This window comes from Achromobacter pestifer (genome assembly GCF_902859625.1).
In the GTDB taxonomy this organism is placed as follows: Bacteria; Pseudomonadota; Gammaproteobacteria; order Burkholderiales; family Burkholderiaceae_B; genus Achromobacter; species Achromobacter pestifer.
The window spans coordinates 113097-342247 of the sequence record NZ_CADIJX010000004.1 but is presented as its reverse complement, the minus strand read 5'-3'; the positions used below and the strand labels follow the sequence as shown (position 1 = coordinate 342247).

Genomic DNA, 229151 nt, shown 5'->3' with positions numbered 1-229151 from the left:
GAGCGACGGCCGCCGGGATACCGCCAAGGTCGTGGGCGCGGACCCGGACACCGATCTGGCCGTGCTGAAGCTGAGCACGTTGCGCGCCCTGCCCGCCGCCACGCTGGCGGCCGACCGGGGCCTGCGCGTGGGTGATGTCGTGTTGGCGATCGGCAATCCGTTTGGGGTGGGACAGACCACGACGCAAGGCATCGTGTCAGCGTTGGGCCGCAACGGACTGGGCCTGAACACCTATGAGAGCTTCATCCAGACGGACGCCGCGATCAACCCGGGCAACTCGGGTGGCGCGCTGGTGGATGCCGAGGGCAATCTGGTCGGCATCAACACAGCCATCTATTCCGAATCGGGCGGGTCCATGGGCATTGGCTTTGCCACGCCGATCGAGATCGCGCGCAAGGTCATGGATGAAATCGTCAAGACGGGCGGAGTCAAGCGTGGTTGGCTGGGCGTCGAGCCGCAGGACGTCACGCCAGAGCTGGCGCGTGCCTTCGGGCTGGGCGCCGACGCGAAAGGCGCGATCATCGCGGGCGTGATGCGCGACGGGCCGGCCGCGCGCGGCGGCCTGCGCGTGGGCGACATCGTGCAGTCGGTCAATGGCAAACGCATGGGGGATACGGCCCAACTGCTGGCGGAAATCGCGCAACAGCCCCCCGGGCAGCGCGCGACGCTGGGCATCTTGCGCGCGGGCAAGCCCCAGGAGCTGTCCGTCGTGGTGGGCACTCGGCCAGGCAAGCCCCGCTAGGGTACGGGCGCCGTTCCTTCGACGATCAGCCGCACGATCGACAGCACGGTTTTTTTCGCGCTGTCCGGTTGTTGGCGTAGCAGTGCGCATATCTCAGCGCAATAGCCGTCAATCGCCGGTGCCTCTATTTGTGTGGCGGGCGCGGCGACGCCATAGCCGGGCGGCAGGCCATGCGGGCCCGGTTCGGTGGCGCTGATCACGCCATCGGTCAGCCAGGGAACGCTGGTTTCCAGCGCTTTTGCCAGGCGTAAGAGCGTGCGGCGAGACGGCGAATAGTGGTCTTCGCGGGTCAGGATGCGATGAATGCAGGATTGCGGCACGCTGGAAATGCGTGCCAGCTGATTCTGGCTGTGTATGCCGCGCCACCGCATCAGGGCGCGCAGCCTTTGGGCTAGCGACATGCCTGCAATGTAGGATTGCAGGCAAACGCGGGCAAGAGTCAATCAGTCTTATCTTGCCCCCGCCGCCCGTGCGTGAAGCGGTGTCAGTGCCGTTCGGTCAACGAATCTTCGGTGGTCTCGTCGGCCGCGCCCGGTTTGGGTGACACCATGCGGGCGCAGATCAGGCCCACTTCATAGAGCAGGCACAACGGCACCGCCAGCATGAACTGGCTGACCACATCGGGCGGTGTGACGACCGCGGCGATGATGAAGGCGCCAACCACGACGTAGCCGCGCGCGGCCCTCAGCTTGGACAGTTCGACAATGCCCATCTTCACCAGCAGCACCACGGCCACGGGCACCTCGAAGGTGATGCCGAAGGCCATGAACATCGTCATGACGAAGCTCAGGTAGGCCTCGATGTCAGGCGCCGGTGTGATGGATTGCGGCGCGAACGTGGCGATGAAGTGGAACACCGTGCGGAACACCACGAAATAGCAGAACGCCATGCCCGCGATGAACAGGAAGGTGCTGGAGATGATCAGCGGCAGCGCCAGGCGCTTTTCGTGGCGGTACAGACCGGGCGCGACAAAGGCCCAGGCCTGATACAGCACCACTGGCAGCGCCACGATGAAGGCGGCCATCATCGTGACCTTCACCGGCACCATGAACGGCGTGATGACGCCCGTGGCGATCATGCGCGTGCCTTCCGGCAGCGAGGCCAGCATGGGAGCCGCCAGCACGTCATAGATGGCGGACGCGCCGGGATAAATGAACAACACGATAAATACCACCACCACGGCGCCAACGGCGCGCAGCAGGCGGGTACGCAATTCGACCAGGTGAGAGATGAAGGTCTCTTGCTGGCCTTCTTCTTGGGAGGCGTCCTGGGTCACGTCGGTGTTCCAGAGGGCGGGACGGGCTTGGCGGCGGGCGCGGCGTCGTCAGCCTTGGGCGCGCTGGGCGCCGGGGCGGGTTGTGGGGGGGCGGCCGCGGCTGGCGCGGAGGCCGGAATCGCGGCCGGGGTGGAATCCGGCGTGGGCGCGGCGGGCAGGTCCAGATCCAGGCTGTGGTTCTGGCCCGGCGGCGCGATGGTGCGGGCGGCGTCGGCGGGGGCGTCCCCGACGATCACCGGCGCGACCTTGCCATTGGCTTCGCGGGCCACTTCGTCAAGCTCTGCGCGGAATTGCTGGACCGGTTCTTGCAACGAGGCGTGCGTGTCGTTCAACGACTGCTGCACGCCTTGCGCGGCATCTTCCATTTCGCTTTTGAACTTGCGCAGCTCGTCGATCTCGATTTCGCGCTGGATATCGGACTTCACGTCATTGACGTAACGCTGCGCGCGCCCAAGCAGGTGGCCGACGGTGCGGGCTACTTTGGGCAGGCGTTCGGGGCCAATGACGATCAAGGCGACGACGCCGATCACCATCAGTTCAGTGAGGCTGACATCAAACATTCGACGGCCGCTCGGGAATTGAAGCAATAAGGGCCGGCCCGTTCAGGGCTGGCCCGGGAGACGAGCCGGGGCTCAGGAGTTGGTCTTTTCCTTGGCCTGCACGTCGATGGTTTCACCGGACACGCGCTGCTGCGCGATCGGGTCGGCAGGTTTTTCGCCATTGGCGTCCTTCATGCCTTCCTTGAAACCCTTTACCGCGCCGCCCAGATCCGAGCCGATGTTGCGCAGTTTCTTGGTGCCGAAAATCAGCGCCACGATGACCAGAACGACCAACCAATGCCAAATGCTGAAACTACCCATGATGTTTCTCCGAATTACGCGGTAGGGGCTACGCGCCCTTTCCAAGGCCGCGAGCCGCCGATGATGTGGAAATGCAAATGCGGGACTTCCTGGCCGCCTTCGACGCCAGAGTTGATCATGATGCGAAATCCGCCATCAGGGCCCGGACGGCAACCGTTTTCGGCTGCTAGCCGCGGCGCCAACGACATCATTCTACCCAACCAACCTGCGTCCTCGCCCGTAATATCCTGCATGGATGTGACATGACGTCGAGGGATCAACAGCAAATGCACCGGTGCGGCTGGATTGATATCGTGGAATGCAACAAAGTCCTCGTCCTCGTAGACCTTCTTGGACGGGATGTCGCCAGCGGCGATCTTGCAAAACAGGCAGTTGTTGCTCATTTTCCGGGCTCCGTGGTCAGTCTTTGGGGCGGCTTGCCTTCTCGGCCAGGCCTGACAGGCCTTCCCGGCGGGCCAATTCGGCCAACACATCTTCCGGGCGCAGCTTGAAGTGCGTCAGCGCCACCAGGCAATGGAACCAGAGGTCGGCGGTTTCGCTGACGATGCGATCGGGGGCGCCATCCTTGGCGGCCATGACCAGCTCGGTGGCTTCTTCGCCGATCTTCTTCAGGAAGGAATCAGGGCCTTTGGCCAGCAGCTTGGCGGAATACGACGCAGTGGGATCTCCGCCGTTTTCGGGGCGGCGCGTTTCCAGGGTGTCGGCGATGCGCGCCAGGATGTCGGCGGCGCTCAGGGCTTGATGGGTCATTTGTAGATCATTTCCGGGTCTTTCAGCACCGGATCCACCGTGACCCAGGACGCATTGTCCGTCTGGCCTTCCAGGCGGCGGTAGAAGCAGCTGGCGCGGCCGGTGTGGCAGGCGATGCCGCCTTCCTGGTGGATTTTCAGCAGGATGACGTCACCGTCGCAGTCCAGGCGCAGTTCATGCACTTCCTGGACGTGGCCGGATTCCTCGCCCTTGCGCCACAGGCGCTGACGCGAACGCGACCAGTACACCGCGCGGCCGGTGGCGGCGGTTTCGGCGAGCGACTCGCGGTTCATCCAGGCCACCATCATGATCTGACCGTTGTCGGCGTCTTGCGCGATGGCGGGGATCAGGCCGTTTTCGTCGAAAACGACGTCGGCTATCCAGCTGGGTTCAGTGCTCATTTCATTCATCCGTTGTCCTCGCGCTTAGGCTCCGAGGACCCCTCAACGCTTGGTAACTTATCATCTTAAAGCAATACCTTGTTGCATGTCCCGGCCGATCAGAGCCGCGCGGATCCGGCTCCGCCGGTTCGCAGCGGCGCCCCCTTGCAGGGGAGCGCCCCAGGCGCATCGGGGGTGGGTCACAGCCTGACGGTAATGCCCTGCTCGGCCATGAAGCGTTTGCATTCGCCAACGGTATGTTGGCCGAAATGGAAGATGCTGGCGGCCAGCACGGCGCTGGCGCGGCCGGTGGTGACGCCATCGGCCAGATGCTGCAAATTGCCCACGCCACCCGAGGCAATGACGGGCACCGGCACGGCATCGGACACGGCTCGCGTCAGTTCCAGGTCGAAGCCCGACTTGGTGCCGTCGCGATCCATGCTGGTCAGCAGGATCTCGCCCGCGCCATAGGCGGCCATGCGGCGGGCCCAGGCCACGGCGTCCAGCCCGGTGGCCTTGCGGCCGCCGTGCGTGAAGACTTCCCAGCGGGCGGGTTCGCCGGCGGCCGACACGCGGCGCGCGTCGATCGCCACCACCACGCATTGCGAGCCGTGGTAGTCGGACGCGGCGCGGACCAGTTCCGGATTGGCCACGGCCGCGCTGTTGATGCTGATCTTGTCAGCGCCGGCATTGAGCAGGCGCTGGATGTCGGAAACCTGGCGCACGCCGCCACCCACCGTCAGCGGAATGAAGACCTGCGAGGCCACCTGCTCGATGATGGGCAGGATCAGGTCGCGGCCGTCGCTGGTGGCGGTGATGTCCAGGAAGGTGATTTCGTCGGCGCCCTGCTCGTTGTAACGGCGGGCGATCTCGACGGGGTCGCCCGCATCGAGCAGGTTGACGAAGTTCACCCCCTTGACGACACGGCCGGCGGTGACGTCAAGGCAGGGGATGATGCGGCGGGTCAGCGCGCTCTGGACGGGCGTGCCGGCCCCGGGGGTGCTGCTGGATGTGGTCATTTTGCCAATTCGTCGGCGCGAGCCTGGGCTGCCTGGAAATCAAGCGTGCCTTCGTAGATGCTGCGGCCCAGAATGGCGCCTTCAACGCCCTCTTCTTCGACGGCGCACAGGGCTTCGATGTCCTGGATGCCGGCGATGCCGCCAGACGCATACACGGGGATGCGCACGTGTTGGGCCAGGCGAACCGTGGCTTCGACATTGACGCCCGACAGCATGCCGTCACGGCCGATGTCGGTGTAGATGATGGCTTCGCAGCCGTAATCTTCAAACTTCTTGGCCAGGTCCAGCACGTCGTGGCGGGTCAGCTTGCTCCAGCCGTCGGTGGCGATCTTGCCGTCGCGGGCATCCAGGCCGACGATGATCTGGCCGGGGAAAGCGCCGCAGGCGTCTTGCAGGAAGCCTGGGTTCTTGACCGCGGCCGTGCCGATGATCACGTAGGAGATGCCGGCATCAAGGTAGCGTTCGATGGTGTCCAGGTCACGGATACCACCGCCGATCTGGACGGGAATGTCGTCGCCGACGGCTTCCAGGATGGCCTTGATGGGCGCTTCGTTCTTCGGCTTGCCGGCGACGGCGCCGTTCAGGTCGACCAGATGCAGGCGACGTGCGCCCTGGTCGAGCCAACGGGTGGCCATGGCGGCGGGGTCTTCGGAGAACACCGTTGCATCGTCCAGGTCACCCTGGCGCAGGCGCACGCAGCGCCCGTCTTTAAGATCGATGGCGGGGATCAGCAGCATGGTGGGCAGCAAAAAAGAAAGAGGGGTTGAATGGGCTGGCGCTTGAAGGCGTTACGCCTACGGCTGCCAGTCTACAAAATTGCGATACAGGCGCAAACCGTGTTCGGCGCTCTTCTCGGGGTGGAACTGCACCGCGAAAATGTTAGCTGCCGCCACGGCGCAGGTAAAGGCGACGCCATAATCGGTTTCACCAACAGTCAGGCCGGAATCGTCCGGATCGGCATAGTAACTATGGACGAAATAGAAGTGCGTGCCGTCCGGAATGCCGTCCCAGATAGGATGAGAGCGCGTTTGGCGGACTTTGTTCCATCCCATGTGCGGCACTTTAAGCCGTTCGGGGCGCGTGTCGGCCAAGCCTGCCGCACCGGCGTCGGCCAGGCAGGCTTCGTCGTCGGAGGGGATCAGGTCAGCAAAACGCGGTCCCGAGAAGCGCCGCACGACGCCCGGGAACAGGCCCAGGCAGGACGTGCCGCCTTCTTCGCTGGAATCAAACAGCATCTGTTCGCCCACGCAAACGCCCAACAGGGGCTTGTTGCGCGCGGCGCGGACGACGGCTTCGCGCAGGCCGGATTCATTCAGGGTGCGCATGCAGTCCGCCATGGCGCCCTGGCCCGGGAACACCACGCGGTCGGCCGCGTCGATGTCTTGGGGCTGGTTGCAGATGCGGATGTCCGCATCGGGGGCGGCGAACTTCAGGGCGCGCGCGACGGAGTGGAAATTACCCATTCCATAGTCGACGATGGCGATAGTGGTCACTTCTTTTTGCCTGGTGCGGTGGGATTGGCGAACGTTACAGCACGCCCTTGGTGGAGGGCACGACGTCGCCCATGCGCGGGTCGACTTCCATGGCCATGCGCAGGGCGCGGCCACAGGCCTTGAACACGGTTTCCGCCTGATGGTGGGCGTTGAAGCCGCGCAGATTGTCGATGTGCAGCGTGATCAGCGCGTGGTTCACCAGGCCCTGGAAGAATTCGCGCGTCAGGTCGACGTCGAAATTGCCGATGTGGGCGCGCGTGAACGGGATGTGATATTCCAGGCCGGGGCGGCCGGAGAAGTCCACCACGACGCGCGACAGCGCTTCGTCCAGCGGCACGTAGGCATGACCGTAGCGGCGCAGGCCGGCCTTGGTGCCGACCGCCTTGGCAATGGCCATGCCCAGCGTGATGCCCACGTCTTCCACCGTATGGTGCGCATCGATGTGCAAGTCGCCCTCGGCCTTGATGTCGAGGTCGATCAGGCCATGGCGCGCGATCTGGTCCAGCATGTGGTCCAGGAAGGGCACGCCGGTGTCGATCGTCTGCTTGCCGGTGCCGTCAATATTGATGGCCACGCGGATGCGGGTTTCGTTGGTGTTGCGGGTGATCTCTGCGGTACGCATGTTAAGCACTCAAAATCTCTTGCAAGGCAGCCAGCAAGGCGGCGTTCTCGGCCGGGGCGCCCACCGAGATGCGCAGGCAGTTGGCCAGTAGCGGATGGGCGTTGGAGAAGTTACGAATCAATATTTTGCGCGTTTTCAGCGCAAGATGCACGGCGTTGCCGTCCAGCTTGCCGGAAAAGCGCGCGAGAACGAAGTTGCCGGCGGAAGGGAATACCCTGACGCCGGGCAAGGCGGCCAGGGCGGCGGCCAGGGGTTCGCGGTCGGCGCGCAAGCGGGCGGCCTGCTCATCCAGCACGTCCTTGTGACGCAGGACCGTCATCAGTGTGGCCTGCGTCAGCACGTCCAGGTTGTAGGGCGGACGCACCTTGTTCAGTTCGGCGATCCAGTCGGGATGGCCCGCCAGATAGCCGAAACGCAGGCCGGCCAGGCCGATCTTGGAGACGGTGCGCATGACCACCACGTTGGCGGCGTCCAGCACCTGCGGCATCCAGCTGCGGTCGGCGAAAGGCTGGTAGGCCTCGTCCAGCACCACCAGTCCGGGGGCGGCGGCGATGATCGCCTGCACGTCGCTGTCGGACCAGAGTCCGCCGGTGGGGTTGTTGGGCACGGCCAGGAACACGACCTTGGGCTGGTGTTCGTGGATGGCGGCCAGCATCGCCGGCAAATCCAGGGTCAGATCGTCGGTCAGCGGCACGCCGACAAAGCGGGCGTGGTCGAAACGGGCTGCCATGTCGAAGTAGACGAACGACGGCCACGGCGACATCACGGTGTCGCCGGGGTTGCAGCAAGCCTGCACGATGATGTGGATCAGTTCGTCCGAGCCATTGCCGAACAGCACGTCGGCGCCGTCGGGCACGCCAAAGCCCGATTTCACCGCCTGCTGCAACGCGGACAGGTCGGCGGCGGGATAGCGGTTCAGCGGCGTGTCGCGCACGGTGCGCGCGATGTCGTCCCGGACTGCCTCGGGCAGTTCGTAGGGACATTCCATTGCATCCAGCTTGATGCAGCCGTCGGCATTCGCCACGGGATAGGCGGCCAATTTACGGATATCGGCGCGGATCGTGTCGGCGATGCGGCCGGCGACGCTTGCCGCCGGGGCCGGGCTCATGGCTTGTCGATCCGGTATTGGGCGCTGGCGGCGTGCGCTTGCAGGCCCTCGCCCAACGCCAGTTCGGCAGCAATGCGGCCCAGCGTCTGCGCGCCTTGGTGCGAGACCTGGATCAGGCTGGAGCGCTTCTGGAAGTCATACACGCCCAGCGGCGACGAGAAGCGGGCGGTGCGGGACGTGGGCAGCACGTGGTTCGGGCCCGCGCAGTAGTCGCCCAGCGCCTCGGAACTGAAGCGGCCCATGAAGATCGCGCCGGCGTGGCGGATCTTGGCCGTCCAGATCTCGGGCTGCTCGGTGGAGATCTCCAAGTGCTCGGGCGCGATGTCGTTGGCGATCTGGCAGGCCTCGTCCAGGCTTTGAACCTGGATCAGCGCGCCGCGGTTGGCCAGGCTGACGCGCAGGATGTCGGCGCGCGGCATGGTGGGCAAGAGGCGCGCGATGGCCGCTTCCACTTCGTCCATGAAGGCGGCATCCGGACAGAGCAGGATGGATTGCGCCAGTTCGTCGTGCTCGGCTTGCGAGAACAGGTCCATGGCGATCCAGTCGGCCGGCGTCTTGCCGTCGCAGATGACCAGGATTTCGCTGGGGCCGGCGATCATGTCGATGCCGACCACGCCGAACACGCGACGCTTGGCGGCGGCGACGTAGGCGTTGCCCGGGCCGACGATCTTGTCCACGGCGGGCACGGTGGCGGTGCCGTAGGCCAGCGCGCCCACGGCTTGCGCGCCGCCGATGGCGAACACGCGATCCACGCCGCCGATGGCGGCCGCGGCCAGCACGATGGGGTTGCGCACGCCGTCGGGCGTGGGCGTGACCATGATCAGTTCCGGCACGCCCGCGACCTTGGCCGGGATGGCGTTCATCAGCACTGACGAGGGATAGGCGGCCTTGCCACCCGGCACATACAGGCCCACGCGGTCGAGCGACGTGACCTGCTGGCCCAGCAACGTGCCTTCGGCATCGGTGTAGGTCCAGGTTTCGGCGCGTTGGCGTTCGTGGTAGCTGCGCACGCGGTCGGCGGCGGCTTCCAGCGCATTGCGCTGCGCGGCGGGCAGCGCGGCCAGCGCGGCATGCCACTCTGCCTTGGGAATTTCCAGCGTGGCGGCCGATGCGCCCGGCATGCGGTCAAAGCGCTGCGTGTATTCCACCAGCGCGGCGTCGCCGCGGGTGCGCACGTCGGCCAGGATGCCGGCCGCGGCGCGGTCGATGGACTCGTCCTCCGTGGCCTCGAAGGCCAGCAGCTTGGACAGGGCGGATTTGAATCCGGGTTCGCGGGAGTCGAGACGATTGATCAGGGCCATGGCGTCATGGAGCAAAGCGGAAAGCGGCCGCCGCGGCATCGCGGCGGGCGGGGGTCAGGCATTGCGGGAGGACGCTCTTTCAAAGGCGTCCAGCAGCGGTTGCAGGCGGGCGCCGCGGGTCTTCAGCGCGGCCTGGTTGACGATCAGGCGCGACGAGATGGGCATGACGTCTTCGACGGCGACCAGGTCGTTGGCGCGCAGCGTGCCACCGGTGGACACCAGGTCAACGATGCAGTCGGCCAAGCCGACCAGCGGCGCCAGTTCCATCGAACCATACAGCTTGATGATGTCCACGTACACACCCTTGGCCGCAAAGTGTTCACGGGCTGAGTGGACGTATTTGGTGGCCACGCGCAGGCGTGCGCCCTGGTGCACCGCGCCTTCGTAGTCGAAGCCGTTGCGTACGGCGACGGCCAGGCGGCACTTGGCGATGTTCAGGTCGATCGGCTGGTACAGGCCGCCGGGCTGTTCCTTGGCGTGCTCGATCAGCACATCCTTGCCAGCGATGCCCAGGTCCGCCGCGCCGTATTGCACGTACGTCGGCACGTCGGAGGCGCGCACGATGATCAGGCGCAGGCCAGGGTCGCTGGTCGGCAGGATCAGCTTGCGCGAGCTTTCCGGGCTCTCGGTCACTTCGATGCCGGCCTCGGCCAGCAGCGGCATGGTTTCTTCAAAAATCCGGCCCTTGGACAGCGCCAGGGTCAGGGGCTTCGTCGTGGCATTGTTCATTGCCGAGCCGCCTCAAAATTAACGGACCCACTCGGGGGGCAGCAAGCCGAAGGCGCAGCGTGGGGGCTATTACTTTTCATGCCTGTTCCTTGCCGGTAACTCGTTGGATGTTCGCGCCCAGGGCGCGCAGTTTGACTTCCATCTGGTCGTAGCCACGATCCAGGTGGTAAATGCGGTCGACCAGCGTGTCGCCATCGGCGGCCAGGCCGGCGATGACGAGGCTGGCCGAGGCGCGCAGGTCGGTGGCCATGACGGTGGCGCCCGACAGGCGCTTCACGCCGCGCACGATGGCGGTATGGCCGTCGATGTCGATGTCGGCGCCCATGCGGCGCAGTTCCTGCACGTGCATGTAGCGGTTCTCGAAGATCGTTTCGACGATGACTGAGGTGCCTTCGGCAACGGCGTTCAGCGCCATGACCTGGGCTTGCATGTCGGTGGCGAAGCCCGGGTATTCGTGAGTGCGGAAACCCACGGCCTTGGGCCGCGTGGACATGCTGCCGCGAATCCAGTCCGGGCCGGTTTCGATGGTCAGGCCGGCGCTGGCAAGCTTGTCCAGCGTGGCGCCCAGGATGCCGGCGTCGGTGTTCTTCAACAGGATGTCGCCGCCCGCCGCGCCGACTGCGCACAGGAACGTGCCGGCCTCGATGCGGTCGGAGATGACGCGGTGTTCAGCGCCGTGCAACTGGGCAACCCCGTCGATGACGATGCGGTCCGTGCCGTGGCCGTGGATGCGGGCGCCCATCTTGATGAGCAGTTCGGCCAGGTCCACCACTTCGGGTTCGCGCGCGGCGTTTTCCAGCACGGTCTGGCCTTCGGCCAGCACGGCGGCCATCAGCAGGTTCTCGGTGCCGGTGACGGTGACCATGTCGGTGCGGATCGAGGCACCTTTCAGGCGCTTGGCGCGGGCCACGACAAAGCCGTGTTCGATGCTGATCTGGGCGCCCAGCGCGGCCAGGCCCTTGATGTGCTGGTCGACGGGACGCTGGCCGATGGTGCAGCCGCCGGGCAGGCTGACGCGGGCTTCGCCGAAGCGGGCCAGCAGCGGGCCCAGCACCAGGATCGAGGCGCGCATCGTCTTGACCAGGTCGTAGGGCGCTTCCAGGTTGTCGACGTTGTTGGCTTGCAGCGTGACCACGCCGTCGGTGCCGCGTTCGGCGTGCAGGCCCATGCGGCCCAGCAGGCGCAACATGGTTGCCGTGTCGTTCAGATGCGGAACGTTGGTGAGGGTCAGCGTGTCGGCAGTCAGCAGGCTCGCGCACAGAATCGGCAGGGCCGAGTTCTTGGCCCCCGAGATTGAGATCTCGCCGTGTAGCTGCGCGCCGCCAGTGATGCGGAGTTTGTCCATTACTTGCCTGCTTGCTGGTATTCGCCCGGGGTAAGCGTGCGCATCGACAGCGCGTGGATCTCGGCCTTCATGCGGTCGCCAAGCGCGGCGTAAACCATTTGATGGCGCTGGATCAGGCGTTTGCCCTCGAAGGCGGTGCTGACGATGACGGCGTCGAAATGCGAGCCGTCGCCTTGCACGTCAAGATGTTCACAGGGCAGGCCGTCCGCGATGTATTGGCGGACTTGCGAGGGAGTGGGAAGCATGGACGTCAATTCCTGAGTTTGTAGCCGCTGGCCAGAAGCCGCAGCGCATAAATCGATAGCGCCAGGAACACCGCCGTCACCACCGCCAGGCTGCGCCAGGGGGAGACGTCCGACACCGCGAAGAATCCGTAGCGGAATCCGTCGATGGCGTAGAAGATGGGGTTCCAGTGGGACACGCTCTGCCAGAAAGGCGGCAACGTGTGGATGGAATAGAACACGCCGGACAGGAACGTCGCGGGCATGATCAGGAAATTCTGGAAAGCCGCCAGTTGGTCGAATTTTTCGGACCACAGGCCCGCGACCACGCCCAGCGCGGCCATGATGCCGCAGGACAGCACCGCGAAGGCCAGCAGCCACAGCGGGTTGGCGGGCACCAATGACACGAAGAACAGCGCCACGAGCCAGACGCACAGGCCCACGGCCAGGCCGCGCACGACCGCCGCCAGCACGAAGGCGCCGAAGATATCGCGGTGCGACAGCGGCGGCAGCAGCATGAAGACAAGATTGCCCGTGATGCGGCTTTGGATCAGCGATGAGGACGGGTTGGCGAAGGCATTCTGCAACATGCTCATCATCATGAGCCCGGGGATCAGGAACGCGGTGTAGGGCACGGTGCCATACACCATCAGGCGCCCTTCCAGCACGTGTGCGAAGACCAGCAGATACAGCAGCGCCGTGATGACGGGCGCCGCGATGGTTTGGAAACCCACTTTCCAGAAGCGCAGCAATTCCTTGCGCAGCAGGGTGGGAAAGCCGGAGCCCGCGTCCAGGCGGGGCTGCACCAGCGGCTGGCTGGTGGTCGCGGAGGACTGCGTCATGACGAAATCTCTTCGGGTTGCTGAGCGGGCCTGGACGGCTCTTCGCCCTGATGCATGATGCGCACGAAAGCGTCTTCCAAGTCGACGCCGCCGACGCGCGCCATCAGGGCCTGGGTGGTGTCCAGGGCCACGATGTGGCCGCGCTTGAGCATGGCGATGCGGCCGCACAGGGCTTCCGCTTCTTCCAGGTAGTGCGTGGTCAGCATGATGGTGTGGCCGGCCTTGTTCAGGCGCGAGATGAATTCCCACAGGGTGCGGCGCAGATCCACGTCCACGCCGGCAGTGGGCTCGTCCAGCACGATCACGGGGGGGCGGTGTACCAACGCTTGCGCCACCAGCACCCGGCGCTTCATGCCGCCGGACAGCGCACGCATGTTGTTGTTGGCCTTGTCGGCCAGGCCCAGGTTGAACAGGATCTCGTCGATCCAGTCGTCGTTGTTGCGCAGGCCGAAGTAGCCGGACTGGATGCGCAGGGTCTCGCGCACGGTGAAGAACGGGTCATAGACGAGTTCTTGCGGCACCACGCCCAGCGCGCGCCGTGCCGACTTGTAGTCGGCGACGACGTCGTATCCACAGACGCTGGCGCGGCCAGAGCTGGCGTGTGCCAGGCCGGCCAGAATGGAGATCAGGGTGGTCTTGCCCGCGCCGTTGGGGCCAAGCAGGCCGAAGAACTCGCCGTGCTCGATGTTCAGGCTGACATGGTCCAGCGCCTGAAAGCCGGGGGCGGGCGTGCGCCCAAGCAGTTTCTGCCAGCCGCGCTGACGCGGCGAGTAGACCTTGGAGACGTTTTCTAGACTGACGGCTGACATGACGGCGGGGAGATGCCCGGAAAGAGCGAATTGATCATTATATAAGCGCACCGCGACGGCAAGCGCCTATGGCCCCGGGAACCGTAGGGATGGCGCTGTAATGCGTCCCCCAAATAATCGGCCCGGCGGGCCACTCAGGGCACGCCGGGCCGGAAGCAGCCGGAACCGTGGAATTACTGGTTGCGCTGGTTCAACGCCTTGATCAGGCCGTCGATGCCGCTTTGGTTGATCTGCTGCGCGAACTGGTTGCGGTAGTTCTCGATCAGCCAGATGCCTTCGACGTTCATGTCATAGATCTTCCAGCCCTGCGCCGTCTTTTCCAGGCGGTAGTCCACGCCCGTGGGCTGGCCGTTGGCCTGGCTGATGAGCGTGCGCACGACCACGTCGTCGGCCTTGGGGTCTCCGCGGAACGGCAGGGCCTTGACGGCGGTGTCGGGGGTGACGCGGGTCAACGCGCCGCTGTAGGTGCGCACCAGCGTGCCGCGGAATGCTTCGGCCAGAGCCGTCTTTTGCTGTTCCGTTGCTTGGCGCCAGAAGCGGCCAGCGGCCAGGCGCGTCGTCTTTTGAAAGTTGACGTACGGCAGGATGTGCTGGTTGACGACTTCGTTGATGCGGGCGGTGTTGCCGGCCTTGACGGCGCCATCGGCCTTGAGCACGTCAAGCGCTTCATTGGCCGTGGCAAGGACGAATTGGTCGGGGGGACCATTGGGGTTGGGCTTGGCCTGCACGGCGCCAGCGGCGGCCAGGCCAAGAAGGCCCGCAAACGTCAGACGTTGCAACAGGGAAACAAAAGCGAATCGCATTAAAACTCCTTACTGTACTGATGAACGCAGACGACAGCTTACTTGGTGGCCGGCGCGGGCACTGGGGCGCCCTTGGCGGCGGCAGGGGCATCGCCTTCGTCGTCTTCGTAGTTGGGCAGCGCGTCTTCGTCGTTCACGCGCTGGCCCAGGACCATGGCGTTGCGGCGTTGCAGATAGGCGTCGCGGATGAAACTGTACGGATCCAGCGCAACGCGATCGATCGTGTCGGTGGCGCTCAGCAAGCTGGCGCGGGTGTCGACCACGCGCAAGCCCCACAGCGAGTTACGCAGGCGCACGTTGTCGATGGAGTCGATACCCATGTAGCCGTAGGTCGTGCCCGCGAAGTCGCCCGCCAGGCCCACGCCGTCGCGCACGCTGGACGAACCGAAGAACGGCAGCACCAGGTACGGACCCTGGCTGAAGCCCCACACGCCCAGCGTCGTGCCGAAGTCGTTCGGGATCTTGCGCGCGCCGTTGGCCGAGGCAACGTCGAAACAGCCGCCCACGCCCATCGTCGTGTTGAACAGGAAGCGGCCCAGCGTGTTCACGAAGTCGTGGCCGCGCCCTTGCAGGAAGCTGTTGGCGCCGGACCAGAGGTCGCTGACGTTGCTGAAGATGTTGTGCACGCAGCTACGCACGGGCTGCGGCGTGACAAAGGTGTAGGCCTGGGCAACCGGCTTGAAGACCGCGCGGTCGACCGTGTCGTTGAACTTGTAGACGCCCCGGTTGAAACCTTCCCACGGGTCGCGCGGATCGGGGTTCTGCGGCGCGGCGCAGCCGGCCATCAGTGCACCCGCCGCCGCGATGGTGGCAATGCGGGAAAGTGCGTTCTTGTTCATGATCAGGACATCCCTATCAACAATTCTTATGATATTGCGATGACAACGCGCAGCCTGTTACGGCGTCTTTCGCGTCGTCTTTAATTTGGCGCTTTCGCGGCCGGCTCGGGTTCGGAGGCCGCGCCTTGCTTCTCAGCGGAGCCGTACAGGAACTGGCTGATCAACTGCTCAAGCACAACCGCGCTTTGTGTATAGCGGATTTTTCCGCCGTCGGTAAAGTTCTCTTCTTCGCTGCCCGCCGTCAGGCCCAGATACTGCTCACCGAGCAAGCCGGACGTGAGGATCGAGGCCGAGGAGTCCTTGGGGAACTGGAAGTTCTTTTCCAGATTCACCGAGACGACGGCCTGAAAAGTCTTGTCGTCAAAGGTGATGCTGGAGACACGGCCCACCACGACGCCGGCGCTTTTCACCGCCGCGCGCGGCTTCAGGCCGCCTACGTTATCGAAGTTGGCCGATAAGGTATAGGTTGGCGCGAACGAAAACGTGCTGAGGTTGCCGGCGCGCAACGCCAGGAACACCAGCGCAGCCGCGCCCAGCAATACGAACAGGCCTACCCAGAAGTCGGTTTTTTCGCGTGACATGATCGATCCGTTTAATTTCCAAACATCAATGCGGTGAGCAGGAAGTCCAGCCCAAGTACCGCCAGCGAGCCCACCACCACGGTGCGCGTCGTGGCGCGCGCAACGCCTTCAGGGGTGGGTCTTGCCTGCCAGCCTTCATAGAGCGCAACCAGCGTCACGGTGATACCGAACACCACGCTCTTGATGACGCCGTTGGCCACATCTTTCCAGACATCCACGCCGCTCTGCATTTGCGACCAGAACGCACCGGCGTCCACGCCGATCATCACGACGCCAACGACCCAGCCGCCCAGGATGCCCACCATGGAGAACACGGCCGCCAGGATGGGCATGGCGATGATGCCGCCCCACAGGCGCGGCACCAGCACGCGGCGGATCGGGTCGACGGCCATGACTTCCATCGCCGACAGTTGTTCGCCTGCTTTCATCAGGCCGATTTCAGCGGTCAGCGAGGTGCCCGCACGGCCCGCGAACAGCAGCGCCGTCACGACGGGGCCCAATTCGCGCACCAGCGACAGGGCCACCAACAGGCCCAGCGCTTCTTCCGAGCCATAGCGGTTCAGCGTGTAATAGCCTTGCAGGCCCAGCACGAAGCCCACGAACATGCCGGACACGGCAATGATCAGAAGTGAATAATTGCCGATGAAATGGACTTGTTGCGACACCAGGCGCGGACGCGAGAACACGATGCCGCTGCGCGCCAGCATGCCGGCGAAGAACCGCGTGAAGTAGCCGATTCCGGAAACCAGGCCGCGCACCCATCCGCCCAGGGCGCTCACGGGATTGTTGGATCCGCTCATGCTTTGCGCCCCTTCTGTGCTGAAAGCCACTTTTGGAAAGCGGGCGTTTCGGGATACTGGAACGCGACCGGGCCGTCGGGTTCGCCTTTCAGGAATTGCTGGACATAGGGGTCTTCGGACGCCGACAGCATGTCGGGGGTGCCCGCGGCCGCCAGTTTGCCTTGTCCCACCAGATACACCTGATCGGCGATGGAAAAGGATTCCTGGACGTCGTGGGTGATCAGGACCGACGCGCAACCCAGGCGGTCGGCCAAGCTGCGGATCAGACGGGCGGTGATGCCCAGCGAGATCGGGTCCAGTCCGGCGAAGGGCTCGTCGTACAGGATCAGTTCGGGTTCCAGCACCACGGCGCGGGCCAGGGCGACGCGCCGTGCCATGCCGCCGGAAATCTCGGCCACTTTCAGGTGGGCGGCGGCGCGCAGGCCAACGGCATCCAGTTTGTCCAGCACGCGGTCGGTGACGTCGGATTCGGACAGCTTGGTGTGTTCGCGCAGCGGGAACGCCACATTTTCAAACACGTTCAGGTCGGTGAAGAGCGCGCCTTGCTGGAACAACACGCCCATCCGCTTGCGCAGGGCCTGGAGTTCAGCGGGGGTGGTGCGTGCGATGTCCTGGCCGAACGCCAGCACTTTGCCCTGCTGCGCGACGAGCTGGCCGGTGGCCGCCCGCAACAGCGTGGTCTTGCCCGAACCCGAGCCGCCCATGATGGCGACCACTTGGCCCGCGCGCACGTCCATGGAGATATCGCGCAAGACGGTGAAATCACCGTAGCCTAGCGCCACACCGTCCAGGCGCAGGGCGAATTCCGGGGTGCTGCTTGTTTGAGCGGGCATGGGCAACGAAATGGGTGTTTCGGTGGCGGAGCTTGCCCTGCTGCCTTGACGACACGCAGGACGGCTAACCGGGGCGGTGCGCGCAAGACAGGCTGCTTCGGGAAGCGCCTGTTCATCTCAGGGGCGGGGGACCAAGACGGACTCTGACCCCCAGCGGCGAGGCGCCATTGTAGCCCGACGCTTTGTAATCACAATGCGATAGGTCACCCATGGAACAGTGTTTTCGGTATCAGGGACAATCGGCCGCTACGGCGACCGTGGCGGCACCCGGCGCCGAGGCTGGAACCGTCTGACCGCGGGAAGGGTCAGCGGCGCGCTTGCGCGGCCCGTGTTTCCTGGGCCAGCCGCTGGACCAGGTCAGCCGTGCTTTCACGTCGCGCCAGCGGCGCGGCCTGGCCCGCCCACAGGGACAGCACGTTGATATTGCCAGCCTTGCCGCCCGCCGTGCGCATGGGGCGCGTCAGCGCATTCTGCAACGGATACGGCAGGATGTCGGCGGCAATGGCGTCGGCGTCCCGCATGAAGGCATTGGAGATGCCGCGGGCCGGCCGGCCCGAAAAGGCGCGCGTCACGCGGGATTGTTCTGAGCGCGATGCGGGCAACACGGCCTTGTAGGCGTCGCTGATACCGGATTCATCCGTCGTCAGGAAAGCTGTCCCCATTTGTGCGACGTCAGCGCCCAGGGCCAGGGCGGCGGCGATGCCACGGCCGTCCATGATGCCGCCGGAGGCGATGACTGGCACGGAAACCGCGTCCGCCACCTGTGGCACCAGGGCCATGGTGCCGATCAAGGATTGCTCGAAATCATCCAGGAACGTGCCACGATGTCCGCCCGCTTCGGCGCCCTGGGCCACCACGGCATCCACGCCGTCCTGTTCCAGCGCAACCGCTTCGCGCACGGTGGTGGCCGTGCCGACGGTCAGGATGCCCAGTTCGCGGCAACGCGCCAGCACGTCGGCCGGGATGCGGCCGAACGTGAAGCTGAAGACCGCCGGGCGCAGCCGCAGGATGGCATCGATCTGTCCTGGCAGCGGATCGGCCTGCGGGCCGGGCGCGGAGGGGGCCGGCAGGCCCAATTGCTCGTGGTAGCGACCCATCAGGGCCAGCATGCGGCCGGTATCGCCCTGCATGGGCAGGTCTGGCACGGACGCGAAGAGATTGATGGCGAACGGCCGGGGCGTGCGGGCGCGGATGTCCTTGACTGCCGTTTCGATTTGCTCGGGGCTCATGTAGGCCGCCCCGAGCGATCCCAGGACACCCGCTTTCGACGCCTCGGACACCAGCTCCACCGTCGTGGCGCCGCCCGCCATGGGCGCCTGGATGATGGGATGGTCCAGTTTCAGAAGGTCAAGCAGACGGATGGCCATGGGAAGACTCCTTCGGGTTATTGGAGCTGGATGTTTCCAGCCTTGATGACGTGGGCCCACTTTTCGGTTTCGCTCTTGATGAAAGCCGCGAATTCCTCGGGCGTGCCGCCGCCGGCCTGGCTGCCGGTGTCGGCGATCGCCTTTTGCACATCCGGTTCCTTCAGGATGCGATTGAATTCGGCGTTCAGGCGGGCGATGATCGGCGCGGGCGTGCCGGCGGGCGCAACAATGCCCTGCCAGTTGTAGGACTCGAAGCCCGGCAGGCCGGATTCAGCCATCGTGGGCACATCGGGCAACACGGCCAAACGCTTGGCAGAGGTCACGGCAATGGGGTGGATCTTGGCGCCCTGGATAGCGGGCAGCGCGGAATAGCCCATTTCGAACATCATCGAGATATGGCCGCCCATCAGGTCTGTCGCGGCCAGGCTGCCGCCCTTGTAGGGCACGTGCACGATGTCGATCTTGGCTTGTTCCCGGAACATTTCACCCGACAGGTGATGCGCGCCGCCGACGCCCGACGAACCGAAGGACAGCTTGCCGGGCTGCTTCTTGGCCAGCGCGATCAGGTCTGCCAGCGTCTTGACCGGCATTTCGTTGTTCACGCTCAGCACCAGCGGGCTGTTTTCGATCAGGATGATGGGCGCCAGATCCTTTTGCGGGTTGTACGGCATTTCCTTCATCAGCGACGGGTTCACCGCCATCGGGGCCAGATTGCCCGTGCCGATGGTGTAGCCGTCCGGCGCCGCCTTGGCGATCAGGTTGGTGCCGACCACGCCGCCCGCGCCCGCCTTGTTCTCGACCACGATCGGCTGGCCCAGCGATTCGCCCAGCTTGCGCGCCAAGAGCCGCACGCGCGTGTCGGCAAAGCCGCCCGGGGCGTAGGGGACGATCATGGTGATGGGTTTGGCGGGCCAGTCGGCGGTTTGGGCCTGGGCGGCGCCGCTGAAAGCGGCAACGGCCGCCAATGCGGCGATCAGGGGGCGCAACGGTTTCATGCTGGTGACTCCTCGTCTTTTTTCTCTAATGTGTACAGCCCTGCGGGCCGATCGCATTATGCCCAGCGCCTTTGTCTTCTGTCGTGATTTTTCCCAAGCGCCAGGCGGACACCGCCAGCAGCGCGGCCCCCGCGCCCAGCACCTGTGGCAGGCCCGCGCCCCAGTGCGAAGCCCATGACGCCAGCAGCGGGCCCAGGATCTGCCCGGCCGCGAAGGCCGCCGTCATGATGGCGGCGGCACGCGGCGCGGCGGCGCCAGCGGCGCGTCGAGCGGTCAGCATGCCGGCTTGCGTGATTACCATGAAGGTGCCGCCCACCAGCAGCGCGGCCACGATCACGGCAGCGATGTGGTGCCACAAGGCCACGGCCAACATGCCAAGCGCCATCAGCGCCTGGGCGCCCTGCCAGACGCGCTTGTCATCGCGTCCACGGGCCAGCCGGGGAACCAGCAGGCAGGAGGCGGCCGCGGCCAGCCCGAATAGCGGCCAGGCCCAGCCGAAGATCGCCGGGTTGGGGATCACCTCTTTGGCCATCGCGGGCAGAAAGGTGGCCGGGATGATGTAGCCCACGCCAAACACGCCATAGTGCAGCGCCAGCGGGCCCATCGCGCGCGGCAGCTTGGCAGGGGACGCGGTAGCCGGGGAATGGGCGGCATGCGTGGAGAAAGCGGCCGGGGCGGCAGGCTGGCGCATCGCCGGCCAGGCGACGGCGGACAGGACCAGCGTCAAGCCGCCCAGGGCCAGCCACATGCCATCGGCATGGATATCCCAGGCCATCAGTGTCAGACAGGCCAGCCCGGTCAACGCGATGCCGGCACCCACGCCGGCGTAGGTCAGCCCCGATGCGGCGGCTTCGCGCGGGTCACCGGCGGGCACGGGTCGCCAGGCCGCCACGCAGATGAAGGCGCTGGCGCTGGCATAACCCGCCGCCAGCCGCAGCACGCACCAGGCCGCGACGTCATGGAACAGCGGCATGGCCAGGGTCAGCAGCGTGACGGCCAGCAGGCTTATTCCCAATTGGCTGCGTAGCCGGCGCACGGGCCACGCCACCGCCGCCAACGCGCCCAGCAAGTAACCGGCGTAGTTGGCCGAGGCCAGCCAGCCGCCCTGGGCCAGCGACAGCCCGCCCTCTTGAGCCATCAGCGGCCAGACCGGGGTGAAGGCGAAGCGGCCGATGCCCATGGCGGCGGCCAAGGCCAGCGCGGCCGGCCAGGCCAGGCGGGCCGCGCTGCGGGTATCGGGAAAAGAAGGGTAAGCAGGCGTTGACATGCGCCTACTCTACGGCTGTACTAATATCTTTAAAAGTGAATTAATAAGAACATAGGTTCTTGAAATGAGAAACTTGGATCTCGATGCGTTGCAGATTTTCAAAGCGGTGGCCGACCAGGGCGGTGTGGCGCGCGCGGCGCTGCACCTGAACCGGGTGCAGTCCAATGTGTCGACCCGTCTGAAGCAGCTGGAGGCCTCGCTGGACGCGCCGCTCTTCCGGCGGCAGAACCGTCGGCTGGTGCTGTCGGACCAAGGGCGCGTGCTGCTGTCCTACGCCGACCGCCTGCTGCGTCTGTCGGACGAGGCGCAGGCCGCGGTGCGCGACGGAGCGCCGCAAGGCGTGCTGCGCATCGGCACCATGGAAAGCACGGCGGCTGCGCGCCTGCCGCCGATCCTGGCGGCCTATCACGCGGCGTGGCCGCAGGTGGGGATCGAACTGGTCACCGGCACCTCGGGTGCGTTGGCCGCCAAGGTGCGCAACTACGAGATCGAAGCCGCGTTCGTGGCCCAGCCCTTCCCGGCGGACGGCCTGGCGGCCATGGATGCCTTCCAGGAAGCTCTGGCGCTGATTTCGCCATTGGCGTGGGGCGAAATCGCCAGCGCCCGGGATCTGGGCGGGCGCACGGTCATCGCATTTGCCGCAGGCTGTTCATACCGGCGCATCCTGGAGTCGTGGCTGAACCATGAAGGCTTGGCGCCAGGCAGGGTGATGGAGTTCGCGTCGTATCACGCCATCGTGGCGTGCGTGGCGGCGGGCGCGGGCGTGGCCATCGTGCCGCGTTCCGTGCTGGCCGTCTTGGGGGCGGAGCATTCGGTCTGCGTCAGCGCCCTGTCTGGCCCGTATGGACGCGCCCAGACCCAACTGGTCTGGCGCGCGGATGACGATACGCCTGCGTTGCAGGCCTTGCGCCACCAACTGCAAGCCCCGGATGCTTGATCAAAAACGGGTTGCGCGCGGTGGACCCGCGCGCAACCCGTGAAGTACTGCGCTAGACCTTGTGCTTAAAAGCGGTAGCCGACGCCCAGAGTCGCCACCCACGGATCGATGCGCGCGGTGCCGATGTGCTGGCCGTCCAGCTTCACCTTCGACTTGATGTCGATGTAGCGAATGTCGGCGTTCATGAACCAGCGTTCATTGATCTTGAAGTCCGCGCCCAATTGCGCGGCCACGCCCCAGGAATCGCCCATCTTCAGATTCGAACCCTTCAGCGGGCCTTCCGCCTTGGTGTCGAAGAAGTGCGTGTAGTTGAGGCCGACGCCGATGTAAGGCTGGATCATGCTGTCGGGCAGGATGTGCCATTGCAGGCTGAGCGTCGGCGGCAATTGCTTGCTGGAGCCGATCTTGCCCAGGCCGCTGCCGCTGACATCGTGCTGGAAGGGCCAGGCGCCCAGCAGCTCGATGCCGATATTGCGCGTCACCATGTAGCCCAGCGTGAAGCTCGGGCGCACGTTGTTGTTTGCGTCCAGCTTGACGCTGCCATCGAGCACCGTGCCGTTATTCGACGACGGGCGGACCTGCGTCACGCCAACCCTGAACAGCACGTCGCCCGCTTCGTGGGCATGCGCGGGAGCGGCGAATGCGCCGGCGGCGATCAGGCCGGCGATGGCAGTGGCGCGAATACGCCCGTTCAGCGAAAACATTTTTTTCTCCGATCTTTCCATGAGGGTGAGACCACAGGTTCTCAGACCCGGCACCAGGCCAGATTGATATGTGTCAAACCGTGAAAGATTGAGTCTGTCCCGTGGCGGTCGGGCAACAGAAATCAGGCAAATCCTACGTCAGCGCCACCAGAAACACGGCGGCGCCCAAGCCCAGCATGATGAAGGGGCTGACGCGCGTGTAGACCAACGCCGCGGTGGACAACGCCGCCACGGCCCAGGCCCAGGCACCGCCTTCCGCTGCGCGCAGAATGGTGCACGACGACGCCAGGATCATGCCGGCGGCCACCGGCACCAGGCCCGCTTCGATCGCGCGGATGCCGGCGGTGTGGCGGTATCGCGCCCACACGCGCGCTAGCGCATAAATCAGCAGGGAACATGGCAGGAAGATCGCGACCGACGCGACGATTGCGCCGGCCCAGCCTCCGACATGCCAGCCAATCAAGGTCACCAGCAGCGAGGCCGGCCCGGGCGTGATGCGCGATAGCGCGAAGTAGTCCAGGAATTGCGCGTCGTTGATCCAGCCGTAGCTATCCACCGCCTGGCGGTGGATATCCGGCAGGATGCTCTGGCCGCCGCCCACGGTCAGGAACGACAGCGGGGTGAACACCGCGAACAGGTCGTGCAGCGTCGCCAGGTTCATTTGCGCGGCTCCTGCCGGCGGATGCGGGTGTAGGCAATGAAGATCGACATCGGCGCCATCACGCCCACGACCCACAGCAGCGGCAGGCGCAGCAGGAAGATCGCGATGAAGGTGCAGACCATGATCGCTGCCGGTATCCGCCCGATCAATGCGCGCCGTGCCGCGCGCAAACCCGTTTGCAGCGATACGCCCACCGCAGCGGCCGCGACGCCGGCCATCGCCACGTGCAGGCCGTGCGACTGCGCCATGCTGGCGAACAGCGCCGCCAGTGCAATCGCCACCAACATCGGCGGCACGGTGATGCCCAGGCCGCCCAGCAAGGCCCCCGGCCCGCCGCGCAAGCGAAAGCCGATCCAGATGGCCAGGTTCACCACGTTCACGCCGGGAAAGGACTGCGCCAGAGCGAGCCCGGACAGAAAATCGGATTCCGACATCCAGCGCCGTTGTTGCACGAACTCACGCATCATCCAGCCGCTGAGTCCTCCGCCGAAACTCGTCAGGCCGACTTTGGTGAATGCCAGGAAGATCTGCGGCAGCGTGGGCGGAGCGATAGGCGCGTCGGGAGACATGGCGAATGGGGGGGCGGGACGATGGCGCATCTTACGGACTTGATGATGTCGCCTGCCTGAAAGGCATTCGCCGCCTTGGCGCAATGGGCGCGAAGGCGGCGAATGAAGGCGTTGCCGGGTTGAAGGATCAGCGCGGCAGTTCGCTCGAGCCCATCAAGTAGGCGTCCACCGAACGCGCGCATTGGCGGCCTTCGCGGATGGCCCAGACCACCAGCGATTGGCCCCGGCGCATGTCGCCCGCGGCAAACACCTTTTCCACGTTGGTGCGGTAGTCATCCGTGTTGGCGCGCACGTTGCCACGCGCGTCACGGTCCACGCCGAAGGCATCCAGCACGGTCTGCACCGGCGACACGAAACCCATTGCCAGCAGCACGAGGTCAGCCTTGATCTCGAATTCCGAGCCTTCGGCTTCGCGCATCTTCATCTGGCCGGTGGCTTCGTCCTTGAACCATTCGACGCGGGCGCCCACCAGCTTTTCGACGCGGCCATTGCTGCCCTTGAGCAGCTTGGTGGTCACGGACCAGTCGCGATCGCAGCCCTCTTCGTGCGAGGACGACGTGCGCATCTTCAACGGCCAGTACGGCCACGTCATGGTCTTGTTTTCGGACTCGGGCGGTTGGGGCATCAGTTCAAACTGCGTGACAGAGGCCGCGCCGTGGCGGTTGCTGGTGCCCACGCAATCGGAACCGGTGTCGCCGCCGCCGATCACGACGACGTGCTTGCCCTTGGCCAGCGTCTGGTCGGTCAGGCGGTCGCCCGCGACGGCCTTGTTCTGCTGGCGCAGGAAGTCCATGGCGTAGTACACGCCCGACAGTTCGCGGCCGGGAACCGGCAGGTCGCGCGGGGTCTCCGAACCGCCGGTCATGACGATCGCGTCGAATTCCGCCTTCAGCGAATCCGGCGTGCGCACGGTCAGGCCGTCGGCCACGGGGTCGCTCGGGTTGCCGATGTAGGTCGAAGGCGCGAATTCCACGCCTTCGGCTTCCATCTGCGAGATGCGGCGGTCGATCTGATGCTTTTCCAGCTTGAAGTCGGGAATGCCGTAACGCAGCAGGCCGCCGATGCGGTCGCTCTTTTCAAACAGCGTCACCGAGTGGCCCGCGCGCGCCAGTTGCTGCGCGCATGCCATGCCGGCAGGGCCCGAGCCCACCACGGCGACCTTCTTGCCCGTCTTCTTGGCCGGCACCAGCGGCGCGACCCAGCCTTCGGCCCAACCCTTGTCGATGATCGCGTGCTCGATGGACTTGATGCCGACAGCGTCGCTGTTGATGTTCAAGGTACAGGCCGCTTCACACGGCGCCGGGCAGATGCGGCCGGTGAACTCCGGGAAGTTGTTGGTGGAGTGCAGCACGTCCAGCGCACGGCGCCAGTCCTGCTTGTACACCAGGTCATTCCAGTCCGGGATGATGTTGTTGACCGGGCAGCCGTTGTTGCAGAACGGAATGCCGCAGTCCATGCAGCGCGCGGCTTGCTGCTTGGCCTGGTCATCGGTCAGGTGCAGCACGAATTCGCGCCAGTTCTTCAGCCGCTTCTGCGGGGCCTCGGAGGCCTCCTGCAGACGCTGAAATTCCATAAAGCCGGTAATCTTTCCCATGGTATCCCTCACGCAGCCAGTTGTTGCTGGTTGGCCGCACGCCACATTTCACCCAATGCGCGACGGTAGTCCGTCGGCATGACCTTTACGAACTTGCCGCGCGAGGCTTCCCAGTCGCCCAGGATCTCGCGGGCGCGGTAGCTGCCGGTGTAGCGGAAGTGGTCTTCCACCAGGCGGCGCAGGATGGTTTCATCCGTCTCGCGTTCGCCACCGCGCTGCGCGCTGTGCCAGATGTCGATATTGTTCAGCGCCTGCTGTTCCGCATGCGGCGCCACGCCTTCCAGTTCCACCATGGACAGGTTGACGCGGTGCTTCAACGTGCGCTCCGGATCCCACACATACGCCACGCCGCCGGACATGCCGGCCGCGAAGTTGCGGCCCGTGGCGCCCAGCACCACGACCGTGCCGCCCGTCATGTATTCGCAACCGTGGTCGCCCGTGCCTTCCACCACCGTCGCGGCGCCGGAGTTGCGCACCGCGAAACGTTCGCCGGCCACGCCGTTGAAGAACGCCTCGCCTGCCAGCGCGCCGTACAGCACGGTGTTGCCGGCGATGATGTGGTCGGGGCCGAAGCCGCGGAAGTCATTGGGCGAGCGCACGATGATGCGGCCGCCCGACAGGCCCTTGCCAACGTAGTCGTTGCCTTCGCCCACCAGGTCCATCGTGATGCCGTGCGCCAGGAATGCGCCGAAGCTTTGGCCGGCGGTGCCGTTGCACTGAATGTGGATGGTGTCGTCCGGCAGGCCATCGTGGCCGTAGCGCGAGGCCACGGCGCCCGACAGCATGGCGCCGATCGTGCGGTTGCGGTTGCGCACCGGCACGATGAAGGACACCTTTTCGCCACGTTCCAGCGCGGGCTTGCTGCGGTCGATCAATTGATGATCCAGCGCGCCGGCCAGGCCGTGGTCTTGTTCTTCGGTCTGGCGCACATCGGCGTCCGACTGCGTTTGGTGGAACACGCGGGCAAAGTTCAGGCCCTGAGCCTTCCAGTGTTCAACGCCCGAACGCATGTCCAGCAGATCGGCGCGGCCGATCAGGTCGTCGAACTTGCGGATGCCCAGTTGGGCCATGATTTCGCGGACTTCCTCGGCGATGAAGAAGAAGAAGTTCACGACATGTTCGGGCTTGCCCTGGAATTTCTGGCGCAGGACCGGGTCTTGCGTGGCCACGCCCACCGGGCAGGTGTTCAGGTGGCACTTGCGCATCATGATGCAGCCTTCCACGACCAGCGGCGCCGTCGCGAAGCCGAATTCGTCTGCGCCCAGCAGCGCGCCGATGACGACGTCGCGGCCGGTCTTCATCTGGCCGTCTGCTTGCACGCGGATGCGGCTGCGCAGGCGGTTCAGCACCAGCGTCTGCTGCGTTTCGGCCAGGCCCAGTTCCCAGGGCGTGCCCACGTGCTTGATGGAAGACACCGGGGATGCGCCCGTGCCGCCGTCATGGCCGGCGATCACGACGTGGTCGGCCTTGGCCTTGGCAACGCCGGCGGCCACCGTGCCCACACCCACTTCGGACACCAGCTTCACCGATACCGAGGCCTTGGGATTCACGTTCTTCAGATCGTGGATCAGCTGGGCCAAGTCTTCGATGGAGTAGATGTCATGGTGAGGCGGCGGCGAGATCAGGCCGACGCCCGGCACCGAATAACGCAGCTTGGCGATGTATTCCGACACCTTGTGGCCGGGCAACTGGCCGCCTTCGCCGGGCTTGGCGCCCTGGGCCATCTTGATCTGGATCTGGTCGGCCGACGACAGGTATTCGGCGGTCACGCCGAAACGGCCCGATGCCACTTGCTTGATCTTCGAACGCAGCGAATCGCCCTTCTTCAGCAAGACGTCGGCTTCGATGCGGTCGGAACCCAACAGCGAGGCCAGCGTGTCGCCGTCCTTGATGGTGCTCTTGCCTTCGCGCATTTCGGCGCGGTAGCGCAGTTCGTCTTCGCCGCCTTCGCCGGTGTTCGACTTGCCGCCGATGCGGTTCATGGCCACGGCCAGCACGGAGTGCGCCTCGGTCGAGATCGAACCCAGCGACATGGCGCCGGTGGCAAAGCGCTTCACGATGTCCTTGGCCGATTCGACGTCATCCAGCGGAATCGCGCGCGACGGGTCGAAGCGGAACTCGAACAGGCCGCGCAGGGTCATGTGGCGACGGCTCTGGTCGTTGATGATCTGCGCGTATTCCTTGTACGTGCGGTAGTTGTTGGCGCGCGAGGCGTGCTGCAACTTGGCGATGGAATCCGGCGTCCACATGTGCTCTTCGCCGCGCACGCGGTAGGCGTATTCGCCGCCGGCGTCCAGATCATTGGCCAGCACCGGATCGGTGCTGAATGCTGCGCGATGCTGGCGCAGCGCTTCCTCGGCCACCTGGAAGATGCCGATGCCTTCGATGTTGGACGAGGTGCCGGTGAAGTACTTGTTCACCAGGGTGCTTTGCAGGCCCACGGCCTCGAAGATCTGGGCGCCGGTGTAGGACATGTAGGTCGAGATGCCCATCTTGGACATGACCTTGTTCAAGCCCTTGCCGATCGCCTTGATGAAGTTCTTCACGGCCTTTTCGGGGTCATTCAGCTTGCCCAGCGACTCCAGCGCCAGGTAGGGGTGAATGGCTTCGGCGCCGTAACCGCCCAGCAGCGCGAAATGGTGCACTTCGCGCGCCGAACCGGTTTCCACGACCAGGCCGGTGTTGGTGCGCAGGCCGGCGCGGATCAGGTGCTGGTGGACGGCTGACGTCGCCAGCAGCGCGGGGATGGCCACGCGCTCGCTATCGACCAGGCGATCCGACACGATCAGGATGTTGTAGCCGCTTTGCACGGCATCGACGGCGCGCGCGCACAACGCGGCCACGCGGGCTTCAATGCCCTCGGGGCCCCAGGCGGCGGGATACGTGATGTCCAGTTCAAAACTGCGGAATTTCTTGCCCGTGACCTGTTCAATGTCGCGGATCTGCGCCATGGCGGCGAAGTCCAGCACCGGCTGCGACACTTCCAGGCGCAGCGGCGGGTTGACGTTGTTGATGTCCAGCAGGTTGGGCTTGGGGCCGATGAACGACACCAGCGACATCACCAGCTGTTCGCGGATGGGGTCGATGGGCGGGTTCGTGACCTGCGCGAACAACTGGCGGAAATAGTTGTAGAACGGCTTGGAGCGATCCGACAGCACGGCCAGCGGGGCGTCATTGCCCATCGAGCCGATGACTTCCTCGCCGGTCGAGGCCATGGGTTCCAGGATGAACTTGTAGTCTTCCTGGGTCCAGCCGAAGGCTTGCTGGCGGTCCAGCAGGGACACCGACGACTGCGTGGCGACGGCCACCTGGCGCGGCGCCGGCAACGATTCCAGCTTGATCTGCAAGCGTTCGATCCACTGGCGGTACGGACGGCTGTTGGCCAGTTGCAGCTTGATTTCGGCGTCGTCGATGATGCGGCCCTGTTCCAGGTCGATCAGGAACATCTTGCCCGGTTGCAGGCGCCACTTCTTGACGATGCGGTTTTCGGGGATCGACAGCGTGCCGGCTTCCGAGGCCAGGATGACCATGTCGTCATCGGTCACCAGGTAGCGGGCGGGGCGCAGGCCGTTGCGGTCCAGCGTGGCGCCGATCTGGCGGCCATCGGTGAAGGCGACGGCGGCGGGGCCGTCCCACGGCTCCATCATGGCGGCGTGATATTCGTAGAAAGCGCGGCGGGACTCGTCCATCTGCGTGTGCTGTTCCCAGGCTTCCGGGATCATCATCATCATGGCGTGCGCGAGCGAATAGCCCGAGTTCACCAGCAGTTCCAGGCAGTTGTCGAACGTCGCGGTGTCCGATTGGCCTTCGTAGACGATGGGGTACAGCTTCTTCAGATCGTCGCCCAGCACGGCCGACTGCATCATGCCTTCGCGGGCGCGCAGCCAGTTGAAGTTGCCCTTGACCGTGTTGATTTCGCCGTTGTGGGCGATCATGCGGTACGGGTGGGCCAGCGGCCAGGCGGGGAAGGTGTTGGTCGAGAAGCGCTGGTGCACCAGCGCCAGGGCGGACACCGTGCGGGTGTCGGCCAGGTCGCGGTAGTAGCGGCCCACCTGGTCGGCCAGCAACAGGCCCTTGTAGACCACGGTGCGCACCGACGCCGACGGCACGAAGTATTCCTTGCCGTGGGCCAGATGCATGTTCTGGATGGCGTGGCTGGCGGTCTTGCGGATCACGTACAGCTTGCGTTCCAGCGCATCCGGCACCATCACGTCGGCGCCGCGGCCGATGAACAGTTGGCGGATCACGGGTTCGCAATCGCGCACGGTGGGCGACATGGGCATGTCGACGTCCACCGGCACATTGCGCCAGCCCAGGACGACCTGGCCTTCGGCACGCACGGAACGTTCCAGCTCTTGCTCACAGGCCAGGCGCGAGGCGGTTTCCTTGGGCAGGAAGACCATGGCCACGCCGTACTCGCCGGGAGGCGGCAGGACGATGCCTTGCTGGCTCAGTTCGTCGCGGTAGAGCGTATCCGGGATCTGGATCAGGATGCCGGCGCCGTCGCCCATCAGTTTGTCTGCGCCGACCGCGCCGCGGTGGTCCAGGTTTTCCAGGATCTTCAGGCCTTGCTGAATGATCGCGTGGCTTTTCTTGCCCTTGATATGCGCAACGAAACCAACGCCGCAGGCGTCATGCTCATTCTTGGGGTGGTACAGGCCCTGGGCCGAAGGCAGACCGATGCGGCTGGCATCGATGGGGGTCGCCTTGGGGGAGGGACAGGATTCGATCGGGGTAATTTGGGGCATGGCGCGCTCCGCAGTGGGCCTGCGTCGTAATGTTGCAGTGCAGGAGACGGACAATACCCCCGCTGCAAGTAGGGTGCAACAGGAACAAATAGGGTATGACCCTAATTATATCTATGCTCCATCATAGGGCATAAATATGGGGACATAACAATGGCCGCGTCATCATTGGCTTGCCGCGCAGGGCGGGTGGAGACCCAGCGGCAATCGCTGGTGGAATCCCCAGTTTTGGCTTTATGTGTCCCTAATTAAATGGGGTGTTTTGCTGCGCGAAATCAATCGCGCGTGTGGCGAAAAATGCACACGGCAGCATCGGCCGCGCGAGGGTAGCTGGCACGACAGCGAAAAAACCCGCCAAAAAAAACCCGCCATGTCGGCGGGTTTCGGTAGTCAGGAGGTCGTGGTGGTCGGCGGGGACGTCACCGGACCCGCGGAACCGGATTCAGCGTCTGCCGCCGTGGCGGCAGCCGGCTTCTTGCGCGGACGGCCGCGCTGGCCGGGAGCCACGCGCCGGCTGGCGGTATGGGCAAGGCTGGCAATGAAGCTTGCGCCACCCAGCGCCCATTGGCCGGAAACGGCTTGATCAATGCGCTGGGTTTCTTCGCGCGACAGGCCGTCTTGCAGGCGCTTGCGGTAATTGGCTTGCCGGTCGAACGGCGTATTGCCGCAGGCCCAGTAATCGGCGTGATCGGATTGCCACTGCGCAGGCGCCGCCGTCGTGTTGCCGGTGTGACTGGCAGCGGAGGACCAAGGCCAGGAGTCAGGATCCTGCGAAGCCCCGCTGCGCACCGGGTAGGTTTCCAGCCAGACCAGCGCTGGCAACACCCAGGCGCCCGGCTCAAGCAAGGCAGACCGATAACGGCCGGCGAACACCCGGCCGCCACGCAGGCGTGCCGCCAGGTTACGGCCCAACGTCTGCATCAGCCTGGGCAGGCCTTCTTCGTCGGCCGGGGTGGCCAACAGCAGGATGCGGTCATTGGCAAGCAGCCAGCCATGAACCGACACGCGATGGCGTTGAGCGGATTCGCCCAGCCACGTGGCGAGTTGGTTCAGGATATCGGCGGGCGCTGGTTGCGATGGCGCGGCCAGCGGCGAAATGAAATTGGCCTGCACCAGTTGGGGCAGCCCAGGGGCGTACAGACGGGGCAGACGGGCCATAGTGTCAGGGCTTGCGTATCTGGAAGAACGGGTTGTCTTCGCTCACGGTATATAAATAGTGCCACGGTGGGCGCTGGTCAAGTCCCGTGATCACAATATGGGCACGGAATCACATTTTTTTACTGTCCGGCCCTTATGAGGGGCAGGTTAACATTCGGCGACGGAACGTCGTACCGTGGATATACCCTAACCCGTCGACGTTTTTTCCACCCCTATCGACCGGAGAAAATCCATGCCGCTGGCCCTGGAGCTCATTTCCCAGCATCGCTGCTTTGGCGGTTCGCAGCGCTACTACCGCCATGAGTCCGCTGCAATCGGCTTGCCCATGCGGTTTTCGGTCTATGTCCCGCCGCAGGCCGAACATGGGCCTGTGCCGGTGCTGTTCTACCTGGCGGGTCTGACCTGCACCGAGGAAACCTTCATGATCAAGGCGGGCGCCCAGCGCCTGGCCGCCGAAATGGGCGTCATGCTGGTCGCGCCGGACACCAGTCCGCGGGGCGCCAATGTGCCCGGCGAAGACGAAAGTTGGGATCTGGGCACGGGCGCGGGCTTTTATGTGGACGCCACCACGCCGGCCTGGCGCGATCACTACCGCATGTATAGCTACGTTGCCGACGAACTGCACGCCATCGCCACCGGCGATGCTTTGCCTGGCGATGCGTCACGAGTGGGCATTTTCGGCCACTCCATGGGGGGGCACGGCGCGCTGGTGCTGGCGCTTCGCAATCCCGGCAAGTTTCGTTCGGTGTCGGCGTTCGCACCCATTGCCGCGCCCAGCCAATGCCCTTGGGGCAAGAAGGCGTTCGGTGCTTATCTGGGCGACAACGTCCAGGAATGGGCGGCCTATGATGCGTCGGCGTTGATGCAAGGCCTGAAGCGGCCCTTCCCGGCCGGCATCCTGATTGACCAGGGCGAATCAGACCAATTCCTGGCCGAGCAGTTGTATCCCGACGTATTTGAAGCGGCTTGCGCCGTTGCCGATCAGCCGCTGTCGCTGCGTCGCCAGCCCGGCTATGACCACGGCTATTACTTCATCTCGACGTTCATCGAGGATCACATCCGGTTTCACGTCGAACGGCTTGGAAAACCGGCAGTCTGAAAACGCGCTTCTATACTGGGGAGCCTGCCGCGGCAGGCTCGCGGCGCGCAGGGCGCGTCGGGCCTGGACCCGCGGTGTTCTGAATAGGAACGCCTGACTTGATCAACGGTATTGCTCCCTTCGTCTGGATACTTCTGGGCGCCGTCGTCGTCTTGCTGCCTGGCCTTGCGATGCTGCTGGGGCGTGGCGGCCCCCGCGATGAGCGCGGCCGCAAGCTATTCCAATTGCGGCCGGTGCGCCGCCTGTTCGGCTTGATGCTGGTGTTGCTGGGCTGCGTATCGGGCCTGCTGGCCCTGTCATTGGTGCAGTTCTTCCGCCTGACCGCTGACGAGTCCGTGGCCCGTGTCGAGGTGCGCCAACAGGCCGAAGGCCAGTACCAGGTCACCGCCAGCGCGCCGGGCATCGGCCCCAAGCAATATGTGCTGTATGGCGATCAGTGGCAGATCGACGCTCGGGTTGTACGCTGGAAGCTGCCTGCGCTGATGGCGGGTGTGCCGCCCCTGTACCGCCTGGAACGCTTGTCCGGCCGCTATAGCGACGCGACGCGCGAGGCGTCGGCCACGCGCTCGGTCCACGCCCTGGACGATTGGCCTGCGCCCGACCTGGGTTCGCTCAAGAAAAGTTTTCCGAACTGGTTCCCCTTCGTCGATGTCCAATTTGGTAGCGGCGCCTATATGCCGCTGTTCGATGGCGCGAAGTACCAGGTCTATATGGATCCCCGGGGCGCACTGTTCATCCGCCCGGATGGCGAGGCCACCGCAGAGGGGCTCAAGCGCCTTGGTTGGTAGGAAATTGGCAAGAAATAAATGGGGCCGCATTGATGCGGATGAAACTTTGACGCGGCGCAATAGTCGAATTAGCACTCCCTTTACTAGAGTGCTAACATCGAATCCATGTCGTTACCCCTTCGCTTTCCGGAGACCCCCGCTATGAAACAACCCAGTACCTCGTTGGCCGCTTCCGGCAACGCCCTGGCGTTGGCCATTGCCAATCCGGGCGCACTTGGCACGATCGATGCCTATATTTCCTCGGTCAACCGCCTGCCGGTCCTGTCCGCCGAGCGTGAAACCGAGCTGGGCCGCCGCTTGCGTGACCAGGAAGACCTGGGCGCCGCGCGCGAACTCATTCTGTCGCACCTGCGCCTGGTGGTGTCGGTTGCCCGCCAGTATCTGGGGTATGGATTGCCCCACGCCGACCTGATCCAGGAAGGCAACGTCGGCCTGATGAAGGCCGTGAAGCGTTTCGACCCCGAACGCGGTGTGCGTCTGGTGTCGTTCGCCGTGCACTGGATCAAGGCCGAAATCCACGAATACATCATTCGCAACTGGCGTTTGGTCAAGGTGGCCACCACCAAGGCTCAGCGCAAGCTGTTCTTCAATCTGCGCAGCATGCGCCCCGACGGCCAGACGCTGGATCCGGAACAGGTCGACCACATCGCACGCGAACTGAACGTGCGCCGTGAAGACGTGAGCGAAATGGAAGTGCGCCTGTCCGGCCGCGACATGTCGCTGGAAAACCAGGACGACGATGACGACAGCTATGCGCCCATCGCCTATCTGTCGGATGACGGCCGTCAGGAACCCACGCGCGTGCTGGAACGCGCCGCGCGCGATCAGCTGCAAAGCACCGGCCTGAACAGCGCGCTGGAAGCGCTGGATGCCCGTTCGCGCCGCATCGTCGAGGCCCGTTGGCTGCAAGACGACGGTGGTTCCACGCTGCATGAACTGGCGCAAGAGTTCGGCGTATCGGCTGAACGCATCCGTCAGATCGAAGCCGCCGCCCTGAAGAAGATGCGCGGCAACCTGGCAGCCTGATCGCCGGTATCCGGATCCGTCCGCACGGAAGAAGGGCCACGAAAGTGGCCCTTTTCCTTGCCCGCGACAGGGCGGAAATGCTGCGGACGCACAGACGTCAGGATCGATCAATAAATTGATACAAATTCGACCCGGAATTTTGCATTCTTGCAGAAACTTAATGGGGATCGGCCCGACTAACTTCATGTAGACCGCGAACTTCGGTTAGCAGTCTTGTCATCCGTCTCGGCTTCTCCTCTTTCCCCTCCCCTATGAGACGGATGCTTGCGGGGCACCACATATATTGCATATATCTGGTGCCCCGTTTTTTATGCGGCTTGCGCGTCGTCCGGCGCCAGCGCCGTATGCCACAGGGCGTCCTGCACGCGGCGCACACCGGTGGCCATTGACCCATCCTGATAGAGCTTGATCCAGCGGTAGCCGGGCGCCATGTTGTCGACCACGTGCTTGCCGTCGCGAATGCTGAACTGAAAGCAGGTGGATGGCGTGGCCAGCATGCGCAGGTTGTGGCGGCGGCGGTCGAATTCGTGGTGCACATGTCCCCACAACAGGACGCGCGCCTGCGGCCAGCGGCTCAGGCGCTTGAACAGCGCTTGCGGGTTGTCGATCATCATCGAGTCATGCCAGTGGCTGTCTATCTGCATCGGGTTGTGATGCATCGCGACCAGGGTGTGGCGGCCGGGAGCTTCCGCCAAGGCGGCCTCCAGCATGTCCAGCTGGCTATCGGGCAGGTGGCCGGCATTGGAGCCGGGCACGGTGGTGTCCAGCGCAACGATGCGCCAGGCGCCCACGTCGGTCACCGGCGCCGACCATTGCGGCAGTTCCTGCCGCAGGACGCTTGGCTGGTCATGGTTGCCCGGCAGGCAACGGATCTGCGCACGCGATAGCGCGGCGGCGTCGCCCAGGATGTGGGCAAAGCGTTGATAGGACGTCGCCTCGCCGTCTTGCGAGAGATCGCCCGTGGCCAGCAACAGGTCGGGATGCTTGCCGTCGGCCTCGATCTGGCGCAGGACGGCGCGCAGGCTTGCGTCGGTATTGACGCCCAGCATCGCGGTGTCGGGTTCGCCGAACAAATGGCTGTCGGTCAACTGGACAAGCATGGCGGGCGCATCGTGGCGCCGAGCCAGGGAATGGGCGCGGGGCAAGTGCCGCTCCTGCGAAGTGGATACGTTTGCACATTACCCAAAAAACAGGTCGCGGCGCGCATTTCGTCGCCCGCTTGGGGTAACGAAACGTGCGTTCTCTACGATTCTCTACAGTTTCCCGCCTGGAGCCTCCAAGAAAAGCCGCTATTCTTGGAAAACTTCACACAAGCTTCATGATCGGGACGCGGCGCTATCCATGGATGTAGGTTTTCTCGTTTTCGGCCTGGCCGGTTTGCTCACACTGGTCTGCTTCATGCCACCGCTGGCCGGCCGCTTAAAGCTGCCGTACTCGGTGCTGCTGGCTATCGTCGGCTGTTTGCTCGGTATCTTCATTCACGTGCACGGCTGGGCGCCCAGCTGGATCGCGGACTTCCTGGATTCGCTGGAACGCTTCGAGATCTCGTCCGAGACCTTCCTGATGGTATTCCTGCCGGTGCTGCTGTTCGAGACCGCGCTGTCCATGAACGTGCGCCGTCTGATGGACGACATCGGCCCCATCCTGATGATGGCCATCGTGGCCGTGGTGGTATGTACCGTGGTGGTCGGGGTGACGCTGGACGCGATTTCACCCTACGGCCTGGTGGTCTGCCTGCTATTGGGCGCCATTGTCGCCACGACCGATCCGGTCGCGGTGGTGGGCATCTTCCGAGAGGTCGGTGCGCCCAAGCGCCTGACGACCTTGGTCGAAGGCGAAAGCCTGTTCAACGACGCGGCGTCCATCGCCCTGTACTCCGTGCTGCTGGCCGTGCTGAGCGGCCACGGTGAGCTGACGGTCAGCGGCATCTTCAATGACTTCATCGTGCACTTCATCGGGGGCGGCATTGCCGGCTTTGCGATGGGGCGGCTGGCCTGCTTCCTGTTCGCCTGGCTGCGTGGCTTTCCCACGGCCGAGATCACGCTGACCCTGACGCTGGCCTACCTGTCCTTCTTCATTTCCGAGCATTATCTGAACGTCTCAGGCGTGGTCGCCACCGTGATCGCCGGCCTGGTCGTGGGGTCCACCGGCCGCACGCGCATGTCGCCCACCACCTTCGAGTACCTGTCCAGCGCCTGGGAGCAGTTCGGGTTCTGGGCCAATTCGCTGATTTTCCTGTTCGCGGCCATGTTGATTCCCAAGCTGATGGCCGCGGCCGATTGGCAGGAACTGGTGCTGGTGGCCGTGGTGTTCGTCGCGACGCTGATCGCGCGCGCCATCGTCGTGTTTGGCCTGCTGCCGCTATTGGGGCTGACCAAGCTGGGCACCAAGGTCAGCAACCCTTACAAGGTGGTGATGCTGTGGGGCGGGCTGCGTGGCGCCGTATCGCTGGCGCTGGCGCTGGCCGTGACGGAACAGACGGGCGTGCCCGAAGAGGCGCGTCAGTTCATCGCGGTGGCCACCACCAGCTATGTCCTGCTGACCCTGTTCATCAACGGCATCAGTTTGCGGCCACTGATCCGCATGCTGGGCCTGAATCAGCTGTCGTCGGTGGAGCGCACCATCCGCAATCAGGCGCTGGCGGTGGCGCTGGAAGACCTGCAAGGCAAGACTGACGAAGTGGCCAAGACCGAACATATCGGCACCGAGGTCCGCGACCGCATCCGCGCCGTGTTCGATGCCAGCCTGACCAGCGTGCATGATGGCCAGGTCAGCCAGATGAGCGACGAGCAGCGCGTTGCCGTGGGCCTGGCGATCGTGGCGCAGCGCGAAGAGGAAATGTTCTTCGACATCCTGAAGGCGCAGATCGTGGACTGGCGCATGGCCGAAGCCTTGCTGGCGCGGGCGGAACGCCTGGAGGACGCCATTCGTCTGGGGGGCGTGCCGGGCTTTGAACGCGCCATCGTGGCGGATGTGCGCTATTCCACCGGTTTCCGCCTGGCGCTGCGCATGCACTACGTGTTTGGCTTCCAGGGCTGGCTGGCGCGCGAATTGGGTCATCGTTTTGCCAACCTGATGAGCAAACGCTCCGTCGCGCAGCGGCTGATCGTCTTCGCGCGCGAGCAAGTCACCCCGCTGCTGGGCGAAGCGGCGACGCAACGCATCGTGGCCTTGCACCAGCGCCGCCTGGACCTAATCGAAAGCGCCATGCAGGCGCTGAACCTGCAATACCCGTCCTATGCGCTGTGGTTGCAGGAAAGCTATCTGGGTCGTGTGGCCCGCGAGCTGGAGCGCATCCGCTATCGCGACATGCTTGAGCAATTCTTGATCAGTGGCGAGGTGTATGCGGACCTGATGGCCCAGTTAAAGAGCCGTTGGGCGCATATCGACACGCATCCGCCGTTGGACATCGAAATGAGCGCGGCCGAACTGATCAAGCGCGTGCCGCTGTTCGAAGGGCTGTCGCCCGATTCGCTGCGCGCAATCAGCAAGCTGCTCAAGCCACGCCTGTCCCTGCCCGATCAGCGCGTGCTGACCCAGGGCCGCCATGGCGAGGAAATGTGTTTCGTGGCGTCTGGCGCCGTGGCCGTGCACCTGCCCGACAACACCATGATCGAGCTGGGTAGCGGCGAATTCTTTGGCGAACTCGGGCTGTTGGGTGAACAGCAGATCACGCCGGAAGTCACGTCGCTGGGCTACAGCAAGCTGCTGATGCTGTCTTCGCGCGATTTCCACGCCCTGTTGGCACGCGACGAACACTTGCGCGAGCGCATCCAGGCCGTGGCCAAGCAACGTTTGCGCGCGATCGAGGTCTGGAAGCAGTTCTCGCAGGCGTCGGCTGCGGCGGCCGCGCCAACCCCGGCGCCGGCTTCCGTGCCCAGTCCCGCCCAGGCCGCCGAAGCGGCGGAAGCCGCGGGAGCGGGCCGCGACACGCCCGACGCGCGTGACGACGACGCGCCGGGCATGTTGGGCGAGCCGGCCACCGATGCCCCAGGGGGCGTCCCCCGCTGATTCAGATTTGGCCGGCGGCCTGGCGCTGCATGATGTCTTCGACGATCACCAGCGCCGCCTCCAGCGTGAATTCGCCCTCGGCGATTTGGCGGATGACGGTCGCGACTTCCACGGTGTCGATCTGCATGACTTCGCCGTCCCGGTTCGCGGGCCGGGCATCGGCCGCCAGCACGCAGGTGCTGGTCAGCACGTCTTCCACCTGATAACCCTCGGGCAGCCGGCGATGAATGCGCAGAATCGTGCGTAACGGCGTGCGCCGGGCCAGGTCGGGCGCATCCAGGCCCGCTTCCTCGCCGCATTCACGCACCAGCGCCAGCTCCAGGTCTTCACGGCTGCTGGCCAGACCTCCCACCAAGGTGTCCCACATTCCGGGATCCGTGGACTTGCTGAGCGCGCGCCGCGCGACCCACAGGCGGCCTTCCGGGGTCCAGGCGTTCAAATGCACCGCCTTCGTCAGCAGGCCCAGCGGTCGCACCGCGGCGCGTTCGATCACGCCCAAGGGTTCGTCGCCGTCCATCACGTCCAGCAGTTCGTCGCGCCAGCCGCGCAAGCAGTTGGCTCGGCGCAACAGTTCCGCGACGTTTTCCAGCACGGCGTTCAACTCGGCGCCCGGCATCAGATCCTGGCCGATGCGCAGCGACGTGTCGTCGCAGGTCACACGGGGAGCGTCGCGCAGCGCGTCGCAAGCCGCATGCGTTGCCCAGCCGCAGCGACGCCCCGCTATGTATAAAGCGTGCGCGCCATCGGGGGCGGGTTCCTGCGCGCGGGCGCACAGGTCGGCATACAAATCGGACAACTGCTTGGGCATCGTGTGACGTCGTGATGAGGTTGCCGGTGATTTTATGCCACCCTGTTTATGGCGCGCGGTCAAGAGGCGCGTGCAGATGGGGGCGAGCCCCATGAATTCAAGAGGCTTGTCTTACATCTGTTTGCGTGTCCGCTATAATCCGCCAGTTTCTTTGTGATTTCGAGTGGGAACGCGGGGGCCGCTCTATCTTCCCTGCTTAGCCCTGCCATCTAATAATTGCGCGTAGTCCTGTTGAAGTGACACTCGTGCCACTAGGCGACAAGGGCCCTCGCGCCGTGTTTCGAGGTAAGCATGAAGAAGTGGAGAGGGATACTGGGGGCTTGTGCGATGCTGATTGGCAGCGTGGCCGGTGCTCAGGTGCAAGACATGCCCGGCGGCCCGAAGGTCAATCAGCTGAACCTGCATGAGGGTGTCACGGCGATTTCGCGCGACATCATGTGGCTGCACTGGCTGCTGCTCACGATCTGTATCGTGATTTTCATTGGTGTGTTCGGAGTGATGTTCTACTCCATCTGGGCACACCGAAAGTCCCGGGGACACAAGGCCGCGACCTTCCATGAGCATCTGGGCGTGGAAGTCGCCTGGACGGTCATCCCCTTCATCATCGTCATCGCGATGGCGCTGCCGGCCACCAAGACGGTCGTGGCCATGAAGGACACGTCAAGCGCCGACCTGACCATCAAGGTCACCGGCTACCAATGGAAGTGGGGCTACGAGTACCTCGACGGCACTGCCGCCGGCGTCAAGTTCCTGTCCACGTTGGCCACGCCCCGCGCGCAGATCGAGAATCGCGAGCCCAAGGGCGAGTTCTATCTGATGGAAGTGGACAACCACATGGTGGTCCCGGTGGATAAGAAGGTCCGGGTCGTGCTGACCGCGGCCGACGTCATCCACTCGTGGATGATCCCCGACTTCGGCGTCAAGCAGGATGCCATCCCCGGCTTCCTGCGTGACGCCTGGTTCCGCGCGGAGACCCCTGGCATCTATCGCGGCCAGTGCGCGGAACTCTGTGGCAAAGACCACGCCTTCATGCCCATCGTCGTGGAAGTCCTGGCGCAAGCCGACTACGATAAGTGGGTTGAAGACCAGAAAAAGAAGATGGCGGCAAACGCCGACGATCCTAATAAAGAGTGGACGGAAGCCGAACTGGTTGCCCGTGGCGAAAAAGTATTCGCCGCTAATTGCGTGGCCTGTCACCAGGCCAACGGCAAGGGCATTCCGGGCAGCTTCCCACCGCTCGACGGAGACAAGGTTGTTCTGGGCCCGAAGGCGGACCAGATCAACACCGTGCTGAAGGGCAAGCCCGGCACCGCCATGGCGGCATTCGGCGGGCAGCTCAATGATGTCGAGATCGCAGCGGTCATCAGCTATACGCGCCATGCCTGGAGCAATGCAGGCAAGGGGCAGGACCCGACGGTTCTACCGAAGGACGTCGCGGCTGCGCGTTGATCGCGCACCCACGTTCGCCACCGCTAGAGCCGGTTCCGTTTAGTTAGAGATACCCTGCCGGCCCCGTGGATCGGGGCCGGCACTCAGCAGGAAGGAGTCCATCATGAGCAGCGTCACTGTAGACCACGTGTCGCCGGGCCACGGCCACGGTCACGATGACCACCACCACGCCATGCCCACGGGTTGGCGTCGCTGGCTTTTTGCCACGAACCATAAAGACATCGGGACGATGTATCTCATCTTCTCGTTTGCCATGTTGCTGGAAGGCGGCACGCTCGCCTTGCTGCTGCGTACCGAACTGTTTGAACCGGGCTTGCAGTTCTTCCGCCCGGAACTGTTCAACCAGTTCACCACCATGCACGGCCTCATCATGGTGTTCGGCGCCATCATGCCGGCCTTCGTGGGCTTCGCGAACTGGATGATCCCGATGCAGATCGGCGCCTCCGACATGGCGTTCGCGCGCATGAACAACTTCAGCTTCTGGATGCTGCCGGTGGCCGCGATCATGCTGACGGCATCGTTCTTCGTTCCGGGCGGCGCCACCGCCGCGGGCTGGACGCTGTACGCACCGTTGTCCCTGCAAATGGGCCCGGGCATGGACCTGGCCATTTTCGCCATGCACATCATGGGCGCGTCCTCGATCATGGGCGCAATCAACATCATCGTGACCGTGCTGAACATGCGCGCGCCCGGCCTGACGTTGATGAAGATGCCGCTGTTCTGCTGGACCTGGCTGATCACCGCCTTCCTGCTGCTGGCCGTGATGCCGGTGCTGGCGGCTGCCATCACCATGGTGCTGACCGACCGTCACTTCGGCACGGGCTTCTTCAATGCGGCCGCCGGTGGCGATCCGGTCCTGTACCAGCACGTGTTCTGGTTCTTCGGGCACCCCGAGGTCTACATCATGATCTTGCCGGCGTTCGGCATCGTGTCGGCTATCGTGCCCGCGTTCGCCCGCAAGAAGCTGTTTGGCTACGCCTCGATGGTGTACGCCACCGCTTCCATCGCGGTGCTGTCGTTCATCGTGTGGGCGCACCACATGTTCACGACGGGCATGCCGGTGACGGGTCAGCTCTACTTCATGTATGCCACCATGCTCATCTCCATCCCGACCGGGGTGAAGGTGTTCAACTGGGTTGCCACGATGTGGCGCGGCTCGATGACGTTCGAGACCCCGATGCTGTTCTCCATCGGCTTCATCTTCGTGTTCACGATGGGTGGCTTCACTGGCCTGATCCTGTCCGTGGCGCCGATCGACATCCAGGTCCACGACACCTACTACGTGGTGGCTCACTTCCACTATGTGTTGGTGGCGGGTTCGTTGTTCGCGTTGTTCGCCGGCGCCTATTACTGGGTGCCCAAGTGGACCGGCCGCATGTACAGCGAAAAACTGGGCAAGCTGCATTTCTGGTCGACGCTGATCTCGTTCAACGTGACGTTCTTCCCGATGCACTTCCTGGGCCTGGCGGGCATGCCGCGCCGCTACGCTGACTATGCCGCGCAGTTCACGACGTTCCACCAGATCGCCACCATCGGCGCCTTCTGGTTCGGGCTGTCGCAATTGATTTTCCTGTGGGCGATCCTGCGTTGCTACATGGGCAAGGGCGAAGTCGCCGCCGCGAAGCCGTGGGAAGGTGCCGAAGGGCTGGAATGGACGGTGCCATCGCCCGCGCCGTTCCATACCTTCGAAACCCCGCCCGAAGTGAAGTGAACAAGCCTTTCATGTTCCAGGTAGCACGAGAATGACACCCGAGCAGCGCCGCCGTAACAAGATTGCAGGACTGATCCTGCTGGTTTTCGTCATTGCCGTGTTTGCCTGGACCGTGGTGCGCGGTTCCGCGCTGCTGACAGGCAACGCGGTCGGCTAGGCCAAGGCCATGAGCGATGACCTGCACGAAACCACTCAGCGCAAGCTGAGCTTCCTTCAAACCATGAAGGCGGTGGCGTGGGGGTTTTTCGGCGTGCGCAAGGGCGCGGGCTACCGGGAAGACAGTGCCCGGCTGAACCCGATCCACGTGATCGTGGCCGGGCTGCTGGCAGCGGCAATCTTCGTTACTGTGCTGGTATTAATTGTGCGTTGGGCGGTTTCAAGCCTGACTTGAATCACTTAATCTATAAGTCTGTACCAGGGAGAAAACCATGAGTGCAAGCCACTCGGTTCAAGGTAAAGAGGCACCGTACTACTTTGTGCCCGCCGACTCGGGACACCCCGTGCGCACGGCAGTCGCGTTGCTGTTCATGGGGATGGGCGCCGCGGCCTGGATCAACGGCGTCAGCTGGGCCAAGTGGTCCGTGCTGGCGGGGTTCATCGGCCTGATCGTGGTGCTGTATTACTGGTTCGGCGACGCCATCCAGGAATCCGAAGCCGGCATGAACAGCAAGCGCATCGACGGTTCCTACCGCTGGGGCATGAGCTGGTTCATCTTCTCTGAAGTGATGTTCTTCGCGGCGTTCTTCGGTGCGCTCTGGTACACGCGCACCATCACCACGCCGTGGCTGGGTGACATGGATCACCGGCTGATGCTGTGGCCTGATTTCAAGGCTGCCTGGCCCAACTTTGGTCCGGCCGGCGTGGTCGAGCATTTCCAGACGGTCGGCCCGTTCTGGCTGCCCACCATCAACACCGCGTTGCTGCTGTCCTCGGGCGTCACGCTGACCATCGCCCACCATGCGCTGCGTGAAAACCATCGCGGCAAGACGATGTTCTGGCTGGCCGCCACGGTCATCCTGGGCTTCATCTTCGTGGCCTGTCAGGCTGCCGAATACCATCATGCCTATACGGAGCTGAACCTGAAGTTCAACTCGGGCGCATATGGCTCGCTGTTCTACATGCTGACCGGCTTCCACGGCTTTCACGTGATCCTGGGCGCCACCATGCTGACGGTCATCCTGATCCGCCTGATGCGGGGCCATTTCACCGCCGACCATCACTTCGGTTTTGAGGGGGCGGCCTGGTATTGGCACTTTGTGGACGTGGTGTGGCTGGGCCTGTACCTGTTTGTGTACTGGTTCTAAGCGCCGTTGGGCGTAGGATGGGTGAAGCGCGCGGGAACTCTGGGCCAAGAGTTCTGTCGATTAACGCGCGCAACCCATCAAGCAGCGCCTGCGTCGTGGTTGAAGCGGCCAATAGCGCGGCCGCTGCTTGATGGGTTGCGCGCGCCAGGCAATTGAGTTCTTGTTTGGGTTGCCTCGCGCCTCACCCCTCCTGCCGGATCAGGTGAGCCTCTTTGGGTACGCGGGCTATCTCAGCCCGGTGCTTTCGATCCAGCCCATGTGATGGGCGAACAGCACGAACAGGAACAGGGCAACCGACAGCCCGATGCGCACCGTCAGCGCATTGACCGTGCGGCTGGTGGTGCCTTTGTCCCGCATCAGGTAGACCAGGGCGGATGCCAGGCTGGCCAGAATACCGATGAAGGCCAGTACGACGAAAACGCGCATGGTGGTCTCCGGACAAAACAGAGTTAGCAACGATACATGGCCCGACCGCATTCAACCCGCTACACGGTAGCCGCCCTACTTCTGCTTGGCATTGCCGTGGTGATTCTGGTGTCGCTGGGGCAATGGCAGTTGCGTCGCAGTGACGAGCGACGCGCCATTCTGGCTGCTATCGAAGCGGGCCGCAAGCAAGCGCCGCTGATGCTGACGCCGGCAACGCCTTCCGACAGCATGACCCCGTGGCGCGTGGCCCAGGCCAGCGGCGCATGGCTGCCGCAATTCAGTGTACTGCTGGACAACCGCAACCACGATGGCCGGCCGGGCTACTGGCTGGCCACTCCGCTGCTGCTGGATGCCTCGTCCCGGCAGGCGGTGCTGGTGCTGCGGGGTTGGTTGCCCCGCGTGATCCAGGGCCAGGGCGAACCCAAGCTTCCGGCGCCACCCGAGGGCATGCAAGTGGTCACGGGCGAACTGTCCGACCGCGTGCCCCGCATGTTTGAACTTTGGTCGCTTGGCGGGCAGGATCAATCCGCGCTGCCCAAGACCTTGCCCGTGGCGGGCGGCGCCGTGCCGCAGGTGCAGAACCTGCCGATTGCCGAGTATGCCCGCGCGACGGGACTGAACCTGCTGCCCGTCGTGCTGAGCCAGGCCGACCAAGGCGCCAACGACGGCCTGGTCCGCGATTGGCCGCAGCCGTCGGTGGATTTCCAGAAGAACACGTCTTACGCCGTGCAGTGGTTCGCGTTTGGTTTGATTGCTGCCATCGCATGGCTGGTGGTGCTGGGGGGCGCCATCCGGCGCATGCGCCAGCGTGCGCCGGATGGCCCCCAGGCCTGAACCGCGTGCCTCAACGAATGAATCTATCAGGGAATAAAGTGGCTCGCGACATTTCATCCAACAAGCCCGCAGGCAAGCGCTCATTGATGCCCATGCTGCTGGTGTTCCTGTGCTCGCTGGCGCCGATTGTGGCGGCCTTCGTGGTGTACATGAACCCGCAGTGGTGGCCGGCTGATTCCAGCAACTACGGCACGTTGGTGTCGCCGCAGCGCCCCGTGCCGGCGGCTGGCGACTTGAAGCTGACCACGCTGGATGGCAAGCCGTTCGACCTGCAAAGCCTGAAAGGCAAGTGGCTGCTGGTGACCGCCGACGGCGCGGCCTGCCCCGAAAGCTGCGCCCGCAAGCTCTTCATCACACGCAACAGCCATGCCAGCCAGGGCAAGAACGTGGACCGCCTGGCGCGCGTCTGGTTCATCACCGATGATGCGCCGGTGCCCGACAAGGTGCTGGAAGCCTACAAGGGCACGGTGATGTTGCGCGCTGATCCGGATCAGTTGGCGCGCTACCTGCTGGCGCGGGATTCGGCTGCCGGCCAGCCCGGGTTGCCGGAGCCGATCTGGGTGATCGATCCGCTGGGCAACCTGATGATGCAGTACCCTGCCGAGGCCGACGGCGTGAAAGTGCGCAAAGACATCAGCAAGCTGGTCTACAACTCAAGGATAGGGTGACCTCCCGGAACGCCTGCGGAGCTGGATCCGCGCGGCGCGGCAAAGTCATGGTTTAGGGAAATGGAACGTATCAAAGCGCGGTATCGCAAACTTGTTTTTTTCACCTGGTTCCTGACCTTGGACCTGATCATGTTCGGCGCCTTCGTGCGCCTGACGGATTCGGGCCTGGGCTGCCCTGACTGGCCCGGTTGCTACGGCAGCGCGACGCCGCTGGGTGCGCAGGGCGACATCCACCAGGCGTCCCAAGCCATGCCCTTTGGTCCGGTGACGATGTCCAAGGCCTGGATCGAAATGATCCACCGCTACGTCGGGACCATCCTGGGCATGCTCATCATCGCCATCGTCTACATGGCGTGGCGCTACCGCCGCGAGTTGGGCCGTTCGCCCGCGCTGGCCATCACGACGCTGGTCGCCGTGTGCGTGCAGGGCGCGTTTGGCGCCTGGACCGTCACCCATAAGCTGATGCCCGCGGTGGTGACGTCGCATCTGGTCTTCGGGCTGTCGGTGCTGGCGCTGATGACCTGGCTGTCTGCCCGGGAACGACCGCATCTGGCCATTGCCGCTGCTGCGGCGCGCTGGAAGCCATGGGTCGCGGTGGGGTTCGGCCTGCTGCTGGTGCAGGTGACGCTAGGGGGGTGGGTCAGCACCAACTACGCCGCGCTGGCCTGCATGGACTTTCCCATGTGCCACGGGAAGTGGGTGCCCGACATGGACTTTCACGGCGGCTATTCCGTGATCCGGGGCCTGGGCGAATTGCCCTCGGGCGAGATGATCTCGCAGCCCGCCCTGACGGCGATTCACTGGGTGCACCGTAATTTTGCTTTTGTCGTGTTCCTGTATCTGGGTACGCTGGCATGGCGGCTGCGGGCCGAACCCGGCTTGCGCGGCCCCGCCACGTTGATGCTTGCGTTGCTGGTTGCGCAGTTGTTCACCGGGTTGACGACCATCTTCTTCCAGTGGCCGCTGCTGATCGCGGTGCTGCACAATGGAGGCGCCGCGGGTCTGACCTTGGCGGCCGTGGTGCTGATGGTGCGTTTGTCCACGGCAGGACGCGCACCGGCGGGGGGCTATGGCCCCAATTCGGTGCGCGTTTAAAATAGGGTCCACTATGACCAGTCTTGCCGCTCCTCAAACCGGATTGTTCCGCCAATACTTCGTACTCACCAAGCCGCGTGTCACGCAGCTGGCGGTGTTTTGCGCAGTCATCGGCATGTTTCTTGCCGCTCCGGGCATTCCCGATATGCGCCGCGTGGTGTTTGGCACCATCGGCATCTGGCTGCTTGCCGCCGCCGCTTTCGCCATCAACTGCCTGATCGAACAGGAAGTCGACGCCCGCATGCTGCGCACGGCGCGTCGGGCCACCGCCCAGGGCACCATCTCGGCATTCCAGGTGCTGAGCCTGTCCGGCCTGTTGGGCGGCGCGGGCATGTTCGTGCTGTATACGCTGGTGAACCCCCTGACCATGTGGCTGACGTTTGCCACTTTTGTGGGCTACGCCGTCATCTACACCGTCATCCTCAAGCCGCGCACGCCGCAGAACATCGTGATCGGCGGCCTGTCGGGCGCGATGCCCCCGGCGCTGGGCTGGGCCGCCGTGGCGGACTCGGTGCCCGCCGAAGCTTGGGTGCTGGTGTTGATCATCTTCATCTGGACGCCGCCGCATTTCTGGGCGCTGGCGCTGTATCGCAATCACGACTACGCCAAGGCCGGCCTGCCCATGCTGCCGGTCACGCACGGCAACCAGTTCACGCGCCTGCATATCCTGCTGTATAGCGTGGCGCTGGTGGCCACGACGCTATTGCCCTACGCCATCCGCATGAGCGGCGAACTCTACCTGCTGTCAGCGCTGGTGCTGGGTGGCATGTTCGTCTCGTATGCGTGGCGCCTGTACCGCGTCTACAGCGATGAGCTGGCGCGCAGCATGTTCCGTTTTTCCATTCTCTACCTGGCGCTGTTGTTCGGCGCCCTGCTGGTGGACCACTGGGTCGGCCTGCTGCGCTGACCCCCTGGAGGTTGTTGATGTCCGTGTTTTCCGCCAGCCGCCGGCTGACTCTGCGCTTCGGCGCCGCCATTGCCTTCACCGCTGCCCTGGCCGCGTGCGGCGAGAGCGCGCCCACTTTCAAAGGCAGCGACATCAGCGGCACCCAGCTGGGTCGCGGCATGGAACTGACTGACACCAACGGCAAGACGCGCCAGTTGTCCGACTTTGCCGGCAAGGTCGTCGTGGTGTTCTTTGGATTCACGCAGTGCCCCGACGTGTGTCCCACGTCGTTGGCCGAGCTGACCGAAGTCATGAAGAAGCTGGGGCCGGACGCCGACCGCGTGCAGGTACTGCTGATCACGGTCGACCCCGAGCGCGACACGCAGGAAGTGCTGAAGCAGTACGTCACGGCATTCGATCCGCGCTTCCTGGGCTTGACCGGCACGCCGGATCAGGTCAAGAAGACCGCCGCGTCGTTCAAGGCTTATTACGCCAAGGCGCCCACCAAGGACGGCAATTACACGATGGATCACACCGCCGCGTTCTACTTGCTGGACGGCAAGGGTGAATCGCGCGTGTTGGCCAATAACAACCTTGGGGTGGATGCCCTGACGCACGACATCCAGGCCCTGCTGAAAGGCTGATCAGGGATTGGCCAGGGGCTTGGCGCCCGCAGCAGCCCAGCCGGCCAGCGCCGCCTGGGCTTTTTCATTGAGTTCAGCGACCGGGATGTCGTGCCGGTGCGCGATGATCATCAGGGCGTAGGGCGTGGCCAGCGCCGCGGCTTCGGGGCACAGGCGTGATTCGTCACCCACCGAGGGTGACACATTGCGCCAATAGTTGATCGCCTGTTCGAGCTGGGGCAGAGAAATGGAATCCATCTGCCTATTGTCCACGAATGGGGTGGCCTGTCCACCTGCCCCGCGCTCTGCAAAGAAGCGTCACCATCGCAACATGCCGAAACCGCGGCCGGGTGCTATACCGATGCCGGTTAGTTACGATGGAGCATCGTCATGAATACATCCCCCCGAATTGAGAGTCCGCGTCGCGGCCTGCATCCGCTGGTTGCCGCCGCGGCGGTTGCCGTCATTGTCATGTGCGCGGTAGGCGTGGCCGCCGTGGTGGGCTGGCTGCCCACGCCGTCGGCCAATCCGCACGCGGACGTGCCCGTGGCCGGTGCCGGCCCTGAAAGCGCCAACCTGGCGCCGGCTCCGCAAGCGGCCGTGCCCCCCGCGCCCGCCCAGACTGGCCGTCCGGCTTCTGCCGGGGCGCCCCGGCCCGCAGCGCCAGCGCAGCAGCAACAAGCGCAGCAGCCGCCGCCGCAGGCATGCCAGAGCTGCGGCGTGGTGGAGGGCATCCGCCAGGTGCAGGTGCCGGTGAAGGACAATAGCGACCATCTGGTCGGCACCATCGGTGGCGGCGTGGTGGGAGGCGTTGTGGGTAATCAGTTTGGCGGAGGCAGCGGCAAGACGGCGCTGACCGTGCTGGGCGCCGTTGGCGGCGCTTTGGCAGGCCGTGAAGTTGAGCGTAATATCAGACAGCAACAAACGGTGACGCACTATGAACTCACGGTTCGCATGAGCGACGGTAGTGCGCGCCAGTTCCGCAGCGCGCAGCCGTTCGCCTTTGCTTCGGGTGACCGGGTGCGCGTGGAGAATAATCAGCTGCTGCCGGGTTGACCGGCAGCCGGCGGAAACCATACGTTTTTGGGGAGACCTGGCATGAGCGACCAATTCACAAATCCGTTCGTCCTTCCTGGCATGGGACAGAACTCCGACCTGTCGGGCAATCCCCTCCTGGCCAGCATGGAAATGATGCGCCAGGCGTGGGCCGGCCTGACCGGGCCTGGCGGCCTGGCCAGCAGCTTGCCCATGGCCCCGCCCATGAACCTGGAAGACCTGGATCGGCGCATCGCCGAACTGCGCTCGGTGGAAAGCTGGTTGCGCATGAATCTGTCGATGCTGTCTTCCACCATCCAGGGCATGGAGGTGCAGCGTTCCACCATCAGCACGCTGCGCGCCTTTGTGGATAGCGCGGCCAATATGGACATGAGCGCAGTCCGCGACAGCGGCGCGGCGTCTCCGCTGGAAGTGGTGCTGGGGCTGAAACCCGCGCCCAAGGCCGCTGCCAAACCGGGCCCGAATCCGGCGCCGGAGCAAGGCAAGCCGCACGACGCGCCCGCTGGCAAAGGCGCGGAAGCGGCTGCGGACCAGGCCTCCGCGGAATCGGCCATGCAAGGCATGAGCGAACAGATGGGCGCCGCCGCGCAATCCGCATCCAAGGCCTGGTGGGACTTGTTGCAGCAACAGTTCAACCACATCGCCTCGGCCACCGCAGCCTCCATGCCGGCCAGTCCGGACGCGGAACCTGCGGCCAAGCCCAAAGCGGGCGATGCCAAGGCCGGCGAATCCAAAGCCGCCGCGAAGACCGAGGTCAAGGCGTCCAAGCCCGCCGCACGCAAGACCGTGGCCAAGGCGCCGTCCAAGACCGCTAAAAAAGCGGGGCCTGCCCAAGGCAAGCCCTGACCCCCTCTTTCAATCGACACGCGAGACGGCCGCAAGGCCGCTCAGCCGTCCCAACCCTACTGGAACTTATGCTTAACGTAGTGATCCTTGCCGCCGGACTGGGCAAACGCATGCAGTCCGACCTTCCCAAAGTGCTGCACACCCTGGCGGGCAAGCCGATGCTGGCCCATGTGCTGGATAGCGCACGTCAATTGAAGCCGGCGCGCATCATCGTGGTGGTGGGCCATGGCGCCGACCGCGTCAAACAGGCTTTTGAAGGCCAGGCCGATTTGCACTTCGTGTTGCAGCAGCCGCAGCAAGGGACCGGCCACGCCGTGCAGCAGGCCGTGCCGCTGCTGCTGGAAGGTGATGGCAAGGACGACGTGACGTTGGTGCTGTACGGCGATGTGCCGCTGGTGCAGCCGGACACGCTGCAACGCTTGCTGCAAGCGCGTGCCACGGGCGCCGCCGTGCTGACCGAAGTGCTGGACGACTCCACCGGCTACGGCCGCATCGTGCGCGACGCCCAGGGCAATGTGTGCCGCATCGTCGAACACAAGGACGCTTCGGAAGCCGAACGTGCCATCCAGGAAGTGAACACCGGCATCCTGACCGCGCCGACCGCCAAACTGAAAGACTGGTTGTCCCGCATCGACAACAAGAACGCGCAGGGCGAGTACTACCTGACCGATGTGGTCGGACTGGCCGTGACGGATGGCGTAACGGTGGGCGCGGCCCAACCCGGCGCCGGTTGGGAGACGCTGGGCGTCAACAGCCGCGTGCAGCAAGCCGAACTGGAGCGTCGCTGGCAGGGCGAGCAGGCCCGTCGCCAGTTGGAAGCCGGCGTCACGCTGGCCGACCCGGCGCGCTTTGACGTGCGCGGCACGCTGACCTGCGGACGTGACGTGTTCATCGACGTGGGCTGCGTGTTTGAAGGCAATGTGACTCTGGCCGATGGCGTGCGCGTGGGCCCGCATTGCGTCCTGCGTGACGTCGCGATTGGCGCGGGCACCCAGATCGAAGCGTTCAGCCACTTGCAGCAGGCCGAAGTGGGCCGCGACGCGCGCGTGGGTCCCTATGCCCGCCTGCGTCCTGGCGCCGAATTGGGCGACCGCAGCCATGTCGGCAACTTTGTCGAAATCAAGAAGAGCGTGCTGGGCGCGGACAGCAAGGCCAACCACCTGGCCTACATCGGCGACGCCGATATCGGCGCGCGCGTGAATGTGGGCGCCGGCACGATCACCTGCAACTATGACGGCGTGAACAAGCACCGCACCGTCGTCGAAGACGATGTCTTCATCGGTTCCGACACGCAATTGGTGGCACCGATTCGCGTCGGCCGTGGCGCCACCCTGGGCGCCGGGACGACGCTGACTCGCGACGCACCGGCCGATGCGCTGACCGTGTCGCGTGCCAAGCAGGTCACCATTGAGGGTTGGCAGCGTCCCGTCAAGAAGTCGTGATGGCGGAGAACGAATTCGCCCAGGATGCGTCTGGCGGCGGCGCCAAGCCCGCTCCGCCTGACGGTTTGCCGGCGCCGCGCCGGTACTGGGCGGCCGCCACCGTGATGACGGGCATCAGCCTGTCGGTGCTGGACACCACCATCGCCAACGTGGCGCTGCCCACGATCGCTGTCGATCTGAATGCGTCACCCGCCGAAGCGGTGTGGGTCGTCAACGCCTACAACCTGGCGGTGGTGATGACGCTGCTGCCCTTGTCCGCGTTGGCCGAGCGCATCGGCTTTCGCCGCATGTTCACCTTCGGCCTGATGCTGTTCACCCTGGCCTCGCTGGGGTGTGCGCTGGCCGGCACGCTGTGGCAACTGACCGCGGCGCGCGTCTTCCAGGGCGTGGGCGCCGCGACGCTGATGTGCATGTTCGGCGGTCTGGTACGCAACATCTATCCCCTGAAGATGCTGGGCCGGGGCATCAGCATCAACGCCACCACGGTGGCGGTGATGTCGGTGCTGGGCCCCACCATCGGGTCCGCCATCCTGTCGGTGGCGCCGTGGCCCTGGATCTTCGCGGTGAACTTGCCGATCTGCGTCCTGGCCATGTTCGGCTTGCGCCATCTGCCCGAAGTGCCGCGCAACGACGTGAAGCTGGATTGGTTCAGTGCCCTGCTTTGCATGGCGACGCTGGGGATCTTCATTTCGGGTGTGGACATGATGGGCCAGGACCTGCTGCGCGGCATCGGCCTGGTGGCGATTGCGTCCGTGGCGGGCATGGTGCTGGTGCGCCGCGTCCGCACGCAACCGGCGCCGCTGGTGCCGGTGGATCTGCTGCGCATTCGCCCGCTGGCGTTCGCCGTGGGGGCATCGGCCTGCACGTTCGCGGCGCAGATGGCGTCGTATGTGTCGTTGCCGTTCTATTTCCAGCAGGTGCTGGGCCGGCCGTACCTGGAGGTGGGCATGCTGATGGGCGCGTGGCCCGTGGGCACGGCCATCATCGCCCCGCTGGCGGGCCGCTTGTCTGACCGCTATTCCGCGGCCACCCTGAGCGGCGTGGGGGCGGCGACCATGGTGATCGGCATGCTGTCGCTGGCGCTGTTGCCGTCCACGGTGTCCAACTGGCCCATCGTGGCGGGCATGTTCGTGGCAGGGGTGGGTTTTGGTTTCTTCCAGACGCCCAACAATCGCGCCATGCTGTCGGCCGCGCCTCGGTCGCGCAGCGGCGCGGCAGGCGGCTTGCAGGCCACCACCCGGGTATTCGGCCAAAGCTTCGGCACGGCGCTGGTGGCCATCGCCTTCAGCGTCAGCGTGGCGCATGGCCCTGGGCTGGCGTTGGTGTTGGGGACGGTTTGCGCGGCCCTGGCCGTCGTGGTCAACACGGTTCGTTTCAGCAAGCTGCGGGGGTAGCCCCGGCCGCTTCTATAATGGCTGCCGGCGCCGGGTTCTGGAACCCGGCGCGCAAGATTCCCTATTTTGAAGGCGTGCAGGCATGAAAATCACGGTCGTGGGTACCGGTTACGTGGGGTTGGTGTCGGGAGCGTGCCTGGCCGACATGGGCAACGACGTCATGTGTCTGGACGTGGACGCGGCGAAGATCGCCCTGTTGCGCCAGGGCGGCATCCCCATCTACGAGCCTGGCTTGGAAGACCTGGTCCGCCGCAACGTGCAGGCGGGACGCCTGCATTTCACCGACGACGTGGCGCAAAGCGTGGCTTTTGGCGACGTGCAGTTCATTGCCGTGGGCACGCCGCCGGGCGAAGACGGTTCCGCCGACTTGAAGTACGTGCTGGCTGCGGCCCAGAACATTGCGCGCCACATGACATCCCGCAAGCTGATCGTGGACAAGTCCACCGTGCCCGTCGGCACGGCCGACAAGGTGCGGGCGGTCGTGGACAAGGAACTGGCCGCGCGTGGCGTGCAGATTCCGTTCAGCGTGGCATCCAACCCCGAATTCCTGAAGGAAGGCGCGGCCATCAATGACTTCATGAGCCCGGATCGGGTGGTGGTCGGCGCCGACGATGACTACACGGTCGGCGTGATGCGCCGCATCTACGAACCGTTCCAGCGCACGCACGACCGCCTGATGGTGATGGACGTGCGTTCGGCTGAATTGACCAAGTACGCCGCCAACGCGATGCTGGCCACGCGCATTTCGTTCATGAATGAAATGGCGAACCTGGCCGAAGCGCTGGGCGCGGACATCGAACAGGTGCGTCGCGGCATTGGCGCCGATCCCCGCATCGGCTATCACTTCCTGTATCCCGGCGCGGGCTACGGCGGGTCTTGCTTCCCCAAGGACGTGCAGGCGCTGGTCAATACCGCTGCCGAGAACTCCCTGCCCATGCGGGTCATCGAAGCCGCCGAAGCCGCCAACCATGCGCAGAAGTTCCGCTTGTCGGAAAAACTGGTGGAACGCTATGGCGAAGACCTGCGTGGCCGCAAGATCGCCCTGTGGGGCTTGTCATTCAAGCCGAACACCGACGACATGCGCGAAGCCCCCAGCCTGACGATCATCGCCGAGCTGACGCGCCGTGGCGCCGAGGTGCGCGCGTATGACCCCGTTGCCATGCACGAGGCCGCCCGCGTGCTGGTGGGCCAGCCTGGCATCAGCTTCGCCACTGACATGTACGACGCGCTGGATGGCGCGGACGCGCTGTTGATCGCCACGGAGTGGAAAGTCTTCCGCGCGCCTGACTTCGATCGCGTGAAAGCCCTGCTGAAGACACCGTTGATCCTCGACGGCCGCAACCTGTACACGCCGGCCGATGTGCGTGGCCTGGGCTTCGAGTATTCCGGCATCGGGCGCGCATGAAGATCCTGCAACTGAACTTCGAGAAAGGCTGGCGCGGCGGCGAGCGACAGACGCTGTATTGCATGCGCGCCTTCCGCAAGGCGGGCCATGACGTCGAAGTGATGTGCCGGGAAGGGGCGCCGCTGGCCGAGCGCGCCCGCCAGGAAGGCTTTGTGGCCCATACCTGTCGCAACGTGCCCGGGCAACTGGCATTCCTGGCTGGGGCCGGCCGTTACGACATCATCCACGCGCAAACCGCCAACACCATCACCTGGGCCGTGCTGACCAAGTGGCTGCACCGCAGCCCGGTGGTGTTCTCGCGCCGCACGTCGTTCGTGGTCAAACCGGGCGACGAATGGAAGACCGGCTTCAAGTGGCGTCACGCCAACCTGTTCGTGGCCATCAGCGAGATGGCCGCGGGCGAACCGCGCAGGCTGGGCATCGAGCCCGTCATCATTCGCAGCGCGGTCGAGCCGCACACGATCAACGCGGAAAATGTCGATGGCCTGGTGCGTGAATTCGACTTGACCGGCAAGAAGGTCATGGCGACCTCCGCGGCACTGATCCGCGACAAGGATCCGGTGACGCTGGTGCGCGCCGTGGGCGAGCTGGCCAAGTCGCGCCGCGACTTTGTCTTCCTGCATTTCGGCGCCGGGGGTGACCGAGAGCAGCAGGCCAAGGACGAAGCGCGCCGTCTGGGCATTGAAGACGTCTACCGCTTTGCGGGCTTTCGCAAGGGCGTCGAGGACTTCTACAGCATTCTTGATGTCTTCGTCATGAGCTCCGAGGAAGAGGCGCTGGGCAGCAGCGTGCTGGACGCCTTCCTACAGCGGGTGCCGGTGGTGTCGACCGACGCGGGCGGGCTGAAGGAAAGCCTGGCCGATGGCCGCGGCGTGCTGGTTGCGGTGGGCGACCATCAAGCCATGGCCGCTGGCATGGCCCGTTGCCTGGACGATGTGGCGTTCCGCCAGGAAGTCACCGAGCGTGCCTACGAATACGTGCGCAATGAGCACGACGTGCAGAAGATGGGTAACCGGTATTTGGCGCAGTTCGAGCGCCTGCTGGGCAGCCGGTAATACCGGCGCACCGCGTCGTCAGCCGCGCACGTCGATCCGCGTCTCGAACTTGGCGCGGTGTACCGAGAAGAACGTGCGCACGTTGCGCACGTTGGCCTGGGCAGTGAAGGCCCGGTGCACCAGCGCGTGATAGGCCGGCATATCCTTGACCTGCGCGATCACCACGAAATCCGGCCCCGGCGACACCCGGTAGCATTGCAGCACGGCCGGTTCGGTCAGCATGCTTTGCTCAAACGCATCCAGGCTTTCCGCCGCCTGCACGTCCAGCGTGATCTCCACGATTGCCGTCAGCGTGCTGCCCAGTTTTTCGGCCGCCAGAATCGCGACCTGCCGGTCGATCACCCCCTCATCCACCAGTCGGCGTACCCGCCGCAGGCAGGTCGGCGGCGACGCATGCACGCGCGCCGCCAGATCCTGGTTGGTCAACGAGCTGTCTTCTTGTAACTGTTCAAGAATGCGCAAGTCCAGATCATCCAGTTCCGGTAAGGAATTCGGCGGGTTTTGCATGATTAATTCAAAAATATCTATTTGAAGAAAGATTATTTAATCACAAATATGTAAGGGAATTAACTTCCATTTGTTGCCACATAAAGAAATCAAATTTCTTGGCGGGTCGCGCACAATGCGTCGGTACACGAACTTAGCGGAGTCTCTCCTATGTGCGGCATTGTTGGCGCCGTCGCCCAGCGCGACATCACCCCGATCCTTGTTGAAGGTCTGAAGCGGCTGGAATATCGCGGCTACGACTCTTGCGGCGTCGCCGTCTACGCCGACGGCCATCTGCGCCGCACGCGCAGCACGCAGCGCGTGGCCGAGTTGGCCGAGCAGGTCGCGCAGGACAAGGTGCAAGGTTTCACGGGCATTGCCCACACTCGCTGGGCCACCCACGGCGTGCCGGCCACGCACAACGCCCATCCGCACTTCTCGCACCTGGGCAACGAAGAGCCGCGCATCGCGCTGGTCCACAACGGCATCATCGAAAACCACGATGAACTGCGCGCCGAATTGCAGGCCGTCGGCTACGTCTTTGAAAGCCAGACCGACACCGAGGTCATCGCGCACCTGGTGAATCACCTGTACGCAGGCGATCTGTTTGAAACGGTGCAGCAGGCGGTGCGCCGCCTGCATGGCGCCTACGCCATCGCCGTGTTCTGCCGCGATGAACCGCACCGCGTTGTCGGCGCGCGCCAAGGCTCGCCGCTGGTGGTGGGCGTGGGCCAGAACGAGAACTTCCTGGCTTCCGACGCACTGGCCCTGGCTGGCACGACGGATCAGATCATCTACCTGGAAGACGGCGACGTCGTCGATCTGCAACTGTCGCGCGTGTGGATCGTGGACGCCAATGGCAAGAACGTGGACCGTGAAGTGCACACCGTGCACGTGCATACCGGCGCCGCTGAACTGGGCCCGTACCGCCACTACATGCAGAAGGAAATCTTCGAGCAGCCCCGCGCGGTCGGCGATACCCTGCAAGACATTGAAGCCATCACGCCCGAACTGTTTGGCGACGAAGCCTTCAAGATCTTCAAGGACATCGATTCGCTCTTGATCCTGGCGTGCGGCACCAGCTACTACGCTGGCTTGACCGCCAAGTACTGGATCGAGTCCATCGCCAAAATCCCGGTTGCCGTCGAGATCGCCAGCGAATACCGCTATCGCGACAGCGTGCCCAACCCGCGTTCGCTGGTGGTGACCATCTCGCAGTCCGGCGAAACCGCCGATACGCTGGCCGCGCTGAAGCACGCCCGTTCGCTGGGCATGGAAAACACGCTGACCATCTGCAACGTGTCCACCAGCGCCATGGTGCGCGAGTGCAAGCTGTCCTACATCACCCGTGCCGGCGTTGAAATCGGCGTGGCGTCCACCAAGGCTTTCACCACGCAGCTGACCGCGCTGTTCCTGCTGACCTTGGCGCTGGCGCAAGTGCGCGGCCGCCTGACCGACGAACAGGAAGCCGAACATCTGAAGGCGCTGCGTCACCTGCCGGTGGCCATCGGTTCGGTGCTGGCGCTGGAACCGCAGATCATGGCTTGGGCCGACCGCTTCGCCTCCAAGGAAAACGCGCTGTTCCTGGGCCGTGGCATGCACTACCCGATCGCGCTGGAAGGCGCGCTGAAGCTGAAGGAAATCAGCTACATCCATGCTGAAGCCTACCCGGCCGGCGAACTCAAGCACGGCCCCCTGGCGCTGGTGACGGAGCACATGCCCGTCGTGACGATTGCGCCCAAGGACGAACTGCTGGAAAAGCTGAAGTCGAACATGCAGGAAGTGCGCGCCCGTGGCGGCGAGCTGTATGTCTTCGCCGATGCCGACAGCAAGATCCAAAGCGCCGAAGGCATGCATGTGATCCGCATGCCGGAGAACTACGGCAAGCTGTCGCCGATCCTGCATACGATCCCGCTGCAACTGCTGTCGTATCACACGGCATGCGCACGTGGCACGGATGTGGATAAGCCGCGTAACCTGGCAAAGAGCGTGACGGTGGAATAATCCGCCGGTATGCACGGGGAATATGAAGATAATGGATAAAGTTATTCTTAGAACATAACGTTCGATTTATTCCATTCTCGGAAAACCTGTTGTTTCGTCATTCCATGGGCCGCCTGATAGCGGCCCATTTTCATGGCGATTCTGGCAAGCACCCATGTCTATTTGTTTCACGACGACGCTGAGCGTATCGCGGTGGAAAGCGGCCGGCGCATCGTTCTGGATGGTATCCAGACGCACGATTCAAAGCGGTCGGATGGTATCCATTTTATTGATTGAATAATTTGGATGGTATCTATTGTCGCTATTTTAATAATCTCTTCGGGATCACTCCATTAATTCTTGGTATTGCAAAAAAAAGCGTTTACATTGCGTCCTTTTTTTGCGGAAGCCCACTTTCATCCCTACGGATTAGCCTGTTACGTAGTAATACTTTTACAGCAATCCCGTAATGCTTGGGCTTCAGATTATTAATCAAGAGAAAGAGGATTCACGTTGATATATGGCACGAAGAAGTGGCTGACGGCGACGCTCGCGCTAAGCACGTCCTACGGCGGTAGCGTCACGGCTGCGGACCTGACCGTACCGTCAGGCAGTACTCAGGTATTCGACGGTTCGGCCAATTTCCCCGGTGGGGTGGATGTCAGCGGCGGCACGCTGGTGATCGGCGGCAACGGGGGCGGAGCAGGCGTCGCACTCGGTGGGAACGTCAATGCGACATCGAACGGCACCGTCGCGGGTTTTGGTTCGATCAATGGTGATCTCAGCGTGACGGGCAACGCGCGCGTCGCGCCCGGCTATGCCGTGGGCACGCCGACCGGCGTGTCCAACGGCAACCTGGTCGTCAATGGCAACCTGTCGATGAACAATGCCGTGTTTGACTTCGAGACGGGTTACGCGGGACTGCCCATCACGCAGCCCGGTACCGGCGACAACATCACGGTTCGCGGTAATGCCGCCATCAACAACACGACGCTGAACGTGTCGGTGAATACGTTGGGCGTCAACGCGGGCTACTACCGGATCATGTCCTACGGCGGCACGTTGAGCGGCAACGGTTTGTCGTTGGGCACGGTCACGGGTGACTCGGTGCCAGGGGCGACCATTCAGTCGCTGACCGGGGACAAGCAGATCAACCTTATCCTGGGTCCGAGCACGACCAATCTGTGGAATGGCAACGGCGTGGCGTCGGCCACCCAGGCAGGCGGTGGCAATGGCACGTGGAGCGCCGCCAGCGCCAACTGGAACAGTCCGACCAATGCCACGGGCGCGCTGCCCGATGGCGGATATGCGATTTTCACGGGCGCGGTTGGCACCGTGACTGTCGATGGCAGGGCGGGTCCCGTCCGCGTGTCCGGCCTTCAGTTCGCCACTGACCGCTATCGTCTGCAAGGCGCTCCGATCACCCTGGTCGCCAACGGCGCAAACCCGCCGGCGATTGTGGTTGGCGACGGCACCTATGCATCGGGCCAATTCGTCGACACCATCGACAACCCTCTGCAAGGCACGCAGGGCTTCGTCAAGACCGGCCCGGGATCGTTGATCCTGACTGCCGATAGCAGCGGCCTGACCGGCCCCATCCTGATCGCCGATGGCGCCCTGGAAATCGACGGCAAGTTGAACGGTCCCGTTGATATCGGCCGCGAAGTCGTGCTGGCGGGTGTTGGCCAGGTGGGCACCACCACCCTCTATCCCACCGCAGTCATTTCGCCGGGCAATGACGGCTCGCCCATCGGCACGCTTACCGTCAACGGCAATCTCACCTTCGGCGAAAACACGATCTATCGCGTGCATGCCGATCCGGCCAGCAGCGCCAGCGACCGCATCCACGTCACGGGCGTGGCCTACCTTGATGGCTCCGTGGCGCACGTGGGTCCCGACGGCAACTATGCGCCGCGCACGACCTACAACATCCTGACCGCGGACGGTGGCATACAGGGCAGGTTCACCGGCGCCTCAAGCGCGTATGCGTTCTTGACGCCCACGCTCAGCTACGACGCCAAAAATGCCTTCATGACGCTGACGCGCAATGACGTGGCGATTGGCGACATCGGCAACACCGGCAACGAGAGCAGCGTGGGCGGGGCCTTGGATAAGGAAGATCCTCCCGCCACCGGAAATGGATCGTCGTCGACCGGCAACGGATCGACTGCAACGGGAAATGGATCGACTTCGACCGGAAGCGGAACGACGTCGACGGGCGATGGCACGGCCGCGGCTGGAGGCGAATCGTCGTTGGTCGCAAGTGGCAACGGATCGGGCAAAGAGACGGGAGCCAGCCAGGTAACGACGGCGGTTCTCACCATGACGCCAGGTGAGGCGCGCTCGGCCTTGAGGATGCTCTCCGGCGAAGCGTACGCAAGCACCGCCAGCGTGTTGCAGAGCCAAGGCGACACCGTGCGCACGCTGCCATTGGCCCACTTGCGTGGCAACCTTGATGCGCCGGTACTCGCTGGACGGCCCACGGCTCAACTGGGTGCGCCGTCGTCCGATGCCCTGCCGCAAAGCGGAGCCTCGCCGGTCTGGGCGCAAGTGTTCGGCAACTGGAGCACCTTCGGTAGCGACGGCAATGCATCGAGCGTGACCCAATCGGCTGGCGGCCTCTTCGTCGGCGGCGACGGTGCGGTAGGCGGAGGCTGGCGAATGGGTGGTGCGCTCGGCTACATCGGCAGCCACAATTCGATCGATGATGCGTCCTCGCGCACGGACGTCGACAGCTATACCGCCACGTTGTTCGGCGGACGAAGCTTCGAGGCCGGACCTGGCCATCTGCGCTTCATGGCGGGCGCGGCCTACACCTGGCACGATATCGACACCAAGCGCAACGTGGCGGCAGGTAGCCTGAACCAACAGCTCAAGTCGTCCTATCACGCCGCGTCGACGCAAGTGTTCACGGAACTTGGCTATAAGCTGCCGCTGGGCGACACCTACTCCGTTGAGCCCTTCGCCGGTGTGGCGTGGAACCAGGTTCGCACTCGCGACTTCGAGGAATCCGGCGGCACGGCAGCCCTGCACGGAGCAGGAAGCACTGACGACGTGACGAGCACCACGATGGGACTGCGCGGCGCATGGATGTTCGGTTCCGACCGCGCGCCCGGCCGCCTGACGGCATCGCTGGGCTGGCGTCATGCCATGGGTGATGTGAAGCCCAGGCAGGAACTGGCTTTTGACGGCGGCAGCACGTTCTCGGTGACGGGGGTTCCCATCGCGCGCGACGCAGCTGTCCTTGGGCTTGGCGCGGAAATGACGATCACGCGGAACACGACGGCCGGCGTCGCCTACGACGCACAGTTCGGTGGCGGCAACCGCCAACAGTCCGGGATGTTCAAGCTGGCCATGCGCTTCTAGTCCGACGCACGACCCAGCAACCTGTGGCCGGAAACCCGGCAGCCCACCGCTTGCGGTGGGCTTTTTTTTCCTTGCCTGCGCTGCCGCCAGGGCGTGGGCGCCCACCTCACGAAACGCAAGATTCAGGTTTTGCGGGCGTTATCAGTCGCTAAGGAAGGCGTGGGGTAGCACGGTATTCTTTCCGAATTGTGGCGATACCCGTGACGTTAATTTGAAATGGTGACATTTCTTCTGGTTATTAATAAATAATCGCCGTTTGGGTATTATGTCTTTTCAATTTGGTTAAACAAAAATAAGAAAAACGCTTTTCAATATTTGCTAACAACTGCCCGATCCCGGTTTGTTGCGGTTTATGTAATGAATGTAATTATTTAAGGGATTTCCCGGGTTTATTACGACCACTTTGATTTATTTCCACAGCAATAAAAATTTTTAGAAAGAAGTTTGCTGTGTATGCCCTCTACGATTCGTTGGTTCGTCACCCAGCACGTTTATTTGGGTATCGAACAGTAATAATTCTTTAGCAATCAGTCCGCCCAAAACACGACAACCGTATGTCGATTTTATGTCGATTACGTGTCTCTGGGCGTCAATTTCTAGTGTTCTCGACACGACGAAAACAGTGAGGTCCCCCGTGGTAAAAAGAATCGCAGTGTGTGGCCTTGGATATGTCGGCCTACCCGTAGCCGTCGCATTTTCCAAGCGCTTTGATGTCATCGGTTTTGATGTGGATAAGCGGCGCATCGCACGGCTGAAGGAAGGGGATGACTGGACCGGCGAGATCGAACGCGACGTATTGATTGCTTCCCCCATGCAGTTCACCGACCAGGTGTCGGAGCTGGAAGGTTGCGATTTCTTCGTCGTTGCCGTTCCGACGCCCGTTGACGAGAAGAACAATCCGGACTTTTCCCTGCTGGTCCGAGCTTGCAGGTCGATCGGCCCCGTGCTGCGTCCGGGATGCATCGTCGTCTTCGAGTCCACCGTCCACCCGGGTGCAACCGAAGAAATCTGCGGCCCGGAGCTGGAAAAAGTGTCTGGCCTGCGTTGCGGCATCGACTTCAAGCTGGGCTACAGCCCCGAACGGATCAACCCAGGCGATCGTGAGCATCCGCTTGAGAAGATCGTGAAGATCGTGTCCGGCCAGGATGCGGCATCGCTGGAAATCATCGCTGGCGTCTACGAAAAGATTATCGACGCGGGCGTACACCGCGCTTCTTCCATCAAAGTGGCCGAGGCGGCGAAGGTGCTTGAGAACACGCAGCGCGACATCAATATCGCGCTGATGAACGAAATGTCGAAGATCTGCGATCTGGTCGGCATTCGTACCTCCGAGGTCCTGGAAGCCGCCGGAACCAAGTGGAACTTCCTCAAGTTCTCACCGGGTCTCGTGGGCGGGCATTGCATTGGGGTCGATCCGTACTACCTGACGTCCAAAGCGCAAGAACTCGGCTATCACCCCGAGGTCATCCTGTCGGGCCGCCGGATCAATGACGGCATGGCCAAGCACGTCGCCTCGCGCGTGGTCCAGACCCTGGCCCGCAACGGCCGCCTGAATGCATCGACCCGGGTCGGCATTCTGGGGATGACGTTCAAGGAAAACGTTCCCGATATCCGCAACTCGAAAGTCGTCGATCTCTATAACGCCCTGGGCGAATACGGCATCACGCCGGTTGCATGCGACCCGATGGCCGATTCGGACCAGATGGAACACGAGTACGGCATCAAGCTCGTGCAGCGCGACGAATTCCGGGACATGGACGTGCTGATTCTGGCCGTTCCTCACCGCGAAACCATGGACTCCATCTGGGATGACATGCCGGATCTGGTCAAGAGCGGGGGCATGGTGTGCGACTTGAAGTCCGTGCTTGATAGCAAACGGCTTCAGCCTGACCTCTTGTACTGGACTCTTTAAGTTCAGGCCCGCTATCCCTCATTACAGGAGAGACCTGAATGGCCGCTTTTACCATCGCTCCCATTGGAACCTGCCGCATCCACACGCCGCTGCGCGATGCCGTGGGACGCTACCCGATCAAGCTTCAGCTCGGGCGCAACTACGGCTTTGTGCACACCAGCGCTGAGGCGCTTCAGCAAGCGCGATTCATGTTCGGCGAGTGTGAGATTCCCGCTGACGTGCAGCGCTTGATCTTCCGACCGTCGAATGGCGAGCAGGCTCGCCGTGGGACGCACAAGGCGGCCGACCTGTACATGGTCGAACTGTCTTCGCGCAAGTTGCTGACCATTGATGGATATCCCATCCAGTCCAACTATCTGGTGCGCTATTTCAGCGAGTTCTTCGCCGACCGCACGCGCACCCGGATGTTCTGGTCTCTCGCCCACGCCGACCGGCTTGCCGAGCGGCGCGCATTGCTGGACCAAGAACCGGTCTTCAACAGCCTCTCCTCGGAAGATCGGGATTTGCTGTCCCGCATCGTCAAGCGTGATCTGACGGACGACGAGATCGAGGCCGAAATGCGTCAGATCGTCGACTTGCTCGGTCGCGACAAGGTGGTGTTCGTCACGCACGTCAACGCCCTGACGCCGGACAATGTGCCGATCGAACAGCGAGCGCAGTTGATCGCTGCGATCGTCGCGGGGGCTCAGCGCATTGGCGTGCCTTGCTACGATCCGACGCCGCTGATGAACAAGATTGGGCAAGCCGATGCGATGGAAAACGGCGGGCTCGACCTGACGCACTACTCACAGAACTTTGGCGAGCGCCTGTGCGCGGACTGGTACAAGAACTTCATGCGTCCGCGCATGAGCGCATCCACGCCGCAGGTCGCCGTGCCCAAGCTTGGAACCGACGACAGCGCCGAGCGCATTGAAAAGTTGTGGGATTCGGGCGACCTGCGCGAAGCGTCGCGGCGCGTGCGTGATGTGCTTCGCCGCCATCCCGGCCTGCCTGACCACATGCTGCTGTTCGCCAGGATTCAAGAAGAGCTGGGTGACTACGAAGGGTCGCTTGCGCTGTTGGGCAGCGCGGATGGCGCACTGGCAACCGGTAGCAAGGCCGAACAGATTCTGATGCGCAATCAGTTCAAGCTGGGACGCCATGATGTGGCGTACTCGCTGGCGGCAGGTCTGCTGGGCGACGAGATCGAAACCCCCGAAATCGTACGAATCGCAGCGGCTTCCGCAGCGCAATTGGGCCACATCGACGAGGCCCTGGGCAATTGGAAGCAATTGTTCCGCATTTCTTCCCCGGAAGATGCGGGCGCGGTGGAAGCGGCCGACACGGTGCTCTCGTTGTTGCAGACGAGCGGCGACATGGAGGCCGCCATACGCTGGGTCCACGAAGTCCGTGCAGCCATCCCGTCGTATGGCCGAGGGTTTGCCGTGCTGTGGCGCGAGCGCCTGATGGCCGGGGATCGCGCAGGACTGCGCGCCTTGGCGTCCGAGACTCCTGACTTGGACGACGTTGTGGCCCTGGAGCTCGTCAAGGAAGCGTCGTGGCGGGGTTGCATCCTGGCTGCGTCCGCATTGGCGGTGTCTTGCCACCTGGCAGATAGCGAGCAAGAGGAAATCCGTGCATGGCTGCTTGCGCAGTCGTCGTCTTGGGCGGAAGAAGGGAATCGTGCACTGGAAGAGGGGCGTCTGCGCGATGCCGCGGAGAGAATCTGCGCGCACCGTCTGCTCAACCCTGACGCACTGACCGGGGTGCGCGCGCAACGCGCATTCGAGCGGGCGATGCGTCTTGGCGTGCGGGCCGCGCTCTTGGCGGGCAACAACAAGGAAGTGATCGACCTCACGGACATCGCACTGGATACCGACGTCGATTTCCCCGAACTGGATGCCATGCGCGGCCGGGCAGCCGACGCGCTGGGCGACAAGCAAACCGCCATGCGGCATCTTGAGCAGGCCGCTGCCGATGAGTCCGCCCCGTTCAGCGCGAAGTTGTACTTTGCGCGGGTGGCGTTCAATGGCGGCTGGTTCGGCGAGGCCATCGACGCCTACAAGATGGTGCTTGCGCATGCGTCCGCCGACCAAAGCGCAAAGGAAGAAGCGGAGCGCCAGCTTGGCAGGCTTGGACCGCGCGCGATCCGCGGCGCCCGCGAGATCCTGTCCAACGGCGATCATCAGGCAGCCTGGAATCTGCTGGACCGCGTTGCGCAATCGTGGCCTCAGATGACGGAAGTCGATCACGAAAAGCGGCGCATCCTGGCCGTCCTGTATGCCGAGGCGCGCGCGCTGGATTCGTCCAGCACGACGGAACGCCTGGCGCTGGGCGAACGGATCGTGGCACTCGTGCCCGAAGACCCCGTTGGCCTGCGTTTGGCCGCCGTGGGCGCCATGCGCCTGCATCGCTTCGAGCAAGCCTTGCCGTACTGGAAGAAGCTCCAGGAACGTTCTGAGAATCCGGCGCAGTTCGATCACTACATCGAACGCTGCCTGGTGTGGATCGAGAAGATCAACCGGAGAAAGGCGGCATGAACCCACCACTGACTACCGAGCGGGTGGACGCTACGTCCGATCTTCAATGGGTTCATTCCCAATTGGAAGAGATCGTCACGGCGTCGGGGCGGGTGCAAGTTGCACAGGAGAATCTGACTCAGGCAAAAGAGTTGGCTCGCGGTTACATGGAAGACTCGAAAGTCCGCTTCCTTCTGCTTAAGCTGAAGGAGTCGGCGGGCTTGAATGAGGGCATGGCCGAACAGTGGTCGACGCTATTGCAGGAATGCCCGGATGATCTACAGATCGTCCGCTACTGCGCGACCCGCCTCGTGAAGGAACGGCGTATCGATGACGCCTTGTCCTTGGTCGACCACCATCTGCCCGAGTCAGTGGAGAGTGCAGACCGTTTGTTCGCGCGGGCAAAGCTGCTGAGCGACATTCGTGCACACGAGCAGTCCGACGCGCTGTTTCGTCGGCTGATATCCGAGCATACGGATCGCAACATGCGAGTCGAATTCGCCAAGCGATTGCGTAAGCGCGGCTTGCTGGCCGACGCATTCGAGGCGATCGCGCCCGTTGCGAAGCATCTTGCGCCTGGCAGCAAGGCAGCAGAACTGGCCGAAGGACTGGCTAGCGACTATGCCTTCTACCAGCGCTTCGAGTCTGAAGAAGGGCTGGCCGGAAAGGACGTCAGGATCGTGTCGATGAAGCATGCGATTCTGCACTTCCGGAATCGACAGATTGCCGAACAGTCACCGGAGAAGCCGATATCGGTGGCGCTGGTGACGGGCAGCCTTGGGCCGGGCGGCGCCGAGCGGCAGCTGACGCGGCTGGCGGGCGAACTGACCCGCTTGGCGGCGTCGCCAGACTCGCAGCCAACCGACATGCTCATGAGACCGAAGAAGGTCGAGGTGCTGGTCAAGCAGCACACCGAGCCGTCGGGGGCCGCTAAGAAGCAGGAGGATTTCTTCCTGCCCGTTCTGATCAAGGCGCGGATTCCGGTCACGGAAATCAACAGACTGCCCGCCATTTCCGTCTCTCATCAAGCGCTGCCGGAAGGAAGCCTGGGCCGCTTGCTGGAGCAATTGCCGCCACCCGTTCATTACGGCGTGACACGGCTTGCGCCCGTCCTCCGGGCCAACCTGTTTGACGTCGTGAGTCTGTGGCAGGACGGGACTTGCCTGTTCGGCGCGCTGGCCGCCTTGCTGGCCGGGGCCCCGACCATACATCTCGTGTTTCGCGGGCTGCCGCCGAATATCCGCAAGGACCGTTTCCGCGAAGAGTATCCAGAGCTCTACCAAGCCTTGGCTCAAGTGCCCGGGGTGGTGTTCGTCAGCAATAGCCGCAAGGCCGCGGAAGCCTATTCGGAATGGCTGGATATTCCGCTCATGCGCTTTCACATTCTGTACAACGGCGTGCCGGATCTGGCGACTGACGCATCGGCCGCGGATGAGGAGAAGTGGAAGGCCTTCCAAGAGAGCACGACCGATGCCACGGAGACGATCGGTGGCGTATTCCGGCTGGAGCCGGACAAGCGGCCGCAACTCTGGATCAAGCTGGCGGCGCTCTACCTGAAGGAACGTCCACAGGCGCGCTTTGTCATCGTGGGTGACGGGCGTCTGCGAGAGAACATCGAGGCGCTTGCGCACGAGCTGAGTGTGACGGATCGGCTGTTGCTGGTGGGCCTGTCCAATCACGTTGGCTATTGGTATTCGCAAATGGACGCCAGCGTGCTGCTGTCGCGGTACGAGGGTTTGCCCAACGTGCTGATCGAAGCCCAGCTGCTGGGCGTTCCGGTGGTTTCGACGCCTGCCGGCGGCGCCGGCGAGTGCTTCGTAGAGAACGTGACCGGTCACCTGCTTAAGGATGTCGAACATCCGGATCTGCACGAGGCCTGCGAGAAAGTCGCATCAATGGTGGACCAGGTGCGCGACAACGAAGCGCTAAGAGACCACAGCCGCCATCGCGCGCAGAAGCTGTTTTCGCTGGATGCGATGCTGGGCAAATTCCTGGGCCTGTGCGCATCGGTCATGCCTGTGCCGGAAAACGATGAGCGCATCGATATCCAGCCGATGCGTCGGATGTTGGCCTGATTGTTCGCTGATCTTCCCAAGGTCCTAAAGATAAAGGATTGTATGCAAATGAACGTCCCGGCTTCGGGCCTGCGGCGGCACGCGGCCCTGGCCATGGTGCTGCTTGCCGCACTGACACTCACGGGTTGCCAGCTGCCGCGTTCTGGTCCGATGTTGAACGAAATGACGGGGGCTCATGACGACAAGGACGTCATTGTGATGCCGGTCTCGCGCGAACTCGCTCAGAAGAGCAGAGTGCCCGAGGTTGCCGATTTTCCCGTGCCGTATCGTGATCTCACGCAGGCCGGATTCGATAGCCTGGTTCCAGGCGACGGCATCAACGTGAAGGTCTGGGAGCGCGGCGGCCTGGGTGTGTTCGCCGCGGATCCCTCCGGGGTGAGCGACCTGGGAAATCAGGAGATTGACCGGTCGGGCAATGTCTCTTTTCCCATTCTTGGAAAATTCCGGGCGCAAGGCTTGACGCTGGGGCAGCTGCATGACGCCGTGGTGGCGCGGCTGAGCAAGCTCGTCGTCGGCGCAGACGTCAGTGTCACGCGAGCCACTGACGCGCGCGGACAGATGGTGACCGTGCAGGGCAACCTGACCAAGCCCGGCATGTATCCCATCACGCAGACTTCCCAGCGCTTGAGCAGCGCGCTGGCGCAGGCTGCGCCGGTGCAGACCAATCCCGAGCAGCTGGTCATCAGCCTGCGCCGCGACAATCAAGTGGCGTCGGTGCGGTTGTCGGATATCTACCGCAACCAGAACAACGACATCCTGTTGCGTGCGGGCGATGTCATCACCGCCTATGACTCGCGCGAGTATCTGACCGTGTTGGGCGCTGCCGGCAATCAAGGGCGTGTGGCGATCAGCAAGCGCAATTACAGCGTGCTGGATGCGCTGGCCGATTCCAGAGGTCTTGACGACAAGCTGGCGGATCCGCGTTCGGTGTTCCTGTTCACGCCTGCAAAAGCCGGTGTCGAAGGCAAAGAGGACCTGCTGCCGGTTGTCTATCAGTTCGACTTGACCCGTCCGGAGCAGGTGGCGCTGGCCCGCGAATTCACCGTGCATGAAGGCCAGGCGATCTATATCTCGGATGCCCCGTTCACGCAGGTGCAGAAGGTCTTGTCGGCATTCCGCGTCACCATGAGCGCCGGCTTCAGCGCCACGCGAGCAATCGATAGCGATTCGGGCTCCAGTTCTTCCGGCGTAGCTCAATAGCGTGTCAACGAGCAACGAGGACCGGATTAAGGGCTGGCGCTCGCGCCGGAAGGATGGCAACTACACGGTAGGATCGGGCGTCACTGACTGGCGCCTGGATCCCGCCGCGCTGTTTGAAGCAAAGGCCACGCCGGCGGTCTTGCTCAAGCCTTTGCTTGCGCGCCTACAAGGCGAGCCGCATGATTCCGTGGCCGCCAGGCGCGCGGTGTACGAGGCCGTGCAGGCGGAGCTGGATGCCGAGATTGCGCGCAGCGCGGTCGATGAAACGCTTGCCGATTTCTCACGACGGCGCCTGCGCATCATCGTGCGCCTGCTTGAACAGGATGTCCGTGCGGGCGTCGAGGTGTTCGCGCCGGGCTACATGCCGGCCAAGCTGGTGGCGGAGGACGAGCGCCTGGCCGCGGCGCACGCACGGCGCGTCGAGCGGCGCAAACAGGACGAGGCGCGCGACGCGCGCCGTCATGCCTCCCGCAACGACATTGCGCTGGAAATCGAGGTGTCCCGAGACGAGGCGAGCGATCTCGCGATCTTGAGGGACCGTTTGAACGTCTTGCACGAAGGGCATCATCCCGGCAGTGCGGGTCGTGGCCGGCCGGTGGGCCGCACGCTGATGGCGATGTTCATCTATCAGTTGAATGTGATCCACGGCGAAAGCCGGATTGCGTTGCTGTGGTCCCTGGTGGGCCCCGTCGTGCTGCTGACGCTGATTTCATCGCTGTATATCCTGATGGGCACGCATTACATCCTTGGCATGGATGTGCAGACGTTCTCGCTGTTGGGGGCAACGACCTGGATCATGTTCCGGCAGATTGTCTTCAGAAGCAGCACGGCTTATGTGTCGGCCCGTGGGGTGCTGAACTTTCAGGGGGTGACGCCATTGATGTGCGCGCTGGTGCAGGCGCTTATCTACGTATCGGTGTATCTCGTGGTGTTTGCGGTACTGATCAGTGCCGGCCACGCGCTGGAACTCATCACGCTGCCGCAAAGCTGGGCGGGATTCATTCTTTACGTCGTGCTGATGGGGTGCTTTGGTGCCGCGATGGGCGTGCTGTTCGGCGCGATTGCGACCTTCTGGCATTTCTTCCTGAGGCTTGCACCCATCATCGAGCGATTTCTACAGATTTTCTCGGCCGTCTTTTTCGTGTCGGAACAGTTGCCGGAACAATTGCGTCCCTGGATGCTCTGGTCGCCGTTCGCGCACGGCATGCAGCTGCTGCGCTCGGCTTATTTCAATGCCTATGAATCGCAGGATGCGAGCCTGGGCTATTTCCTGACTGCATTGGTTTTCCTGATGGTGGTCGCTTTGGCGGCAGAGCGTCTTGCCCGCCCCAATGTTCAGCCGATGTGAGGGAGGAAGATGATCCATCTCAATGGCGTCACTGACGAACCCTATGCATTTGGCAGCAGGCAGCCGCTGCTTGCCAATGTCGATCTTGATATCCCGGTCGGGCGGTATGCCTTGCTGTCGTCCGCGCCGGAAATGCATCGCCAGCTTGTCGATGTGTTGTGTTGCCTGCGTCCGCCCCGCCGGGGCTTCGTCAAGCACGATGGAAATGTCTCGTGGGCCATCGGCCGGCAAGGCTTCATCCGAGGAAAGGCCAGCGGTCTGAGCATGATCGAGTTCGTATGCGAGATGTACGAGATCGATGTGGATGCGACGTACGAATTGGTGGCTGACCTGGTCAGCGATCCCAAATTCCTGGCCAGGCCCATGGAGCATTGGCCACTCCACGCACGGCAGGAATTTTCATTCGCGCTGGCCCTGGCGCCCGCGTTTGATGTTTACGTGATCGAAGGGTCCATCCCTTTCGAGCCTTGCCGTTTCACCCGCCTCTGGCTTGCTCTGTTTGAAGAGCGGTTGGTTGGCCGGACACTCATTTTTTCCAGTTATCGCCAGAATCAGTTGGCGGACTATTGCTTCAAAGGCTTGATCTATGAACGAAGCTCGCTCAGCATCGAAGACGACCTCGACCAGTGCATCAGCAGGTTCCCCCCAAGACGATCAAGGAGCGAATCGGGCGCAGGCGACGATGTCTTCGGAGGCGGCTTCGAGGACGGGATCGGCCTCTGAGGGCGGATCCGAGATCGAACGCCGCCGCCGCGAACGGCAGTCGTCGCTGCGCGAGCGCCGCCGCCACCGCTGGATCAATGCCATCATTGTCATCGCGCCGGTCGCGTGCGCCCTGGTCTATGCGCTCTGCGTCGCAACGCCTCGTTATGAAGCGGAATCCCGGTTCTTCGTGCAGTCAGCGTCCGGCCAACAAGGCGGCGGCGGAGCGGCGGCCAGTCTGCTGACCACTGGCAACGCCGGCGGCATGCTGGGGGGCTTCGTGGATGGGTGGGCGGTGGCCGACTTCCTGAAGTCGCGCGACAGCATGCAGCAGCTTGATAAGAAGATTGACCTGCGCCGTTATCTGGTCAATGCGGGAATGGATCCGCTCAATCATCTGTCCAAGGATTCGAGCGAAGATGATCTGTATCGCGCTTATCAGGCGTCGGTTCAGGTCTCGTTCAATGCGCTGGAGCAGATCGATGTATTGCGTGTCAGTGCGTTCTCTTCGGAAGATGCCGCAACCATCTCGAAGGCGTTGATCGGGCTGGCGGAAGAGTTCGTCAGTTCCATGAATGAAAAGGGCGTTGCCGACAAATTGAAGGTCAGCGAGGAATCCGTGAAGCTGGCCGAACAGAAGGCGCTTGCCGCCCGGGAAGCCCTGACCGCGTGGCGCACCACCCATGGCAACATTGATCCGACGGCCACGGTGGCCATGCTGCTGAACCTGTCCAGCCAACTGGAAGCGGAACTTAGCAGCGCGCAGATCAATCTGGACAAGATCCGCGCGATTGGCAACAAGGACCATTTCATGCTGAAGCCTGCCGAGATGCAGGTCGTGGCCTTGAAGAAGCGCCTCACGGCGGTTCGCCATCGCTTGAGCGGCGAAGGCAATACGGAAGCCAAGCAACTGAAATCGTACGAGGCGCTGAGAAATACCCAGGCGTTCGCGGACTCGAACCTGACCCTGGCGCAGCAGTCGTACCAGCAGGCCATGACGGACGCGCTGCGCTTGCAACGGTACCTGTCCATCATTGCGCAACCCGTCCCGACGGATCGGCCCAGCAGCCCGCGCACGGCGATTCTGCTGTTGCAAGCATTGGCACTGGGCTTTGTATTGATGTTCATGGCCCGTGTGGCGATGGCGTTGTTGAGGGGGCTGCGTCATGGTTGATACGCTTGCGGCTAACCGTCAATCCGCCGCCGACGCCACGGCTCGGTTGCGTGATGTGATCAAGGCAATCCATTCCGCGCCCGATCCCGTGCGCGACATGGCGGCGTTGGACCCCGCGCTGGCACAGGCAAGCGAGGGCTGGCGCGACGTGCGCCGATTGCTGGTGTCGCCGTTTGTGCGAGAAGGCAAGTTCGCGCCAGCGATTGCCGCGCTGGAGAAGCTCGTCGCGGCCTATCCGTCGCGCATCGATGACCGCCGCACCCTTGCGAGCTTGTTGGGACGCACGGAGCAGTGGGACCGCGCAATCACTGAGGCGGATGCCGCCGCCGACATCGAGCCCAATGCCGTGGCAGTGCATGCCGCGCGGATTCAATTGCGCGTCCAGGCGGGACGGTTGGCGGACGCCGCCGCAGTCGCGCGCGCGACGCTCGGGATGGCGCAGAACGAGCCTGGCGAAGCGTATTTCTGGATGCTGGCCTTCGTGCGCAATGGCGACGTGGCTGAAGCGGCAGGCATTGCAGCGGCACTGGACCCGGGAGCGTTGCCGAACGAACGTGTGGCGACGATGGCCGTCCGTGCCTTGATGGAGGATGGCAGGACGCAGGCCGCGATCCAATTCGGCAGCGCGGCATTGAGCGCAGGCCATGATTGCGCGGCATTGCGTTCGTCTCTTGGGCTGGCGCACCTTCGGCGCGGCACCGAAGAGGATCGCAAGATGCATGCATTGACGCATTTCGAGGCAGGCTTGAAGGCGTCGCCGGCGGATGTCAGGTTGTTGTCGCTCTATGGTGAAACCTTGCTGCGTGCCGGACGCTACAAGGAGGCCGTGGTGCCGCTTGCGCAGGCCATCGATCTGGCGCCGGAACTGGAACAGACGCGCGCCCTCTACGCGCGCGCGCTGCGCTATACCTTGCGGTACGACGATGCCGCCGACCAGCTGATGAAGCTGGTGGAGAAAACCCCTGACAAGCTGCTCTGGCAGCGGGCGGCCATTGGCGCGCTGTCGCAGGCGGGTCGCAAGCAAGAGGCCGAAGCACTGTTTGGGAAGTATGTCGCGAATCGCAGCACGCGCCTTCCACAAACCTTCCAGGAGGCCATGGATCAGCTGGAGGAACGGCTGGATACGGCGCCGATACCCCAGGCGCGTCTGGACTGGGCGTGGTCGCTGCGCGGTGATGTCCATGCCGATCGCGCGCAATGGGAGCGCCGGGCGCGCTGGGGCCATCTGGTGGACCATCTTCTATTCGACTGGCTGGAATGCCGGGAAGAGAGTGTCGAGGAGGCCATGCAGCTGCTCGGCGAGCTCGACACGGGCGAGCGCTTCTTCGCGCCGCTGTTGGCGGCTGGACGAGGGGTCGTGGTGGCCACGGCGCACGTGGGTCCCATGTATGCCGGGCTCATGGCCTTGGAACTGCTTGGCATTCCGTCGCGCTGGCTTGCGACGGCGCCTCGCATTGCCCAGAGCAGTTATGCCGCTGCCTTGATTTCGACCGCGGACCAGACCGAGGCGCAGGTCGCCAAGGCCTGCATGCGCGCACTGGGATCAGGCAACGTGTTGTGTCTGGCCATAGACGGCGCGGCCAACCCGGCGGCTCCGCGAGCCATTTTCGAGGGGCAGGAAGTCACGTATTCCAGTTTTGCCTCGCATTTGGCGCACCGTCTTGGCGTGCCTTCGGTGTTCTACGCGCCGCGCTGGGAGAATGGCCACGTGGCTTATACGCTGGAGATGCTGCCCGCCGTCAACCCGGGCGAAGACGCAGATGCGTATTCGCAGCGGTGGCAGAAGGCCTATTTTGAACGGCTTCGCGAACATGTGGCCGGTCCCCCGGAGAACCTGCGTCTTAGCGGGGGAATCTGGCGCCATGTGACGTCAGCCGATCGATCCGCGTAGCAGTAGGGAGTGTTTCGATGAAGTCAGGAACGAAGATGGTGCGTTGGCTGCTTGCCTTGGCCGTGTTGCACGGGGGGGCCGCCGTCGCGGAAGAATCCTGCAAGAGTCCGGATGAACACTGTGCGTTCGTGGCCTCGCTGCTGCAACAACGGGAAGGCTACGGCGCCCGCGCCACCGGCGGCCTGGGGGGCAGGTTTGTCGAGGTCACGTCCGACAAGGACGCCGGACCGGGAACGCTGCGCGCAGCGTTGGAGCAAGCCAAGAAAGGGCCTACCTGGATCCGCTTTGCGTCCGACATGACGATCGTCTTGAATTCGCAGCTGCGCGTGCCGTCGAACATCACGATCGACGGACGCGGTAAACAGGTGGCCTTGATCGACGACGGGCTGGGCGTGTATGGCAGCAGGAACGTCATCCTCACGCATCTGACGATAGATGGGCGCTTGAACCGGCTGACGCAAGCGGTGAACGTCGCCAATGGCAGTCGCGATGTCTGGGTCGACCATCTTGATCTCTCGCGGATGTCTGACCGGCTGCTCAATGTGAAGAACGGCTCGACCGACGTCACGATCTCATGGACGAAATTCCATAACTCGAACAAGGTCATGCTGCTGAACAACATTACCTCGAAGAACCTGTTCCAGAACTACGATCGCGATTCGATTGCGCGCGTGACCTTGCACCACAATTATTTCTTCAATACCGTGCAGCGCAATCCGAGAGGGCAATTCGGCACGTTCCACCTGTTCAACAACCTTCTGGAGAACTGGGATTTCTACGGCATGAGTTTCAGCCTGGAGGCCAAGGCCTTTGTTGAAGGGAACATCTTCAACAACGACAAGCAGCGCAAATGCGTGGAGCCCGAGTTTTTCCCCACGGTGGAAGGCGTCAATGTGAATTACTGCCGCTATATCCCGATTGCCTCCGCACGCAGTGCGCTGGACAACGGCGAATCCGATCGCGGCGCCTACGAAAAATTGAAGGGCCAGCATGGCTACACGCGGGACTACAAGGCGTTCTTGCGCCTGAAAGACAATTTGTACCTGGGCGACGCGAAGCCGGTGCTGGAGGACTATCGCCCCGAGTCGGCCCCGACGCCGCCCTATTGCTACGGCTATGAGCGGCCAACGCCGGAACTGGCAGAGAAAATCCGCAAGTTTGCCGGCAATACGACGGGCGATACGCCATTGCCAAGCTCGCGCACCGGCTCGGATTGCCCTGGATGAATGGCGTCATCTGAGTAATACTGGCGGGCCAATAAGAAGCCAGGACGTAGGGAATGGATCAACAAGAACGCAACGGCGCGTCGTCCGAAGGGCGCTTGCCCACGGGGGGATTCGCGGCCATGGTGCCCGAGCTGGACGTCTCCAACCTGGAAGCCAGCCTTGATTTCTGGTGCCGGCTGCTGGGATTCGAGATTGCCTATGCGCGGCCGGAGGCGGGTTTCGCGTATCTGGAGCGTGGCCCGCTTCAGGTCATGCTTTGCCAGTTAAACCATGAATGGGACACGGCTCCGCTTGAACTGCCCTTCGGAAGAGGGATCAACCTTCAGATGCAGGTGGACCGTGTGGAACCCATGGTTGAGGCCCTGGGGAAGGCCAATTGGCCGCTCTTTCGGCCCATCGAGGAAAAGCGCTACCGGGTGGGTCCTGGCTGGTCGTCGTGCAAGGAATTTCTGGTGCAGGATCCGGATGGATACCTCTTGCGGTTTGCCGCCGACGCGCCCAGCGGCCGTGAATAAAACTCCGCCAATTGCAGTCCGACACCATAAAATCCCCGCATGCTACGCATCGACAATCTCAGCAAACGCTACGGCGACCATCTTGTCTTCCAGGGCCTGACGCATACCTTCCCGCCGGGATGCATGGCGCTATGTGAAGAAGACAGCACCGGCAAGTCCAGCCTGCTGGGCATCATCGCGGGCGTGATCGCGCCGGATGCGGGGGACGTCTGGATCGACGGGCATTCGCTGACCCACGCGCCGTTGCAAGCCAAAGCCCGTTTGGCCTATGTGCCCGACAATTGCTTGCTGTTTCCCACCTTGACGGGGCGAGGCTTGCTTGAGCAAGTGGCTTCCGAAAAGGGCGCAACGCTAGACGACGCCGTGCTTGATGTGGCGTGCCGCCTGGGGCTGGAACCGCACCTGGACAAGCGTTTTGAACAGATGTCCACGGGAACGCGCCGCAAGGTCTTCCTGACGGCCGCTGCCTTGGGCGAACCGGCTGTCGTGATCGCGGACGGCCCCAGCAGCGGGTTGGACGCGCAGGCGCGCGCCGCGCTGGCCGAATTGTTCAAGACCTGGTCCCAAGACCGTGTGGTGCTGTTCGCCAGCCACGATGCAGAGCTGGTGCAGGCCTGCGGGGCTAGCGCCCTTGAGGTGGGCGCGTTGCGCTAACGGCGGCGGTGTCGGCGCACCCGGCTGGCACGTCATGCGAATTTTCAACAGCCTATAAGTTGTATATCTGAAATACAAATCAAAAACTGTATTTTGAATATACAACCTATCTTGTGTATTTCAAAGGGGCAAACTAAGCTCAGCGGCATCGGAACACAGCTTAAGGTTTGTATGCCCGACTTTACGGTTCGTACCGCAGAGCAGTTGCCGGCGCTCCTTCAGGGATTCCGCAAGCAGGCCGGCTTGACCCAGTCCGACGTTGCGCTTCGGCTTGGGGTCACTCAGCAGACACTTTCCGCATTGGAGCGTAATGCCGAGAAGGTCAGCACTGACCGCCTGTTGCGCCTTCTGAACATCCTGGGGGTTGAACTCGTCCTACGGGAAGCCGGCGATGCGCCGCACCAGACGCCCTCTGGACCGAATTGGTGATCCCATGGGGCGGCGCTCTCATACGCGGACTCTGGGTCTTTGGATGAATGGCTCGTTCGTTGGCTTGTGGCGCATTCTGCCCCACGCCGGCGAAACACTACAGTACGACAACGACTGGGTCGCCTCAGAGCAGGGCCGGCCGTTGTCGTTGTCGCTGCCCTTCACCCCTGGCAACGCACCGCATCGCGGTGACGCCGTCCGCGCATACTTTGAGAACTTATTGCCGGACAGCAAGGACATCCGCGAACGTGTCGCGCGCCGCTATAGAGCCGGTTCGACGGACGCCTTTGACCTGTTGTCTGAAGTGGGACGCGATTGCGTGGGCGCCCTACAGATACTTCCAGAAAAAGAGCAGCCGGTTGATGTGAAGTCAGTACAGGCAACGCCGCTGAGCGAGTCCCAGGTGGCGATGCTATTGCGTGGAACGGTAGCGCCAGCAGCGCTGGAATCGCCTGATGCCAAGGCCGACGAGTTCCGCATTTCCATCGCGGGTGCGCAGGAGAAGACGGCCTTGTTGCGTTTTGACGGGCAATGGTGCCGGCCGCAAGGCTCAACGCCAACGTCGCACATCCTCAAACTGCCGATGGGTTTGGTCGGGAACATGAAACTCGACCTGAGCGAATCCGTTGAAAACGAATGGCTGTGTCTGGAGATTCTGGCGGCCTACGGACTGCCGGTCGCACACAGTGAGCCACTGATGTTCGAAGACATCAAGGTGCTTGCGGTGAAGCGCTTTGACCGAATGTGGTGGGAGCGCGACGGCGAAGCATCCTGGATGGTTCGATTGCCGCAAGAGGACATGTGCCAGGCCACGGCCACGCCGCCGCATTTGAAGCATGAGGCCGATGGCGGCCCCGGAATGGATCGGATCATGCGCCTGCTGGAAACTTCCAGCCGGGTGGGGCATGACAGACGGACTTTTTTTCAGGCGCAGGTGCTGTTCTGGATGCTGTGCGCAACAGACGGCCACGCGAAGAACTTCAGCCTGTTCCTGCGGCCCGGTGGCGCCTACGAACTGACGCCGCTGTACGACGTGATCTCGGCGCTTCCGTTCCTGGGCGAAGGTCCGGGAAAGTTGTCACCATTCAAGGCGAAGATGGCCATGGCGGTACGCTCGAAGAGCGCGCACTGGAGAATGCGGGATATCCGTCGCCGCCATTGGCTGGCCATGGGTGAACGCTATGGCGTTGTGACCGTCGATGGCCGCGGGGCGCAATGCGTCGTCGATGATCTGATTGTGCGCACCCCGGAAGTCGTACGCGCGGTTCGGGCCAAGCTTCCGCAGGGATTTCCCCCGTCGCTTGCCGACAGCATTCTGAACGGATTGCAGGCGGCAGCTGACAAGCTTGCGGCGTAAGGGGGTTTGGCCTGGTTTTTGAATACAAACAGTGATTTGTATTTCGCATCAATCATTCACCTTCGCAAGTTCTTGTCATTCTCCGTTACCGGAGAGAAAATTCCCGCTTGGCGCGCTGGGCAGCCAGCCGCCTGGATAAGGCTCAATCCGGCCGCCCAAGGGAATCGCACGTGAAGGATGCTGGTCAGTACACGACGCACATCGCAACCGTACTTGAACCCAGTCCGTCATCGGACTGGCTGTACCACTGCGCGATGAGCCTGCTTAAACGTCCCGCCGATGACGCCATATCGGAGTTGCTTGCGTTCATGGGCGAGACATCGGACGTGGATCGGGCCTGGATGATTGAATATCGTCCTGACATGCTCCGCCTGCGCAATACCCACGAATGGTGCCGGGGCCAGACGCAGCCGTTCGTCGCCGAGCTTCAGGACGTGCCGACGACGTTGATTGCCTGGCTGCACCGGTTCATGGTGAAAGGCCAGGCGGTGGCCATACGTGATGTGGACGATCTGCCACGAACCGCGCGGGCCATTCAGGTCGAGTTCCAGCGCCAGGGGAACAAGAGCGTACTGAGCGTGCCGATTTTCCATGACAAGAAGCTCTACGGCATCATCGGCTTCGATACCACCGCGCAGTACCGGACCTGGTCTGCCGACGAGGTCAATGCCCTGTACCAGTGCGCCAATCTGATCGGGCAGGCCAAGTACGCGAACAGCCGGGATCACACCAGGCCGACGTTGTACGAAAGCGCCACGTCGGTGGTGTATCTGAGCATGCGCGGCGTGGTCCGGGGCGTGCAGCCCGACGCGATCGTTGGCGTGCGGTCGGCGGGGAACTACAGCGAGATCTGGCTTGAGGACGGATCGATGGTGCTGGATTCGCGCGCGCTGGGCATGTGGTCGACCTTGCTGCCGGAGAAGATCTTCTTCCGGGTTCATCGAACCGCCATTGCGAACACGTTGCATGTCATGGATGTGGACCGCAGAAGCGTCGACAAGTGGCTGATACGAATGCGGGCGGTGGATAGCACCTGGCCGGTATCGCGCTCTTACCGGAAACTGCTGCGCGAGCGCATGGGGATATAAGTCTGGCGGTTGGCCCGCCGCGGCCCCTGATATGCAGTTCGTCATGCCGGCATGTTGTTTCGTCCTTGTGGAAGTGGCCGCTGAGTCGATTTTTGGGATCATCGCCGCATGTGGCGGAACTTCCGTTCCCCGCGCTACCTTGAGAGAATCGGCATGCTGGCGTCTCGCGTTCTATCGCGCTTTACCACCCTTGCCCTGACCGCCGCCTGCGTGCTGGGCGCCAGTCAGGCCCGTGCGACGGACCTGGCATTGCAGGATTCCGTGTCCATGGCCGGCATGCAGCTGTTTCTCAATGGCGGTGCGCCCGGCCTGCTCATCGCGGTGGTTCGTGGCGATGATGTGGTGATTCAGGGCTACGGCGAGACCGCGCCGGGCAATGGCATTGAACCCGACAAACATTCCGTTTTCAGGATCGGCTCGGTATCAAAGGTGTTCGCCACGGACGTGCTGGCCTCGCTGGCGGCCAAGGGCAAGCTCAAGCTGACCGACCCGCTGGCCAAGTATGCGCCGGCGCAGGCCCGCGTCGAGACGAATGGACGTCCGATGACACTGCTGGACCTGGCCACGCATTCCGCTGGCCTGCCGCGTGAGCTGGCGGATCCGGACGCGAAGCCTTCCGACAATCCGTTCGCGGCATTTGACCGGGCGTACTACTGGAAGTGGGTCGGCAGTCATCAGCCCGCTTATGTGCCCGGCACCACCACGCTGTATTCAAACCTGGGCTTCGGCTTGCTGGGCGATGCCTTGGCGAAGGCGGGTGGCGCGGACTATTCGACGGTACTGGCCGACGAAGTGCTGAAGCCGGCGGGCCTGGTCGATACGGCCAACACGCTGAATGATTCGCAGAAAAAGCGGTTAATGACCGGGTTGGACCCATTTGGCAAGCCGGATCCCAATGCGCCGGCGCCAGACATCATGTATGCCAGCGCCGGTTTGTATTCCACGGCTGACGACATGGTGCGCTGGATGCGGTGGCATCTGGATGGCGCCAAGCAGGCGAAGGAGGCCTTTGCGTTGGACCACGCGCTGTGGTTGCCGTATGACGGCTTGAAGTCCGTCGTGGGGACGGAAGTCACCGACGCCGATGGCATGGGACTGGGCTGGGTGGTGACCCTGCCGCGCAACGGAACGCCGTTGCTGCTGGGAAAAAGCGGTGGCCTGGGCGGATTCATGACCTATGCCGTGCTGTCGCCGAATCGTGACCTGGGCGTCTTCGTCGTCGCCAGCCGGGTGAACTTCGCCATGTTCGGGAATATCCATTCCCAGGTGCGTGAGCTGGCGGCTGAGTTGGCGCGGTGAGCGGGCCGGTCCCATGTCGGATGAGGGGCATGTCATTGGGCCGATGGATCCGCAAGGTTGCCTGTCTGGCGTCATGCGCAGTGGCGATGCAAGGCGCGTCCGCGCAAGACGCCAGGGATATCTTCAAGACGGAAATCTTCCTGACGCCCTACAGCGAACTGGGCGACGGAGATGCCGCCTATCCGCGTTTGAACGGCCGGTTTCTGCTGATGACCGGGTACACCGAATTCTTTGGCATCAAGGACGACAACGGGCAGATTCCGCGTTCGCACTGGAGCAGCGTGCAGCCCACGGCGGAAGCCGCGCTGGTCTTGCAGCTGACACGGGAATTCTCGATCCGAACGAAAGCCACGTTCAATTCGTCGACCAATGAAACGAAAGACAATGCGTTTTCCGACCTGGGCGTCAATCTGGACAACCTGTTCGCCGCCTATACCGCCGACAACTACGCGCTGTATGGCGGCAAGATGGATCTTGGCTTTGGCGACGCCTGGCATGTCATCGACGGCTTGTATAGCGGCTTCAACGAGAACGCCGAGTTTCGCGGGTCGATTGGATTGGGCGGACGCTACACCTTTGCGCCTGCGGGCAACGGGACACACTCCGTGGCCGCGGTACTGTTCAAGCGTGACGATACCGGCCTGAACCATCGCTTGAGCCTGGATCAGGGATTCATCCGGCCCGACCAACCGCCAGCGTTCAGCGACCAATTGAAGTCGTTCATCCTGTCATACGATTTTCGCGACCTGCCGGGCCTGGAACGGTGGTCGGGCGGAGTGGATGCGGGTCGGCTGCACGTGGATCCGGGCCAGGGCGAAAGCGCCAACACGGTGTCGGCCCGGCTGCGCTACGACGCCCCGTTGGGCAACGCATGGAATGTCAGCTGGTTCAACGAGGCGACTTTCTCCAGCGCCTTCCGGGGGGCGCCGGTGTCCAACGGCAATGGCGTGACATCGGTGTCGCTGTCGCGCGACCGCTGGCAGCTGACGGCGACAGCCGCTGTGCGCAAGCTGTCCGGCAGTGAACGCAAGCTGGCGCAATTCGGGCTTCAGGACGATACCGATTGGGCGATTTCAGGGGCGGTGACCTATGTCACCCCTATCGGCTTCATTGTGCAGGCGGGGCTGACGCATCAACGCGATCAGGCCCTACGCATCAACCAGGGCGTTTTTCGCATCGCTTATCAAGCGGGATTCTGAGGGCATCATGACAAACAGAAAGTCACTTATCGCGGCGGCATGCCTGGTTACGCTGGGCGGTTCCCTTGCGCCCATGGCGGCGGGGGCTCAGCCGATATCCATTGAGCACAAACCGAATCCGCCCGCGGACGTCATTGCGATCCCGAAGGCAAGCAAGGATAAGGCCGTCAAGGACTTGCCGGGAATTGTTGAAGACATCATGAAACGCAGCCGCGTGCCAGGCATGGCGGTTGCCGTGGTCATCGATGGCAAGACGGTGCTGGCGCGGGGCTACGGCACGCGCGAGGTGGGAAAAAATGCGCCCGTGGATGCGCGGACGGTGTTCCAGATTGCCTCGGTCTCCAAGTCGCTATCGGCGACGGTGGCGGCGATCGAGGTGTCAAAGGGCACGGTGGCGTGGGACGATCCGGTGGCCCGGTATCTGCCCGACTTCAAGCTAAGCAACGCTTATGTATCGGAGCACGGAACGATCGGCGATTTCTTCGCGCATCGCTCAGGGTTGCCGGGCACCTCCGGGGACGATCTGGAAGATCTGGGGTTCAAGCGAAACGACGTCATCGCGCGCCTGCGCCAATTGCCGCTGGACGCCTTTCGGACGTCCTATCACTACGCGAACTTCAGCACGACGATTGGTGCGGAGGCGGTCGCTCGCGCGGCGGGCCAACCGTGGGAAGCGTTGGCCGATGACTTGTTGTTCAAACCGCTCGGCATGAAGGAGACGAGCTACCGTTACGGCGACTTCGAGGCACGCGGCAATCGCGCCGTGCTGCACGGCTATCAGAAAGGCGTCTTTGTGCCCTTGGGCCAGCGCGACGCGGACCAGCAAGCGCCTGCGGGCGGCGTATCGTCCACGGTCGTTGATCTGGCGGAATGGTTGAAGCTGCTGTTGGCAGATGGGCAATACCAAGGCAAGCCGATGATTGCCCCCGGCGCGCTGCTTCCCGCGCTGTCTCCCCAGGCATTCAGCGCGCGTGCACATGACCTTGATTCGCGCTCTGGCTTTTACGGCTATGGCTTCAACGTCAATACGGAACTGGGCGGGCGTCCTTCAATGGGGCATTCCGGCGCATTCCTGATGGGCACGGGAACGACGTTCAAGATCGTGCCGTCGGCCGGTATCGGCATCGTGGTGCTGACCAACGGCGCCCCGGTGGGGGCGGCGGAATCCGTTGCGGCCACATTCATCGATACGGCCTTGTACGGCAAGCCCACACGCGATTGGTTCGCTGCCTATCACGGCGCCATGCAGGGGTTCTTTGAACCACAGGCCGATCTGTCCACCCAGGCCAAGCCGGCAAACCCGGCACCGGCGAAGCCGTTGCGGCAGTACGTGGGCCGTTTCGACAACGCCTATTTTGGTGCCGCCGACATCCAGGAAGCCGAGGGCGGCTTGACGTTGGTGCTGGGCCCCAAGGGCATGCGCTTTCCCATGCGGCATTGGGACGGCGACACGTTTGCGTTCGCGCCCGTCGGCGAAGCCGAGCTTGTCGACTCGCTGGCGTCCATCACCTTCAAGATGGATCAGGGGCAGGCCCGAGGTTTCGACATCAAGTTCTACGATGACAACGGGCTGGGGCACTGGACCAACAAGTAGTTGATCCAAGCGGCCTCTCGATCAGAAACGGTAGGCCGCGCGCAACGTCAGGGACTGGTCCCGGTACTGCCCGTTGCCGCGCAATGCATATTCCGTTTTCAGTTCCATGCCCTTGGGCGTGATGTATTCCAGGCCGGCCGACAGATTGCCGTAGGTCTTCGGCATCCCGGATCTCAACGAGAACGGCGTCGTGTTGAACCCGCTTAGCTGCATGGTCGTCACGACGTCGCCGCCGTTCAGGAAACTCATGCCGCCCGCGACATAGGACCGCAAGGTGGATCCATTGTCCAAGTCCTTGCGTCCACCGAGTTCGACCATGGGCGAAACCATGACGGACGTCGTGTCGTTGCCCCGGACCTTCAGGTTGAACACCCCCGAGCCCTGCTCCCGATAACCGTCTTGCCGGATATGGTTCACGTCCAGATCCACATAGGGCCGCAGATACCAGGACGGCTGGCTGAACTCATAGGCCGTGCGCAACCGGGCCGCCAGGAAGGACGATTCGGGTTTGCTTTTTGCCACACCGTCCAGCGTGCCGCGCGACATCCTGCTCTTTTCGACGCCGCCATGGACGGCAACGGCAATCTGCCACGGTGCATTGTTGTACTTCAAGGCCAGCCCGCCCGAGAAGGTGTCGCTGTTGCCAGACAGGTCGGATGACGAAGAGGTCTTGCCATAGGCATAGCTCATGGATCCGCCCAGGAACCAGTTGGTGGCGATTTCACGCTGTGCGCCCAGCGTCAGCGTGCTTTGGCGGATGCGGTAGCCTTCGTCGTCCGAGGTCGATTTGCGCTCGGTCCAGTTGGTGTCCAGGCGCGTCCAGACGCAATTTCCTTCGCGCAGGATGGTGCTTTCCCCGACAAAGGTCGGGCAGCTCATCATGCGGCTCATCGATGCGTAGGACGCATGAATCTGATTCGCGGCGCGGGCGAATTGGCCATCATGGGCAACGCCGTTCAACGCATCGCGGTACTGCTCGGCGGTCTGTATGCCGGTGAATTTGTCGAACAGGGATGCGCTGCTGCGGTTTCCCTGGTTCCATAGCCCTTGCAGCGAATTCGCGATGCCGGTGCGATCCGCGTTGATCGGAAACGCCGATGGCGTGAAGTTGGCATCGACGGAAATCAGCGGATCGCGCATGCCGCCGCCGCCGCCGTTGTTCTTCAGTGCGTACTGGAACAGAGGACTGTCGCTGGCGGTCTTGGGGACGCTGGTCTGCGGCGCATCGAAATGGCCGATCCCGAGCCACACGTTCTTCACGGGGTTGCGAAGCACGGGGTTGACCGTGCCGCTGAATACCGACGCGCCCGACACCGCGATGAAGTCGCTGTTATGGCCGCCGAAATCCAGGTCCGGACGGTAGACGCCCGTGTTGTTCAGCGTGCCGGTGAGGCTTGTCGTCATGTACACGCCAGGTCCGCCGGGGTTCAATGTGCCGGCGTTGACCAGATCCCCTTGGAAGCGGGCGCCGCTGTACAGCGTGCCGCCAGCATTATTGTTGAACGTGCTGGCGCTACCCATCAGCACATCGCCTGCCACGGTGCCGTTGTTGTTCACGACCGTCTGGCCGGACGTGTCGATGGCGGTCTTGGCCTGGATGGTGCCCGCGTTGGTGATGGTGGTGCTGGCCAGCGGCGCGATGGTAAGAATGGCCGTTCCGGACGAGCCATTGGCGCTTAGCAGGGCGTTTTGGTCCAGGTTGATCGAGATCGGCCGCCCGCCGCCGTTGGCGCCGTTGCTGAGGGCCACGATGGCGGGCGAATTGGCGCCGGCGGCGGCGACTTGCGCGGCCTGGCCCAGATTGATGGTGATCGGCCCGCCGTACGTCAGATGGTTGTCGGGGGTGCTGTATTGATAAAGGACACCGTCCTTGAAGACACCGCCGCCGCCTATGCTCATCGCCAGGATCGCGGGTGCGTTCGCGCCGGAAGTCTGGACGGTTCCTCCCGTGACCACCGTCACATTGATGCTGCCGCCATTGCCTTCGCCGCCAGTGAGCCCCGCGTTTTGTATGAGGTTCGTCGTGTATCGCGCCGATGACTGGTCGCCCGTCAGCCCCCCGCCGCCGCCCACGCTTTGCGCCAGCACGCCGGCCGCGCCGTTGCCGGACGTGGCAACCATCCCGCCGATGGACAGGTTGACGGTATTGCCGTCGCCACCCACGGCGGGGGACGCAACCGCCTTCAATGTCGTCAGGCCCGGCTGAGTCGCCAGTCCGGCAATGCCGCCGCCGCCGCCGATGCTCTGCGCCACGATGCCGTGCGAATTCGTGCCGGACGTGAAGATGCTGCCGCCCACGTCTTGCGTCACGGTCACGACTCCCCCTGTTCCGATCATCGGCGAGGAGGATCCGAACGTGATGTTCGCGGCGCGCGCGACGGGTCCGGCGCCATTGTCTATCGTGACCAGCCCGCCGCCGCCGCCCACGCTTTGCGTCAGCAGGCCGAAGGACAGCGCGCCGCTCGTGTTGATGATGCCGCCCAGATTCGCGACAGTGACGTTGCCGCCGCTGCCGGTGAGGTTGGGAGAATACGGGCCGGTGGCGTTGGTCGCGGTGCTGCCCAGCTGGATATCGGTGCTGGTGAGCGAAGCGCTGGACGACGCGACGGCCATCCCGCCGCCACCCCCCACGCTTTGCGCGATGATGCCTGGCGAGAACACCCCTAGTGTCGCGATGCTGCCGGTGTTGTTGCTGACGCTGACGGCGCCACCGGACACTTGGCTGGTAGTGAATATTTCATTGATGGCGGAAGGGTATGCGCTTCCTAGCGAGATCGCCAGGGACGCGCTTTGCTGGATGGTGGCAAGGCTGGCGTTGCGCAATGCCAGTGTGCTCAAGCCGCCGCCGCCGCCCACGCTCTGCGCAATGATCCCGGCCGAGGCGCCCGCCTGCGTCGTGAGCGTTCCGCCATGGATGACGTTTGCCGCGCCGCCCGTGCTCGTCTCCCCGTTCTGCCCTTGGGCGCCCGCGGCTCCCAGTGCGAGGGTTGCGGTGGTTGCGCTCCAGAGGTACAGCGGTTGGTCGACCGCCGATATGCCGCCACCCCCGCCCACGCTTTGGGCAAGAATGCCGGGCGCCTGATAGCCCTGCGTGCCGATCCGGCTGGTCGCGGCGCTGGCGTCGACGGTGACCACGCCGCCCGAGCCGCTTGCCCCAGCCACGCCGCCATTCTGCATGTTGATCAAGGATCCCAGGACGGAACCGCCTTTCGTGCCCAGAAGATTGATGATGCGGGTGATCTGATCGATGATCGCTGGCGCCTTGTCGCCTGCTCCGGCGGAAACGACCGCTTGCAGGTCCTGGCCGCTGGCGGTGCTTTTGCCGCCGCCGCCGCCAACGCTCTGCGCGACGATACCTGCTGATCCGATCCCTTGTGTTGTGATCGTTCCGGTGTTCACGACGATGGCGGGGTCCGAGGCCGTGCCGCCGCCCGCGCCGCCCGAGCCTCCGTTGCCTCCATTCTGGTGGGTGATGTTGGTTTGCGGCAGCGCGAGGGTGAACAGGTTTTGCGCGCCCGACTCGGCGGCCTTGATCAGCGCGTCGATGCTGGAGAGCAGCGTGGATGCGCCTGCCGAATCGATCATTCCCGCGTTACCGCCGCCGCCGCCAATACTCTGCGCGATGATGCCGGGCGCGTGATTTCCCGCTGTCGAGATGGTGCCGTCATTGCGCACATTGAAGGGGCTTGCGGCGCCACCGCCAGCGCCGCTGCCGCCCGTCGTGACGCCGACCGACAGGCTGACCGCCTTGCTGAACGCCAATTGCGGGCCGTTCTCCAACCAGCTGGCCGCCTTATCCAGCAAGCCGGCCAGATTGGCGGGCGACCCCAGGATGTCGTTGAACGAATTGGCGTCATGCGCCTGGACGATGCCGCCGTTGCCGCCGCCGCCGCCGATGCTCTGCGCCACGATGCCGGCCGATCCGGTGTCCAGGGTCACGATGTGGCCGGTGCTGGAATTGCCGGCCTGCACGCGGCCGCCATTGCCACCGCTTCCGCCCTGTGCGCCATGTCGGACACTGAGCTGAAGATCGATCAGCGAATTGCCGATGGTCGGTGTCTTGACCGGCGCCAGGACGCCGCCGCCGTTGCCGCCGCCACCGCCAATGCTTTGTGCCACGATGCCATTGCTTTGCGCGGCCGCGGTGCTGATGAGGCCGTCGTTGGCGAACGTGACCGTGCCGCCGTCGCCGGCCCCTTGTCCCACGCCGCCATTGGAGATCGCAAGCGTGACGGTTCCGCTGGGGTTGTCACCCAGCGGCGGTGCGATCGTGATGGCGCGGGCGTTGGCCAGTCCGCCGTTGCCCCCGCCGCCGCCGATGCTTTGCGCCAGCACGCCATTGCTATGCGCGCCAAGCGTGGTGATCGTCCCCTGGCTTGCCTGGGTGAACGAAACGGTGCCGCCATACCCGCCGCTGCCGCCCTTGCCGCCGGTCGCCACCGTCACGTTCAACCCGACGCCCACGCCCACGGCAGTGGCCGATCCGCCGCTGCCCCCGCCACCGCCAATACTCTGAAGGACCACGCCCGAGGCGTTGCCGGCACGGGTCAGGACCTTGCCTTGCGAGGAGAACTGGACCAGCCCGCCATTGCCCGCCGCGCCGCCCGTGCCGCCGATAGCGACGGACGTGATGATGCCGGTGGCGTTGGCGTCGCCGCCAAGGCCGCCGCCGCCGCCGATGCTCTGAAGCGTCACGGCGGCGCTGTTGTCGCCTGAGGTGTCGATGCCGCCGGTGTTGGTCATCGCCACGCTGCCGCCGTTGCCGCCCGCCCCGCCATGGCCACCGCCGACGGCGATGATGCCATTGCTGGAGGCCGCCATGCCGCCGCCTCCGCCCGCGCTGTTGACCGTGACGGCGGCGGCGTCATTGCCAAAGGTGCTGATGCGCCCGTCATTGACGATCGTGATCGCCTGGCCCGCGACGGCCCCCGCCCCGCCATCGCCGCCTCGGCCGAATGCGCCGTTGGCACCTGCTGGCCCGCCTTCTCCGCCCAGTACGCTGGCCAGGATGCCTTTCGCGCCCACTGTGCCGATGGCGCCTGTCGTGATCGTGCCGGTATTGGTGATCGTGATGGCGCCGGGCGTGCCGCCCGCGCCGCCGTTGTGGCCGTCTGCCCAGGAGCCATCGCCGCCATTGCCCCCGTTTCCGCCTTGGCTCAGCGCGTAGACGCCGATGGCGCGGTTGCCATTGACGGTGATGGATCCCCCGTTGGTGATGGAGACCTGGCCCGCGTTGCCGCCCGCGGCGGCCTGGGTGTCGGTGCCATTCGCGGTGGAGGCGTTGCCGCCGATGGAGCGCGCGATCACGCCATACACGCCGTCACCCTGGCCGGTGACGGAGGAGCCTGCCGATGACGTGAAGGTGATGGTCGATGCATCGCCGCCCCGGCCCGCGTCGCTATGTCCGCCAAAGTCGCCGGCGTGTTCGGCGGTGCCGCCGCTTCCGCCCGCCGAGATCAGCCCCACCCCGGCGCTGACCGCATCCGGTCCCGGGCCGCGCGCGGTAACCGACGTCGTGCCCTGAAGGATGACGGTGGCGCCGCCCGCACTGCCGCCGTGGCCGGCGGTGTAGGCGCTGTCGAAGCCGTCAGCAAGGGCGCTGTCGGTTCCCGCGCCGCCCCAGGACTGGACCGCCACGCCGAAGCCGGTGCCGATGACGGTGGCGTTGTTCAGCGTGATGCCCGCCTGATGCCCATCTCCGCCGATCCCGTAGCCGCCGTTCGGTCCGCCGGCGTTCCCCCACAGGCCGCCATTGCCGCCAGCCGAATAGAGGTCGATGCCGCGGCCGGTGGCAGTCACCTGGCTGGCCGAGAGGGTGTAATCGATGACCCGTCCGCCGCCGCCGTTACCGCCCCAATGATTGGTGGACGAGTCCCTGCCATTGCCGCCGTTGCCGCCGCTGACGTTGATCAGGATGCCGGTCTGTCCGGGGGACTGGGCGTTGATGTTCAGATTGCCGTCTGCTTGGACGAAGTCGCGCTGCCCCCATTGGCCGTCGTGGCCATTGTCTGGATGGCCGCCGCTTGAGCAACAGGTGCCGTCGGCGCCGCGCAGGTCATAAGTCAGCTGGGCCGACTGGGCGTAGGCGGGCCGGCCAAAGACGTAGACGACTGAGATTCCGGCTTGCAGGAGCAGCGCCAGCCAGGAAAGCCGAAGGCCGGTGTGGGTAGGCTTCGGAAGGACTTGCTTGGATGTCATGGCGGTGCAGTGAAGTCGAAATATGGGCGAATTAACAAAATCGCCGTTCGCCGCCCGCCGGACAAGGCCAAGATGACGAATCAACCACCCTGTCGGATGAGTGGCGGCCGGCCACTTGTCACGTCCATGCAACGCCCCAATGCGGTAATACCCGCGCCGAGGGCAGGCGGCTGGCCCGCGCGTTGCCACCTGCCCCATCCCTCCATCCCGGTGCCGCACGTCGGCGCCGCCTTACCGGGGCATTCCTCGACATGGACCGCAGAAAATTCCTTAAGTGGGGCAGCTTCCTGACCGTCTCCGCCGCCACCGCCGGCCTGGCCGGCTGCAATAGCAGCGATGACGATGATGGCAATGACAATGGCAACGGCGGTGGCGATCCCGGTGGCGGTACGCCTGCGCGCTTCCAGTACCCGCAAGGCATCGCGTCTGGCGATCCAAGGCCCGACAGCATCATCCTGTGGACCCGCGTGATCGGTGACGACGGCGCAGCCGTTGCGGTTCGGGTGCAGTTGGCCCGTGATGAGGCCTTCACCCAATTGCTGGTGGATGCGTCCGTCAGCGCGGAACCCGATTGGGATCACACGGTGCGCCACAAGGTCACGGGGCTGGACCCAGCCAGCAACTATTTCTACCGTTTCGTGGCGGGCGCCAGCACCAGCGCCGTGGGCCGCACGCGCACCGCGCCTGCCGAGAATGCTGCCGTTGCGCAACTGAAGTTCGCCTTCATCTCCTGTCAGGATTGGAGCGTGAACCACTGGGCGGCCTTCGACGAGCTGGCCGCGCAAGACCTGGATTTTGTCGTGCATCTGGGCGACTACGTATACGAAACCGTCAAGGCGGGCTTTCAGACCGGCGGTGTGGAAAGCGCGCACGCGCCGCTGTCGCTGCCCGACGGCACGGCGCGGGCGGATGGGGCGATCTACGCCACCACGCTGGCCGACTACCGCAGCCTGTACCGCAGCTATCGCTCAGACCCGCGCCTGCAAGCCTTGCATGCGCGCTTTCCGATCATCGCCATCTGGGACGATCACGAATTCTCGGACGATTGCTGGCAGGATCGCCAAACGTATGACGTCGCCGACGATGCGACGCCCCGGACGTCGCGCCGCCGCAGCGCCAGCCAGGCCTGGTTTGAATTCATGCCGGCCGATGTGTCGCTGGATCTGGCCAATCCGTCTTTCCAGAACATCCAGATCTACCGCGCATTCCGTTTCGGCAGCCTGGCCACGTTGCTGATGACGGACGAACGCCTTTACCGCGCTGATCACGTGATTCCCGAGCAGCAGGTGGGCAGCGAGATCGGCAGCCGCTACTTCGTGCCGAAGCGCCTGTTGTCGCAGGTCGAGGCGCTGAAGATGGCGAACGCCGGTGGTCAGCTGACGCCTGTCTCCATCCTGGGCAATACCCAGCGCGATTGGTGGAAGGCGCAATTGGGCGCCAGCACCACGTCCTGGAATCTGTGGGGCAACGAAGTGTCGTTGCTGCGCATGCAGTTCAATGGCACGCAAGCCGTGTCCGGTCTGTTGGCCCAAGGCCTGGCAGCCGCGCAGCCCGCGCTGGTGCCGCTGGTGCCGTTCATGACCGCCGCGCTGGTGCAAGACCTGACCGGCGCGGATCACAGCAGCGGCAAGCCTGTCACGGCATATCCCGCGCTGTCGGCATTGCTGAATGCGCAGGCGGGCATCCCCCCTGCCGTGTTTGCCGCACAGATCAAGCCATTGCTGGACGCGCAGTTGCCGCCGTCGTTGCTGCTGGATGAGTATGTGCTGAACGCGGACCAATGGGATGGATACAACGCCGAGCGCAAGGATCTGATGGCCTTTGTGCGCGACACCGGCGTGCGCAATCTGGTGGCGCTGACGGGCGATATCCACGCCTTCTTCGCCGGCCCCGTGATGGACGATTACGACGCGGCGACGCCCAAGCCGGTCATGGTGGACCTGGTCACGGCGGGCATCTCCAGCAACTCGTTCTTCAGCTATTTCAAGAGCGTCGTCGATACCGATCCCAGTTTCGCGCCCGCCAAGCAGTTGATCTACAGCGAAGCCGCCGACGTGATCAAGAACACGTTCAACGACACCCTGAGGCAGTTCAACGGGGATTGGCTGCGCTATATCGATACTGACGCGCAGGGGTATGCGGTAGTGACCTTGACCGCGACGGAGTTGCGTTGCGTTTTCAACAAGCTCAAGCCGCTGGACGGCACGAAGGCGCCGGCGTTGCCGGCCGTGGCGTCTCAAACCGTGCTGACGGTGGCGTCGGGAACGGCGGCGGTGACGGTGGCGGCGTAAACGGCTTTTTGGCGGCGGGTGGTATCTTGTGCCTGTTTTCTTTACCCGCCCGCCCCAGATGTCCGACCCTATTACCCCCGCCGATGCACCGCAACCCGATGAGCCGGCGGCCATCCACCGGCCCTTCGTCCAGAACAACGGCACCCGCCGCACGCTGCATTTCACGCAGAAGGAAATCCAGAGCAGCATGTCCGTGCTCAATCCCGATGCGCTGGAACTTGAGTACACGCGGATGATGATGGGTTTCGTGCTGTTCAATCCCGAGCCCGCCCGCATCCTGATGGTGGGTTTGGGGGGCGGTTCGTTGCCGAAATTCTGCTATCGCCACCTACCCCAGACGACGATCGAGGTGGTGGAAATCGACCCCGCCGTCATCGCGCTGCGCGACGCCTTCATGGTGCCGCGCGACGATGCCCGCTTTTCGGTGATCCAGGCCGATGCGGCGGAGCACCTGCGTGGCCTGTCGGATCACGCCGATGTGATCTTCCTGGACGGCTTTGGCGTGGGCGGCATTCCCGATGCGCTGTGTTCCGAGGCGTTTTACGCCGACTGCCACCGCGCGCTGCGCGATGACGGCATGCTGGTCATCAACTTCCACGTCAACCACCCGATGCATCACGATTACCTGGACCGCGTGCGCGCGGCGTTCGGGCCCGCGATGTTCGAGGTGGTGGATGACGACATGACCAATAGCATCGTCTTCGCCTGCAAGGGTGACTTGCTGAATGACCCGGCCGCGGCCGAACTGAAGCGTCCGGCCGCCATCGCCAAGGATGCGTGGCGGCAATTGATGCCGACGCTGCGGGTGATCGGCGCAACGCTGGAGCTTCGATAGCCCGCACCGCTGCGCCATGCACCGCTAGGCGGCTTTCCTGATCACCACGGGGATCGACTTATAGCTGGGCGTGCCGCTTTGCTTGTCCTGATAGTCCAGCGGGCAAAGATTGTTGGCTTCGGGGTAGTAGGCGCCGACCGAGCCGGGCGCGATGTCATAGGCAATGGCCGTCAGCCGAAGCTGGCGATGGGATTCGCCGGCCAGGCCCGTGCTGATGTCGACCGCATCGCCATGTTCCAGGCCGTGCCGCTGCAAGTCGGCCGTATTCATGAACAACACGTCGCGCCGGCCGAAGACGCCGCGATAGCGGTCGTCCAGGCCATAAATGGTGGTGTTGTATTGATCATGGCTGCGCAGCGTGGTCAGCTTCAGACTGCCGGGCACGACGGCGCCCAGATCTTCCTGCAAGCCCTGGAACGGTAGAAACTCGGCTTTGCCCGACGGGGTCTTCCAGATGCGTTCGGTGGCTGGCAGTGACAGGCGGAATCCGCCGGGCTTCAGGATGCGTTCGTTGTAGCCGCGAAAATCGGGGTAGACCTGTTCGATCAAGTCGCGGATGCGTCCGTAGTCTTCAATCAAAGAGAGCCACGGGACGCGCGTGTTCGGCAGCGTGGCGGCCGCCATGCCGGCGATGATGGCGGGCTCCGAGCGCAGGTGCTCGGACGCCGGTGCCAGCTTGCCGCGCGAGGCATGCACCATCGACATCGAGTCTTCCACGGTGATCGATTGCGCGCCGGTGGCCTGCACGTCGCTTTCGGTGCGGCCCAGCACCGGCAGGATGATGGAGTCCCGCCCGATCAACAGGTTCGACCGGTTCAGCTTGGTGTTCATGTGCACCGCAAGTTCCAGCCGGCGCATGCCGGCTTCGCATTGCTCGGTGTCTGGTAGGGCCATCGCCAGGTTGCCGCCCAGGCAGATCAGCACGCGGGTGTAGCCGCTGGCCATCGCCTTCATCGCGTCAACTGCGTCGTGTCCATGGCGCTCTGGCGGGCGGAAGCCAAAGGTTTTTTCGATGTTGTCGAACATCACCGGATCAATCTTTTCGGTGATGCCGACGGTGCGGTTGCCCTGCACGTTGGAGTGTCCGCGCAAGGGGCAGATGCCGGCGCCGGGCCGGCCGAAGTTGCCGCGCATCAGCAGCAGCGCGGCAATCTGCTGCACGTTCTGCGTGCCGCGCGCGTGCTGCGTGATGCCCATGCCGTAGGTCACGATGGTGGCCTTGGACTTGGCGTAGGCGGCGGCAACCAATTCCAGATCGGCTTGCGTCAGCCCGCTGGCCTGTTCGATGTCGGCCCAGGCGGTGCCGTCCAGGTCTTCGACGTAGGCGTCAAAGCCGTTGGTGTGTTCGGCGACGAAGGCATGGTCAATCGCCCCGGGCTCGCGGCGGTCTGCCGCCAGCAGCGCCTTCATGATGCCCTTGAGCGCGGCCGCATCGCCGCCGACCTTCACCTGGTAGTAGGTGGAAGCGATGCGCGTGGAGCCCAGCGTGCCCATTTCAATCGCGTTCTGCGGATCGGCGAAGCGCTCCAGCGCACGTTCACGCAAGGGATTGAACACGATGATGGGTACGCCACGGCGCGCGCATTCGTGCAAGGTGCCCATCATGCGCGGATGGTTGGTGCCGGGGTTGTGACCCATCGAGATGATCAGATCGCAGACGTCGAAATCATCCAAGGACACCGAGCCCTTGCCCATGCCGATGGCTTGCGGCAGCCCGACGCTGGTGGCCTCGTGGCACATGTTCGAGCAGTCCGGGAAGTTGTTGGTGCCGAACTCGCGTGCGTACAGGCTGAACAGAAAGGCGGCCTCGTTCGAGGCGCGGCCCGATGTATAGAATTCGACCATATCGGGTTCCGGCACGCTGGCCATCGTTTGTCCGATGCGGGCGAAGGCTGCCTCCCATTCGATGGCCTGGTAGGTATCACTGGCGGCGTCGTAGATCAGCGGGTGTGTCAGGCGCCCGGCATCTTCCAGGTCGTGGTCTGTCCACGTCAGCAGTTCGGTGACGGTGTGGGCGGCGAAGAACTCCGGGGTGACGCGCTTCTTGGTGGCTTCCCACGTGACGGCTTTGGCGCCGTTCTCGCAGAATTGGAAGGTGGAGGTATGGGCCTTGTCCGGCCAGGCGCAGCCGGGGCAGTCGAAGCCGTCGGGCTTGTTGGTGCGCAATAGCAGCACGGGTGCTTCGGCGATCCGCATCTGGTCGGCGACGGCCTGGGCGGTGGCTTTGAGGGCGCCCCAACCGCCTGCGGGTGCGTCGTAGCGATGGATACCGGTCAGGTTGCGTGTTTTCATGCGAATTTCTCAAGAGGTATTGCGTATCGGCTCGCCCGTGGCCGCAGAGGTCCGGGCGGCGCGGGCCGTGCAAAAATGGCGTGCCGCCGTGGAGCCTGCCACAGCCAGGATGATTGGCACCAGAAAACCCTGGTCCACGCGCGTGAATTCCGTAATCAGCACGATGGCGGTCAGCGGCATGGTCATCGATGCCGCCAGGAACGCCGCCGCGCCAACGACGGCGTAGGCGCTAAGCGGTGCGCCTGGCCAGGCCAGGCTCCACAGGCCACCCAGAACAACGGCCAGCAGCGCGCCGATGGCGATGCCAGGGGTCAGCAGGCCGCCAGAGGCGCCCGCGCGCAGTGAGCTGCTGGTGATGGCGACTTTCAGCACCAGCAAGGTCGCCGCCATGCCGATGGTCAGTTCATTGCTGAAGCCCAATTGGGCCGCGCCTTTGCCGTTGCCCAGCAGCGCCGGCAGCAGCATGGCAAGGCCGCCGATGAGCGTGAAGTTCACAAGCGCGGCCACCGGCAATTGCCAGCCGCGCGCGGCGTGACGGCGGGCGGCCGATGTCAGCTGGACAAAGCCATGGGCCGCACAGCCGAAGATCGGTCCCGCCAGCACTGACCAGACGATCAGGCCAGCGCTGACCGACATGGCCGGAACGGCGTACTGGATTTCATTGCCCAGGCCGATCCACGCGACGACGGCGCCGATGCAGCAAACCGCCAGGGCCACGGCGGCGGCGGGCCAGGCGAAGGTGCCCAGCAGCACCTCCAGCACGAAGAGCGCTGCGCCCAGCGGCACGTTGTACACCGCGGCCAAACCGGCGCCCGCGCCGCAGGCCACGATCAGGCGATGCTGGTCGGCCGGCAAGCGCAGCCAGGCGGACAACCGGCTGGCCGTCAGCGCGCCCACTTCACGCGGCGCGACCTCGCGGCCCAAGGGCGAACCGAGTGCGACGGTGATGATTTGCAAGGTGGCGTGCGCCAGCGTGGTCTTGGCTGGCATGCGGACGGTGGGATCCTGCACCGCCTGGGCCACGCCGACCAGGGGCCGGCCATAGCGGTAGATCAACCACCAGCCGCCGCCGGCAAGCAGGCCGCAGATAACCAGCACCAGCAGGCGCCGCTTGCCGGCGGCGGCTTCGACTCCTTGTAGAAACGACTCATGACTGATCACGTGGTCCAGGCTGTAGCCGTAGGCCAGGTGCTGGACGGCGTGCAACAGCATGCCCAGCAACATGCCGCCCAGGCCGGCGATAAGGCCGGTCAGCAGGACGGCAATAGACAGTCTGGCGCATAACCACGGCGGGTCTTCCGCCGACACGTTATTCATTTCCGGCAACTCCTGTCGGGCACGCAGAAGCAAGCGTTTGCAATGCGCTTCAAGGAAGCAGTGTATGCAGGAGATTGTCAAAGAAATGTTATCGAACCGGCGTGCGATATGGGTACGGACGGAATTCGAGATCCAAGAGCGAAGAGGGTTAAAAAGGGTTTAGTTCGTCCCTTAATTCAAAAAAATATTAAATGTATTGAATTGTTTATAATCATTAATCCTTTCCGTAATTACAAATGCCGCCAGGGTGCGTAGATGAAGAGGCTGGCAGGAGAAAAAAATGTTGAATAAGGTTGTGAAGATTGGCGCATTGGTGATGTTGTCAGCGGTCATTTCAGGCTGCGCCACCGAGCGCTCGCAGGCTTTGGCGGTACCCGCCGTGGCTGCGGCCAGCAAGCCTTATCAAGGCGTTCGCAGTCCGATCTCGGTTGGAAAATTCGACAATCGAACCAATTATCTGCGTGGCGTGTTTTCGGACGGCGTGGACCGCCTGGGTGGTCAAGCCAAGACGATTGTGGTTAGCCATCTTCAACGCAGCGGTCGGTTCCAAGTCATGGATCGTGAGAACCTCACAGAGATTGCGCAGGAAGCCGGATTCAACAAAAAAGCCAGCCAGATCAAGGGCGCGCGCTATGTCGTGACGGGGGATGTGACGGCGTTTGGCCGCAAGGTGACCGGCGACCAGCAACTGTTCGGCATCCTGGGACGCGGCAAGGAGCAAGTGGCTTACGCCAAGGTGGATCTGAATGTGGTCGACGTTACGACGTCCGAGGTTGTGTATTCGGCGTCCGGAGCAGGCGAGTACAGCTTGTCGAACCGTGAAGTGATTGGCTTTGGCGGGACGGCAAGCTACGACTCCACGCTGAATGGCAAGGTGTTGGATCTGGCGATCCGCGAAGCCGTCGATCGTCTGGTTGAGGGCATCGAGCAAGGTGCCTGGCAACCCGCCGCTAATTAAGGGGATTCCGTCATGTTGAGCTTGCAGGCGATGCGTCGCCAGAACACCTATGCGCGTGCCGGACGTGGCTTGGCGATTGCGGGGCTGGCTGGGCTGCTGAGCGCCTGCGTTCAACAGCCCAAGCCCATGTATAGCTGGCAGTCCTATCAGCCGTCCGTCTATGCCTATCTCAAGGACGATGGCGCCGACAGCACGCTGCAAATCCAAGCCCTGGAAAAGAACATCGAAACGGCGCGCGCCGCGAATGTCGAATTGCCGCCGGGCTTCCGCGCTCATCTGGGCATGTTGTACCTGAAGATGGGCGACGGCGATAAGGCCGCAGAGCAATTGCAGGGCGAAAAGGTGGCATTTCCCGAGTCTTCGCCGTTCATGGATTTTCTGATGCGAAACGTGAGCAAGCCGAAGGATCCCGCCGTGGGCGAGGTGGCACCGGGCGCAGCATTGCCTGACGCGAATTCCAAAGCGCCCGCCGAGGCGCTTACATCGAAGAAGGGGGCGTGATCATGATCAGGATGTTCCGAGTCGGCCTGCTGGCCGCCGTCACCTTGTTGGCAGGGTGCGTCGCGCCGCAGAAAGACGTGGATTACACGGCATTCCGCGAGAGCAAGCCGGGTTCGATACTGGTGCTGCCGCCATTGAACGTTTCGGTTGATGTCGCTGCCGCCGCAGCCGTGTTGGCCCAGGCGACCTATCCGTTGGCTGAGTCTGGTTACTATGTGATTCCCGTTGGCGTGATGGACGAGACGTTCAAACAGAACGGCATGAGCACACCCGATGAGATTCATGAACTGCCGCCGGCCAAGCTGCGTGAAATTTTCGGTGCTGATGCCGCGCTCTACATGACTGTCAAGCAATACGGATCCTCGTATGCCGTATTACAAAGTTCGGTCACGGTGGAGATCGACGCTCAACTCGTCGATCTGCGCAACGGCGCCAAGTTGTGGTCCGGTACCCGGCAAGTGGTCCATGCCAACAGTAGTAGCGGTGGTTTGTTGGGCATGCTGATCCAGGCTGTGGTGGATCAGATCGTCAATAGCCTGTCGGATCGCAGCTATGGTGTGGCTGGCATGACGAACAACATGCTGCTTAGCGCCGGCCAGCCGGGCGGCATCTTGTACGGCCCGCGTTCGCCTCGCTACGAGACGCAGTAAGTCTGCGTCTCGTCTTCATTTTCGCCGCGATGGGTTTCTTTGCACGATTCGGCATGAAAATGCGGCAGGACTTCCTCTGCGATTTCGCGCAGGGTCTCGTCCAGTGGCCGGGTATTGCGGCGCAGATGCAGGCCAATGTGATGCACGCCCGAGGCATGTAAAGCACGTAGTTCTTCGATCAGCGCATGGCGGCCCGTGCGCGCGCCGAAGCGGAACCGGTGCAGCGGCGCGTTGGCGTCTTCGACCAGATCCAGATGGATGAAGCTGATATAGGGCTTGTCGCCCGCGACGCGACGCCAGGCGGCGGCACGATGCAGGTGGTCGTCCGGCGTGCCGGGATAGGCCAGGCAGCCGTCCATGTGGGCGCCGATCCACTCTGGCGTTTGCTGCGCCAGGCCGGCGACCAGCAGCGGCAGGGCTGACGGCGGCCGCGGCAACATGGCCAGGCCCGGCGGCAATTGCGCACGGGCGTTATCGCGCAGCAAGGCGATCTGTTCGCGGAACGCCGCGCCGCGCGAGGCAAAGTCCCGGTCAAACAGCGGGTATTCAACCGGGCGGTCGCCGCTGGCCACGCCCAGCAGCAGCCGGTCATGGCTCAGGTGCTGGATGGTCGAGGCGGACTTCAGCGTCAGCAGCGGTTCGCGCAGCGGCAGCACCACGGCTGCCGTGCCCAGCAGGATGTCGCGGGTGATCCCGGCCAGATACCCCAGGTAGCTGAAGATCTCGAAGACCTGGGCCGCATCGCCGAAGTTGGGGTCGTACACGGGCACGTCGCGCACCCATAGTGCACGAAAGCCCAGATGGTCGGCCAGGCAAGCCAGATCCGCGTGTTGTTGCAGATCCGGCTCGCCGGGCAGTCGGCCAGACAGCCGCCGGGACGCTTCGCCGGCGGGGGTCCAGTCGTGGTCCAGCGGCGCTTCAAGACCAATGCTGAAGCCGCCCGCCTTCAAGGTGTCCAATGCGGTGGTCATGGCGATGGTCTCTTAGTCCCAGGCGGCGGCCAGGCCTTCGGGGCTGACTTCGCGGCCATTGCGTTCCAGCGCGGCAATGGCGGCCATGTCGTCTGCCGTCAGGCGCAGTTGCTGCGCGAGCAGGTTGCTGGCCAGGTTCTCGCGCTTGGTGGATGACGGGATCACGGAGTAGCCCAGTTGCAGCGCCCAGGCCAGCGCAACCTGTGCGGGCGTGGCGTCATGGCGTTCGGCAATCTGGTTGATCACGGGATCCTTCAGCACCTTGCCGTAGGCCAGCGTCATGTAGGACGTGACGTGAATGCCCTGTTCTTTCAGGAAGGCGGTCAGCGCGGCGTTCTGAAGATACGGGCTGAGTTCGATCTGATTGGTGGCGATCGCTTCGCGGCCAATGGCAGCGATGGCCGCGCGGGTTTCCGCGATGGGGAAGTTGGAAATGCCGATCTGGCGGGTCAGCCCTTGCGACTGGGCTTCAGCCAGCGCGGTCATGAATTCCGCGACGGTCACGCCATTGCCCGGCGCCGGCCAATGGATCAGCGTCAGGTCCACATAGTCGGTGCGCAGCTTGGCCAGGCTGTCTTGCAGGCTGGGGATGAGCTTGCCCTGGGCATAGTTCGGCACCCAGATCTTGGTGGTGATGAACAGGTCTTCGCGGGCCACGCCCGATTCAGCGATGGCTTGGCCGACCTCGGCTTCGTTCTCGTAGATCTGCGCGGTGTCGACGGCACGGTAGCCGACGTCCAGCGCGTTGCGCACCGAATCAATGACGACCTGGCCTTGCAGACGGAACGTGCCGACGCCAAATGCGGGAATGCTCATGTAAAACTCCATGGTGGATGTGCGGTGCCAGGCGATGTTGCCCGGGAATGCAGCTAGTGTGCCCGCGCGATACTTGCGGAAAAAGCCCTGTATCAGCGAAAGACTTTTGATATAACGTCAACTATGAAAACCACACTCGACGAAATGCAGGTCTTTATCGCCGTGGTCGACAGCGGCTCCATCACTGCTGCCGCCGACGTGCTGGGACAGACCATTTCCGCGACCAGCCGCACGATGAGCCGGCTGGAAGAGAAGTTGCAGACCACGCTGATGCGGCGCACCACGCGCCGGCTGGAACTGACCGAAGAGGGCAAGACCTATCTGGAGCAGGTGCGGCGGATCGTGGCATCAGTGGAAGAAACCGAGGAACTGATGAACGTGCGCCGCAATCAGCCCGCCGGGTTGTTGCGCGTGGACGCGGCGTCGCCCTTCATGCTGCATGTGATCGCGCCGCTGGTGCCCGGTTATCGCAAGCGCTATCCGCAAGTGGAGCTGGAGCTCAACAGCAACGAAGGCAATATCGATCTGCTGGAACGCCGCACCGACCTGGCCATCCGCATCGGCCGGCTGAAGGATTCGTCGCTGCATGCGGTGCCGCTGGGCGCGAGCCGCGTGCGCGTGCTGGCCAGCCCGGGCTATCTGGCCGCGCACGGAACGCCCAAGCGCGTGACGGATCTGGCCTCGCACACGCTGCTGGGTTTTTCGCAGCTGGAATCGTTGAATGCATGGCCACTGCTGGATGGCGATGGCCAGCCGCTGCACGTCAAGCCGGGCGTACGCGCGTTCAGCGGCGAAACGTTGCGGCAATTGGCGCTGAACGATGGCGGCATCGTTTGCCTGTCGGATTTCATGACGCGCGGCGACCGCGACGCGGGGACGTTGCAGCAGGTGCTGGTCAAGCAGACGCAGGACGTCAGGCAGCCAATCAACGCGGTGTACTACCGCAACACCGCGATCTCGTCGCGCATCAAATCCTTCATTGACTACGTGGTCGAGACGATCGGCAAAGACGGTTTCCTGGAGCCTGCCGCACGGTGAGAGATGTGTCGATTGGCGACAGCGGCGTTGCGCGGCATGGGGCCAACCTTATACTGCCCCCGTTTATTTTCCAGGTCTCCGAATCATGAGCATCTTCTCCCGTTTCTTTGGTCGCAAGGAAGAATCCGCTGACGCGCGCGCGCTGGCGGCCAACCCCGCCATTGAGAATCCGCTGAGCTTGCAGGTGCTGTTCGCCGCGCCGCTGGCCATCACCGACGACACGCTGACGGCGGCGTTGCGTGCCTACCATCCGTCCATGAGCCAGGCGCGCGCCGAGATCGCGCCCGACATGCCGGAATTCCTGGGCCTGGTGGGATGGGACAAGCATGTGGTGCGGTTGGTGGGGTTTGACGCGCCCTATCCCAAGGACGCGCTGGAAGCCTGCGTGGCGCCGGCGCATTACCCGGCCACGTTGAAAGACGAGATCCGCGGCCACGCCAGCCACCTCATCCTGTACTACGCAGGCTTTGAGGAAGACCCGCTTGAGCAATATGTGGCGCTGGCCGCCGTGGCGGGCGCGTTGACGGGGTTTGGGGCGATGGCCGTGCTGAATGAGCACGCGCACGCATCCTTGCCGGCCGGCGTGTTTGATGCCGAGTCGCTGGGCGACGAAAGCCTGGACCTGCTGCGCACGCTGCCGTTGAACATGCTGTATTGCGGCTTCGTGAAGTATGAAGTGGAAGGGGTGGAAGGCGTGTGGATGCGCACGTATGGCGGCGATGTGTTCGGCCTGCCCGACTTCGCGGCCTTGGCCAACGGCCACCACGAAGGCGAGACCTACTCGAACATGTTCAACAACATCATGGGATACATGCGCGAGAGCGGCGCCGAGCTGGCCGCCGGACACACCATGCAGATCGGCGAAGACGCCTACATGAAACTGCGTGATCCGGCCAAGGAAGAGTATTACCTGGACGGTCCCGGCCACGTGCTCGTGGCCGAGATCATCACGTCGGATCAGATCAACACGCCCGAGTAAGCACGGCGCGTCCAAGCAAACCGGGCCATGCCCGCAGGCCTAGCGCTGCCGCCGCCGCGACGGTCGCCACCAGCGTGACGCCAGCCCAGCCCCAATGCGCCAGTGCCAGGCTGCCCAGCGCGCCACCGGCCGCCATGCCGATGAACACGCCCGTCATCAGGATGGCGTTCAGTCGGCTGCGGGCGGCGGGGTCGATGCCGTAGACGATGCTCTGATGCGCGATCAGCGAGGTCTGGATGCCCAGGTCAAAACCGATGGCGCTGCCTGCGATCAGCCACAGTGCGGCGTGCGGCGACAGCAGGGGCAGGAAGAACATGGCGGCGAACGACACCATCGTCAACGCCGCGCCCAGGCTGGCGACCGCATGCGGTCCACGGGTATCGGCCACGCGGCCCGCCAGCGGCGCGGCCAGCGCGCCGGCCGCGCCGGCCAAGCCGAACGCGCCCGCAGCGCCTGCGCCCAGATGGAACGGCGCACCGTGCAACATCACCGCCAGCGTCGACCAGAACGCGCTGAACCCCAGCGACAACAGGCCTTGCGCGGTGGCGGCACGGCGCAATCCCGGATGTTGGCGCCACAAGGTCAGCAAGGAACCCAACAGTTCGCGGTAGGCCAGCTGTGTTGTCGGCACAAAGCGCGGCAGGCCTCGCCACAGCGCCACGCCCAATGCCACGATGGTGACGGCGGCGGCGACAAACATGACGCGCCAGCCGAACTGTTCCGCCACGAAACCGCTGACCACGCGCGACAGCAGAATGCCCAGCAACAGGCCGGTCATGACGGTGCCGACGGTCTTGCCGCGTTGCGCGGGAGGCGCCAGGTGGGCCGCGGCGGGCACGATGTCCTGCGCCAGCGTGGCCGACAGGCCGACCACGAAGCTGGCCGCCAGCAGCATGCCGATGGAGGGCGACACGGCGGCGGCAAGCAGCGCCAGGCTTAGCACCGCGGCCTTGATCAGGATGATGTGCTTTCTGTCGTGGCGGTCGCCCAGCGGCGCCAGCATCAGGATGCCGAAGGCATAGCCCAGTTGCGTCAGGGTGGGAATCCAGCCCAACGCTTCGGCGCTGGCGCGAATCTCCGCGCCCAGCACGCCCAGCATCGGTTGGCTGTAATACAGGGACGCAACCGACAAGCCGGCGCCGATGGCAAGCAGGAAGACCAGGCCGCGCGACAGCACGGCGGGGGAAGAATGGGAAGACATGTGGGTTATCCGGTGGATCAGGTACGGGGCAGATTCTGGGCGCCGCCCGGGGGTTTTGGTAGCCGATCCCGCGGTACATCCGTTATACGATAGACGTATGAGCACCCCTGCCCTGAACGCCGCCGCCGCAGGCACCGACCGCCTGCTGCTGATCGAAACCTTTGTACGCATCGTCGAAGCCGGCAGCTTGTCGGCCGCCGCCGCGCAGATGGGGGGCACGCAGCCCACCGTCAGCCGGCGCCTGCAATTGCTGGAACGCACGATGGGGGTGCGGCTGCTGCAACGTTCCACGCACGCGATCCGGCTGACGGAAGATGGGCAGCGCTGCTACGAACGCGCCAAAGAGCTGATCGCCACCTGGCAATCGTTTGAAAGCGAAGTTCGCGGCGCGGGTGATGAACCGATCGGCACCTTGCGCGTGGTGGCCCCCCATGCGTTCGGGCAGGACCAGTTCGTCGAACCGCTGGCCAAGTACCTTCAGCAGTATCCGAACATGCGCGTGGAGTGGCTGCTGCATGACCGCATGCCAGACCTGATCGCCGAGAACGTGGACTGCGCGATTCGCGTGGGGGCGGTGACGGACCCGTCGGTGATCGCCGTGAAGCTGGGCGAAGTGCCGCGTATCGTCATCGCGTCGCCCGCCTTGTTGCAGGGAGCACCGGTACCGCAACAGCCTGCCGAGCTGGCACGCTTGCCCTGGCTGGCGCTGCGCACCTTCTACCGCACCGAAGTCAGCCTGACGCATTGTGGGTCGGGTGAGTCCGAGCGGTTCGGCATCCAGCCGCGCCTGTCCACCGACGGCTTGCACGCGCTGCGCAAGGCCGCCGTGCTGGGTTTGGGCGTGGCGTTGGGGTCGGCCTGGGCCATGCAAGAGGATCTGGCCGCCGGCCGGCTGGTGCATCTGGCGCCGCAGTGGCGGGCGGATCCGTTGCCGGTGTCGCTGGTGTTTGCGCCGTCTCGGTTCCAGCCGGCGCGGCTACGTCGTTTCATCGAGATCATGCGCGAACATCTGCCGGCGGAATTGGCGGGCGGCTGACGCGCGACAGGAGCCTTATCGCATGCGTAATCTGGATTTCAGTTCCTGGCAGGGCCTGCTGTCGACATTGCTTGGGCTGGCGCTGATCACGCTGATCGGCGTGGGCATCCGGTTGCTGGTCATGCAGACGATTCAGCAGCGCCGCGCGCGCGAGAACCGGCAGATCAATGAACGGCTGCGCACCTTGATCGCGGCCTACAAGACGCTGGGCGGGTCATTCACCGGCAATCTGGCCGTCGACCCCCGGCACCTGCGCGACGTGAAGCGGCAGGCTGCCGAAGAGGCGGCCGCAGGCAACGACGCCGATCCCGATTGGCCCAATGGGGAGCGCGCGCGCCGGATGCGCGACGCGGCGGAAGCCGCGCTGTCCGACATCATCCTGCTGGGCACGGAAGACCAGGTGCGGCTGGCGGCCCAGGCGGCGGCCGACCTGGTGGCCGGGCGTCCGGTGCATACCGCCGAACTGGTGGTGTCGCTGCGCGACTTCATCCGCCAGGTGCTGGACCTGGAACCCGTGCCGGCACAGTTGCAGATTCCGAAGCAAGGCCCCGCCCGGCCATCCTCGACGGCGCGCGGCAAGGCAGACGGCGGCGCGAAATCAGGCGGGGGCGGCCAGGGTGGCCAGGGCGGAGGCGCCGGTGGCGGCGGCGCCATGGGGATTGGCGGTGGCGCGGCGGCTGGCGCGCTGTTCGGTTCCGATCCCGACCGCGATCGTCAACCCTAGTCCGCAGTGGCTTGCGCGCCGCCCACCGACTCGTACACCAGCGTGGCCAGCGTCAGGTCTTCCAGCGCGCTGCCCACGGCCTTGAACACCGTGATTTCCTGATCGTTGCGCCGGCCCGGGCGTTGCCCCGTGGTCAGTTGATGCAGATCGCCCTGGATGGCCTCGCGCGTCAGCACGCCGGCGTCGAAGGCGGACAGCAGGTCGCCGGACTTGGTGGGCGCCTCGTCGGTGTCGACGTAGACCGTCGTGCCGTCGAAGCAGGCGGTGTCGGTCTCGCGCATTTCGGGCTTGAAGCTGCCGATCAGGTCCAGGTGGACGCCGGGGCGCAACCATGCGCCCTGGATCAGCGGCACGGTGGACAAGGTGGCGCAGCTGATGATGTCCGCCTGGCGTGCGGCGGCTTCCAGATCGGTGGTGGCCTGGGCGTCAAAACCCTGGTCGCGCAGGCTTTGGGCCAGCGCCTCGGCGCCCGCCGTGCGCACGTTCCACACCCACACGCGCTGAATTGGCCGCACGGTGCGCATGGCCTGAGCCACCAGCCCGGCGATGCGGCCGGAACCCACGATCAGCAGCGTGCTGGCGTCCTGGCGGGCCAGATAATCCGCGCCCAGCGCCGCGGCGCCCGCCGTGCGGTAAACGGTGACGATGTCGCCGTCGACTTGCGCGATGGGCACGCCGGTCGTGGCGCTGTACAGGTTGTACGTGGCGTGCAGACCCGGCAAGCCAAGGTGGGTGTTGTCAGGGAAGATGTTGATGATCTTCACCCCGAAGTAACCCCGGTCGCTCCAGGCCGGCATGATCAGCGTGGTGCCGTGGGCCGTGCCCGACTGGATGGCATGGACGTGCCGCGGGGGCACCGTGGCGCCATCGCGGAAGGCGTCACGCAGGGCGGGAATGACGGCGTCGAAGGACAGGGCGTCCCGGGTCTGTTCAGTGTCGATAAAGCGCATGGGATCGCTGCCTGAAGAGGGTCAATCAATCAAAGGGCCGCAGGCAGTCTAGCAGCGTGGCCGGGTAGCTGTCCGGCAGGCATGGCAGGCCGACCATCGGGGTCTATCAATCTTTGCGCAGGCGTCATAACACCCCGTTATTGGGTGCCCGTGGCCGTTGCGGAATAAATCCTGTAAATCCCTTATGGATCAATCTCTTGCGCCGTTCTGGCCAAGCGGTGGGCGAATGCCTGCATAGTGGATTTCCCTGGGTCCACGCGGCTCGGGCGCACTGGCATTCTTCGACCACCGTAAGCCCTCCGGGGCCCAACAAGAGAGGTTGCTTCATGCCGAGTTCCGTTCACCCCGTCCAAAGGCAGCCCGTGCCGGGTCGCCGCGCCGGCGGGCCGACTCCCGCGACTGGAGCCAGCTTGGCATGATCCGGCAATTGCTCAACCGCCTCTACATCTCTCTGCCGGTCCTGCTGGGCGTGATCGTGGTGTGCTTCGTGCTGCTACAGGTGGCGCCCGCCGACCCCGCCGCGGTGATCGCGGGCCCGACCGCGACCACCGAGGAACTGGCGCAAGTCCGTCAGGAACTGGGCCTGGACAAGCCGTTGCTGGTCCAGCTGACCGGCTACATGTGGCGCCTGGCGCATTTGGATCTGGGCCGTTCAATGATCTCCAATGTGCCGGTGATCGACGAGATCGGCGGCACGATCGGCGCGACTGTTGAATTGATGCTGGCCAGCGTGATCTGGTCGATTCCTCTGGCGATCCTGCTGGGCACGTTGGCGGCATATCGCCGCGGCAAGCTGATCGACCGCTTTGTCATGACCTTGTCAGTGGTCGGCGTGTCATTGCCTGTGTTCTGGGTCGGCTTGCTGCTGGTGCAGTACGTGGGCGGTGCCGGCATCCTGCCCTACATCGGCCGCAACGGGCCGCTGTGGACGCTGGCCGGACTGGCCTCCATCGCCCTGCCCGCGTTGACCCTGGGATCGGTGCTGATCGGCCCGGTGGCGCGCATCACACGCACCGCCGTGATCGAAACGCTTAGCGGCGACTACGTGCGTACCGCGCGGGCCAAGGGGGCGGGCGAGCGCCGCGTGGTGCTGCGCCATGCACTGCGCAATGCCTTGCTGCCGATCGTGACGCTGGTGGGTCTGCAAGTGGGCAACTTGCTGGGCGGTGCGGTGGTGACCGAACAGATCTATTCCTGGCCGGGCGTTGGCCGCATGGCAGTGGGCGCAATCTTCGCGGGCGACTTCCCGCTTGCTCAAGGCGCGATCCTGGTCACCGCGCTGGGCTTCATCATCATCAACCTGATCGTGGATCTGCTTTACGGCTATCTGGATCCGCGAGGACACAAATCATGAGCGCAGGTTCGACTTCCTCCATGGGCGCGTTGCCTCCCCAGGCCATGGCCACGCCGCTGGCGCGCATCGCCGACCGGCTGCGCCGCGATCCCATCTTGTTGCTGTCGCTGCTGGCCGTGATCGCCATCGTGCTGACGGCGCTGTTCGCGCCCTGGCTGGCGCCGCACGATCCGTACTCGACCAATATGTCCATTGCCCGCAAGGTGCCGGGCTGGGTGTCGTCGGATGGCATCCGCTACCTGTTGGGCACGGACGTGCAGGGCCGCGACATCCTGTCGCGCATCATCTACGGCATCCGCGCCACTCTGATGCTGAGCGTGTTGGCAGTGATCGGCGGTTCGGGCATCGGTGCCGTCCTGGGCATCCTGGCGGCCTACTACCGGCCGCTGGAAGGCGTGATCATGCGCGTCGTGGACGTGCTGCTGTCGTTCCCGGCCATTCTATTTGGCCTGAGCCTGTCCGCGCTGCTGGGCCCGGGAACCTTGTCGATGGTGCTGGCTCTGGGCGTGTCGGCCATTCCCGGGATGGCGCGCATTGCGCGCGGCTCGGCGATGGTGGTGATGAAGCAGGAATACATGGAAGCCGGCCATGCAATGGGCTTTGGCAACTTCTACCTGATCACGCGCTACCTGTTGCCGAACTGCTCGTCGATGCTGATGATCTACGCAACGCTGCAACTGGGCCACACGATCCTGCTGGGCTCGGTGCTGTCGTTTCTGGGCTTGGGCCCGCAACCTCCCTTCGCCGAGCTGGGCAGCATGGCTGCCGACGGCCGCAAGTTCCTCCAGATCTTCCCGCACATCTCCACCATTCCCACGATGTCCATCTTCTTCATCGTGCTCGCATTCAATCTTCTGGGCGACAGCCTGCGCGATGCGCTGGATCCCAAGCTGCGTTTTTGAATCGCGCGTGACCCAAACAACACACCACAACGGGGAAACCACCATCATGAAGCTCATCAAAGGCCTGGCCGCGGCGCCCTTGGCACTGACCTGCCTGCTGGCCGCGCCCACGCACGCCGTCGCGCAATCCGACAAGACGGTGTTGATCCTGCGCGAACTGGACACCGACAAGTACGACCCGCACCGTACCACCGCGCGTGGCGCGGCGGAAGTGCTGTTCATGGCCGCCGACACGATGGTGGGCCTGGACTACGACATGAAGACGCCGGTGCCCGCGCTGGCCAAGAGCTGGACCGTGTCGCCCGATGGCCTGACCTACACGTTCGCCCTGCGCGACAACGTCACGTTCTGCAGCGGCAAGAAGATGACGGCCAAGGATGTGGTGGCCAGCTACGAGCGTTGGTTGAATCCAGAAACCAAAGGCCTGGAGCGCTGGCGCGCTGGTCCCGTGGACAGCATCACCGCGCCCGACGACGTCACCGTCGTCTACAAGCTGAAGAAGCCCTACAACGAGCTGCTTCAGCAGATGGCGCACTACATGCACTCGGTCATCAACATCGACCAGGTCAAGGAGCTGGGTCCGGACTATGGCGTGAAGGCCTTCGACGGCACCGGCCCGTATTGCTTTCAAAGCTGGTCGCCGCGCAACGAAGTGGTGCTGACGCGCCACGCAGGCTACAACTGGGGCCCGACGATCTACAAGGATCCGACGCCCAAGGTCGACAAGATCGTCTGGAAGATCGTGCCCGAGGAAAGCACCCGGCTGACCGCGCTGCAAAGCGGCCAGGCCGATTTGTCGCGCTACCTGCCGCAGTGGGCCATCAAGGACCTGAAGGCCGACAAGCGTCTGTTCGTCAGCAAGGCCGACCCGTTCTACTGGACGTTCTTCCTGGGCTTCAAGATCGACAAGCCCATGCTGACCGACGTGAACGTGCGCCGCGCCATCAATCTGGCCATCAACCGCAAGGCGCTGACCGAAGCCATCACCTTCGGCGAAGCCGTGCCGGCCACTGGCATGCTGGCGACCTCGACGCCCGCTGGCGCAAACGACGCCTTCCGCTATGACCCCGCCATGGCCAACAAGCTGCTGGACGAGGCCGGCTGGAAGAAGCAGTCCGATGGCTACCGCTACAAGGATGGCCAGAAGCTGTCGCTGCTGCACTATGGCATCACGGGTTACTGGAAGGACATCATGGAAGCCGTCCAGGGCGACATGAAGAAAGTCGGCGTGGACCTGCGCGTGCAATTGTTTGATTCGACCTCCGCCTGGGGCAAGCTGGCCACGCAGGAATTCGACGAATTCAGCATGAGCTTCGGATACATGAGCACGGGCGAAGCGCTCAACAGCTACTTTCTGTCCAACAGCGTTCCGACGCCCAATCGCATGAACTGGAAGGACGCCGATACCGACAAGTGGCTGGCTGAAGGCAGCGAAGCGCTGGACGCGAAGGAAGGCGACGCCATCCTGTCCAAGGCGTTGACCAAGATCTCGGACGGCGCCGCGTGGATTCCGCTGTACCACGACTCGCTGTATCTGGTGGGCGGCCCCCGCATGAAGCCGATGCGTGCGCATGGCATTTTCGGCGCTGCGGCCTACAAGGGCCTGGACATCGAGCTCAAGTAAGCAGGGCGCATCCATGCCGCCTCGGCTGCATGGATGCTTCAGGAATTCCGCGTCTTTCCCCTTCCGCCTTTTCATCCTTATGCCGCACAGAGAGCCTCCCGTGAGTGACACCCAACAAGCCCGCATCACCCATTTCAAGAACCTGTCCACACTGGTTGGGTGGGACGAGGAACTGGGTTCGCACGTCTATATCGAAAACGCCGACCTCGTGATGCGCGGCAATACCGTCATCCACGCCGGCACGGGCTACACGGGGCCGGCGGATAGCGTCGTGCCGGGCAACGGCCTGATGGCGATGCCGGGCCTGGTCAACGTTCATACGCATCCGTCTTCCGAACCGGGCAACCGCGGCCTGTTGGAAGAACTGGGCAGCGACAAGCTGGGCCAAAGCTCGTTGTATGAATACATGCCCGTGTTCCGCATGGGCATTGAAACCGCGCAATACTCCAACCAGGTGGCCGTGTCCGAGATGCTGCTGTCGGGTGTGACCACGTTCGTGGACATGTCGCTGCCGCGTCCAGGCTGGGCCGATGTGGTGGCCGGCACGGGCATCCGGGGCGTGCTGGGGCCCATGTTCCGTTCTGCCGCCTGGCGCACGACCGACGGCCATTCGGTGGAATACACCTGGGACGAGGCCGGCGCCGCCAAATCGCTTGAAGCCGCGCTGGACGTGGCAGACAGCGCCATCAATCACCCCAGCGGCCGCTTGTCGGCCATGCTGTGCCCGTCGCAGGTGGACACCTGCACGCCGGCTTTGCTGAAGGAAGCCCAGGCGGCCGCGCGCCGCCTGGGCATTCCCATGCAGATCCATGCCGCGCAAAGCGTGGTGGAATTCTCGGAGATGACGCGCCGCCACGGCCGCACGCCCATCGAATGGTTGGACGATCAAGGCTTGCTGGACCGTGATCTGATCATCGGCCATGGAATTTTCCTGAACGATCATCGCACGCTGTACTGGCCGCATGCCGACGACTTCGGCTTGCTGCAACGCTCGGGCGCGCATGTGGCGCACTGTCCCACCGTGTTCGTGCGCCGGGGCATCGCCATGAGCTTCCTGGGCCGGTACCTGCGCGCGGGCATCAACGTGGGCATTGGCACCGATACCTTCCCGCACAACATGCTCGATGAGATGCGCCTTGCCTGCTATGTGGCTCGCCTTCAGGCCGGCCACTTCCGCGCTGCCTCTACCGAGGAAGTGTTCAATGCCGCGACGGTGAACGGCGCCAAGATGCTGGGGCGCGACGATATCGGTCGCATCAAGGTGGGTGGCAAAGCCGACTTCTCGCTGGTGAACCTGTCGCATCCTTTCATGCGCCCCGGCCGCGAGCCGCTTCGCAGTCTGATCTATTCCGCCGGCGACCGTGCCATCCGCGACGTCTATGTCGACGGCGAAGCGGTCGTGAAGGACGGCCAGTTGCTGACCATTGATATCGAACGTGCCATGCAGGAAGTGGAACGCGCCCAGGCGCAAACGATCGCAACGGTGGCGCAGCGCGACTATGCCGGCCGCGCCATCGACGCCATGTCGCCGCGTGTGTTCCCCAGCCGCGCGTAACGGAGAGTTCTTGATGAGCGAGACACTACTGGCGGTTGAAGGCCTGAGCGTGGAGTTCGGCGCGCGCGCCAAGCCGTACCGCGCCGTGAAGTCGTTGGACTTCACCATCGGCCGCGGTGAAACGGTGGCGCTAGTGGGTGAATCCGGTTCCGGAAAATCGGTGACGGCGCTGTCGATTCTGCGCCTGATCGAACGCGCCGGCGGTCGCATCGCCTCGGGTGTGGCCCGCTTTGTGCCGCGCGACGGTCGGGAGGTGGATCTGTTCGGGCTGGAGGAATCGGCGCTGCGGCGCATCCGTGGCAACGAGATCTCGATGATCTTCCAGGAGCCCATGACTTCGCTGAATCCAGTGATGACCGTGGGCGACCAATTGGCAGAAGTCTATCTGCTGCATCAGGATATCTCGCGCGAGCAAGCCTGGGCGAAGGCCGAAGCGATGCTGGTGGCGGTGAAGATGTCAGAGCCCCACCGCCGCATGACGCAATATCCCGGTGACCTGTCCGGCGGCATGCGTCAGCGCGTGATGATCGCGATGGCGCTGGCCTGCCGGCCGCAGTTGTTGATTGCCGATGAACCGACGACCGCGTTGGATGTGACCGTGCAGGCCGAGATCATCGACTTGATCCGCGACTTGCAGCGCGAAGTAGGCATGGCTGTGCTGTTCATCACGCACGACATGGGCGTGGTGGCCGAGATCGCTGATCGAGTGGTCGTGATGCGCCATGGCGACAAGGTCGAGGAAAACGCCACGGTCGCGCTGTTCGACGCGCCGGGGCAGCCCTACACTCGCGACCTATTGGCCGCCGTGCCCAAGCTGGGGGATGGCTCGCCCGACGAGGCCGCCGTGCAGGACCGGCCCAACGTGCTGGAAGTGACCGGACTGGCCAAGCGCTTTCCCGTCAAGGCGGGCGCCTTCGGCAAAGTGGTGGCGAATGTGCACGCGGTGGAAGGCGTGTCGTTCAATCTGCGCGCCGGCGAAACGCTGGCGCTGGTGGGTGAATCCGGGTCGGGAAAGTCGACCACGGGACGTCTCTTGATGAAACTGGTGCAGCCCACTGAAGGCGCCATCCGCCTGGTGGGCCAGGATGTCACGCATATGTCGCCCGACAAGATGCGCGACATGCGCCGCCATATCCAAATGATCTTCCAGGACCCGTATGCGTCTTTGAATCCGCGGCTGCATGCGTGGGACCTGGTCAGCGAGCCGCTGAAAGTGCATGGGGGCCACACGCGCGAACAGCGCCGAGAGCGAGCTGCGCAGTTGTTGGAACGTGTCAACCTGCCGCGCGAGTTCCTGGATCGGTACGCTCACCAGTTCTCCGGCGGCCAGCGCCAGCGCCTTTGCATTGCACGCGCGCTGTCGGTGAATCCGAAGATCATCGTGGCGGATGAGCCGGTGTCGGCGCTGGATGTGTCGGTGCAGGCCCGTGTGATCGAACTGATGAAAGAACTGCAAGCCGAGATGGGGCTGTCGTACCTTTTCATTTCGCACGACATGGCCGTGGTGGAAAAGGTCAGCCATCGCGTGGCCGTGATGTACATGGGGCAGATCGTCGAGATCGGACCCACGCAGGAAGTGCTGCACCGTCCGCGCCACCCGTACACGCAACGGCTGCTGTCGGCGGTGCCGATTCCGGATCCGGCACGCCGGCATCAACGCACCGTGCGCGCCGCGCGCGATATCCCCAGCCCCATTCGCAAGGTGGGCGACAACCCGCAGGTGGCGCAGCTGGTGCAAGTGGCCGCCGGCCACTACGTGCAGCAGGCGGCATAGTGCTTCGTCAGGGCCGGCGTAGCAGCCGGCCCGCCGCCATCGCGACGGCGGCCTGGGTGGGCTCCACCACGGGCAGGCCGCAAGCGTCTTCCAGCCGATCGCGCAGGTCGGCCATGCCCGCGCAACCCATGATCAGCACGTCGGCGCCATGCACGTCGCGCAGGGTCTTGCCCACCGTCGTCATGCGCTGGAATGCCAATTCGGCGTCGGCCAGATCGCTGACTTTCATGTCCAACGCTAGCTCGCCGCAGATGCGGTCGGCCACCCCCATCGCGCGGAAGTAGCGCAAGTGGCGGGGAATGGCGGCACCCGCGATGGCGATCACGCCGATGCGCGTGGCCATGCTCATCGCGGTCAGCACCGAGCATTCGCCTATCCCCAGCACGGGTACCCGCACCAGGTCGCGCAGTCCGTGCAGGCCAGGGTCGCTGAAGCAGGCCACCACGAAGGCGTCGGTTGTGTCCGCTTCCTGAAGGAAAAGTCGCGCCATGGGCGCGATGCTGGCGTCGGCTTCAGCCTGGGTCTGGATGCCAGCGGGGCCGTCCGTGGACGTCAGGCAGCGGAACGCCAGCGGCAGATGGTCGAACGGCGCGACGGCGCGGGCGACTGCCTCCGTGACAGGAGTCAGGGAGTTCGGGTTTACGAGGGTGATACGGGCGATTGGCACGATTGAGTAGAATCCCTGCAAAAGAGGCGGACAGGCGCTGTGCGCGTATCGCTCAGGTCAAGAGGAAAGAAAGCAGCATGTCGGAATTACCCGGGAAGGTCCGGTCTGGACCGCTGAATCTGCGGCAGATCGAGGTGTTTCACGCCATCATGATCACGGGCTCGCTCAGCGCGGCTGGGCGGTTGTTGCACGTGACGCAGCCGGCCATCAGCCGCGTGCTGGCGTCGATAGAGCTGCGTCTGGGCTATGCGCTGTTTGAACGGTTCAAGGGCCGTCTGCATCCCACCAAGGAAGCGCGCAAGCTTTTTCAGGAAGTGGAATCCATTCAGGCGGGTGTCAACCGGCTGAACGATATGGCCTCCGGCCTGGCGGGCCACGGCGGCGGCCTGGTCAGCGTGGTGTCCAGCCCCAGTTTCGGCGAATGGCTGATTCCGGCTGCCACGGCAAAGTTCTGCGCCCGCAATCCTGGTGTGCGCATCCGCTACCGTCCGCTGGGCATGGACGCGCTGTTGCCCCAGCTGCTGCTGGGACACGCGGATATCGCGATTTCCACCTTCAAACCCGAACACCCCAACCTCATCACCAACGAGCTCTCGCAAGGTGAGATCGTCTGTGTGCTGCCCGCCAATCATCGGCTGGCGCGCGAAAGCGTCATTGAACCGTCGATGCTCAAAGGCGAGATGCTGGTGGGCTATGGCCCGGATACGCCGCTGGGCGAGACGTTGTTCAACTATCTGGATTCGCTCGGCCAGGTGCTGACCCCGGCGATCGAGGTGCGGTCGTCCCAGACGGCGTGCTCGTTCGTGCGCCAGGGCGTCGGCGTGGCCCTGGTGGACTCTTACGGCCTCACGGATTCGTTGATGCACGGCATCGTGGTGCGTCGTATCCAGCCAACGATTGCGCTCGCGGTGCACGTGTCCCATTCCCGGATCGAACCTCCGCCATCTATTGCCAAGGCTTTTTTGGCTCAGTTTTCCCAGATCGTCAAGAATGAATTGCCTGCGATGACGCAGGCAATCATCAACCGTGCCTAAACCACTTCCGGCACGGGCAGCGGTTCGCCCGCTCCGGTGCGTTCGGTGATCAGCTTGTAGTGGTGCGGGCTGCGGTGCTTGGCGAAGTTGAAGACGTGATCACGGAAGGTCTGGCCCATGCTCAGGTCGATGCGCGCCGTGATGACTTCATCTTCCTCGCCGCTGGAACGCGCCACGATTTCTCCGGAAGGCGCGACGATCATCGAACTGCCGATCATGTGATGGCCGTCTTCGTGGCCGCACTTGGCGGCAGCGCCGACCCACACGGCGTTCTGGTAGGCACTGGCCTGCAACACGATCTCGTGCGTGGTGGTGCGCCAGTGGGCCGGCTCGTCCCAGTGGATATTCAAAGACGGCGTGTTGTAGCCCAACACGATCAGCTCGGCGCTTTGCAGTGACATCACGCGATACGTTTCGGGCCAGCGACGGTCATTGCACAGGCACATGCCGATTTTCACGTCGTTGGTCTCCCATACGCCGAAGCCCAGATCGCCGACTTCAAAGAACTTCTTTTCCAGATGCTGGAATGGCGCGTCGACTTTGTGATCGGAATGGCCCGGCAAGTGGATCTTGCGGTATTTGCCGATGATCTTGGCGTTGCGGTCCACAAGAATGGCGGTGTTGAATTGACGGCCTTCGGGCGTCAATTCGGCATAGCCGAGATAGAAGCCGATACTCAGCTCACGCGCAGTGTCGAACAGTGGCTGCACGTCTGCATTGGGCATCGTCTTTTCAAAATATCGGTCCACGGCTTCTGCGTCTTCCATCCAATAACGGGGAAAGAAGGTCGTCAGGGCCAGTTCCGGAAATACGACGAATTCCGCCTTGCGGGCCGCGGCCTCGCGCATCATCTCGACCAGGCGGCGCACGACGACCGCGCGGGTGTCGGCAAGATTCACGGCGCCCATCTGGGCGACCGCCAGGCCCATTTTGCGGGAGGGGGTTGCGTTGCTCACGATATCAATCTCCAGGTGTTCTTATCGCAATGGACGAAGTGCGTTGTGCCGTGGATCACGGCTCGATGACATTCGGGAAAATCTTGCGCAGCAGGGCGGCGCGGGGCGAGATCTCGCGGGTTTTCTGTAACGGTGCCGGCAGGCCGCGCGCAATGAACCGGCCGCGGCCGCGTTCGGCATGCAGCGCGCGGTTGTCGACGATGACCTCGCCGCGGCTGATGACTGTGGTGGGCCAGCCCGTGACCTCGCGGCCTTCATAAGGGGTGTAGCCGACGGCGTCGTGCAGGCCGGCCGCGGTCAGCGTCAAGGTGTGTTCGGGGTCCCAGATGGCAATGTCGGCATCGGCACCCACGGAAATCGTGCCTTTCTTCGGATACAGGCCGTACATGCGCGCATGGTTGGTGGACGTCAGCGCCACGAATTGCTGCAAGGTCAGGCGGCCGCTGCGCACCCCTTCGGAGAACAGCAGTGGCATGCGTACTTCCAGGCCCGGCAGGCCATTGGCGATCTGTTTGAACGTGGTGGCCTCGCCCTCGGGCAGCTTGCCGGATTCGTCATAGCGGTACGGTGCGTGGTCGGATGACAGCAGCGCTAGCGTGCCGCTGTCCAGGCTTTGCCATAGGGCCTGTTGCGACACAGGATCACGCGGCGGTGGGCTACAGCAGAACTTGGCGCCTTCGACGCCGGGGATGTCGATGTCTTCGGCAGTCAGCAGCAAATAGTGCGGGCAGGTCTCGCCATAGACGGGTGCGCCCAGCGTCTGCGCGGCGTGGATCGCCTGTGCCCCGCCTTGGGTGGACACATGCACAATCAGCACCGGCACTTCCAGCACCGAAGCCAGGCTGATGGCGCGTTGCGTGGCTTCGTTTTCGGCGATCGGGTCGTGGCTGACCGCGTGATACTTCGGGGCCGTGTGGCCCGCGGCGAGCAGGTGGCGCGCAATCCAGCTGATCACGTCGTTGTTCTCGGCGTGCACCATCGGCAGCGCGCCTTCGCGCGCGGCAATGGCGAACACGTCCAGCAATTGTTTGTCGTCCAGCTTCAGCTTGTCATAGGTCATGAAGACCTTGAACGACGTGATGCCGGCGCGGATCAGCTCGGGTAGATCATGGTTAAGCGTCTGTGGCGTGGGGTCGGAAATGATCAGGTGGTAGCTGAAATCGATCACCGACTTTGCCGCGGCCGACGCTGCGTATTCCTCGGCGACCTGGCGTAGCGATTGGCCGCGATGCTGGGCCGCGAAGGGCACGATCGTGGTGTTGCCACCGTGGGCCGCGGACACGGATGCGCTGTACCAGTCGTCGGCGCAAAGCACGCCCATGCTGGATAGCTGCTCGACGTGGCAGTGGCTGTCGATGCCACCGGGCATGACCAGCCGTCCGGCGGCGTCGATGGCGCGCTTGCCGGCGGGCAGCTTCGCCGAAATGGCGGTGATGACGCCGTTGGCAATGCCGATATCGCCAATGAAATCGGCATCCGCCGTGACGATGCGGCCGTTGTGCAGAGTCAGATCGAAATCGGTCATGGAGTGTCTGGACGCAAGGGTTGCATGCCGTGTGCGCGCCAGGGGGCAGGCAACGGCTGAAGATGCAAGCATGCATGCGCGTGCGGAATTCCGATACCGCACGGCGGCTCGGCGCGGCAGGCCGCCGCATGTGCGCGATGAGCCGCTAAGACACTGATTGGATTGACGATTTACCGGCCGTGGCGACGCTACCAAGACCCCACGCATAACGCTGGATCATGGACGCTGTGCAAAGTTTTATATCGGGTTTCCCCGCGCTTTCGCGTGGCCGGCCGGTGTGCGTGCCGCCTTAGAACGCCTTGAACGTCTTCAGGTGAATACTGGTTTCGGTGGCCGAAATGCCCTTGAGCGTGCGCAGCCGGTCCAGCACTTCGGATAACTGGTCGATGGTGGGAACGCGCAATTCCGCCAGCAAGTCCCAGCGGCCATTGGTGTCATGCAGGCCGGCCACGCTGGGTTCGCCCATCAACAGGTTCACGATCTTGCGGGTTTCGTGGCCTTCGACGGCGATGCTCATCCAGGCCACGATGTCTTCGGTTTCCGCCTCGGGGCGCAGCCGCACGGTATAGCCAACGATGATGCCCCGCTCTTCCAGTTTTCGGATGCGGTTGTCGATGGTGCCGCGCGAGACGTCCAGCTTCTTCGCCAACGTCGCCACCGAGAGGCGGGCATTGGCGCGCAACAGGCCCAATAGGCTTTGATCCAGCGTATCCATTGTGAAAAATGCTATTTTTGGCTGTCGAATTGCCAGAATCTTAGCGTTTCGTGTGGAATGTTGTCACTATGAATTGGTTTGGCCGTCCGCCAGAATTTCCTTTCCATAACTTGGGGAGAAAAATATGACGACACTGCTGACGACTTCGGACGTAGCCAATATCGTGGCCTTGCAAGGCCCGCGCAAGGTCTTCACCGACCTGCTGGACTATGTGCTGGCGGACTTTCTGCGATGGCAGGAATTCGATAAATGCGCACGTGTAGCCAGCCATTCCGCCACCGGCGTCATCGAACTGATGCCCACCGCCGACAACGAGCTCTACAGCTTCAAGTTCGTGAACGGCCACCCCGACAATCCGCAGGCCGGCCTGTCCACCGTGATGGCCTTTGGCGCCCTGGCGCAAGTCAGCACGGGCGAACCGCTGCTGATCAGTGAACTGACCCTGACCACCGCCTTGCGCACCGCCGTGACCTCCGCCTTGGCCGCCCGCGCCTTGGCCCGGCCGGATTCGCGCACGATGGCGCTGATCGGCAACGGCGCACAAGCCGAATTCCAGGCGCTGGCCTTCCATTACATCCTGGGCATCGACACGTTGCATGTCTATGACGTGGACGCGGACGCCACGCGCAAGCTGGAAAGCAACCTGGCCTCGGTCGCGCCATCCCTGCGCATCGTGCGTTTCGACGGCACCGCCCAAGCCGTCAAGGGCGTGGATATCGTCACGACCGTGACGGCCGACAAGGCCTACGCCACCATTCTGACCGCCGACATGGTCGAAGCGGGCATGCACATCAATGCGCTGGGCGGCGACTGCCCGGGCAAGACGGAGCTGCATGGCGACGTGCTGCGCATGGGGCCGGTCTTCGTCGAATACGAACCGCAGACCCGGATCGAAGGTGATTTGCAGCAGATGCCCGCTGATTTCCCGGTGACGGAATTGTGGCGTGTCCTGACGGGACAAAGCGGCGGCCGCCAAAGCGCCCGTGACGTGACGATATTTGATTCGGTCGGTTTTGCGCTGGAAGATTTCTCGGCCCTGCGTTGGTTGCGCGATAGCGCGGCCTTGCATGGCATCGGCACCCGCATTGAAGTGGCGCCGCAATTGCAGGACCCCAAGAACCTGTTCAACGTGGTGCGCACGGCCCGTATCGGTCAGTCCGCCCTGGTGCAAGGCTAGACGGGGGGCGGTTTTCGCCAAAAAGAGACGCCCATTTTCAGGAATGGGCGTTTTTCTTTTGGGGAGGCGGTAGTGTTGCGGTTACATTGCCTTACGCGCTGTTCACCTTCTGATAGCGCTATCAGCGTCCCTTCACCCGATGTCACGTATCCGAATTGCAGCTGTAGTGTTAATGATGTCGACGCTGGGCTTCCTGGCGGGGCTGGCAGCGGGTCGGCTGATAGAACTGAACCAGGTTGACGACCGGCTTGCCCGGCACAACACCCGCCTGCTGGCGCAAGCCGTGCGCGTGGCTCAGGAAAGCCAGCGCTTGATCCAGGCGGCCTCGCATACCGTTGACCTGTGCTCGGATTCCGACGTCGCCACCTTGCGGGTGCTGCTGTTCAACGCCACCTTCCTGCGTGACATCGGCCGCATCCGCGGCGACATGCTGATCTGTTCCGCGGCCTGGGGCGTGCTGGCCACGCCGCATCCCTTGCCGCCCGCTTCGTTCACGGCGCGCAGCGGCATGACGTGGTGGGTAGGCGCCGCCAATATCATCGATCGCCGGATCATCGGTGACATGGCGGCGCGCAATGACGTCGTGGTATTCACCGCGCCAGGCGCCTTCGACGGCTTCCCGGAGCCGGGCTCGGGGATGGATTCCAAGGTGGTGACCCGCGATGGCGCGAACGCCTATCGCCGCTTTGGCCAGACTGATGACCTGGCGCTTTACATCGGCGACAGCCCGTCTGACAACAACCTGCGGGCAGAGCGCCTGATTGCAGAGTGCGCCGTGCCCGCCACGTCCGACCTCTGCGTCGTGTCGCGCATCAGCTCGCATGCCTGGTTCACGTTGCCTGCGCTGATTCTGGCCTGGACGGGCGCGCTGGTGGGTGGGCTGTTGGCGGGCCTGTGTTTTCTGTGGCACCAGCAATCCAAGAGTGAACGGAGCGCGTTGCGTAAAGCCATCCGTCGCGGCGACTTGCAAGTCCGCTATCAGCCGTTGCGTGAACTGTCGACGCGCCGCCTGGTGGGGGTCGAGGCGTTGGCGCGCTGGCGCGCGCGTGACGGCTCGGCGGTGCCGCCGGCCCTGTTCGTGCCGCTGGCCGAGGAAATGGGGTTGGGCCGTGAACTGTCCCGTGTGGTGACGCAGCAGGCGCTGCGCGACCTGTCCGGCCGGCTGCGAGACACAAGCGGCTTCTATGCCAGCATCAACGTGTCGGCGGAAGATCTTCAGGACGACGCCTATCCCGACTTCCTGCTGCGCACGGTAAACGAACAAGGCATCGCGCCGCACCGCGTGGCGCTGGAGATTACCGAAGGGTCGCCCTTGTCGGACGGCCACGTGCGAGGCACTATCCGGGCCTTGCGGCGCCAGGGTTTCCGGATATTGATCGACGACTTCGGCACCGGCAACTCCAACCTGAACTATCTGGCCGAAATGCAGGCCGACGCCATCAAGCTGGACCGCCGTTTCACGCAGGCTATCGGCGCGGAACCGGCGGGCACGCTCATTATCGATCACGTCATCGATATCTCGCGCGAGCTGGGCGTGGGGCTGATCGTCGAGGGCATCGAAACCGAAGCGCAAGCGCAATACCTGTCCGCACGCCAGCCCGCCACCGTGGGTCAAGGCTGGTTGCTGGGGCGCGCGGTGCGGGTGGAAGACCTTCCGCTGGAGTAGCGGATAGCGGCATTTCGCACCCGTATACTGGCGGCATGAAGCCGACGATCCGTACCCTGCTGACCGCTTCGTTGCTGTCCGCGACTACCGTGCCATGGCCCGCGATGGGGGTTGCCGCGACTGCCGCAGCCACATCGCCCGCCACCGCAGACTCCTCCCCGCAAATCGCCTCACCGTTCCTCGCGCATATGCAGGAGGCGCATCGGCTGATGGCGGAAAAAGACTGGCCTGCCGCTGATGTCGCGGCCCGCAAGGCACTACAGGCCGCGCGGGACCATGAGAACAGCTACGAGGAATTCGACGCTGCCGCCACGGTGGTCAATCTGCTGCACCGGCAGCAACGCTATGCGGACGCGCGCCGTGCGGCCGAAGAGCAGATCGCGATCTTTGAGAAGCGCGGCGTCAGCCCGGATGCCATCCTGCAATTGCGGGTCATGGCGATCCGTGAAGGCGCGGCCGCAGGTGAATCCGTTGAGGTGGCGCGCTTGCAGGAAAGCGTCTTCACCCAAAGCAATGTCTATCCCGGCCAGTGGACGCGCGACGCCGTGGCGGGCCGGCTGTTCTATGCGCTGGCCGACATGAACCTGCCTCTGACCGTGGGCCGCTGGGCGCTGGTCAGCTTTCAGCCGGCCGATGAACGGATGGACAGCGCACAGCTGGACTACGTGCAGACATTGGACGACGGCCGGGCCGTGACGGTTCGCGTGGGGATACGCTACCGTGAAGACTTGCGCGCCAAGGACGCGGACGCGCGCCGCCAGGCCTTGGCCGATCGGATGGGCGAGCCGCATGGGGATCAGACCCCCGCGCCGGATGCGGAATCCGCGCTGCCGGACCTGCCCTTCAAGGACGTCATCGCCGTCAAGCGTGCGCGGCAGGTCGACTATCCGCGCGGCGTTGGCATCGAGGCGCAATGGACTGCCGTGCGCGGCGATTGGCAAGTGGATGTGCGCGCGTCGTTCGGGAAGGACAAGCAGGCCGGGGCCATTGCGCCATTGCACGAACTGTTCGACGCGATGACGTGGAACCGCGATGTCCGCCTGTTTCGCGACAAGACCATGACGGACCAGAACCGCGAGATCGAATCCTATTGGTCGATGGCGCGCGACTGGCCGACAGCGGCCAAGCTGGCGCAGGCCGCATTGCCCGATGCCGCGTTTCCGCTGGAAATCGCCAGGCTGAACACCGTGACCGGCCGCGCGGCCTACGGCAGTGGTGACCTGATCGCCGCGCGTCGCGACCTGGACGTGGCGCTGGCCGCCTGGGCCCATGCCGGCAAGGCCTATCATGACGAAACGCTGTATCAGACCGCGCTGGATGTCGCGGCCGACATCGCCTACCGTCAGGGCCGCGCGCAGGATGCGGTGGCGTTGAACCGGCGGTTCATCGATTGGGTCGGCACGCAGGGTGCGGCGTGGTCAATGGCGGACGATGGGGCGACGCTACGGAACACCGAGACCGGCATGGCGCTGCCACTGCGGCTGGGCGATTTTCGCCTGGAACCGATCGATGAGAAGCGCTTCTACTATCGCAACCTGAAGACCGGCGAGCAACTCGGCCTGGCCGTGGAGCAAAACGCCGCCTTGCCGGACGAGACGCTGGAAGCCTCCATGCGATCCTTCATCGAGGACAAGCTGGGGCTGCATATTCAGGGTCTGTCGACCGCTGACTTCACGCCGCGCGCGCAAGAAGGCCAAGGCGCCGACCTGCGCGGCCGGCAGTGGGTATTTCAGGTGGAAGGCCGGCCGGGTGACGACCATGTGATCCACCTGGATGGCGCCACGGGCGTCACCGCCGCGCCCGCGCAAATGGTGTTCTGGGTGGTCGACCGAGGCAATCGCCGTGCCATCCTGCGCGCGCCGCTGCCGGCGGGGGGCGCAGACACCGGCGCCGCGCGATTCGCACAAGCGCTGGGCTGGTAGCCGCCCGCCCGGCCACCTGCCAGCCTATCGCGGCGCGTCCGCCGGGGGCGAACCGTCGTGGAACATCGACTTCAGTTGTGTGCGCAGTTCGGGCGTGTCCGAGTGCTTGTGTACGGTGACGGCATGCTGCACGGCGGCTTCCAGCAGTTCGTCGTCAGAGTCCGCGGCCAACGCCACCGAGCAGTTCATCTCGCTTGGATAGTCGCGGCAATCGATGTATTTGCGTGTCATGATCTTCTCCCCGCGCATGGCCCGAAAGTGTGGCCTGCGACTAGGAACCTCCGACGCGCGGCGCGGAAGGCATTGGACGCGATGGCGCGTCGCAGCGCGTCCGATGATTCAGAAAGTATAGGCTTGCCGCTGCGCGGCCGGGACGGGAAATACGGGGTGCGGCCCTGTTTGCGCCAGGCCGTCCGCACGGCTTATCCGGCCGCGTCCTCCGACGTTTCGTGTGACACCGGGCGGCCCAGCAGATAGCCTTGGAAGTGCGAGCACCCTTCTTCCGTCAGCCGGTCCAGCTGCGCGGCGGTCTCCACGCCTTCCGCCGTGGTCGGGATGTCCAGGCTGCGCCCGATGCCGTTGATGGCGCGGATGATGGCCAGCGCCTCTTTGCTGGATTCGACGTCCTGTGTGAACGACTTGTCGATCTTGATCTTGTCGAACTCGAACGTGCGCAGATAACCCAGCGACGAGTATCCCGTGCCGAAATCGTCCAGCGCCACCTTCACACCCAGGTCCTTCAGGCGGTTCAGCGTATTCAGGTTGGAGGCCGAATTGGCCAACAGCACGGATTCCGTGATTTCAAGCTCCAGTCGGCCTGCCGGCAGCCCTGATTTGGACAGCGCGGATTCCACCAGCGATACCAGCGCGCTGTTGGTGAACTGGGCGGCGGACAGGTTCACGGCCACGGTTTCGTGATCGTTCCAACGCATGGCTTCCGCACACGCTTCGTGCAAGGTGAACGCACCCAACTCATGGATCAACCCGGTCTCTTCGGCGATGGGGATGAAGTCGTTGGGCATGATCAAGCCCTTCACCGGATGCTGCCAACGCATCAACGCCTCGCGCCCCACCACGCGCACGTGACTGACGTCCATGATGGGCTGGTAGTACAGCTGCAACTGCTGTCCCATGATGGCCTGGCGCAGGTCCATCTCGACTTCGTGGCGCTTGAGCGCGGCGGTTTCCATGTCCGGCTTGAAGAAGGCCAGGCAGTTGCGGCCGTTGCGCTTGGCTTCGTACAAGGCCATGTCGGCGTAGCGCAACAGATGGTCGGCCGAGCAGTCCGGCGACTCCGCCAGCGCGATGCCGATGCTGATGCTGATGGGCACGGCGTGGCCGTCGACCTCGAAGGGTTGGCGCACGGCCTCGATCAAGCGTTCGGCCATCTTGCGCACGTCGTCCTGCTGGCCGATGCCATGCAGAACGATGGCGAATTCGTCGCCGCCCAGCCTGGCCAGCGTGTCCTGTTCGCGCAGGCTCTTGGACAGGCGCTTGGCCAACAGGCGCAGCAGTTCGTCGCCATAGGGGTGGCCCAGCGTGTCGTTCACGCTCTTGAAGTTGTCCAGATCCAGGTACAGCACCGCTGCCGTGCGGTCGCCGCTGCGGCTGTTCAGAGCCTTCAACAGCTGTTCGCGGAACAGTCTTCGGTTGGGCAGCCCGGTCAGTGTGTCGTGGTGCGCCATGTAACGCACCTGGGCGTGCGCGGCGTTCTCGTCCGTGACGTCGTCCGAGATCAGCAACACATAGCGCGACCGAGGGTCATTGCTGTGAAAAACCAGGGTCTTGGTACGCAGGGTGCGCGTGCCGCGCGCGGTGGCCAGTTCTTCTTCCGCTTCGCGCAGGGTGCCGTCCGAGCGCAGCGCTTCGTGCGTCAGCCGGTCGAAGAATTCGCAGACGGGCGCCGGCAGGCATTGCCGCGCGGTCTTGCCGATCATGTCGGATCGGGCGCCGCCAAAAGTGGCTTCCGCCTGACGATTGGCCAGCAGGATGGTGCGCGACACGGCATCCAGCACCAGGACGCAGGACGGAATGTGCGACACCACGGCATCCAGGAAGCTCGACAGAGACGTCAGCTCGGTGTTGTAGCGTTCGGCCAGTTCCTTGGCCCTCAGCACCTGCTGTTCGCGTTCGCGCCGCTCGGTGTTGTCCCGCGTGACTTTCGCGTAGCCAATCAGCGTGCCCTGGTCATCATGGATCGCGTCGATCACGACGTGTGCCCAGAACAGCGAACCGTCCTTGCGCACGCGCCATCCTTCCGCTTCAAACCGGCCCTCGGCGCGGGCGGTGGCCAGACCCTTGCCAGGCAGACCGGCATCCTGGTCCTTCTGGCTGTAGAAGCATGAGAAGTGCCGCCCCACGATCTCTTCTTGCGTGTAGCCCTTGGCGCGTTCCGCGCCGGCGTTCCAGTTGGCGACCGTGCCGTCCGGATGAAGCAGGTAGATGGCGTAGTCGACGACGCCCTGCACAAGGTGCCGGTACATGACGTCGGAATTGTCGATGATCATTGGATGTGGCGGGCTGGATAGCCCGCCGCAGGCAGGTGCAAGCAAGGCGAGGGCAGTCCCGCGAAAAGCCTGAGGGATATACGACTTTACGTCGCAGCGTCCGCAATATTTAACGTGGCCATGCAAAAGCCACGAATCTTGCGAATGTTGTCGCCGAAACGCAGATTCTTGCAACGTGGGCGTGCCTCCGCTGTGAGCGGTGCGGCACCCCGGGGCTAGGCGTAAGAGGCGATGATCGCCTTGGATTCCACCAGCTCGCTAACGATCCAGTCTTCCACCAGTTTTACCTGCCGGCGATGGCGCAGCGCGGGCCGGCGTACCAGGTAGTAAGACACGCCAGTGGGCACCGCCTTGCGCAGCGGCACGACCACGCGGCCATCCTGGATGGCCTGATCGGCCAGCACGACGTCCGCGATGGCCACGCCCAGGCCGGCTTCCGCCGCGCTCAATGCCATGTCCAGCGCATCGAAATCCAGTCCCCCCCGCGTGAACAGCTCTATTCCGGTCTTTTCCGACCAGGTGATCCAGTCCTGGTGGTCGGGCAGCGGGTGCAGCAAGGTGGACTGGCGCAAGCCGCGTTCAGGGTCGGCGGCGTCAATGTGGCCGGGCGCGCAGACGGGCACGATCCACTCGGCATACAGCTCGGTGGCGTCTTCGTGCGAAAAATTGCCCAGTGCGTAACGAATGCCCAGGTCGGAATCGGTTTCGTCGGCCGTCATGTCGTTCAGGCGCGTGCGCACGACCACCTTGATCAGCGGATGTTGTTCGTGGAACCGCCGCAGCCGCGGGAAAAGCCAGCGCAAGGCAAAGGTTGGAATCACGCGCAGCGTGACGATGTCCTGATCGGTATGCGTGGGGTCGATGGCGTTTGCGATGTGGTCGAACGCTTCCTTGACCGTCGTGGCCAGCTTGCGTCCGGCCTCGGTGATTTCCAGTCCGCTGTGGGTGCGCAGGAACAGCGTCTGCCCAAGCTGCTCTTCCAGGATGCGGACCTGCCGGCTGACCGCGCTTTCGCTGACATTCAGGATCTGGGCGGCCTTTTTGACGCTGGTATGGGCCGCCACGACTTCAAAGCAGCGTAGCGCGTTCAGCGAGGGCAGGCGTCGATGCATCCCGTTCTCCAGGGGCGTGGGTGGTTAGGCTCGGCCCGGATCAAGGGGTACCGACGAACGCGCCCGTGGGGATATTCACCGGCTGCGCGGTTCGAGTATATTGCGCAGCCCTTCACCGATGAAGTTCACGCTGGTCACGGTCAGTGCGATCGCCACGCCCGGCACGATTGCCAGCCAAGGCGCCGACGTCAGATAGATCTGCGCGTTGTTCAGCATATTGCCCAGGCTGGCCACCGGCGGCTGGATGCCATAGCCCAGGTAGCTGACATAGGATTCCAGCAGGATCGCGCGCGCCACGTTCAGCGTCGCGACGATGATGATGGGACCCATGGCGTTGGGCAGCAATTCGACGACCATGATGCGCAGGCCGGACGCCCCGGCTGTCCGGGCGGCCGCGACATACTCCGTGTTGCGCAGCGACCGGTATTGACCTTCGACCAGGCGTGCGACTTCCATCCAGCAGGTGGCCGAGATCAGGATGGTGGTGGAGACGATGCCGGGCTTGACCAGCATGGCCAGGGCCAGAATCAGGAAGATCGTCGGAAAGGCCAGCATGGCGTCGACAAAGCGCATCAGTAGCGCGCCCACGAAGCCACGCCGATAGCCGGCGACCATGCCCACAACAGTGCCGATCAGCACCGAGATCAGCATGGCGGCGAATCCAATCGTCAGAGAAATCCGGCCACCGGCCATCAGGCGGGCCAGCACGTCGCGGCCCAGCTCGTCGGTGCCCAGCAGATGGCCGCCGGTCAATGGCGGTGCAAAGCGGTTCAGAACGTCGATATAGCTGGCGTCAAGGCGCAACGCCATCGGTCCCGCAAAGCACAGGAGCACCATCAGGGCGATGGTGATGACGCCGGCCGTGGCCAGCTTGTGCCGAGTCAGGCGCCGCCAGCCGGCCCGCAGCGGGCCGGGAGGACAGTTGGCGGCGTCCGCCATGGCCGTCTCGGAGATTCCAGGGGCTTTCATCATTCTCAGTCCATCCGGATACGAGGATCGGCGATGGCGTACAGCACATCGGCCAACAGCGAGCCCAACATCACCATGATGGCGGACAGCATCAGAACACCCATGACCACGGGGTAGTCGCGGTATTCCAGTGAATCAAAGAACAGCCGGCCCATGCCGGGCCAGCTGAAGACCGTTTCGGTGATCAACGCGCCGCCCAGCAAGGTCGGAAATTGCAGGCCAACGAGCGTGATCATGGGCAGCAACGCATTGCGCAACGCATGCGACAGGATGATCGTCCGGCCACCCGCACCCTTGGCACGCGCGGTGCGGATGTAGTCCTGCTCCAGGGTTTCGATCATGGATGAACGCATGAAGCGCGCCCATACCGCCGTCTCGACCAAGGCCAGCACCATGACCGGCGCGATCATGTGATGAACCAGATCCAGGAACGAGCCGTCGCCAAACGTCTGCTGGTTGCCGGCCGGCAACCATTCCAGCTTGATCGAGAACAGATAGATCGCCATCAAGCCGAACCAGAACGTCGGGATGGACAAGGCGATCATCGCACCAACGGATGACAGCGCGTCCATCAGCGAATGCCGGCGCACCGCGCCCCAGATGCCGATCATGCCGCCCAGCAGCGCGGCGATGACGGTTGAGACCGCCATCAACGACAAGGTCGCCCCGATGTGTGAGCCGATGGTGGCCAGAACGCCGATGCCATCGCGGTAGGAAGCACCCCAGTCGCCGCGCACCATGCGCAGCAGCCAGTCTCCGTACTGGATGAGGAACGGGCGGTCCAGGCCCATGCTGCGGGTCAGACGGTCGATATCCTCTTGCGCCATGTTCGACGACTGCGCCAGTTGGGACAACGGCCCGCCCGGCGATAGATAAAGGATGCCGAATCCGATGAGGGAAACCAGCAGCAACAGAACCAGGGACTGGCCACCGCGCTTGAGCAGATACTGAGTCATCAGGAGGCTCCGGCCCTTCAGCTTGCCCAATACCAACTGCGCATGTTCCAGCAGTTGGACGAGCTGTTGATATTGTTTTCGTAGCCGACCAGTTTTTCCTTGACGGCTTCGATGATGACCGTCTGGGACACGGGCAGAAGCACCAGATCGCCTCTGACGATTTCCTGGATCCGACGATAGATGCGCTTGCGTTCGTCCAGGTTGAATTCCCGCGTGCCTTGCTCCAGCAGCTTGTCCATTTCAGGATTCTGGTACTGGTAGGTATTCAGACCGCTGCCCCCCTTGGCGGGTATCGATCCGCTGGAGAAGCGCGCCGTCACGTCGGGATCGCTGCCTTGCAGGAAATTGGACGCCACCATGACAGATTGGTACTGCGATTTCTGCCAGAAGTTGCCCCAGATGACGGCGGCCGGCATGTTCTCGATGGTCATCTCCACCCCAATCTGCCGCCAATCCTGCATCAGCAGCTGTTGCGACTGTTCGCGCGCCTGCGCGCCCGCCGTCGTGGAATTGGAGAATGCCAGACGCTGGCCGTTCTTCACTCGGATGCCGTCGCTGCCGGGTATCCAGCCGGCGGCATCCAGCAAGGCGCGCGCAGCCTGTGGGTCATACCGGTGGGCAGGCAGCGCGTCGTCATAGGCCCAATGCCCCTTGGGCACATAGGATTCCGTTGGCAGCGGCCGTCCTTGATAGATGGCCTTGATGCGCGCCTCCTTGTTCATGCCCAGGTACAGGGCTTCGCGCACGGACTTGTCGGCAAAGGGTGCAAAGCCCAGGTTCAGTGCCACGTGTTCGATGAACGGGGTGGGCACCGGCATGATGCGTGCGCCTCGCAGTTTCGCCGCTTCCTGCTCGAAGCTGGGCTGGATGCCCGACAAGCCCAGATAGTCGATCTGGCCGCTGCGGAACTGCGTATACAGCATCGTCTGATCGGGGATGTACTTGAAGATGACGCGCAACAGATAGGGACCCTGGCCGTGGTAGGCCGGATTGCGTTCCAGCTGAATGTGATCGCCGGCGCGGCGGGCGCCCCAACGGAAGGGGCCGGTCCCGACTGGCGTCTGGTTGTAGGGCGCGGTATTGGGATCCGCCGCCGCGCCCAGCACGTGCTCGGGCACCAGGAAGGTTTGGGACAGCACCGACATATAGGGAGTGAAGCTGCTTTCCATGCGCCAGTGGATCTCGTCGTCCGCCACGACGGTGATGTCGCGCACCAGCGAATGACCCACCCGATTGCGCGCCCGGAACGCGGGGTTGTTGATCAGGTCCAGCGTGTATTTCACGTCGCGCGCCGTGAACGGCTTGCCGTCATGCCAAGTGACGCCGGTCTTGAGCTTTACCTTCCAGGCCAGGCCATCCGCCGACAGCCCGCCATTGGCGATCGATGGGACTTCGCGCGCCAGGTCGGCCACGGTGTTGCCCTGCGCATCGATGAACCACAGGGTGCTGAACAACTGCCACCAGACGCCCTGGTCGACTTCGCTGCCCGGCATCAAGGGATTGAACACCGTGGGCTCTTGCGAGATGCCGGCGATCACCTGCCCGCGCGGGGCGGACGGCGGCGTGGAGGCCGATTGTGCCCAGGTGGGCGCAACCATCAGCGTGCCGGCAGTAGCCGACAATTTCAGGAAATTCCGTTTGGAGATCTTGTGGTCGATCATGGCTTTCCGTTTCCCCGTTTTGTGATGTGTTTGCCGATGCTGGATTCAGGCGGACTTGAGCGTGGCGCGATCCGGTGCCAATGCGGCAGCCGTCAGGTCTCGGGCGCGCAGCGCGTCGGGCAGCGCCTGGCGCTGGGCAAGCGCCGCCACGGCCTGTCCCATGGCGGGTGATGTCAGCACGCCGCAGCCGCCCAATGCCGCGTACCAGATGAAGTCGGGGCTGTCCGCGTGCGCGCCGCAGACCGGGTTGCGGTCGCGGACGTAACTGCGCACCCCCGCCCAGACACTGATGGGCCGTGGAATGCGCAACGACGTTTCCTGTTCGATGTTGTAGATGCCTTGCGCCACGTCCAGCTCGTCGGGGTAGACCTCTCCGGGTGCGACCGGTTGCGCGTCGGCGGGCGATCCCATGAAGCAGCCATGCTCCGGCTTCACATACCACTGGTAGTCCGCGTTGCACACGTGCGGCCAGTTGCCCCCTTCGGAGCCAGGCAGCAGCGGGAAGGTGAACGCCGTGCGCTTGTACGGCGTGATGCCGATGGGCGCCACGCCCGCCATGCGGGCGATGGCGTCGGCCCAGCCGCCCGAGGCGTTGATCAGCACGCCGGCCGTGTAGTCCTCCTCGTGCGTGCGGATGCGCCATTTTCCTTCAAGCCGTTCAATAGCCTGCACCGGCGCATTCGTCGCCAGCACGGCGCCATTGCGCTTGGCGCCTTTCAGATAAGCCTGTAGCAGGGCATTGACGTCAATGTCCTGCGCGTCGGTTTCATGGACGCCAAGGTCGAACTTGCCGGCGAGCAGCGCCGGGAACAGCGCCATGGCCTGTTCCCGGTCTACCCATTCGGCGCGGCCACTGGCCTGCCCGATGCGTTCATGCAGTTTGTCCAGCACGGATTTCTGGTCATGCCGGCCAAGGGTGAGGCTGCCCCGGCGTTCGATCAACGGCAGCTCGGAGAAGCCGGCCGGGGGCGTTACGAAGAACTCGCGACTGGCCGCCGCCATGGCGCGCATCTGGTCGGCGGAAATGCCTACCGTGAACTGGCCCGCCGTGCGTCCCGAGCTATGGAATCCAAAGTGCGGCTCTTGTTCGATCAGCGCCACCTTTCCCGCTTGGGAAAGAAAGTAGGCGGCCGCCGCGCCTGAGACTCCACCGCCGACAATTGCAAAATCCACGTGCATGCTGTGTTTCCCCTGTCATCTGGAAGGCCGCAGGTTCTGTGCCGCGGCGCCGGGCTGTTCCCGGAATGACCCGATTGAATCTCAACGTCTCCGGCAGTGTCGAGTCGAATAAATCGAATCGAAACCGCAATAATCTGCACCGGGGCCGGGCTTACCCGAACGCAGCGCGAAGCGCTACGGGAAAACCATGACCGTTTAATCGCTGTTCTGCCAGGCGGCCAAGGTCCGTCGTCTGCGCGCCGTTCTATTAATTGCATTCAGGCCTCGATTTTTTGACATCGACGGCGCGGCGTCTTTTGCGCGATCCTGCTCGCCAATGACGCACTCCAGGATGAACATCGACATGAACGACAACACCCGTCAACACCAAGGCCGGCAAGCCATCTATTCGGGCAGTGAGTATGAACGCACTTACAGCTATGCGCGCGCCGTTGCCCTGAATGGCCATATCCGCCTGTCGGGCACGACCGGCTACGACTATGTCGCGGACGTGCTGGCCGATGGCGCACAGGCGCAGACCGAACAGATCTTCCGCAATGCCGGCCATGCGTTGGGACAGGCCGGCGCGACATTGCGCGATGTGGTCCGTGTACGCATCTACATTGCCCGGGTCGAAGACTATGACGCCGTCATGGACGTGTACGCGGCGGCGTTCCGGGGTGTGGATCCCGCGTGCACCACCGTTCAGGCAGGTCTGTTCGATCCCGCTATCCGGGTCGAGATCGATATGGATGCCATCGTCGATGCCACCGCTTAGTCTGCTGCGGCATGCGCCGGCGGACGCCGTGTCACGCCTGTTGGACAGAACCGAGCCGCTGCCCGCCACGGCCGACGTCGTCATCATTGGCGGTGGCATCATGGGTTGTAGCGCTGCGTGGTACTTGGCCCGCGCCAACCTGAAAGTGGTGTTGTTGGAGAAGAACCGCATTGCGTCGCAGCAGTCCGGACGCAACTGGGGCTTCGTGCGTTCGCTGTACCGCGATCCGGCGGAATTGCCGCTGGCGGCTCAAGCCTTGTCGTTGTGGCCCGGGTTGCGGGCTGAACTGGGGCATGAGACCGGCTGGACGCGCAGCGGTTGCCTGTTCCTGTGCGCGGATGAGGCCGAACGCCAGTCCTACCAGGCATGGCTGACCCAGGCGGGCGGCCGGGTCGACGATACGAGGATGCTCAGCGCCGATGAGGTGGCGGCGCGATTTCCGCTGGTGTCCCCACGTACCGAGGGTGGCATCATCGCGGAATCGGATGGGCAGGCCGAACCCACGTTGGCGACGCTGGCATTTGCCCGGGCAGCGATCCGAGCGGGTGCGGTCGTGCTGGAAGATTGCGGCGTCAGTGCGCTGGATACCGCGGGTGGCAGCGTGCGCGGGGTGCTGACCGAGCATGGCCCGGTGCGGGCCCCCATCGTCATTTGCGCGGCAGGTGCGCAGACCTTCCGCCTGTTGCAGGGGCTGGGCGTGCAGCTGCCCCAGAAAGTCGTGCGCAGCACGGTATCGCTGACCGCGGCCTTGCCCGCCATGGGCCTGCCTTGCTTTGTCGGATACGGCCTTGGCCTGCGCCAGCGTCCCGATGGTTCCTGCATCATCGCGACCGATGCCGGCACGGATATCGATCTGACTCTGGACTCCTTGCGTGCATCGCGCTATTTCCTGCGCGAAGTGGTACGCAACCACAAGGGCTTCTCGTTCCGGCTGGGCAAGCCCTTTGTCAATGACCTGTATACCCGGCTGTCGGTGCCGAGATCGGATTGGGCGATCAAGCCCCGCGACCCTGACATCGCGCCCAACATCCATCGCGTGCGCGACAACCGCAAGCGTTTCGCGGAATTGTTCGCCGGGATGCCGCCCGTCGAGATCGTGAAGTCCTGGGCCGGGAACATCGACGTCATGCCGGATGCGTTGCCGGTGATTGATGCGGCGTGGCCGACGTCGGGGTTGATCATCGCCACCGGCTTTTCGGGCCACGGCTTTGGGCTGGGGCCCGCAGTGGGCAGCACCCTTGCCTCCCTGGCCCGGGGCGTGGAACCTAAAACCGACCTGGCGCCGTTTTCGGCCGACCGTTTTCTGCGGGGGGCCTACTCGCGCCCCTACGCCGCCATCTGATACCCGGAGCCATGATGTCCGATACCGCCTTGTCCACTCCCAGCCATGCAGAACTTCTGCGTCTTGCCGCCAGTCTGCGCTTGCCAGACCGCGCCTTCATCGACGGCGACTGGTCGGCATCCCACAACGGAGCGCTGATCGAGACCAGCAACCCCGCCACCAACGCGGTGCTGAGCACGCTGGCGCATTGCGGCCAGCAGGACGTGGACCGCGCGGTCGCGGCGGCGCGACGGGCATTCCGGGCAGGGGCCTGGTCGCGTTGCGCGCCGGAAACGCGCAAGGATGCGCTGCTGAAGCTGGCGGCGCTGATCCGGCGCGACGGCGTCAAGTTGGCGGTCATGGAAAGCCTGGAAAGCGGCAAGCCCATTCGTGATTGCCTGCGCGAGATCACGCAGGAAGTGCCGGCCATCTTTCAGTGGTACGGAGAGCTGGTGGACAAGAGCTATGGTCACGTGGCGCCCACCGGTCAGGAAGACTGCGCGATGGTCGTGCGCGAACCCATTGGCGTCGTCGCCGCGGTGTTGCCCTGGAATTTTCCGTTGCTGATGGCAACGTGGAAGCTGGCGCCGGCGCTGGCCAGTGGCTGCTCCGTCATCGTCAAGCCGGCCGAAGAGACGTCGTTGACCGCCCTGTCACTGGCAGCCTTGGCGATTGAGGCAGGAATACCCGCAGGCGTGCTGAACGTGCTGACCGGGCCGGGCGAAACCACCGGCAGGCTGATCGGACAGCACCCGGACATCGATTCCGTTTCGTTCACCGGGTCCACCGACGTCGGGCGATTGTTCCTTCAGTACGCGGGCACCAGCAACCTGAAAACGGTGGGGCTGGAGATGGGGGGGAAAAGTCCCTTCATCGTGCTCGACGATGCGGACCTGACCGAAGATCTGATCGACAATGCCGTCATGGCCGCGTTCTGGAACGGCGGCCAGAATTGCTCGGCCAATATGCGCCAGCTGGTTGCGCGGTCGCGGCAGGACGCCTACGTGGAGAAGATCATCGCCCGCACCAAACAGATCGTGATTGGCGATCCCCTGAATCCGGCGACCGACATGGGGCCGCTGATCTCCGCTGGCCAGCGCAATCGTGTTTTGTCGTATGTGAGCAAGGGCGTGGAGGAAGGCGCGCGCCGCGTTCTGGAGGCGGGCGCCACGCCAGGCGCGCGCGGCCACTATCTTGGCCCCACGGTGTTCGCCGACTTGCGTCCCGACATGACCATTGCCCGCGAAGAGATATTCGGCCCGGTTCTGGGCGTGTTGCCCGTGGACAGCATGGACCAGGCGCTGCACATCGCCAACGGGACCGACTACGGTCTGCATGCGACGGTCTACACCCGCGACCTCGACCGTGCCATGTACTTCGCCCGCCGCCTGGAGTGCGGCACGGTCGCGGTCAACGGTTTCACGGAAGGCGACATCAAGACGCCCTTCGGCGGCTACCGCCGCTCGGGCTCGCTGGCCCGCGACAAAGGGTTGGAGGCCATGGCGCAGTATCAGCAGATCAAGACGATCTGGCTGCGCCTGTCCGCGATGGGGCTGAACCCGTGAACGCGCCCGTGCTTCGCGTCGCCGACCTGCGCGCCCGGTTCCGCGTCGCGGGCGGTTGGAAGACCGTCGTCGACGGCCTGAACTTCCAGGTGGCCGAGCGCGAGACATTGGCCGTGGTTGGGGAATCGGGATCGGGGAAGAGCGTCACCGCCATGTCGATCATGCGGCTGCTCAATCCCCGTGACACGCAAATCTCGGGCAGCGTCCGGCTGGGCGAACGCGACTTGTTGCAGTTGTCCGAGCGCGAGATGCGCACGATCCGTGGCGCGGAAATCGCGATGATCTTCCAGGAACCGATGACCAGCCTGAATCCCGTGCGCACCATCGGGTTCCAGGTGGCCGAATCGCTGATGCTGCATCGGGGGCTGGACTGGTCCGCCGCGCAGGCCGAGGCGCTGCGTCTGCTTGAGAAGGTGCGCATCCCGGCCGCGGCGACGCGGCTGAAGGATTATCCGCACCACCTGTCGGGCGGCATGCGGCAGCGGGCCATGATCGCCATGGCGTTGGCGTGCCGGCCCCGGTTGCTGATTGCGGATGAACCCACCACGGCGCTGGACGTGACGATCCAGGCGCAGATCCTGGCCCTGATCCGTGAATTGCAGCGTGAAGACGGCATGTCGGTGCTGTTCATCACGCATGACATGGGGGTCGTGGCGGAAGTCGCGGATCGGATGGTCGTGATGTGCGGCGGCGCGCAGATCGAATGGGGTGAGACGGCTCGCGTTTTCGACGCACCGGCGGAACCCTACACGCGGGCCTTGCTGGCCGCCGTGCCGCGCTTGGGCGCCATGAAAGCCCAAGCGCGTCCCTTGCCATTTCCGGCCATCGACCGGCAGACCGGCATCAAGACACCTGCCGCTCAGACGGAGGACACCGTGCGCGTGAATGCGCCGCCAGCGCTGGAGGTCCAGGGCCTGACGATGCGCTACCGCATGGGCTCCGGATTGCTATCGCGGGAACGCGGCATGGTGCACGCGGTTGAGAACGTATCGTTCAGCGTGCAACCGGGCGAAACGCTGGCATTGGTCGGCGAATCGGGGTGCGGCAAGTCCACGATCGGCCGCAGCATCATGAACCTGCTGACACCCACAGCGGGCCAGGTACGGGTCAATGGCCAGGATATCCACGCCGCCACGCGCCGCGACCGTGGCGCCATGGCACGCCACGTGCAGATGGTGTTCCAGGATCCTTTTTCCAGCCTGAATCCGCGCAAGACCGTCGCGGCGGCCGTGGCCAGCCCGCTGATCGTGAACAAGGTCTGCAAGGGCGAGGCGTTGCGCGCCCGTGTTGCCGAATTGCTGGCCTGCGTGGGGCTGGACAGTGCCGCCGGCGAACGCTATCCGCAGGAGTTCTCGGGCGGGCAGCGGCAGCGTATCTGCATCGCGCGCAGCCTGGCATTGGGCCCCTCGTTGCTGGTGGCCGACGAGGCCGTTTCCGCGCTGGACGTGTCGATCAAGGCGCAAGTCATCAATTTGATGCTCAAGCTGCAACAGGACATGGGGCTGGCCTATCTGTTCATTTCGCACGACATGGCCGTGGTCGAGCGCGTCAGCCACCGCGTGGCGGTGATGTACATGGGCGAGATCGTCGAGATTGGTTCGCGGGCCGCGGTGCTGTACGACGCGCGGCATCCCTACACCCGGCGGTTGCTGGATGCGGTGCCAGTGGCCGATCCGCATTCGCGGCCGGCTCAGCCGCGCAGCCTGGCGCAGGACGAGATCCGCCACACACTGCGTGCACCCGGCTACACCCCGCCGCAACGGCGCTATCGAGAGGTCGCGCCAGGACACTTCGTGATGCAGGACGATTGACGCCTTGCGTCTCGCCTGCCATCCGCCCCTACGCTACACGTATTCACATCCGGAACCTGCCATGCCCATGACCCCCGCCCTGAAGACGCACCTGATGCGGTTCTACGACGGCACCCTGCTTCCCGACGAACTCACCCTGGCCTTGGCCCAAGACCCAGGTTGGTTCGCGTCCGACACCGTGGCGCGTGGCCAGCGGGTGCGTGATCTGCCCCTGCGCCCTGACGGGCTGCCCACGTTGCGCATTGAAGATCAAGGACGTGTCTTTGACCTGTATGACTACCTGGCGACCAATGGCGTGGCCGGCCTGCTGGTGCTGAAGGACGGGCAAGTGGCCTTCGAGACCTACCAGCGCGGCATCGTGCCCGAAACGCGCTGGAACTCGTGTTCCTTGGCCAAGTCGGTGGCGGCCACGCTGGTGGGCGTGGCGCTGAAGGAAGGCCTGATCGATTCGCTAGATGATCCGGTGACCGACTATGCGGATCTGGGCGGCGTATACCGCGAGGTTTCGTTGCGCCAGATGCTGCGCATGTGTTCAGGCGTGCGCTGGAACGAAGATTATGGCGATCCGGCATCCGAGCGTCGCCAGTTGCTGGACATCCAGACCCGCTGGCAGGCGGGCGGCATTCGCGACTTCATGAAGCAGTTGCCGGCGCGGCAACCCGCCGGCCAGGCTTGGGCCTACAACACGGGCGAATCGTATTTGCTGAGCGCGGTGATGGAAGGTGCGACTGGCCAGCGGCTGGCTGCCTACTTGCAATCGCGGCTGTGGTCGCGCATCGGCATGGAATCCGACGCCACCTGGTGGTCGGAGAGCACCGGCGGCATGACGATCTCGGGCAGCGGCATGAACGCGACACTGCGGGACTACGCGCGGTTCGGGCAATTCGTGCTGGAAGGCGGACAATTGGACGGCGAACGCCTGTTGCCGGACGACTGGGTGGCGCAGGCGGGTTCACCCTATCGCATTGGCGACACCGAGATTCCCTACGGCTATATGTGGTGGGTGCCGGAACTGAAAGATCCCGCCCTGGCGGGCGCCTTCCAGGCTGAAGGCATCTATGGCCAGTTCATCCACATCAATCCGGCGCACAAGCTGGTGGCCGTGGTGCTGAGCGCGCGCGGCAAGCCCAGCTTCAAGAAACGGGTCGAGATCAACGACGACGCCTTCTTCGCCGCGTTGGCCAAGGCGTTCTGAACGCCGTCGCGTCCTACAGCTTCACGCGCTGTTTCAAGGCCTGCGCGATCATCCCGATATCGATGTCCTTGCCTGGGTTCTTCTGACAGAAGTCGTACAGCACCGCCACGTAGGCGTTGCCCAGCAGTTTGGTGATGGCGCCAGCGGTGGTGGCGGCAATGGTGCCGCCTATCGCGCTGCCCGCGCCCGGGATGAACTTCAACATGCCCGACACGACGGAACGGCCGATCAACGTGGCGGCGGACGCGCCCAGCGTGGACGTGACCAGGGTGGTGATCGCGGTGGTGTCCAGCTCCATGCCGAAAGTGATGCCGATCTTGGCGATCATGCCCACCTGGATGGGCACCAGTGCAAAGGCATCCGAGAACGGGATGGGGGCGGCGGCGGCGGAGGCCGCCAGGCCGGCAGCCACGTTCACCTCGATCTCAGCCCGCTTTTTTTTTACTTCCAGGGCTTTCTTGTTGCGCGTGGACAGCGCGTTGGCGTAGGCGCGCTGTTGCGCCTCGGGGATGTACTCGGCCGTGACCTCGATCAGGGCATCCAGCCCCATCGGCGGCAGTTCGGCGTCCAGCTCTTCAATCCATTCCGGCAGCGCCCGCACCGCCACCACGTCTTTGGCGCGCGGCAGCAGCTTGCGCGCCTCATCGACGAAGGGGCTGTTCTTGCGCGCCTTGGTCAGTACCGCCACCACGGGGATGCCGGCGTTGGCCAGCATGTCGCATAGCTCGATCTCGGCGTCTTCAACGCGATGGCTGCTGTCCTGAATGCAGAGCCACGCCACGTGTAGATGCTTCTCCTGGTCATCGGAAGCGGAACGTTCCAGGATCAGGTCGGCCAGTTGCTGGCGCGACCGCGCGTAGTCGCTTACTTCCAGGCCGCGCGTATCGATGATGGTGAGCGGGTGGCCGGGCTTGGTGTAGGCCTGCGTGGACTGGGTGACGGGCTTGCCCGCCCCGGTCTTGGCCAGTTCGCCCCGGAACACGGCATTGATCAGCGTGCTCTTGCCCACCCCCGTTTTGCCGGCGATCAGGATGTTCACGCGGCCCGCGCCGCGTGTCGCCGTGCTGATGGCATCAGCGATGGCGTCCTGCAAGGCGGGGGAATCGGGGCGGAGGGCGTTCATCGGGCAGTCGCGGAAAAGCCAAGGGGATTGGGCAACGATATCAGAAGTGTCTGATTTGCGTGCCATTGATCTTCTTTCCGGGTCGGGTTGGGCGAAGATCCCGATAGCCCGATGGGGCCATCGCACTGGAATGCACGTCAGTACACAACAACGATAAACGGGGATACCTATGAACCAGGATGGTTCGCACCTGCGGCGCGGCTTGAATGCGCGGCATATTCGTTTCATGGCGTTGGGGTCGGCCATCGGCACCGGGCTGTTCTATGGGTCTGCCAGCGCGATTCAACGCGCGGGGCCATCGGTGTTGCTCGCCTATCTGATCGGCGGGGCCGCTATCTTCCTGACCATGCGCGCCTTGGGCGAAATGGCGGTCAGAACGCCGGTTTCTGGGTCGTTCGGCCATTACGCCACCCGCTATCTGGGACCCTACCTTGGCTTTCTGACCGGCTGGAGCTACGCATTCTCCATGCTGATGGTGTGCCTGGCCGACGTCACCGTGTTCGGCCTGTACATGAGCTTCTGGTTCCCGGACACGCCACGTTGGATCTGGGTGCTGGGCATCGTGCTGGTGATCGGTGGCTTGAACCTGTGTTCGGTGCGGGTATTCGGCGAACTTGAATTCTGGTTGTCGCTGTTGAAGGTCGTGGCCATCGTCGCCATGATCGCGGCGGGCCTGGGCGTGCTGCTGGCGGGGATTCAGCCGGGCGGCGCCACGGCATTGGGCGGCGCCGGGTTCTCCAACCTTTGGCGGCATGGCGGCTTTTTCCCGAATGGCGTGCACGGCACGATCGCGTCGTTCTCGGTGGTGATGTTCGCGTTCGGCGGCATCGAAGTCATTGGCATGACGGCGGGCGAGGCCCGTGACCCCCAGCGCATGATCCCGAAAGCCATCAATTCAGTGCCGTTGCGCATCCTGTTGTTCTATGTGTTGACCTTGACGGTCCTGATGGCCATCTTCCCGTGGCCCGGCATCAATGGCGACAGCAGTCCCTTTGTGCAGATTTTCAGCTCACTGGGGCTGGGGTCTGCGGCCTCGGTGCTGAACCTGGTGGTGATATCCGCCATCGTCTCCGCCATCAACAGCGACATCTTTTCCACCGGACGCATGTTGTACGGCATGGCCGCCAACGGTCAGGCGCCGATGGTGTTCTCGCGGCTGTCACGCTTTGGCGTGCCGTGGATGACGGTATTGGTGATGGGCGTGGCCTTGTTGGGCGGCGTCGTGTTGAACTACCTGCTGCCTGACAAGCTATTCATGACCTTCGCGTCAATGGTGACGTTTTCGGTTGTGTGGGTGTGGCTGATGATCTTGTTGTCGCAGGTCGCCATGCGCCGCGAGCTAGGCCGCCAAGGGGCCGCCGCATTGCATTTCCCCGTACCGTTCTGGCCTTGGGGGCAGATCTTCGCGATTGTCTTCATGTTGTTCATCTTTGTCGTGCTGGGCGTGTTTCCGGACACCCGCCTGGCGTTATACGTCGGCGCCGGCTGGCTGGCCGTGCTGACCGTGGCGTACTGGTTGTGGGTGCGGCCGAATCGCCCCGGCGGCGCTCCGGTGGTCTCCCAATCCCCATGATTCTTCAGGAGGAACCCATGTTGTCCAATCATCATGAATTCAAGCTTCCCGCCTTGACGATCCAGGCCTTCCAGCAAGAAGGCGCCATCTGCGTGCGTCAGCTGTTCACGCCTGACGAGGTTGCGCTGTTGACGCGCGGCATCGAATCCAACCTGGCGGTTCCCAGTCCGCGTGCCAAGGTCGCCAGCGCTGCGGACGATCCCGGCTGGTTCTTCGAGGATTTCTGCAACTGGACCGAGAACGACGACTATCGTCGTTTCATCTTCGACAGTCGCGTCGGGTCGGTGGCCGCGCAATTGATGGGGTGTTCCAGCGCGCGCCTGTATCACGACCATCTGCTGGTAAAAGAGCCCAACACGCGCCAGCCCACGCCGTGGCATCAGGATCAGCCCTATTACAACGTTGAAGGCCGTCAGAATTGCAGCATGTGGATGCCGGTGGACCCAGTGGACCGCGCCTCCACGCTGGAGTTTGTGGCGGGATCGCATCTTGGACCCTGGCTGATGCCACGCACGTTCCTGGATAACCAGGCGCGCTGGTTCCCCGAGGGCAGTCTGGCGGACCTGCCGGATATCGAAGCAGATCGTTCGGCGTGGACCATCCGGGGATGGGAATTGCAACCCGGCGATGCGGTGTTCTTCCACATGCTGACCCTGCACGCCGCCGGGGGCGTGGGCGGCAACCGGCGTCGGCGCGCATTTTCGCTGCGCTTCCTGGGCGAAGACATGCGGCATGCCCCGCGCCAGTGGCGCACCTCGCCCGAGTTTCCAGGCTTGGCCGATGTCTTGCCGGCAGGGGCACCGCTGGAGCATCCGCTGTTTCCGGTGTTGTGGCCCCGCGATGCCGCCTGACGCAGCGCGCCCAGCCTAGGGGGTGATGCCCAGCGCGGCACGGATATCTTCCAGGAAGGCAACGGTGATGTCGTCCAGATACGGCCGCTTCTTGGCCACCATGCTGATGTCGACGTCATAGTGGAAGATCGCGGCGTTCAGGGGGTGCAGCAGGCCCGCCGCCACGTAGGGCGCCGCATAGTGCTCGGGCAAATAGCCCAGGTGCGCGCCCGACAGAATCAGCATGGCGGCGGCTTCCATGTTGTCGGCCTGGGACGTGATGCGTTTGGGGCGTCCCGTGAGCGATGCCTCGGGAAGCGGGTAGGTGCGCCACGTCCAGTCCGCTTCCGCGACGTCTTCCACCGACACGTGGCCTGCCCGTCGTGCCAGCGGGTGCGACGCGCCGCAGTAGGCCACCTGCCGTTCCTGGAATAGCGGCGTGTAGTCCAGCATGGGAACGCGGTGCAGGAAGTAACCCACGGCGACCTGCATTTCGTCTTTCAGCAACAGCTCTTCAAGTTCGCGGGGGCTGCGGATCAGCACCGACAGCCGCACCGCTTCATCGCGCTGCCTGAAGCGTTCGATGGCATGCCCGATGCGCACGTTGTGCGTCATCGTGGCGTTGCCGATCAGACCTAGCGTCAGATCTCCCACCAACTGCCGGTGCATGTTGCGCGCTTCGGCGCTGAAAGCATTCAGCGATGCCAGCGCGCCGCGCGCCAGCTTCTCGAAGCGCTTGCCCTTGGCTGTCAGACGGAAGCCGCCCCGGCCACGTTCGCACAGCTTGAAGTCCAGCCGGGTTTCCAGCGTGGCCAGTTGGCTGCTGATGGTGGATTGCCCAACGCCCAGCATGTCCTGGGCAGCCGATACGCCGCCCGCATCGACGATGGACAGGAACACGCGGATCAACCGCAGATCAAGATCGGAAACATGGGAGAGCATAGGGTTAGCACCTATAAAACATCGATCCATATCGATGTTTGTAAGCCGAACTAGATATGGATTGGAAATGCCGTCATTCCTATTATCCACAAGGCTGGCAGGCTGATGAAAACAGGCGTGCGGAGTCTCCGTCAAACGCATAAAGACAGTGCGGATGCAAAGCACAAGTCAATAACTTCTATTCAGTTCGTTGTTTATCAGGCGAAGGGCAGGAGGAGGCCCTGGACATGATCTTGGACATAGGCGTGGTCGTGGTTTACATGGCGGGCATGCTGCTGCTGGGGTGGTACGGCATGCGGCGGGCGAAGACGCACGAGGACTTCCTGGTCGCCGGGCGCAACCTGGGGCCGGGTTTGTACATGGGCACGATGGCAGCCACGGTGCTGGGCGGTGCCAGCACGGTAGGCACGGTGCGCCTGGGCTATGTGTACGGCATCTCGGGCTTCTGGCTGTGCGCGGCGTTGGGGCTGGGCATCATCGTGCTGAACCTGGTGTTGGCGAAACCCCTGCTGAAGCTGCGCATCTTCACCGTGACGCAGGTGCTGGAGCGCCGCTTCAGCGCCAGCACCAAGCGTGTCAGCGCAGTGGTGATGATGGCCTACGCGCTGATGCTGGCGGCGACCTCGGTCATTGCCATTGGCACGGTGATGCAGGTGCTGTTCGGCTTGCCGTTCTGGATAGCGATCCTGGTGGGCGGCGGTGTCGTGACCTTGTATTCCGCCGTTGGCGGCATGTGGTCGCTGACACTGACCGATATCGTGCAGTTCGTGATCAAGACGGTCGGGTTGATGTTCGTGCTGCTGCCGATCTGTCTGGCTCGCGTGGGCGGCTGGGATGAGCTTGTCGCTCGCTTGCCCGCCGCCAGTTTCGATGTGGCCAACATCGGCTGGAGCACGATCGTCACGTACTTCGTGATCTATTTCCTGGGCATTCTGATCGGGCAAGAGATCTGGCAGCGCGTGTTCACCGCCCGCAATGAGCGCGTGGCCCGGGTCGCGGGCACGGCGGCGGGGTTGTACTGCATCGTCTATGGGCTTGTGGGCGCGCTGATCGGCATGACGGCGAAGGTACTGCTGCCCGACCTGGACAACGTCAACAATGCGTTCGCGGCGATTGTGCAGGCCAGCTTGCCCGATGGCATTCGCGGCCTGGTGATCGCGGCGGCCCTGGCGGCGATGATGTCCACCGCCAGCGCGGCGATGCTGGCGACGTCGACCGTGCTGGCCGAGGATTTGTTGCCTGCGTTGCGAGGCGGGCGTTCCTTCACGGATGTGCGGGTCCACCGGGTGATCACGCTCTTGGCGGGAGGGGCAGCGCTGAGCATTGCACTGATTGTCGATGACGTGCTCAGCGCGTTGACCAGCGCCTACAACCTGTTGGTTGGCGGCATGCTGATTCCGCTGCTGGGCGCCATCTACTGGCGTCGCGCCACGACGGCAGGCGCCATTGCCAGCATGCTGCTGGGCTGCCTTACCGCGATCGGCTTCATGGTGAAGGACGGCCTGGCGGCCAACACGCCGATCTATGCCGCATTGGCGGCAAGCGCAGTGAGCTTCGTCGTGATCAGCCTGATGAGCCGCGCCGGCGCATCGGACTATCGCGACACGGCCCTGCCACAGCCAGAAGCCGATTAGGTTCGCACAAGAAGCACTGATCAGGCATTCCTTTCCGATGTTCCCCGCAGGAGATCTCATGAGCTACACCCCGGAACGACTTGCCGCGTTGCGTGCCCGCTTTGGCGGTGACAACGAGGCCGCGATCCACGATCCGCACTTCAACGCCGTGGCGGCCAACATCATTGACGGCAGCGGCACGCGCAGCGCGCCCTACGCCGGCATGCCCACGCTGATGGACGCGACGGCACGCCAGATCGACTGGAATGCGCCGGACTTTGGCGATCTACAGGTGGCGTTGATGGGCGTGCCGATGGATCTTGGCGCAAGCAACCGCAGCGGTTGCCGCTTCGGGCCGCGTGCGTTGCGCGCGATCGAACGTGTCGGACCATACAACCATGTCTTGCGCTGCACGCCCACCCGCGAATTGCGCGTGGCCGATATTGGCGATGTGCCGATGCGTAGCCGCTTCAGCCTGGAACAATCGCACCAGGACATCCAGCATGCCTACGAGAAGATCCAGGCGGCCGGCGTGATTCCCTTGTCGGCCGGCGGCGACCATTCCGTCACGTTGCCGATCCTGCGGGCATTGGGAAAGCGGCAGCCGCTGGCGCTGATTCACTTTGACGCGCATTGCGATACCGGCGGCCCGTTCGACGGCAGCCGCTTTCATCACGGCGGCCCCTTCCGGCAAGCGGTGCTGGACGGCGTGCTGGACCCGACCCGGACCATCCAGATCGGCATTCGCGGCGCCGCGGAATACTTGTGGGAGTTCTCGTATGAATCCGGCATGACGGTGATCCATGCCGAGGACATCGCCGACATGGGTGTGGCCGCCATCATCGCCCGCGCCCGCGAGATCGTGGGCGACTCGCCCGTGTACGTCTCGTTCGACATCGATTGCCTGGACCCGGCATTCGCGCCGGGCACGGGCACGCCAGAGGTTGGCGGCGTGACGGTTCGGGAAGCGCAGGCGATGCTGCGTGGCCTGGCCGGCATCAACATCATCGGCGGTGATTTGGTGGAAGTGGCGCCAGCCTATGACGCCACGGCGAACACGGCGCACGCGGGCGCGCAGATCATGTTTGAAATATTGAGCCTGATGTGCGCGCGTCACGCCGCATAGTCCGCCAGTGCCGTGCCCGCGCTGAAATTACGTTCAAGGCCCTTTCGCTTTGGCTCAAAACGTAATGGAAGGTACGGGCGTGGCGGCCTGCGCGCCCGGCGTCTTGGTGCGTGGTGCCCGGTAAGCATGCACGGAAATGGTGCGGTTTCAGGTGTGCGGCCAGCACCCATTCCGGTATGTGGGATGTGAGGTTCCGGGGCGCTGAAATGTGAGAAATTGGGGAGCGAACGATGGCTCTCAAAGCTGTTACATCTCAAATGTTTCGGACGCGCATTTGCCCAGTTTGCCTGCGTAGAATCGGCCGCTCATAAGGTTTCGCCGTGCTTTCAACGGCACCGTTCATGACCCGTGTTGCCCTTGTTCCCCGCTTGCTTTGCTCACGCCCTTTGACCAAGGGCTTCCGATACTTTTACCGCTATACACGCGCCGGAGCCTATCGGCATAACGAGACGCTGTGGCCGTTGGTGAAAGTACGGCGGGATGGCGATGAGCGACTGGTGGGCTGCGATCTCCTGGGGGTCACGGGTCCGCGCACCTTGCCGATGGACGACGTTCCACGCCACATCAATGGCGACGCGCACCTGATCCTGAGTGGCCCGTCGGTCGCGCAAATCGATTACGCGCAATGCCGGCTTGGCGCCGTCATGGGTGTCAACGGATCGATCGCGCTGCAACGCCAGCACCCTTCGCTGCGCTTTGACTATTACGCGATGCTGGATGCCGGCTTCGTCAAGCGTCGGCGCGACCTGGTGGCCGAAGTGCTGTCGCAGGATCTGCTGCTGTTCGTCACCCCCGAGGTGTATCGCTGGATCGCCTTCCTGTTTGCCGCGCAGGACATCCGTTGCCGTCTGGTGCTGTTTGAAGAGGTGCATCAGCGCGCCTTGCAGGCACGGGCACGTGCTGAAGAGCTTGAGGCGCAGTTGGCGGGGGACGCCGAGCTGGTGCTGTTCGACGCCCGCAATCCGCAGCACGCGCACGGCTTCAGCCTGAACCCCGCGCGCGGTCTGTTTGGCGGAGGCACCGTTGCCTATACCGCGTTGCAGCTGCTGACCTGGATGGGGGCCCGCACGCTGTACCTGCACGGACTGGACCTGACGGCCACCGCCGGACCCCGTTTCTACGAAAGTGCGGATGCGCAGCTTCCCACTGCGCTGGACCGCCAATTCGCAAGCCATATTGAACCCGCGTTCCGGCAAGCCAGCCGGCTGCTGAGCGCGCGTGGCGTCAAGGTCTACAACTTGTCGCCGGGCAGCCGCCTGGGCGATGACGTGTTTGAAAAGCGCCACTGGAGCTGTTTGCTCAATCAAGCGGAGTCTCCGCCTTCTCCGCATCTGCTCTCGGGCCTGACATCATGAAGATTCTCTACACCAACTTTCATCAGGGCGACGGCGGTGGCCACACCACCTATGTCATGTCGTTGGCGCGCATGCTGCGTCAACGTGCCCAGATCACGGTCGCCGCGCCGCGCGGCAGCCGCTTGCTGGCCGAGGCGGATGCCTTGCCCGGCGTGCATTCGATCGACCTGGAATTCAAGGGCCGCCCGTTTCAGCAGCTGGGCGCATTGCGCCGCCTGCGTGCGCTGTTGCGCAGGGAGCATTTCGACGTGATCCATGTGAACGGGTCCGCCGATCATCGCTTGTGCATGTTGGCCACGCTGGGCATGGGCGCCAAGCGCCCGTTCATCGTCTACACCCAGCACACCGACCGCAGCGCCAATAGCCTGGGCGTGCGCATGCGCGCCAAATGGGGCACGAACCGCGTCATCTGCGTTTGCGGCCATACCTTCCGGCGCATGAAGGATTCCGTGTTTCGCGATGAAGACCTGCGGGTGGTGCATAACGGCGTCGATACCTTGCAATATCGGCCCGCCGGCATCCAGGACGGGCGCGCGGCGCGCGCCACCCTGCTGCCTGAAGGCCTGCGAGGGCGGTTTGTGATTGGTAGCAACGCGGGTACCGCCAGCTACAAGAACTGGCTGGACATGGTGACCGCCGTTTCTTTGCTTCCTGACCATCAGCGCGATCAGGTCGTGATCTTGATCGCTGGCAAGGAGCCCGATGACGCGCAACGCCAGCGGGTGGAAGATCTTGGCATGACGGATCAAGTGGTGTTTACCGGCTTGCTGGAAGACGTCCGCCCGTTCCTGGCCGCCCTGGACGTGGGCTTCGTGCTGTCGTCGCGCCTGGAGACGATCTCGTTTGCGTGCCGCGAGATGATGGCGGCGGGCAAGCCGGTCATCGTCAGCAAGATGGGCGGCTTGACCGAGAACGTCACCGACGGCCGGGATGGCTGGGTGGTGCCGCCCGGCTCGGTGAGCGGCGTGCTGAAGGCGGTATCCGATATGCTGAAGAACCGCAGCGTCGTGGCGCAGATGGGTGCGGAAGCGCGCCATACCGCGCTGCGGGAGTTTTCGCTGGCGCAGTTCGTCGGCCAGACGGAACAGGTCTACCTGGAAGGTCGCATTGGGCCTGGCAGGCAGTGGAGACTGACGTCCTGATCCGCCGGTGCCATCGCCATCGCGCCCGCCCCAGGGCCGTCCTGTTCATGCAATAAAGACCCTGCCGCCAAAGCGCGGCAGGGTCGCTTCGTTCACTCGCTGTAGGTCTTGGTGCTGTACAGGCTGACGGGCAGCAGGTTCAACACCGGCAGGCCGGAGACCGCGTCCTTGGCCTGCTTGTCGATGTAGGCTTGCAGCACGTCCGCATCCAGCACGCCGATATCCTGCCGACGCGCGGCCGGCACGTTGGCCAAGGTCTTGTAGCCGTCGCCGCCGGTGGCGTTGAAGCTCAGGACGAACAGCTTGTACGTGCGCGCGGCGTCCAGCGGCAGCCAATTGCCGCTGGTGGCGTCCCGCACTTCTATGTTCGTCACGCGGTTGCCTTGGGCTTGCGCGGCATTGACGTCCCAGCGCAATCCGCCGGCGTAGGGGTACGGACCCGTGGAACCCCCCGGGCCGTAGACCGCCTGCATGCCGTCTTCCAGCATGCTCTTGACTTCGGCGCCCGTGATTTCCAGGCGCCAGAGCATGTTGCCGAACGGAACCACCTCGATCACATTGGCCGCCGTGACGTTGCCCAGCAAGGGCACGCGCACGCCGCCGCCGCTTTGCAGCGAGATGTCCGCGCCGCCATAGCTGGCGTTGGCCACGTCCAGATAGGCTTGCGCCACCAGTTGCTGGATGTCGCCGCCGCGCAGGCTGACGCTGCCCAGCGTGTTGCAAGCCGCGCTGGAGCGGCTGTAATCGCGTGAGCCGGGGCCGCCGGGCACGCGGCGCGAGCAAAGCTCTTGCGGCACCGACGCAACCTGGCTGGCGCTGAAGGTGTCGACGCGGGCCTTGAAGGGTTGCAGCACCGTCGTGGCTTGGGCGTCGGGTTGCTGAATGCGCAGGAAACCGCTGGCGGCCACATCGGCCAGGATGGCGGCCTTGTCCGCAGGCGCGGGAGCGGCACCGGCCACCGTGAACGAATCGCCCATCAGCACGTGCGGCGTACCGGCGCAGGCCGTCACATCGCCATTGGCGTCAAAGCTGACCTTGAGCTCGCCCACCACCTGCGAATATTCCCAGGCCTGCACCAGGCACACGCGCTTGCCTTCCTTGTTCTGGAGCACGGTCGGGTAGGCGCCGGCCGGCGATCCCACACCATAGGCGACCATCGAATCCGGGCCCAGCAGCGTGTGGGAATCCCCTCCCACCACCACGTCAACGCCGCTCAGGTTGGGGATGATCTGCTTGTCGTAGTCATAGCCGATATGACTCATGACGACGATCTTGTTCACGCCCTTGGCGCGCAGTTCGTCGATCTGCGCCTGCGCGGCGGACGTCTCGTCGGAGAACAGCGTACCGGCGTCGGGGCTGGAGGATTGTTGCGTCTTGTTGGCGATCGTCAGGCCGACGATGCCGATGGGCTGCCCGTCGCGTTGCAGCACGATGGAAGGCTTGACCAGGCCGGGTGCGCGCGACGGGTTCAACGCCGAGGCGGCGGCAAAGGTGACGTTTGCGCTGAGCAAGGGTGTTTGGCACGTGCCGGCATGCAGCAGGTCGATGAAGCGCTTCAGGCCGCTGTCGCCCTTGTCGAATTCATGGTTGCCGAGCGTCATCGCGTCAAAGCAAACCGTGTTCATCATGGCCGCGTCAGCCTCGCCGGCTTCGCCAGCGCGGTTGAAGTACAGCGTGCCGGTGTTGGCATCGCCCGCGTGCAGTTTCAGCACGTTGGCCGACTGCGCCGACAACGCGCTGAAGGCGCCGGTCACGCGCGGGAAACCGCCAACGTCCACGTTCACCGCCACTGATGTGCCGGCGGCGTTCTTGAGTTTCAGGTCTTTTTTCTTGCTGTCCAGATTGGAGTGATGATCGTTGATGTGCAGGATCGTCAGTTCCATCGGCCGGCTGGCCGCGGGTTGCTCTGGCGCGGGCTGTTCCGGCGCTGGATTGTTGGACGCATCGTCATCGTCGTCGTTGCCGCCGCAACCGGCCAGCAACAGGGCGCTCAGCATCGCCGCGCCCGCATTCCTCTTCCACGTAATCATTCGTGTGATCCCTCGTTATGCGAAGGCGAATGGTTGCGGCGGAAGATGACGTGAAGATGAATGACAGTGGTGTCATGAAAGCGCGCGGCGCTGTCTTGTCCATGTCATGAAAAGCGGGTCCGGCGCATGCTGCGCCGGACCCGCTGGATACTGCGGGAAACGGACTTAGAAGTGGATCACGGTGCGGATCGACTTGCCCTCATGCATCAGGTCGAAGGCTTCGTTGATGCGTTCCAGCGGCAGCGTGTGCGTCACGAACGGGTCCAGGTCGATCTTGCCGCTCATGGCGTCTTCCACCATGCCCGGCAGTTGCGTGCGGCCCTTGACGCCGCCGAAGGCCGAACCGCGCCAGACGCGGCCCGTGACCAGCTGGAACGGGCGCGTGCTGATTTCCTGGCCGGCGCCGGCCACGCCGATGATGATGCTTTCGCCCCAACCCTTGTGGCAGCATTCCAGCGCGGCACGCATCACGTGCACATTGCCGATGCACTCGAACGAGAAGTCCACGCCGCCATCGGTCAGTTCGACGATGACGTCCTGGATGGGCTTGTCATGGTCCTTGGGGTTGATGCAGTCGGTGGCGCCCATGGCGCTGGCCAGGACGAACTTGTTCGGGTTGGTGTCGACGGCGATGATGCGGCCGGCCTTGGCCTGCACCGCACCTTGAATCACGGCAAGGCCGATGCCGCCCAGTCCGAATACGGCAACCGTGTCGCCTTCCTTGACCTTGGCCGTGTTGTGCACGGCGCCCAGGCCGGTCGTCACGCCGCAACCCAGCAGGCAGACCTTTTCGTGCGGGGCGGCCGGGTTGATCTTGGCCAGCGAGATCTCATTGACGACGGAGTATTCGCTGAACGTGGAACAACCCATGTAGTGGTACAGCGGCTTGCCTTCATAGCTGAAGCGCGAGGTGCCGTCGGGCATGACGCCCTTGCCTTGGGTGGCGCGCACCTTCTGGCACAGATTGGTCTTGCCGGACAGGCAGAACTTGCATTCGCGGCATTCCGCCGTGTACAGCGGGATGACGTGATCGCCCGGTTTCAGCGAGGTCACGCCTTCGCCCACTTCGACCACGATGCCGGCGCCTTCGTGGCCCAGCACGGCGGGGAACAGACCTTCAGGGTCATCGCCGCTGAGCGTGAAGGCGTCGGTGTGGCAGACACCGGTGTGGGTGATCTGCACCAGTACCTCGCCGCGCTGCGGGGGCGCGACGTCGATTTCAACGATTTCCAGCGGCTTGCCGGGTCCGAATGCGACTGCTGCGCGTGATTTCATAGCGTTACTCCACGAATGTCGGGCGGGTTACTTCAAATAGGAACGGACGATGCGCATCAGCTGATCGACTTCGGCTGCCGTGTCGATTCCAGCGTCTGGCGGGCTGCCCTGGGCGGATTGCAGGAACGTTTCCCGGAGATGGCTTTCAAGCACCTCGGCCATCAGGCCGGTGGCGGCGCCGCGCAGGGCAGCCAGTTGCTGCAACAGCGCACCGCACTCGGTACCCACGTTTACCGCGCGTTCCAATGCTAGCGCTTGGCCCTGGATACGGCGCAGGCGGGTGACAACGCGCTTTTTCTCTTCCGGCGAGTGCGGCATGGCGGACTCCGAAACGATACAGGGGGGGAGTATAGAAAATCTGACGGCGTTCGTCCAATGCGGTCTTGTGCTGCGAAAGACATCTGTACCTGTCTATACTTCATTCTGATTGCCTTCCACCGCCTTGCGGCGCACAACAGGATTCTTCGTGGCTTCTTCCCCTCCCAGATTGCCCGTCCCGGCCAATGCCCTGCCCGCCCCGCTTTACGCGCAGGTCAAACAGATGATCGCGCAGCAGATCCGCAGCGGCGCGTGGCCGGCGCATTACCGGGTGCCCTCGGAAAGCGAACTGGTCGAAGAGCTCGGGTTCAGCCGCATGACGATCAACCGCGCGCTGCGTGAACTGACATCGGAAGGGCTGCTGGTGCGCATGCAGGGCGTAGGCACGTTCGTGGCCCAGCCCAAGGCGCGCTCGGCGCTGTTCGCCGTCAACAATATCGCTGATGAAATCGCGGCGCGCAACCACCGCCACCATAGCCGCGTGGTGCGTTTGGCCGAAGAGCCCGCCGGCGCCGAGCAGGCGCAGGCGCTGGAGATCCGCGCGGGGCAACCGGTCTATCACTCGGTCATCGTCCACTACGAGGACGACGTGCCGATCCAGCTGGAAGACCGCTATGTGAATGTGAGCCTGGCGCCGGACTATCTGAAGCAGGACTTCACGCAACACACCCCCTATGAATACCTGACGCGCGTGGCGCCGTTGAGCGAAGGCGAGCACGTCGTCGAAGCCATTCTTGCCAAGCCGCGCGAATGCCAGCTGCTACAGATCGACCGCGAAGAACCCTGTCTGCTGATCAGCCGCCGCACCTGGTCCGGCGACCGTGCCGTTACCTTGGCGCGGTTGATTCATCCCGGGTCGCGGCATCGTCTGGAAGGCAAGTTCACATCATGACGGCACCCGAAGTCCGCCTCTATCGTGCTGCCGACTATCCGCGCATGCCGTGGCGCAACGGCGGCGGCACCACGCAGGAAGTGGCGTGCCATCCCGCCAGCGGCACGGCCGTCTTCGACTGGCGCTTGTCCATCGCCGACGTGGCGCAGGACGGCGGGTTTTCGGCCTTCACGGGGTATCAGCGCATCATCAGCGTGCTGGAAGGCCAGGGCATCCAGCTGACCGTGGATGGGCGCGACCACCCACCGCTGACGTCGCGTCAGGCCTACGCATTTTCGGGGGACGCGCAGGTGCACTGCCGCCTGCCGGGCGGCCCGATCCGCGATTTCAACCTGATCTACGCACCCGCCCGCTATCACGCCCGCCTGCAATGGGTGGGGGGAACGGGTCCCTGGACCTTTCATAGCGCCGCGCAGACGGTGCTGGTGCTGAATGCGGGCCAGACGCTGTCGGTGCGCGTGAATGGTGCGGCGCACGCGCTGCCTGCGCGCTACGACTGCCTGCATATCGAGGCGCCGGAGGGCCTGGCCGAGTATCGCCTGGACAGTCCGGATCCCTTGGATGCTTGCGTGATCGAACTGGTGCCGCGCACCGCTTGATTCTTCCCATGGCCGCCTTGAGCGGCTTCTTTTTTGATGTGTGGCGCATACGGGAAATCCCTGATCCAAATATCGGTCTTATCATCTTGTATATACAAGCATAGGCATCCTATGATTCAGGCAACCGGCGCGCATGCGATGGGCGCGCAGCTGAACTGATCAAGGAGAGTCTCTTGGACCAATCGAACCGATACCGCGATGTCGTCATCCGCGCTCCGCGCGGCAATCAACTGACGGCCAAGAGCTGGCTGACCGAAGCCCCCTTGCGCATGCTGATGAACAACCTGGACCCGGACGTCGCCGAGAACCCCAAGGAATTGGTGGTGTACGGCGGCATCGGCCGTGCCGCTCGCGACTGGGACTGCTATGACAAGATCGTCGAGTCGCTCAAGGAATTGAACGACGACGAAACGCTGCTGGTGCAATCGGGCAAGCCGGTGGGCGTGTTCAAGACGCATGCCAACGCACCGCGCGTGCTGATCGCCAACTCGAACCTGGTGCCGCACTGGGCCACCTGGGAACACTTCAACGAACTGGACGCCAAGGGCCTGGCCATGTATGGCCAGATGACCGCCGGTAGCTGGATCTACATCGGCAGCCAGGGCATCGTGCAGGGCACCTACGAAACCTTCGTCGAAGCTGGCCGCCAACATTACGGCGGCAATCTTGCGGGACGCTGGGTGCTTACCGCGGGCCTGGGCGGCATGGGCGGTGCGCAACCGCTGGCCGCCACGCTGGCCGGCGCCTGCTCGCTGAACATCGAATGCCAGCAGACCAGCATCGACTTCCGCCTGCGCACCCGCTACGTGGACGAACAGGCCGACAACCTGGACGACGCGCTGGCGCGCATCGCCAAATACACGAAGGAAGGCCGCGCCGTCTCCATCGCCTTGTGCGCCAATGCCGCCGAGATCCTGCCTGAATTGGTGCGCCGTGGCGTGCGCCCCGACATGGTCACCGACCAGACCAGCGCGCACGATCCGCTGAACGGCTATCTGCCGCTGGGCTGGACCTGGCAGGACTACCGCGCACGCGCCAAGCGCGAGCCGGCAGCTGTCATCAAGGCCGCCAAGCAATCAATGGCCGTGCATGTGCAAGCCATGCTGGACTTCCAGCGTCAGGGAATTCCCACCTTCGACTACGGCAACAACATCCGTCAGATGGCCAAGGAAGAAGGCGTGGCGGATGCCTTCGACTTTCCCGGCTTCGTGCCCGCGTACATCCGGCCGCTGTTCTGCCGTGGCGTGGGGCCGTTCCGCTGGGCCGCGCTGTCGGGTGATCCGCAAGACATCTACAAGACTGACGCCAAGGTCAAGGAACTGATTCCCGATGACGCGCACCTGCACCATTGGTTGAGTATGGCGCGCGAACGCATCAACTTCCAGGGTCTGCCTGCCCGCATCTGCTGGGTGGGCTTGGGCCAGCGCGCCAAGCTGGGCCTGGCGTTCAACGAAATGGTTCGTTCCGGCGAACTGTCGGCGCCCATCGTCATCGGCCGCGATCACCTGGATTCCGGATCGGTCGCCAGTCCCAACCGCGAAACCGAATCCATGCGAGACGGCTCTGACGCCGTGTCCGATTGGCCGCTGTTGAACGCCTTGCTGAATACCGCCAGCGGCGCGACGTGGGTATCGCTGCATCACGGCGGCGGCGTGGGCATGGGCTTCTCGCAGCATTCCGGCATGGTCATCGTGTGTGACGGCACGGACGACGCCGCCGAGCGGATCGCCCGCGTCCTGACCAACGATCCGGGCACGGGCGTCATGCGGCATGCGGACGCCGGCTACGACATCGCGATCGAATGCGCGAAGGAACAGGGGCTGAATCTGCCCATGGTGACCGGCAAGCGTTAAGCCCGCCATTCGGCAGGCGTGCAACCATAACCCCGCGTGGGGACCACAACCCGAAAGGCAGGTCCCCTACGTCCTCCACGAGGCAAAGCGATGGCTCAGGATAGTGAAGCAGTGCCAGCACCGCTGATCGAGCGGCGGTCCATTGATTTCATCCCCGAATCCGAACGGCATGGCAAGCTCTACAGCCAGTTCACGCTATGGATGGGCGCCAATCTACAGATCACCGCGATCGTCACCGGTGCGCTGGCGGTGGTGTTGGGCGGTGACGTGTTCTGGTCCTTGATCGGCCTGTTCATCGGACAGGTGCTTGGCGGCGGGGTGATGGCGCTGCACGCGGCGCAAGGGCCCAAGCTGGGTTTGCCGCAGATGATCTCAAGCCGCGTGCAGTTCGGCGTGTATGGGGCGGCGATTCCCATCGTGCTGGTGTGCCTGATGTATCTGGGCTTCACCGCCACGGGCACGGTCCTGTCGGGCCAGGCGCTGGGCCAGTTGTTTGGCGTCAGCGATACCGTCGGCATCCTGATGTTCGCGGCGGTGATCATCGCCGCCACCTTGTTTGGCTACCGGGTGATCCACATCATCGGGCGGGTGGCCACGGTGCTTGGCGTGATCGCCTTCGTCTACCTGTTCAGCCGCGTGATCGCGGTGGGCGACGTGGTTCAGTTATTGCAAATCCGGCATTTCAGCTGGAGTTCGTTCCTGCTGGCGGTATCGCTGGCGGCCTCGTGGCAGATCGCATATGGCCCCTATGTGGCGGACTATTCGCGATATCTGCCTAGCTCCACCTCGTCGGTGAAGACGTTCCTGGCGGTTGGGCTGGGGTCGGTGGTGGGCGCGCAGATCGCGATGGTGCTGGGCGTGTTGGCCGCCGCCATGGCTGCGGGTCAGTTCTCGGGCCGTGAAGTCGCCTACATCGTGGGCCTGGGCGGCACGGGCACGATGGCGGCGCTGCTGTATTTCAGCGTTGCATTCGGCAAGATCACGATCTCCACCTTGAACTCCTACGGCAGCTTCATGTGCATCGCCACGATCATCAGCGGCTTTCGTGGCCAGGTCCAGATCACGCACCGGCAACGTGCCGTGGCCGTGGTGCTGATCGTGGCCGCGGCAACCGCGGTGGCGCTGGTGGGTCAGCATTCCTTCTTGAATGCGTTCAAGTCGTTCATTCTGTTCTTGCTGGCGTTCTTCGTGCCCTGGAGCGCGGTGAACCTGGTGGACTACTACTTTGTCAGCCGGGGCCGCTACGACGTGGCAGCGCTGTCGGACCCCGACGGCCGCTACGGCCGCTGGAACCTGCCGGGCATCCTGGTGTATGCGTTCGGCGTGTTGGTGCAGATGCCTTTCATCTCGACCAAGCTCTACACCGGGCCGATGGTAGAGCGCCTGGGTGGGGTGGATATCTCGTGGATCATCGGCTTGATCGTCCCCAGCATTCTCTATTACCTGTTCGCGCGTCGCGGCGCGCGGCTCCCCCTACATGATCCGGCGCAACGGCCGGCGTGACAACGACATTGCATGATGCCGGCAACCGGCACAGGAGACCCAGAATGGATTTGCATTTGAAACCCGGGCATTTGACGCTGTCGGATCTGCGGCGCGTGTACCAGGAACCGGTGCGCGTGACGCTGGACCCCGGCGCGGCGGACGCCATTGATGCCAGCGTGGCCACGGTCGAGCGCCTTATCGCGGAAGGCCGCACGGTCTACGGCATCAATACGGGTTTTGGCTTGTTGGCTTCCACCAAGATCGCGCGTGAAGACCTTGAGGCGCTGCAAAGCGCTCTGGTGCGTTCGCATGCCGCAGGCGTGGGCGAACCGCTGGACGATGCCATGGTCCGCCTGATCATGGTGTTGAAGATCAATAGCCTGGCGCGTGGTTACTCCGGTATTCGCCGCCACGTGATCGACAGCCTGATTGCGCTGGTGAACGCGGGCGTCTATCCGCATATCCCGCTGAAGGGATCGGTGGGCGCCTCGGGCGATTTGGCCCCGCTGGCGCATATGTCGATGGTATTGCTGGGTGAGAGCCGCGCCCGTTACCAGGGGGAATGGTTGCCCGCGCAAGAGGCGCTGGCGCGCGCCGGGCTGGTGCCGCTGACGCTGGCCGCCAAGGAAGGGCTGGCGCTGTTGAACGGCACCCAGGTATCCACCGCCTATGCCTTGCGCGGCCTGTTTGAAGCCGAAGACATGATGGCTGCCGGGCTGGTGTGCGGCAGCCTCAGCGTGGAAGCAATGCTGGGGTCGCGCGTGCCGTTCGACGCGCGCATCCATGCCGCGCGCGGCCAGCCGGGGCAGATTGCCGTGGCGGCGGTGTACCGTGAACTGCTGGGCAACGATAGCGAGGTCGGCCATTCGCACGCGGACTGCGAAAAAGTCCAGGACCCCTATTCCCTGCGCTGCCAACCCCAGGTGATGGGTGCCTGCCTGTCGCAGATCCGGCATGCGGCGCAGGTGTTGCAGATCGAATCCAACGCCGTGTCGGACAACCCGCTGGTGTTCGTGGCGCAGGGCGACGTGATCTCGGGCGGGAACTTCCACGCCGAGCCGGTGGCGATGGTGGCGGACAACCTGGCGTTGGCGCTGGCCGAGATCGGCGCGCTATCCGAGCGCCGCATCGCGCTGATGATGGACAAGCACATGTCCCAGTTGCCGCCTTTCCTGGTCGCCAAGGGCGGCGTGAATTCAGGATTCATGATCGCCCAGGTGACGGCTGCGGCGCTGGCCAGCGACAACAAGGCGTTGGCGCACCCCGCCAGCGTCGACAGCATGCCGACCTCCGCCAACCAGGAAGACCATGTGTCGATGGCGCCCAACGCCGGCAAGCGGCTTTGGGCCATGGCGGAGAACGTGCGCGACATCCTGGCGATTGAATGGCTGGGTGCATGCCAAGGCCTGGATTTCCGCGAAGGCCTGAAGACGTCGCCCCAGCTTGAGCAAGCGCGCCGCGCCCTGCGCGAGCAAGTGCCGCACTACGAAGAAGACCGCTTCTTCGCGCCCGACATTGCCGCCGCTAGCGGCCTGATTTCAGCGCAAGTCCTGAACAGCCTGATCCCCGCAGGGCTGTTGCCCAGTCTGTAAGTTCGATGCACGGCCCTCTATCCGGGGGGCCGTCATCGCGGCTCGTCCCGTGACAGCGCCCAGAGACGGCGCGCGCGGGCCGATTGATGGTGCTCGCCTATACAAAACCAACACGGAGACAACATGCAGGCCGAATCTCAATCCCCCACGCAGGACCTGAAACGAGGACTCAACGCGCGGCACATCCGCTTCATGGCGTTGGGGTCCGCGATCGGGACCGGACTGTTCTATGGGTCCGCCAAGGCCATTCAGGAAGCGGGCCCTTCGGTGCTGCTTGCCTATCTGATTGCCGGCGCGGCCGTCTACATGGTGATGCGCGCCTTGGGGGAAATGGCCGTGCATAACCCGGTGTCGGGTTCATTCGGCCAGTACGCCACCAGCTATCTGGGGCCGGTGGCCGGATTTCTGACGGGCTGGACGTACGCTTTCGAGATGATCATCGTCTGTCTGGCCGACATCACCGCGTTCGGGCTGTACATGGGTTTGTGGTATCCCGATGTGCCGCGCTGGATCTGGGTGCTGTCGATCGTGTGCTTCATCGGTGCGATCAACCTGTGTTCCGTCAAGGTGTTTGGCGAACTGGAATTCTGGCTGTCCTTGTTGAAGGTGGGTGCGATCATCGCGATGATCGCGGGCGGACTGGGCATCATGCTGTTCGGCTTTGGATTGAACGCGGATAGCGCGGCCACCGGCGTGCACAACCTATGGGAACACGGCGGCTTCATGCCCAACGGCGTGGGCGGGTTGATCGCGTCGCTGGCGGTGGTGGTGTTTGCGTTCGGTGGCATCGAGATCATCGGCATCACCGCGGGCGAGGCGAAAGATCCCGGCCGCACGATCCCGCGCGCCATCAATGCGGTGCCCCTGCGCATCCTGCTGTTCTACGTGTTGACGTTGTTCGTGCTGATGTCGATCTTCCCGTGGACGCAGATTGGCAGCCAAGGCAGTCCGTTCGTGCAGATCTTTTCCAGCCTGGGTATCAGTTCGGCCGCGAACATCTTGAATGTCGTGGTGATTTCCGCGGCCGTGTCGGCGATCAACAGCGATATCTTCGGTGCGGGCCGCATGCTGTTTGGCATGGCGCAACAAGGCCAGGCGCCGCGCGGTTTTGGCTCGGTGTCCAAGAACGGCGTGCCGTGGATGACCGTCGTGGTGATGTCGGTGGCGCTGCTGCTGGGCGTGTTGCTGAACTATCTGATTCCCGAAGGCGTGTTCCTGTTGATCGCCTCGATTGCCACCTTCGCCACGGTATGGGTCTGGTTGATGATCCTGTTGTCGCAAGTGGCGATGCGGCGCAAGATGAGCGCGGAAGAGGTCAGGGCGCTGAAATTTCCGGTGCCGTTCTGGCCGGCGGGGCCGATCGCGGCAATTGTCTTCATGCTGTTCGTGTTTGGGGTGCTGGGCTATTTCCCCCGGACGCAGGCCGCGTTGGCGGTGGGAGTGGTGTGGATCGCGTTGCTGTGCGTGGCCTATCGTATGTGGGTGCATCCCAACCGTCCCGCCGGCGGCGTGACAGTGCCGGTGACGCAGGGGTCGGATTGAATCACGCGGCGGCGGCTGGGTTCGGATCGACGGGCGCGACGCCAGCTTTTAGGAGAATGGGTATGAGACAGGTCTGGCGCAATTGCCATGCCGCGACGATGGCGGATGGCACGTATGGCACGATCGAGCGGGCCGCCATCGTGACACGCGCGGATCGCATCGAATGGGTCGGCCCCGAGGCGGATTTGCCGCCGGTTGATGCCGCGCATGTGCATGACCTGGGCGGCGCCTGGGTGACGCCCGGATTGATCGATTGCCACACGCACCTGGTGTTCGGCGGCAATCGCAGCCTGGAGTTTGAACAGCGCTTGCAAGGCGTGGACTACGCCACCATCGCGGCGCAAGGCGGTGGCATCGCCAGCACCGTGCGCGCCACGCGCGCCGCCTCCGAGGACGAGCTGTACGCCAGCGCCCGCCAGCGGGCCCTGCATCTGCTTGGCGACGGCGTCACCACGCTTGAGGTCAAATCCGGGTACGGCCTGGACTTGCCCAACGAACGCAAGATGCTGCGGGTTGCCCGGCGTCTGGGCCAAACATTGCCGCTGACCGTGCAGGCCACTTGCCTGGCGGCGCACGCCTTGCCGCCGGAGTACGCGGGGCGTTCCGATGACTACATCGATGAGGTGGCGCGGCGCATGCTGCCCGTGCTGGCGGCGGAAGGCCTGGTCGATGCGGTCGATGCGTTCTGCGAGCATCTGGCGTTTTCGCCTGAACAGGTCGAGCGCGTGTTCAAGGCCGCGAAGCACCTGGACCTGCCCGTCAAGTTGCACGCCGAGCAATTGTCTTCGCTGCATGGCGCCACCTTGGCGGCGCGCTACGGCGCCTTGTCGGCGGACCACCTTGAATATCTGACGGAAAGCGATGTGGTGGCCATGGCCGAAGCCGGCACCGTCGCGGTGTTGCTGCCGGGGGCGTTCTACGCCTTGCGTGAAACCCAGTTGCCACCGTTGAACCTGTTGCGTCGTCATGGCGTGCCCATCGCGATCTCCAGCGACCTGAATCCCGGCACGTCGCCCGTGCTGTCCTTGCGGCTGATGCTGAGCATGGCTTGCACGCTGTTCAAGATGACGCCCGAAGAGGCGCTGGCGGGGGTGACGGTGCATGCGGCGCGCGCCTTGGGTTTGCAGGCCACGCACGGCGTGCTGGCGGCCGACAAGATGGCGGACTTCGTGGCCTGGGACGTCGCGCACCCCTCGGAACTGGGCTACTGGATCGGCGGCGATCTGCCCAAGCGGGTGATCCGCCACGGCGCGCAAGTGTGCATCGCATCGCTGGCGTGAATCGGCGGCTTTGTCTTGGTTACTCATGAATTGAAATATTTATACGCATCCACAAGCGGGCAATGAGGCTTCGTTCGCTATCATCCCGGCCTTCCGCGAAGGCCGCATAGAGGATGGGAAGGATGAGCATGAAGAAAATAGCTGGCATGGCGTTGATGGGAGCCAGCCTGCTGCCGTCCGCCGTTTGGGCGGCCGATACGGTTCGGATGGAACCCGTCCGCGTGGTGGAACTGAAAATCGAGTCCGCCTACACCGACGCGAGCGGCAAGTCAGTGCCTGCCGCCAGGCTGCGTCTGTCGGCGCCCCACGTCTGCGGCAGCGATCTGGTTTATCTGACCGCGGAATCGGTGGGCGCACCGCCGGGCACGGATCTGAGCCAGGGCTATCAGCGCCTGACCGAGACGATCAAGTCCGAAACCCCCGTGAAGATCGGCCTGTCCGAATGCATCGGCAAGGCGGTGTTGATTACCGAGTTGAAGGATTGCGAGCCGGGTGAATGCAAGGACCTGCGGCCCAAGCCCGCCGCCAGGGACGGCATCGTCTACCTGGATGAGAATCTGCAATCGGTGACGCGCGCGGACGCGCAATACCAATTGAAATTGCCCTTGCCGCGCGACAAGGCCACGAATCTCTGGACCGTGCGCGTCATGCTGCCTGGCAGTTCGCAGGTGTATTTGCAGGGCTATGCGGATGCCGAGGATTTCGTCTCGGGGAAACTGGTCCGGGGCTATAAGACGTATTACCCCAACGGCCGCGTGGACCAGGACGTCAAGCTTGACGCCGAAGGGCGCCGCGAGGGCCTGACGACCAGTTGGCACGAGAACGGCAAGTTGCACCAGAAGGTGATGTTCAAGGCTGACAAGCCGGCGGACGGCGAATCGGTTGCGTATTGGGACAGCGGCGCGGTGCAGGCCAAGGTCACCTACCAGAACGGCGCCCTGAACGGGCCCTACCAGGAGTTCTATCCGAACGGCCAGCTCAAGCATTCGGGGCCCTTCGTCAATGGCGACAAGGTTGGCCCGGTGCGTGACTATTTTGAAGATGGCGCGCTACAGCACGAGGCCACCTATCTGGCCGAAGGCGTCGACGGGTGGAGCACCCGCTACTACGCCGACGGCAAGGTCGAGGAAAAGCAGTTGTACGACCACGGCACGCAACGCAGTTATGCCCGTTGGAACGAGGCAGGCATCCAGACCGTGCAATGGCAATGGGACCAGAGCCACCGCGAGCAGGGTGAGTTCAAGGAATGGAACGAGGACGGCAGCCTGAAGTCCGTCAAGGCCTACAAGGACGGCAAGCTGCTGTCCGAGTGCCGCGACAAGAGCTGCGGCTAAGCGGGTGGCTAATTGGGCGGGCATGCGCAGCGGGCATTCGCCCGCCGCAGATGCCCGCCCATTGCGCAAGAATCCGTGCGATCAGGCCGTCAAGGCCAGCCGGCGTTGGCCGGATAGCGGATCAGGCTGCTGATCCGGTCGTTGTGCAGGCAGGCGGAAGGTGCTTACCGCGCCTTGCAGGCGTTGCGCCTGGGCTTCCAGCGACGATGCGGCGGCCGCCGCTTGCTCGACCAGCGCCGCGTTCTGCTGCGTGACCTGATCCATTTGCGTGACGGCCGTGTTGACCTGATCGATGCCAATCACCTGCTCTTGCGACGCGGTGGCAATTTGGCTGACCAGCAAGGTCAGGCGTTCGATCGTGCCCTGGATCTCTTCCATGGTGCGCCCGGCGATCTCCACCTGCGTGGAGCCTGCCTGAACCGTGGCGCCTGACGCGCTGAGCAGTTGCTTGATTTCCTTTGCCGCGCCCGCGCTGCGCTGCGCCAGCGAGCGCACTTCCGCTGCCACCACCGCAAACCCCTTGCCCTCTTCCCCCGCGCGTGCCGCTTCCACCGCCGCATTCAGCGCCAGGATATTGGTCTGGAAGGCGATGCCGTCGATGACGCCGACGATGTCCTCGATGCGCCCCGAGTCGTTGGAGATTTCGCGCATGGTGCTTACCGCGTCCTTCACGGCCTGACCGCCGCGCAGCGCGACGGCGGACGCCTCGATGGCGATGGCATTGGCCTGGCGGGCGTTGTCGGCGTTGCTGGTCACGGTGGACAGCAGCTGTTCCATGCTGGCAGCCGTTTCCTCCAGCGATGCCGCCTGTTGTTCGGTGCGGCTGGACAGGTCCTGGTTGCCCGCGGCGATTTCGCTGGAGCCTGCATTGATCTCGACCACGCCTTCGCGCACGGCGTGCACCGTGCTGACCAGGCTGGCTTGCATCTCATGCAGATAGGGAACGATCTGGCCCACGCAGTTGCGGCCGTAGGGGACGATGGGCGTGGTCAGGTCGCCGCCGGCAATGCGCTGGAAATGGCCCTTGAGCGTATCCAGCGGCCGTTTGACGAACGTCACGACGTAGCGGTCGCCCAGCACCAGCAGCAGCAGGCAGATGCCGAGCACCACGCCCATGCCGATATAGGCCTGCTGGCGCTTGGCGGCGGCGTCCTCCCACAGATGGGTTTCGCGCTGCTTGGCATAGGCTTCGTAGTTCTCGATGCTCTTGCCAAAGGCACGGCTGGCCGACACGACGGCGCTGGCCGCATGGGCGCGGGCACGCGGAATGTCGTTCGCCTCCAGGTGCTGCCGCTGCACGGCGATGCCGCCCGTGACCAGGGCATCAAAGCCGGCTTGCATGGATTCCAGGAGCGCTGCCGGTGTGTCTTTGCGCGCCAGGTTCACAAACACGGTTTGCTGGCGGCGGGCTTCCGCCAGCGCGGTGTCAATGCCACGGCCCTCTTCCGCCGCTTGCGCGGTCTGGCCTTCGCTGGCGTATTCCAGTTGGCGCGACAGGCGCAGGCGCGCGCGCATGATCTGATCATTGACCCGGGACAGGGCGGAGACTTCGTGTAGGAGTTCGCTGCTGGAAGCCAGCGCTTCGCCCGAACTATGCAGACCGTTGATGCTGATGGCCGAGAGGCCGGTTAGCAAGGCACTGATCATGAGCAGGGTGCACAAGATCATGCGACGAATGGTGATGTCTTTCAAAAACTGTGTCATACGAGTCGTATCCCTGATACAGCGAGTGCTGCATCAGCAACAACGACCCGGCTTCAGCGATATTTAGCCGCTGTTTCACAACTTACGAATATATCGGCTCGATGCCAGAAAATATCGAAAAATAACGCAACATTGTTGCCAGTTAGCGTTTTCACGCGCTGAAACGCAAGCGCGAAAAACTGGCGATGCAAGCCAGCGCGGCGCATAAGCCGCCTAGCCACAACGCCGCGATCGCGCCGTGCGTCGTGGACACATGGAAGCATGCCGCGACCAGCGCTGCGCCAGTGGCTTGCCCCAGCAGGCGCACGGTGCCGAGCATGCCGCTGGCTCCGCCCGCGCGCGAGGCCGGCGCCGACGTCATGATCGCGCGCAGGTTGGGAGACTGGAAGAAGCCGAATCCCGCGCCGCAGATAGCCATGCGCCACGAGATGTCCCAGACCGAAGGCGTGGCGGGCAGCACCGCCAGCAGCACCATGCCCAGGGCCAGCAAGGCCAGGCCGATGCCGCCCAGGATGCCAGCTGGGTAGTGGTCGGACAGGCGTCCGGCGATCGGCGCCATGATGGCCACCACCACTGGCCAAGGCGTTATCAGGAAACCCGTCTGCACCTGGCTGTAGCCCAGCACGGTTTGGAACAGGAACGGCAGCGATACGAACGCCAGTGCTTGCGCGGCGAAGGCGCAGACCGCCGTGGTGGCCGATAGCGCAAACAAGGGCCGACGCAGCAGGTCCACCGCCAGGATCGGGGCGGGATGGCCGGCCTGACGGCGCATCAACAGCCACAGGCTGGCGATGGCGCCGCCCCACTCCAGCGTCACACGCGGCCAGGGCGCGCCATGGGCCAGTTCATTGGATCCCAGCACGAACAGCCCAAGCGTCAGCGCGCACAGCAGGGCCGCGATGCCGTCGAAGCCATGCGGCGCGCGCGCGGTTTCCGGCAGGCCGCGCAATCCCAGCATGGCGGCGACGATGCCGATCGGTACATTGATCAGGAACAGCCAGTGCCATGAGCCCAGCAGCAGGATGGTCGACGCCGCGGTGGGGCCTGCCGCGAACGACAGGCCGACCACCATCGCGTTCAGGCCCAGGCCGCGGCCCAGCATGTGCGAGGGGTAGATGAAGCGCAGCAGTGCGCCATTCACGCTCATCACGCCGGCCGCGCCCAAGCCTTGCAGAATCCGCGCGGCCACCAGCGTGGGCAGCGACGGCGCCAGCCCGCAGGCCAGCGATGACAAGGTGAACACCACCAGCCCGACGAGATAGACGCGCCGGTGGCCCAGGATTTCGCCCAGGGCCGCCGCAGGCAAGAGTCCCGCCACCATGGCCAATTGATAGCCGCTGATGACCCAGATTGAACCGGCCTCGCTGGCCTGTAGGTCACGCGCGATGGTGGGTAGTGCCGTGTTCGCGATGGCGGTGTCCAGGCTGGCCATGCAAACCGCCAGCAAGACGGCCAGCAATGCGCCAAAGCGTTCGGACGCGGGCACGCCGGCACCTGCCGGATAGACGGTATTTCGGGAGAACGAGAGCATTGGGGGCGGCAGGCGGGCGAGGCGTCCGGGCGGTGCGTCCGGCATCAGGAGGACTGATTCTAATGCGCCATCGCGATTCAACGCTTCGTCAGCGAGTCCGCCGCTTCGCTGCCGCGACGCGCAGGCGCAGATGAAAAGGCCACATGATGCGACCGATCGGTCACATTCGATAATGGCGGGAATTAATCAGCTCATTAATTCTGGGCGTCCATACTCATCGGGCCGTATTACTAATTGAAACTAGAAAAATAGCGCAAATACAACGACTTGTACGGTGCAGATAAGCGCGCGCCGCCATAGCGCAGGGCTTCGGATTGGCGGTCGCGAGCAGGGCGAAATATTAATATTTAGTAATAGTAAGGACGAATAAATGAAACTATTTGGTGCCTGATCAGATTATCCGACGTACGATTATTCCCAGCAGGTTTGGCGGTGTCACTTATTTGGTGGAGATCATCATGATGAAACGCTTGTCCTTGCATGCAGCGGTCTTGTCATTGATTTGCGCTGGGGTCGTGCCCGGTCTGGCGGCCGCGCAAACCAGCCCGACGGCCACATTCAACGTCACGCTCACCATTACTCCCAACTGCGTTATTGACGCCACTGATTTGGCGTTCGGCAGCCACGGCGTGCTGACTGCCGCCGTCTCGGGCAATACCACCCTGAACATCACTTGCAGCAACACCACGCCCTATACCGTTGGCCTGAGCGCCGGCACCGGCGCGGGTTCCACCGGGACCACACGTTTCCTGAACGGCACGGGCGCCAATATCGCAACGGTTGTTTCCTACCAGTTGTACCAACCCGGCAGCCAAACCGTGGTGTGGGGCGATGCCCAAGTGGCCGATCGCGTCAGTGGCGTCGGCAATGGCAGCGCGCAGCCGCTGGTGGTGAATGGCATCGTGCCCGCCCAGACGACGCCCGCGCCGGACACATACTCTTCCACGGTTACCGCCACGGTCTATTTCTGAAAGAGGTGCGGATGCAAGCACTCTTGAGGATCGTACTGGCGTTCTGCATGGGCGCGTGGATGGGCCTTGCCCACGGGGCGGCGTTGCAGATATCGCCGGTATTGGTGGATATGGCGCCCCAGCAGGCGGCCAGCGGCATCATGCTGCGCAACCCCGGTAATACGCCCATTTACGGACAGGTCCGCATTTACCGGTGGGACCAGGAAGGCGGTGATGATGTCTTGACCGCCACCGAAGAAGTCCAGGCCAGTCCGCCGATCATCCAGGTGGCCCCGGGCGGTGAACAATTGGTGCGCCTGGTTCGCGCGTCCCGCGAAGTGGGCCCGACTGAACGCAGCTACCGGCTGATCATCGACGAGATCCCCGATCCCGCCACGCCCGGGATCAGTGGGGTGGTGTTGCGCCTGCGGTATTCCGTGCCCGTCTTCGTGGCGGGGGCGGCGCCTTCGCCCGCGCCTGACCTTGCCTGGCAGGTACAGCAGGCGGGGGATTCCTGGGTGCTGCGGCTGTCCAATACCGGCACGCGGTATGCACAGGTGGCGGCCGTGCAGATTCTGAACGCCGCGGGCAAGCCCATGGCGAATGTGGATGGTCTATTGGGATATGCGTTGGCACAGCGCGCGCGCGAATGGCGCATTCCCGCAAAACAAAAAGCACCGGGTTCGGTGCGGATCAAAGCCCTGATCAACGGCGACGTCGTCACCGTATCCCCACGCATTGATTGACCGCGTACCGGTGCGCCCTGCGGCACACCGGCAGTCAAGAGGAAGGCAGTCCAATGGCAGTGCGCGCTTCCCGTGTCCGCGGGCGACGTGTCTGGGGTTTCGCACTGTATTTACTGGGTGCGGCGGCCCAGGCGGTGGATCAGCCCGATCAACTGGTGTCCTTCGGCAATTTTGCCGAGCGTGATGTGTTTCTGGAGGTGAGTATCAACGGCGTCAATACCTCTCAGTTGCTCCGTTTTCGGGATGCGCAAGGCCGCCTGTCGGTCAGCGGCGATGCCTTGCGGTCAGTGGGGGTGGACTTGTCCAAGATCGGCATTCCCGGCACGAACGAGATTGCGCTGGACCAGGTGGCAGGCCTGAGATACACCTACAACCCCGCCGCGCAGTCCGTCGACATTGTGTTGCCCGATGCATTGCGCGTTCCTTACGAGCTGGGGGGGCGAGAGGGCGCGAGGACGCCGGCTGCGACTGCCGGACGCGGCTTGCTGCTGAACTACGACGCTTATGCGCAGACGGATTCGCGCTACCGAGTGGCGCTGTTCACCGAGCAGCGCTACTTTGACCAATACGGCCTGTTCAGCAATACCGGCACGTCCTACCTGGGCGGCGCGGGCGAGCGCTATGTGCGCTATGACACCTACTGGACCCGTTCCGATCAGGAAACGATGCGCACGCTGCGCCTGGGCGACACCATCACGTCGTCGTTGAATTGGTCGCGTTCGGTGCGCGTGGCCGGCATCCAGTGGGGCAGGAACTTCGCGTTGCGTCCGGACCTGGTGACCTTCCCGGTGTCTTCGCTGAGCGCATCGTCGGTGGTGCCATCCTCCGTGGCGCTGTACGTCAATGGCGTGCAACAGTATTCGGGCAATGTGCCGCCGGGGCCGTTCGTGGTGAACCAGATTCCAGGCATCACCGGCGCCGGCCAGGCCACGCTGGTCACGCGCGATGCGCTCGGGCGCACGGTCAGCACGTCGGTGCCGCTGTATATCGATACGCGCATGCTGGCGGCCGGGCTGTCCAGCTATTCCGTCGAGGCCGGGTTCGTGCGCCGGCTGTTCAGCGTGCGTTCGTTTGATTACGACAGCCAGCCGGTGATGACGGCCTCGGGGCGCTATGGCTATCGCGATGACTTGACCCTGGAAGGGCATTCCGAGGCCAGCGCGGGCCTATACAACGTCGGGGCAGGCGCGCTGGTGAGGCTGGGGCAGGCAGGCGTGATCAGCGGGTCGCTATCGGGCAGCGCGGGCCGCTATGACGGCGCGCAAGTCAGCCTGGGATACCAGTACGTGCAGCCGGCCTTCAGCGTGGACACGCAAGCCACCCGCGTGCTGGGAGACTACGGCGATCTGGGATCGCGCGAAGACACGCCCGTGCCCCGCCAGACCGAGCGCGTGACGGTGTCCGTGCCCTTGACGGGATCGCAAAGCGTGGCGGTCAGCTATATCGGCTACCGGATGCCGAATCTGCCTGCGGCCAGGCTGGGTTCAGCGTCCTATACCGTCAATCTGCACAGCCGGGTCGTCATGACCTTGAGCGCCTACAACGATTTCACGCAATCCGATTCGCGCGGGGTCTACCTGGGCTTGTCCTTCATGTTGGGCGACCGTCAACAGGCGACTGTCTCGATGGGCAGGCAGGGCGGCGAAAACACGTACAGCGTCGGCGCGCAGAGCACGGTGCCGTACGAAGGCGGATGGGGTTGGGCGGCGCAGAACGGACGTTCCGGAGGCATGCAATACAACCAGGGGCAAGCGCAATACCTGGGGCGCTATGGTCTGTTGACGGGAATGGTGCAGGACTACGGCGGCAAGACGCTGGCCGCGGCGCAAGCCTCGGGTTCGATCGCGCTGATGGACGGCGCAGTGTTGCCGTCGCGGCGCATCAACGACAGTTTCGCGGTGGTGTCGACGGAGGGCGCTCCCGATGTGGCGGTCCTGCACGAGAACCGCAAACTGGGCCGGACCAACAGCAGCGGCTATTTGCTGGTGCCGGATCTGAATTCCTATCAGTCGAATCGCATCTCCATCGATCCGGAAGACTTGCCCGTGGATGTGAAGTTGGACACCACGAAGGTGGTGGTCGTGCCGCAGGCGGGAGCGGGTGTGTTGGCGACATTTCAAGTCGAGAAGTACGCGGCGGCTTCGGTCATTCTGAAGATGCCGGATGGCGCGTTCGTGCCCGTGGGGGCGGCAGTGGCGCATGTGGAAAGCGGCAAACGGTCGGTCTTGGGGTATGACGGCCTGACCTTCGTCGAGGATCTACAGGCGCGCAATCATCTGCGGGTGACGGGGGCTGGCGTATCGTGCACGGTGGAGTTCGACTACCAGCACGCAGCGAACCGTCCGATGCCGACGTTGGGTCCGTTTGTATGCCAACCGGCGAACGGAGGGCGTCCATGACGCCGCGGCTTGTCCGAGGCGTGCTGCAAGCGCTGACGGCCCTGTCTCTTGGATATGCCGGCGCATCGCAGGCCAGCTCCTGCGCGTTGGGGGCGGGCACGACTGGCACGGTGGACTTCGGCACGGTCAATCCGCTGCTGCCCGCCGACACGTTCAGCGACGGCGGGCAGATCGTCGTGACCTGTACCTTCACCGCGCTGGGTCTTTTTGCGCGGGTGTGTTTCGGCCTGGGGCTGGGCAGCACCAGCACGTCGACCAACCCGCGCACGCTGGGGGCGGGCGGCAATCGGATGAACTACAACCTGTATACGGACGCGGCGCATTCGCAGGTGTGGGGCGCCTCCACGAGTTCGGGGCCGACGTCGGTCCTGCTGACGGGACCATTGATCATCGGGGGCGGAAATGTGTCCACCGTGTTCAAGTTCTATGGCAAGCTGCCCGGCAATCAGCCGCTGGTCTCCACGGTGAACAACGCCAACACGCAGTACTCGGAAACGTATGCGTCTACCGCGACGGTGGACTATGTGTTCGGTCTGGGTGGGTTGGCGAGTTGTCCGATTGCGCCGACGCAACGAATAACGGTTCCCCTTACCGTCACGGCACTGGTGCAGAAAAACTGCACGATCAGCGCCACCGATCTGGCGTTTCCGCCAAGGGGAGTATTGACCTCCGCAACGACGGCCAACAGTTCGATCACCGTCAAATGCACCAACAAGAATGCGTTCTCGGTGGCCTTGAACGGTGGCTCGGTCGCCAACAATGTGCTGGCCCGGCGGATGAAGCACTCGACTGCCGCCGACACCGTCGGCTATCAGCTGTATCAGGATGGGGGTTACGCCACGGTGTGGGGCGACGCTTCGGGCGGCACCCCGCTGACGGGCACCGGGACCGGTTCCAACCAGACATTCACCGTGTATGGGCGAGTCCCGGCCCAGACGACGCCTCGTCCCGGCGACTACAAGGACGTCGTGACCGCCACCATCACGTTCTGATTCACGCCGATGGCTCGGCGCGGCCGCGCAACATGCCGGCCAGCTCTGCGTAGCATCGCTGCACGGCCGCGCGGGCCTGCGACTCGGGGGCGCGCGTCATCAGGCAGATGCGGCGCGTCATTTGCGGGCGGTGCACGGGCACGATGGCCAGGCCATCCTGGCGCTGGCCTTGCGTGTACAGGCGCGAGATCAACCCCACGCGCAGCCCCGCGCGCACCAGGCTGTAAAGCGTGTCGGTGTAGTTCAGCGTGTCGGTCGCGGCCAGGTCGGCGCCCTGCTGGCGCAAGGTGGATACGATCATTTCGTAGGTACTGCCGCGCGACAGCACGGCCAACGGCTCGTGCTTCAGGTCCTGCCACGTCACGGCGGCGCGGCGCGACAGCCGGTGCGTGGCGGCCAGCACGGCGACCAGTTCGTCTTCGGCCACAAAGGCGGCGGCCACGCCGGGCGCCAAGCCAAAATCCAGCCCCAGGCCAATATCCAGTTCGCCGTTGTTCAAGGCAGCCATCAATTCATCGTTCAGATGGTCGCTGAGGATCAGCACGGTCTCCGGATGCCGCAAGCGCCACTGCGCCACGACCGGCGCCAGCAGATGCATGGTGGATGGAATGCAGCCGATGCGCACGGTGGCAGCCTGCGTATCCAGCAGGCGTTGCAAGTCGTCGGCGCCTTGGGTGTAGGTATTGAGCAGCCATTCGATCTGGGCGCGGGCGGCTAGCCCCGCAGGCGTCAGACGGACGTGATGGGTGCTGCGTTCAAACAGGGCAACGCCCATCAGGGTTTCCAGTTCGCGGATGGCCGACGACAGGGCGGGCTGGCTCAGCGCCAGCGCCTGGGCGGCGCGGCTGAAGCTGGCGTGCCGCGCCACTTCCTTGAAGCCGCGCAATTGGCGCAAGGTGGGCTGGCGCGGCGGCATGGCCGGAGGATCCGGCGCGGGGCGCTTGGTCATAGATTTACCTGATGAATCTATAAAAATATACCATTTCAGTTATTACCCATAGCTGGGTAGGATGGCGCCGTCGCCTTCCTGCGCGCCCTGCCCATGCGCGCGCGTGTCCGTCCGCCCTGACCGCCCCTCACCATGTTCAAACGCCTGTTCCTGTCTGTGTCCGCGCTGGCGGCCTCGGTATGCATCGCTTTCGCGGCCCATGCTCAAACGCCTTGGCCCGGCGCGAAGCCGTTGACATTGATCGTGCCGTTCAGTCCAGGCGGCAATGTGGATACGACGGCGCGTCTGGTCGCGCAGAAGCTGTCGGAACAGCTCAAGCAATCCATCATCGTGGATAACGTGGCAGGCGCCGGCGGCGTGCTGGGCGTGGCCCGTGCCACCCATGCCACGCCCGACGGTTACACGCTGGTGATGGGGTTTGACGGCCCCATCAGCGTGGCCCGGCTGATCAATTCCGCCGTCAAGTACGACGCTGAAAAAGACCTGGTCCCGGTGGCGTTGGTGACGACCGCGCCGGTGGTGTTGCTGGCTCGTCCTGGCCTGCCCGTGAACAACATGAACGAGTTGATCGCGCTGGCCCGCGCCAAGCCGGACACGCTGACCTATGCGTCCTCGGGTGTTGGCACGGTGCTGCATCTGTCGATGGAAGTGATGCAGGACCAGGCCAAGGTGAAGCTGGTCCATGTGCCCTATCGCGGCGGCGCGCAGATCACCAACGATGTGATGGGCGGGCAGGTTGACCTTGGCCTGCTGGTCACGACCAGCGCCACGCCGTTGGTGCAGCAGAACAAGCTGCGCGCCCTGGGCGTGACGTCCGCGGAACGTGTCGCCACGCTGCCGGGCGTGCAGGCCTTCGGCGAGACGCCCGAGTTGAAGGGGTTTGAACTGAACACCTGGATGGGCGTGTTCGCGCCCACGGGCACTGACCCGCAAGTGGTGCGGAAACTGAACCAGGCCTTGAATGACGTGCTGACGCTGGACGACGTGCAGAAGCGCCTGGCTGAAGGCGGCGCCATCGCCGGCCAGGGCACGCCGCAAGATTTCGCCGAATTCCTGAAGAAGGAAAAGGCCGTGTACGCGCACATCGTGAAAAGCGCCAACATTCAGCAGGAATAAGCCTGCTGGCTCCAAGGATGCTCGACGACATGAACGCTTCCACGCTTGGCCCCGTGCTGCCTGAGATTCAGGCTATTTCCCAAGAGATGGTGGCATTGCGCCATCAGATCCACGCGCATCCGGAACTGGCCTACCAAGAGGTCGCGACGGGCGACCTGGTGGCCGAACGCCTGGCTGCCTGGGGTTATGAGGTGCATCGCGGATTGGGCGTGACGGGCGTGGTGGGGACCTTGCGCCGGGGTACGGGCGCGCGCCGGCTGGGCCTGCGCGCCGACATGGACGCCTTGCCCATCCATGAAACCACCGGCCTGCCCTACGCCAGCAAGCACCCGGGAAAGATGCATGCCTGCGGCCACGACGGACACACAGCCACGCTGCTGGCCGCGGCTCGCGCACTGGCTGAGCGCGGCCAATTCGATGGCACCGTGCATCTGATTTTCCAGCCTGCCGAAGAAGGCCATGGCGGCGCGCAGAAGATGATCGCCGATGGCTTGTTTGAACGTTTCCCGTGTGATGCCGTGTATAGCTTTCACAACGAACCGGGCTATCCGGCCGGGCATTTCGGTTTTCGTTCGGGCGTGATGTACAGCTCGTCCGACACCGTGGTGCTGACGGTCAGCGGCGTGGGCGGGCATGGCGCGATGCCGCATGTGGCCGTGGATCCCATCGTGGCCGCGGCCAGCATCGTGCTGGCGTTGCAGACCATCGTTTCGCGTGAGGTTGACCCCAATGACATGGCGGTGGTGACCATCGGCGCCATCCACGGCGGCGACGCACCCAACGTGATTCCAAAGTCGGTGGAGCTGCGCCTGACGGTACGCGCGCGCCGCCCCGAGACGCGCGCGCTGCTGCGCGAGCGCATCACCGCGATCGCCACCGCGCAAGCCGCCGTGCATCGCGCCACGGTCGCGGTGGATTACCGGTGGCGTTATCCGCCGGTCGTCAACGATGCCGGCGCGACGCAATTCGCGTCCGCGGTCGCGTGCGATTGGTTGGGCGCCGAGCGAGTGATCCCCGACCTGCAACCGTTGCAGGCGAGCGACGACTTCGCCTTCATGCTGGAAGCCGTGCCGGGCAGCTACTTCATCGTGGGCAATGGCGAGGGCGAAGGCGGCTGCATGGTGCACAACCCCGACTACGATTTCAACGACGATATCCTGCCGGTCACGGCCAGCTATTGGGTGACGCTGGCCGAGCGCTTCCTGGCCGCCAGCGCACCCGTGTTGTGAGCCCCGCTTTCTCCGTATGACTGCTTCTTACGTTCCGCCCGCCGGCCACGCGCAGGCTTTCGACGCCACGACCGGTTACTGGCAAGAGATCGTCAGCGCCCATGCGCTGTCCATCCCTGCCGAACCGCCCTATTCCCGCGCCTATCCCGCGCGCTTGCCGGATGGCCGCTATTTGGTGCTGCCGTTGCGCGGCGTGCCGGGCGATCCGGATCGCTGCGTGGCGTCGCTGATCGCCAACCATGCCAGTCTGGATGTGGTCGAGGCGCTGGCCGGATTCATGGCCGACCGGGCGCGTGCGTTCCAGGCCGAGGTGGTCGTGGGGCTGCCCACGCTGGGTCTGGCGTTCGCGCCGCTGGTGGCGCGCGGCTTGGGCTTCACCCGCTACGTTCCCTTTGGATACTCTCGCAAGTACTGGTACGACGAACGCCTGGCCGTGCCCGTGCAATCGCTGACCACGCCAGAGGCCGGCAAGCTGCTGTACGTGGATCCGAACCTGGCGGGTAGCCTGAAGGGGCGTCGCGTGTTGGTGGTGGACGATGCGGTCAGCACCGGGCAAACGATGCTGTCCGCCCTGACCTTGCTGGCGCGTTGCGAGGCCCAGGTGGCAGGTATCGTCGTGGCCATGTGCCAAGGCACGCGCTGGCGCAGCCGGCTGGTTGACGCGCAAGGCGTGCCATTGCCGGTGGCCTGCGCCTTCGAGTCGCCGCGCCTTGGCCGAGTGGCAGGCGGCTGGGCGCCCGAAGCCGCCACGTAGCGTGATCCGACGCTAAGGCTGCTCGGGCGCGGGCCGTGGCTTGACCGGCCAGAACAGCGTGGTGGGCCGCTGCCAGATGCGTTGCCTGACGCTTGCCGACAACGAGTCGCGATCGCCACGGCGCAGGTTGCGTGAGCGCAGCGCCACGTTGAATGCCAGCGCAAAGCTCACGCCCACGTTAAGCAACCCCGTCATCGCGGTGCCGGCGATGGCCATCCAGAACACCTGTGTGTGGACGACATCCCATCCCAGCGTGGCGAGCGCGGTGCCGATCTGGCCCGCGCTGAGCGTGACGTGGCGCACTTCCACGTGGGGGCCGAAGAAGCTGACAATGGCGGGCCCCAGGCCCATCATCAAGCCCAGCGACACGTTGCCGGCGATGCCCGAGATATTGCGTTGCCAGAAACCGGCCCAGCGCGCTGCGCCGCGTTCGCCAAACAGGTGCCGCACGCGCCGGCCATAGGCCATCACATCATGCACGCGATGCAGTGCGAACCAGTTGTCGGCCCAGCCGGCGATCAAGCTGGACAGCCACAGCAGCACACCGGTGGCAGCGGCATAAATCGGGGTTCCGCCCCAGATTGACAGTGACGCCAGCGTTTCCTGCGCCTTGTCCGCGCTGATCAGCGGCCGGTCCAAGCCGTTCATGGCCACCCATTGCACCGCCCAGGCCAGCGGGAAGACCACCGCCAGGTTGCCCAGGATGGCCGCCGCATTGGAGCGGATCATGGACAAGGTGTCGTCCAGAAAGGCCTCGCGCCCCTCGGGCGTGTAGGCGTCATCCAGCCGATGGGCCAGCGCCGGTCCCGTCATGGCGGGTTGCTTGGTGGCCAGCGTGAAATGCGCGAAGTGAATCACCAGGAATCCGCCCGCGTAGTTCAGCGACGCCAGCAGTCCTTCAATGAACTTGTCCAGGTGGAGCGAGACGATGAAGAACTTCAGGTAGACCGTGAACACCATGACGAAGCCGCCGCCCAGCGATGCCTTCAGCATCGTCAGGTACTCCACCGCGTCGCGCGCAATGTAGTGTTCGCCGGTTTCGGCGGTGCGCTCCATCACCCTGCGCGCCAACTGCGCGAACGACGAGGCCGCCAGATGCCGGATGCTGCTGCGGGCCTGGGTGGAGCGGATCAATTCAGCCGTCAGGTGCACGTACTTGTGGCGTTGCGTCGGGTCCACCCAGACGCTCAGCAGCAATTCAATGCGGTCCAGCCGCAGCTTCATGCGTTCGATCTGGAACACGACTTCGACCGACACGCCGTTCTTTTCCAGTTCGTCGTAGACGCCTTGGGCAGCGGCGCGGCAACCGTCCAGCAGCGCGCGGAACATGTTCAGCCGGCGGCCGAAGACGTCGCGCGGGGTATCGGAAGCGCTGTCGCACAGTTCGGCCGCGGCGGCGGCCAGCGCGAAGAACGGTGTGTCTTCCACGCGGCCAGGCAGCCGCGACCGGATGTCCTGGCTGAGGCCGGTGGCGCGCACCTGGCTGACCAGCACCTGGATGCTGCTGGTCAGCGCCTGTTCCAGGCGTGGGGTGGGCGCTTCCGGGGCGGCGGGGTCCGTTCGCGCCACGTTGTCTTCAGTGCGGAACAAGGCGCGCATGCGGGCCAGCGTGTTGTCGTCCAGGGACTCGATCCATTGCGCATCGCCTGCACGGCGGAAGATCAGCGAGAACAGGCCGAACATGTCGCCGCGGTTTGGCGGCGGCGGCAACAGACGCGCTTGCGCGCGGTCCCAGAATTCGCCCCAGAAACCGGGGTGCGAGGCGACACCGGTATCGCACAGCAGTGAGGTGGGGTCATTGTCGGCCACCAGCGAGCGCAGCGTGGCGGCGACGGGGGCCGCGCGATCCGGATTGTGTTCCAGCACCTGTAGCAGGTAGCGCAGGCGCGCATGTTGCGGGTGCTGCACGGCATCGGCGGGGTCCGGCGTTGACTCGTCGGCTGACGCCGGCTTGGCGGGCCGGCCAGGGCGGTCCAGCCATCGGCACAGGTCCACCATCCACAGATTGCGTTCGGCGAGCGGCGCGTCCGGGTTGGCGCTGGACAGGATGACATCCAGCTGAGGTCCGCCATGCCGCGCGGTTCGCCACTTGCGCCAAAGAGAGGTAAGCATGGGCGGGCCTCGCGGTTCACAGGGATTCGGGATCTCGGCGTAGAGAGAAGCCTTGCGCTTCGTTCATGGCCAGATAGCTGACATTGCGCGACACCACTGGCGGTTTGTCACCGCTGTGCAACGCGCGCACTTCGTCCAGCACCATCTTGTCCGCCAGCGTCAGGCGGTCGATCATGCGCAGGTATTGCATCCAGCTTTCCACCAGGAACACTTCGCGCCAGACGCCCTCGCGCTCCAGATCGCGGAACAACTGCCATTGCTGTGCGCCGTTGCGCAGGCGCAGCAGCCGCAAGGGGTGCGCAGCACCAATCAGGGCGGACAGCTTGTCGCGTTCGATCAGGTATTCCACTGCGACCAGCACGGAACCATGCTGGGTGTTGAAGCCAGCGGCGGCCATCGCGGGTTCGGTGTTGTCGACGCGCGTCAACGATTGGGTATCCACATGCTCAGGCAGGCGCGACCGATACAGCAAGGCGACGGTGATGCCCAGCATGATGCCGGCGGTGCTGAGCGCGCCAGACACGCCCATGGTGCCCGCAAAATGGCCCCACATGAACGAGCCTGCCGCCAGTCCGCCAAAGATGGCGGTCTGGTAGAGCGCCAGCGCGCGCGCCTTGACCCAATCCGGCACCAGCATCTGAACGGTGGTGTTGTAGGTGGCCAGGACGCCGATCCAGCAACTGCCCGACAGCAGCAACGCGGGAAACGCGACCCACAAGGTGCTGGTCAGGCCCAGCGCCAGCAGGCAGGCGGCCAGTAGAGCCGCCGCCACGGTGACGAGTCCGCTGGCGCCCCAGGCGGCCTGCACGCGGCGCACGAAGGCGCTGCCCAGGATCGCGCCCACGCCCAGTGCGCCCAGCATGTAGCCGTAGAGCAAGGCGCTGCCTTCCTCTTGATCGTGCGCCAGCAGCGGCAGCAACGCCCACAAGGCGCTGGCCGACAGCCCGAACGCGAACGAGCGCAACATCACGACGCGCGTCACCGTGGAATGCTGGGTGTAGCGCAGCGCGGCGACCACGCCTTCAAACAGGCCTTCAGGCGGCAAGCGGCGCACGGGCAGCTCGCGCCGCCAGCGCCAGATCGCCCAGATCAGGCCGCCATAGCAAAAGCAATTCAGCAGGAAGACCCAGGGGGCGCCCATGGCGCCCAGCAACAGGCCGCCGATGGCGGGCCCGACGGCACGCGCCACGTTGTAATTGACGCTATTGAGCAGGACCGCGCTGCCGACGTGCGCACGCGGCACCTGTTCGCCCACCGCGGCCTGCCAGGCCGGGGTGACGATGGCGCTGCCGATGGCAATGCAGAAAACCGAGGCGATCAGCGTGATCGGGTGCAGCAGGCCGGCGAACGCCAGCAGGGTGATGAAGACGCCACCCGCGAGTTCCATCAGCATGCCGATCAGCATGACCTTGCGGCGGTCGTAGTTGTCGGCCAGCACTCCCGTCAGGATGGACAAGGCCACCAGCGGAAACGCGGCGGCCACCTGGATCATGGCCACCATCAAGGGGCTGCTTTGTTCCGTGGTGACGATCCAGGCGGCGGCGACGGATTGCGCCCATGTGCCCAGGTTGGCAAACAGGTTGGCGATCCAGATGATGCGGAATGCTGGAAAAGCGAAGGGGGAAAGCGTGCTGACCGTGAGAGGAGCAGGGGGCGCCACGGGCGAGCCTGGCGGGAGGTCGGCAGAGGGAGAGACGGGGGGGCGCATGCGGAGCTCCGGGGCGTCTTTTCGTTGCGCCCGGGGGCGTGTTCCAAGGTGGCTTAATGGTACGCCTTAATGGTGGCGGATTGTGGCGGCAGACGAGGCGCCAGCGGTGCCATCGCCAGAGGCCGGTGGATAAGTGTGTGGGTAAGTCGGTGGATTTCGGGTGGATAGGCAGTGGATAGCCGGTGGATAAGACGGGATAACTTTTGGTGACGCATGTGTCCACCGATATCCCGGGTTTTCCCGCAGATTTCTAGTACCCTGCCCCGTTGCCTGGTCCGCACTGGATTCGGGCTGCGATGGATCCCGCATTCACGGGGTATCCGCCCTTTCACTCTCTGCTGTTTGTTGCCATGACCCTGACGTTCAATGGGCGCGCGTTCGCCGCCCTGATTGCCGTGACCGCGCTGCTGGCGCTGATCGCCTTGTATGGTGCGCCCTATCCGTTCCTGCGCGGATTCGTAGGGGATGTGGTGGCCGTGGGCTGGGTCTATCTGGTGTATCGCACCTTCATTCGTGCGCGGGTGTGGGTGCTGGCGCTGGCCGCGTTGCTGACGGGGTACGCGGTGGAGTTCGGCCAGTACCTGGCGCGGCTGTACGGCTGGCAGATCGAGCAGCCGGTGCTGCGCGTCGTGCTCGGCAGCGTGCCCGATTGGTGGGACGTGCTGGCCTATACCGTCGGGTTTGCGGTGGTGTTGGTGCTGGCGGGCGCCAATGAGCATCGCCAACGCAATGCCGCGTTGCAGGATGCCCGCGCTCGGGCCAGCTTGCGCGCCCGCCGTTAAGCGGCGGCGTTTCTTGGCCGGGGCGCTCGCCCCGGCATCTTTCGTGTGATCAGCCTGCTTGGCAGACCGGATCGTCGTCGTTGCGACGGGCCGCGGGTGCGGCTGCGCGCAGCGGTTGCAGGCGGGCGTTGCGGAACGGCGCGAACAGCTCGGCCCAGGACGAAGGAAACAACGGCGTGGCGTGGCGCACCGCATCGCGGCGGGCATAGTGCGTCAGCAATTGCTGACCGATCGGGGCGTCTCCCAGGGGATGGCGGGTAGTCATGGTATTTCCGTATTGCATTGAAAGTGTATTCATTGTACTAGCCACGACCGCTACCGTCCACCCGGCCTTCTTCGTCGACAAGTCCTTGATCTGAAAGAGTCTGACCCCGTTTTCCTTGTGTTTCTCCGGGATTGCCCTAGCAGTTGAAAAGAGTAGACGGTATACAATGTTCAACATGGCCGGGCTAGAACAGCCTGGAATTCCTCCCACTGGACTGGAGCGCGTCATGGCAGAACTGATGAACCGAGATGAATTCCGTACCGCGTTGGAAAACGCGATCAAGGGCAAGAGCGCCAACGCTTCGCCCTTTTCCATCGCCTGGGCTGAAGGCAAGCTCAGCCGCGAGCACCTGTCGCGATGGGCCGAGAACCACTACCACTACGTGGGTCCGTTCGCGGACTATCTGGCTTATCTGTATGCCCGCACGCCCGACACCTACACCGAGGCCAAGGACTTCCTGCTGGCCAACATGTATGAAGAGGAAATCGGCGGCGACCGGCATACCGACCTGTTGATACGCTTTGCCGAAGCCTGCGGCACCACCCGGGAACGGGTGACCAATCCCGACAACATGTCGCCCACCACGCGCGCGCTGCAAAGCTGGTGCTACGCCGTAGCCATGCGCGAAGACCCCATCGTTGCGGTGGCGGGTCTTGTCGTGGGGCTGGAATCGCAGGTGCCGTCCATCTACCGCAAGCAGACGCCGACCCTGCGCGACAAGTACGGCTTCACCGATGAGGAAGTGGAGTTCTTCGACCTGCACATCGTGTCGGACGAGATCCACGGCGAACGCGGCTATCAGATCGTGCTGGAACACGCCAACACGGTCGAGCTGCAACAGCGCTGCCTGAAGATCTGCGAAGTCGGCGCCCAGATGCGGCTGCTGTACACCACGGCGCTCTACACCGACTACGTGCAGCAAGAGATCAAGCTTCCCGAACTGGGCCTGGCCGCCTGATCCCTACCCGGTTTTCCCGGCCGCGCCGTGCGAACGGCGCGGCTGGCCCGCAGCTCCTGGACAACAGACTCATGCCTACCGTTGTATTCCATAAAGGCGGCCAGACCTACACCGACGTGGTGAAGGACAACACCAACCTGGTGGTGCGGGCCGGCATCAAGCAGTTTCCCTATCCGCACCTGCGCTATGAATGCGGCATGGGCAAATGCGCCAAATGCGCGTGCCGCGTGCTGGCCGGCGCCGAGCACCTGCCGCCCGTGAACTGGAAGGAAAAAAAGCAGCTGGGCGATCGCGTCGACCAGGGCTACCGGCTGGCGTGCCAGCTATGGCTCAGCAGCGACGTCGAACTGCTACAGGACATGGAGGCATGATGGCGATGGACTCCGTGTATGTGATTCTGACGACCAAGCCCGGGGTGTTCCGCACCGAGGTGGGCGACGAGGTCGACATCATTGAAACCTACGACTATGTGTTCTATGGACGTGCGCTGGCGGTTTTCCGGATCGCCCGCTTGCACGGCGATACGCGCCTGGTCGTGACGGAAGAAACGCCGCCCTATGTGGTGAACCGCGTGCCGTCCAAGTTCCTGGAGAAGTTCGCCTCGGTGGAGGCGGCCCGCAAGGAACTGGCCCACCTGACGCGATTCGGCAGCATGGAATCCACGTTGACGCTGCGGACGAATGCCGCGGTTGCGGAGCATTGAACGACATGGTTCAGATCACTTTCATCTCGAACGGCGGCATGGTGGCGACCGCGCCCGAGAACAGCAACCTGCTGCGCGTGTCGTTGAAGGAAAAAGGCGGCATCCCGTTCAAATGCGGGGGCGGCCTGTGCGGCACCTGCAAGTGCCGCATCGAGGAAGGGCTTGAAAACACCGATGCGATCAAGCCGAAAGAGCGCAAGCACCTGCGCCCTGAAGACTTCGACGCTGGCTACCGCATGGCATGCCAGACGTTCGTGAATGGCGACGTCAAGGTGTCCTGGGTCGTGCAGAACGGCAAGGGCGTCGTGGTGGGTGCCGCGTCCGACACGGTCGACGCCACTCGCTAGGCAGGTCGGGCGGCCAGGCGCCCTTGCGCCGCCCAGGGATTCTCCTCAGTCCGCCGCTGCGTGCTGCTGCTGGGTATCGGTATAGGCCTTGGCCGCGTTGTGCACGTGCTGGCTGGCCAGCAGCGCGGCCAAGTCGCCATTGCCGGCGATGACCGCGTTCAATATCTGCGAGTGCTCGTCCCAGTTTGCCTTGGCGCGGTGCATGTTGCTGGGCGCGAACAGCAACGCCGTGCGGTCGCGCAGCGAACGCATCAGATCCGTCAGCACCACGTTGCCGCCGATGGTGGCCAGCATTTCGTGGAACTGCGAATTCAGCGCCAGGAACTTGTCCAGCTGTTCGCCGCGCGCGGCCTCCGTGCCTTCGCGCAGGAAGGCTTGCAGGCGTTCGACCGTCTTGGCGTCACGGCGTTGGGCGGCCAGTTTGGCGTTCAGGCCTTCCAGCGTGGCGCGAACTTCCACCATGTCGTAGGCGACCGCATCGGACAGCACCGACACGGACGCGCCACGGCGGGGCTCGATGGTGACCAGGCCTTCGGCCGCCAAGGCGCGAAGGGCTTCGCGCACCGGGATGCGCGATACGCCCATTTCCTCGGACAAGCGGCCTTCGACCAGGCGGTCGCCGGGCGTGAACTCGCCACTGAGAATGCGTTCGCGCAGCTTGTCGCGGATCACGGCAAACAGCTGCGGATGCTGCTCGCCGATCTTCAGCGGAGCGGAAGACTGCGTCTCTACGGCTTGCGGGCTGACGGGCGAAGTGGTCATGGCGAGCATGTCTGGATTAATGGATACAGTCTCCATTGTATTACCGGGTGTAGCCGCGCGCCGTTGCAGAAGCGCCGCATCAGGCGCCCCAGAAGGCTTTGACCAACACGCCCGCCGCGCCCAGCGCGCAGACCGCCAGCAGCACGCCGCGCACGGCATGAGGCGGTAACAAGGTGCGCAACCGGTTGGAGACCGCGAAACCTGCCAGCAGGAAGGGCGCCAGGCTGAGTGCCAGCCCGGCGTGGTAACCCGTGTATCGCTTGGCCAGCGCCAGCATGGCCAGCGAGAAGATCGATCCCAGGAACAGCACCACGCCCAGGGTGGCGCGCAGCCGCGGCGGCGCGGTGTGTTGCAGCACGATGGCAATGGGGGGCGCGCCGACCGAGGTCATCGTGCCCATGATGCCGGAGGCCACGCCGGCCCCGGAAACCCGTCCTGGCGTGGCGGTAAAGCGCAGGCCCGCCACGCTGAGCGCGACGGCGGTCAGGATCAGGCAGGCGAACAGCACGCCCAACGCCTGCGGCGCAAAGCGCGCCATGGCGTAGATGGCAATCAACGTGCCCACCACCCGGCCCGCCAGCGCATACGAGACGGCGGACCAGTCGATGAAGGCACGCTCCCGCAGGGCGGTCAGCAGGGAAATGAAGCCGCCCAGCGTCAGCAGCGGGCCCGGGGCCAACTGGGGAAAGAACATCGCCGCCACCGGCGCCGCGAACATCGCGAAGCCGATGCCGCCCACGCCTTGCGCTATCGCGGCGCCGAACACCACCAATGCCATGGCGGCGTAGTGCCAAAGATCGGGAAACGGCAGGGTAGGCAGCATGCGATTGAGTGACCTTATATGTATACGATAGTCAATTTGTGAAAATCGACGATCTCAATGATATTCAGGATTCCTAGGGTAAACCCTTGTTTTTAGCCGGTTATTCATGGGTTTTTCAGAATTATCGGTTTCCCTAGGCGCTGCATATTTCGATTGGTATGGCTCACAACGAAATATAGTATACCGATTGTGGCGACCTAACAGCCACGTCACAAGGGGAATCTCGCATGCAATCCGACGTCGTGCTCAACGCTGCTCATTGGATGTACTTGATCAGCGTGGCCGCCATCATCCTGACGATGATCTTGCGGGCCAACGTGGTGGTGCCATCGGTAATTGGCACTTTCCTGGTGGTGCTGGCCATCACGGGCAATCCGATCAGTGCGCTGATCGGCATTTTCTCGGCCAGCTTCGTGGCCGCGAAAGAGCTGTTCAACATCTTCCTGGTCATTACCTTCATGACCGCCCTGCTGAACGCCTTGAAGACCTTGCAGGCGGATGTGCGCATGGTGCAGCCGTTCCGGCGGGTGATGCGCGGGGGGCATTCCTCCTTCGTGATCATCGCCCTCTGTACCTATGTGATTTCGTTGTTCTTCTGGCCCACGCCTGCCGTGCCGCTGGTATCCGCCATCTTGCTGCCCGCGGCCATCGCGGCCGGGCTGCCGCCGCTGGCCGGTGCCATGGCGATCGCCATCGCCGGCCAAGGCATGGCGCTGTCGTCGGATTACGTGATCGGAGTGGCCCCCAGCATCAGCGCCAAGGCGGCGGGCGCGGCCGTCAGCGCAGCGGTGGTGGCCGACCGTGCGCTGGTGTTGTCGTTGATTACCGGCGCCGTCGCGCTGGTGACGGCCTATCTGTTGATCCGCAAGCACATCGTGCCCGCCAGTCCGGCGTTGCTGGATGCCTGGCAAGCCCGCGCCCAGGACGGCAGCCTGGCGCGTATTGAACAATCGGGCTCGTTTGACAAGGCGGAACTGGCGCGCGGCACGATGGGCGCCGACCCGGCGTTGCCGCAAGGTCCGGCGCTAAGCGACGAAGAGCGCCGTCGCGTGCGTTGGTCCAAGACCTTTGCCGTGGTGACGCCGCTGGCCTTCCTGGCCGTGATCGCCGTCATGGTGGTGCCCCGGATATTCCCGTCGGTGCCGGCCCTGCGGGGCGGCGACGCGGCCGCGCTGGTCGGCGGCGTGGCCTTTGTGGTGATGATGTTGGTGACGCTGGCGGCGGAAGGCCCCCGCAAGATGCTGGACGTGTGCCCCGAGCACGTGACGGACGGCTTCGTCTTTGCCTTCAAGGCCATGGGGTCCGTGCTGCCGATCGCCGGGTTCTTCTTCGTGGGCGCCAACGAGACCGCCGCGCAGATCCTGGGCATGCCGCAGGCGCAAGCCCCCGGGCTGTTGTTCGAGGTGATCTCCGCCGGCCAGCACCTGATTCCAGAAAATCATTTCCTGGTGGCCTTTGGCGTACTGCTGGTGGGCATGATCACCGGCATCGACGGCTCGGGGTTCGCTGGCCTGCCGTTGACCGGCACGCTCTCTGGCGCCCTGGGCCCCGTGGTGGGCGTGGACCCCGCGACCTTGGCGGCCGTGGGTCAGATGGGCGCGGTCTGGACGGGCGGCGGCACCTTGATCGCCTGGTCGTCGCTGATTGCAGTGGCGGGGTTCGCGCGGGTGAACGTGCTGTCGTTGGTGCGCGCCCTGCTGTTACCCGTGCTGCTGGCGCTATTCGTCTCCACCATCTGCGCCGTCCTGATCTGGGCCTGACCACCGGGCCAGACCCCACGAAAAGGGGCCCTGCGGGGCCCCTTTTCACTGGCAAGCCTGGGGTTTTCACGTATCGTCCTTAAGTGATTAAAGTATACAATGTTCAGAAGTTATCTCAGACGACCGATTTCCGGCCACTCCCGCACAGGACAAGGAAGCACTTCCGTGGACGATCTCTCGCAACAGGCATTCATGAACCACATCGGCGGCGCCTGGGTGCCCAGCGCCACCGGCCGGACGGCCCCCAATCTGAATCCCGCAGACACCTCCGATATCGTGGGCCGTTTTCCGGTGTCGGACGCCGAAGACGCCCGGCGCGCGGTGGAGGCGGCCGACGGGGCTTTCGCCAACTGGCGCGACACGCCGATTTCCAAGCGCGCCGCGATCTTGTTCCGCGCCGCCCAGTATCTGGAAGACCACGCCGACGCCTTCGCCCGCGAATTGACCCGCGAAGAGGGCAAGGGCCTCAATCTGGCGAAGGACGAAGTGTTGCGCTCGGCTCAGACGATCCGCTTCTACGCGGTGGAAGGGCAGAGCTTCACGGGCGAGACCTTCGTCAATGACGATCCGGACATGGTCGTCTATAGCCAGCGCGAACCGCTGGGTGTCGTCAGCGTGATCTCGCCGTGGAACTTCCCCATTTCAATTCCCGCCCGCAAGATCGCGCCGGCGCTGATCACGGGCAACACCGTCGTGTTCAAGCCGTCGTCGGACGCGCCGCTGTCCGGCTATCGCTTGGCCGAGGCCTTCGTGCAGGCAGGTTTGCCCGCGGGCGTCCTGAACCTGGTGATCGGCCCTGCCGCCGCCGTCGGGCCGGCGATCACCACCGCCCGCGCGGTACGCGCGATTTCCTTCACCGGTTCCACCGCCGCAGGCGAACAGATCCACCGTGGCGTCGGCCTGACCACTCGCACGCAGATGGAACTGGGCGGCAAGAATCCGTTGATCGTGCTGGCCGACGCTGACCTGGACCGTGCCGTGGACCTGGCCGTGAAGGGCGGTTTTTCGTTAAGCGGCCAGGCATGCACGGGCACCAGCCGCGTGCTGGTGGACGCCAAGGTGCGCCAGGCCTTCACCGACAAGCTGGTGGCGCGGATCAAGGCGCTGACCATCGGCAACGGGCTGGACGGAACTTTCGATCTGGGTCCGCTGGCCACGCGAAAGCAGCTGGACAACGTGCTGAGCTATATCGCGATCGGCAAGGAGGAAGCCACGCATGTGTGCGGTGGCGAGCAACTGACCGGCGCGGGCTTTGACCGTGGCTATTACGTGACACCGGCGCTCTTCACCGATGTCACGCAGCAAATGCGCATTGCGCGCGAAGAGATCTTCGGCCCCGTCATCGCGTTGATCGAAGTCGATGGCTATGACGACGCCATTGCCAAGGCCAATGACACCGAATATGGCCTGTCCGCCGCGATTGCCACGACGGACGCGCGCTATGCGCATCGCTTTGCCCGCGACATCCAGGCGGGCACGGTGAAGATCAACCGCACCACCACGGGCAATCTGATCAACGCCCCGTTTGGCGGACTGAAACACTCCAGTACGTCCACGTTCCGGGAATCCGGCCGTGTGGGCCTGGAGTTCTACACGCAGATCAAGACCGTCTACCGCGCCGGTTAAGGCGCGGACCACTCAAGAGGCTATCCCAATGAAACAGATATATCGCCTGGAACTGGAAGAAGCGCGTGTCATGGTGCGCGCGGCCATGGCCAAGTCAGAAGCGATCGGCGTGCTGGAATCCATCTGCATCGTGGATGACGGCGGCTATCCCATTGCCCTGGAACGCATGGACGGCGCCCGCATCACCGGCCCGCAGATCGCCTGGAACAAGGCCTTCACCGCAGCTGGCCACAAGCGTTCGACGCATCTGTTCAACACGCCGCCCAATGGTCCGGCGCTGCCGGGCAACGAGGCCTTCGGCATCCAGTGGAGCTTTGACGGCAAGTTCGCCGTGTTCGTCGGCGGCTTTCCCATCGTGGTGAACGACGAGGTGATCGGCGGCGTGGGCCTGAGCGGCGGCAACGGCGAACAGGACACCCAGGCGGGCGTGGCTGCATTGGCGGCATTGGCTGAATTGCTGGAGCCGCGTGGCATGAAAGTGCTGGTGCAGGCGGACATCAAGAAATAAGCGAGGCCGGTCATGGCATACCGTGTGCATATCCTGGAAACCGGCGACGCCTTCGTGGTCGACGCGGGTGAATCCGTGCTGGAAGCCGCCGGGCGGGCGGACGTCAAGCTGCCGCACGAGTGCACCTTCGGCGGCTGCGGCACCTGCCGCATCAAGTTGGAGTCCGGCACGGTGCGCTATGACGAATTTCCCATGGCGTTGACGCCGGAAGAGGCCGCCGAAGGCTATGCGCTGGCCTGCCAGGCGCGGCCGGAAAGCGATCTGTGCATCAGCGTGGCAAGCAGCCGCCAGGTGTTTCCGGAACCGCGCCACCTTTCCGCCACCATCGAGCGCATCGAAGCCTATACCGATGACATCCTCCATCTGACGCTGGCCCTGCCCGGTGACGCCTTGGATTTCGTGCCCGGCCAATACATGAATGTATTGTTGCCCGACGGCGAAACGCGCAGTTTTTCCATGGCCAGCGCGTCGCCGGGCCAAACGGTGGATTTTCACGTGCGCCGCATTCCGGGCGGCCGCTACACCGATCATTGGCTGGGCCAGGCGCAGGCCGGCGCCTCCCTGCGGATCGAAGCGCCGCTGGGCGTCTTCAGTTATCACGAGGAAGACTGGCGCCCGCTCATCATGATGGCAACCGGCACCGGCATCGCGCCGATCAAAGCGATTCTGGAATCCCTGCTGGACAAGGAAGATTGCCCGCCCGTCAGCCTGTATTGGGGCATGCGCACCGAAGCCGACCTGTATCTGCAAGACGAGATCGCCAGTTGGGCCGGCCGGTTGTACGAATTCAATTTCGTGCCCGTGTTGTCTCGGGCGGACGCGGGCTGGCAGGGTCGGCGCGGCCATGTGCAGGACGCCGTTCTGGAAGACCACGGCGACCTGTCCGAACACGCCATCTACCTGTGCGGAGCGCCCGCCATGATCCAACAGGCCAAGCATCTGCTGGCAGGACGGGGCGCCAGCCTGGATCATCTATACGCCGACAGCTTTACCTTCCAGCACGCGCTGGCCCCGGCAGCGTGACGCGGCGCGGAACAAGCTAGCGGAACACCAGCACGGGCAGTCGGGTCTTGGCCAGCACGCGCTGGGTCTCGCTGCCCAGCAGGAACCCGGTCATGCCGTGGCGCCCGTGCGAACCCATGATGATCAGGTCGCAGCCCTGGCCCTTCGCGGTCTCGACAATCGCCTCGTGCGGGTGATCGTTGACCATGACGACGATATTGCACGGCACCAGCGCATGACGGGCCTCCATTTCCAGCCCGTCCAGATAGGCCTGCGCGTTCTTGCGCGCCTGGTCGGTGTGATGCGCCTGCGTGGTGCCCAGCATCTCGGCCTGATAGACCAGCAGATGGTCCTCCGGAATGGCGCGGATGAGGGTGATCGTGGCGCCCATTTCCTTGGCGAAAATGAGCCCGCGCTTGAAAGCCGATTCTGACAGCAAGGAGCCATCCACGGCGATGAGCAAGTGCCTGTACATGTTGCCTCTCCTTTAGGAAAAGGAATGTCGAGCAACGGCGAATTCAGTATAGGCTCGCCGTTGCCCGCAATCCAGTCCCGCGTAAGGAGGAGGGCGTCCGTCTGATCGTGGCTGGGTCAGGCCGTTCTGCGCAGCGCCTCCTGGTCTGGACCCGGACCTGGGGAAAGCCCTTGGGGCAACGCGGCGATCAGGCTGCGCGTATAGGGGTGCCGGGCATCGCGCCACAGGGTGGCGTTGGGGCCTTCTTCGACGATCCGGCCCGCATTCATCACCAGCACCCGATCCGCCAGGTAATGAACCACCGACAGGTCGTGCGAGATGAAAAGGTAAGACAAGCGGAATTCGGATTTCAGATCCACCAGCAGGTTCAGGATCTGCGCCTGCACCGAGACGTCCAGCGCAGAGACCGGTTCGTCGCAGATCACCAGCGCCGGGCGCAGCACCAGGGCGCGGGCGATGCCGATACGCTGGCGCTGCCCGCCCGAGAACTCGCTCGGATACCGCGCGAGCGCCTCACGCGGCAGCCCCACCGCATCCAGGATGCGGAGAATGCGCTGACGCCGTTCCTGCCTGTCCTTGACGCGGTGGATGCGCAATGCGGCTTCCAGGATGTCATTGACGGTGTGGCGGGGATTGAGCGAGGCATAGGGGTCCTGGAAGATCATTTGCACGCTCTGCCGGTAGGCGGCCAGGCGGCTGCGGTCCAGATGCGCGGTGTCTTCGCCGCGCAGCAGAATGCGGCCGGATGCGGGCGCCAGCAAGCGCACAAGCGTGCGCGACAGCGTCGACTTTCCGCAGCCAGACTCGCCGACCAGCCCCAGGGTTTCCCCGAGCGCCAGCTGGAACGACACACCGTCCACCGCGGTGCTCGGGCCCTGGGCCGTCTGGTACTGCACCCGAAGGTCCTGCACTTGCAGCAACGGCGGCGCTCCGATGGGCGTGGGGTCGTTGGCGGCAACGGGCACACGGTCGGGCGTGACCAGGCCGAATACCGGACGCCCCGACGCCGGATCGAGGCGCGTGCGGATCTCTGGCAGCCGCAATCTGCTGTAGTGGGTCGCGTCGTCCAGGCGCAGCGAGGCGCCGAGCAGTCCCTGGGTGTAGGGATGGCGCGGCTGGCTCAGCAGGGTCGTGGCGGGTCCTTCCTCGACCTTTTCGCCTCGCACCATCACGGCCACGCGGTCTGCCCATTCTCCGACGACGGCCAGATCATGCGTGATCAGCAGCAGTCCCATGTTCAATTCCGACCGCAGGTCGTCCAACAGTTGCAGGATCTGCGCCTGCACGGTGACGTCCAGGGCGGTGGTGGGCTCGTCGGCCACCAGCAGCGCGGGCTGGCAGGCGATGGCGGCTGCGATCATGGCGCGTTGGCGCTGCCCGCCCGACAGCCGGTGCGGATAGTCGTCCACGCGGCGCTGCGGCTCGGGCACGCGCACCAGGTCCAGCAATTCAATGGCGCGCGCCCGGGCGGCGCGGGCGCTGGCGCCGCGATGCAGGCGCAGTGCCTCGCCAATCTGGTCGCCCAGTGTCAGGACGGGGTTCAGGCTGGTCATCGGCTCCTGGAAGATCATGGCAATACGGTTGCCGCGCAGCGCGCAGCGCTGGCGTTCCGGCAGCGTCAGCAGGTCATGTCCTTCAAACAGGATGCGGCCGGTCGCACGGGCATGGCGCGGCAGCAGGCCCAGCAGGGCGAGCGCGGTGGTGGACTTGCCGCAGCCGGACTCGCCGACGAGCGCCAACGTTTCTCCGCCGCGCAATTGCAGGTCCAGCCCGCGAACGGCCTGGTGGCCGGGAAAGGCCACGTCCAGTCCTTGGATGTCGATTAGCGTAGTCATCATGATGGCCTGGGTTGGGGCTACCGCGCCGCAGCGGGTGCAGGCGCCACGCGATGCCGCCGCAATTTGGGATTGAGCGCGTCGTTGATCGCGTCACTCAGCAGGTTCAAGGCCAGCACCGTGGCCATGATGGTCAGGCCGGGCAGGGCCGTCATGTACCAGGCGGTGCGCAGCGCCTCGCGCCCCGCGCCGACCATGCTGCCCCAGCTGACCACGTTGGGGTCGCCCAGCCCCAGGAATGACAGTCCGGCTTCCGACAGGATGGCGTGCGCGACCAGCACGGCTGTCGTCACGATGATGGGCGGCAGGGCGTTGGGCAGGATTTCAAGGAAGATGATGCGGGCATGGCTTGCCCCCAGTGTTTGCGCGGCGCGGACGAATTCGCGTTCGCGTAGCGAAATGAATTCGCCCCGCGTGAGCCTTGCAATGCCGGTCCAGGAGGTCACGCCCAGGGCGAAGATGATGGTGGCGAGCGACGGGCCCATGATGGCCACCAGCACGATGGCCAGCAGGAAGGACGGCACGGTTTGGAAGAGTTCGGTGATGCGCATCAGCACGGCGTCGGTGCGCGGCCCTGCATAACCCGCGAAGGCGCCCACCAGCAGGCCAATGACCAGCGCGATCGCTGCCGACGCGCCGCCCACCAGCAGGGAGACGCGCGCGCCGTGGAACAATCCGGCCAGGATGTCGCGGCCCATCAGGTCGGTGCCGGCCGGGAAGGCGGCGTCTTCGCCCGGCCAGGTGAAGGGAGCGCCGACCATTTCCAGAGGATCGTCCGGGAATAGCCACGACGCGCTGGCGGCAGCGGCCAGCACGATCAGCAGGATCGTCGCGCCCACGGCGGCCGACGGCGTGCGCAGCAGGCGCAGCGCGGCAAGCGGAATCTGTTTCATGTCTTTCTCACGCGGGGATCCAACAGGCCGTAGCAGGCGTCAACGGCGATGTTCATCAACGCTACCAGCGCCGCGCTCATCAACAGGATGCCCAACAGCAGATTGACGTCTCGGCTGGCAATGGCCTCGAACGACAGCTGGCCCAGGCCTGGCCAGGCGAACACCGTTTCCACCACGATGCTGCCACCCAGCAACGCACTGCTTTGCAGGCCGAGCATGGTGATGACCGGCAGCATGGCGTTCTTCAGCGCATGCCGCCAGATCACGCGCGCCTCGCCATTGCCGCGCGCGCGCGCCGTGCGGATGTAGTCTTCCTGCAAGGTTTCGATCATCGATGCCCGTGACAGCCGCGCATAGATGGCGACGTAGTAGATCGCAACCGTTGCCACGGGCAACGCCAGGTGACGGGCATGATCCACCCACAGCGCCCAGCCCTCATACGCCGCGCCCACGTCGCGGATGCCGCCCACGGGCAGCCAGTTCAGATGCACGCCGAATCCCACGATCAGCATCAGCGCCGTCCAGAACATTGGCGCCGAATAGCCCGCCGTTGCCAGCGCCGACAGCAGGGTGTCCAGCAAGCCGTGCGGGCGGCGTGCCGCCAGCACGCCCAGCAAGACCCCCAACGCCACGGACAGCGCCAGCCCCGTGCCGATCAGTGCCAAGGTGGCCGGCAGGCGTCCGAAGATCAGATCGGCCACGGGTTCGCCGTAGCGGAACGAGTATCCAAGATCCAGCGACAGCAGGCTTTTCAGGTAATAGCCCAATTGCGCCAGCACGCTCTGATCCAGGCCATACGCCACCCGAAGCTCGGCCACGTGTTCGGGCGTGATGCCGCTGTTCTCGGAGGCGATCACATCGACCAGATCACCGGGCACCAGTTTGAGCAGGAAAAAATTGGCGATGGCCGTCGCACCGACCACGAAGAGGATTTGCAGCAGGTAGCGCACCGGGCGGGGCAGGCGTAGGGACATGGCGAATTTCCGGCGGCCGTCAGGCCTTGCCCAGCCAGACATTGGCGAAGTTGTTGCGCGAATGCGATGAAGCGTCGGTCACGTTGCGCAACTGCTTGTCCCAGACACCGAACCAGCGGAACTCGAACAGGCCGATCAGCGGCAGATCGCGTTGCGCCAGACGCTGCACCTCGTTGTACTGGTCGATGCGCTTCTTGGGATCGGTCTCGACCTGCGCGGCTTCGATCGCGCGGTCCATGTCGGGGTTGTTGTAGCCCGACACGTTGTACCAGGGCGTCCCCTTGGCCTCGGCCTTGCTCCAGTAGCGCGTCTCCACGCCCAGTTGCGGATCGATCAGCACCGTGCCCCAGGAACTGATGAGCTGGAAGTTGTAGTCGGTGAAGACGTTGCGCGTCCAGGTGGCCAGGTCCAAGCCGCGCAAGGTCACGTCGATGCCGATCTTGCGCAGCGCCTGCCGCACGAATTCGCCAGTGCGCCGGTAGTCGTCGCCAAAGGGGATGTAGTCGTGGGTCAGGGCAAAGCGCCAGCCGTCGGCCTTTCGCGGGTAGCCCGCTTCGTCCAGCAGCTTTTCGGCCAGCGCCGGATCGTACGGATACTGCTGCACGTTGGGGTTGTGATACGGCTTGACCAGCGAAGGCACGGGGCTGACGAAGGGTTCGGCATAGCCATTCCATACCGTCTTCACCAGTACCTGTTTATTGACGGCGTGCGCGATGGCCTGGCGGACCTTCAGATTGGACAGGATGGGGTCGCGCAGGTTGGCTTCCAGCCAGAGCCAGGCGGCAAAACCGTTGTAGCCCGAGGTGTCCACCGCCAGCTTGGGCAGCTTGGACAGCCGCGTCGCGTCCGTGAAGGCGACCGGGTTGCGTTCGCCGTAGGCGACGCCACCCGTCTCCAGCGCGGTGGCGCGTCCGGACACATCGGGAATGATCTTCCAGACGATGCGGTCCAGATAGGGGCGTTCCGGTTGCCAGTATTTGTCGTTCTTCTCCAGCACGATGTAGTTGCCCCGGTTCCATTCCTTGAACACGAAGGGGCCGGTACCGATCGGCTTGTTGTTGTACGGGTTGTTCTGAATGTCCGTGCCGGCGAACAGATGGCGCGGCAGGATGGGTGCGCCCAGTGAGTCGATGGCATTCAATGCCACTGGCGTGGGCTGCGACAGGTGCAGCACGACGGTGTGGTCGTCGGGCGTCTCGACTTTCTGCAAATACTGGAACACGCGCCGCGCGCTGGGCGCATGCTTTAGCCAGATCTCTTCCGCCGACCATTTGACGTCGGCCGAGGTGAACGGTTTGCCGTCGTGCCACAGCACGCCCTGGCGCAGTTTGAAGGTCAGGGTCTTGCCGTCCTCGGACACGCTCCAGCTTTCAGCCAATACGGGGCGCGGCTTCAAGTCGGGCCCGTATTCCACCAGTCCGTCGAAAATCTTGCTGGCAACCGCGCCGGTGGGCGTGGACGAATTCAGATAGAAGGCCAGCGTCGGCGGCTCCGGGTGGACGACCGCGTTGAGCACGCCGCCGCGCGCCGCGCCATCGATCGTATTGGGCAGGCTCTGGGTGTCGGCGTAGGCGGGCGCGAAGATCACATTGGGAAAGAGGGCGCTTGCACCCATCAGGGCGCCTGCGCTCATCAGCCAGCGGCGCAGAGGGTTGGCGGGTTCGTCCGCGTGGCCGGCTTCGCCAGCGGGGGGCAGTTGCTGCGTCATGAAGGTTTCCTTCGTCAAATGGGGTGCGGCCGGATGTTTCAGGCGGCCAGGCTGGTCAGGGAGGGAAGATCGGCGGGGTCGCGCCGGACCAGCGTGGCCAGAAGCTCGCGGCGCCAGGCGTCGTACAGCGCGATATGGTTGCGGGTGTCCAGACCGGTGGCGCGCTGGTTCAACTGCCAGGAATCACGCAGGTATGGGCCTAGCCTGCGCTGGACGTCTTCGTCCGCCTGGATCAGGCCCGCCACCCAGTCCTCGCGCTGCGCGGGGTCTGCCCGATCCAGCTTGTTCAGCCACCATTGCGTGATGCGGATGCGGTGCGCTTCCTCATCGGGCAGGATGCGGTTTTCGCCGAACTCGCGGTGGCCAAAATCCAGCACTCGCGCCGTGCGCCGGTTCACGAACAGGCGTGCCAGGATGTAGTGCTCGTAGTGGAACTGCCAGGCCAGGAAATTCTGCCAGTTGCGTAGCGCGAACCCGCCGATCAAGTCCCAGGATTCCTGCACGCCTCGCTCAACCTGGTCCAGCGGATCGGCTCCCCGCAATGCCCAGGCGCGTCCGCGCGAGAATTCCGCGTGGGCGCCGTCATCGCCAAGCTGGCGGGCCAGCGCGAATTGAAATTCGGTGTCGTCCTTGAACAGGCCGGCAATGGCGTGGGCCGCGACCTGGGTGATGAACAGATCGTGTACGGTGTTCCAGACGGCGTAATCCGCGGCGGCAAAGCGCTCGTCGCGGTTGGCCAGATCACGCGGGGGATCGATCCGTGCGGGCGGGATGTGCGGCGCGACGGTCAGGCGGATATCGTCGAACAACCGGGCTTCCAGCGCGCCGTCATAATCCAGCGTCAAGGTCGGTCGGGGGAAATCCAGTTCAGGCATGGCGGGTGGTGGACGCGGAAAAGCCTCGACTCTAAGCAAGCGCCGATACCGTCCGCAAACATTCTTTGGTGATTTCGTTATGTGCGGATCGCGCTTGCTAACAAGGGGCGAAGGCGGCGTCAGGCGCATATACCGATTTCAAATAACCGCATAAGAATTCCGTCCTTCCGTGCGCGACGACGCCCCGATAGGCTGCATGTTTTCCCAATGCCGGGGCGCAACATGCCGCACGCTTCAAGCACCACCTCAATTCAGGAAGGGGATGAGGCGCCGCGCCTTGTGCCCGCCGCCCGCATTCGCGACGACGCCCATGCCATCGAAGCCGCGCAAGCGCTGGCGGCCGATTTCGCGCTGGGCGCGGCGCAGCGCGACCGTGAGCGCGGCCTGCCCTGGCGTGAGATCGAACGCTATTCAGCCAGCGGGCTGGGCGGCATCACCGTGCCGCGTGAATATGGCGGCGCCGACGTCTCTCACGTGACGTTGGCCGACGTGTTCCGCCTCATCAGCGCGGCGGACCCGTCCCTGGGCCAGATTCCGCAGAACCATTTCGGCTTCTTGAACCTCTTGCGGCTGACGGGATCGCCCGCGCAGCAACGCCACTACTACGAGGGCGTGCTGGCCGGCCGCCGGCTGGGCAACGCCGGACCAGAACGTCACACGAAGAACACGCGCGACATCGAAGCGCGTCTGGTGCCCGACGGCGAGGGCTATCGCGTCAGCGGGCGCAAGTTCTACTCGACGGGTGCGCTGTTCGCGCATTGGATACCGTCCAAGGTGCTGGACACCGAAGGCCGTCTGGTCACGGTCATTCTGGAACGCGGCACGCCGGGCCTTTCGGTGGTGGACGACTGGTCCAGCTTTGGCCAACGCACGACCGCCAGCGGGACGGTGCTGCTTGATCAGGTGCGCGTGGAGGCGGACAGCATCCTGCCCGCGTGGAAGGCGCAACAGGCGCCGGTCCTGCAAGGGCCATTCGCGCAACTGATCCAGGCTGCAATCGACGTTGGCATCGCCGAGGGTGCGTTGCAGGACGCCGTGACCTTTCTGCGCGAACGCGCGCGTCCATGGGCGGAGGCGAATGTCGAACGCGCCACGCAGGACCCTTACGTGATTGCCGACGTGGGGCAGTTGTACATCGACCTGCACGCCAGCCAGGCGCTCTTGACGGAAGCCGCGCGGTTTCTGGATGACGCACGGGGCCGCACGCTGGATGCCGACGACGTGGCCGCGGCGTCGATCGCCGTCGCGCGCGCCAAGGCCGTGTCCACCGAGGTTGCGTTGGCCGCCAGCGAGAAACTGTTTGAATTGTCTGGCGCGCGGGCGTCGCTGGCCGAATTCAATCTGGACAGGCACTGGCGCAATGCGCGCACGCATACGCTGCACGACCCGGTGCGATGGAAGTATCACGCGGTGGGCAACTACGTGCTCAACGGCCAGCGGCCCAATCGCCATTCCTGGATCTGACGCGATGCCATACGAAAAGATCTCAACCCTGGCGCCGCGCCGCGCGGCGATTATCGACAACGACAGGCAGGCGCTGGATGTGGCACGCACGCTGGCTGAAGACTTCGCGCGCGAGGCTTCGCAGCGCGATCGCGAACGCCGTCTTCCATTGCCTGAGCTGGAGCGTTACTCCCAATCCGGCTTGTGGGGCATTACGGTGCCGCGTGACCACGGCGGGGCCGGCGTATCGCGGGTGACGCTGGCGGAAGTCACGGCCATCATCTCGGCTGCCGACGGCTCGTTGGGCCAGATTCCGCAAAACCACTACTACGCGCTGGAAGTGCTGCGGGTGAACGGCAACGCGGATCAGCACCGCCGCTTCTATGCGAGGGCGCTTGCCGGCGAACGCTTCGGCAATGCGCTGGCCGAAACCGGCACACGTACCGCTGCTGAACGCCGCACCAGCCTGACCCCCGATCCGCAAGGGGGATGGCGCATCAATGGCAGCAAGTTCTATTGCACGGGCGCGCTGTACGCCCAGTGGATTCCGACAGCCGTCGTGGACACGGACGGCATTCAGCGGCTGGCCATCGTGCGTCGCGACAGTCCGGGCGTGGAAATCATCGACGACTGGTCGGGCTTCGGCCAGCGCGTCACCGGCAGCGGCACCGTGCATTTCAAGGATGTGGCGGTGCCAGCCGAGGACGTGTTGCTGTTGGCGGACCCTGCCGGGCCGCCCAATACGATCAAGCCGCTGGCCCAGATCATTCACGCGGCCATCGATCTGGGGATCGGCCAGGCCGCCTTGGCGGACGCCGTGACGTTCGTGCGCGAGCGCTCGCGGCCATGGATCGACGCCAACGTCGAACGAGCCGCGGACGATCCGCTGACCATCAGCGAGTTCGGCCGTCTGTCCATCCGCCTGGACGCGGCCCGCGCGCTGGTCGCGCGAGCCGGGCGGGTGCTTGACGTGGCTACCGCCAGCAGCACGCCCGCCACGGTGGCGGCCGCCGCCATCGCCGTGGCGGAAGCCCGTGCGCTGACAACGGAGGCCTCGCTTGCCGCGGGCACCAAGCTGTTTGAACTGGCCGGCGCGCAATCCACGTTGGACCACCTGAACCTGGACCGGCACTGGCGCAACGCGCGCACGCACACGCTGCATGATCCGGTGCGCTGGAAGCGGCACGCCGTCGGCAACTACTACTTGAACGACATCGCGCCTGGCCGCGTTGGCACGACCTGATCTTGACGGAACCGCACATCATGGCGAAGAAGCAAATCCTCCTGAACGCATTCAACATGAACTGCGTGGGACACATCAATCACGGCCTGTGGACGCATCCGCGGGACACATCGACCCAGTACAAGACCCTGGATTACTGGACCGATCTGGCGAAGTTGCTTGAGCGCGGCCTGTTTGACGGGCTGTTCCTGGCTGACATCGTGGGCGTGTATGACGTCTACCAGGACTCGGCCGACTTGACGTTGCGTGAATCGATTCAACTTCCGGTGAACGACCCGCTGTTGACCATTTCCGCCATGGCGGCGGTCACGCGGAATCTGGGGTTTGGCGTCACGGTGAATCTCACCTATGAAGCGCCGTACCTGCTGGCACGCCGCTTCTCGACCCTTGACCATCTGACTCAAGGCAGGATGGGGTGGAACGTCGTCACGGGCTATCTGGAAAGCGCCGCGCGCGCGATGGGCCTGTCCGAGCAGATTGCGCACGACGAACGCTACGACCGCGCCGATGAATTCCTTGAAGTGACCTACAAGCTCTGGGAAGACAGCTGGGATCGCAACGCCGTGAAGGCCGACAAGCCGGCGCGCGTCTATGCGGACCCCGCGGCCGTGCGCCGGGTGGACCACCAGGGCAAGTATTACAAGGTGCAGGGCTTTCACTTGTCGGAACCGTCGCCGCAGCGCACGCCGGTGCTCTATCAGGCAGGTTCATCGGGACGTGGCCAGGCGTTTGCCGCGCGCCATGCCGAATGCGTGTTCGTGTCGAGCCAGACGAAGGAAGGCTTGCGCAAGCTGGTGGCTGAGGTGCGCGCGGCGGTCGCCCGAGAAGGCCGGGATCCGCGCGAAATCAAGTTCTTCATGGGCGTGACGGCCGTGGTGGGCAGGACGGAGGCGGACGCCCGCGCCAAGCATGCCGAGTACCTGCGCTACGCGAATGCGGAAGCCGGCCTGGCGCACTATGCCAGTTCGACGGGAATCGATTTTTCACGCTATGGGGCGGACGAACCGATCCGCTACGTCAAGAACAACGCAATCGAGTCGGCGGTGAAGCATCTGACGGTTTCCCGGACGGATCGGACGGTGACAGACCTGCTGGCCGACATGGCGCTGGGCGGCAGATACCCGGCACTGGTGGGCAGCGCCGCGCAGGTGGCCGATGAGCTGGAATCCTGGGTGGCCGAGACGGATATCGACGGCTTCAATCTGGCCCGCACCGTGACGCCCGAATGCTATGGCGATTTCATCGATCTGGTGGTGCCCGAGCTGCAAAGCCGCGGCTCCTACAAGACCGCGTATGCGGAAGGACCGCTGCGAGAGAAGCTGTTCGGCGCGGGCAGGGCCGAGCTGCCGCCGGAACACGTAGGACGAAAAGGCACGAAACAGACCGTAGGATGGGTGTAGCGCGAGACGCCTCAAGCAAGAACCCGAATGCCCATCGCGCGCAACCCATCAAGCAACGGTGAACGCCTGGCTACTCCTGCCACGACAGCATCCTTGCCCGATGGGTTGCGTGCGGCAGGCATTGGCTTGCGCGGGAGCAACCGAGCGCACTACACCCATCCTACGATGGCAGGTCATTCCTGCAAGTTCGCCGAAACATCCGCCCTTAACAACCGCACGCAATAACGCCATATTTCCAAATCGCAGTTACCGCGCGATAGCGCAACATCCGCGACATATCTTCATACCGACTAAGTATTTTTCGCCGCTGCGGTGCGATGACAGAATCGTTCCATTCTTTCCAATCCCTGGAACAAGACAATGTCATCGCTGCTCCGCCTGTTTACCGCCGCCACCGTGCTTGGTGTCGCCTTTGCATCACCCGCCGGGGCCGCAGAGAAATCCACGATCACGGTGGGCATCTCGGTCGGCACCGCCGAGAAGATCTTCGATGTGGTCCAGCAAGTTGCCGCTCGCGACGGCCTGACCATCAAGCTCGTCAAATTCAACGACTATCAACTGCCCAACGCCGCGCTCAACGCGGGCGATCTTGACGCCAACGCTTTTCAGCACAAGCCGTTCCTGGAAAACCAGATCAAGGCGCGTGGCTTCGATATCGTTCCCGTCGGCCTGACCATCACGGCCCCGCTGGGCTTCTATTCCCGCAAGATCAAATCGCTGAACGATCTGCCCGAAGGCGCGTCGGTCGGCATTCAGAACGATCCCTCCAACGGCAATCGCGCGCTGCGTCTGCTGGCGGCCTACAAGATCATTACCTTGAAGCCGGAAGCCGAGCAGAAGAACACTGCAACGCCGCTGGATGTGGTGTCCAACCCGCGCAAGATCAAGTTGGTGGCGCTGGACGCCGCCCAGCTGCCCCGGTCGCTGGACGACCTGACGGCAGCCTCCATCAATAACGATTACGCCGAGCAGGCAGGCCTGGTGCCGGCGCGCGACGCGATCGGACGCGAGGCGGCCGACGGCCCCTATGCCAACGTGATTGCCGTGCGCACGAAAGACCGCGACCAGCCCTGGGTAAAAAAGCTGGTGTCCGCGTACCAGTCCCCCGAGGTACGCGCCTACATCGAGAAGGAATTCAAGGGTTCCCTCATTCCCGCTTTCTAACGCGCGACACTGGCGAACCATCATGAGCATCATCACGTTGGCGGGCAGCCCGTCGCAACGTTCCCGTTCTTCCGCTTTGCTGCGCCATGCGGCGCACCTGCTGCGTTCCCGTGGCCTGGGCGTGGTCGAACTGGGCCTGCGGGACATTCCCGCCGAAGAATTGATCGAAGGGCACTATGCTGGCGCCGCCGCGGGCGCGTTGCGGGCGCGCGTGTCGACCGCCGACGCGGTGCTGATTTCAACGCCGGTCTACAAGGCATCGTTTTCCGGCGGCCTGAAGGCCGTGCTGGATTTGCTGGATGAAAAGGCGCTGGCAGGCAAGGTGGTGCTGCCCATTGCCACGGGTGGCAGCCCCGCGCATCTTCTGGCGCTGGAATACGGCCTGAAGCCGGTCCTGTCCGCCTTGGGTGCGCGGCACATCCTGGCCGGCGTCTACGCCACCGACAAACAGGTGCGCGTGGAAGACGATGGCCGCATCCATATCGACGATGACGTGCGCGTACGGCTGGAGGACTCTGTCGACCGGCTGGCCGAACAGGTGCTGCCACGCGGCGTCGTTGCCCATGAAGCCTATGACCTGGGTCGCCTCGCGCTAGCGGGCGGCTTCAGCGTCTGACCCGGAGTTTCCGCAATGGATGTTTTCTGGTTCATCCCCACGCATGGCGATTCTCGCTATCTGGGCACTAGCCAAGGCGCACGCGCCGCCAGCTACGATTATTTCCGCCAGGTGGCCGTGGCCGCCGACACGCTGGGCTATGACGGCGTGCTGCTGCCGACCGGCCGGTCTTGCGAGGACGCATGGGTGGTGGCCTCCAGCCTGATCGGGGCCACCCGCAATCTGAAATTCCTGGTGGCGATCCGTCCCGGCGTCAGTTCTCCGCAGTTCTCGGCGCGCATGGCCGCCACGTTCGACCGCCTGTCCGAAGGCCGCTTGCTGGTCAATGTGGTGACGGGCGGCGACCCGGGCGAATTGGAAGGCGATGGCGTCTTCGTCAGCCACGACGAACGCTACGCGATTACCGCCGACTACCTGAAAATCTGGCGCGGCATCCTGGAAAGCAGCCACGATGCCGAGGGCTACAGCTTTGATGGCGAACAACTGGTGTCCAAAGGCGGGAAGGTGATCTATCCGCCCGTGCAGAAGCCGTATCCGCCCTTGTATTTCGGAGGCTCCTCGGAGGCGGCGCATGAGCTGGCGGCCGAACAGCTGGACGTGTACCTGACGTGGGGCGAGCCGCCCGAGGCCGTGGCCAGGAAGATCGCGGATGTGCGCGAGCGCGCGGCAAGGCACGGCCGCACCGTGCGTTTCGGCATCCGCCTGCACGTCATCGTGCGCGAAACCGAGGCGGCCGCTTGGGCGGCCGCTGACGAACTCATCAGCCACCTTAGCGAAGACTCCGTCCGCGCCGCGCAGGCGGCCTTTTCAAAGATGGACTCTGAAGGCCAGCGCCGCATGGCCGCGCTGCATGGCGGCAAGCTCAGCGATGACCAGGGCGGCCGCTCGCACCTGGAAATCTCGCCTAACCTGTGGGCGGGGGTCGGCCTGGTGCGCGGCGGCGCGGGCACGGCGCTGGTCGGCGATCCGCAGACGGTCGCCGCCCGCATCCAGGAGTACGCCGAACTGGGCATCGACACTTTCATCTTTTCCGGATATCCGCATCTGGAAGAATCCTATCGGTTTGCGGAATTGGTGTTTCCGCTGCTGCCCGGGAAGGTTCAGCGGAAAGTCGGCAACACGGTATTGACGGGACCGTTCGGCGAAGTCATGGCGACCGAACTGGTGCCCAAGGAATCGGCAAGCTGATGACCTCCGCCAGCCTCTCCGGCCGCCGCGGCGTGGTGCGCCTGTTGCTTTCGTCCTGGCTGACGCCCGTGGCGCTGCTGGCGCTTTGGCAATTGGCATCGGCGTCCGGGTGGCTGAACGCAACGTGGTTGCCCGCCCCATCCGCGGTGTGGTCGGCAGCCGCTGCATCGGCCGGGTCGGGCGAGTTGTGGCCGCAGCTTCAAGTCAGTTTGTGGCGCGCAGCCGTGGCGCTGGTGCTGGGCGCGAGTCTGGGCTTGGCATCGGGATTCGCCTTCGGCCTGTCACGCAGCGCGGGGCCGGTACTGGATGCGGGCGTCCGCATGTTGCGTGGCGTGGCGGTGCTGGCGCTTATTGCCTTCCTGTTGCTGGGGCCGGACATTCAGGAAGACGGCAGGCTGGCCCTGTTGTCGGCTGCGGTGTTCTTTCCCGTTTATCAAGCCGCACGTCAAGGCGTGCGCGCCGTGGATCCGAAGCTGATCGAAATGGGCCGCTCGGTCGGCCTGACGGGCGGGCCGCTCTGGCGCGACGTGATCCTGCCCGGCGCCTTGCCCGCCGTGCTGTCGGGCACACGGACGGCGGTTGCGCTGCTTTGGGTCTTGCTGCTGGTCGTCGAGACCGTGGCAGCTCCCTCCGGCATCGGCCATCTGGCGCGACAGCCAGACAACGGTTTGCCGCCGGCCGCTTCGATCTTCTTCGGCGTTCTGCTGGTTGCGCTGCTGGCCAGCGCCACGGACGCGCTGATCCGCGCGTTGACGCGCCGCGCCTTGCGCTGGGACGCCGCTTCGCGCCCTGCCGGCGCTTATTAGGAATTCAACCATGGCCAAGATTCAATCCCTTCAAGATGCACGAGACGCCAGGAACACGGAACCCGCCGGCGCCGCGCCTTCTCGTGGCGCGGACACGGCGCGAGCCGTCGAGACCCTGGCGACGCAATTGGCCGCCACCGCGGTCGAACGCGACCGCCAGGGCGGGCACGCCGTTCAAGAGCGCGAGCTGATCCGCGCAAGCGGCCTGCTGCGCCTGTCGGTGCCCACTGCCCACGGCGGCACGGGCGCCAGCTGGTCGACCGTATTGCACGCGGTGCGCGAATTGGCCCAGGCCGACAGCGCCCTGGCGCACGTGTTCGGATTCCACCATCTGCAAATCGCGGGCGTGCTGCTCTACGGCACGCCCGAGCAGCATGCGTACTTTCTGCGGCCCACGGTCGAGCGCAATTTGTTCTGGGGCAATGCGCTGAACCCGTTGGACCGCCGGGTCGTCGCCCGCGCGGAACTGGACGGCTATCGCATCGATGGCGTCAAGAGCTTCAGTTCAGGCTCGGTCGGGTCCGATCTGTTGACGTTTTCGGCATGGCACAAGGCGTCCGACACGGCGCTGATCGCGGCGCTGCCGACCCGTGCCGATGGCATCACCGTCAATCCGGATTGGGATGCGTTCGGCCAGCGTCAGACCGACAGCGGCACGGTGCGCTTTGATCATGTCAGGTTGGAAGCGATTCAGGTGCTTCAGGCGCCGGGCACGGCGCCCACCGCGCGCGCCACGCTGCGTTCGCAGATTGCGCAATTGATCATGACCAATCTGTACCTGGGCATAGCGCGGGGCGCGTTCCAGGAGGCTCGCCGCTACGTGCGCGAGGACGCGCGGCCGTGGTTCGCCTCTGGCGTGCAGCGTCATGCCGACGATCCTTATGTGCAGGAACGCTTCGGTGAATTCTGGCTGCGCGTGCAAGCGGCCCAGGCGCTGGCTGACCAGGCGGGCCACGCGCTGGACGAGGCGTTGGGACGAGGGCCGTCCGTGACCGCGGAGGAACGTGGACAGGTGGCGGTGGCGGGCGCGCAGGCCAAAGTGCTGGCCCATCGCGCCGCTCTGGAGGTGGGATCCGATCTGTTCGAGGTGACGGGCGCCAGTTCCACCGCCGCGCGCCACGGCTTTGATCGCTTTTGGCGCAACGCCCGCGTGCATACCTTGCATGACCCCGTGGCCTACAAGGTGCGCGATCTGGGGCGCTATGCGCTGCTGGATCAGATTCCCGAACCCACCGCGTATTCCTGATGCGCCCGATCCTGACCGGAACCCCGCGATGAGCCAGATTTCCCCCCTTTCCGCCGTGCCGCAGACGGTGATCCGCCTGGACGCCGTGAGCAAGTCCTACGCCACGCGCGCCGGCCGCTTCGATGCCGTGCGCGACGTGTCCCTGTCGATCCGCGCCGGCGACACCTTCGGCATCATCGGCAAGAGCGGCGCGGGCAAGTCCACGCTGCTGCGCTTGATCAACCTGCTGGAACGCCCGGATGCGGGCGCGGTCCATGTGGCGGGCACGGAGCTGACGGGCTTGTCCAAACGCGAATTGCGCGCCGCGCGGCAGCACATCGGCATGATCTTCCAACAGTTCAATCTATTGCAGAACGAGACCGTGTTCGAGAACGTGGCGTTCCCGCTGCGGGTGCATGGCGGACGGACCCGTGAGCAAATCGCCGAGCGTGTGCGGGATTGCCTGGAGATCGTCGGCCTGACCGACAAAACCGCCAGCCATCCCGCGCAACTATCGGGCGGGCAGAAGCAGCGCGTGGCGATCGCGCGCGCGTTGGCCAGCGAACCTGCCGTGCTGCTGTGTGACGAGCCCACTTCCGCGCTGGACCCCGAGACCACGCGATCGGTGTTGGCCGTGCTGCGCGACATCAACAAGCGCTTGGGCGTGACCATCGTGATCGTCACGCACGAGTTGGCTGTGGTGCGAGCCTTGTGCCGCCACGTGGCCGTCATGGAAAACGGACAGGTGCTGGAGCAGGCCGAGATCTCGGGCGCCAACGTGCATCTGTCTTCCGCTTTGGGGCGCGAGCTTATCCGTGAAGCCACCCATCCCTACGAAGAGGTCGCATGATGCTGGATACCTTTGTGCAGTTGCTGCCCGAGCTGGGCGTGGCGGTCGGCCAGACCTTTCTGATGCTGGCGATTGCGCTGGCGGCGTCCATCCTGCTGGGCGGCCCCCTGGGGGTGCTGGTGTTCCTGACCGGGCCGGGGCAGTCGCTGGACCGCCCCATCCTGCATCGCTTGCTGAGCTGGACGGTGAATACCGTGCGTTCGTTTCCTTTCATCATCCTGCTGGTGGCGCTGGTGCCGTTCACGCGGGTGATCGCGGGCACGTCCATCGGGCCGGTGGCAGCCGCCGTGCCGCTGTCGTTCGCGGCGATTCCCTACTTTGCCCGGCTGGTCGAGCAGTGCCTGCGCGACGTGCCGCGTGGCGTCATCGAAGCCGCGCACGCCGCCGGCGCGTCTGAATTGCAGATTGTGCGGCGCGTGCTGCTGGTGGAGGCGCGTTCGGGACTGGTGCTGGCGCTGACGGTGCTGGCGGTGAGTTTTCTTTCGTACTCGGCGGTGGCCGGCGTGGTGGGAGGCGGCGGCGTCGGCGACCTGGCCATCCGCTATGGCTACTACCGCTTCCAGACCGACGTGATGGTGCTGACCGTGGCGCTGCTCGTCATTCTGGTGCAGATCATCCAGGTTGCCGGCAATACCGTCGCGCGCCGCATCGACAAGCGTTGAATCCATGAGGGCTCCCATGTCATTTCCCCGCCTTACCTTGATCGCGGCATTGGCCGCGCTGACCGTCGCTGGCGCCGCGCAGGCCGCGGACCCGGCCAAGAAAGAAATCGTATTCGGCGCCACCGCCGGCCCCTACAGCGACCAGATCAAGCTGGGCATCAAGCCCATTCTTGAAAAGCAGGGCTATACGGTCAAGATCGTGGAATTCAACGACTACATCCAGCCGAACTTCGCGCTGGCGCAAGGGGCGTTGGACGCCAACGCCTTCCAGCATGTGGTCTATCTGAAAAACTTCGCGGCCAAGAACAAGCTGGAATTGTCGGAACTGGTGAAGGTGCCCACGGCGCCGATCGCCATCTACAGCAAGAAGTACAAGAGCGTGGATGCCGCGCCGGACGGTGTCAGCGTGGCGGTTCCCAATGATCCGACCAATCAGGCGCGTGCGCTGGTGGTGTTGCAGGAGCTGGGCTGGGTGACGCTGCGCGAAGGTTATGACCCCTTGCAGGCGTCCGAGAAGGACGTGGCCGTCAATGTGAAGAAGATCAAGTTGATTCCGCTGGAGGCGGCGCAACTGCCGCGTTCACTGGACGATACCGACTACTCGTTCGTGAACGGCAATTTCGCGCTGGCCTCCGGCCTGAAGCTGACGGCGGCGCTGGCGCTGGAGAAGACGACGCCGACCTATCAGAACCTGGTGGCCGTGCGTACGGCCGACATCGACAAGCCCTACGTGAAGGACATCGCGGCGGCCTATGCGTCGCGGGAATTCCTGGAGGTGACCGAGAAGTCGTTCGCCGGGTTTGTGAAGACCGATTATCAGCAGAAGCTGGAAGCGGCCCGCTAGGGACGTCCGGCGGGAGCGCGCGGCCATGTTTGTCCATCCGAACGAGTTCGAGCTGTTGCAACACCTGGAGGGGCCAGGCCGCACGCCACGTGACGATGGGTCGGACCCGGAAGGCCAGGATGGCTGGCGACCGCTGCGCGTCACCGTGCGAAATCTGGGCAAGCGCTATGGCGCGCACCGCGTATTCAAGGCATTTGATCTGGACATCGCCGCAGGCGAATTCGTGGCCGTCGTGGGGCCAAGCGGCGTGGGCAAGAGCACGCTGTTGCGGATTCTGGCCGGCCTGGAGCGGCCCAGCGGCGAGCAAGGCGGTCTGCCGGCGCGTTCGCCGGTGCTGTTCGACAACTTTCCCCAATGGGCGTCTGACGATCGCGTGCGGCTGTTGTTTCCCGATGCCCGGTTGTTGCCGTGGAAGCGCGTAGGGCAGAACGTGGCGCTGGGTCTGCCGGATACCGCATTGGCCCGCGCCCGGGCCAGCGAGGCATTGCGGCAGGTTGGGCTGGGCGGGCATGGCAACGATTGGCCCGCGCAATTGACGGCTGCCCAGCGGCAGCGCGCGGCGTTGGCGCGCGCGCTTGCGCGGCGGCCAGGGTTGCTGCTGCTGGATGAGCCGTCAGGCGGCCTGGATGCGCTCACGCGCATCCAGGCGCAGGCCTCTCTCGAACAGGCCTGGCGGCGCGACGGATTCACGGCTTTGCTGGCCACCCAGGATGTCCACGAAGCCGTGGCGCTGGCAGACCGCATCGTGGTCATCGAGGGCGGGACGGCGGTGTTCGATGAGCGCGTGGAACTGGCGCGGCCCCGCGCGCCCGGCTCGCCGGCTTTTGCCGCCTTGGCGGCGCGCGTGTTGCGCGCGGTCTTGAAAGAACCCGACCCGCCGGACGCGGAACGGCCGCGGGCGCCGGTGATCCAGATCCGGCATTTACGGCTGGCGGTGTAGCGCCGCGCGGCCTGACATTCACGCAATGGCGCCACGATGGCGCCGCCTTTTCCCTTCAGGAGCAAGACCATGAGCATTCAATCCATCAACGCCCGCAACCAGTTCCGCGGCAAGATCAAGGAAATCATTCTGGGACCGGTGGTGTCCGAGGTGGACGTGGACACGCCCGCGGGCATCGTTACCTCGGTGATCACCACCCGTTCCGTCAAGGAACTGGATTTGCAGGTGGGCACCGAGGTATTGGCCTTCGTGAAGGCAACCGAGGTGTCCGTCGCCAAACTGTGACCGCAAATAGGGCAACGCCGGTACTATCCTTGCGCCGGCGTTAGGCATATATTGTCAACGCGATATCCGGCGGTTTCCTCCTGGCTTGTAGCTTCATGCTTTGCTTCACGGAGAACGGTTCATGCGTCGACTGCAAGGATGGTTTATCGGCTGGCTGTGTCTGGGGTTGGCGGTTTGCCTGCCCGCCGTGGCGCAGACCAAGCTGGACAACGGACAGCTGGATCAACTGATGGCGCCAGTGGCGCTATACCCGGATTCGCTGCTGTCGCAGATACTCATGGGGGCGACGTACCCGGACGACGTTGCCGCTGCCGCCAAATGGTCGGCCGAGCACACGTCGTTATCCGGCGACCAGGCCGTCAAGGCCGTCGAAGCCGAAACCTGGGACCCCAGCGTCAAGTCGCTGGTGGCGTTCCCCTCCGTCATGGACCTGATGGGCCGTCAACCCGACTGGGTGAAATCCGTCGGCAATGCTTTCCTTGCGCAGCCGGATGGGGTGATGGATTCCGTGCAGCGCTTGCGGGTGCAGGCGGAAAAGGCGGGCAACCTCAAGAGCACGCCGCAGCAGAAGGTGACGTCCAGCACCACCGACAACAAGACGGTGGTGGTGATCGAGCCTGCCGATCCGCAAGTGGTCTATGTGCCCAGCTACAACCCAAGCGTGGTCTACGGCGCGTGGGCCTATCCCTCATATCCCCCTTATTACTATCCGCCGCCGGCAGGTTCGGTATTCGCGACGTCGCTGGTGGCGGGCATTGGCTTCGGCCTGGGTGTCGCCGCCGTGGATTCGATGTGGGGCGGTTTCAATTGGGGACACAACGACGTGGACATCGACGTCAATCGGTACAACAACGTCAACGTCAATAACCGGATCAATAACAACAACAAAAATGTGGCGTGGCAGCATAACCCCGCCAATCGTGGCAACACGCCTTATGCCGACCAGGCCAATCGGCAGCGCTACGACGGTCAGCGCCAGGCCGGTTTGCAGAACCGCCAGGCTGGGCAGCGGGCCGGGCAGGGCCAGGGCGGAAGGGCGGCTGGCGCGGCGCCTGCGGCGAATTCCCGCGATCAGGCTCGGGACCGCGCGGCGCAATCCTTCCAGGGACGCACCGGCCAGCCGATTGCGGGTCATGGGGAACCCGGCGCCGGACGCGGGCAAGGTGCCGCGGGCCGAGGTGGCGAGGGCGCTGCCGGCCGCGGTCAGGGACAGGCCGGCGGTGGCGGGCAAGGCGCTCGAGACCGGGGCCAGGGCCAGGGCGCCCAGACCCCGCGCGCCTCGGGGGCATCGACCCATGATCGTCAGGCGGCGGCGCAACGCCAGCATTCCGACGAATCCGCGGCCCGTGACCGGGCTCGGGCCTCCAATAGCAACAGCGCGCTGCGCGATGCCGGCAACGGCGACCGCATGCGCCAGCAAAGCCAACGAGGCGAAATGAGCCGAGGCGGCGGTGGTGGCGTTCAGCGTGGTGGAGGTGGGCATGGCGGTGGCGGTGGGCGCGGCGGTGGCGGCCATGTCGGCGGTCGGAGATAAGCACCATGGACAAGGGAATTTTCATGAAGAATGCCTGGGTTCGTGCACGTGCGCTGGGTGCCGCGACGTTGCTCTCGATCGGCTTTGTGGCGCCTGCGGCGGCGCAAAGTCTGTACCCCACCCCGCAGGCCGCGGCCGATGCATTCAGCAATGCGCTGGCCACCAGTGACCTTGATGCCATGGCGAAGGTGCTGGGCCCCAACCATAGGCAGATTGTGCCGGGCGGCGTGGCGCAGGACGATATCTACCGCTTCCTTGAGGCCTGGGCGAAAAAGCACGAGGTCATCGCCGAGGATGGGCGGGCATGGCTGGCCGTCGGCGACTCCGGTTGGACCATGCCGGTGCCCATCGTGCGCGTCGGGCAGGGATGGCGGTTTGATCCGGCGGCGGGCAAGGCCGAGATCCGGCGCCGCGCGATCGGACGCAACGAGCTGGCGGCCATCGAAACGCTGCAACAATTGCAAGCGGCGCAGACACGTTATCAACAGGGCGTGGGCCAGGGCCGCTACGCGAGCCGCCTGGTCAGCCGGCCCGGCGCCATGGACGGGCTGTACTGGCCGGAAGTGCCCGGTTCGCCACCGCAGGCCTTCGGGCCGGATGCGCTGGCGATGGGGCCGGAAGTGCCGGCAAGCGATGCCTATTTTGGCTACCGCTACAAGGTGCTGCCGGGGGCGCAAGGCACGGCCTACCGTATCGTGGCGTGGCCGGCGCAGTATGGGCAGACGGGCATCGGCACCTTTGTCATCGGGCCGCAGGGCGGGGTGCTGGAATCGGATCTGGGGCCATCGTCCGCCGCCCGCGCGGCGAACCTGCGGGAACGCGATATCGCCTCTGGAGCCTGGATTGACGCCGACGCGCAACCCGTTGGCGCTAAATGAGTTTTTGATGTTTTCGGCGGGTTGGCGGGAGGGGGTTGTTGCGGGGTCGCAACAGGCGTGTGCGTTTGTCGCCAAACCCCTGCCTGTTGCTCTTTTGAAAGGCGGCTATGCCTAAAATGGCGAGCACTGGGATCGTTGTCCGATCCCCTTTTGCCGGATCTTGAAATTGAATCCCTTGCATTTTGTCCGCTACGCCCTGGCCGGCGTGGGGATGGCGCTTAGCGCAGCGGCGGTATCCGCCCCGATCTTTGTCCTGAACTCCCTGGACGCCAATGTCAGCATCGTCGATCCGGTTTCCTACAAGGAACTGCGCCGCGTGCCCACCGGCAAGGAACCGCACCACCTGTATCTGACCCCGGACGAGAAGTCGCTGATGGTGGCCAACGCCACGGGCGATTCCATCACGCTGATGGATCCCAAGACCGGCGAAGTCCAGCGCACGCTGACCGGCATCGTCGATCCCTATCAGTTGCAGTTCTCGCCGGACATGAAGTGGTTCGTCACGGCGGCCAACCGCCTGGACCACATCGACATCTATGCCTGGAAGCCGCTGGAAAAGGGGTTTGACCTGAAGCTGGTCAAGCGCATCCCGGCCGGCAAGACGCCCAGCCACATCATGATCGACAAGAAAAGCACGACCGCCTACGTGACTTTGCAGGATAGCGATCAACTGATCGCCATCGACCTGGCCACGCAGACGCCCAAATGGACGGTGTCCGTTGGCAAGACGCCGGCCGACGTGTTCCTGACGCCCGACCAGAAAACGCTGCTGGTGGCGCTGACCGGTGACTCGTTCGTGGAAGCCTATGACGTCAGCAACGGCCCTGCCAAGCTGATCAAGCGCATCCCGACCGCCGCCGGCGCGCATGCATTCCGCGCGCAGGGCGACAAGCATCACCTGTTCGTCAGCAATCGCACCGCCAATTCCATCAGCCGCATCGACATGCTGACGCTGTCGGTCACCGACACCTTCCCGGTGCCGGGCGGCCCAGACTGCATGGACGTCCTGGCCGATGGCAAGACGCTGCTGGTCACGTCGCGCTGGGCGCGCAAGCTGACGGTGGTGGACCTGGAGCAGAAGAAGGTCGTCAATCAGGTGACGGTGGGCAAGTCTCCCCACGGCGTCTGGACGCTGAACCATGCGCCAACGCGGTAAAGCGGGCATCCTGCCGGCGGTCAAAAGCCTGCTTGCCGCCGTCCTGGCATGCGCTGTTCCGATGGCGCATGCCGCCGCACCGACAACGTGCGACAAGCCTGTCTACCTGACTTTCGACACGGGCCACATGGGTGTGGCGCCGCTGATTGCCGACGTGCTGGCCCGCCACCACGTCAACGTCACGTTCTTCCTGGCCAACGAGCGCACGAAGACCGAGGGTTCCAGCCTGGACGACGTGTGGGCGCCCTGGTGGAAGGCGCGGGCAGCGGAAGGCCATGCCTTCGGCTCGCATACCTACGACCACGTTTATTGGCAGGGCGACCTGCCCGGCGGCAAGTTCCGCGTGAAGCCCAGCGCGGGACCCGACACGGGCAAGACCGCTCAATGGACGGCCGAGCAGTACTGCGCCGAGATCAAGCGTTCCGCCACTCGTTTTCACCAGATGACGGGTCAGAACATGCTGCCGCTGTACCGCGCCCCAGGCGGCAAGACCTCTCCGGCCCTGTTGAAAGCGGCCAAGGCCTGCGGATTCGAGCATGTGGGCTGGGCGCCTGCCGGTTTCCTGGGCGATGAACTGCCCAGCGACAAATTCCCCAATGCCCGCCTGCTGGATCAGGCGCTGCGCACCATCAAGCCCGGCGACATCCTGCTGGCCCACCTGGGCATCTGGTCGCGCCAGGACCCCTGGGCGCCCGCCGTGCTGGAGCCCTTGATTGTGGGCTTGCAGCAGAAGGGCTATTGTTTTGCTACCTTGAATACGCATCCCGCCTACCGCGAGTGGATCGCTACGCATCATTGATCATGGATACGCTTAGTCAATTGTTCGGGGAGTGCCAGCAATGGCTCTTCGAGACCCTGATTCAGCCCGCGCTGTTTCACCTGGGCATGAGCAACTTCATCGAAGACGGCTACGACGCCACGATGTGGCTGCTGGTGGGCCTGGTGCAGATCGTCGTGCTGGTGCTGGTGTTTGGCCCCTTGCAGCGCCTGCGGCCCGTTGAAGCCGTCACCGACCGCCGTCAGATCGGCATTGACGTGCTGTACACGTTGATCCACCGCCTGGGTGTTTTCCGGCTGGCGCTGTTCTTCACGATCGACCCGTTCTGGGACAGCGTCTTCGGGCAACTGCATATCTGGGGTTTCGCACCGTTCCAGCTGGACCAGTACTGGCCCGGCGTGACGGACAAGGCGTGGGTCAGCCTGATCATCTACCTGCTGCTGTTCGACGCGGTGGACTATTTCTACCACCGTGCCCAACATCGTTTTGGCTGGCTCTGGGCGCTGCACGCGGTGCATCACAGCCAGCGGCAGATGACCATCTGGAGCGACGACCGCAACCACTTGCTGGACGACATGCTGCGTGACGTGCTGGTGGTGTTCGTGTCGCAACTGGTGGGGGTGCCGCCGGCACAGTTCGTGGTGATCGTGGCCATCACCCAGTTGGCGCAGAGTTTTTCACACGCCAACCTGCGCCTGCATTTCGGCGCATTGGGCGAACGCTTGCTGGTCAGCCCCCGCTTTCACCGTCATCACCATTCCATCGCCTACGACGCCTCGTCGCCGGGGCCGGTGGGCGGCTACAACTTTGCCGCGTTGTTCCCGATCTGGGACGTGCTGTTCCGCACCGCCCGCTTCGGCGTGGGCTACGGGCCCACGGGCATCCACGACCAGCAGGCGGAATTGGGCGGGCGCGACTACGGCCGGGGGTTCTGGTCGCAGCAATGGCTGGGCATCAAGCGCATGGTGGGCCGTGACCGCGACCCGGTCTCCGCGCCACCCGCGCCGCCGGGCGCTGCCGAACGCGCTTGAGCCCCTTCACGGATTGAGGATCGCGCATGAAAAACCGGGCTTGCGCCCGGTTTTTTTTGGCCTGACTGACGCTTAGGCGGAGGGCGGCGCGTCGTGCGTGGTTTCGCGCTTGATCTCGTCGTGGCGGCGTTCCATTTCCTGGCGCAGCTCGCGGCGCAGGCGCGCGGCCTCGAAGCGTTGTTTTTCTTCCAGGTTACGAGGGGCCAGCGGCGGCACGGCGGTTGATGCGCCCTGGTCGTCCACCGCCACCATCGTGAAATAGCAGCTGTTGGTGTGGCGCACCAGCTTCTTGCGGATGTCCTCGGTGACGACCTTGATGCCGATCTCCATCGAGGTGCGGCCCGTGAAGTTCACGGCGGCAAGGAAGGTCACCAGTTCACCCACGTGGATGGGTTCACGGAACACGACCTGGTCCACGGACAGGGTCACCACATATTGGCCGGCGTACCGGCTGGCACAGGCGTAGGCCACCTGATCCAGGTATTTCAGGATGGTTCCGCCGTGTACGTTTCCTGAAAAATTCGCCATGTCTGGCGTCATCAGGATGGTCATCGACAATTGGTGGCTAAAGGCGTCGTCCATGGAGGGCGTTCATTCGTGAATAAAACGCCTATGGTAGCGGCAGGCGCCCGTCATGGCGCTGTCATTTGCGCGGCGGCTAGGGTTTCTTCGCAGGCGTGGCGCCGGCATCCGCTGGCGGCGTGGCCGCTTCCGATGCCTCCACGGCTTGCGCCGTTTCCTTGGCGGCCTCTGGTTCGTCACGCACCAACACGGGCGGCGTCCACAAGCCGTCCAGCAAGGCCGGCCCGGGCTCGTACGCGCGCAGCAACAGCGTCACCGGCCCCATGGCGGGCACAGGCAGCCAGTTGGCTTGATCCTCGGCCGCCGGGGCCGCGTGGCTGACATGCACGTCCAGGGAGCCGTCGGCGTTGTAGCGCAAGGGCGCGCGGTCGCCCAGGGCATGGCGGTTCAACGGATTGACCGTCGGCATGCCTTGGCCGTCGTAGGCCGCCAGCGACCACAAGGCCTCGGCGGGAGGCAACTGGCCGCTTTCAAAACGCAGCACGTAACGCTGCGTGCCATCGATGGGGGCGCCCTGGCCATCGGCCGCCAGCAGCAGCACCGTCAGATCCTCGGGCAGGCCCGCGCCCGGCTGGGCCTGGGCAGCCAGGGCGCGGCGCAGATAGGAATTGCCGTAGACGCCAATGCTCCCCGTTTCCTGCTGCCAGCCATGCCAATTGCGCAGGGTGCCGCCCGCCGCGGCTTCCATGCGCTCGCGCGCGGCGCGCAGGCCACGACGCAGCCCTTGTTTGACGGGATGGTCCAGTTTGTCGAAGTCGAACGTTCGGCCGGGGATCAGGCCCACGCGGCGCAACTTGGCCAGCACGGGCTGGTCGGTCGCGTGGGGCGGATGCTTGCGCAGCAGTTCGGCGGCGTAGGTGAAAAAGGCGTCGGTCGGCATGGATTCGACCTGTTCGCGGACGGGGATTTTCAGGTCCAGGTTCGGGTCGGACTTCACGCGCTGCGATTGCGCAGGCAGATTCCATTGCGACAGCGGCGTCAGCGTGAAACCGTCCTGCAAGGCGTTGACCACGGGATACTCGGCCGGGCTGTCCGTCTGGATCAGGGCCTTTGCCCAGACGTGGGCCGTGGGGGCGTCGATGCGGGCCATGCCGGAGGGCAGCGTGCCCGTCCAGCCTGGCGGCACGATCACGGTGTTGCCCTTGGCCGTGCCGGTGGTGCGTTTGCCCAGGGTCGCGAACACGTCCGTCCACATATCCAGCAGGGTCAGCGTATACAAGCGGCCGTGGGTGTCGGGCACGGACAGCACCACGGGGCCAGCGGTCAGGTCCAGCCACCCAGTACTGCGCAGCATGTCGGGGTTGGCCCAGGGTGTGGCCGCGCCCGGCTGGGGCAGGGTGCGTCCATGTAGAAAGGCGTTGGATGCCGCACCCTGGGCTCCCTGCGACGGATGCGTGAACTGGCGTCGGGTCAGGTCCATGGTGACCAGGGGGTAGAAGTACAGATAGCCTTCCATGGCCGCCTGATGGGCGGCTTCGGTGGCCGCCGCGGCAGGGCTCAGGGCGGTACGCGCCGGGGCGGCGGCGGCAGGCACGCACATCAGGAGGGCGGCAAGGGACAGGGCCAGCGGGGCAAAGCGGCGCATCGGCGCTCCAGCAATCAGGCGGAAAAAATGGAGAAACAGGCCGCGTCCGTCCACGACCGCCGGCAATGGTAGCAGCCAGGCGACCATCCAAAATCTGCGAACAACTCCCATTTCGCCGCCAAATCGCGGCAGAAAGCCTGGTTAAGACATCTGCACGGCAGGACGGCTTCGGAATATACTCATTGAAATATCCTTGGAAGTTGTAGGGGTTTTTCCTTCGGACTAGCCTCAGGCTTTCGTCATTCACCCGGAGAGGAGTGCTTCATGGTCAACATGAATCGCCGCCAGTTCTTCAAGGTGACAGGTGCAACCCTGGCAGGCTCCAGCCTGGCATTGCTCGGGGTGGCTCCCGGCACAGCCATGGCTGAAGTGCGCCAGTACAAACTTGCGCGCATGACTGAAACGCGCAATACCTGTCCCTACTGTTCGGTCGCCTGTGGTTTGTTGATGTACGGTCTGGGCGATGGCGCCAAGAACTCGCGCGCCAGCATCATGCACATCGAAGGCGACCCCGATCACCCCGTCAACCGTGGCACGCTCTGTCCCAAGGGCGCGGCCCTGATCGACTTCATCCACAGCCCCAACCGCCTGCAATTCCCGGAATACCGGGCGCCCGGGTCGGACAAATGGGTGCGGATGTCGTGGGACGACGCCCTGACGCGCATCACCAAGTTGATGAAAGCCGACCGCGACGCGAACTTCGTCGAGAAGACCGCGGATGGCAAAACGGTAAACCGGTGGCTGACCACCGGCATGTTGGCCGCCTCGGCAAGCAGCAACGAGGTGGGCTACATCACGCACAAGACTGTGCGCAGCATGGGGTTACTGGCGTTCGATAATCAAGCCCGTGTCTGACATGGCCCGACGGTGGCAGGTCTTGCCCCGACGTTTGGCCGTGGAGCGATGACGAACCATTGGGTCGACATCAAGAACGCGGACGTAGTACTGATCATGGGCGGCAATGCCGCCGAGGCCCACCCGTGCGGGTTCAAATGGGTCACGGAAGCAAAAGCCCATAACAAGGCGAAACTGATCGTCGTGGATCCGCGCTTTACGCGGTCGGCATCCGTGGCGGACTTCTACGCGCCCATACGCACCGGCACCGACATCATCTTCCTGGGTGGCGTCATCAAGTACCTGTTGGATCACGACAAGATCCAGCACGAGTACGTGCGCAACTACACCGACTTTTCCTTCATCGTGCGTGAAGACTTCACGTTCGAGGCGGGCCTGTATTCGGGCTACAACGCCGAGAAGCGCAGCTACGACAAGGCAAGCTGGGACTACGAGCGCGGAGACGACGGCTTCGTCAAGACGGACCCGACGCTTGCGCATCCGCGCACCGTCTATCAGCTGATGAAGAAGCACTATTCGCGCTACACCGAAGACATGGTCGAGCGCGTGTGCGGCACGCCCCGCGACAAGTTCCTGAAGGTGTGCGAGATGCTGGCGTCCACCGCCAGCCCCAACCGCGCCGCCACCATCTTGTACGCGCTGGGCTGGACGCAGCACTCCATCGGTTCGCAGATCATCCGTACCGGCGCGATGGTGCAGCTGCTGCTGGGCAACATCGGCATCGCCGGCGGTGGCATGAATGCGCTGCGCGGGCACTCGAACATCCAGGGCCTGACCGACCTGGGCCTGATGTCGAACCTGTTGCCGGGCTACATGACCTTGCCCAACGAGCCCGAACAGGACTACGCCAAGTACATCGAGACCCGCACGCAAAAGCCGCTGCGTCCTAACCAGCTCAGCTACTGGCAGAACTACAACAAGTTCCACGTCAGCCTGATGAAGGCCTGGTGGGGCAAGGCGGCCACGGCGGAAAACAACTGGGCGTTCGACTATCTGCCCAAGCTGGACAAGCTCTACGACATGCTTCAGGTCTACGAGCTCATGTCCCAGGGCAAGATGAACGGCTACATCGCGCAGGGCTTCAACCCCCTGGCCGCGGCGCCGCACAAGGCCAAGCTGAATGATGGCTTCGCCAAGCTGAAGTTCCTGGTCATCATGGACCCGCTGGTCACAGAGACCTCCGAGTTCTGGCGCAACGCGGGCGAGGCCAACGACGTGGATCCGACCAAGATCCAGACGGAAGTCTTCCGCTTGCCCACGACCTGTTTTGCCGAGGAAGACGGCGCACTGGTGAACTCCGGGCGCTGGTTGCAATGGCACTGGAAGGGCGCGGAACCCCCGGGCGAGGCCAAGAGCGACATCGAAATCATGGCGCTGATCTTCACGCGCCTGCGCAAGCTCTACCAGGATGAAGGCGGCAAGTTTCCGGACCCCATCGTCAACCTGTCCTGGCCTTACGGCAATCCGCAGAATCCCACCGCGGAAGAACTGGCCAAGGAATACTCGGGCAGCGCGCTGGTGGACCTGGTTGACCCCAAAGACCCGACCAAGGTCACCCGCAAGGGCGGCGAGCAATTGGCGGGCTTCGCGGAACTGCGCGACGACGGTTCCACGGCCAGCGGCTGTTGGATCTTCGCCGGCGCCTGGGGCCCAACCGGCAACCTGATGGCACGCCGTGACAACAGCGACCCTACCGGCATCGGCCAGACGCTGAACTGGGCCTGGGCATGGCCGGCCAATCGCCGCATCCTGTACAACCGTGCCTCTTGCGACGTGGCGGGCAAGCCGTTCGATCCGCGCCGCAAACTGATCTCCTGGACCGGCAAGATTTGGGCGGGCGCCGACATCCCTGACTTCAAGGGCGACGAGAACCCCGACGGCGGCATGGGGCCGTTCATCATGAATCCGGAAGGGGTGGCGCGTTTCTTCGCGCGGGCGGGCATGGCCGAAGGGCCGTTCCCGGAACACTACGAACCCTTCGAGACGCCGCTGGGCTACAACCCGCTGTATCCAAAGGCCAAGGGCGTCACCAGCAATCCGGCCGCGCGCGTCTTCAAGGACGACCTGGCCGCGATGGGCACGGTGGACAAGTTCCCGTATGTCGCCACCACCTACCGTTTGACGGAGCACTTCCACTACTGGACCAAGAACGTCCGCATCAACGCGATTCTCCAGCCGGAGCAATTCGTGGAGATCGGGGACGCGCTGGCCAAAGAACTGGGGATCGCCAACGGGAGCCGCGTGAAGGTGTCGTCCAACCGTGGCTACATCAAGGCGGTTGCGCTGGTCACCAAGCGCTTGCGGGCGCTGACGGTTGAAGGCAAGACCGTGCACCACGTCGGGATTCCCATCCACTGGGGCTTTGTGGGTATCGCCAAACCCGGCTTCCTCACCAATACCCTGACGCCATTCGTGGGCGACGGCAATTCCCAGACACCGGAATTCAAGTCGTTCCTGGTCAAGGTCGAGAAGGCTTAGGAGAACCGACATGTCCATGCAATCCCTAGACATCAAGCGGCGCTCCGCCACGACCACGCCGCCGCCGGGCATCCGTGAACCCATCACGGGCTCGGTCGCCAAGCTGATCGACGTTTCCAAGTGCATCGGGTGCAAGGCTTGCCAAAGCGCCTGTATGGAATGGAACGATCTGCGCGACGAGATCGGCACCAACGTGGGCGTCTACGACAACCCGGCCGACCTGACCGAGCATTCCTGGACCGTCATGCGCTTCTCGGAATACGAGAACCCCGCAGGCGACCTGGAATGGCTGATCCGCAAGGACGGCTGCATGCACTGCGAAGACCCGGGCTGTCTGAAGGCCTGTCCCTCGCCGGGCGCCATCATCCAGTACAACAACGGCATCGTGGATTTCCATGAAGAAAGCTGTATTGGATGCGGTTACTGCATCACCGGCTGCCCGTTCAACGTGCCGCGCATTTCCAAGAAGGACCATAAGGCGTACAAGTGCACCTTGTGTTCCGACCGCGTGGCCGTTGGTCAGGAGCCCGCCTGCGTGAAGGCCTGTCCCACGGGCGCCATCGTGTTCGGCACCAAGGAAGACATGAAGCAGCACGCCGAGGAACGGATCGTGGACTTGAAGTCCCGCGGTTTCGATCAGGCAGGCCTGTATGACCCGCAGGGCGTGGGCGGCACACACGTCATGTATGTGCTGCATCACGCCGACCAGCCCGGGCTTTATCACGGGCTGCCCAAGGACCCGCATATCAGCCCCATGGTGTCGCTGTGGAAGGGGCTGGCCAAACCGCTGGGCGTGGCCGCGATGGCCTTGACCGCCGTGGCGGGCTTCTTCCACTACGCTCGCGTTGGCCGCAACGAGGTCTCGGAAGAAGACGAACGCCGTGCCGAAGAGGAGGTGCGCCATGACTGAAGATCACCGTCACCGCCGGATCAAGCGCTATACGCCGGGCGAACGCACCAACCACTGGATCATCGCCTTCACGTTCATCCTGTTGGCGCTGTCCGGGTTGGCGCTGTTCCATCCGTCGATGTTCTGGTTGTCGAACCTGTTCGGCGGCGGTCCCTGGACGCGCATCCTGCACCCCTTCATCGGGCTGGTGATGTTTGTCTGCTTCGTCGTGTTCGCCGGCCACATGTGGCGGCACAACATGATGACGAAGGCAGACCGCCAGTGGCTCAAGCAACTGAACGACGTGGTCGAGAACCGCGAAGAGAAGTTGCCCGAGGTCGGCAAGTACAACGCCGGTCAGAAGCTGCTCTTTTACGTGTTGGTGCTGTGCATGCTGGGGCTGTTCGCCAGCGGCATCGTGATCTGGCGCGAGTTCTTCTCGTTCTATTTCCCGATCTGGGTGGTCCGGGCCGCATCCGTGCTGCACGCCGTGACGGCGCTGGTGTTGATTTGCTCGATCATCGTGCATATCTACGCGGCGATCTGGGTCAAGGGGTCGCTGACGGCAATGCTGCGCGGTTACGTGACGGCGGGCTGGGCGTGGAAGCACCATCGCGCCTGGTTTCGCGAACAGGTCAAGAAATAGTAGAAGGGCCCCACGGCGCGCGCACTGCGTGCGCTTCCTGCCCCCCAAGGGGGCGCTTTCCGCCTTGGGGCCCCCCGCCACGTATCGGCCCACGGCTGCTATCCTTCTTTTTGAAGGTAGGCAGCCGTGTTTGTTTTCTTGGAGACGTAATTGCAGCGAATTCTTCCGCGCGGTGAGATCGAAGCGCTAGACCACAACGTTATCCCCCGCGTCAGCCTGCCTGATCGCGCTTCCGTGTTCGCGACACGTGCGGCGCGCTTGCGGCAGTTGGCGGTCGACAGTCCGGTGGCTGACTATCTGCTGCTGATGGCGCAGCTGGTCGATGCCCAGCAGGGCGCGCTGAAGGACTGTGCGGCGCCCGGGGCATCCGAAGATAGCGTTGCCTTGGCGCAGGCCCACGGCATGCCGCCCTTGCAGGCGGTGGGCTGGCCGCGTGATCCGATGTGGCGCGGCATCTTGGCGCGCTTGGTGGACGAGGTGTCGCGCGGCAAGAACGTGCCCGCCGAGGCCATCGAGGTGTGCGCCGCGCTGCGCCGGGCAGTGGATGAGGATCCGGAGTCACTGGAAGACCTGGCCGAAGCCGTGCTGTCCGAGCAGGACCAGGGCGTGGATGGCGCGGCGGCGCCGTTCGTGATGGCGGCCTTGCAGGTCTATTGGACCGACCTGGCCAGCCGGTTCGACGATAAGCAGTTGCCGGTGGTCAGCCCGTTTGGCGTCTGCCCTGTCTGCGCCAGCCTGCCGGTGGCCAGCGTGGTGCGGGTGGGCGGGCAATACGAAGGCTATCGCTACCTGTGTTGCAGCCTGTGCGCCACGCAATGGCACATGGTGCGGGTGAAGTGCACGCACTGCGAAGACGTGGAAGCGGTGGCGTATCAGTCCATCGATGGCCGCTCGCCCGCCATCAAGGCCGAAACCTGCGACCACTGCCACACCTATCGCAAGATCTTCTATCAGGACAAGGACCTGTACGTCGAGCCGGTGGCCGACGATCTGGCCAGCCTGATGCTGGACGTCCTGGTTGGCGAGGCGGGTTATTCGCGTGCAAGCGGCAACCCCTTGTTGTGGCATGGCACCGAGGAATAGCATGGCCGCGCATCCTTCAGCCGGCGGCGCGGCCGCCGTCTCCGATATCCCTGCGCTGGACCGTCTGCTGAACGCCGATGCCCTGCGCGCCACGCTGGACACGCATGGCCGCACGCAGGTGGTCGCCGCGTTGCGGCGCGACCTGGACGCGCTGCGCCAACGCGCGCTGGCGGGCCAGTTGATGGCTCAGGAGCTGGACGCAACCGCCGTGGCGGCCCGAGTGTCGGCAGCGTTGGACAAGGCGGCCCGGCCGCGCCTGCGCGCCGTCTACAACCTGACCGGCACCGTCTTGCACACCAATCTTGGGCGAGCGTTGCTGCCCGACGAAGCCGTCGCCTCGGTGTTGCGCGCGCTGACGGCCCCGGCCAATCTGGAATTCGATCTGGACACCGGCGGCCGTGGCGACCGCGACGACCTGATCGACGACTTGCTATGCGAATTGACAGGGGCCGAAGCCGCCACCGTCGTCAACAATAACGCTGCCGCCGTGCTGCTGATGCTCAATGCACTGGCCGACCGGCGCGAGGTCGTCGTGTCGCGCGGCGAACTGGTCGAGATCGGTGGCGCGTTCCGCATTCCCGACATCATGAAGCGCGCCGGGGCGAAGCTGGTCGAAGTAGGCACCACCAACCGGACCCATGCCGCCGACTACGAAAACGCCATTGGCTCGCGTACCGCGATGTTGATGAAGGTGCATTGCAGCAATTACGCCGTCACCGGTTTCACGAAAAGCGTCAGTGTCGCGGAAGTCGCGGCCTTGGCGCATGCGCAAGGGCTGCCGGCCACGGTGGACCTGGGCAGCGGCACCTTGGTGGATCTGACGCAATTCGGCTTGCCCAAGGAAGACACGGTGCGCGAGACGATCGCTGCCGGGGCCGATCTGGTGACGTTCAGCGGCGACAAGTTGCTGGGCGGGCCCCAAGCCGGCCTGTTGGTGGGCCGCGCCGACCTGATCCGCAAGATCAAGAAGAATCCGCTGAAACGCGCCTTGCGTGTCAGCAAATTGACGTTGGCGGCGCTGGAGCCGGTGCTGGGCTTGTACCGCGCGCCGGAATTCCTGGCCCAACGCTTGACCACGTTGCGTCTGTTGACGCGCCCGCAGCGCGAGATCCAACCGCAGGCCGAACGGCTGCGTGGCGTGCTGGCGCATGCCGTCGGCGCGAATTATGCGGTCCAGGCAATGCCCCTGTTCAGCCAGATTGGCAGCGGGGCGTTGCCGGTGGACCAATTGCCCAGCTGGGGGCTTGCCGTGCGCTACACCGGCAGCGGCCGGCCGGGGCGGCATCTGGACAAACTTGAAACCCAACTGCGCCGCTTGCCGACGCCCGTCATCGGACGCATTGCCGACGATGCCTTGTGGCTGGATCTGCGCTGCCTGGAAGCGCGAGACGAAGCGGCCTTTGCCGCGCAACTGGCGGAGCCCCTGGCATGATCATCGGCACCGCCGGCCATATCGACCACGGCAAGACCACGCTGGTGCGCGCCCTGACGGGCGTCGACACCGATCGGCTCAAAGAAGAGAAGGCGCGCGGCATTTCCATCGAACTGGGCTATGCCTACACGCCGCTGGCCAATGGCGACGTACTGGGTTTCATCGACGTGCCCGGACACGAGAAACTGGTGCACACGATGGCGGCGGGCGCCAGCGGTATCGACTTCGGCCTGTTGGTCGTGGCAGCGGACGATGGCGTCATGCCGCAGACCCGCGAACACCTGGCCATTCTGACCCTGCTTGGCGTGGCGCAGGGCGCAGTGGCCTTGACCAAGAGCGATCGCGCCGACGCCGCGCAGCAAGCCGCCGTGCGTGCCGAGATCGCCGCGCTGGCGGCGGGCACCTTCCTGGAGGGCGCACCCGTGTTCGCCGTGTGTGCGTCGCAACCCGACGATGCCGGCACCGCGGACCTGAACGCTTATCTGCATGCGCAGGCCGAAGGCTTGCGGCAGCGCGACGGCGCTGGCCTGTTCCGCTTGGCGGTGGACCGGGTGTTCACGCTGGCGGGGCACGGCACGGTGGTGACGGGGACGGCGCACGCGGGCCAGGTGCGCGCGGGTGACGACACCGCGGACTTGCGGCTGATGCCAGCCGGCACGCGCGTGCGCGTGCGCAGCATTCATGCGCAGAACCAACCCGCCGACACCGGCTTGGCGGGGCAACGTTGCGCGTTGAATCTGGCGGGCATCGATAAAAGCGCCATCGCGCGCGGTGACTGGATCGCCGACGCACGCTGTTTCCTGCCCTCGCGCCATATCGATGTGGCGATGACCTTGCTGCCTGCCGCCGACGCGCCCGTGCGCGCGTGGGCGCCATTGCATGTGCACATCGGCGCCGCACACCATGTGGCGCACGTGGTGCCGCTTAGCGCGGAGACGCTGGCGCCGGGGCAATCCGGCTGGGTTCAACTGGTGTTTGACGAACCCGTCTGTGCGATGCCGGGTGACCGCTACATTGTCCGTAATGCGCAGGCAACGCGCACGGTCGGCGGAGGCCGGGTGCTGGACCCGAATGCGCCAGACCGCAAGCGCCGGGCGGCCTCGCGTTTGCAGGGCTTGCAGGCACTGTCCGACATGCTGGACGGCGGCGGCCTGCCGCCCGTGCTGGCGCACGCGCCGCTGGGCCTGGACGAAGCCGCCTTGCAGCGCCTGACGGGCAGGCCCGTGCGCGCCATCGACGCGCCACACGGCGCCTTGTGGATCGAGGCGCGCAACGCTCAGGCGCCACGCACCTTGATCCAGGGCGCACATTGGGATGCCTTGCGCGCGCGCGTTGAACAGGCGTTGGCGGCCTTTCATCTGAGCGCGCCTGACGAACCAGGTCCGGACAGCGCACGCTTGCGCCGAATGGCGATGCCAGTGGGGCCGGACGCCTTGTGGACAGCGGTGCTGGACCATCTACAGCGCGACGGTCGCATCGTGCGTAACGGGCCGTGGCTGCATCTGCCCGCCCATACGTCCACGCTGGCCGATGCCGAGTCCGCCTTGGCCGCGCGTCTGTTGCCGCTGCTCGCGCAGGGGGCTTTCGACCCGCCCTGGGTGCGGGACCTGGCCCGCGAGCAGAATGAAACCGAAGAGCGCGTGCGGCAACTGCTGCGCAAGCTGCTGCGCCGCGGAGACGTGGCGCAGGTGGTGAAGGATCTGTTCTATCACCGCGATCAGGTGCGGGCGCTGGCACGGTTGGCGGCGAACCTGGCGGCGCAGCCGGCGGGCTTGAATGCGGCGGTGTTCCGCGACGCGACCGGGCTAGGCCGCAAGCGTGCCATCCAGGTGCTGGAATACTTCGATCGGGTAGGCTACACGCGGCGCTTGCGTGATACGCACGTATTGCGGGCCGACAGCGCCTATGCGGCGATGCAGGCGGACGCAGAGCCGGTATCATAAGCAGTCCGTCACGGAAGGCATTCGTGCCCGGCGGCACGGCTGGGCTTCAAACCCAGTTGGGGGCGTCAGACGTTCCCAGGTAGGTTCGACTCCTGCTGCCTTCCGCCATCAACTGCGCAGCATTCGCGTCACCACGCCCGTCACGCGGTCAGACTGCCAATCCAGTTCTCCCAAATGCCAATACCGGATCGACCCGCCGCGGTCCACCAGGTAGTTGGCGGGCAGGCCGATCGCTTCCCATTTCTTCGACGCCGCGCTGTTTCGGTCATGCAGGACCGTGCCCGCGACGGGCCACTTCGCCAGGAAAGTCGAGACCTTGCCGAGCGCTTCGCCGACATTCACCGCGACCAGGCGCAAACCTTCCTCGCGGTGGCGTTTGGCCATGGCTGACATCAGCGGGATTTCGTCGCGGCAGGGATCGCACCAGGTGGCCCAGAAACTGACGATGACGACGTTGCCACGCCAGGCCGACAGCTTGTGCTCGCGCCCGCCCAGGTCGGGCAGGGCCAGGGCGGGCGTGGGCGCAGTCCATGGCGCCCAGTCGGGACCGGTGGCGGTTTTCAACGCGGAATCGCTGGCGGCCCGGGTCCAAGCGGGCAGGGCGGCCAGCGACAGGCCGGATTGAAGCAGGCGGCGACGGCTGATCAAGGCGGCTTCCTCCGCGGATCGGATCAAATGGCGATGGGTGTCGCGGTGAGCTTGTAGCTGAAGCTATCGGGGTCCAGGCTGTCCAGGCGGCCGGCGCTGGTTTCGCCGTTGGGATACATCAGGAACGGAACGGGGTCATGGGCGGAGCCGGGCAGGGCGACGTCGTGGCCGTGGTTGTACGCCACCCAGTTCATTTCCCAGGCGCCGAACAGCATGACGCGGGCCGCGCGCACCTTGGCGTCGGTCAGTGGCAATTCGCCCGGCGGCTCTTCCAGCATGACCTTGCGCACGTCGGCAGGGTCAACCGGAACCCAGCCGTAGCCGGCCGCATAGAACTCGGCGCGACAGTGCTGGGCCTTGGTCACGTCGCCCGCCTTGCCCAGGCTTTTGTAGCCCAGCTCGGAATTGGCCACGCGCAGCCCATAGGCATCGCGCGCGGGGATGCTGGCGGCGCGCGCCAAGGCCACGAACAGCGCATTGATGTCGGCGCATTTTCCGTTCAGGTCGTTGGCCGTCAGCATGTAGCGCACATCGCCCACGCCGCAGCCGCGCGTGGCGGCCGTTCGACAGGTGTTTTCCACCACCCATTCGTAGATGGCGCGGGCACGCGCCAGATCGCCCTGGTGGCCTTGCGTGATGCGGTCGGCGGTGGCTTTGACGATGCCGTCGGTGGGCAGCAGCGCCGTGGGTTTCAGGTATTCCCTCAGCGCTTCGGGGCGTTCAGGCACGGCATCCGCGGGTGGCGGCTGCGTCAGGTCGACACGGCGGTTGCGGGTCTGGAAGCGGCTGGTCACCGTGACGTTGCGGGGAGCTTGTGCGTCGGGCCATTGCACGGCCAGCATTTGCACGTCATATCCGGGCGTCCGCATCAGCTGGGCGGTGCCGCCGCCGCTGACTTGCCAGGTGCTTTGTGCACCGCGTTGATACGGGGTGTCGGTGGCGTAGGGCACCGGGACCCAGATGCGGGTGTGCGCGCCAGGGTCTTGCACGCTGATGCTGCTGGTCAGTTCAAAGCCGCGCCACCCTGCGGTGACCGGGGCTTGCTGCGCGCGCAGTGTCTGCGGCAGCACTGTTGTGGCGGCGCACAATGCGCCTGAGAATTGGAGAAAGTGTCGGCGATCCATGAAGCCCTCACGCACGGTGAAGATTGGCTATCGGTGCGCCCTTGGTCGGGCGGCCGTCCCTTGGGGGGTGCTCCTTTGCGTACTGCCGAACCATCATAGAGCCAACCCTTGGGGCGGTGCTATCCTTTTTCCATTGACCCACGGAGATTGAAATGACCCAGGATGTTGCCACGACGGCCGTGCCGCGTTTGACTTCACTGTCCCACGGTGGCGGCTGTGGCTGCAAGATCGCGCCCGGCGTGCTCTCCGAATTGCTGAAGCGCTTCGGCCCCGCTGCCAGCTACCCCAACCTGATGGTGGGCACGGAAACCGCCGATGACGCCGCGGTCTACCGGCTGAATGACGAGCAGGCGCTGATCGCCACCACCGACTTCTTCATGCCCATCGTGGACGACCCGTTCGACTTCGGCCGCATTGCGGCAACGAATGCGCTGTCGGACGTGTACGCGATGGGCGGCACGCCCATCATGGCATTGGCCATTGTCGGCATGCCGATCAACGTGCTGCCGCACAGCGTCATCGCCGACATCCTGCGCGGTGGCGAAGCGGTCTGCGAGGACGCGGGCATCCCCGTGGCGGGCGGGCACAGCATTGATTCGGTTGAACCGATCTACGGCCTGGCAGCGATGGGCCTGGTGCATCCCGGCCGCCTCAAGCGCAACGCCGATGCGCGTGCGGGCGACGTGCTGATCCTGGGCAAGGGACTCGGTGTGGGCATCTTGTCGGCCGCGCTGAAAAAGAACCGCCTGGACGACGCCGGCTACCGCGTGATGATCGACACGACGACCCGCCTTAACCGTCCCGGCCCGGCGCTGGCCGCCCTGGATGGCGTGCATGCGATCACCGACGTGACGGGTTTTGGGCTGCTGGGCCATGCGCTGGAGATGGCGCGCGGCGCCAAGCTCACTGCAAGGCTGCGCCTGGACGCGCTGCCCTGGCTGCCGGGCGTGCAAGCCTTCGCGGCGGATGGGGTGATCACGGGCGCGTCCGGCCGTAACTGGGCGTCCTACGGCGAATCCGTGCAGTTGGGGGCCAGCGTGAACGACACCCAGCGCGCATTGCTCACCGATCCGCAAACCTCGGGCGGTTTACTGGTGGCTTGCGCGCCTGGCGTGGCGGACGCGGTGCTGGACCTGTTCCGCACTCAAGGCTTCGACCAAGCCGCCGTGGTGGGCGAGATGACGGCCGGCGAGGCGCAGGTGCGGGTGGAATAAGCGGCGTTATCGGGGGGGCGGATGCCGCTGATGCTGCGTCTGCACCTGGTAATTGATTTGCCAGCGCAGCAGCTCGGGGTAGGCATCCAGCCGTTCTTGCTCGGCCTGTTGCCCGGCGGAGGCTTCTTGCTCTCCGGCCAATGCCAGGCCGGCAGGGGCGGCCCATGGCAGGATCTTTCCGGGGCGGTCACGGCGGTATGCCCCATCCCCCGTGATCATCAGGTTTGGATCATTCATTCCAAAGCACCAGACGGGATCCGGCTGCGCGGCCAGCAGGTTACAGCCGGTGCGGTAGTAAGGCGTGTCCGGCAGGCTCAGCTGGTACAGCGTGGGAAAGATGTCCTTGTGGCTGCCCACCCGCGTCGGGTCATAGGTTGAGCGCGCCCGGTATGAAGGGGGCACGTACAGGTAGAACGGCACGGCGCGGGCCAGCGCGGCGTCTTTGTCGTCCTGGTAGTCGATGCCCAGCAGATTGTGATCCCCCGTGACGGCGACGATGGTGTGCTCACCGCTGGCCGAGGCCTTCAGATGGGTCAGGAAGCGACCCAATTGGTCGTTGGCGTAGCGCAGGGTATCGAAGGTGTCAGCCAGGGAATCCCAGGATTTGAAGTACGGTTGGCGAACGACGCTGTCCAGCGGCAAGCCCCCGTGTTTACCGCCGCCGGGCAAGAGGAACGGCGGGTGATGCGTGGTGGACAGCGCAATGATGAACAACGGCCTGCCGTCTTTGTCCGCGTCGGCCAGACGGCTTTCGATATAGCGGAACATGTACTCGTCAGGCACGCCCCAGGTACCGGCTTCCGCCTCGGGGTAACGGGCTTTCAGGGTCTGTTGGTCAATGAATTCATGCACGCCCAGATGCGTGGCGAAGGTGCCCAGGTTGCGCCAGGTGGCGGCGCCCGACGTGACGAACAGAACGCGGTAGCCCCGGGCCAGATAGGGGGTGAATGCGTTGCTGGCGAACTCGGCGTCGGCCGCCGATGACTGGCCGACAGCGGGTACGGGGCTGCGCACCAGCAGGCGGGCCAGCGAATCGATGGTGCCGTTGCCTTCCGACAGGAAGCGGTCAAAGCGCCAGTCCTGTTCCCAGTGGGGCCGCAACGCGCCCAGCAGATCGCGCCCCGGCTGGTCATAGGCGTTCAGGTGGTGCCCCATGCTTTCCATGACCTGCAACACGACGTGCGGCGGGCGAGCCCGGGCGGCCGGGTTGGCGTCCGTGACCGCCGCGAAGGGTTGCAGGCCTGGCGCGGAATGACCCAGGAAGCGTGTGTACAGCGCCTGGCCTTCCGCCGCCGTCACGGGGTAGAAGCGCTTGTCGTTATCGCGGTCTGCCAGCGCCCAGAAGAACGACGAGATACCGTTGGGTGCAATGTCGTTCAGCAAGCGCACGGTTGAGATGCTGGTGTCGTCCTTGTTCAACGGAAACCGGCCCAGCGACCCGCGACACGCCAGCACCGTGACGGCGAGGATCAGCAGCAGGCGCAGCGCGGAGGAGGCAAACGCGCGGCGGCGCATCGGGGCGCGCAGCACCCTGCGCTGCCAGCGCGCGCCCAGCCACCAAGAACACGCCAGCACCGCCGACAGCAGGAGGCCCGCCTGTATCACGGGGTAGCCGTGCCACAGCGTCATCATGATGGCGCGCGTGTCGTCGTCGATCAGGCCGAACACGAAAATATCGATCGACCGGGAAAAGGTTGCGAAGTAGCAGACGCTGACCACCGTCGATGCGGCGAACAGGGCCGCCAGGCCGGCGCCGATTCCGGGCAGCCAGCGTAGCCAGCGCGCTTGCAGCGGCCGGAAGCCGGCGGACAGCATCGCCAGCAGCAGCAACGCTGAAAACACGATGCTGGCCACCTTGATGTCGAACAGCAGCCCGACTGCCAGCGCCTTTCCCACGTCTTGCGGATGCGTCGCATAGGTGGCGGGCGGCGCATATTTCACCAGCAGATAGGCGCGGCCCGCGAACAGCGCGAGCACGCTGATCAGCCAGGGGGCCAGGATCAGCAGGAAAGAGCGTTGGACGTTGGGGAACCAGTCGTGCCACGCGCACATCGAACGGAAACGCTTCATCTGCACCAAGGGGGTGGAGCTATCGGCGAATGCGCGGATAGCGGCAATAAGACGCCCGCGGTCATTTCAGGGGAAGACCGCCGCTGGGGGCGCGCGTCGGGAAGAGAGGACGGAATGTACTGGAAGCCGGGGCAGAAAGTACAAAGGTTTGTATAGCATTGTGTTACGGGTGTATCGGGTTCAGTCCGTTGCAGGCTGGCCGGTCAGGTCCCGCGCGGTCATGGCGGCCTGTTCCG

At 64.3% G+C, this 229151-nt stretch carries 199 protein-coding genes and 1 tRNA gene (2 of these 200 cut by a window edge); 120 read left to right on the top strand and 80 right to left on the bottom strand.

Features of this window, described 5'->3' with window-relative positions:
• On the top strand, positions 1 to 742 hold the 3' portion of the coding sequence (locus tag HV753_RS17355; protein WP_175175741.1) for a trypsin-like peptidase domain-containing protein. The gene continues 434 nt to the left of window position 1, outside the view; 742 of the gene's 1176 nt are visible here — the last part of the coding sequence; its start codon lies off the left edge, out of view; the stop codon is at positions 740 to 742.
• Here the strand turns inward: HV753_RS17355 and HV753_RS17350 are convergent.
• The 26 genes from HV753_RS17350 to HV753_RS17225 form a co-directional block, all read right to left on the bottom strand.
• On the bottom strand, positions 739 to 1143 hold the full coding sequence (locus HV753_RS17350) for a helix-turn-helix domain-containing protein (RefSeq protein WP_175175740.1): 405 nt from the start codon (positions 1141 to 1143) through the stop codon (positions 739 to 741). The two genes, HV753_RS17355 and HV753_RS17350, sit on opposite strands and share 4 nt — an antisense overlap.
• A gap of 83 nt (positions 1144 to 1226) precedes the next feature.
• Complete coding sequence (tatC, locus tag HV753_RS17345; protein ID WP_175175739.1) at positions 1227 to 2018, bottom strand: twin-arginine translocase subunit TatC; 792 nt, start codon at positions 2016 to 2018, stop codon at positions 1227 to 1229.
• Positions 2015 to 2578, bottom strand: a complete 564-nt coding sequence (gene tatB / locus HV753_RS17340) for a Sec-independent protein translocase protein TatB (RefSeq protein ID WP_175175738.1) — start codon at positions 2576 to 2578, stop codon at positions 2015 to 2017. The genes tatC and tatB overlap by 4 nt, the downstream gene beginning before the upstream one ends.
• 72 nt (positions 2579 to 2650) lie before the next feature.
• Complete coding sequence (tatA, locus tag HV753_RS17335; protein WP_006216828.1) at positions 2651 to 2878, bottom strand: Sec-independent protein translocase subunit TatA; 228 nt, start codon at positions 2876 to 2878, stop codon at positions 2651 to 2653.
• Positions 2879 to 2892: 14 nt separating this feature from the next.
• Complete coding sequence (locus tag HV753_RS17330) at positions 2893 to 3261, bottom strand: histidine triad nucleotide-binding protein (RefSeq protein ID WP_175175737.1); 369 nt, start codon at positions 3259 to 3261, stop codon at positions 2893 to 2895.
• 16 nt (positions 3262 to 3277) lie between these two features.
• Positions 3278 to 3628: a phosphoribosyl-ATP diphosphatase gene (locus HV753_RS17325; protein ID WP_175175736.1), complete on the bottom strand. Its 351-nt coding sequence runs from the start codon at positions 3626 to 3628 to the stop codon at positions 3278 to 3280.
• Complete coding sequence (gene hisI, locus HV753_RS17320) at positions 3625 to 4029, bottom strand: phosphoribosyl-AMP cyclohydrolase (RefSeq protein WP_175175735.1); 405 nt, start codon at positions 4027 to 4029, stop codon at positions 3625 to 3627. The genes HV753_RS17325 and hisI overlap by 4 nt, the downstream gene beginning before the upstream one ends.
• Positions 4030 to 4208: 179 nt before the next feature.
• On the bottom strand, positions 4209 to 5027 hold the full coding sequence (hisF, locus tag HV753_RS17315) for an imidazole glycerol phosphate synthase subunit HisF (RefSeq protein ID WP_175175734.1): 819 nt from the start codon (positions 5025 to 5027) through the stop codon (positions 4209 to 4211).
• The gene (gene hisA, locus HV753_RS17310; RefSeq protein WP_046805342.1) at positions 5024 to 5764 is read right to left on the bottom strand and encodes a 1-(5-phosphoribosyl)-5-[(5-phosphoribosylamino)methylideneamino]imidazole-4-carboxamide isomerase; all 741 of its coding nucleotides are present in this window, start codon (positions 5762 to 5764) and stop codon (positions 5024 to 5026) included. Before hisA ends, hisF begins: the two co-directional genes overlap by 4 nt.
• A gap of 57 nt (positions 5765 to 5821) precedes the next feature.
• The gene (locus tag HV753_RS17305; RefSeq protein WP_175175733.1) at positions 5822 to 6520 is read right to left on the bottom strand and encodes an imidazole glycerol phosphate synthase subunit HisH; all 699 of its coding nucleotides are present in this window, start codon (positions 6518 to 6520) and stop codon (positions 5822 to 5824) included.
• A gap of 34 nt (positions 6521 to 6554) precedes the next feature.
• Positions 6555 to 7142 (bottom strand): imidazoleglycerol-phosphate dehydratase HisB, encoded by a 588-nt coding sequence (gene hisB / locus HV753_RS17300; RefSeq protein WP_006216836.1) that lies wholly within the window; start codon positions 7140 to 7142, stop codon positions 6555 to 6557.
• Between the two features lies 1 nt (position 7143).
• Entirely contained in the window at positions 7144 to 8250 is a 1107-nt protein-coding gene (hisC, locus tag HV753_RS17295; protein ID WP_175175732.1) for a histidinol-phosphate transaminase, read from the bottom strand.
• On the bottom strand, positions 8247 to 9551 hold the full coding sequence (gene hisD, locus HV753_RS17290; RefSeq protein ID WP_175175731.1) for a histidinol dehydrogenase: 1305 nt from the start codon (positions 9549 to 9551) through the stop codon (positions 8247 to 8249). The genes hisC and hisD overlap by 4 nt, the downstream gene beginning before the upstream one ends.
• 54 nt (positions 9552 to 9605) lie before the next feature.
• Positions 9606 to 10280: an ATP phosphoribosyltransferase gene (gene hisG / locus HV753_RS17285; RefSeq protein ID WP_175175730.1), complete on the bottom strand. Its 675-nt coding sequence runs from the start codon at positions 10278 to 10280 to the stop codon at positions 9606 to 9608.
• A 76-nt stretch (positions 10281 to 10356) separates the two neighbouring features.
• Positions 10357 to 11625: a UDP-N-acetylglucosamine 1-carboxyvinyltransferase gene (gene murA / locus HV753_RS17280; protein WP_175175729.1), complete on the bottom strand. Its 1269-nt coding sequence runs from the start codon at positions 11623 to 11625 to the stop codon at positions 10357 to 10359.
• Positions 11625 to 11870 (bottom strand): BolA family protein, encoded by a 246-nt coding sequence (locus HV753_RS17275; protein ID WP_175175728.1) that lies wholly within the window; start codon positions 11868 to 11870, stop codon positions 11625 to 11627. The genes murA and HV753_RS17275 overlap by 1 nt, the downstream gene beginning before the upstream one ends.
• Before the next feature lie 5 nt (positions 11871 to 11875).
• Positions 11876 to 12688 (bottom strand): ABC transporter permease, encoded by an 813-nt coding sequence (locus HV753_RS17270; protein ID WP_175175727.1) that lies wholly within the window; start codon positions 12686 to 12688, stop codon positions 11876 to 11878.
• The gene (locus HV753_RS17265) at positions 12685 to 13497 is read right to left on the bottom strand and encodes an ABC transporter ATP-binding protein (RefSeq protein WP_175175726.1); all 813 of its coding nucleotides are present in this window, start codon (positions 13495 to 13497) and stop codon (positions 12685 to 12687) included. Before HV753_RS17265 ends, HV753_RS17270 begins: the two co-directional genes overlap by 4 nt.
• A 173-nt stretch (positions 13498 to 13670) precedes the next feature.
• A complete protein-coding gene (locus HV753_RS17260) occupies positions 13671 to 14300 on the bottom strand; it encodes an MlaC/ttg2D family ABC transporter substrate-binding protein (RefSeq protein ID WP_175175725.1) in 630 nt (209 codons plus the stop codon).
• A gap of 38 nt (positions 14301 to 14338) precedes the next feature.
• Positions 14339 to 15139: an MlaA family lipoprotein gene (locus HV753_RS17255; RefSeq protein WP_175175724.1), complete on the bottom strand. Its 801-nt coding sequence runs from the start codon at positions 15137 to 15139 to the stop codon at positions 14339 to 14341.
• Between the two features lie 80 nt (positions 15140 to 15219).
• A complete protein-coding gene (gene mlaD, locus HV753_RS17250) occupies positions 15220 to 15720 on the bottom strand; it encodes an outer membrane lipid asymmetry maintenance protein MlaD (protein ID WP_175175723.1) in 501 nt (166 codons plus the stop codon).
• Positions 15721 to 15731: 11 nt separating this feature from the next.
• Positions 15732 to 16520: a lipid asymmetry maintenance ABC transporter permease subunit MlaE gene (mlaE, locus tag HV753_RS17245; RefSeq protein ID WP_175175722.1), complete on the bottom strand. Its 789-nt coding sequence runs from the start codon at positions 16518 to 16520 to the stop codon at positions 15732 to 15734.
• Positions 16517 to 17353 carry an ABC transporter ATP-binding protein gene (locus HV753_RS17240; RefSeq protein WP_175175721.1) on the bottom strand — a complete coding sequence of 279 codons (837 nt, stop codon included), beginning with the start codon at positions 17351 to 17353 and terminating at the stop codon, positions 16517 to 16519. The genes mlaE and HV753_RS17240 overlap by 4 nt, the downstream gene beginning before the upstream one ends.
• Before the next feature lie 305 nt (positions 17354 to 17658).
• Positions 17659 to 18720, bottom strand: coding sequence for an NAD(P)H-dependent flavin oxidoreductase (locus tag HV753_RS17235; protein ID WP_175175720.1), 1062 nt, complete (start codon positions 18718 to 18720; stop codon positions 17659 to 17661).
• Positions 18721 to 18737: 17 nt separating this feature from the next.
• Complete coding sequence (locus tag HV753_RS17230) at positions 18738 to 19715, bottom strand: Bug family tripartite tricarboxylate transporter substrate binding protein (protein WP_175175719.1); 978 nt, start codon at positions 19713 to 19715, stop codon at positions 18738 to 18740.
• A gap of 25 nt (positions 19716 to 19740) precedes the next feature.
• Positions 19741 to 20982, bottom strand: a complete 1242-nt coding sequence (locus tag HV753_RS17225; RefSeq protein WP_175175718.1) for a YbfB/YjiJ family MFS transporter — start codon at positions 20980 to 20982, stop codon at positions 19741 to 19743.
• Between the two features lie 64 nt (positions 20983 to 21046).
• Between HV753_RS17225 and HV753_RS17220 the strand changes: the two genes are divergently transcribed.
• Positions 21047 to 21919 (top strand): LysR family transcriptional regulator, encoded by an 873-nt coding sequence (locus HV753_RS17220; RefSeq protein ID WP_175175717.1) that lies wholly within the window; start codon positions 21047 to 21049, stop codon positions 21917 to 21919.
• A gap of 65 nt (positions 21920 to 21984) precedes the next feature.
• Here HV753_RS17220 and HV753_RS17215 read toward each other — a convergent pair whose 3' ends face one another.
• The 6 genes from HV753_RS17215 to HV753_RS17190 form a co-directional block, all read right to left on the bottom strand.
• The gene (locus tag HV753_RS17215; protein ID WP_175175716.1) at positions 21985 to 22623 is read right to left on the bottom strand and encodes an OmpW/AlkL family protein; all 639 of its coding nucleotides are present in this window, start codon (positions 22621 to 22623) and stop codon (positions 21985 to 21987) included.
• 133 nt (positions 22624 to 22756) lie between these two features.
• Positions 22757 to 23284: a chromate transporter gene (locus HV753_RS17210; protein WP_175175715.1), complete on the bottom strand. Its 528-nt coding sequence runs from the start codon at positions 23282 to 23284 to the stop codon at positions 22757 to 22759.
• On the bottom strand, positions 23281 to 23853 hold the full coding sequence (locus tag HV753_RS17205; protein ID WP_175175714.1) for a chromate transporter: 573 nt from the start codon (positions 23851 to 23853) through the stop codon (positions 23281 to 23283). The genes HV753_RS17210 and HV753_RS17205 overlap by 4 nt, the downstream gene beginning before the upstream one ends.
• Positions 23854 to 23980: 127 nt before the next feature.
• Positions 23981 to 25447 carry a glutamate synthase subunit beta gene (locus HV753_RS17200; protein WP_175175713.1) on the bottom strand — a complete coding sequence of 489 codons (1467 nt, stop codon included), beginning with the start codon at positions 25445 to 25447 and terminating at the stop codon, positions 23981 to 23983.
• Positions 25448 to 25455: 8 nt separating this feature from the next.
• On the bottom strand, positions 25456 to 30195 hold the full coding sequence (locus HV753_RS17195; RefSeq protein ID WP_175175712.1) for a glutamate synthase-related protein: 4740 nt from the start codon (positions 30193 to 30195) through the stop codon (positions 25456 to 25458).
• A 387-nt stretch (positions 30196 to 30582) separates the two neighbouring features.
• Entirely contained in the window at positions 30583 to 31350 is a 768-nt protein-coding gene (locus HV753_RS17190; protein WP_175175711.1) for a hypothetical protein, read from the bottom strand.
• 232 nt (positions 31351 to 31582) lie between these two features.
• Here HV753_RS17190 and fghA point away from each other — a divergent pair, with 232 nt between their 5' ends.
• From fghA to rpoH, 3 genes are all read left to right on the top strand, one after another.
• On the top strand, positions 31583 to 32449 hold the full coding sequence (fghA, locus tag HV753_RS17185) for an S-formylglutathione hydrolase (RefSeq protein ID WP_175175710.1): 867 nt from the start codon (positions 31583 to 31585) through the stop codon (positions 32447 to 32449).
• Positions 32450 to 32547: 98 nt separating this feature from the next.
• Positions 32548 to 33237: a hypothetical protein gene (locus HV753_RS17180; RefSeq protein WP_175175709.1), complete on the top strand. Its 690-nt coding sequence runs from the start codon at positions 32548 to 32550 to the stop codon at positions 33235 to 33237.
• Between the two features lie 105 nt (positions 33238 to 33342).
• Entirely contained in the window at positions 33343 to 34263 is a 921-nt protein-coding gene (rpoH, locus tag HV753_RS17175; RefSeq protein ID WP_425485902.1) for an RNA polymerase sigma factor RpoH, read from the top strand.
• 308 nt (positions 34264 to 34571) lie between these two features.
• On the opposite strand, the gene HV753_RS17170 is transcribed toward rpoH, so the two are convergent.
• Positions 34572 to 35363 (bottom strand): phosphodiesterase, encoded by a 792-nt coding sequence (locus tag HV753_RS17170; protein WP_484456044.1) that lies wholly within the window; start codon positions 35361 to 35363, stop codon positions 34572 to 34574.
• Positions 35364 to 35604: 241 nt separating this feature from the next.
• Between HV753_RS17170 and HV753_RS17165 the strand changes: the two genes are divergently transcribed.
• Entirely contained in the window at positions 35605 to 38274 is a 2670-nt protein-coding gene (locus HV753_RS17165; protein WP_175175706.1) for a cation:proton antiporter, read from the top strand.
• A 1-nt stretch (position 38275) separates the two neighbouring features.
• Here HV753_RS17165 and HV753_RS17160 read toward each other — a convergent pair whose 3' ends face one another.
• On the bottom strand, positions 38276 to 39082 hold the full coding sequence (locus HV753_RS17160) for an NUDIX hydrolase (RefSeq protein ID WP_175175705.1): 807 nt from the start codon (positions 39080 to 39082) through the stop codon (positions 38276 to 38278).
• Positions 39083 to 39373: 291 nt separating this feature from the next.
• Between HV753_RS17160 and coxB the strand changes: the two genes are divergently transcribed.
• The 5 genes from coxB (at position 39374) to HV753_RS17140 (ending at position 43546) form a co-directional block, all read left to right on the top strand.
• Positions 39374 to 40531, top strand: a complete 1158-nt coding sequence (gene coxB, locus HV753_RS17155) for a cytochrome c oxidase subunit II (RefSeq protein ID WP_175175704.1) — start codon at positions 39374 to 39376, stop codon at positions 40529 to 40531.
• 103 nt (positions 40532 to 40634) lie between these two features.
• Positions 40635 to 42242, top strand: coding sequence for a cytochrome c oxidase subunit I (ctaD, locus tag HV753_RS17150; protein WP_175175703.1), 1608 nt, complete (start codon positions 40635 to 40637; stop codon positions 42240 to 42242).
• 31 nt (positions 42243 to 42273) lie between these two features.
• Complete coding sequence (locus tag HV753_RS31150; RefSeq protein WP_217481484.1) at positions 42274 to 42399, top strand: cytochrome oxidase small assembly protein; 126 nt, start codon at positions 42274 to 42276, stop codon at positions 42397 to 42399.
• 9 nt (positions 42400 to 42408) lie between these two features.
• Entirely contained in the window at positions 42409 to 42633 is a 225-nt protein-coding gene (locus HV753_RS17145) for a DUF2970 domain-containing protein (protein ID WP_175175702.1), read from the top strand.
• Positions 42634 to 42670: 37 nt separating this feature from the next.
• Entirely contained in the window at positions 42671 to 43546 is an 876-nt protein-coding gene (locus HV753_RS17140; protein WP_175175701.1) for a cytochrome c oxidase subunit 3, read from the top strand.
• A gap of 225 nt (positions 43547 to 43771) precedes the next feature.
• On the opposite strand, the gene HV753_RS17135 is transcribed toward HV753_RS17140, so the two are convergent.
• Complete coding sequence (locus tag HV753_RS17135; protein WP_006224570.1) at positions 43772 to 43972, bottom strand: twin transmembrane helix small protein; 201 nt, start codon at positions 43970 to 43972, stop codon at positions 43772 to 43774.
• A gap of 36 nt (positions 43973 to 44008) precedes the next feature.
• Between HV753_RS17135 and HV753_RS17130 the strand changes: the two genes are divergently transcribed.
• From HV753_RS17130 to HV753_RS17110, 5 genes are all read left to right on the top strand, one after another.
• Positions 44009 to 44806, top strand: coding sequence for an SURF1 family protein (locus tag HV753_RS17130; protein WP_175175700.1), 798 nt, complete (start codon positions 44009 to 44011; stop codon positions 44804 to 44806).
• An 86-nt stretch (positions 44807 to 44892) separates the two neighbouring features.
• A complete protein-coding gene (locus HV753_RS17125) occupies positions 44893 to 45474 on the top strand; it encodes an SCO family protein (protein ID WP_425485908.1) in 582 nt (193 codons plus the stop codon).
• Between the two features lie 60 nt (positions 45475 to 45534).
• The gene (locus HV753_RS17120; protein ID WP_175175698.1) at positions 45535 to 46569 is read left to right on the top strand and encodes a COX15/CtaA family protein; all 1035 of its coding nucleotides are present in this window, start codon (positions 45535 to 45537) and stop codon (positions 46567 to 46569) included.
• Positions 46570 to 46582: 13 nt separating this feature from the next.
• Positions 46583 to 47476: a heme o synthase gene (cyoE, locus tag HV753_RS17115; protein WP_175175697.1), complete on the top strand. Its 894-nt coding sequence runs from the start codon at positions 46583 to 46585 to the stop codon at positions 47474 to 47476.
• Positions 47477 to 47493: 17 nt separating this feature from the next.
• Entirely contained in the window at positions 47494 to 48099 is a 606-nt protein-coding gene (locus tag HV753_RS17110; protein WP_175175696.1) for an SCO family protein, read from the top strand.
• Here HV753_RS17110 and HV753_RS17105 read toward each other — a convergent pair whose 3' ends face one another.
• Positions 48100 to 48336: a DUF3717 domain-containing protein gene (locus tag HV753_RS17105; protein WP_175175695.1), complete on the bottom strand. Its 237-nt coding sequence runs from the start codon at positions 48334 to 48336 to the stop codon at positions 48100 to 48102. It abuts the gene before it with no gap.
• A gap of 132 nt (positions 48337 to 48468) precedes the next feature.
• Between HV753_RS17105 and HV753_RS17100 the strand changes: the two genes are divergently transcribed.
• The 6 genes from HV753_RS17100 to HV753_RS17075 all read left to right on the top strand — a co-directional run bounded on the left by HV753_RS17100 (position 48469) and on the right by HV753_RS17075 (position 55276).
• Complete coding sequence (locus HV753_RS17100; RefSeq protein WP_175175694.1) at positions 48469 to 49134, top strand: glycine zipper 2TM domain-containing protein; 666 nt, start codon at positions 48469 to 48471, stop codon at positions 49132 to 49134.
• A gap of 42 nt (positions 49135 to 49176) precedes the next feature.
• A complete protein-coding gene (locus HV753_RS17095; RefSeq protein WP_175175693.1) occupies positions 49177 to 49980 on the top strand; it encodes a PhaM family polyhydroxyalkanoate granule multifunctional regulatory protein in 804 nt (267 codons plus the stop codon).
• A gap of 68 nt (positions 49981 to 50048) precedes the next feature.
• Positions 50049 to 51422 (top strand): bifunctional UDP-N-acetylglucosamine diphosphorylase/glucosamine-1-phosphate N-acetyltransferase GlmU, encoded by a 1374-nt coding sequence (gene glmU / locus HV753_RS17090; RefSeq protein ID WP_175175692.1) that lies wholly within the window; start codon positions 50049 to 50051, stop codon positions 51420 to 51422.
• On the top strand, positions 51422 to 52816 hold the full coding sequence (locus tag HV753_RS17085) for an MFS transporter (RefSeq protein ID WP_175175691.1): 1395 nt from the start codon (positions 51422 to 51424) through the stop codon (positions 52814 to 52816). Before glmU ends, HV753_RS17085 begins: the two co-directional genes overlap by 1 nt.
• 82 nt (positions 52817 to 52898) lie before the next feature.
• A complete protein-coding gene (locus HV753_RS17080) occupies positions 52899 to 54221 on the top strand; it encodes a UDP-glucose dehydrogenase family protein (protein WP_175175690.1) in 1323 nt (440 codons plus the stop codon).
• The gene (locus tag HV753_RS17075; RefSeq protein ID WP_175175689.1) at positions 54218 to 55276 is read left to right on the top strand and encodes a glycosyltransferase family 4 protein; all 1059 of its coding nucleotides are present in this window, start codon (positions 54218 to 54220) and stop codon (positions 55274 to 55276) included. Before HV753_RS17080 ends, HV753_RS17075 begins: the two co-directional genes overlap by 4 nt.
• A gap of 18 nt (positions 55277 to 55294) precedes the next feature.
• Here the strand turns inward: HV753_RS17075 and HV753_RS17070 are convergent, their stop codons facing one another.
• Positions 55295 to 55783, bottom strand: coding sequence for an Lrp/AsnC family transcriptional regulator (locus HV753_RS17070; protein ID WP_175175688.1), 489 nt, complete (start codon positions 55781 to 55783; stop codon positions 55295 to 55297).
• A gap of 150 nt (positions 55784 to 55933) precedes the next feature.
• Here HV753_RS17070 and glmS point away from each other — a divergent pair, with 150 nt between their 5' ends.
• From glmS to HV753_RS16975, 19 genes are all read left to right on the top strand, one after another.
• On the top strand, positions 55934 to 57766 hold the full coding sequence (gene glmS, locus HV753_RS17065; protein ID WP_175175687.1) for a glutamine--fructose-6-phosphate transaminase (isomerizing): 1833 nt from the start codon (positions 55934 to 55936) through the stop codon (positions 57764 to 57766).
• A gap of 492 nt (positions 57767 to 58258) precedes the next feature.
• A complete protein-coding gene (locus tag HV753_RS17060) occupies positions 58259 to 61111 on the top strand; it encodes an autotransporter family protein (RefSeq protein ID WP_175175686.1) in 2853 nt (950 codons plus the stop codon).
• 652 nt (positions 61112 to 61763) lie between these two features.
• A complete protein-coding gene (locus HV753_RS17055) occupies positions 61764 to 63023 on the top strand; it encodes a nucleotide sugar dehydrogenase (protein WP_175175685.1) in 1260 nt (419 codons plus the stop codon).
• A gap of 38 nt (positions 63024 to 63061) precedes the next feature.
• Positions 63062 to 65542 (top strand): hypothetical protein, encoded by a 2481-nt coding sequence (locus tag HV753_RS17050; protein WP_175175684.1) that lies wholly within the window; start codon positions 63062 to 63064, stop codon positions 65540 to 65542.
• Entirely contained in the window at positions 65539 to 67596 is a 2058-nt protein-coding gene (locus HV753_RS17045; RefSeq protein ID WP_175175683.1) for a glycosyltransferase, read from the top strand. The genes HV753_RS17050 and HV753_RS17045 overlap by 4 nt, the downstream gene beginning before the upstream one ends.
• Before the next feature lie 42 nt (positions 67597 to 67638).
• A complete protein-coding gene (locus tag HV753_RS17040) occupies positions 67639 to 68796 on the top strand; it encodes a polysaccharide biosynthesis/export family protein (RefSeq protein WP_175175682.1) in 1158 nt (385 codons plus the stop codon).
• 1 nt (position 68797) lies between these two features.
• Entirely contained in the window at positions 68798 to 70144 is a 1347-nt protein-coding gene (locus HV753_RS17035) for an ABC transporter permease (RefSeq protein WP_175175681.1), read from the top strand.
• 9 nt (positions 70145 to 70153) lie between these two features.
• Positions 70154 to 70867 (top strand): ATPase, encoded by a 714-nt coding sequence (locus tag HV753_RS17030; protein ID WP_175175680.1) that lies wholly within the window; start codon positions 70154 to 70156, stop codon positions 70865 to 70867.
• Positions 70827 to 72020, top strand: coding sequence for a KpsE/RkpR family capsule polysaccharide export protein (locus tag HV753_RS17025; protein ID WP_246288304.1), 1194 nt, complete (start codon positions 70827 to 70829; stop codon positions 72018 to 72020). Before HV753_RS17030 ends, HV753_RS17025 begins: the two co-directional genes overlap by 41 nt.
• Positions 72013 to 73911 (top strand): tetratricopeptide repeat protein, encoded by a 1899-nt coding sequence (locus HV753_RS17020; protein WP_175175679.1) that lies wholly within the window; start codon positions 72013 to 72015, stop codon positions 73909 to 73911. Before HV753_RS17025 ends, HV753_RS17020 begins: the two co-directional genes overlap by 8 nt.
• Before the next feature lie 17 nt (positions 73912 to 73928).
• On the top strand, positions 73929 to 75137 hold the full coding sequence (locus HV753_RS17015; protein ID WP_175175678.1) for a pectate lyase family protein: 1209 nt from the start codon (positions 73929 to 73931) through the stop codon (positions 75135 to 75137).
• 53 nt (positions 75138 to 75190) lie between these two features.
• Positions 75191 to 75652 (top strand): bleomycin resistance protein, encoded by a 462-nt coding sequence (locus HV753_RS17010; RefSeq protein ID WP_175175677.1) that lies wholly within the window; start codon positions 75191 to 75193, stop codon positions 75650 to 75652.
• A gap of 39 nt (positions 75653 to 75691) precedes the next feature.
• Entirely contained in the window at positions 75692 to 76306 is a 615-nt protein-coding gene (locus HV753_RS17005) for an ABC transporter ATP-binding protein (protein ID WP_175175676.1), read from the top strand.
• Between the two features lie 171 nt (positions 76307 to 76477).
• Positions 76478 to 76735: a helix-turn-helix domain-containing protein gene (locus tag HV753_RS17000; protein WP_175175675.1), complete on the top strand. Its 258-nt coding sequence runs from the start codon at positions 76478 to 76480 to the stop codon at positions 76733 to 76735.
• Positions 76736 to 76739: 4 nt separating this feature from the next.
• Positions 76740 to 78092: a type II toxin-antitoxin system HipA family toxin gene (locus tag HV753_RS16995; protein WP_175176196.1), complete on the top strand. Its 1353-nt coding sequence runs from the start codon at positions 76740 to 76742 to the stop codon at positions 78090 to 78092.
• Positions 78093 to 78262: 170 nt separating this feature from the next.
• The gene (locus HV753_RS16990; protein ID WP_246288303.1) at positions 78263 to 79180 is read left to right on the top strand and encodes a GAF domain-containing DNA-binding protein; all 918 of its coding nucleotides are present in this window, start codon (positions 78263 to 78265) and stop codon (positions 79178 to 79180) included.
• Positions 79181 to 79333: 153 nt separating this feature from the next.
• Positions 79334 to 80479, top strand: coding sequence for a D-alanyl-D-alanine-carboxypeptidase/endopeptidase AmpH (gene ampH / locus HV753_RS16985; RefSeq protein ID WP_175175674.1), 1146 nt, complete (start codon positions 79334 to 79336; stop codon positions 80477 to 80479).
• 29 nt (positions 80480 to 80508) lie between these two features.
• Complete coding sequence (locus tag HV753_RS16980) at positions 80509 to 81678, top strand: hypothetical protein (RefSeq protein WP_217481483.1); 1170 nt, start codon at positions 80509 to 80511, stop codon at positions 81676 to 81678.
• Positions 81679 to 81685: 7 nt separating this feature from the next.
• Positions 81686 to 83272: a serine hydrolase gene (locus HV753_RS16975; protein WP_175175672.1), complete on the top strand. Its 1587-nt coding sequence runs from the start codon at positions 81686 to 81688 to the stop codon at positions 83270 to 83272.
• A gap of 21 nt (positions 83273 to 83293) precedes the next feature.
• Here HV753_RS16975 and HV753_RS16970 read toward each other — a convergent pair whose 3' ends face one another.
• Positions 83294 to 89470 (bottom strand): autotransporter outer membrane beta-barrel domain-containing protein, encoded by a 6177-nt coding sequence (locus HV753_RS16970; RefSeq protein ID WP_175175671.1) that lies wholly within the window; start codon positions 89468 to 89470, stop codon positions 83294 to 83296.
• A gap of 251 nt (positions 89471 to 89721) precedes the next feature.
• On the opposite strand from HV753_RS16970, the gene HV753_RS16965 reads away from it, so the two are divergent.
• The gene (locus HV753_RS16965) at positions 89722 to 91761 is read left to right on the top strand and encodes an alkaline phosphatase D family protein (protein WP_175175670.1); all 2040 of its coding nucleotides are present in this window, start codon (positions 89722 to 89724) and stop codon (positions 91759 to 91761) included.
• Between the two features lie 58 nt (positions 91762 to 91819).
• Complete coding sequence (locus HV753_RS16960; RefSeq protein ID WP_175175669.1) at positions 91820 to 92596, top strand: fused MFS/spermidine synthase; 777 nt, start codon at positions 91820 to 91822, stop codon at positions 92594 to 92596.
• Between the two features lie 24 nt (positions 92597 to 92620).
• Here the strand turns inward: HV753_RS16960 and HV753_RS16955 are convergent, their stop codons facing one another.
• Positions 92621 to 94888 carry an FdhF/YdeP family oxidoreductase gene (locus HV753_RS16955; protein WP_175175668.1) on the bottom strand — a complete coding sequence of 756 codons (2268 nt, stop codon included), beginning with the start codon at positions 94886 to 94888 and terminating at the stop codon, positions 92621 to 92623.
• Positions 94889 to 94897: 9 nt separating this feature from the next.
• Entirely contained in the window at positions 94898 to 96205 is a 1308-nt protein-coding gene (locus HV753_RS16950) for a chloride channel protein (protein WP_175175667.1), read from the bottom strand.
• A 280-nt stretch (positions 96206 to 96485) separates the two neighbouring features.
• Between HV753_RS16950 and HV753_RS16945 the strand changes: the two genes are divergently transcribed.
• The 3 genes from HV753_RS16945 to HV753_RS16935 are packed head-to-tail and all read left to right on the top strand — an operon-like array spanning position 96486 to position 98314.
• Complete coding sequence (locus HV753_RS16945) at positions 96486 to 97163, top strand: CsgG/HfaB family protein (RefSeq protein WP_175175666.1); 678 nt, start codon at positions 96486 to 96488, stop codon at positions 97161 to 97163.
• A 12-nt stretch (positions 97164 to 97175) separates the two neighbouring features.
• Positions 97176 to 97664: a DUF4810 domain-containing protein gene (locus tag HV753_RS16940; protein ID WP_175175665.1), complete on the top strand. Its 489-nt coding sequence runs from the start codon at positions 97176 to 97178 to the stop codon at positions 97662 to 97664.
• 2 nt (positions 97665 to 97666) lie between these two features.
• Entirely contained in the window at positions 97667 to 98314 is a 648-nt protein-coding gene (locus tag HV753_RS16935; protein ID WP_175175664.1) for a DUF799 domain-containing protein, read from the top strand.
• Here the strand turns inward: HV753_RS16935 and HV753_RS16930 are convergent.
• Together HV753_RS16930 and dkgB are read right to left on the bottom strand one after the other, a co-directional pair.
• Positions 98299 to 99285: a TIGR03571 family LLM class oxidoreductase gene (locus HV753_RS16930; RefSeq protein WP_175175663.1), complete on the bottom strand. Its 987-nt coding sequence runs from the start codon at positions 99283 to 99285 to the stop codon at positions 98299 to 98301. The two genes, HV753_RS16935 and HV753_RS16930, sit on opposite strands and share 16 nt — an antisense overlap.
• A gap of 12 nt (positions 99286 to 99297) precedes the next feature.
• Complete coding sequence (gene dkgB / locus HV753_RS16925; protein ID WP_175175662.1) at positions 99298 to 100101, bottom strand: 2,5-didehydrogluconate reductase DkgB; 804 nt, start codon at positions 100099 to 100101, stop codon at positions 99298 to 99300.
• A 123-nt stretch (positions 100102 to 100224) separates the two neighbouring features.
• On the opposite strand from dkgB, the gene HV753_RS16920 reads away from it, so the two are divergent.
• Both HV753_RS16920 and HV753_RS16915 read left to right on the top strand, forming a co-directional pair.
• On the top strand, positions 100225 to 101139 hold the full coding sequence (locus HV753_RS16920; protein ID WP_175175661.1) for a LysR substrate-binding domain-containing protein: 915 nt from the start codon (positions 100225 to 100227) through the stop codon (positions 101137 to 101139).
• 85 nt (positions 101140 to 101224) lie between these two features.
• Complete coding sequence (locus HV753_RS16915; protein ID WP_175175660.1) at positions 101225 to 102118, top strand: DUF4261 domain-containing protein; 894 nt, start codon at positions 101225 to 101227, stop codon at positions 102116 to 102118.
• On the opposite strand, the gene HV753_RS16910 is transcribed toward HV753_RS16915, so the two are convergent.
• Positions 102102 to 103319 carry an MFS transporter gene (locus HV753_RS16910; RefSeq protein ID WP_175175659.1) on the bottom strand — a complete coding sequence of 406 codons (1218 nt, stop codon included), beginning with the start codon at positions 103317 to 103319 and terminating at the stop codon, positions 102102 to 102104. The two genes, HV753_RS16915 and HV753_RS16910, sit on opposite strands and share 17 nt — an antisense overlap.
• Positions 103320 to 103416: 97 nt before the next feature.
• Between HV753_RS16910 and HV753_RS16905 the strand changes: the two genes are divergently transcribed.
• The gene (locus HV753_RS16905; protein ID WP_175175658.1) at positions 103417 to 104355 is read left to right on the top strand and encodes a LysR family transcriptional regulator; all 939 of its coding nucleotides are present in this window, start codon (positions 103417 to 103419) and stop codon (positions 104353 to 104355) included.
• Between the two features lie 22 nt (positions 104356 to 104377).
• On the top strand, positions 104378 to 105079 hold the full coding sequence (locus HV753_RS16900) for a hypothetical protein (protein ID WP_175175657.1): 702 nt from the start codon (positions 104378 to 104380) through the stop codon (positions 105077 to 105079).
• Here HV753_RS16900 and lhpI read toward each other — a convergent pair.
• A complete protein-coding gene (lhpI, locus tag HV753_RS16895; protein ID WP_175175656.1) occupies positions 105076 to 106029 on the bottom strand; it encodes a bifunctional Delta(1)-pyrroline-2-carboxylate/Delta(1)-piperideine-2-carboxylate reductase in 954 nt (317 codons plus the stop codon). The two genes, HV753_RS16900 and lhpI, sit on opposite strands and share 4 nt — an antisense overlap.
• A 415-nt stretch (positions 106030 to 106444) precedes the next feature.
• Between lhpI and HV753_RS16890 the strand changes: the two genes are divergently transcribed.
• From HV753_RS16890 to HV753_RS16870, 5 genes are all read left to right on the top strand, one after another.
• Entirely contained in the window at positions 106445 to 107383 is a 939-nt protein-coding gene (locus tag HV753_RS16890) for an ABC transporter permease (protein ID WP_175175655.1), read from the top strand.
• Complete coding sequence (locus tag HV753_RS16885; RefSeq protein WP_246288301.1) at positions 107380 to 108285, top strand: ABC transporter permease; 906 nt, start codon at positions 107380 to 107382, stop codon at positions 108283 to 108285. Before HV753_RS16890 ends, HV753_RS16885 begins: the two co-directional genes overlap by 4 nt.
• A 46-nt stretch (positions 108286 to 108331) precedes the next feature.
• On the top strand, positions 108332 to 109909 hold the full coding sequence (locus HV753_RS16880) for an ABC transporter substrate-binding protein (RefSeq protein WP_175175654.1): 1578 nt from the start codon (positions 108332 to 108334) through the stop codon (positions 109907 to 109909).
• 100 nt (positions 109910 to 110009) lie between these two features.
• Positions 110010 to 111464 (top strand): amidohydrolase family protein, encoded by a 1455-nt coding sequence (locus HV753_RS16875; RefSeq protein WP_175175653.1) that lies wholly within the window; start codon positions 110010 to 110012, stop codon positions 111462 to 111464.
• A 13-nt stretch (positions 111465 to 111477) separates the two neighbouring features.
• Complete coding sequence (locus HV753_RS16870) at positions 111478 to 113238, top strand: ABC transporter ATP-binding protein (protein ID WP_175175652.1); 1761 nt, start codon at positions 111478 to 111480, stop codon at positions 113236 to 113238.
• 7 nt (positions 113239 to 113245) lie between these two features.
• Here HV753_RS16870 and HV753_RS16865 read toward each other — a convergent pair whose 3' ends face one another.
• The gene (locus HV753_RS16865; protein ID WP_246288300.1) at positions 113246 to 113905 is read right to left on the bottom strand and encodes an aspartate/glutamate racemase family protein; all 660 of its coding nucleotides are present in this window, start codon (positions 113903 to 113905) and stop codon (positions 113246 to 113248) included.
• Between the two features lie 77 nt (positions 113906 to 113982).
• Here HV753_RS16865 and HV753_RS16860 point away from each other — a divergent pair, with 77 nt between their 5' ends.
• A complete protein-coding gene (locus tag HV753_RS16860; protein ID WP_175175650.1) occupies positions 113983 to 114939 on the top strand; it encodes a LysR family transcriptional regulator in 957 nt (318 codons plus the stop codon).
• Here the strand turns inward: HV753_RS16860 and HV753_RS16855 are convergent.
• From HV753_RS16855 to HV753_RS16845, 3 genes are all read right to left on the bottom strand, one after another.
• A complete protein-coding gene (locus HV753_RS16855) occupies positions 114936 to 115868 on the bottom strand; it encodes an N-carbamoyl-D-amino-acid hydrolase (RefSeq protein ID WP_175176193.1) in 933 nt (310 codons plus the stop codon). The two genes, HV753_RS16860 and HV753_RS16855, sit on opposite strands and share 4 nt — an antisense overlap.
• Positions 115869 to 115950: 82 nt before the next feature.
• Positions 115951 to 117420: a dihydropyrimidinase gene (gene hydA, locus HV753_RS16850; protein WP_175175649.1), complete on the bottom strand. Its 1470-nt coding sequence runs from the start codon at positions 117418 to 117420 to the stop codon at positions 115951 to 115953.
• Positions 117421 to 117709: 289 nt separating this feature from the next.
• Complete coding sequence (locus HV753_RS16845) at positions 117710 to 118135, bottom strand: Lrp/AsnC family transcriptional regulator (protein WP_175175648.1); 426 nt, start codon at positions 118133 to 118135, stop codon at positions 117710 to 117712.
• A 124-nt stretch (positions 118136 to 118259) separates the two neighbouring features.
• Between HV753_RS16845 and HV753_RS16840 the strand changes: the two genes are divergently transcribed.
• The 3 genes from HV753_RS16840 (at position 118260) to HV753_RS16830 (ending at position 122900) form a co-directional block, all read left to right on the top strand.
• Positions 118260 to 119312, top strand: coding sequence for an ornithine cyclodeaminase (locus HV753_RS16840; protein WP_175175647.1), 1053 nt, complete (start codon positions 118260 to 118262; stop codon positions 119310 to 119312).
• Positions 119313 to 119484: 172 nt separating this feature from the next.
• The gene (locus tag HV753_RS16835) at positions 119485 to 120978 is read left to right on the top strand and encodes an EAL domain-containing protein (RefSeq protein WP_246288299.1); all 1494 of its coding nucleotides are present in this window, start codon (positions 119485 to 119487) and stop codon (positions 120976 to 120978) included.
• Between the two features lie 35 nt (positions 120979 to 121013).
• Positions 121014 to 122900, top strand: a complete 1887-nt coding sequence (locus HV753_RS16830) for a hypothetical protein (protein WP_175175646.1) — start codon at positions 121014 to 121016, stop codon at positions 122898 to 122900.
• Between the two features lie 24 nt (positions 122901 to 122924).
• On the opposite strand, the gene HV753_RS16825 is transcribed toward HV753_RS16830, so the two are convergent.
• The 7 genes from HV753_RS16825 to HV753_RS16795 form a co-directional block, all read right to left on the bottom strand.
• Positions 122925 to 123131 (bottom strand): DUF1059 domain-containing protein, encoded by a 207-nt coding sequence (locus HV753_RS16825; protein WP_175175645.1) that lies wholly within the window; start codon positions 123129 to 123131, stop codon positions 122925 to 122927.
• Positions 123132 to 123322: 191 nt separating this feature from the next.
• Complete coding sequence (locus tag HV753_RS16820) at positions 123323 to 125407, bottom strand: sensor domain-containing protein (protein WP_175175644.1); 2085 nt, start codon at positions 125405 to 125407, stop codon at positions 123323 to 123325.
• A gap of 215 nt (positions 125408 to 125622) precedes the next feature.
• Positions 125623 to 126519, bottom strand: a complete 897-nt coding sequence (locus HV753_RS16815; RefSeq protein ID WP_175175643.1) for a LysR substrate-binding domain-containing protein — start codon at positions 126517 to 126519, stop codon at positions 125623 to 125625.
• A 75-nt stretch (positions 126520 to 126594) separates the two neighbouring features.
• A complete protein-coding gene (locus HV753_RS16810; protein WP_217481482.1) occupies positions 126595 to 127491 on the bottom strand; it encodes an ABC transporter permease in 897 nt (298 codons plus the stop codon).
• 2 nt (positions 127492 to 127493) lie between these two features.
• Entirely contained in the window at positions 127494 to 128444 is a 951-nt protein-coding gene (locus HV753_RS16805; protein WP_175175642.1) for an ABC transporter permease, read from the bottom strand.
• Between the two features lie 17 nt (positions 128445 to 128461).
• Positions 128462 to 130105, bottom strand: coding sequence for a peptide ABC transporter substrate-binding protein (locus HV753_RS16800; RefSeq protein WP_175175641.1), 1644 nt, complete (start codon positions 130103 to 130105; stop codon positions 128462 to 128464).
• Between the two features lie 45 nt (positions 130106 to 130150).
• The gene (locus HV753_RS16795; protein WP_175175640.1) at positions 130151 to 131284 is read right to left on the bottom strand and encodes an NAD(P)/FAD-dependent oxidoreductase; all 1134 of its coding nucleotides are present in this window, start codon (positions 131282 to 131284) and stop codon (positions 130151 to 130153) included.
• A 343-nt stretch (positions 131285 to 131627) separates the two neighbouring features.
• On the opposite strand from HV753_RS16795, the gene HV753_RS16790 reads away from it, so the two are divergent.
• The 5 genes from HV753_RS16790 to HV753_RS16770 all read left to right on the top strand — a co-directional run bounded on the left by HV753_RS16790 (position 131628) and on the right by HV753_RS16770 (position 137933).
• Positions 131628 to 132041, top strand: coding sequence for a Rid family hydrolase (locus HV753_RS16790; protein WP_175175639.1), 414 nt, complete (start codon positions 131628 to 131630; stop codon positions 132039 to 132041).
• On the top strand, positions 132028 to 133383 hold the full coding sequence (locus HV753_RS16785) for an NAD(P)/FAD-dependent oxidoreductase (protein ID WP_175175638.1): 1356 nt from the start codon (positions 132028 to 132030) through the stop codon (positions 133381 to 133383). Before HV753_RS16790 ends, HV753_RS16785 begins: the two co-directional genes overlap by 14 nt.
• An 11-nt stretch (positions 133384 to 133394) precedes the next feature.
• The gene (locus HV753_RS16780; RefSeq protein WP_217481481.1) at positions 133395 to 134927 is read left to right on the top strand and encodes an aldehyde dehydrogenase family protein; all 1533 of its coding nucleotides are present in this window, start codon (positions 133395 to 133397) and stop codon (positions 134925 to 134927) included.
• Positions 134924 to 136738, top strand: coding sequence for an ABC transporter ATP-binding protein (locus tag HV753_RS16775; protein ID WP_175175637.1), 1815 nt, complete (start codon positions 134924 to 134926; stop codon positions 136736 to 136738). Before HV753_RS16780 ends, HV753_RS16775 begins: the two co-directional genes overlap by 4 nt.
• 61 nt (positions 136739 to 136799) lie before the next feature.
• Positions 136800 to 137933 carry a serine hydrolase domain-containing protein gene (locus HV753_RS16770; RefSeq protein WP_175175636.1) on the top strand — a complete coding sequence of 378 codons (1134 nt, stop codon included), beginning with the start codon at positions 136800 to 136802 and terminating at the stop codon, positions 137931 to 137933.
• 13 nt (positions 137934 to 137946) lie between these two features.
• Here the strand turns inward: HV753_RS16770 and HV753_RS16765 are convergent, their stop codons facing one another.
• Positions 137947 to 139056 carry a YcjF family protein gene (locus HV753_RS16765; RefSeq protein ID WP_175175635.1) on the bottom strand — a complete coding sequence of 370 codons (1110 nt, stop codon included), beginning with the start codon at positions 139054 to 139056 and terminating at the stop codon, positions 137947 to 137949.
• Between the two features lie 169 nt (positions 139057 to 139225).
• On the opposite strand from HV753_RS16765, the gene HV753_RS16760 reads away from it, so the two are divergent.
• Both HV753_RS16760 and HV753_RS16755 read left to right on the top strand, forming a co-directional pair.
• A complete protein-coding gene (locus HV753_RS16760; RefSeq protein WP_175175634.1) occupies positions 139226 to 140629 on the top strand; it encodes an amino acid permease in 1404 nt (467 codons plus the stop codon).
• A 17-nt stretch (positions 140630 to 140646) separates the two neighbouring features.
• On the top strand, positions 140647 to 141480 hold the full coding sequence (locus tag HV753_RS16755) for a phytanoyl-CoA dioxygenase family protein (RefSeq protein ID WP_175175633.1): 834 nt from the start codon (positions 140647 to 140649) through the stop codon (positions 141478 to 141480).
• A gap of 15 nt (positions 141481 to 141495) precedes the next feature.
• Here HV753_RS16755 and HV753_RS16750 read toward each other — a convergent pair whose 3' ends face one another.
• Positions 141496 to 142401, bottom strand: a complete 906-nt coding sequence (locus tag HV753_RS16750; RefSeq protein ID WP_175175632.1) for a LysR family transcriptional regulator — start codon at positions 142399 to 142401, stop codon at positions 141496 to 141498.
• Between the two features lie 227 nt (positions 142402 to 142628).
• Here HV753_RS16750 and HV753_RS16745 point away from each other — a divergent pair, with 227 nt between their 5' ends.
• The 4 genes from HV753_RS16745 (at position 142629) to HV753_RS16730 (ending at position 147637) form a co-directional block, all read left to right on the top strand.
• Complete coding sequence (locus tag HV753_RS16745; protein ID WP_175175631.1) at positions 142629 to 144035, top strand: sodium:solute symporter family protein; 1407 nt, start codon at positions 142629 to 142631, stop codon at positions 144033 to 144035.
• Positions 144036 to 144093: 58 nt separating this feature from the next.
• The gene (gene speB, locus HV753_RS16740) at positions 144094 to 145140 is read left to right on the top strand and encodes an agmatinase (RefSeq protein WP_175175630.1); all 1047 of its coding nucleotides are present in this window, start codon (positions 144094 to 144096) and stop codon (positions 145138 to 145140) included.
• Positions 145141 to 145637: 497 nt separating this feature from the next.
• The gene (locus HV753_RS16735) at positions 145638 to 146495 is read left to right on the top strand and encodes a hypothetical protein (RefSeq protein WP_246288298.1); all 858 of its coding nucleotides are present in this window, start codon (positions 145638 to 145640) and stop codon (positions 146493 to 146495) included.
• Complete coding sequence (locus HV753_RS16730) at positions 146492 to 147637, top strand: glycosyltransferase (RefSeq protein WP_175175628.1); 1146 nt, start codon at positions 146492 to 146494, stop codon at positions 147635 to 147637. Before HV753_RS16735 ends, HV753_RS16730 begins: the two co-directional genes overlap by 4 nt.
• Before the next feature lie 92 nt (positions 147638 to 147729).
• On the opposite strand, the gene HV753_RS16725 is transcribed toward HV753_RS16730, so the two are convergent.
• The 3 genes from HV753_RS16725 to HV753_RS16715 form a co-directional block, all read right to left on the bottom strand.
• Positions 147730 to 149667 (bottom strand): bifunctional metallophosphatase/5'-nucleotidase, encoded by a 1938-nt coding sequence (locus tag HV753_RS16725; RefSeq protein WP_175175627.1) that lies wholly within the window; start codon positions 149665 to 149667, stop codon positions 147730 to 147732.
• A 165-nt stretch (positions 149668 to 149832) separates the two neighbouring features.
• On the bottom strand, positions 149833 to 150942 hold the full coding sequence (locus HV753_RS16720; RefSeq protein ID WP_006226777.1) for an S-(hydroxymethyl)glutathione dehydrogenase/class III alcohol dehydrogenase: 1110 nt from the start codon (positions 150940 to 150942) through the stop codon (positions 149833 to 149835).
• A 27-nt stretch (positions 150943 to 150969) separates the two neighbouring features.
• The gene (locus tag HV753_RS16715; RefSeq protein ID WP_175175626.1) at positions 150970 to 151260 is read right to left on the bottom strand and encodes a metal-sensing transcriptional repressor; all 291 of its coding nucleotides are present in this window, start codon (positions 151258 to 151260) and stop codon (positions 150970 to 150972) included.
• 148 nt (positions 151261 to 151408) lie between these two features.
• Here HV753_RS16715 and hutC point away from each other — a divergent pair, with 148 nt between their 5' ends.
• From hutC to HV753_RS16675, 8 genes are all read left to right on the top strand, one after another.
• Entirely contained in the window at positions 151409 to 152152 is a 744-nt protein-coding gene (hutC, locus tag HV753_RS16710) for a histidine utilization transcriptional repressor HutC (protein ID WP_175175625.1), read from the top strand.
• Positions 152149 to 152751: a HutD/Ves family protein gene (locus HV753_RS16705; protein ID WP_175175624.1), complete on the top strand. Its 603-nt coding sequence runs from the start codon at positions 152149 to 152151 to the stop codon at positions 152749 to 152751. Before hutC ends, HV753_RS16705 begins: the two co-directional genes overlap by 4 nt.
• 173 nt (positions 152752 to 152924) lie before the next feature.
• A complete protein-coding gene (gene hutU, locus HV753_RS16700) occupies positions 152925 to 154604 on the top strand; it encodes a urocanate hydratase (protein ID WP_175175623.1) in 1680 nt (559 codons plus the stop codon).
• A 90-nt stretch (positions 154605 to 154694) separates the two neighbouring features.
• Entirely contained in the window at positions 154695 to 156107 is a 1413-nt protein-coding gene (locus tag HV753_RS16695; RefSeq protein ID WP_175175622.1) for a purine-cytosine permease family protein, read from the top strand.
• Positions 156108 to 156151: 44 nt separating this feature from the next.
• A complete protein-coding gene (gene hutH, locus HV753_RS16690) occupies positions 156152 to 157681 on the top strand; it encodes a histidine ammonia-lyase (protein ID WP_175175621.1) in 1530 nt (509 codons plus the stop codon).
• A gap of 123 nt (positions 157682 to 157804) precedes the next feature.
• Positions 157805 to 159223: an amino acid permease gene (locus HV753_RS16685; protein ID WP_175175620.1), complete on the top strand. Its 1419-nt coding sequence runs from the start codon at positions 157805 to 157807 to the stop codon at positions 159221 to 159223.
• A 62-nt stretch (positions 159224 to 159285) separates the two neighbouring features.
• Positions 159286 to 160503: an imidazolonepropionase gene (hutI, locus tag HV753_RS16680; RefSeq protein ID WP_175175619.1), complete on the top strand. Its 1218-nt coding sequence runs from the start codon at positions 159286 to 159288 to the stop codon at positions 160501 to 160503.
• Between the two features lie 128 nt (positions 160504 to 160631).
• Positions 160632 to 161837 carry a toxin-antitoxin system YwqK family antitoxin gene (locus HV753_RS16675; protein ID WP_175175618.1) on the top strand — a complete coding sequence of 402 codons (1206 nt, stop codon included), beginning with the start codon at positions 160632 to 160634 and terminating at the stop codon, positions 161835 to 161837.
• An 81-nt stretch (positions 161838 to 161918) separates the two neighbouring features.
• On the opposite strand, the gene HV753_RS16670 is transcribed toward HV753_RS16675, so the two are convergent.
• Both HV753_RS16670 and HV753_RS16665 read right to left on the bottom strand, forming a co-directional pair.
• Positions 161919 to 163541, bottom strand: coding sequence for a methyl-accepting chemotaxis protein (locus HV753_RS16670; RefSeq protein WP_175175617.1), 1623 nt, complete (start codon positions 163539 to 163541; stop codon positions 161919 to 161921).
• Between the two features lie 151 nt (positions 163542 to 163692).
• Entirely contained in the window at positions 163693 to 165072 is a 1380-nt protein-coding gene (locus tag HV753_RS16665) for an MFS transporter (RefSeq protein WP_175175616.1), read from the bottom strand.
• Positions 165073 to 165533: 461 nt separating this feature from the next.
• Between HV753_RS16665 and HV753_RS16660 the strand changes: the two genes are divergently transcribed.
• Genes HV753_RS16660 through HV753_RS16645 form a run of 4 tightly spaced genes read left to right on the top strand, consistent with a single transcriptional unit; the run spans position 165534 to position 170159 of the window.
• Positions 165534 to 166043 carry a Csu type fimbrial protein gene (locus HV753_RS16660; protein ID WP_175176189.1) on the top strand — a complete coding sequence of 170 codons (510 nt, stop codon included), beginning with the start codon at positions 165534 to 165536 and terminating at the stop codon, positions 166041 to 166043.
• Positions 166044 to 166054: 11 nt separating this feature from the next.
• On the top strand, positions 166055 to 166768 hold the full coding sequence (locus tag HV753_RS16655; RefSeq protein WP_217481480.1) for a fimbrial biogenesis chaperone: 714 nt from the start codon (positions 166055 to 166057) through the stop codon (positions 166766 to 166768).
• Positions 166769 to 166821: 53 nt separating this feature from the next.
• Positions 166822 to 169167 (top strand): fimbria/pilus outer membrane usher protein, encoded by a 2346-nt coding sequence (locus HV753_RS16650; RefSeq protein WP_175175615.1) that lies wholly within the window; start codon positions 166822 to 166824, stop codon positions 169165 to 169167.
• Positions 169164 to 170159 (top strand): Csu type fimbrial protein, encoded by a 996-nt coding sequence (locus HV753_RS16645; RefSeq protein ID WP_175175614.1) that lies wholly within the window; start codon positions 169164 to 169166, stop codon positions 170157 to 170159. Before HV753_RS16650 ends, HV753_RS16645 begins: the two co-directional genes overlap by 4 nt.
• Position 170160: 1 nt before the next feature.
• On the opposite strand, the gene HV753_RS16640 is transcribed toward HV753_RS16645, so the two are convergent.
• Positions 170161 to 171108, bottom strand: a complete 948-nt coding sequence (locus tag HV753_RS16640) for a LysR family transcriptional regulator (RefSeq protein ID WP_175175613.1) — start codon at positions 171106 to 171108, stop codon at positions 170161 to 170163.
• Positions 171109 to 171240: 132 nt separating this feature from the next.
• On the opposite strand from HV753_RS16640, the gene HV753_RS16635 reads away from it, so the two are divergent.
• The 3 genes from HV753_RS16635 to HV753_RS16625 are packed head-to-tail and all read left to right on the top strand — an operon-like array spanning position 171241 to position 174207.
• On the top strand, positions 171241 to 172224 hold the full coding sequence (locus HV753_RS16635) for a Bug family tripartite tricarboxylate transporter substrate binding protein (RefSeq protein ID WP_175175612.1): 984 nt from the start codon (positions 171241 to 171243) through the stop codon (positions 172222 to 172224).
• Positions 172225 to 172253: 29 nt separating this feature from the next.
• Positions 172254 to 173453 (top strand): M20 aminoacylase family protein, encoded by a 1200-nt coding sequence (locus HV753_RS16630; RefSeq protein ID WP_175175611.1) that lies wholly within the window; start codon positions 172254 to 172256, stop codon positions 173451 to 173453.
• Positions 173454 to 173469: 16 nt separating this feature from the next.
• Positions 173470 to 174207 carry a phosphoribosyltransferase gene (locus tag HV753_RS16625; RefSeq protein ID WP_175175610.1) on the top strand — a complete coding sequence of 246 codons (738 nt, stop codon included), beginning with the start codon at positions 173470 to 173472 and terminating at the stop codon, positions 174205 to 174207.
• 12 nt (positions 174208 to 174219) lie between these two features.
• Here HV753_RS16625 and HV753_RS16620 read toward each other — a convergent pair whose 3' ends face one another.
• Both HV753_RS16620 and HV753_RS16615 read right to left on the bottom strand, forming a co-directional pair.
• Positions 174220 to 176319, bottom strand: a complete 2100-nt coding sequence (locus tag HV753_RS16620) for a site-specific recombinase (protein WP_175175609.1) — start codon at positions 176317 to 176319, stop codon at positions 174220 to 174222.
• A gap of 16 nt (positions 176320 to 176335) precedes the next feature.
• Positions 176336 to 178027 carry an MFS transporter gene (locus HV753_RS16615; RefSeq protein WP_175175608.1) on the bottom strand — a complete coding sequence of 564 codons (1692 nt, stop codon included), beginning with the start codon at positions 178025 to 178027 and terminating at the stop codon, positions 176336 to 176338.
• Positions 178028 to 178377: 350 nt separating this feature from the next.
• Here HV753_RS16615 and HV753_RS16610 point away from each other — a divergent pair, with 350 nt between their 5' ends.
• Entirely contained in the window at positions 178378 to 178809 is a 432-nt protein-coding gene (locus tag HV753_RS16610) for a ribosomal maturation YjgA family protein (RefSeq protein WP_175176187.1), read from the top strand.
• Between the two features lie 49 nt (positions 178810 to 178858).
• Here the strand turns inward: HV753_RS16610 and HV753_RS16605 are convergent, their stop codons facing one another.
• On the bottom strand, positions 178859 to 179074 hold the full coding sequence (locus HV753_RS16605; protein WP_175175607.1) for a hypothetical protein: 216 nt from the start codon (positions 179072 to 179074) through the stop codon (positions 178859 to 178861).
• A gap of 226 nt (positions 179075 to 179300) precedes the next feature.
• Between HV753_RS16605 and HV753_RS16600 the strand changes: the two genes are divergently transcribed.
• The 4 genes from HV753_RS16600 to HV753_RS16585 all read left to right on the top strand — a co-directional run bounded on the left by HV753_RS16600 (position 179301) and on the right by HV753_RS16585 (position 181082).
• Positions 179301 to 180032, top strand: coding sequence for an iron-containing redox enzyme family protein (locus tag HV753_RS16600; protein ID WP_175175606.1), 732 nt, complete (start codon positions 179301 to 179303; stop codon positions 180030 to 180032).
• 71 nt (positions 180033 to 180103) lie between these two features.
• Positions 180104 to 180403, top strand: coding sequence for a 2Fe-2S iron-sulfur cluster-binding protein (locus HV753_RS16595; protein ID WP_105559542.1), 300 nt, complete (start codon positions 180104 to 180106; stop codon positions 180401 to 180403).
• Between the two features lie 5 nt (positions 180404 to 180408).
• Positions 180409 to 180735: a ferredoxin gene (locus tag HV753_RS16590; RefSeq protein ID WP_175176186.1), complete on the top strand. Its 327-nt coding sequence runs from the start codon at positions 180409 to 180411 to the stop codon at positions 180733 to 180735.
• The gene (locus tag HV753_RS16585) at positions 180732 to 181082 is read left to right on the top strand and encodes a 2Fe-2S iron-sulfur cluster-binding protein (RefSeq protein ID WP_175175605.1); all 351 of its coding nucleotides are present in this window, start codon (positions 180732 to 180734) and stop codon (positions 181080 to 181082) included. The genes HV753_RS16590 and HV753_RS16585 overlap by 4 nt, the downstream gene beginning before the upstream one ends.
• 45 nt (positions 181083 to 181127) lie before the next feature.
• Here HV753_RS16585 and HV753_RS16580 read toward each other — a convergent pair whose 3' ends face one another.
• Both HV753_RS16580 and HV753_RS16575 read right to left on the bottom strand, forming a co-directional pair.
• Positions 181128 to 181844: a GntR family transcriptional regulator gene (locus tag HV753_RS16580; RefSeq protein ID WP_175175604.1), complete on the bottom strand. Its 717-nt coding sequence runs from the start codon at positions 181842 to 181844 to the stop codon at positions 181128 to 181130.
• A gap of 79 nt (positions 181845 to 181923) precedes the next feature.
• Complete coding sequence (locus tag HV753_RS16575; protein WP_175175603.1) at positions 181924 to 182667, bottom strand: sulfite exporter TauE/SafE family protein; 744 nt, start codon at positions 182665 to 182667, stop codon at positions 181924 to 181926.
• 227 nt (positions 182668 to 182894) lie between these two features.
• Here HV753_RS16575 and HV753_RS16570 point away from each other — a divergent pair, with 227 nt between their 5' ends.
• The 4 genes from HV753_RS16570 (at position 182895) to HV753_RS16555 (ending at position 187584) form a co-directional block, all read left to right on the top strand.
• On the top strand, positions 182895 to 184427 hold the full coding sequence (locus HV753_RS16570; RefSeq protein WP_175175602.1) for a hypothetical protein: 1533 nt from the start codon (positions 182895 to 182897) through the stop codon (positions 184425 to 184427).
• A 192-nt stretch (positions 184428 to 184619) separates the two neighbouring features.
• Positions 184620 to 186053, top strand: coding sequence for an aldehyde dehydrogenase family protein (locus tag HV753_RS16565; RefSeq protein ID WP_425485907.1), 1434 nt, complete (start codon positions 184620 to 184622; stop codon positions 186051 to 186053).
• A 28-nt stretch (positions 186054 to 186081) separates the two neighbouring features.
• Complete coding sequence (locus HV753_RS16560) at positions 186082 to 186561, top strand: GlcG/HbpS family heme-binding protein (RefSeq protein ID WP_175175600.1); 480 nt, start codon at positions 186082 to 186084, stop codon at positions 186559 to 186561.
• 12 nt (positions 186562 to 186573) lie between these two features.
• A complete protein-coding gene (locus HV753_RS16555) occupies positions 186574 to 187584 on the top strand; it encodes a 2Fe-2S iron-sulfur cluster-binding protein (RefSeq protein ID WP_175175599.1) in 1011 nt (336 codons plus the stop codon).
• 16 nt (positions 187585 to 187600) lie between these two features.
• Here the strand turns inward: HV753_RS16555 and HV753_RS16550 are convergent, their stop codons facing one another.
• From HV753_RS16550 to HV753_RS16525, 6 genes are all read right to left on the bottom strand, one after another.
• A complete protein-coding gene (locus HV753_RS16550; protein ID WP_175175598.1) occupies positions 187601 to 188038 on the bottom strand; it encodes a universal stress protein in 438 nt (145 codons plus the stop codon).
• A gap of 116 nt (positions 188039 to 188154) precedes the next feature.
• Positions 188155 to 189873: an ABC transporter ATP-binding protein gene (locus HV753_RS16545; RefSeq protein WP_175176185.1), complete on the bottom strand. Its 1719-nt coding sequence runs from the start codon at positions 189871 to 189873 to the stop codon at positions 188155 to 188157.
• A gap of 20 nt (positions 189874 to 189893) precedes the next feature.
• On the bottom strand, positions 189894 to 190766 hold the full coding sequence (locus HV753_RS16540) for an ABC transporter permease (protein ID WP_175175597.1): 873 nt from the start codon (positions 190764 to 190766) through the stop codon (positions 189894 to 189896).
• Complete coding sequence (locus HV753_RS16535) at positions 190763 to 191740, bottom strand: ABC transporter permease (RefSeq protein ID WP_175175596.1); 978 nt, start codon at positions 191738 to 191740, stop codon at positions 190763 to 190765. The genes HV753_RS16540 and HV753_RS16535 overlap by 4 nt, the downstream gene beginning before the upstream one ends.
• 19 nt (positions 191741 to 191759) lie before the next feature.
• A complete protein-coding gene (locus HV753_RS16530) occupies positions 191760 to 193448 on the bottom strand; it encodes an ABC transporter substrate-binding protein (RefSeq protein WP_175175595.1) in 1689 nt (562 codons plus the stop codon).
• 38 nt (positions 193449 to 193486) lie between these two features.
• On the bottom strand, positions 193487 to 194323 hold the full coding sequence (locus tag HV753_RS16525; protein WP_175175594.1) for a hypothetical protein: 837 nt from the start codon (positions 194321 to 194323) through the stop codon (positions 193487 to 193489).
• A gap of 222 nt (positions 194324 to 194545) precedes the next feature.
• Here HV753_RS16525 and HV753_RS16520 point away from each other — a divergent pair, with 222 nt between their 5' ends.
• The 18 genes from HV753_RS16520 (at position 194546) to HV753_RS16435 (ending at position 212366) form a co-directional block, all read left to right on the top strand.
• Positions 194546 to 195787: an SfnB family sulfur acquisition oxidoreductase gene (locus HV753_RS16520; protein WP_175175593.1), complete on the top strand. Its 1242-nt coding sequence runs from the start codon at positions 194546 to 194548 to the stop codon at positions 195785 to 195787.
• A 4-nt stretch (positions 195788 to 195791) separates the two neighbouring features.
• The gene (locus HV753_RS16515) at positions 195792 to 197009 is read left to right on the top strand and encodes an SfnB family sulfur acquisition oxidoreductase (protein WP_175175592.1); all 1218 of its coding nucleotides are present in this window, start codon (positions 195792 to 195794) and stop codon (positions 197007 to 197009) included.
• Positions 197010 to 197029: 20 nt separating this feature from the next.
• Complete coding sequence (locus tag HV753_RS16510) at positions 197030 to 198409, top strand: LLM class flavin-dependent oxidoreductase (protein WP_175175591.1); 1380 nt, start codon at positions 197030 to 197032, stop codon at positions 198407 to 198409.
• Between the two features lie 360 nt (positions 198410 to 198769).
• The gene (locus tag HV753_RS16505; protein WP_175175590.1) at positions 198770 to 199573 is read left to right on the top strand and encodes a MetQ/NlpA family ABC transporter substrate-binding protein; all 804 of its coding nucleotides are present in this window, start codon (positions 198770 to 198772) and stop codon (positions 199571 to 199573) included.
• 22 nt (positions 199574 to 199595) lie between these two features.
• Positions 199596 to 200189 carry an NADPH-dependent FMN reductase gene (gene ssuE, locus HV753_RS16500; RefSeq protein WP_175175589.1) on the top strand — a complete coding sequence of 198 codons (594 nt, stop codon included), beginning with the start codon at positions 199596 to 199598 and terminating at the stop codon, positions 200187 to 200189.
• A gap of 15 nt (positions 200190 to 200204) precedes the next feature.
• Positions 200205 to 201377: an FMNH2-dependent alkanesulfonate monooxygenase gene (gene ssuD / locus HV753_RS16495; protein ID WP_175175588.1), complete on the top strand. Its 1173-nt coding sequence runs from the start codon at positions 200205 to 200207 to the stop codon at positions 201375 to 201377.
• Complete coding sequence (locus HV753_RS16490) at positions 201377 to 202183, top strand: ABC transporter permease subunit (protein ID WP_175175587.1); 807 nt, start codon at positions 201377 to 201379, stop codon at positions 202181 to 202183. The genes ssuD and HV753_RS16490 overlap by 1 nt, the downstream gene beginning before the upstream one ends.
• A 10-nt stretch (positions 202184 to 202193) precedes the next feature.
• Positions 202194 to 203429: an acyl-CoA dehydrogenase family protein gene (locus HV753_RS16485; RefSeq protein ID WP_175175586.1), complete on the top strand. Its 1236-nt coding sequence runs from the start codon at positions 202194 to 202196 to the stop codon at positions 203427 to 203429.
• Positions 203430 to 203457: 28 nt separating this feature from the next.
• Positions 203458 to 204258: a methionine ABC transporter ATP-binding protein gene (locus HV753_RS16480; protein ID WP_175175585.1), complete on the top strand. Its 801-nt coding sequence runs from the start codon at positions 203458 to 203460 to the stop codon at positions 204256 to 204258.
• Complete coding sequence (locus tag HV753_RS16475; protein WP_175176184.1) at positions 204258 to 204920, top strand: methionine ABC transporter permease; 663 nt, start codon at positions 204258 to 204260, stop codon at positions 204918 to 204920. The genes HV753_RS16480 and HV753_RS16475 overlap by 1 nt, the downstream gene beginning before the upstream one ends.
• Positions 204921 to 204936: 16 nt before the next feature.
• The gene (locus HV753_RS16470) at positions 204937 to 205764 is read left to right on the top strand and encodes a MetQ/NlpA family ABC transporter substrate-binding protein (protein ID WP_175175584.1); all 828 of its coding nucleotides are present in this window, start codon (positions 204937 to 204939) and stop codon (positions 205762 to 205764) included.
• 25 nt (positions 205765 to 205789) lie between these two features.
• Positions 205790 to 206704, top strand: coding sequence for an ATP-binding cassette domain-containing protein (locus HV753_RS16465; RefSeq protein ID WP_175175583.1), 915 nt, complete (start codon positions 205790 to 205792; stop codon positions 206702 to 206704).
• A gap of 69 nt (positions 206705 to 206773) precedes the next feature.
• Positions 206774 to 206989, top strand: coding sequence for a TOBE domain-containing protein (locus HV753_RS16460; protein ID WP_006227327.1), 216 nt, complete (start codon positions 206774 to 206776; stop codon positions 206987 to 206989).
• 121 nt (positions 206990 to 207110) lie between these two features.
• Entirely contained in the window at positions 207111 to 208523 is a 1413-nt protein-coding gene (locus HV753_RS16455; RefSeq protein ID WP_175175582.1) for a DUF3300 domain-containing protein, read from the top strand.
• Positions 208524 to 208528: 5 nt separating this feature from the next.
• Positions 208529 to 209401, top strand: coding sequence for a DUF2950 family protein (locus tag HV753_RS16450; protein ID WP_175175581.1), 873 nt, complete (start codon positions 208529 to 208531; stop codon positions 209399 to 209401).
• Positions 209402 to 209576: 175 nt separating this feature from the next.
• Positions 209577 to 210557: a YVTN family beta-propeller repeat protein gene (locus HV753_RS16445; protein WP_454675797.1), complete on the top strand. Its 981-nt coding sequence runs from the start codon at positions 209577 to 209579 to the stop codon at positions 210555 to 210557.
• Positions 210541 to 211356, top strand: a complete 816-nt coding sequence (locus HV753_RS16440; protein ID WP_425485901.1) for a polysaccharide deacetylase family protein — start codon at positions 210541 to 210543, stop codon at positions 211354 to 211356. Before HV753_RS16445 ends, HV753_RS16440 begins: the two co-directional genes overlap by 17 nt.
• Before the next feature lie 2 nt (positions 211357 to 211358).
• Positions 211359 to 212366 carry a sterol desaturase family protein gene (locus HV753_RS16435; RefSeq protein WP_175175580.1) on the top strand — a complete coding sequence of 336 codons (1008 nt, stop codon included), beginning with the start codon at positions 211359 to 211361 and terminating at the stop codon, positions 212364 to 212366.
• A 72-nt stretch (positions 212367 to 212438) separates the two neighbouring features.
• Here the strand turns inward: HV753_RS16435 and HV753_RS16430 are convergent, their stop codons facing one another.
• Positions 212439 to 212948: an acyl-CoA thioesterase gene (locus HV753_RS16430; protein ID WP_175175579.1), complete on the bottom strand. Its 510-nt coding sequence runs from the start codon at positions 212946 to 212948 to the stop codon at positions 212439 to 212441.
• A 76-nt stretch (positions 212949 to 213024) separates the two neighbouring features.
• Complete coding sequence (locus tag HV753_RS16425) at positions 213025 to 214533, bottom strand: DUF1254 domain-containing protein (protein WP_175175578.1); 1509 nt, start codon at positions 214531 to 214533, stop codon at positions 213025 to 213027.
• Positions 214534 to 214797: 264 nt separating this feature from the next.
• Between HV753_RS16425 and fdnG the strand changes: the two genes are divergently transcribed.
• From fdnG to HV753_RS16390, 7 genes are all read left to right on the top strand, one after another.
• Complete coding sequence (fdnG, locus tag HV753_RS16420; protein WP_175175577.1) at positions 214798 to 217866, top strand: formate dehydrogenase-N subunit alpha; 3069 nt, start codon at positions 214798 to 214800, stop codon at positions 217864 to 217866.
• A gap of 10 nt (positions 217867 to 217876) precedes the next feature.
• Positions 217877 to 218776 (top strand): formate dehydrogenase subunit beta, encoded by a 900-nt coding sequence (gene fdxH / locus HV753_RS16415; RefSeq protein WP_175175576.1) that lies wholly within the window; start codon positions 217877 to 217879, stop codon positions 218774 to 218776.
• Positions 218769 to 219401 carry a formate dehydrogenase subunit gamma gene (locus tag HV753_RS16410; protein WP_175175575.1) on the top strand — a complete coding sequence of 211 codons (633 nt, stop codon included), beginning with the start codon at positions 218769 to 218771 and terminating at the stop codon, positions 219399 to 219401. The genes fdxH and HV753_RS16410 overlap by 8 nt, the downstream gene beginning before the upstream one ends.
• A gap of 150 nt (positions 219402 to 219551) precedes the next feature.
• Positions 219552 to 220484 (top strand): formate dehydrogenase accessory protein FdhE, encoded by a 933-nt coding sequence (gene fdhE, locus HV753_RS16405; protein ID WP_175175574.1) that lies wholly within the window; start codon positions 219552 to 219554, stop codon positions 220482 to 220484.
• Position 220485: 1 nt separating this feature from the next.
• Complete coding sequence (gene selA, locus HV753_RS16400; protein WP_175175573.1) at positions 220486 to 221916, top strand: L-seryl-tRNA(Sec) selenium transferase; 1431 nt, start codon at positions 220486 to 220488, stop codon at positions 221914 to 221916.
• Positions 221913 to 223859 (top strand): selenocysteine-specific translation elongation factor, encoded by a 1947-nt coding sequence (gene selB / locus HV753_RS16395; protein WP_175175572.1) that lies wholly within the window; start codon positions 221913 to 221915, stop codon positions 223857 to 223859. The genes selA and selB overlap by 4 nt, the downstream gene beginning before the upstream one ends.
• Before the next feature lie 12 nt (positions 223860 to 223871).
• Positions 223872 to 223967 (top strand) — tRNA-Sec (locus HV753_RS16390).
• Here HV753_RS16390 and HV753_RS16385 read toward each other — a convergent pair.
• Together HV753_RS16385 and HV753_RS16380 are read right to left on the bottom strand one after the other, a co-directional pair.
• On the bottom strand, positions 223968 to 224507 hold the full coding sequence (locus HV753_RS16385) for a TlpA disulfide reductase family protein (protein WP_175175571.1): 540 nt from the start codon (positions 224505 to 224507) through the stop codon (positions 223968 to 223970).
• A gap of 23 nt (positions 224508 to 224530) precedes the next feature.
• On the bottom strand, positions 224531 to 225631 hold the full coding sequence (locus tag HV753_RS16380; RefSeq protein ID WP_175175570.1) for a transglutaminase-like domain-containing protein: 1101 nt from the start codon (positions 225629 to 225631) through the stop codon (positions 224531 to 224533).
• A gap of 152 nt (positions 225632 to 225783) precedes the next feature.
• On the opposite strand from HV753_RS16380, the gene selD reads away from it, so the two are divergent.
• Positions 225784 to 226845, top strand: coding sequence for a selenide, water dikinase SelD (gene selD, locus HV753_RS16375; RefSeq protein ID WP_175175569.1), 1062 nt, complete (start codon positions 225784 to 225786; stop codon positions 226843 to 226845).
• 6 nt (positions 226846 to 226851) lie between these two features.
• Here selD and HV753_RS16370 read toward each other — a convergent pair whose 3' ends face one another.
• Complete coding sequence (locus HV753_RS16370; RefSeq protein WP_175175568.1) at positions 226852 to 228915, bottom strand: LTA synthase family protein; 2064 nt, start codon at positions 228913 to 228915, stop codon at positions 226852 to 226854.
• 180 nt (positions 228916 to 229095) lie between these two features.
• Positions 229096 to 229151 carry the final stretch of a LysR substrate-binding domain-containing protein gene (locus HV753_RS16365; RefSeq protein WP_175175567.1) on the bottom strand. Its footprint extends 877 nt past the window's final position, so only the last 56 of its 933 coding nucleotides appear in the window; the start codon falls outside the window, past its right edge — the gene reads right to left on this strand; its stop codon occupies positions 229096 to 229098.

What these genes read in the sequence shown, in the direction of transcription:
- HV753_RS16635 (WP_175175612.1), top strand. Translation starts at nt 171,241, where the DNA reads ATGTTCAAACGCCTGTTCCTGTCTGTGTCCGCGCTGGCGGCCTCGGTA.
- HV753_RS16935 (WP_175175664.1), top strand. Translation starts at nt 97,667, where the DNA reads ATGATCAGGATGTTCCGAGTCGGCCTGCTGGCCGCCGTCACCTTGTTG.
- fghA (WP_175175710.1), top strand. Translation starts at nt 31,583, where the DNA reads ATGCCGCTGGCCCTGGAGCTCATTTCCCAGCATCGCTGCTTTGGCGGT.
- mlaD (WP_175175723.1), bottom strand. Translation starts at nt 15,720, where the DNA reads ATGTCACGCGAAAAAACCGACTTCTGGGTAGGCCTGTTCGTATTGCTG.
- HV753_RS16570 (WP_175175602.1), top strand. Translation starts at nt 182,895, where the DNA reads ATGCAATCCGACGTCGTGCTCAACGCTGCTCATTGGATGTACTTGATC.
- HV753_RS16485 (WP_175175586.1), top strand. Translation starts at nt 202,194, where the DNA reads ATGGCCAAGATTCAATCCCTTCAAGATGCACGAGACGCCAGGAACACG.
- hisC (WP_175175732.1), bottom strand. Translation starts at nt 8,250, where the DNA reads ATGAGCCCGGCCCCGGCGGCAAGCGTCGCCGGCCGCATCGCCGACACG.
- HV753_RS16685 (WP_175175620.1), top strand. Translation starts at nt 157,805, where the DNA reads ATGCAGGCCGAATCTCAATCCCCCACGCAGGACCTGAAACGAGGACTC.
- HV753_RS16795 (WP_175175640.1), bottom strand. Translation starts at nt 131,284, where the DNA reads ATGCACGTGGATTTTGCAATTGTCGGCGGTGGAGTCTCAGGCGCGGCG.
- HV753_RS16470 (WP_175175584.1), top strand. Translation starts at nt 204,937, where the DNA reads ATGTCATTTCCCCGCCTTACCTTGATCGCGGCATTGGCCGCGCTGACC.
- HV753_RS16810 (WP_217481482.1), bottom strand. Translation starts at nt 127,491, where the DNA reads ATGATGAAAGCCCCTGGAATCTCCGAGACGGCCATGGCGGACGCCGCC.
- hisB (WP_006216836.1), bottom strand. Translation starts at nt 7,142, where the DNA reads ATGCGTACCGCAGAGATCACCCGCAACACCAACGAAACCCGCATCCGC.
- speB (WP_175175630.1), top strand. Translation starts at nt 144,094, where the DNA reads ATGAGCTACACCCCGGAACGACTTGCCGCGTTGCGTGCCCGCTTTGGC.
- selD (WP_175175569.1), top strand. Translation starts at nt 225,784, where the DNA reads ATGACCCAGGATGTTGCCACGACGGCCGTGCCGCGTTTGACTTCACTG.
- HV753_RS16545 (WP_175176185.1), bottom strand. Translation starts at nt 189,873, where the DNA reads ATGACTACGCTAATCGACATCCAAGGACTGGACGTGGCCTTTCCCGGC.
- HV753_RS16920 (WP_175175661.1), top strand. Translation starts at nt 100,225, where the DNA reads ATGAAAACCACACTCGACGAAATGCAGGTCTTTATCGCCGTGGTCGAC.
- HV753_RS16430 (WP_175175579.1), bottom strand. Translation starts at nt 212,948, where the DNA reads ATGGACGACGCCTTTAGCCACCAATTGTCGATGACCATCCTGATGACG.
- HV753_RS17270 (WP_175175727.1), bottom strand. Translation starts at nt 12,688, where the DNA reads ATGACGCAGTCCTCCGCGACCACCAGCCAGCCGCTGGTGCAGCCCCGC.
- HV753_RS16840 (WP_175175647.1), top strand. Translation starts at nt 118,260, where the DNA reads ATGACGACACTGCTGACGACTTCGGACGTAGCCAATATCGTGGCCTTG.
- HV753_RS16975 (WP_175175672.1), top strand. Translation starts at nt 81,686, where the DNA reads ATGACAAACAGAAAGTCACTTATCGCGGCGGCATGCCTGGTTACGCTG.
- HV753_RS17010 (WP_175175677.1), top strand. Translation starts at nt 75,191, where the DNA reads ATGGATCAACAAGAACGCAACGGCGCGTCGTCCGAAGGGCGCTTGCCC.
- HV753_RS16980 (WP_217481483.1), top strand. Translation starts at nt 80,509, where the DNA reads ATGTCATTGGGCCGATGGATCCGCAAGGTTGCCTGTCTGGCGTCATGC.
- HV753_RS16730 (WP_175175628.1), top strand. Translation starts at nt 146,492, where the DNA reads ATGAAGATTCTCTACACCAACTTTCATCAGGGCGACGGCGGTGGCCAC.
- HV753_RS16540 (WP_175175597.1), bottom strand. Translation starts at nt 190,766, where the DNA reads ATGAAACAGATTCCGCTTGCCGCGCTGCGCCTGCTGCGCACGCCGTCG.
- HV753_RS16930 (WP_175175663.1), bottom strand. Translation starts at nt 99,285, where the DNA reads ATGACCACCGCATTGGACACCTTGAAGGCGGGCGGCTTCAGCATTGGT.
- HV753_RS17000 (WP_175175675.1), top strand. Translation starts at nt 76,478, where the DNA reads ATGCCCGACTTTACGGTTCGTACCGCAGAGCAGTTGCCGGCGCTCCTT.
- HV753_RS16610 (WP_175176187.1), top strand. Translation starts at nt 178,378, where the DNA reads ATGACCCTGACGTTCAATGGGCGCGCGTTCGCCGCCCTGATTGCCGTG.
- HV753_RS16950 (WP_175175667.1), bottom strand. Translation starts at nt 96,205, where the DNA reads ATGAATAACGTGTCGGCGGAAGACCCGCCGTGGTTATGCGCCAGACTG.
- HV753_RS16605 (WP_175175607.1), bottom strand. Translation starts at nt 179,074, where the DNA reads ATGACTACCCGCCATCCCCTGGGAGACGCCCCGATCGGTCAGCAATTG.
- HV753_RS17350 (WP_175175740.1), bottom strand. Translation starts at nt 1,143, where the DNA reads ATGTCGCTAGCCCAAAGGCTGCGCGCCCTGATGCGGTGGCGCGGCATA.
- HV753_RS17240 (WP_175175721.1), bottom strand. Translation starts at nt 17,353, where the DNA reads ATGCCCGCTCAAACAAGCAGCACCCCGGAATTCGCCCTGCGCCTGGAC.
- HV753_RS31150 (WP_217481484.1), top strand. Translation starts at nt 42,274, where the DNA reads ATGACACCCGAGCAGCGCCGCCGTAACAAGATTGCAGGACTGATCCTG.
- glmU (WP_175175692.1), top strand. Translation starts at nt 50,049, where the DNA reads ATGCTTAACGTAGTGATCCTTGCCGCCGGACTGGGCAAACGCATGCAG.
- HV753_RS16650 (WP_175175615.1), top strand. Translation starts at nt 166,822, where the DNA reads ATGGCAGTGCGCGCTTCCCGTGTCCGCGGGCGACGTGTCTGGGGTTTC.
- HV753_RS17050 (WP_175175684.1), top strand. Translation starts at nt 63,062, where the DNA reads ATGGCCGCTTTTACCATCGCTCCCATTGGAACCTGCCGCATCCACACG.
- rpoH (WP_425485902.1), top strand. Translation starts at nt 33,343, where the DNA reads ATGTCGTTACCCCTTCGCTTTCCGGAGACCCCCGCTATGAAACAACCC.
- HV753_RS16760 (WP_175175634.1), top strand. Translation starts at nt 139,226, where the DNA reads ATGAACCAGGATGGTTCGCACCTGCGGCGCGGCTTGAATGCGCGGCAT.
- dkgB (WP_175175662.1), bottom strand. Translation starts at nt 100,101, where the DNA reads ATGAGCATTCCCGCATTTGGCGTCGGCACGTTCCGTCTGCAAGGCCAG.
- HV753_RS16505 (WP_175175590.1), top strand. Translation starts at nt 198,770, where the DNA reads ATGTCATCGCTGCTCCGCCTGTTTACCGCCGCCACCGTGCTTGGTGTC.
- HV753_RS16830 (WP_175175646.1), top strand. Translation starts at nt 121,014, where the DNA reads ATGAAGCCGACGATCCGTACCCTGCTGACCGCTTCGTTGCTGTCCGCG.
- HV753_RS16590 (WP_175176186.1), top strand. Translation starts at nt 180,409, where the DNA reads ATGGACTCCGTGTATGTGATTCTGACGACCAAGCCCGGGGTGTTCCGC.
- HV753_RS17170 (WP_484456044.1), bottom strand. Translation starts at nt 35,363, where the DNA reads ATGCTTGTCCAGTTGACCGACAGCCATTTGTTCGGCGAACCCGACACC.
- hisG (WP_175175730.1), bottom strand. Translation starts at nt 10,280, where the DNA reads ATGAACAATGCCACGACGAAGCCCCTGACCCTGGCGCTGTCCAAGGGC.
- HV753_RS17005 (WP_175175676.1), top strand. Translation starts at nt 75,692, where the DNA reads ATGCTACGCATCGACAATCTCAGCAAACGCTACGGCGACCATCTTGTC.
- HV753_RS16885 (WP_246288301.1), top strand. Translation starts at nt 107,380, where the DNA reads ATGAGCGCAGGTTCGACTTCCTCCATGGGCGCGTTGCCTCCCCAGGCC.
- ssuE (WP_175175589.1), top strand. Translation starts at nt 199,596, where the DNA reads ATGAGCATCATCACGTTGGCGGGCAGCCCGTCGCAACGTTCCCGTTCT.
- HV753_RS16655 (WP_217481480.1), top strand. Translation starts at nt 166,055, where the DNA reads ATGCAAGCACTCTTGAGGATCGTACTGGCGTTCTGCATGGGCGCGTGG.
- HV753_RS16820 (WP_175175644.1), bottom strand. Translation starts at nt 125,407, where the DNA reads ATGATCATCGACAATTCCGACGTCATGTACCGGCACCTTGTGCAGGGC.
- HV753_RS16435 (WP_175175580.1), top strand. Translation starts at nt 211,359, where the DNA reads ATGGATACGCTTAGTCAATTGTTCGGGGAGTGCCAGCAATGGCTCTTC.
- HV753_RS16460 (WP_006227327.1), top strand. Translation starts at nt 206,774, where the DNA reads ATGAGCATTCAATCCATCAACGCCCGCAACCAGTTCCGCGGCAAGATC.
- HV753_RS17095 (WP_175175693.1), top strand. Translation starts at nt 49,177, where the DNA reads ATGAGCGACCAATTCACAAATCCGTTCGTCCTTCCTGGCATGGGACAG.
- HV753_RS17020 (WP_175175679.1), top strand. Translation starts at nt 72,013, where the DNA reads ATGGTTGATACGCTTGCGGCTAACCGTCAATCCGCCGCCGACGCCACG.
- HV753_RS16695 (WP_175175622.1), top strand. Translation starts at nt 154,695, where the DNA reads ATGGCTCAGGATAGTGAAGCAGTGCCAGCACCGCTGATCGAGCGGCGG.
- HV753_RS17275 (WP_175175728.1), bottom strand. Translation starts at nt 11,870, where the DNA reads ATGCTTCCCACTCCCTCGCAAGTCCGCCAATACATCGCGGACGGCCTG.
- HV753_RS16940 (WP_175175665.1), top strand. Translation starts at nt 97,176, where the DNA reads ATGTTGAGCTTGCAGGCGATGCGTCGCCAGAACACCTATGCGCGTGCC.
- HV753_RS17195 (WP_175175712.1), bottom strand. Translation starts at nt 30,195, where the DNA reads ATGCCCCAAATTACCCCGATCGAATCCTGTCCCTCCCCCAAGGCGACC.
- HV753_RS17230 (WP_175175719.1), bottom strand. Translation starts at nt 19,715, where the DNA reads ATGAAACCGTTGCGCCCCCTGATCGCCGCATTGGCGGCCGTTGCCGCT.
- HV753_RS16595 (WP_105559542.1), top strand. Translation starts at nt 180,104, where the DNA reads ATGCCTACCGTTGTATTCCATAAAGGCGGCCAGACCTACACCGACGTG.
- HV753_RS17140 (WP_175175701.1), top strand. Translation starts at nt 42,671, where the DNA reads ATGAGTGCAAGCCACTCGGTTCAAGGTAAAGAGGCACCGTACTACTTT.
- HV753_RS16520 (WP_175175593.1), top strand. Translation starts at nt 194,546, where the DNA reads ATGCCGCACGCTTCAAGCACCACCTCAATTCAGGAAGGGGATGAGGCG.
- HV753_RS16910 (WP_175175659.1), bottom strand. Translation starts at nt 103,319, where the DNA reads ATGTCTTCCCATTCTTCCCCCGCCGTGCTGTCGCGCGGCCTGGTCTTC.
- fdxH (WP_175175576.1), top strand. Translation starts at nt 217,877, where the DNA reads ATGTCCATGCAATCCCTAGACATCAAGCGGCGCTCCGCCACGACCACG.
- HV753_RS16620 (WP_175175609.1), bottom strand. Translation starts at nt 176,319, where the DNA reads ATGCTTACCTCTCTTTGGCGCAAGTGGCGAACCGCGCGGCATGGCGGA.
- HV753_RS16480 (WP_175175585.1), top strand. Translation starts at nt 203,458, where the DNA reads ATGAGCCAGATTTCCCCCCTTTCCGCCGTGCCGCAGACGGTGATCCGC.
- HV753_RS17135 (WP_006224570.1), bottom strand. Translation starts at nt 43,972, where the DNA reads ATGCGCGTTTTCGTCGTACTGGCCTTCATCGGTATTCTGGCCAGCCTG.
- HV753_RS17190 (WP_175175711.1), bottom strand. Translation starts at nt 31,350, where the DNA reads ATGGCCCGTCTGCCCCGTCTGTACGCCCCTGGGCTGCCCCAACTGGTG.
- HV753_RS17330 (WP_175175737.1), bottom strand. Translation starts at nt 3,261, where the DNA reads ATGAGCAACAACTGCCTGTTTTGCAAGATCGCCGCTGGCGACATCCCG.
- HV753_RS16845 (WP_175175648.1), bottom strand. Translation starts at nt 118,135, where the DNA reads ATGGATACGCTGGATCAAAGCCTATTGGGCCTGTTGCGCGCCAATGCC.
- HV753_RS17205 (WP_175175714.1), bottom strand. Translation starts at nt 23,853, where the DNA reads ATGTCTCCCGACGCGCCTATCGCTCCGCCCACGCTGCCGCAGATCTTC.
- HV753_RS17145 (WP_175175702.1), top strand. Translation starts at nt 42,409, where the DNA reads ATGAGCGATGACCTGCACGAAACCACTCAGCGCAAGCTGAGCTTCCTT.
- HV753_RS16755 (WP_175175633.1), top strand. Translation starts at nt 140,647, where the DNA reads ATGTTGTCCAATCATCATGAATTCAAGCTTCCCGCCTTGACGATCCAG.
- selB (WP_175175572.1), top strand. Translation starts at nt 221,913, where the DNA reads ATGATCATCGGCACCGCCGGCCATATCGACCACGGCAAGACCACGCTG.
- HV753_RS16535 (WP_175175596.1), bottom strand. Translation starts at nt 191,740, where the DNA reads ATGTCCCTACGCCTGCCCCGCCCGGTGCGCTACCTGCTGCAAATCCTC.
- HV753_RS16600 (WP_175175606.1), top strand. Translation starts at nt 179,301, where the DNA reads ATGGCAGAACTGATGAACCGAGATGAATTCCGTACCGCGTTGGAAAAC.
- HV753_RS16965 (WP_175175670.1), top strand. Translation starts at nt 89,722, where the DNA reads ATGGACCGCAGAAAATTCCTTAAGTGGGGCAGCTTCCTGACCGTCTCC.
- HV753_RS16880 (WP_175175654.1), top strand. Translation starts at nt 108,332, where the DNA reads ATGAAGCTCATCAAAGGCCTGGCCGCGGCGCCCTTGGCACTGACCTGC.
- HV753_RS17160 (WP_175175705.1), bottom strand. Translation starts at nt 39,082, where the DNA reads ATGCCCAAGCAGTTGTCCGATTTGTATGCCGACCTGTGCGCCCGCGCG.
- HV753_RS17165 (WP_175175706.1), top strand. Translation starts at nt 35,605, where the DNA reads ATGGATGTAGGTTTTCTCGTTTTCGGCCTGGCCGGTTTGCTCACACTG.
- HV753_RS16670 (WP_175175617.1), bottom strand. Translation starts at nt 163,541, where the DNA reads ATGACACAGTTTTTGAAAGACATCACCATTCGTCGCATGATCTTGTGC.
- HV753_RS16575 (WP_175175603.1), bottom strand. Translation starts at nt 182,667, where the DNA reads ATGCTGCCTACCCTGCCGTTTCCCGATCTTTGGCACTACGCCGCCATG.
- selA (WP_175175573.1), top strand. Translation starts at nt 220,486, where the DNA reads ATGGCCGCGCATCCTTCAGCCGGCGGCGCGGCCGCCGTCTCCGATATC.
- HV753_RS17210 (WP_175175715.1), bottom strand. Translation starts at nt 23,284, where the DNA reads ATGAACCTGGCGACGCTGCACGACCTGTTCGCGGTGTTCACCCCGCTG.
- HV753_RS16450 (WP_175175581.1), top strand. Translation starts at nt 208,529, where the DNA reads ATGGACAAGGGAATTTTCATGAAGAATGCCTGGGTTCGTGCACGTGCG.
- HV753_RS16900 (WP_175175657.1), top strand. Translation starts at nt 104,378, where the DNA reads ATGCGTAATCTGGATTTCAGTTCCTGGCAGGGCCTGCTGTCGACATTG.
- HV753_RS17025 (WP_246288304.1), top strand. Translation starts at nt 70,827, where the DNA reads ATGTCTTCGGAGGCGGCTTCGAGGACGGGATCGGCCTCTGAGGGCGGA.
- HV753_RS16490 (WP_175175587.1), top strand. Translation starts at nt 201,377, where the DNA reads ATGACCTCCGCCAGCCTCTCCGGCCGCCGCGGCGTGGTGCGCCTGTTG.
- HV753_RS16800 (WP_175175641.1), bottom strand. Translation starts at nt 130,105, where the DNA reads ATGATCGACCACAAGATCTCCAAACGGAATTTCCTGAAATTGTCGGCT.
- hydA (WP_175175649.1), bottom strand. Translation starts at nt 117,420, where the DNA reads ATGACCGATTTCGATCTGACTCTGCACAACGGCCGCATCGTCACGGCG.
- hisD (WP_175175731.1), bottom strand. Translation starts at nt 9,551, where the DNA reads ATGGCCCTGATCAATCGTCTCGACTCCCGCGAACCCGGATTCAAATCC.
- HV753_RS16510 (WP_175175591.1), top strand. Translation starts at nt 197,030, where the DNA reads ATGGCGAAGAAGCAAATCCTCCTGAACGCATTCAACATGAACTGCGTG.
- HV753_RS16720 (WP_006226777.1), bottom strand. Translation starts at nt 150,942, where the DNA reads ATGAAATCACGCGCAGCAGTCGCATTCGGACCCGGCAAGCCGCTGGAA.
- hutI (WP_175175619.1), top strand. Translation starts at nt 159,286, where the DNA reads ATGAGACAGGTCTGGCGCAATTGCCATGCCGCGACGATGGCGGATGGC.
- mlaE (WP_175175722.1), bottom strand. Translation starts at nt 16,520, where the DNA reads ATGAGCGGATCCAACAATCCCGTGAGCGCCCTGGGCGGATGGGTGCGC.
- HV753_RS16790 (WP_175175639.1), top strand. Translation starts at nt 131,628, where the DNA reads ATGAACGACAACACCCGTCAACACCAAGGCCGGCAAGCCATCTATTCG.
- HV753_RS17225 (WP_175175718.1), bottom strand. Translation starts at nt 20,982, where the DNA reads ATGTCAACGCCTGCTTACCCTTCTTTTCCCGATACCCGCAGCGCGGCC.
- HV753_RS16630 (WP_175175611.1), top strand. Translation starts at nt 172,254, where the DNA reads ATGAACGCTTCCACGCTTGGCCCCGTGCTGCCTGAGATTCAGGCTATT.
- HV753_RS17120 (WP_175175698.1), top strand. Translation starts at nt 45,535, where the DNA reads ATGGAACGTATCAAAGCGCGGTATCGCAAACTTGTTTTTTTCACCTGG.
- HV753_RS16780 (WP_217481481.1), top strand. Translation starts at nt 133,395, where the DNA reads ATGATGTCCGATACCGCCTTGTCCACTCCCAGCCATGCAGAACTTCTG.
- HV753_RS16380 (WP_175175570.1), bottom strand. Translation starts at nt 225,631, where the DNA reads ATGGATCGCCGACACTTTCTCCAATTCTCAGGCGCATTGTGCGCCGCC.
- HV753_RS17075 (WP_175175689.1), top strand. Translation starts at nt 54,218, where the DNA reads ATGAAGATCCTGCAACTGAACTTCGAGAAAGGCTGGCGCGGCGGCGAG.
- ctaD (WP_175175703.1), top strand. Translation starts at nt 40,635, where the DNA reads ATGAGCAGCGTCACTGTAGACCACGTGTCGCCGGGCCACGGCCACGGT.
- HV753_RS16915 (WP_175175660.1), top strand. Translation starts at nt 101,225, where the DNA reads ATGAGCATCTTCTCCCGTTTCTTTGGTCGCAAGGAAGAATCCGCTGAC.
- HV753_RS16580 (WP_175175604.1), bottom strand. Translation starts at nt 181,844, where the DNA reads ATGACCACTTCGCCCGTCAGCCCGCAAGCCGTAGAGACGCAGTCTTCC.
- HV753_RS16785 (WP_175175638.1), top strand. Translation starts at nt 132,028, where the DNA reads ATGCCACCGCTTAGTCTGCTGCGGCATGCGCCGGCGGACGCCGTGTCA.
- HV753_RS17265 (WP_175175726.1), bottom strand. Translation starts at nt 13,497, where the DNA reads ATGTCAGCCGTCAGTCTAGAAAACGTCTCCAAGGTCTACTCGCCGCGT.
- HV753_RS16530 (WP_175175595.1), bottom strand. Translation starts at nt 193,448, where the DNA reads ATGACGCAGCAACTGCCCCCCGCTGGCGAAGCCGGCCACGCGGACGAA.
- glmS (WP_175175687.1), top strand. Translation starts at nt 55,934, where the DNA reads ATGTGCGGCATTGTTGGCGCCGTCGCCCAGCGCGACATCACCCCGATC.
- HV753_RS17260 (WP_175175725.1), bottom strand. Translation starts at nt 14,300, where the DNA reads ATGCGATTCGCTTTTGTTTCCCTGTTGCAACGTCTGACGTTTGCGGGC.
- HV753_RS16675 (WP_175175618.1), top strand. Translation starts at nt 160,632, where the DNA reads ATGAAGAAAATAGCTGGCATGGCGTTGATGGGAGCCAGCCTGCTGCCG.
- HV753_RS16905 (WP_175175658.1), top strand. Translation starts at nt 103,417, where the DNA reads ATGAGCACCCCTGCCCTGAACGCCGCCGCCGCAGGCACCGACCGCCTG.
- HV753_RS17070 (WP_175175688.1), bottom strand. Translation starts at nt 55,783, where the DNA reads ATGCAAAACCCGCCGAATTCCTTACCGGAACTGGATGATCTGGACTTG.
- HV753_RS16525 (WP_175175594.1), bottom strand. Translation starts at nt 194,323, where the DNA reads ATGCCTGAACTGGATTTCCCCCGACCGACCTTGACGCTGGATTATGAC.
- lhpI (WP_175175656.1), bottom strand. Translation starts at nt 106,029, where the DNA reads ATGCGCTTTATCGACACTGAACAGACCCGGGACGCCCTGTCCTTCGAC.
- HV753_RS16815 (WP_175175643.1), bottom strand. Translation starts at nt 126,519, where the DNA reads ATGCATCGACGCCTGCCCTCGCTGAACGCGCTACGCTGCTTTGAAGTC.
- HV753_RS16370 (WP_175175568.1), bottom strand. Translation starts at nt 228,915, where the DNA reads ATGAAGCGTTTCCGTTCGATGTGCGCGTGGCACGACTGGTTCCCCAAC.
- HV753_RS17255 (WP_175175724.1), bottom strand. Translation starts at nt 15,139, where the DNA reads ATGAACAAGAACGCACTTTCCCGCATTGCCACCATCGCGGCGGCGGGT.
- coxB (WP_175175704.1), top strand. Translation starts at nt 39,374, where the DNA reads ATGAAGAAGTGGAGAGGGATACTGGGGGCTTGTGCGATGCTGATTGGC.
- HV753_RS16750 (WP_175175632.1), bottom strand. Translation starts at nt 142,401, where the DNA reads ATGCTCTCCCATGTTTCCGATCTTGATCTGCGGTTGATCCGCGTGTTC.
- HV753_RS16970 (WP_175175671.1), bottom strand. Translation starts at nt 89,470, where the DNA reads ATGACATCCAAGCAAGTCCTTCCGAAGCCTACCCACACCGGCCTTCGG.
- HV753_RS16665 (WP_175175616.1), bottom strand. Translation starts at nt 165,072, where the DNA reads ATGCTCTCGTTCTCCCGAAATACCGTCTATCCGGCAGGTGCCGGCGTG.
- HV753_RS16550 (WP_175175598.1), bottom strand. Translation starts at nt 188,038, where the DNA reads ATGTACAGGCACTTGCTCATCGCCGTGGATGGCTCCTTGCTGTCAGAA.
- HV753_RS16955 (WP_175175668.1), bottom strand. Translation starts at nt 94,888, where the DNA reads ATGAAAACACGCAACCTGACCGGTATCCATCGCTACGACGCACCCGCA.
- HV753_RS16455 (WP_175175582.1), top strand. Translation starts at nt 207,111, where the DNA reads ATGCGTCGACTGCAAGGATGGTTTATCGGCTGGCTGTGTCTGGGGTTG.
- HV753_RS17100 (WP_175175694.1), top strand. Translation starts at nt 48,469, where the DNA reads ATGAATACATCCCCCCGAATTGAGAGTCCGCGTCGCGGCCTGCATCCG.
- HV753_RS17125 (WP_425485908.1), top strand. Translation starts at nt 44,893, where the DNA reads ATGCCCATGCTGCTGGTGTTCCTGTGCTCGCTGGCGCCGATTGTGGCG.
- HV753_RS17325 (WP_175175736.1), bottom strand. Translation starts at nt 3,628, where the DNA reads ATGACCCATCAAGCCCTGAGCGCCGCCGACATCCTGGCGCGCATCGCC.
- HV753_RS16960 (WP_175175669.1), top strand. Translation starts at nt 91,820, where the DNA reads ATGTCCGACCCTATTACCCCCGCCGATGCACCGCAACCCGATGAGCCG.
- hisI (WP_175175735.1), bottom strand. Translation starts at nt 4,029, where the DNA reads ATGAGCACTGAACCCAGCTGGATAGCCGACGTCGTTTTCGACGAAAAC.
- HV753_RS16835 (WP_246288299.1), top strand. Translation starts at nt 119,485, where the DNA reads ATGATGTCGACGCTGGGCTTCCTGGCGGGGCTGGCAGCGGGTCGGCTG.
- HV753_RS16615 (WP_175175608.1), bottom strand. Translation starts at nt 178,027, where the DNA reads ATGCGCCCCCCCGTCTCTCCCTCTGCCGACCTCCCGCCAGGCTCGCCC.
- cyoE (WP_175175697.1), top strand. Translation starts at nt 46,583, where the DNA reads ATGACCAGTCTTGCCGCTCCTCAAACCGGATTGTTCCGCCAATACTTC.
- HV753_RS16725 (WP_175175627.1), bottom strand. Translation starts at nt 149,667, where the DNA reads ATGATTACGTGGAAGAGGAATGCGGGCGCGGCGATGCTGAGCGCCCTG.
- HV753_RS17235 (WP_175175720.1), bottom strand. Translation starts at nt 18,720, where the DNA reads ATGGCCATCCGTCTGCTTGACCTTCTGAAACTGGACCATCCCATCATC.
- HV753_RS17105 (WP_175175695.1), bottom strand. Translation starts at nt 48,336, where the DNA reads ATGGATTCCATTTCTCTGCCCCAGCTCGAACAGGCGATCAACTATTGG.
- HV753_RS17030 (WP_175175680.1), top strand. Translation starts at nt 70,154, where the DNA reads ATGATCCATCTCAATGGCGTCACTGACGAACCCTATGCATTTGGCAGC.
- ampH (WP_175175674.1), top strand. Translation starts at nt 79,334, where the DNA reads ATGCTGGCGTCTCGCGTTCTATCGCGCTTTACCACCCTTGCCCTGACC.
- murA (WP_175175729.1), bottom strand. Translation starts at nt 11,625, where the DNA reads ATGGACAAACTCCGCATCACTGGCGGCGCGCAGCTACACGGCGAGATC.
- HV753_RS16890 (WP_175175655.1), top strand. Translation starts at nt 106,445, where the DNA reads ATGATCCGGCAATTGCTCAACCGCCTCTACATCTCTCTGCCGGTCCTG.
- HV753_RS16855 (WP_175176193.1), bottom strand. Translation starts at nt 115,868, where the DNA reads ATGGGCCTGGCGGTCGCCCAGATGGGCGCCGTGAATCTTGCCGACACC.
- HV753_RS16715 (WP_175175626.1), bottom strand. Translation starts at nt 151,260, where the DNA reads ATGCCGCACTCGCCGGAAGAGAAAAAGCGCGTTGTCACCCGCCTGCGC.
- HV753_RS16745 (WP_175175631.1), top strand. Translation starts at nt 142,629, where the DNA reads ATGATCTTGGACATAGGCGTGGTCGTGGTTTACATGGCGGGCATGCTG.
- HV753_RS17130 (WP_175175700.1), top strand. Translation starts at nt 44,009, where the DNA reads ATGGCCCGACCGCATTCAACCCGCTACACGGTAGCCGCCCTACTTCTG.
- HV753_RS16475 (WP_175176184.1), top strand. Translation starts at nt 204,258, where the DNA reads ATGCTGGATACCTTTGTGCAGTTGCTGCCCGAGCTGGGCGTGGCGGTC.
- HV753_RS17045 (WP_175175683.1), top strand. Translation starts at nt 65,539, where the DNA reads ATGAACCCACCACTGACTACCGAGCGGGTGGACGCTACGTCCGATCTT.
- HV753_RS16765 (WP_175175635.1), bottom strand. Translation starts at nt 139,056, where the DNA reads ATGAACGCCCTCCGCCCCGATTCCCCCGCCTTGCAGGACGCCATCGCT.
- HV753_RS16555 (WP_175175599.1), top strand. Translation starts at nt 186,574, where the DNA reads ATGGCATACCGTGTGCATATCCTGGAAACCGGCGACGCCTTCGTGGTC.
- tatB (WP_175175738.1), bottom strand. Translation starts at nt 2,578, where the DNA reads ATGTTTGATGTCAGCCTCACTGAACTGATGGTGATCGGCGTCGTCGCC.
- HV753_RS17200 (WP_175175713.1), bottom strand. Translation starts at nt 25,447, where the DNA reads ATGGGAAAGATTACCGGCTTTATGGAATTTCAGCGTCTGCAGGAGGCC.
- hisA (WP_046805342.1), bottom strand. Translation starts at nt 5,764, where the DNA reads ATGCTGCTGATCCCCGCCATCGATCTTAAAGACGGGCGCTGCGTGCGC.
- HV753_RS16440 (WP_425485901.1), top strand. Translation starts at nt 210,541, where the DNA reads ATGCGCCAACGCGGTAAAGCGGGCATCCTGCCGGCGGTCAAAAGCCTG.
- HV753_RS17015 (WP_175175678.1), top strand. Translation starts at nt 73,929, where the DNA reads ATGAAGTCAGGAACGAAGATGGTGCGTTGGCTGCTTGCCTTGGCCGTG.
- HV753_RS17215 (WP_175175716.1), bottom strand. Translation starts at nt 22,623, where the DNA reads ATGTTTTCGCTGAACGGGCGTATTCGCGCCACTGCCATCGCCGGCCTG.
- HV753_RS16825 (WP_175175645.1), bottom strand. Translation starts at nt 123,131, where the DNA reads ATGACACGCAAATACATCGATTGCCGCGACTATCCAAGCGAGATGAAC.
- HV753_RS16995 (WP_175176196.1), top strand. Translation starts at nt 76,740, where the DNA reads ATGGGGCGGCGCTCTCATACGCGGACTCTGGGTCTTTGGATGAATGGC.
- HV753_RS16515 (WP_175175592.1), top strand. Translation starts at nt 195,792, where the DNA reads ATGCCATACGAAAAGATCTCAACCCTGGCGCCGCGCCGCGCGGCGATT.
- hutH (WP_175175621.1), top strand. Translation starts at nt 156,152, where the DNA reads ATGGATTTGCATTTGAAACCCGGGCATTTGACGCTGTCGGATCTGCGG.
- HV753_RS17040 (WP_175175682.1), top strand. Translation starts at nt 67,639, where the DNA reads ATGCAAATGAACGTCCCGGCTTCGGGCCTGCGGCGGCACGCGGCCCTG.
- HV753_RS17110 (WP_175175696.1), top strand. Translation starts at nt 47,494, where the DNA reads ATGTCCGTGTTTTCCGCCAGCCGCCGGCTGACTCTGCGCTTCGGCGCC.
- HV753_RS16860 (WP_175175650.1), top strand. Translation starts at nt 113,983, where the DNA reads ATGTCGGAATTACCCGGGAAGGTCCGGTCTGGACCGCTGAATCTGCGG.
- HV753_RS16465 (WP_175175583.1), top strand. Translation starts at nt 205,790, where the DNA reads ATGTTTGTCCATCCGAACGAGTTCGAGCTGTTGCAACACCTGGAGGGG.
- HV753_RS16625 (WP_175175610.1), top strand. Translation starts at nt 173,470, where the DNA reads ATGACTGCTTCTTACGTTCCGCCCGCCGGCCACGCGCAGGCTTTCGAC.
- HV753_RS17080 (WP_175175690.1), top strand. Translation starts at nt 52,899, where the DNA reads ATGAAAATCACGGTCGTGGGTACCGGTTACGTGGGGTTGGTGTCGGGA.
- HV753_RS16870 (WP_175175652.1), top strand. Translation starts at nt 111,478, where the DNA reads ATGAGCGAGACACTACTGGCGGTTGAAGGCCTGAGCGTGGAGTTCGGC.
- HV753_RS16565 (WP_425485907.1), top strand. Translation starts at nt 184,620, where the DNA reads ATGAACCACATCGGCGGCGCCTGGGTGCCCAGCGCCACCGGCCGGACG.
- hisF (WP_175175734.1), bottom strand. Translation starts at nt 5,027, where the DNA reads ATGACCACATCCAGCAGCACCCCCGGGGCCGGCACGCCCGTCCAGAGC.
- HV753_RS16705 (WP_175175624.1), top strand. Translation starts at nt 152,149, where the DNA reads ATGACGGCACCCGAAGTCCGCCTCTATCGTGCTGCCGACTATCCGCGC.
- ssuD (WP_175175588.1), top strand. Translation starts at nt 200,205, where the DNA reads ATGGATGTTTTCTGGTTCATCCCCACGCATGGCGATTCTCGCTATCTG.
- HV753_RS16425 (WP_175175578.1), bottom strand. Translation starts at nt 214,533, where the DNA reads ATGCGCCGCTTTGCCCCGCTGGCCCTGTCCCTTGCCGCCCTCCTGATG.
- HV753_RS16410 (WP_175175575.1), top strand. Translation starts at nt 218,769, where the DNA reads ATGACTGAAGATCACCGTCACCGCCGGATCAAGCGCTATACGCCGGGC.
- HV753_RS16560 (WP_175175600.1), top strand. Translation starts at nt 186,082, where the DNA reads ATGAAACAGATATATCGCCTGGAACTGGAAGAAGCGCGTGTCATGGTG.
- HV753_RS16660 (WP_175176189.1), top strand. Translation starts at nt 165,534, where the DNA reads ATGAAACGCTTGTCCTTGCATGCAGCGGTCTTGTCATTGATTTGCGCT.
- HV753_RS16945 (WP_175175666.1), top strand. Translation starts at nt 96,486, where the DNA reads ATGTTGAATAAGGTTGTGAAGATTGGCGCATTGGTGATGTTGTCAGCG.
- HV753_RS17220 (WP_175175717.1), top strand. Translation starts at nt 21,047, where the DNA reads ATGAGAAACTTGGATCTCGATGCGTTGCAGATTTTCAAAGCGGTGGCC.
- HV753_RS16640 (WP_175175613.1), bottom strand. Translation starts at nt 171,108, where the DNA reads ATGACCAAGCGCCCCGCGCCGGATCCTCCGGCCATGCCGCCGCGCCAG.
- HV753_RS16805 (WP_175175642.1), bottom strand. Translation starts at nt 128,444, where the DNA reads ATGACTCAGTATCTGCTCAAGCGCGGTGGCCAGTCCCTGGTTCTGTTG.
- HV753_RS17085 (WP_175175691.1), top strand. Translation starts at nt 51,422, where the DNA reads ATGGCGGAGAACGAATTCGCCCAGGATGCGTCTGGCGGCGGCGCCAAG.
- HV753_RS16770 (WP_175175636.1), top strand. Translation starts at nt 136,800, where the DNA reads ATGCCCATGACCCCCGCCCTGAAGACGCACCTGATGCGGTTCTACGAC.
- tatA (WP_006216828.1), bottom strand. Translation starts at nt 2,878, where the DNA reads ATGGGTAGTTTCAGCATTTGGCATTGGTTGGTCGTTCTGGTCATCGTG.
- HV753_RS16645 (WP_175175614.1), top strand. Translation starts at nt 169,164, where the DNA reads ATGACGCCGCGGCTTGTCCGAGGCGTGCTGCAAGCGCTGACGGCCCTG.